The organism is Streptomyces sp. NPDC055013, assembly GCF_053608645.1.
Genome location: NZ_JBSGVW010000010.1, coordinates 1 through 228,716 on the forward strand (window position 1 = coordinate 1; position 228,716 = coordinate 228,716).

Consider the following 228,716-nt stretch of genomic DNA (forward strand, 5'->3'; position numbering starts at 1 on the left):
GTCTACGACGACGAACGCACCTGCCTCGAAGAGGTCCGCTACCTCCTGTCGCTGCTCCCCTCCAACAACCGCGAACTGGGGGGGGGGGGGGGGGGGGCGGCGGGGGGCGGGGCGGGGCGCGGGCCCCCGCCGCGCGCCCGGCCCCCGGCCCCGGGCCGGGCGACCCCGTTGCGGCTTCGGTTGCGCTCGGCGCGGCCGGCCCCCGCGGCCCCCCCCCCCACGATCCGGGTCGAGCCCGGCGAGCTGGTGGGCTTGCGCGCCGACGACCGGACCGCCGCCCGTGTCGTCGAGGCGCTGCTGGACCCGTGGACCGAAGGTGGCGTCGAGGCGCGGCTCGACGGGATCGCGGCGCGGGAGCTGTCCCCGGTCGAGTACCGCTCCCGGGTCACCGTCGCGCCGCACCGCGCCACGCTGTTCAGCGGCACCCTCCGCGACAACGTCGCCGCGACCGCGGGCGCGCCCGAGCGGGCCGACGCCGCGGTGCGGGCCGCCGCTTGCGACGACTTCGCGGCCGACCTCGACGTCCCGGTCGGCGAGGGCGGCAACCGGCTCTCGGGCGGCCAGCGCCAACGGGTCGCGCTCGCCCGCGCCCTGGCGAGCGACGCGCCGGTGCTCGTACTGCACGACCCGACCACCGCGGTCGACTCGGTCACCGAGCACACGATCGCAGGCCGGCTGCGCGGTGCCCGGGCAGGCCGCTCGACGCTGCTGATCGCCTCGGCCCCGGCGCTGCTCGCCGCCTGCGACCGCGTCGTCGAGCTGCCTGACGACGTACCCGCACTCTCAAGGACGGCGCTGTGAACGGCACCTCCGCCGTGGCCGAGACCACGGCTCCCGATGCCGTGCTGCCCGGCCTGCCGGTCGCGAGCGGCCGCGAGACGGTCAGGGAGGTGTGGCGGTTCAGCCGCGGCTACCGGCTCCGGCTCGCCGCGACCGGGGTGCTGGGAATCGTCAGCACCGGTGTCGACCTGACCGTTTCCGTGGCGATCGGATTCCTCGTCGACCGCGTGCAGGACGGGACCGCGGACCTCGCCACCGTGCTGACGGTCACGGCCGTCATGGTGCTCTCGGCAGTCCTCGGGGCTATGGGCACCGCGCTGACGATCGTGCTCGCCACCCGCGTCTACCACTCCATCCTCGCCGCGCTGCGCGAGCAGCTCGTGGGCCGCGCGATGACGCTCCCACAGCACCTCGTCGAGCGCGTCGGCACCGGCGACCTGATCTCGCGGTCCAGCGACGACGTCACCGCGGTCGCAGACGCCGCCCCCGCCGTCATCCCGGTGCTCACCGTCACCACCTTCACCATCGTCGTGTCGCTGGGCGGGCTCGCGGCACTGGAATGGCCCTACGCGGCCGCCTTCGCCGTCGTGCTGCCGGTCTACGTGCTGGCCGTGCGGTGGTACCTGCGCATCGGGCTGGGGGTCTACCGCGCCGAGCGCACAGCGATGAGCGCGCGTGCCCAGCAGATCCTCGAGTCCCAGCGCGGCTATGCCACCGTGCTCGGTTTCGGGCTCGCCGAGCAGCGGCACCGGGCCGTGATGACGGACTCCTGGCGCGTCGCGCGGCAGTCGCTGCGCGCACGCACCGTGCTGAGCATGCTCAATGCCCGGCTCAACCTCGGGGAGTGCCTGAGCCTGGCCGCCGTACTCGTCGTCGGCTTCGTCCTCATCGACCACGACGCATCGACCGTCGGCGGCGCCACCACCGCCATGCTGCTCGTGCTACGCCTGCTCGGACCGGTCAACCAACTGCTTCTGGTCATCGACACCCTGCAGTCCGCCCTCGCATCGATGAGCCGCATGATCGGGGTCGTCACGATTCCGTGCGGCTCGTCGGATGTCCCGGCGCAGGCCGCGCGCACCGCCGTACGGCTCGACGAGGTGTCCTTCCGCTACGGCGAGGGGCCACGGGTGCTCGACGACATCACCCTCGACATCCCGCCCGGCCAGCGCGTGGCCGTCGTCGGCGTGTCCGGGGCAGGCAAGACCACGCTCGCCGGCGTGGTCGCCGGCACCCACCTGCCCGAGGCCGGGAGGGTGACCCGCCCCAGCCGTACCGCGATGATCACCCAGGAGGTCCACGTCTTCGCGGGCACCCTGCGCGACAACCTCACCCTCGCCGCGCCCGGCGCTACCGACCGCGACCTCCATGCAGCGCTGGAAGCCACCGGGGCCGCATCGATCCTCGATGTTCTCCCCGACCGCTTGGACACCCTGCTGGGTGTCGGCGGACACCCGCTCACCGACGCACAGGCGCAGCAACTCGCCCTCGCCCGCCTGCTGCTCACCGACGCTGATCTGGTGATCCTTGACGAAGCGACCGCCGAGGCCGGCTCCGCCTACGCCGGACAGCTCGACCGCGCTGCTGATGCCGTCCTCGCCGGGCGCACCGCAGTCGTAGTCGCGCACCGTCTCTCCCAAGCGGCAACATGCGACCGGATCATGGTGATGGAGCGCGGCCGGATCATCGAGACCGGGACCCACGGAGAGCTGGTTGATGCCGGCGGTGTGTACGCCGGGTTGTGGACGGCCTGGGAGGCTGCTCGGTGACACCAGCATGAGCAGGCCAGGACTCACCGCAGTCCGCGGAGCTTGTCGTCCTGGGTGAGCCGGTCGGAGTGGCGGGTCAGCCAGGCGGTGACCTGACGGACGGACGGTCGGCCGAGGCGGTCGGGGCCGGGGCTGTGCGAAGCAAGCAGGCCGTGCACCTGGGGCCAGCGTCACAGGGTGGATTGGGCGCGGGGCCGGCGACCTGTACCGCGTCGGGCAGTGCGCGGCGGACGGCCTCGGCGTACGTGGTCGAGCCGTCGCGGCACACGACCTTGACCGGTGGACGGCTCACGGGTGTGGATGCGGACCGCATCGTCGGATCAGCAGTTGTCCTTCGACATCGAAGATAGTCGCGTGCAGCGCGCTGATCTGGGGCGACTGGGTTGGATGTCAATGGGTGCGGCTCGTCTCGAGTCAGCCAGGTGTGCTGTCTCGTGAGGTTGGTGCCGCTAGGCGGAACTGGTGGCACTGGTCGGCAGAGCCTGCTGATAGAGCGCCACCAACACACCGTGCACGGGCTCGTCCTCTGCGTCTTCCTCGGCCTCGTCGACCAGTTGGGCAAGGGTCTCGCCGAGTTCTCCCGCCTTCGCGGGGCTGAGACGCAGGTGGCGCAGTGTCAGGTGGGTCTCGGCGGGGGAGCGGTCCAGCTCCTGGGCAACTGCGGCGAGCATCGCGGCGGTGCCTGCCGCTTGAGGTTCGGCGACGACCATGTGACGGGCCGTGCGCTGGTAGTACTGCTCGGTGCCGCCGCGGACCTGGCGGGTCTCGGCGATGTGGACCAGCCCGGCTTCGCGGAGCACTTTGAGGTGGTGGGCCACGTTGCCCTTCTTTGCGTCGAGTTGCGCCGCAAGCTGGCTGGTGGTGGCAGGCCGGTGGCCCAGTGCGAAGAGCAACCGCTGGCGCAACGGGTGGGAGAGCGCGGCGAACTGCTCAGGCGCACCGATCTCCAGGACGTCCTCAGGGGGCGGCAGATAGGGAGGCTGATCGCGCATACCGAAAGTGTCTAAACTCTTTGACGCTTTCGCAAGGGCAGTGCTCTACTCCCTGCCATGACGACTCCAACGAAGCTTGCGCCGGCCCCTGTCATCGACGAGACAGCCCGGCTGCTGACCGAGCACTACGTTTTCGCAGAGATAGCCGAGCAGCTCGCCGGCCTGCTGCAACGACGCCTCGACGAGGGCGCCTACGACGTCGACGACGCCGAGGAGCTCGCCCGGCTGGTCACCGCGGACCTGCAGTCCGTCAACGGCGACCGACACCTGAGACTGAAGCACCACGCCGACCCGGTCTCCCCGAAGCAGGGGGCGGCCACCCGGGACGCCATGCGCCGGGACTTCGACACCTCGCTGGGCGGTGCGCCCCGGGTGCAGTTGCTCGACGGAGGGGTCGCCGTGGTGGAGCTGGCACCGATGCTGTTTCCGCTGGAGTGGGCCGCCGAACCGCTGAGCGCCGCGCTCACCCTGGCCTCCCGCGCCCAGGCGCTGATCGTGGACCTTCGCGCCAACCGGGGCGGCGACCCGGACACGGTCGCCTTCGTCTGCAGCTACCTACTCGACGAGCGCACCCACCTCAACACCATGTACTGGCGCGGCAGCGAGCGCAGCGAGCAGTCCTGGAGCCTGCCGCACGTACCCGGCGCGCGCTTCGGCGGCAGCAAGCCGTTGTATGTGCTGTCCAGCGACAGCACCTTCTCTGCCGCCGAAGAGCTGGCGTACGACCTCCAACAACTCGGCCGCGCCGTAGTCGTCGGCGAGCCCACCCGCGGCGGCGCACACCCGTGCAACGGCTGGACGGTGCACCCACACCTGGAAGTCACCGTTCCCGTCGGCCGCGCCATCAACCCCGTCTCCGGCACGAACTGGGAGGGTACCGGTGTGCAGCCGGACATCTCTTGCGCTGCCGCTGACTCCCTCGCCCAAGCGCACGCACTGGCCCTCGCCCGACTGGCCGGCTGACCCAGTCCCTGACGGGCTGTGCGGCGCGGAGTGGATTCTCGCGGCCCACCCGTTCGAGTTGGGCGGGCTGCCGGTGGGCTGGCAGCTGAGCGGACCCCTGAAAGCCCGTTCAGCGAGCCGAAAAATGGGTGCCTGACCTGCAGATTCTCTCTCGTTCTCCGATCCTGACATGATTCCGATGACGCATCATGTGGAGTGCGTGGCGATTCTGGTGCCGGCGGCCAAGGGCTCCTGACCGCCATAAACCCACGCGAGTGGTCAGTAGCGGATCGGTGGGTTCTAGGCTCGGGTCAAAGTCGTGATCCTGAAGGAGCCGGAACAGCAGTGACGGACAAGAGAGTTGTGGTCGTGACCGGTGGCGGTACGGGCATCGGGGAGGCCACCGTGCGCCTGCTGCGCGAGGGAGGTCACCATGTGGTCCTCTCCGGGCGGAGGAGCGAGCCGTTGCGGCGGCTCGAACGGGAGACAGGGGCACTCGCGTATCCGTCCGATGTGGGGGACCCCGAAGCCGCCGACGGTCTCGTCCGAGCGGCCCTGGCTGCGTATGGACGACTCGACGGGCTTGTGCTCAATGCGGGCATCGGGCGCGGTGGGACCGTGGGCGACTTGTCGTTGGAAGACTGGGACGAGGTGATGCGCACCAACGTCACCGGCCCGCTGCTGCTCCTGCGCGCAGCGATCCCGCACTTGCTGGAGGCGCGCGGCGCGGTGGTCGCCGTCGCTTCGGTGTCCGCGCTGCGCAACGGCACGAGCAACGTCCCGTACGCCACGTCCAAGGCAGCCTTGCTCCAGCTTTGCCGTTCCGTCGCCGTCGACTACGGGCGTCAGGGCGTGCGGGCCAACATCGTGTGTCCGAGCTGGGTAAGGAGCGAGATGGCCGACCGGCGCATGGCGCGCTTCGCCGCGGAAGCGGACCTTCCGGGAGACGACGTGGCGAACGCCTATGAGGAGGTGACCCGAGTACTGCCCCTGGGCCGGCCCGGCGAGCCGCGTGAGGTTGCGGAGGCGATCGGCTGGCTGCTGTCCCCGGCAGCGTCGTATGTCAATGGCGCCGTGCTTACCGTCGATGGCGGGGCGACAGCCGTTGATCCCGGGACGCTCGGGTTCGACTTCCATGTCGCGCCACGCCGTGACGACGTCTCCTGACACCCCTCGGTGAGCACTGCTGCGCCTCAACGCTCGGGTCCGGAATGCCTGTTACGCGGCGAGGAGTCGGGTCCGCTGGGCCAGGGAGGGCCGGTCGTGGCGGAATCCCGCCCACCCCGCCCACCCCGCCACCCGGATCCGCCGCTGCGCGGAGGCCCGCCTCAGGGCCGGATCAGGACCTTGAGCGCGCTGCGGTCGGCCATCGCCCGGTAGCCGTCCGGCACCGCGTCGACGCCGATGGTGTGGTCGAACACGCGACCAGGCTCGACCGTGCCGTCCAGCACGTCCGGCAGAAGTTCCTCGATGTAGGCGCGGGCGGGAGCGACGCCACCGGTCACGGTGATGTTCCTCATGATCGTGTCCATCCCGAGCGGCACGTCCGTGTACTGGGCCACCCCGAGGCGGCTGATGGCGCCGCCGTCGCGGACGATGCCGAGGGCGGTGTGCATCGACTGCTCGGCGCCGACGGCCTCCACGACCGCGTGCGTGCCGTCGCCGCCGGTCAACTCCCGCACCCGCTCGATGCCTTCGTCGCCGCGCTCGGCGACGACGTCGGTGGCGCCGAACTCGCGGCCGAGGTCCGTGCGGTCCTGGTGGCGGCCCATCAGAATGATCTGCTCGGCGCCGAGCCGCTTCGCGGCCAGGACGGCGCCGAGGCCGACCGCCCCGTCGCCGATCACCGTCACCGACTTCCCTGGTCCGACCCGCGCCGTCACCACGCCGTGGTGGCCGGTGCAGTACACGTCGGAGAGCGTGAGCAGGGAGGGCAGCAGCGTCGAGTCCTCGGCGACCGGCAGCTTCACCAGCGTGCCCTGCGCCTGCGGCACACGCACGGCCTCGCCCTGACCGCCGTCGACGCCGTCCAGGCCCCACTGGCCGCCGTGGCGGCAGGAGGTCTGCAGCCCGGCACGGCAGAAGTCGCAGGTGTTGTCGGCCCACACGAAGGGCGCCACGACCACGTCCCCGCGCTTGAACCCGGACACCTCCGCGCCGACGTCCTCGACCACGCCGAGGAACTCGTGTCCCATACGGCGGCCCTGAGGCGTGGTCGGCATCTGGCCATACGGCCACAGGTCGCTGCCGCAGATGCAGGAGGCCGTGACGCGTACGACGGCGTCGGTGGGGCTCTGGAGCTCCGGGTCCGGGACGTTCTCGACGCGGACGTCGCCGGCGCCGTACATGAGTGTTGCTCGCATGAGGTCTCTCCTGGTGCACAGGGGGCCCAGCCTGCGGAGCGGGCAGGGCGTCGCGTTCGGCGAGGTCGATCGGTGGTCGGCTCCGTGTCGGTTCCGTGCCTCGACCATGTCCCTCAGCCGGGTGGCGGCGCTCATGGCGATGGGCCAGCCGGCCTAGTAGGACCGACCGTCCCCCTGGTCGCCGATCGGCCGGTAGGCGCTGATGACATACAGCGCCTCGTCGTCGACCGTGTTCTTCCCCCAGTCCAGCGAGATCCGCACCGGGTGCCCGTCGGCGGCGTACTCCGCCTCGGCCACGTCCGCGTCGTCGCGCCGTGCCTGCTCCAGTTCCTCCAGGAGTTCCCCCATGGTGGGCACCGCGTCGGGGATGTCCTGCGCCACGCGTCGCCCGCTGTCGTCCAGGCCGACCGCCTTGACCACGGCACCGTCGCGGACGGTTATCCGGAAGGTGCCGATCAGGGTCCGTTCCCCCTCGCCGGAGCGGAGCGTGTACGTGTAGGCGGCGGGCTCCTGCCAGGTGGTCCGGCTGTGGGCCGACGTGCTCTTCGCCGTCTCGGCGCCGCACGCGACGACCGCGCAGAGCAGCCCTCCGATCAGTGAGGCACTGAACACGGCACGGGTGGGCCGGGATACGGCGGTCATGGCGGCAGTCCCTTCGAAGGCGGTTACCGCTATGACGCCGGCCCTCTGAGGAACGTTCGGCAACCGCACCCGCGACGACTCGGCGACCGCCCGGGGCTACTCCGGCGTCGCCTCCGCCGCGAAGTCGGGCATCAGCGCGCACATCGCCTCGCGCTGGGTGGGACCCATGAACCGCGCCAGCGCCTCCTTGACCGTCTCGGCGAGGACCCCGGAGGCCTCCTTGAGCAGACCCCGTGCCTTCTCGGTGAGGGCAACCTCGACGCCCCGCTTGTCGCCGCACACCGACTTGCGGGTGACGAGGCCGGCGTGCTGGAGGCAGGCGATCTGGTAGGTGAGCCGAGTCTTGGGGCGGCCCAGGAGCTCGGCGATCCGCGTCATGCGCAGGGCCTGGCCGGGGTCCGCGGCGAGCAGGCACAGAACCAGGAACTCGTCGTGCGAGACGTCCAGTCGCTCCTTGACGACGGAGCGCAGCTCCTGCTCGACGGCCCCCGTCGCGGCCAGCATCAGCATCCAGGCGTGCAGCTCGGCGGGCAGGAGTCCGTCGCCGGAGGCGGAGGGGCAGTCGGGGATGTCGGCCATGGATTCGAGTGTAGCTGTTGTTCAATTTTGGAGTATCGGCTAGCGTGAGGTCATCCAAATTTGAACTACGGATTCGTGCCGAGTCCCGATGATCAGGAGTGAGAGATCATGACCGTCGCCGTCGAAACCGGAACCTGGCAGCTCGACAGCACCACCTCCACCGTCGCCGTCCGGCACAGGACGTTCTGGGGCCTGGTCACCGTGAAGGGCGCCTTCGGCGCCGTCACCGGCAACGGTGAGGTGCGGCCCGACGGCTCCGCCGTCGGCACGATCACCCTGGACGCCGCCTCCCTGGACACCCGCAACGCCAAGCGCGACGAGCACCTGCGCTCGGCCGACTTCCTCGATGCCGCCCACCACCCCGAGATCACCTTCGCGGTCCACAGCGCCGAGCTCCGCGACGGCGACGGCGTGCACGTGGTCGGTCAGCTCACCGTGCGCGGCATCAGCCGGCCCAGTTCCTTCACCGGTCGCCTCGTCGGCGCCGAGGACCGCTCGCTCACCCTGGACGCCGAATTCACCGTCGACCGCGAGCACTTCGGCATGAGCTGGAACCAGCTCGGCATGATGCGCGGCCTCACGACGATCGCCACCACGCTCCGCTTCACGCGGACGGCAGCAGCCTGACGTCGGCGCTCGCCGGCGTCTGCGGTATACACGTCCCGGACGTGGCTCAGTACACGTCCCGGACGTACCGCTTCGCCGCCGCCAGCTGCTTCACGTACGCCGACGCCTCGGCCTCCTCCAGGCCGCCGTGCGCGACCGCGATGTCCCTCAGGGCCCGGTCCACGTCCTTGGCCATGCGCGAGGCGTCGCCGCAGACGTAGAAGTGGGCGCCGTCCTGCAGCCGGCGCCACAGCTCGGGGCCGTGTTCGCGCATCCGGTCCTGGACGTACACCTTGTTGCGCTGGTCGCGGGAGAACGCCGTGTCGAGGCGGGCGAGGGTGCCCTCGGCGAGCAGCGCGGTGAGCTCGTCCTCGTAGTAGAAGTCGGTCTCCCGGTGCTGCTCGCCGAAGAACAGCCAGTTGGGCGCCCTGTGCCCGAGCGCGCGCCGCTCCTGGAGGAAGCCGACGAAGGGCGCGACGCCGGTGCCCGGGCCGACCATCACCATCGGCGTGGAGGCGTCCGCGGGTGGGCGGAAGTGCGGGGACGACTGCACGAAGACCGGCACCTCGGTGTCCTGCTCGGCGTCGGCGAGGAACGGCGAGCAGACACCGCCGCGAGGTCGGCCGTGCAGGTTCTCGTACCGGACGACGGAGACGGTGAGTGAGACGCGGTGCGGGTCGACGAGGGGGCTGGACGATATGGAGTACAGGCGCGGCTGGAGCTTCCTGAGCACCCCGGCCCACTCCTCCGCGTCCGCCCGCACCGGGTGCTCGGCGATGACGTCCACGGCCTGCCGTCCCCAACTCCACTGCGCCAGACCGTCCTTGTTGTCGGGCCGCAGCAGCCGCCGCAACCCCCGGTCGTCACGGACGCGTTCGGTGACGAAGCGGAGCAGGTCCGGGGTGATCCTCGTGATGTCGAGGTGCCGGTGCAGGGCCTCGGCGAAGGACGCTTCGCCAACGCCGTCCACGTGTACGGTCGCTGAGCCGTCCACCCCGGTCACGGCCAGCCACTCCTCCACCAGCGCGGGCGAGTTCACCGGCCGCACGCCGAGCGCGTCGCCCGCCTCGTAGGTCAGCGAGGTGCCGCTCGTGTCGAAGGTGAAGCGCCGCACCTCCTTGCCGCCGCCGGGTCGGCTGAGCAGCTGGTTGCCGACCAGACGGGCGGTGGTGGGGGCGGGCTTGGACCTGGCGTTCGGCTTGGCGCTCGGCTCGGCCTTCGGTTTCTCGACGGCGGGGGCGTCCGAGCCGGCCAGCGCCGTGAGGACCTGGTCGAGCCACGCGCCGGCGGACGGCTCGTAGTCCGATTCGCAGTCCGTGCGGGGGGCCAGGGCCACCGCGCCCAGCTCGCCCAGCCGGGTGTCCAGCCGGCGCCCGTGTCCGCAGAAGTCGTCGTACGACGAGTCCCCGAAGGCGAGCACGGCGTACCGCACCCCGTCCAGCCGTGGAGCCTCGTCGTCGGACAGCGTGTCCCAGAGGCCGGCCCCGTTGTCGGGAGCGTCGCCGTCGCCGAACGTGCTGGTGATGAAGAGCAGGTCGGCCGTGCGGTCGAGGGCGTGGACATCGGCCTCGTCCATGCCGACCAGCGTGGTCCGGTGCCCGGCCGCGCCCAGTCGCTCGGCGGTGGCGGTGGCGAACTCCTCGGCGTTCCCGGTCTGTGAGGCCCACAGCACGACGACCTCGCGGCCCCGCGGCGTACTCGGTGCCGCCGCCGTGCGGGAGTACATGCCGGCGAGAACGCCGTTGACCCACAGCGCGTGCTCGGGGCTGAAGGGCGCGTCCGGCGGGAGCACGGGGACGCCCGGCCCGCCGGAGTCGAGGCCGGCGAGGAACCCCGTGAGGTACAGGCGCTCCTGTGCGGACAGGACGGGAGGCGGCGCGGGTTCCAGACCGAAGGGGCCGAAGGAGCCCACGGTGGCGGATGTGCCAGGGGTGACGGCTGTCGGCGTCAGCGCCTGCCCGACCGGCTCCGCCGGAACGGGAGCAGCCGTGGGAGCCGCGACCCGGGTCAGGGAGACGGCACACACCTTGAACTCCGGCTGGAAGGAGATCGGGTCCACCGCGTCGCTCGTCACCGCGTTGACGCTCAGATACTCCCCGAACAGGTCGTTCCAGTGGAACGGCGCGAAACAGCACCCCGGCCGCACCCGTTCGGTCACCACCGCCGGCAGCACGGCCCGCCCACGCCGCGAGGCGACCTCCACCGGGTCCCCGTCCGCGATCCCCAACTCGCGCGCGTCCCGCGGATGCAGCTCCACGAACGGCCCCGGGTTCAGCTTGTTGAGCTTGGCGACCTTGCCCGTCTTGGTCAGGGTGTGCCACTGGTGCTGTACGCGCCCGGTGTTCAGTACGAAGGGGTAGTCGTCGTCCGGCATCTCGGCGGCCGGCATGTGCGGCCGGGCGTGGAACGCGGCTCGTCCGCTCGCGGTGGGGAACCGCAGCCCGCCGTCCGGGTCGACGTACCGGATCGGATTGCGGTGGGACCCGTCCAGGTCGGCGGCCGGCCATTGCACGGGCGTGGTCCGCAGCCGCTCGTACGTCACGCCGCGCAGATCCCAGCCGGTCACCGGGTTCCAGGCCCGCCGTATCTCCTCGAAGACGTCCTCGGCACTGCCGTACGAGAACCCCTTCTCGTACCCCATCGCGCAGGCGACGGCCGCGATGATCCGCCAGTCCGCCGTCGCCTCGCCGGGCGGGTCGGCGACCGGCCGGGTCAGGGTCAGATTGCGCTCGCTGTTGACGAAGACACCCTCGCCCTCGGTCCACATGGCGCCGGGCAGCACGACGTCCGCGTACGCGTTGGTCTCGGTGTCGGTGAAGACGTCCTGCGTGACGACGAACTCGGCGGCCTCAAGCCCCTCGATGACGGTACGGCGATTGGCTACGGAGGCGACGGGATTGGTGCAGATGATCCAGCAGGCCTTGATCTCCCCGTCGGCCATCTTCCGGAACATCTCGACGGTCCCCTTGCCGACCCCGTCGGCGCGCAGGGTGCCCGGCGGCAGCTCCCACAGCTCCTCGACGAAGTCCCGCTCGGAGTCGACGAGGACGGACCGCTGGCCGGGCAGCCCCGGCCCCATGTAGCCCATCTCGCGGCCGCCCATGGCGTTGGGCTGGCCGGTGAGGGAGAACGGGCCGGACCCCGGACGGCAGATGGCGCCGGTGGCGAGATGCAGGTTGACCAGGGCGTTCGTGTTCCAGGTGCCATGCGTGGACTGGTTCAGGCCCATCGTCCAGCAGCTCATCCACTCGCCCGCCTCGCCGATCAGCCGGGCTGCGGTACGGAGGTCGTCCTCGGCGATTCCGGTGATCTCGGCGACGGTGGCCGGCGGGTAGTCGGCGAGGAAGGCGGGCATGTCCTCCCAGCCGTCGGTGTGCGCGGCGATGAAGCCGGGGTCGGTGTGGCCGTTCTCGACGATCAGGTGCATCAGGCCGTTGAGGAGGGCGAGGTCGGTGCCCGGCCTGATCTGGAGGTAGAGGTCGGCCTTGGCGGCGGTGGCGGTGCGCCGAGGGTCGACGACGATGAGGCGGGCGCCCGCCTTGACCCGCTCCATCATGCGCAGGAAGAGGATGGGGTGGCAGTCGGCCATGTTCGAGCCGATGACCAGGAAGGTGTCCGCCTTGTCGAAGTCCTCGTACGACCCGGGCGGCCCGTCGGCGCCGAGGGACAGCTTGTAGCCCATGCCCGCGCTGGCCATGCACAGCCGGGAGTTCGACTCGATCTGGTTCGTCCGCACGAACCCCTTGGCCAGCTTGTTCGCCAGGTACTGGGCCTCCATGCTCATCTGCCCGGAGACGTAGAAGGCGACCGCGTCCGGCCCGTGCTCGTCGACGATCGCGCGGAGCCGCCGGGCGGTCTCGGAGATCGCGTCGGCGATCGGTGAGGGCACCGGCTCCTCGCCCCGGTCGCCCCTGACCAGCGCCGTGGTCAGCCGCCCGGGCGCGGCGAGCATCTCGGCCGTGGTCGCGCCCTTGGTGCACAGCCGGCCCGCGTTCGCCGGGTGCGCCTTGTCGCCGGAGGCCTTCAGGACCGTACGCCGTCCGTCCGGCCCCATACCGACGTCCAGCAGGACCCCGCAGCCCACCCCGCAGTACGTGCAGACCGTCCGGACCTGAGTCGTGGAGGTGGTCTCGGTCACGTGCTGCCCTTCTCCGGCGTTCGAGGTCGTGTCTGGAGCGTACGAATTGCCCGTTACGTCGATGTCACATTCCTTGATCATGAGGAGTTACGTAGGCCACACAGGAGGCCGGGACGAGCTGTGAGGGGCCGGGTCCGGGAGGAGTCGGGATGCGTGCGAGGGGCTCGCGGACCGTGTCGGTGTTGGGCCGAACGGGTGACTTGGCGTAAGAATTGGCTGGTGCAGGCATTGAAGGCGAGTCAAGGCGGGGGGAGCCGGTGAACAGCCACGACGTCACCGATGAACAGTGGGAGGGGCTCGCCCAGGTCGTGCCGTTGCGCGGCCGAGACGCCTGGCCGTCCGCGGTGGACCACCGGGTGCTTCCGGAGGCGGAGACGGAACCGCGTCGCCGGTTCGTCGTCCTGCGGGTCAATGTGTTCGCGGACGCCCGCGAGGTCGCCGAGACGCTGATGGCGGGGATTCCGGTGCTGCTGGATCTGACGGGGGCCGAGACCGACGTGGCCAAGCGGGTGCTGGACTTCAGCACCGGGGTCGTCTTCGGGCTGGGGAGCGGGATGCATCGGGTGGACCGGAATGTGTTTCTGCTGACGCCGCCCGGGACCGAGGTCAGTGGGTTGATGGAGGGGGCGGGGGTTCCCGGTACGTAGAGGGGCGCGGGCCTGCGGGTCGGGGGGCTGGGGGCTGGGGGGCTGGGGCGTGGAGCCTGGCACTGGGGTCTGAGATCTGGGGTCTGAGGTCTGGCAGCGGGCTCGGGGGCGTCGCTCGATCGTAGGAAGGGTGCCGGGGTGGAACGGTTCGCCTGGCGGTAGCGGGCCTACGGTCCGGGCATGTCTGGGTCCTCTGCGTCATCCCTGTCGTCTGTTTCCGGTCTTGTGTCCGTGCCCTCTCGGGGGCGGCGGGTGAGTGGCGCGGACGGTGCGTGTCCCGGGCGCCCTCATGTCACCGAGCTGCGGCTTTCCGCCTTCGCCGGGCATCGGCGGGTCGTGCTTCCGCTCGGGGCGTTCACGCTCCTGGCCGGGCCGAGCGGGTGCGGGAAGACGACCGCGTTGCGGGCCTACGAGGCGCTGGCTCGGCTCGGTGCGGGTGCCGAGGCCGGGGAGGTGTTCCCCGATCCGGTGGCCTGCGTGCCCGAGCGGGCCCGGCCCGATGTGCAGCGACGGCGGGGCTTCCGGATCGGCTGTACCGCCGACGGTCCCGAGGGGCCGGTTCGACTCGACGTCGCCGTGCAGGCCGAGCCCGAACTGCGGATCGTGGGGGAGCGGTTGAGCGCGGGCGGGGTCGTCCTGCTGGAGACGGCCCTGCGGGATCCGAGCCGGCGTTGTGTGCAGGCCGCCTGGCATACGGCCGGTCAGTCGCCGGTGACACGGGCGCCGCTGCCCGACGACCGGCTCGGTACGGCGCTGTTGCCGCTGCGGGTGGCCGGGAGGACGGAGGGGCAGCGGCGGGTGCTGGCGGCCGCCGAGCAGATGGTCGTGGCCCTGCGGTCGGTCTTCGCCTGCGATCCCCGGCCCGATCGGATGCGGGGACCTGTGCCGGTCGGTTCAGGGCGGCTGCTCGGGGGCTGCGACAACCTCGCCGACGTGCTGTGGAGGACTCGCGCCGAGTGCACGCGGCGGCATGCGCAGCTCGTGGGCGCGGTGCGGGCGGGGTGTGCCGGGGCGGTGGCGGATGTGGTCGCCGAGGTGCTGGGGGACGGCACGGTGCGCGGGGTGCTCGACCGGGGGGACGGGGTGCGGACGGAGCTCGGGCGGTTGGGGGACGGTGAGCTGCGGTACCTCGCGCTGTCGTTGGTGCTGCTGACCGGGCCCGGGGTGCTGGAGGTCGATCCGGTGGTGGAGGTGCCTGCGGCGATGCAGACGTTGAGTGTGGTGCTTGATGGGTTCGATCGGGGGCTGGATCAGGTGCAGCGGGGGGAGCTGGTGGGGCTTGCTGCGCGGATGTGTGAGCGGGGGCATATTCGGGTGGTGGGGGCCGTGAGTGACGTGGCGAGCGTGGTGGAGGGTGCGGGGCCGGTGGGGGCGGCTGCCACGCCGGGGTCGGCTGGGGTGGGAGGCGTGACGGTGGTACATCTGGAGCCGTGACCGAACCTCTCGATGTGGCCAAGCTGCAGCGCAGGCTGGCCGAGTTCGCTGCCGCGCGCGACTGGCAGCCGTATCACACGCCGAAGAACCTCGTCGCCGCGCTCAGCGTGGAGGCGTCCGAACTCGTCGAGATCTTCCAGTGGTTGACGCCTGAGGAGTCGGCTCGGGTCATGGACGACGCGGAGACCGCCGGGCGGGTGACCGACGAGGTGGCGGACGTGCTGGCCTATCTGTTGCAGCTGTGCGAGGTGCTCGGGATCGATCTGCTGGCGGCGCTGGACGCGAAGATCGATCGGAACGAGCGGAGGTTTCCGGCGCCCTAGGGGTGCGGAGGTTTCCGGCGCCGTAGGAGTGGGGAGCGGCTTGGTCCGCTTTCACTCTGCGTGTCCGTTTGTTTGGCTGTAGCCGAAAAGTTGTCCGCAGATTTCCGTCTTCCTCTGGCTTTTCGTCTCAAGGCCCTTCACTCTGGGTAGTGGACAAGGGAGTTCGGGCGGCGCGTGGGCAGCGCGTCGGGACAGACGGGGACTGCGTATGGACGCGGTGCGGCTGATCGTGACTAGCAGGCGGGCGCTGGCGGGGAGCGAGGGCGCGCCGGAGATCTTGACCGAGGTGTGGCAGGCGCAGGCCCTGGCTCAGGCGATCGGTAGCCGGCTTGCGGTGTTCGGGCCACCTGAACTGCGGGGCGAGGCGCTGGGGTTGACCGAGCTGGCCGGGCGTGGGTGCGGGGTGCTGGATGTGCCGGACCTTGCGGAGGGTGCCTTACGCGCCGCCCAGCTGACGGAGTTGGGTGATGCGCGGCCGGCGCTGATGCATCTGGGCAGCCTGTTGGGTGAGGTGGGGATCGCTCTGGTGGGTATGGCCAGCGCGGCGGATGACGAGACGACGTACTGGCAGTGCATGGAGGCGATCGACGCGGCGGATGAGTCTCGGGATCGGGTGCGGGAGATGCTGCGCAGGCTTGCGGATCGGGAGGAGGGGTTGCCTGCGGCGGGGTAGGGCGGTTGCCTCCGGCGGGTGGGGCGGGGGTGCCTGCGGCGGTCTGTGGCTGGTGGGTGGGGGTGCCGCGTCGATGCCTGCGGCGGCCTGTTGCTGTGTGGTGGGGGTTCGCGTAGCGCCGACTGTTTCGTCGTGGGTCGGGGCCGTGCCGGGGGGTGTCCGTCCTCGGACCGGCGGTCGCCTTAGGCCAAGAGGTACTGCGTGTTGACGCCGGCCACTGCGGGCGGACACCCCCCCCGGCACGTCCCCTTGCCGCCGTACGCGGGTGCGGCGCCGCGGGGGTACGCCATCACCACGGTCGCTCTGCCAGTCACTTTCGAATGCCGGTCCAGGCATTTCAGCCCGTCCGGGGGTGCCCCCTCTGGGGGAGTTTGAGGACGAGGCCGTTCAGGCCGATGGGGGTCCAGGGGGCGCAGCCCCCTGGCGGGGCGGGGGTCAGCCGGCGTCGTCGTCCCGTCGCTGGGGTCCGGTCGACTGCAGGTCCGCGTCCAGGGCCGAGAGGTCCGCGTTCAGGGCCGCCATCAGCTCCTCCATCTGCTGCAGCAGACCCTTCGGTTGGCCGGCGCCGCTGGTGGTCTGCTGTGGCGCGAATTCCTCGGACATGACGGCCTCCTCGGGCCTCCGGCCCCCAGTGGCAGTGGGCCGACACGGTGACGCTCCGGCCGTCAGGGGCCGGCGCGAGGGCCGGGCGGTCCGGCTCCGATCGAGCCAACGATCACTGTGAGGGGCGGTCACTGGCCCGGGCAGGGGGCGGTTCCGGCGTTGACGGAATTCACCCGACCGGGGAGGCGGGGGGCAGGGGGACCCGCACGGTTGACGGGTGCCTCGGCATGCAGGATGGAGTCATGGATCTTCGCATCTTCACCGAGCCCCAGCAGGGGGCCACCTACGACACCCTCCTCACCGTGGCGAAGGCCACCGAGGACCTCGGCTTCGACGCGTTCTTCCGGTCCGACCACTATCTGAAGATGGGCTCCGGGGACGGCCTGCCCGGGCCCACCGACGCCTGGATCACACTTGCCGGTCTCGCACGTGAGACCAAGCGCATTCGCCTCGGCACCCTGATGACCGCCGGCACCTTCCGGCTGCCCGGCGTGCTCGCCATCCAGGTCGCCCAGGTCGACCAGATGTCCGGCGGCCGCGTCGAACTCGGCCTCGGGGCCGGCTGGTTCGAGGAGGAGCACAAGGCGTACGGCATCCCGTTCCCGAAGGAGAAGTTCGCGCGGCTGGAGGAACAGCTCGCCATCGTCACGGGGCTGTGGGCGACCCAGGCCGGTGCGACCTTCGACTTCCACGGCAGCTTCTACGACCTCACCGATTCGCCTGCCCTGCCCAAGCCCGCCCAGGACAGGATTCCGGTTCTGATCGGCGGGCACGGGGCCACCCGTACTCCGCGGCTGGCCGGCAAGTACGCCGACGAGTTCAACATGCCGTTCGCCTCGGTCGAGGACAGTGAGCGGCAGTTCGGGCGAGTGCGCGCCGCAGCCGAGGACGCCGGGCGCAAGGGTGACGACCTCGTCTACTCCAACGCCCTTGTGGTGTGCGTGGGCAAGGACGAGCAGGAGGTCGCCCGTCGTGCCGCCGCGATCGGGCGGGAAGTCGACGAGCTCAAGGTCAACGGGCTCGCCGGGTCTCCGCAGGAGGTCGTCGACAAGATCGGCCGGTACCAGGAGATCGGCTCCCGGCGGATCTACCTCCAGGTCCTCGACCTGGACGACCTGGACCACCTGGAGCTCATCTCCTCCCAGGTGCAGTCGCAGCTGTCGTAGTGCCGGTTGTGCCCTGAACTGTCTGAGCTGTTCGATCTCTTCGCGGCCCCCGGGGAGCAGGGCTTCCGGGGGCCGTCGTGGGTTCCCGCTGCACACCCCTGGGAGCGGGCGGGAACGGGCGGGGCGAAAAACCCGGGTGGTTACGGCGTGCGCTCTGTACGTTGTATGGGCGGCGCACATGCGCAGCTCAGACCCTATCCAAAGGCCAACCCACCGTGTTCCTGACCATCACTGCCACCGGCACCCCAGAACGCCCCGCCACCGATCTCGGCTTCCTGTTGCACAAGCATCCCGAGAAGGCGCAGGCGTTCTCCACCTCCTACGGCAAGGCGCACGTCCTCTACCCGGAGGCCGACGCCGAGCGCTGCACGGCGGCGCTGCTGTTGGAGGTCGACGCGGTGGCATTGGTCCGGCGCGGCAAGGGCAAGGGGCGGGGTGGCGCGCCCGACGCGGCGCTCGCGCAGTACGTCAATGACCGGCCGTACGCCGCCTCCTCGCTGCTCGCGGTAGCGCTCAGCGGTGTGTTCTCCAGCGCGATGCGGGGCGTGTGCCATGCCCGGCCGGACCTGCCGGCTCAGCCGCGGCCGCTGCGGATCGAGGTGCCCGCGCTTCCGGCCCGGGGCGGTCCCGAGCTCGTACGGCGGCTGTTCGAGCCGCTCGGCTGGGCGGTGACCGCCGAACCCGTGCCGCTGGACGTGCAGTTCCCCGAGTGGGGCGATTCACGCTACGTGCGGCTCGTGCTGGAGTCGGAGGGGCTGACCCTCGCCGAGGCCCTGCGTCACCTCTATGTCCTGCTCCCTGTCCTCGACGACGCCAAGCACTACTGGGTCTCCTCCGAGGAGGTCGACAAGCTGCTGCGGGCCGGTGAGGGCTGGCTGGCGGAACACCCGGAGCAGAAGCTGATCACCAGCCGGTATCTGTCGCGCCGCTGGTCGCTGACCCGGCAGGCGATGGAGCGGCTGGAACTGGTCCGGCTCGCGGAGGCCGACGACAGCGAGGTCGAGGACATCGACAACGCCGTCGGGGCGGAGAGCGAGGCCGAGGAGAAGCCGACGCCGCTCGCCGTGCAGCGCCGGGACGCGATCATGGCCGCGCTCAAGGCGTCCGGTGCCGCGCGCGTGCTCGATCTCGGTTGCGGACAGGGGCAGTTGGTGCAGGCGCTGCTCAAGGACCCGGCGTACACCGAGATCGTCGGCGTGGACGTGTCGATGCGGGCGCTGACCATCGCGGGACGGCGGCTGAAGCTGGACCGGATGGGGGAGCGGCAGGCGTCGCGCGTGCAGCTGTTCCAGAGCTCCCTCGCCTACACCGACAGCCGCCTCAAGGGTTACGACGCCGCCGTGCTCAGCGAGGTCATCGAGCACCTCGACCTGCCGCGGCTGCCCGCCCTGGAGTACGCGGTGTTCGGCTCCGCCCGGCCGCGCACGGTTCTGGTGACCACCCCGAACGTCGAGTACAACGTCCGCTGGGAATCCCTCCCGGCCGGCCACGTCCGGCACGGCGACCACCGGTTCGAGTGGACGCGCGAGGAGTTCCGGTCATGGGCCACGGCGGTGGCCGAACGGCACGGGTACGGCGTGGAGTTCGTACCGGTCGGGCCGGACGACCCGGAGGTGGGACCGCCCACCCAGATGGCCCTGTTTGAAATCAGCACAGCCGGCATGAAGAGCAGTGTGAACGACGAGAAGGAGGCGAAGGCGGCATGAGCGAGACCACCCAGGCGACCAAGGGACGGGTCCTGCCCGTCACCGACCTCTCCCTCGTCGTGCTCGTCGGCGCCTCCGGCTCCGGCAAGTCCACCTTCGCCCGCCGGCACTTCAAGCCGACGGAGGTCATCTCCTCCGACTTCTGCCGCGGCCTCGTCTCCGACGACGAGAACGACCAGAGCGCGACCCGGGACGCCTTCGACGTCCTGCACTACATCGCAGGCAAGCGCCTGGCGGCCGGCCGCCGTACGGTCGTCGACGCCACCAGCGTGCAGCAGGACAGCCGACGGCAGCTGATCGAGCTGGCCAGGCAGTACGACGTGCTGCCGATAGCCATCGTGCTCGACGTGCCGGAGGACGTGTGCGCCGAGCGCAACGCCGGCCGCACCGACCGGGCCGACATGCCGCGCCGGGTCATCCAGCGGCACACCCGCGAACTCCGGCGGTCCCTGCGGCACCTGGAGCGCGAGGGCTTCCGCAAGGTGCACGTCCTGCGAGGGGTGGACGAAGTCGAGAGCGCGTCCGTCGTCACCGAGAAGCGCTTCAACGACCTCACCCACCTCACCGGCCCGTTCGACATCGTCGGCGACATCCACGGCTGCGCCTCCGAACTGGAGTCGCTGCTCGGCAAGTTGGGGTACGCAGACGGTGTGCACCCGGACGGCCGCACCGCCGTCTTCGTCGGCGACCTCGTCGACCGCGGCCCGGACAGCCCCGGCGTGCTGCGGCGCGTGATGTCGATGGTGAAGTCGGGCAACGCGCTGTGCGTGCCGGGCAACCACGAGAACAAGTACGGCCGCTACCTCAAGGGCCGCAAGGTCCAGCACACGCACGGACTCGCCGAGACCATCGAGCAGATGGAGGGCGCGAGCGAGGAGTTCCGCGCCGAGGTGAGGGAGTTCATCGACGGGCTCGTCAGCCACTACGTCCTCGACGGCGGCCGGCTCGTGGTCTGCCACGCCGGTCTGCCGGAGAAGTACCACGGTCGCACGTCGGGGCGGGTGCGCTCGCACGCGCTGTACGGCGACACCACCGGGGAGACCGACGAGTTCGGGCTGCCGGTGCGCTACCCGTGGGCCGAGGACTACCGGGGCCGCGCGGCTGTGGTGTACGGCCACACCCCGGTGCCGGAGGCCACCTGGCTGAACAACACCATCTGCCTGGACACCGGTGCCGTCTTCGGCGGCAAGCTGACCGCGCTGCGCTGGCCGGAGCGGGAGCTGGTCGACGTACCGGCCGAGCAGGTCTGGTACGAGCCGGCCAAGCCGCTGCGGACGGAGGCACCGGGCGGGCACGACGGACGGCCGCTCGACCTCAACGACGTCCACGGCCGCCGGGTGGTCGAGACCCGGCACGCCGGGCGGGTGTCGGTCCGTGAGGAGAACGCGGCCGCGGCCCTGGAGGTCATGAGCCGCTTCGCCGTCGACCCGCGCCTGCTGCCGTACCTCCCGCCGACCATGGCACCGACGGCGACCAGTCACATCGAGGGCTACCTGGAGCACCCGGCGGAGGCCTTCGCGCAGTACGCGGCGGACGGTGTCGAGCGGGTCGTGTGCGAGGAGAAGCACATGGGCTCGCGGGCCGTGGCGCTGGTGTGCCGGGACGCGGAGGCCGCCCGCAAGAGGTTCGGGGTCGACGGTCCCAGCGGGTCGCTCTACACCCGCACCGGTCGCCCGTTCTTCGACGACGAGTCCGTGACGGAGACGATCCTGGAGCGGCTCCGTACGGCGATCGGCGAGGCCGGTCTCTGGGACGACCTCGAGACGGACTGGCTGCTGCTCGACGCCGAGTTGATGCCGTGGTCGCTGAAGGCACAGGGTCTGCTGCGGTCGCAGTACGCCGCGGTCGGCGCCGCCTCCGGGGCCGTGTTCCCGGGTGCGCTCGCCGCACTGGAGGGTGCAGCGGGGCGCGGCGTCGACGTGTCGGACCTGCTCGCCCGCCAGCGCGGACGGGCGTCGGACGCCGCCGCGTTCACGGAGGCGTACCGCCGCTACTGCTGGACCACGGACGTCCTGGACGGCGTACGCCTGGCACCGTTCCAGATCCTGGCCGCCCAGGGCCGCAGTTTGGCCGCGCTCCCGCACAACGAGCAGCTCGCCCTCCTCGACCGGCTGGTGGAGCACGACAGCACCGGCCTGCTGCAGACGACCCGGCGCCTCTACGTCGACACCGGTGACCCGGAGTCGGTGCAGGCCGGCGTCGACTGGTGGCTGGAGATGACGGGCCGTGGCGGCGAGGGCATGGTCGTCAAGCCGCTCGGTGCGGTCGTGCGCCGGGAGGAAGGGCGCCTGGTCCAGCCCGGGATCAAGTGCCGGGGGCGCGAGTACCTGCGGATCATCTACGGTCCCGAGTACACGCGGCCGGACAACCTGGCGCGGCTGCGGCAGCGGTTCCTCAACCACAAGCGGTCCCTCGCCATCCGCGAGTACGCGCTGGGCCTCGAGGCCCTGGACCGGCTGGCCGAGGGCGAGCCGCTGTGGCGGGTGCACGAGGCCGTGTTCGGGGTGCTGGCGCTGGAGTCGGAACCGGTGGACCCCCGGCTGTGAACCGAGGGAGCGGCTTCAGCCGACCAGCCGCAGCCGCTCCCGGCACACGCCGACCCGGACCGTCTGGCCCCAGGTCAACTCGACCGCGTCCGTCTCCATCCCGTCCCCGAAGGCGACGAGCCGCTCGGACTCGACGGTGAGGTGGAGACGGGACGCGGCGGCGAGTTCCCCGGCCACCCGCGACGTACCGGTGGCCGGGGACGGCCAGGCCTCGCGGACGTACCACAGCAGGCGCTCCTCCGTCGGGGAGGGCAGCCGCAGCTGCTCTCCCCGCTCCTGCCACACCGACCGGATCCAGCCGGTCGCCCCCGTCCCGGTGCCGATCAGCACCCCGGACGAGGCCTGGGCCTCGACGACACCCCCGTCGTCCTCCAGGCCCAGGCGGTATCGGGCCGTCTGGTGTCCGACGGCGCCCAGGTAGATCTCGTTCAGCGCCACGAGCCGCTGTGTGTCGTCGGCCACGGCCTCGACCATGGTGAGTTCGTCGCAGGCGCCCCTTCCGGATTGCGCCGCGGTGAGAAGCGGGCCGGTGTTCTCGGGGTGGTGGCGCACGAGGACACCCGGGTTGCGGCCGGGGTCGGAGTCGATGCCCAGCACCGGTTGCCCGGCGAGGTACTTGGCCACATTTGCGACCAGTCCGTCCTGCCCGACCACGACCACCACGTCCTCCGGGGCGAACAGGAACCGGTCCAAGTCGGCTCTCTCGACCCGGCTCTGACGCCAGGTCAGGGGGATTGCCGAGGTCACCTCCGCCAGGGCGTGGCGCGTCCGGTGGTGGCGTTCGGCGATCTCCGCGATGTCCCGGCCCCGGGAGGCGAGGAAGAAGGCGGCCTGGCCGTGCGTGCCGTGCCGGGCCACCAACTCCTCGTACTCCGTGGTGCGATGGACGAGAACGACCCGGGGAGCGAGGCTCACGCCTGCTCCTGCGTACCGAGCCTGGCGAGCAGCCCCGTCAGCACGTCCGGCGACACCGTCACGCTGTCGATCCGCGGCAGGTTCTCCGCGAGCCGCGTCCCGGTGAGGGCGTGCAGCGTCGCCACGTCCACTTCGCCGTGCACGCGCAGCCAGGCCGCCTGCGCCTGAGCCCGTGCTTCACCGACCTCGCGTGCCCCTTCGGCCTCCGCCCGGGCCAGCCGTACGGAACGAGCCGCCTCGGCTTCGGCCAGCCGTACCGTCCGTGCCGCCTCCGCCTCGGCCCGGACCGCGTCGGCTGCCGCGTGCTCCTCGGCCTCCCGCCGCGCGTTGGTGCCCCGCTGGTCCACCAACTGCTCCTCGCGGCGGGCGAGTTCGATCTGGCTGGCCAGTTCGTTCTCGGCGATCGCCCGTTCCCGCTCGACGGCCACCGCCCGGCGCTCGTACGTCGCCCGGTCGGCCTCCTGCTGGATCTGCTCGCGGGCCGGGGTGCGCAGCGCCCGCTCCACCTCCGGCTCGGGGCGCAGCGCCATGACGCGTACGGCGACCACCTCGATGCCCGTCGACGGGAGCCGCGGCTCGCCGGCCAGGCCCGCCGCGATCCGCTCCCGCACCGCCGTCACGCCGTCGACCAGCGCCGCCGACAGCGGCGTACGGGACAGGACGTCCAGCGCGTGCTGCTGGGCCGTTTCGGTCAGGAGCGTGCCCAGCTGCTCCAGCGGGGTGCCCCGCCACGCGCCCGTGTCCGGGTCGACGGAGAAGTCCAGGCGGGACGCGGCCACCGCGGGGTCGCTGATCCGGTAGGTGACCGTCGCCTGGACGGCCACGTCCTGGAAATCGGACGTACGGGCATGGAAGGTCATCGCCAACTCCCGGTCGTCCACCGGAACTTCGGACAGCGCGGCGGTCAGCGCCCGGAACCAGAAGCTGAGCCCGGGGCCGTCGTGCAGCAGCTTGCCGCCGCGGTGGTGGCGGATGTGCGCCGTGGGCGCGCCGCGCAGATGGCGCCAGCCGAGGCGCCGGGTGATGTCGGCCATGGGACCCCCTCGCTTTTCGTCATGTAGACGATAAACGCGATGCTTGCTTGTCGTCAAGGGGACGAGAATGGAAACGGTCAAGCGGGGGGTGAACCCGGTCGGCGATGGTCAGGATGGAGGCATGGGATTCCATGTCGACTCCGAGGCCGGGCGCCTGCGCCGCGTCATCCTGCACCGGCCCGATCTCGAGCTCAAAAGGCTCACCCCCAGCAACAAGGACGCCCTGCTCTTCGACGACGTGCTGTGGGTGCGCCGGGCGCGCGCCGAGCACGACGGGTTCGCCGACGTACTGCGCGACCGCGGGGTCACCGTCCACCTGTTCGGCGACCTGCTCACCGAGGCCCTGGAGATCCCGGCGGCCCGGAGGCTCGTCCTGGACAGGGTCTTCGACGAGAAGGAGTACGGGGTGCTGGCCACCGACCACCTCCGTGCGGCCTTCGAGGGCCTGCCCTCGCCCGAACTGGCCGAAGCCCTCATAGGGGGCATGACCAAACGGGAGTTCCTGGAGGCGCACCCCGAGCCGATCTCCGTGCGCTTCCATGTCATGGAGCTGGACGACTTCCTCCTCGCGCCCCTGCCCAATCACCTCTTCACCCGGGACACCTCCGCCTGGATCTACGACGGCGTCTCCGTCAACGCCATGCGCTGGCCCGCCCGGCAGCGCGAGACGGTCCATTTCGAGGCGATCTACCGGCATCACCCGCTGTTCCGTGACGAGACGTTCCACGTCTGGTCCGAGGGGCAGGCCGACTACCCCTCCACCATCGAGGGCGGGGACGTCCTGGTGATCGGCAGCGGGGCCGTGCTCATCGGGATGAGTGAGCGGACCACGCCCCAGGCCGTCGAGATGCTCGCCCACAAGCTGTTCGCCGCCGGGTCGGCGCAGACGATCGTGGCCCTCGACATGCCCAAGCGGCGCGCCCTCATGCATCTCGACACCGTGATGACGATGGTCGACGGCGACGTCTTCACCCAGTACGCCGGGCTCGGCATGCTCCGCTCGTACACCATCGAACCGGGCGCCGGCGACAAGGAGCTGAAGGTCACCGACCATCCGCCGGAGCACATGCACCGCGCGATCGCCGCCGCGCTCGGCCTCAGTGAGATCCGCGTCCTGACCGCGACCCAGGACGTCCACGCGGCCGAGCGTGAGCAGTGGGACGACGGCTGCAACGTGCTGGCGGTCGAGCCGGGTGTGGTCGTCGCCTACGAGCGGAACTCCACCACCAACACACATCTGCGCAAGCAGGGCATCGAGGTGATCGAGATCCCGGGGAGCGAGCTGGGGCGGGGGAGAGGGGGGCCGCGGTGCATGAGCTGTCCGGTCGAACGCGAGGCCGTATAGGCCGAAGGTGTGACCGTATAGAAATGCCAGTGGTCGTATAGACTTCCATAGTCCTTGTTCTCGTACCTCTGGAGCGCCCCCATGGCGACTGTCCCGACCGCCCTCGCCGGCCGCCACTTCCTCAAGGAGCTCGACTTCACCGGGCAGGAGTTCCTGGGGCTGGTCGAGCTGGCCGCCGAGCTGAAGGCCGCCAAGAAGGCCGGGGCCGAGGCGCAGTACCTGCGGGGCCGGAACATCGCGCTGATCTTCGAGAAGACCTCGACGCGCACGCGCTGCGCGTTCGAGGTCGCGGCCGCCGACCAGGGCGCCTCGACGACGTACCTCGACCCGTCGGGCTCACAGATCGGCCACAAGGAGTCCGTGAAGGACACCGCGCGCGTGCTGGGGCGGATGTACGACGGGATCGAGTACCGCGGGGACAGCCAGGCGAACGTGGAGGAGCTGGCGGCGTACGCGGGCGTGCCCGTCTTCAACGGTCTGACCGACGACTGGCACCCGACGCAGATGCTGGCCGACGTGCTGACGATGACGGAGCACAGCGGCAAGCCCCCGAAGGAGATCGCCTTCGCCTACCTGGGCGACGCCCGCTTCAACATGGGCAACTCGTACCTGATCACGGGGGCGCTGCTCGGCATGGACGTGCGGATCGTCGCCCCCCAGGCGTACTGGCCCGCCCAGGCGATCATCGAGCGGGCCCTCAAGCTCTCCGAGGCCAGCGGGGCCCGCATCACGATCACGGAGAAGGTCGACGAGGGCGTCCTCGGGGCGGACTTCGTCGCCACCGACGTCTGGGTTTCCATGGGGGAACCCAAGGAGGTGTGGGACGAGCGGATCGCCGCGCTGGGTCCGTATGCCGTGACCATGGACGTGCTGCGGGCCACCGGGAACCCGGCCGTGAAATTTCTCCACTGCCTGCCGGCCTTCCATGACCTGGGCACGAAGGTCGGGCGCGGGATCTTCGAGCGGCACGGCCTGGAGTCGCTGGAGGTCACGGACGAGGTCTTCGAGTCGGCGCACTCCGTCGTTTTCGACGAGGCGGAGAATCGGATGCACACGATCAAGGCGGTTCTGGTGGCGACCCTGGCCTGAGGCGGCTACCACGGGCGGCGCCGGCCTGAGGCGGTTTACATCGGGCGGCGCTGAGCCGGCACGACCGGCAGTCTGAACCAGACCGCCTTGCCGGAGCCCGCCGGTCGGTGGCCGCATGACGAGCTCAGGGTGCGGATCAGCAGGAGGCCCCGGCCGTGCTCCTGCCAGGGGTCGGGCTCGCCGTTGGTGGGGCGGGTCAGATCGCCGGGCGGGGCCGGGTCCGGGTCGTGGACCTCGACCTGGCAGCCGGACGGCAGCAGCTCCACGACCAGCTCTATGGGGCCGTCGCCCGCGGTGTGCTCCACGGCGTTCGCGACCAGCTCCGCCGTGAGCAGCTCCGCGGTGTCGCTGTCGGCGGCGTGCTCCAGCTCGGCCAGCGCCGTACGGACCAGGGCGCGCGCGACGGGCACGGCTGCGACAGTGTGCGGCAGCGCGATGCGCCAGGAGGCGGAGGCTGAGGGGCGATCTTGCAAGGCGGGTCCGTTCATGAGCAGGCTGACCTGCTTTCAACCTTATGAATGGTACGGCGCCACCCGGAGAAGGGTTTTCGAAGGGCGCCGTTCGGAACCTTCGGCCCCGACTGCTGGCGACTTACCCAGGTGAACGGCCGCCCTCGCGCGCTTGATCCCGTCGTTACGGGGGTGTCGACGAGCCGTGACGGATGTGACGGAGCAAGGTCACACCCGGTTGGCTTATTGCGTGCTCGTGACGACAGTCAAAGTTGAGTGATAGCTTCGAAGGGTAGAGCTCGGAGGGCAGAGCTCAGCGAGGCAGTGCCCGCCGTCCGCCTGAGGAGGCCGCACGTCATGAGTCCCTTCACCGGCTCCGCCGCCCGCACCCCCGACTGGAAACATCTGCGGGTCGAGCATGCCGACGGCGTCACCACCGTCACCCTCACCCGCCCCGAGAAACTCAACGCGCTCACCTTCGGCGCCTACGCCGACCTGCGCGATCTGCTCGCCGAGCTGTCCCGGGAGAGGGCGGTGCGGGCGCTGGTGCTGGCCGGCGAGGGCCGCGGCTTCTGTTCCGGCGGCGACGTCGACGAGATCATCGGCGCGACCCTGGCCATGGACACCGCACAGCTCCTCGACTTCAACCGGATGACCGGGCAGGTCGTGCGGGCGGTACGGGAGTGCCCGTTCCCGGTGATCGCGGCGGTGCACGGGGTGGCGGCCGGGGCCGGGGCGGTACTGGCGCTCGCGGCCGACTTCCGGGTCGCCGACCCCACCGCACGCTTCGCCTTCCTCTTCACCCGGGTCGGCCTGTCCGGCGGCGACATGGGTGCCGCGTATCTGCTGCCCCGGATCGTCGGCCTCGGGCACGCGACCCGGCTGCTGATGCTGGGCGAGCCGGTCCGGGCACCGGAGGCCGAGCGCATCGGCCTGATCAGCGAGCTGGCGGAGGAGGGGAGCGCGAACGAGGCCGCGCAGACACTCGCCCGCCGCCTGGCCGAGGGCCCGGCCCTGGCGTACGCCCAGACGAAGGCCCTCCTGACGGCCGAGCTGGACATGCCGCTGGCGGCATCGGTGGAACTGGACGCGTCGACGCAGGCCCTGCTGATGAACGGCGAGGACTACGCGGAGTTCCACGCGGCGTTCACGGAGAAGCGCCCTCCCAAATGGAGGGGGCGGTGACTGTGCCGACCAAAGGGGCGCGGGGCTGCGCTGAATCTGCGGCTACCGCCGCGCGGGCGCGACCAGCCCCCACCAGCCCGCAGCCGCCGAACGAGACCAGCCACCCCCTACGAGTCGCAATCATCGGCGGCGGCCCCGCCGGCCTCTACGCCGCCGCCCTCCTCAAACGCCTCGACCCCACCCGAGAGATCACCGTCTGGGAACGCAACGCCCCCGACGACACCTTCGGCTTCGGAGTGGTCCTCTCCGACGAAACCCTCGGCGGCATCGAGCACGCCGACCCCACGGTCTACGCAGCGCTCCAAACGCACTTCACCCGCTGGGACGACATCGACATCGTCCACCGCAACAGCCGCCAGACCTCCGGAGGACACGGCTTCGCGGCCCTGGGCAGAAAACGCCTCTTGGAGATCCTCCACGACCGCTGCCGCACCCTCGGCGTGGAGCTCCGCTTCCGCTCGGAGGCCCCGGACACGGCCTCGCTGGCAGAGACGTACGACCTCGTCATCGCCGCAGACGGTGTGAACAGCACCACGCGCGAGGCCTACGCCCATGTGTTCCGCCCCCATGTGGCCATGCACCGGTGCCGCTACATCTGGCTGGCCGCCGACTTCGCCTTCGACGCCTTCCGCTTCGAGATCGCCGAGACCGAGCACGGCGTGATGCAGCTGCACGGCTACCCCTATGCGTCCGACGCCTCCACCGTCATCGTCGAGATGCACGAGGACGTGTGGCGAGCCGCCGGATTCGACGAGGTCGACGAGCAGGAGTCGATCGCCCGCTGCGCCAAGATCTTCGCGGACGCCCTCGGCGGACGGTCCCTCAAGTCCAACAAGTCGGCATGGACCACCTTCCGCACGGTCGTCAACGAGCGGTGGTCGCACGAGAACGTCGTCCTGCTCGGCGACGCCGCCCACACCGCCCACTTCTCCATCGGCTCCGGCACCAAGCTGGCCGTGGAGGACGCCCTGGCGCTCGCCGCCTGTCTGGAGGAACAGCCCGACATCCCCGGCGCGTTGAGGGCGTACGAGGAGGAGCGCAAGCCCGTGGTGGCCTCCACGCAGCGCGCGGCACGCGCCAGCCTGGAGTGGTTCGAGAACCTCGGCCTCTACCTCGACCAGCCGCCGCGCCAGTTCGCCTTCAACCTCCTCACCCGCAGCCGCCGCGTCACGCACGACAACCTGCGCCTGCGTGACGCCGGTTTCACCGAGGCCGTGGAGCGCGACTTCGGCTGCCCGACCGACACGCCCCCGATGTTCACCCCGTTCCGGCTGCGCGGCCTGACCTTGCGCAACCGGGTCGTCGTGTCCCCGATGGACATGTACTCGGCCACCGACGGCGTCCCCGGCGACTTCCACCTCGTCCACCTCGGCGCCCGCGCCCTCGGCGGCGCCGGCCTGGTGATGACCGAGATGGTGTGCGTCAGCCCGGAGGGCCGGATCACCCCCGGCTGCACCGGCCTCTACACCGGCAAGCAGGGTGAGGCCTGGCGGCGGATCGTCCAGTTCGTGCACACACAGGCACCCGGCACCGCGATCGGCGTGCAGCTCGGCCACAGTGGGCGCAAGGGCTCGACCAGGCTCATGTGGGAGGGCATCGACGAGCCGCTGGAGGACGGCAACTGGCCACTAGTGGCCCCGTCCCCGCTCCCCTACAAGCCCTACAGTCAGACCCCGCGTGAGCTGACCCGCTCCCAACTCACCGACATTCGCGAGCAGTTCACCGCGGCTGCCTGGCGCGCCGCCCGCGCCGGATTCGACCTCCTCGAACTCCACTGCGCACACGGCTACCTGCTCTCCGGCTTCCTCTCCCCGCTGACCAACCAACGCACCGATGCCTACGGCGGCTCCCTGGAGAAGCGGCTCCGCTTCCCGCTCGAAGTCTTCGACGCCATCCGGGCCGTCTGGCCGGAGGAACGGCCGATGACCGTCCGTATCTCCGCCACGGACTGGGCCGAGGGCGGCACGACGGCCGAGGACGCCGTCGAGATCGCCCGCGCCTTCGCCGCGCACGGCGCCGACGCGATCGACGTGTCGACCGGGCAGGTCGTGGCCGACGAGCAGCCGGAGTACGGGCGGTCGTACCAGACGCCGTACGCGGACCGGATCCGCCACGCCACCCGCCTGCCGGTTGTCGCGGTCGGGGCGATCTCCTCCTGGGACGACGTCAACTCCCTCATTCTGGCGGGCCGTACGGACCTGTGCGCTCTCGCCCGCCCCCACCTCTACGACCCGCACTGGACGCTGCACGCGGCGGCCGAGCAGGACTACGACGGCCCGGGTGTCGTCTGGCCGGCGCCGTACCGGGCGGGCAGCAGGCGTCCGCAGACGGGGCGCACGGACGCGCCCAAACCCCGGCTCAGTCTGGGGAGCTGATCTCGGCCATGCCGGCGGTCAGCGTCGCGCCGTCCGCCGGGTCGATCAGGATGAACGCGCCGGTGCGCCGGGAGACCGCGTAGTCGTCGAGGGCGAGCGGCTCGGCGGTGCGCAGGGTGATCCGGCCCAGGTCGTTGGCCCTCAACTCGGCTGCCTTGCCGAGGTCCTTGACGACGGCCTTCACGGTTCGGGTGGTGTGTCTGACCAGTACCCGGTCGCCGACCCTCAGCGGGCGGTCGGCCAGGTGGCACGCGGTCGCCCGGACGTCCCGGGTGAGCGCCGGGACATCGACGCCCGTGGTGATCAGGTCGCCGCGCGAGACGTCCCGCTGGTCGGCGAGGCGGACGCTGATCGACTGCGGCGCGTACGCCACGTCGACGTCCCGGCCGAGTACGTCGATGCCGGTGATCTCGGACGTCGTGCCGGACGGGTGCACGGTCACCCGGTCGCCGACCCGCAGTGAGCCGGAGGCCAACTGACCTGCGTAGTGCCGGGATTCACCGTGGCGGATCACGTACTGGACGGGGAAGCGGACAGGGGCGTCGGCGGGATCGACGCCGACCGGGACCTTCTCCAGGAACTCCAGGAGTGCCGGGCCGCCGTACCAGTCCATGCGGGCCGAGCGCTCCACGACGTTGTCCCCGGCGAGTGCCGAGACCGGGATCGGCGTGAAGCCGGGCAGCCCCAACTCGGCCGCGTGACCTGCGAAGTCCTCGACGATCGCGTCGAACTCCCGCTCCCCGTACCCGACCAGGTCCATCTTGTTGACGGCGAGGACCACCTGGGGAACCCGCAGCAGGGCGGCCACGGCGGCGTGCCGACGGGTCTGGGCGACGACACCGTTGCGGGCGTCGACGAGAATGATCGCCAGGTCGGCGGTGGAGGCGCCGGTGACCATGTTGCGGGTGTACTGCACGTGGCCGGGGGTGTCGGCGAGGATGAACCGGCGCCGGGGTGTGGCGAAGTAGCGGTAGGCCACGTCGATGGTGATGCCCTGCTCGCGCTCGGCGCGCAGGCCGTCGGTGAGCAGTGCGAGGTCGGGGGCGTCCTGGCCGCGGTTGCGGGAGGCGTGCTCCACGGCCTCCAGCTGGTCGGCGAGGACCGATTTCGAGTCGTGCAGCAGGCGCCCGACGAGAGTCGACTTGCCGTCGTCGACGGACCCTGCGGTGGCGAACCGAAGCGTGTTCACGGCCATGCTCAGAAGTACCCTTCGCGCTTACGGTCTTCCATCGCGGCCTCGGACAGCTTGTCGTCGGCGCGGGTCGCGCCACGCTCGGTCAGCCGGGAGGCGGCGATCTCGGTGATCACTTTCTCGATGGTGTCGGCGTCGGAGTCCACCGCACCGGTGCAGGACATGTCGCCGACCGTGCGATACCGGACCTGACGCTTCTCGACGACCTCGTGCTCGCGAGGCCCGCCCCACTCGCCGGCCGTCAGCCACATGCCGCCCCGCTGGAACACCTCGCGCTGGTGGGCGTAGTAGATGTCCGGCAGCTCGATCTCCTCGCGGGCGATGTATTGCCACACGTCCAGCTCGGTCCAGTTGGACAGCGGGAACACGCGCACGTGCTCGCCGGGCGCGTGGCGGCCGTTGTAGAGGTTCCACAGCTCGGGCCGCTGGCGGCGCGGGTCCCATTGAGAGAACTCGTCGCGCAGGGAGAAGACGCGTTCCTTGGCCCGCGCCTTCTCCTCGTCCCTGCGCCCGCCGCCGAAGACCGCGTCGAACCGCTCGCTCCGGATCTTCTCCGTCAGCGGCAGAGTCTGGAGCGGATTCCGCGTCCCGTCGGGACGTTCGCGCAGCACACCCCGGTCGATGTAGTCCTGTACGGAGGCCACATGGAGACGCAGCCCATGTGCGGCAACCACACGGTCCCGGTAGTCGATGACCTCGGGGAAGTTGTGCCCGGTGTCCACATGCAGCAGCGTGAACGGGACCGCCGCGGGAGCGAAGGCCTTCAGCGCCAGGTGCAGCATGACGATGGAGTCCTTGCCGCCGGAGAACAGGATCACCGGCCGCTCGAACTCACCCGCCACCTCACGGAAGATGTGGACGGCCTCGGACTCCAGCGCGTCCAGGTGGGAGAGGCCGAACCCGGTCACATCGAACCCGGTCACACCAACCCCCGCTCCGCCAGTACGGCGTAGACGGCGGCGGCCGACTCCTGGGGCGTCTGGAGCTGTGTGGGAAGGACGAGGGAGGGGGCCTCGGGCGGCTCGTACGGGTCGTCGACGCCGGTCAGCCCGGACAAGTGCCCCGCGGCCTGCCGGGCGTACAGCCCCTTCACGTCCCGCTCGCTGCACACCGCCACCGGGGTCGCGACATGCACCTCGATGTACGGCGTCCCGCTCGCCTCGTGCCGCTTGCGCACGGCCTCGCGGCTGTCGGCGTACGGGGCGATGACCGGGACGACGGACAGCACGCCGTTGCGCGCGAGCACCTCCGAGACCAGCCCGATGCGCTGCACGTTGGTGTTCCGGTCCTCCCGGGAGAAGCCCAGGCCCGCGGAGAGGAAGCGGCGGATCTCGTCGCCGTCGAGGACCTCCACGCGATGCCCCTCGGCCTTCAGGCGGTCACCGAGCCGACGGGCGATGGTCGTCTTGCCCGCGCTCGGCAGCCCGGTGAGCCAGACGGTGGCCCCCTGAGCCCTTGGGCCTGCCTTTCGGGCCGTGGTGGTCATGCGCAACAGTCCTCATCTCTCACTCCGCGTCCTACCTCGCGACGACCCCATGGACGCTAGGTAAGAAACTTGAGAGGAGACGCAGAGGAACCTGAGGGTTCCGTTAGTGGCTCATGGTGCGCCCGAGGTCACAGACCGGCGAACACCGCTCCGGCGTCCCGGAGACGCTCGTGCAGTCCCCGGAAGACGGCGGCCGAGCGCGCGCCGGGCCAGTCCGCGGGCAGCAGCCGGGCGGGCAGGCCGGGGTCGGTGTAGGGGAGGTGGCGCCAGGAGTCCAGGGCGAGGAGATAGTCGCGGTACGCCTCCCCGGGCGGGGTGTCCTGCCGCTGCTCCCAGTCGTGCAGCACCCGCGCGTGGCGGTCGAGGAACGCGTCGTGCTCCTTGGCGATCGCGGCCAGGTCCCACCAGCGGGCGACGGCCTCGGCGGTCGGCGTGAAGCCGAGATGCTCGCCGCGGAAGAAGTCGACGTACCCCTCCAGGCGCAGCCGCTGAAGGGTGTGCCGGGCCTCCTCGTAGAGCCGCCCCGGCGCGATCCACACGCCCGGAGCGGCCGTCCCGAAGCCGAGGCCGGCCAGCCGGGAGCGCAGCACATGGCGCTTCTGCCGCTCCGACTCCGGCACCGAGAACACCGCGAGCACCCAGCCCTCGTCCTCGGGCGGCGCGGTGGCGTAGATGCGCCGGTCGCCGTCGTCGAGCAACTGGCGGGCGTCCGGGGAGAGTTCGTAGCCCGCCGCGCCCTGGGCCGTGCGGGCCGGCAGCAGCAGCCCGCGCCGCTTGAGCCGCGACACCGACGAACGCACGGAAGGAGCGTCCACGCCGACCGCGGCCAGCAGTCTGATCAGCTCGGCGACCGGCACCGGGCCGGGCATGTAGCGGCCGTAGGCGCCGTAGAGCGTGACGATGAGAGACCGTGGTGCATGCTGGTCGGACACGTTGATCATCTTAGGTCGTACGGATCACTGACGGTCACTCGGCGGGTCACCGCCGTCGCGCAAACGGAAGCGCTGGAGCTTGCCGGTGGCGGTGCGCGGCAGCGCATCGAGGAAGACGATCTCGCGCGGGCACTTGTAGGGCGCCAGCTCCGCCTTCACGAACGCGCGGAGCGCCTCCGCGTCCTGGTGCGCACCCTCCCTGAGCACCGCGTATGCCACCACGACCTGTCCGCGCGCCTCGTCGGGCCGCCCCACGACCGCCGTTTCCAGCACGTCGGGGTGGCGCAGGAGCGCCTCCTCGACCTCCGGGCCCGCGATGTTGTAGCCGGCTGAGATGATCATGTCGTCCGCGCGGGCGACGTAGCGGAAGTAGCCGTCACTCTCCCGGACGTAGGTGTCACCGGTGATGTTCCAGCCGTGGCGCACGTACTCGCGCTGCCGGGGATCGGCGAGATAGCGGCAGCCGACGGGCCCGCGCACGGCGAGCAGCCCGGGCTCCCCGTCGGGCATCTCCCGGCCCTCGTGGTCGACCACGAGGGCGTGCCAGCCCGGCACCGCCACCCCGGTCGTCCCGGGCCTGATGTGCTCGTCGGCGGCGGATATGAAGATGTGCAGCAGCTCGGTGGCGCCGATGCCGTTGATGACCCGCAGCCCGGTCCGCTCCTGCCAGGCCTGCCAGGTGGCGGCGGGCAGGTTCTCGCCCGCCGAGACGCAACGGCGCAGCGAGGAGATGTCGTGCGAGTCGAGCTCGTCGAGCATCGCCCGGTACGCAGTCGGCGCGGTGAACAGCACGGACACCCGGTGCTCGGCGATCGCGGGCAGCAGCTGCTTGGGGCCGGCCTGTTCCAGGAGCAGGGCGCTGGCGCCGGCCCGCATGGGGAAGATCACGAGTCCGCCGAGGCCGAAGGTGAAGCCGAGTGGGGGACTGCCGGCGAAGACATCGCCCACCTGTGGTTGCAGCACATGCTCCGAGAAGGTGTCGGCTATCGCGAGCACATCCCGGTGGAAGTGCATACAGCCCTTGGGCCGTCCGGTGGTCCCGGAGGTGAAGGCGATGAGGGCCACGTCATCGGCTGCGGTGTCGGCGGCGGCGTACGGCGTGTCGGGCGCCGGGCGGTGCAGCAGGTCGTCGGGGGCGTCGCCGCCGTACGTCGCGATCCGCAGCCCGGGTATCTCGGCCTTGGCGAGGTCGTCGACGGCCCGGATGTCGCACAGTGCGTGCCGCACCTCGGCTATCTCGCACATGGTCTTCAGCTCGTGCGGCCGTTGCTGGGCCAGCACGGTGACGGCGACCGCGCCCGCCTTCAGCACCGCCAGCCAGCAGGCGGCCAGCCACGGCGTGGTCGGGCCGCGCAGCAGCACCCGGTTGCCCGGGACGACACCGAGGTCGCCGGTGAGCACATGCGCGAGCCGGTCGACGCGGGCGCGCAGGGTGCCGTACGTCCATGTGCCGCCGGACGGGGTGTGGAACACGGGCCGCTCGTCGGGCGGGCCGTCGAGCAACTCGGCCGCGGCGTTGAGCCGATCGGGGTAGTCCAGCCCCGGCAGGTCGAGGCGGAGCTCGGGCCACTGGTCGGGCGGTGGCAGATGCTCGCGGGCGAATGTGTCGACGTGGGCGGAGCGGTGCAGACCGGCCATGGCGGTTCGCCCCCTTGCCTTGTGGGCTGCCTGTGGGCGTCGTGGTGGGCCAGGGCCTGTTGTCAAAGCGGCCCTGAGCGGGTCTCAGCACAGGGAGCGTATCGTGTTGGTGACGACAGTCAATGGGGCGCGATATCGTCGGGGAGTCCGTCGAGAGGGTCCGTCGCGCACGGCCCCGCAGGGAGGTCGGCAATGCCCGCATTCTCGCTCGATCCGGCGCAAACCGCCTGGTGTGCCGAGCTACGCACCCTGGCCGCCGAACGGCTGAGCCCGCTCGCGGAGAAGGGCGAACCCGGGCACGTCAACCGCCCGCTGGTCGCCGAACTCGGTCAACTGGGGCTGCTGCGAAGGCTGTTCAGTGCGGGGGCGGTCGACCTGTGCCTGATGCGCGAGTCCCTCGCGTATGCCTGCACGGAGGCGGAGACCGCGCTCGCCCTCCAGGGCCTGGGCGCGCATCCCGTCCACGCCCATGGCACCCCGGCCCAGCGCGAGCGCTGGCTGCCCCGGGTGGCCGAGGGCAGCGCGGTGGCGGCCTTCGCACTGAGCGAGCCGGGGGCCGGGTCGGACGCGGCGGCGCTGGAGCTGCGGGCCGAACGGGACGCCTCGCGGCCGGGAGGGCCGGGGGAGACGCCGGTCGCCGCCGAACCCGACGGCCCCGCTCGCTGGCGCCTCACCGGCGAGAAGTGCTGGATCTCCAACGCCCCCGAGGCCGACTTCTACACCGTCTTCGCCCGCACCACCCCCGGCGTCGGCGCCCGTGGCGTCACCGCCTTCCTGGTCCCCGCCGACCGGCCCGGCCTCACCGGATCGGGCCTCGACATGCTGTCCCCGCACCCCATCGGCGCCCTTCACTTCGACGCCGTTCCCGTCACCGCCGACGACGTCCTGGGCGAGCTGGACCGTGGCTTCCGGGTCGCGATGGGCACCCTCAACCTCTTCCGGCCGAGCGTCGGTGCCTTCGCCGTCGGCATGGCGCAGGCGGCCCTGGACGCGACGCTGGCCCACACCGCCCAACGGGACGCGTTCGGCGGCAAGCTGAAGGACCTTCAGGCGGTCGCCCACCAGGTGGCCGAGATGGCCCTGCGCACCGAGGCGGCCCGTCTCATGGTGTACGCGGCGGCGACGGCGTACGACGAAGGCGCCCCGGACGTCCCGAAGCGCGCGGCGATGGCGAAGCTGCTGGCGACGGAGACGGCGCAGCATGTCGTCGACACGGCGGTCCAGTTGCACGGTGCCCGTGCCCTGCGCCGCGGCCATCTGCTCGAGCACCTCTACCGCGAGGTGCGTGCCCCGCGCGTCTACGAAGGCGCCAGTGAGGTCCAACGCGGCATCATCGCCAAGGAGTTGTACACGACCATGGAGGCCGGTCAGTGAGTACCGAGCGTGTCAACCCGCCCGATCTGTCCCCGCCCACCGGCTTCTCCCACGCGGTCGTCGCCACCGGATCCCGGGTCGTGTTCCTGGCCGGGCAGACCGCGCTCGACACCGACGGCAAGGTGGTGGGGGAGACGTTGCCGGAGCAGTTCGAGCGGGCGCTCACCAATCTGCTGGCCGCGCTGGCGGCGGCCGGCGGCACCCCGGCCGACCTCGCGCGGGTCACCGTCTATGCCACGGACGTGGCGGCGTATCGCGCCCAGGTCGCCGAACTCGGGCGGATCTGGAAGCAGTTGGCGGGACGGGACTATCCCGCGATGGCGGTCGTCGAGGTCGTACGGCTCTGGGATGAAGAGGCCATGGTGGAGCTGGACGGGTTCGCGGTACTGCCGTAGGCCGTGCTCACGCGGCCATCGCGAGCCGGTCGGCCGGCACCCGGTGCGGGGCGACCACACGGCCGTCGGGCAGCAGCTCACCGCTGTCGTCGAAGACGATGGCGCCGTCACACAGGAGGCTCCAGCCCTGCTCGGGGTGGGCGGCCACCACATGTGCGGCGGGGCTGTCGGCGGAAGGGCACGAAGGCTGGTAGGAACACATGGCGCACCTCCATATAGGACGGACGAACCGTTCGGGTCGTCCATATGGGTAGACCATGCTCCCGCCCCGAACTCATCGGAACGGCGCGCTGTGAACCGTGACAACACGCGGACAACTCTCTGACCGATCCACGAAGGTCGCAGCGGACTCGCCACCGAAGGGGTGACGGTCACGCCCAAGGGCACACCCGCCGGGTACCAGTGGAAGCCCCCACTCCGCCCATCGGGAGGTCATCCCATGCCCCTGCGCCCCGCACTCGCCACCGCCGCCGGCGCCGCGCTGTTCCTGCTGCTCGCCGCGCCCTCGGCGCCCGCCGACTCCGACGCTCCCACCGAGCCCGAGGAGACCGTCACCGTCGGTACCAAGACCCCCATGGCCGCGGACGGCACCATCACCGTCTCCGGCACCTACCGCTGCATCGACAGCACGGGACCCACGTTCGTGAGCGCCTCCATCGGCCAGAAGGACTCCACCACCCGGTACGCCATCGGCGGCACCCTCGCCGAATGCGACGGCAAGCAGCACCGCTGGGAGAACAAGGGCAAGGCCCCCGCGGACGCCACCCTCAAGCACGGCAAGGCGAACGTCGAGGTCACCGTCGTGGAGCTGCGCCCCGTGGACGGCCTGGGCGGCCTGCCCCTGCCGCACTTCCACGCGGTGGTGAAGAAGGACATCTCCCTGTCGAAGCCCAAGGCGTGACGGCTGCACGGCCTCCCGTCGCCCTCGTGGGCCGCGCCCCTTCCGGCCGACCGGAGAGGGGCGCGGTCGCGTTGCTCAGGCGCGGGCGACCAGGTCCAGCGCGATGTCGGTGATCATGTCCTCCTGGCCGCCGACCATCCCGCGCCGGCCGGCCTCGACGAGGATGCTGCGGGTGTCCAGGCCGTAGCGGGCGGCGGCGGTCTCGGCGTGCCGCAGGAAGCTGGAGTACACGCCTGCGTAGCCGAGGCTGAGGGTCTCGCGGTCCACCCGAACCTCGCGGTCCTGCAGGGGGCGTACGAGGTCGTCGGCCGCGTCCATCAGGGGGAACAGGTCGCAGCCGTGCTCCCAGCCCATCAGGTCGGCGACCGCGACGAACGCCTCCAACGGACAGTTGCCCGCGCCCGCGCCCTGCCCGGCGAGCGAGGCGTCCACCCGGGTCGCGCCGCTCTCGACGGCGACGACGGTGTTGGCGACGCCCAGCGCGAGGTTGTGGTGGGCGTGGATGCCCAGCTCGGTCGCCGGGTCGAGGACGTCACGGTAGGCGCGGAAGCGGTCGCGGACGCCGTCCATGGTGAGGCGGCCGCCGGAGTCGGTGACGTAGACGCAGTGGGCGCCGTACGACTCCATCAGCTTGGCCTGGCGGGCCAGTTCGGCCGGGTCGGCCATGTGCGACATCATCAGGAACCCGGCGACGTCCATGCACAACTCCCGTGCGGCGGAGATGTGTTGAGCGGCGATGTCGGCCTCGGTGCAGTGCGTCGCGACGCGGACGCTGCGGATGCCCAGGGCGTGCGCCTGTCTGAGGTCGTGCAGGGTGCCGATGCCGGGCAGCAGCAGGGTCGTGGGCACCGCGTGTTGCGCGGCGTCCACCACGGCCTCGATCCATTCCCAGTCCGTGTGTGCGCCGACGCCGTAGTTGATGCTGGAGCCCGCGAGGCCGTCGCCGTGGGCGACCTCGATCGCGGCGACCCCGGCGGCGTCCAGCGCGGCGGCGATGGCGCGGGCCCGGTCGACTGTGTAGCGGTGCCGGACGGCGTGCATGCCGTCCCTGAGGGTCACGTCCTGGACGTACAGCCGGGTCATCGGGAGGCCACCTCCGTGGCGATGGGGGTCCCCCGGCTCGAGCGAAGCCGAGAGTGGGGGAGTGCGGCCATGCGTTCCGCGGTGCGCAGCGCGGCCGAGGTCATGATGTCGAGGTTGCCGGCGTACGCCGGGAGGTAGTGCGCGGCGCCCTCGACCTCCAGGAAGACGGACACCCTCAGGGCCTCGCCCGCGCCGGGGACGAGGGCGCGCAGCGGGTCGGCGGAGGGCACCCGATCGAACTGCACCTTCTGCTTGAGCCGGTAGCCGGGCACGTACGCCTGCACCCGCCCGACCATCTCCTCGACCGACGCGGTGACCGCCTCCGTCGCGCAGTCGGAGACCAGGCAGTGCACGGTGTCCCGCATGATCAGGGGCGGTTCGGCCGGGTTGAGCACGATGATCGCCTTGCCGCGCGCGGCGCCGCCGACCCGCTCGACGGCCGCGGAGGTGGTCTCGGTGAACTCGTCGATGTTGGCGCGGGTGCCGGGGCCGGCGGAGCGGGAGGCGATGGACGCGACGATCTCGCCGTAGTGCACCGGCGTGACGGCGCCCACCGCGGCGACGACCGGGATGGTGGCCTGGCCGCCGCAGGTGACCATGTTGACGTTCGGGGCGTCGAGGTGGGCGTCGCCGTTGACCGGCGGGACGACGTACGGGCCGAGGGCGGCCGGAGTGAGGTCGACCAGGGTGCGGCCCAGGGGGCGCAGTACGTCGTCGTGGTGACGGTGGGCGCCGGCCGAGGTCGCGTCGAAGACGATCTCCACATCGGCGAACTCGTCCAGGGCGACGAGCCCTTCGACGCCTTCGTGGGTGGTGGCGACCTTCAGACGACGGGCGCGGGCCAGGCCGTCGGAGTCCGGGTCGATCCCGGCCAGCGCGGCGATCTCCAGCGACTCCGACAACCGGAGGATCTTGATCATGAGGTCGGTTCCGATGTTGCCGGAGCCGATGACGGCGACCTTCGTGCTCACCGTGCGCCCCCGTCCTTCGCGAAGCCGACCCGCACGGAACCCAGCCCAAAGACACGGGCCTCGAACACGTCGCCCGGCGCGGCGGGCGCCATCGGGCCGAGCGCGCCGGTCAGCACCAGGTCGCCCGCGCGCAGTGGATCGCCCCGCTCGGCGAGCGCGGAGGCCAGCCACACGGCCGCGTTGAGGGGGCTGCCGAGACAGTCGGCGCCGGTGCCCTCGGAGACGGTCTCGCCGCCCCGCGTCATGGTCATCGTCACCGTCCGCAGGTCGACGTCGGTGAGCGGCACGGGAGTTGCGCCCAGGACGTACAGGCCGCAGGAGGCGTTGTCGGCGACCGTGTCGACCAGGGAGATGTCCCAGCCCCGCACCCGGCTGTCGACGATCTCCAGCGCGGGCAGCGCGAAGTCGACCGCGCGCAGGACGTCGGCGACCGTGCACGCGGGGTGCGGCAGGTCCCGCCCGAGCACGAGCGCCACCTCGGCCTCCACCTTGGGCTGGAGCAGCCGCCCGGCGCTCACCTCACCGCCGTCCGGTACGGCCATGTCCGCGAACAGTGCGCCGAAGTCGGGCCGGTCCACGCCGAGTTGGCGCTGCACGGTCACGGAGGTCAGGCCGATCTTGCGGCCGACGATCCGGCGGCCGGCGTCCAGCCCGCGCCGCACGTTGAGCCGCTGCACGGCGTACGCGGACTCCAGATCTGCGCCCGCGTCGAACAGGTCACGCACCGGAGGACAGGCGGTCCCGGTGCGGGCGGCCTCCGCCAGCAGATCGGCGGCCTTGACCACGGCCGGCGGGGCGGCGTCCGGGCGGACGCCGTCGGGTGGGGTCGACACGGGATACCTCCGGAGAAGGAGCGATGGCTGATGAACCGATGCGGAAGGAGCCGGTGGGCGCCCACAGCCGGTCGCCACCGATATAGACACGCCCCGCCGCCAAGCGACAAACTTTGTTCCGTGACGCGGAACAGTGCGAGCGGCAGCATGCTGGAGAAGGCCGCGATGATCCTGGAGTGCTTCAGTCCGAGCGGTGGACCGTACCGCCTGTCGGAACTTTCGGAGCGCACCGGTCTGCCCAAGCCCACGGTGCACCGGCTGGCCGCGGACCTCGTCCGGCTGGGCTGGCTGGAGCGCTCGGGGCCCCAGTACCGGCTCGGGGCCAAGCTCTTCGAGCTCGGCTCGCTGGTGCCGCACCGGCTCGATCTGCGCGAGGCGGCCCTCCCGTTCCTCCAGGACCTGTTCGAGGCCACTCGCGAGACCGTCCACCTCGGGGTGCGGGAGGGCATGGACGTCGTCTATCTCGAACGCATCCACGGCCACGAGGCACTCCGGCTGCCTTCCCGCATCGGCGGCAGCCTTCCGCTGACCTGCACCGGCGTCGGCAAGGCCCTGCTGGCCTTCTCCGGCGCCGAACTGACCGACGAGGTGCTGTCCCGGCCGCTGCCGAGCCTCACGCCGCACTCCATCACCGACCCGAACCGGCTGCGCACGGCCCTGGAGAAGATCCAGGTCTCCGGCCTGGCCTACGAGGAACAGGAGGCCGCCCTCGGCGTGGCCTGCATCGCGGCTCCCGTCTTCGCCGGCGGCACCACGGTCGCCGCCCTCTCGGTCGCGGTGCCGCGCTCCCGGTTCAGCCCCGCCCAGTTGGCGCCCGCCGTACGGACCGCCGCGCTGGGACTGTCCCGGGTGCTGCGCGGGGGCGGCTGACGGCGGCCGGCACCCGTCCCGCCGTACGGACTGAGGCGCCCGCGTGAGCGGCGTAACGTCGTGTGTGTGGAGCCCACGGCCGACGGTCTACTCTCGCGTGCGGCGCGCGAGCTCGGTGCGCGAGCGAGCGAGCTCACAGCCGACGTGCAGCGGCGCCTGCTGCGCGAACTCCCCGCGCTGTGGGAGGACCCGTACGTGGCCCGGATGGCCGGCGAGAACGTCGCCGAGCACATCGGCGCGGCCCTGTTCGGCCTGGAGCACGCCATCGAGCCGAAGCTGATCGAACTGCCGGCCGCCGACGTGGATCGCGCGCAGATACTCGCCCGGCACGGCATACCGCTGAGCGAGATGCTGCGCGCCCTCCGGCTCTCGGAGGAGATCGTCTTCGACCGGCTGCTCACGGAGCTGTCCCGGCTCAGCGACGACGCCGAACAGGTCAGCGAGGCGGCCCGGGAGCTGAACGCCATGTCGACGACGTACGTGGACCGGGTCTCGGAGCAGGCCGTCGCGACCTTCCAGGAGCAGCGGGACCGGCGGCTGCGGTGGCGGTCGGCGATGGTGAACGAGGCGAGCATGCGCATCGGCACCACCCTCGACATCGCCCGCACCACGCAGGAGCTGGCGGACCTCGCCAGCGACCACTTCGCCGACGTCGTCACCGTCGACCTGCTCGACGCCGTGCTGCGAGGACAGGACGCCGTGGACAAGGGCCCGCCCGTGCTGCGCCGGATGGCCCGCGGACCCGCGGACGCGGCCGATCCGGAGACGGCGATCGCACCGCAGCAGCTCCACATCCCGGCAGACGGCTCGCCGGCGGCGGACGCCCTGGCCGGTGGACGTCCGTCCCGGCACCAGCACGGCAGGAACCGGGGCATTCCGCGAGCCCACTCGACCCTCGTCGTCCCGCTGCGCGCCCGCGGCACCACGCTGGGCGTCGCCGAGTTCCACCGCCTCGGCAACACCGCCCGCTACGACGACGAGGACCTGGTCCTCGCCCAGGAGATCGCCGCGAGGGCCGCCGTCGCCGTCGACAACGCCCGCCGCTACACCCACGCCCGCGCCACCGCCGTCACCCTCCAGCGCAGCCTCCTTCCCCAGGAGACGCCCGAGCAGTCGGCCGTGGACGTCGCCTACCGGTACCTGCCGGCCGGCTCCGACTCCGGCGTGGGCGGGGACTGGTACGACGTCATCCCGCTGTCCGGCGCGCGGGTGGCCCTCGTGGTGGGGGACGTGGTGGGCCACGGCATCCGCGCCGCCGTCACGATGGGCCTGCTGCGGACCGCCGTACGCACCCTGGCCGACATCGATCTGCCGCCCGACGAGCTCCTCACCCACCTGAACGACGTCGTCGTGCGCGTGACCACCGAAGGGTCCACGGACCCCGACGCGGAGCCCGACGCCGATGTCGGCGGAGACAACGGCGCCACCTGCCTCTACGCCGTCTACGACCCCGTCTCCCGCCGCTGCACCCTGGCCCGCGCGGGGGACGTGCCCCCGGCCGTGGTGGTCCGGGACGGCACCGCGGAGCTGCTGGACGTGCCGCCCGGCCCGCCGCTCGGTCTGGGCGGGCTGCCCTTCGAGACGGTGGAGGTCGACCTGCCCGAGGGCAGCCTGATCGCCCTGTGCACCGACGGGCTGATCCGAGCCCGCGACCACGACGCCGACGCGGGGCTCACCGCGCTGCGCCAGATCCTCGCCCGGCCGGCGACCTCCCTGGAAGCGACCTGCGACACCGTGCTGGAAGCCCTGCTGCCCTCCCGGCCGGACGACGACATCGCCCTGCTTCTCGCCCGCACCCGCGCGCTCGGGACCGACCGGGTCGCCACCTGGGACCTGGAAGCCGACCCGGCCGTGGTGGCCCGCGCGCGCTCCGACGTCTCCCGCCAACTGACGGCCTGGGGGCTGGAGAACCTCGAATTCACCGCGGAACTGGTGGTCAGCGAACTCGTCACCAACGCCATCCGCTATGGCCGTTCCCCGATCAGTCTGCGCCTCATCCACGACCGCACCCTCCTGTGCGAGGTCTCCGACGCCAGCAGCACCACCCCGCACCTGCGCCGGGCCCGCGTCCTCGACGAGGGCGGGCGGGGTCTGCTGCTGGTCGCGCAGCTCGCCGGGCAGTGGGGGACGCGTCATGCCCGGCGTGGCAAGACGGTCTGGGCCGAGCTGAACGAGACGACCGAGTTCCCGGCGTTCGATCTGGACATCGTGTAGTCGGGCGCTCAGTCGGTGCCGGGCTGGACCAGCTTGAAGACGAGGCGGGCGGCGGCTCGCCGTGCGGACAGGCGCAGGCGGGCCGGCAGGGGGCGGGGCCGGGTCGGGGCGGGGGTGCCGCCGGCCAGGCGGGGGAACAGTGCCTCGGCATTGGTGCGGTTGACCGCGGCGAGGGTGCCGGGGTCGACGCCGGCGTCGAGGCCGGCTGCGAAGTACTGGCCCGCGGGTGCCGGCGCGAACGGCCAGTCGCTGCCGAACAGGACGTGTCCGGGACGCGCGAAGGCCAGCAGGGTGGGCAGGGCGGCGGGGCTGGAGGACAGCGCGGTGTCGAAGTAGAAGCCGCGGAAGTCGTCCAGGATGTCGCGGGGGCTGCGTCCGGTGTCACTGGCGAGGGCGACGGCCATGCGGTGGGAGGCGTACGGCAGGAAGCCGCCGGCGTGGCTCAGCACGAACCGGATGTTCGGGTGGCGGCGCGGGATGCCGTTGCGTACGAGGAGGTGGGCGGCGCGGGTGGTGTCGAGGAGGAAGTCGGCGGCGAACGGGGGAATGCCGTCGACGGCGGGGGCGGGGAGGTCGGCCGGGTGGACGAACACGACGGCACCGTGCTCGTCGAGGACCCGCCACAGGGGCTCTTGGCCCTCGCTTCCCAGGTAGGAGCCCCGGTTGTTGGCGAGCAGGGTGACCCCGTCGGCGCCCAGCTCGGCCAGAGCCCGCTCGGCCTCCCTCGCCGCCGCTTCGACGTCGGGCATGGGCAGGGTGGCGAACCAGCCGAGGCGGGTGGGGTGTTCGGCGACGACGCCGGCGGAGAAGTCGTTGAGCCGCCGGGCCAGGCCCGCCGCCTCGTCGGGGTCGGTGAGGAAGCCGGTGCCGGGGGTCGACACGGAGAGGAGCGCCGTCTCGGTGCCCAGCAGGTCCATCGCCTCCAGCGCGGCATCGGCGCTCCAGCCGGGAAGGGCACGGCCGCCCGCCTCGGTGATACCGGCGTGGGCGAGGGCGTCGCGGTAGAGGGGCGGAACGAGGTGCTGGTGGACGTCGATCCGGCGGGGTGCGGTGGTCATGGGCGGCTCTCTCGGCGTTCTCGGGGAGCGGGTCGGTTTCACAAGCGGTCTGTTTCACAAGAGGTCTGTGCCACAGACGGTCTCTGCACGGAAATGGACGAATACCTCGGCCGTCCAAGGAAGTTCCACGGCCGCCCTCACACGAAGGTCACCGACACCGGCCCCAGGCCGTCGAACCGCGCCTCGATCTTCTGGCCGGCCCTGACGAAGGGGGCGGTGGTCATGGCGCCGGGCAGCACGACATGGCCGGGTTCCAGAGCGGCGCCGAACGCGGCGAGCGCGTTGGCCAGCCAGGCGACCGCCGCCGCGGGGTGGCCCAGCACCGCGCGCCCGCTGCCCGACCCGGCGAACTCGCCGTCCACGATCAGGTCGGCGGTGACGGCGGCGAGGTCGGGCACGTCCCGGACCGGGATCCAGGGGCCGCGGACGAGGCCGGCGGAGGAGGCGTTGTCGGCGACCGTGTCGACCAGGGTGATCCGCCAGTCCCGGATCCGGCTGTCGACGATCTCCAGCGCGGGCGCGACGGCATCGGTCGCCCTGAGCACGTCCTCGACCGTGACGCCGGGCCCGGACAGCCGCTCGGTGAGGTGGAAGCAGATCTCCGGTTCGATCCGGGGCCGGCAGTAGTGCGCGGCGAAGACCGGCGCACCGTCACGGTGGACCATGTCGTCCAGCAGATGCCCGAAGTCGGGTTCGTCGACGCCGAGCAGCCGCCGCATGGCCGGGGACGTCAGGCCGACCTTGTGCCCGATGACCGTCGCTCCGTCGGCCAGCCGCCAGGAGACATTGTCGCGCTGGACGGCGTAGGCGTCCGCCAGGTCGAGGCCGGGCAGCCGGGCGGACAACGGGTCGATCGGCACCGCATGGTGCTCCGCCTCCCGCAGCATCCGGGCGGCCTCCTCGCGCTGGACGTAGGTCAGGCCCATCCCTCGCTCCTCCCCGCCATCCGGACCGCGGCGTCGTGGACGAGCCGCGCGTGCAGCTCGAACATCGCCACCAGGTCGACGCTGTCGCCCGCCACCTCGCGTTGCACGAACAGCCCGTCGGCACAGGCCACGGAGTAGGTGGTCAGGATGCGGACGGCGTCCTCGTCCAGGGCCGGGAAGAGGGTGCCGATCATGTCCGATGTCCGCTGCCGGGAGAGGTCACGGACCTGGAGGAACACGGTGCGTCCCCGGCGCTCGTCAGGCCGCCGCTCCAGGGCGAGCATCAGGCCGAGACGCAGGAAGTCGGGGGCGTCGACCAGGGACTTCGCCACGTTCGCCGCCATCGCCACGACCCGCTCCAATGGTGTGCCGGCGTCCTCGACGGGCAGTTCGACGGCCGCCAGCCAGGCCGTGAAGCTGCGCTCGATGACCGCCGCGATCAGGTCGTCCTTGTCCTTGAAGTGCCAGTAGATCGAGCTCGCGGGCAGCCCGCACCGGGCGCTGACCGTCGCGATCGACGTGCCCTCGTACCCGCGCTCGCCCGCGATCTCGACGGCGGCGTCGAGGATGCGCTGTCGCGACTCCAGCCCGTTCGCACGCTTCTTGCGCGCCGCCTGCGGGCCGGTGTTCGACCTGGTCTGCGGCCTGGTCATGGGAGACGCCTTTCCCGTCGTGCCGGCACTTGACCGTCCCGGACGCCGAGCTTACCGTAGCGGTCATTCCAATTGGAGTAAACGCTACAACAAAGAGCCGCGACAGGGACGACAGTGAGGTGGCCTGGTGAGTGGAATCAGTGCCGGGAGCAGGGCCGAGGACAGAGCCGACCACGACACGTACGACGTGGCGGTGATCGGGTACGGGCCGACGGGGGTGACCGCCGCGAACCTGCTGGGCGCGGCCGGCCTGCGGGTCGTCGTGCTGGAGCGGGACGCCGAGATCTACTCCCGGGCCCGGGCGATCTCCACCGACGAGGAGGTCCTGCGGATCTGGCAGCGCGCCGGCCTGGCCGAGCGACTGAAGCCGGACATGCTGGCAGACCGGCCGCTGGACTTCGTCGACGCGCGGGGCCGCACGATTCTCAGCGCGCACCCCACGCCGCGGGGCCACGGTCACCCGCCGCAGATGTTCATCTACCAGCCCGCGCTGGAGCAGGTCCTGCGGGACGGCGTCGACCGCTACCCCAACGTCGAGGTGCTGCTGCGGCACGAGTGCCTGCGGCTGCGCCAGTGCGCGGACGGCGCCGCGGTGGAGCTGACGGTGGCGGGAACCGCCGACGACTCCGTACGGCGGCTGCGTGCCAGGTACGTCATCGCGGCCGACGGCGGCTCCAGCCTCACCCGCGCACAGCTCAATGTGGGCTACGAGGGGCGGACGTACGAGGACCGCTGGGTCGTCATCGACACGAAGATGATCGAGCCGTGGCCGGACCACGACCGGCTGCGGTTCCGCTGCGACGCGGGCCGCCCGGCGGTGGACTGTCCGACCCCGCTGGGGCACCACCGGTGGGAGTTCCCGATCCTGCCGGGCGACGACGAGGAGTACCTGACCAGCGACGAGGCGATTCACGCGCTGGTGTCCCGGTACGGGATCGGCGAGCACCAGATCAAGATCCTGCGGGCCACCGTCTACAGCCACCACGTCCGCTTCGCCGCCCGCTTCCGGGTGGGCCGGGTCTTCCTCGCCGGTGACGCGGCCCACGCGATGCCGCCGTGGATCGGCCAGGGCATGGCGGCCGGGGTGCGTGACGTGGCCAACCTGTGCTGGAAGCTCGACGCCGTGGTGCGCGGCGAGTTGCCCGAATCGGTGCTCGACAGCTACGAGACGGAACGCAAGCCGCACGTCAAGGAGATCACCAAGCGGGCGGTGTTCGTCGGCCGGATCATCACCGAACGGCGGCTCGCGGTCACCCGGGTCCGGGACTCCGTGCTTCCGCTCCTGAACCGCCTCCCCGGCTTCGCCCGCCTCCTCCAGGACTCCAACTGGATCCCCGCCGCCCACTACGCCGAGGGCCTGCAGGCCCGGCCCCGCACCAAGGCCGCCGGGCACCAGATACCCCAGCCCTGGGTGACCGCCCCCGACGGCGCACGTGTCCGCCTGGACGACGTACTCGCCGGCCGCTGGCTGCTCCTGCACGCCGGACCGCCCACCCCGCAGCCCGCGTGGGACCGCCGCGGTGTCCCCTCCCTGACCGTCCTGCCGGCCGGCTCCCGTCCGGCGACGGGCGCGGTCGTCGACGACGAGGGCGTGCTGCTGCCCTGGATGACCGAACGCCGCGCCACCACCCTCGCCCTGCGCCCCGACGCCTACGTCTACGCCGCCGCCCCCTCGGCCACCCAGCTCCCGCCGCCCCCGGCCGGGTTCGCACCGGCATCGCGTACGGCCACCTCGACCGCCACCCAAGGAACGCCATGACCACACCCACCGCACCCCCGCCGATGCGGGAACGGCTGCTCGACGTCCACGGCAGGAAGATCTTCGTCGCGGAGACCGGCGACGGCCCGCCCGTCCTGCTGCTGCACGGCGGCGGCCCCGGCGCCTCCGGCGTCTCCAACTACACCCGCAACATCGCCGAACTGGCCGAGGAGTACCGGGTCATCGTCCCCGACCTGCCCGGCTACGGACGCAGCACCAAGGGCGTGGACGGCGCCGACCCGTTCGGGCACCTCGCCGCCGGCATCCGCGGCCTGCTCGACGAACTCGGCCTGGACAAGGCCCACCTGGTCGGCAACTCCTACGGCGGCGCCTGCGCCCTGCGCCTCGCCCTGGACACGCCGGACCGCGTCGCCCGCATGGTCCTGATGGGCCCCGGCGGCATCGGCACCACCCGCGCCCTGCCGACCCCCGGTCTGAGCAGCCTCCTCAACTACTACGCCGGAGAGGGCCCTTCGCGCCCGAAGCTGGAGAAGTTCATCCGCAACCACCTCGTCTTCAACGCCGCCGACGTACCGGACTCCGTGATCGACACCCGCTACGAGGCGAGCATCGACCCGGAGGTGATCGCGGCCCCGCCGCTGCGCCGGCCGTCCGGCCCGAACGCGCTGCGCACGCTGTGGAAGATGGACTTCACCCGCGACGCCCGGCTGTCCCGGCTGCCCGTGCCGACCTTGGTGCTCTGGGGCGCGGCAGACAAGGTCAACCGGCCTTCGGGCGGCCGGATGCTGGCCGATCGCATGCCCAACTGCGATCTGTACGAGGTCGCCAACACCGGGCATTGGGTGCAGTTCGAGCGGGCCGAGCTGTTCAACCGGATCTGCGCCGACTTCCTGGCGGGCCGGCGATGACCACTTACCCGGGGCATGACGCCCCGTCCGTCTTCGGCGCGGTCCACCTCGGCTACCTCGTCGTCGAGACCAACCGCTTCGCCGACTGGCGCCGCTTCGGCGCCGACGCCATCGGCATGCACCTCGACGACCTGGACACCGGCCTGATGCGCTTCCGCATCGACGACCACGAGTGCCGCTTCCTGCTGCGCCGGGGCCCGGCCGAGGATGTCGTCGCCATCGGCTGGCACCTCGACGACCACACCACCTTCGAGCAGATCGAGGCCCGCGTCCGCGCCCACGGCGTCCCCGTCACACAGGGCACCGCCGAGGAGGCGAGGCTGCGCGGCGTCGAACGCCTCCTGCGCTTTCCCGGCCCCAAGGGCATCACCCAGGAGATCTACACCACCCCGGTGATCTCCCCGGAACCCCTGCGGATGCTCGCGTCCGGCTGGGTCACCGGCGACTCCGGCATGGGCCATGTCGCCATCACCTCGACCCGACCGGCCCTGATGCGCGGCTACTTCACCACCGTCCTCGACGCCCGCCTCACCGACTACATCGACGAGACGATCAGCGGCGTCAAGCTCAAGATCCGCTTCCTGCGCGTCAACGAACGCCACCACTCCATCGCCATCGCCGCCGTCCGCGGCCTGCCGATCGACCCGGTCCGCACCCGCGTCCAGCACCTCAACGTCCAGGCGGCCACCCTGGACGACCTCGCCCGCAGCTACGACCGCGTGCACGAACTCGGCTTCGACATGGCCCTGTCCGTGGGACAGCACACCAACGACAAGGAGCTCTCCTACTACGCCCGCACCCCCTCGGGCTTCGAATGGGAGGTCGGCTGGAACCCCGTCGTCATCGACGAGACCACCTGGCAGCCCAGCACCCACCAGGGCATCAGCATCTGGGGCCACACCCCGGTCGGCCGGACCATCGTCGACAAACTCGACCAGTTCCGCCTCGGCGCCCGCTCCTTGGCCCATCCGGAACGGACGGTGCGGGCTCTCAGCGGCAGCGGGGTTCCGGACGACTGACTATGGCGGCGGACGGGGGCGCCGACGTTGTGAGCGCCCGTCCGTCCGGTTCGGACAGCCGCCTAGATGTCCCGGAAGATCTCGATCTGCGCCCCAATCGAGTTCAACCGCTCCGCGAGATCCTCGTAACCCCGGTTGATGACATAGACGTTCCGCAGCACGGACGTGCCCTCCGCCGCCATCATCGCCAGCAGGACGACCACGGCGGGCCGCAGCGCGGGCGGGCACATCATCTCGGCGGCGCGCCAGCGGGTCGGGCCCTCGACCAGGACGCGGTGCGGGTCCAGCAACTGCAGTCGGCCGCCGAGGCGGTTGAGGTCCGTCAGATAGATCGCGCGGTTGTCGTAGACCCAGTCGTGGATCAGCGTCTTGCCCTGCGCGGCGGCGGCGATGGCCGCGAAGAACGGGACGTTGTCGATGTTCAGGCCCGGGAACGGCATCGGGTGGATCTTGTCGATCGGCGCCTCGAGCTTGGAGGGCCGGACGGTGAGGTCCACCAGCCGGGTACGGCCGTTGTCGGCGAAGTACTCGGGCGTACGGTCGTGGTCGAGGCCCATCTCCTCCAGGACCGCCAGCTCGATCTCCAGGAACTCGATGGGGACGCGAGCCACCGTCAGTTCCGACTCCGTCACCACGGCGGCGGCCAGCAGGCTCATCGCCTCGACCGGGTCCTCGGAGGGGGAGTAGTCGACGTCCACGTCGATGTTCGCTACGCCGTGCACCGTGAGCGTCGTCGTGCCGATGCCCTCGACCCGGACGCCCAGCGTCTCCAGGAAGAAGCAGAGGTCCTGGACCATGTAGTTGGACGAGGCGTTGCGGATGACGGTGACGCCGTCGTGCCGGGCGGCGGCCAGCAGGGCGTTCTCGGTCACGGTGTCGCCGCGCTCGGTCAGTACGATCGGCCGGTCGGGACGTACGCCACGGTCCACCACGGCGTGGTACTGGCCCTCGGTCGCCGCGACCTCCAGGCCGAACCGGCGCAGGGCGATCATGTGCGGCTCGATGGTCCGCGTGCCGAGGTCGCAGCCGCCGGCGTACGGCAGCTTGAAGTGGTTCATGCGGTGCAGCAGCGGGCCGAGGAACATGATGATGGAGCGGGTGCGCACGGCCGCCTCGGCGTCGATGGCGCCCATGTCCAGCTCGGCCGGCGGCACGATCTCCAGGTCGACGCCGCCGTTGATCCAACGGGTACGCACACCGATGGAGTTGAGCACCTCCAGAAGGCGGTACACCTCCTCGATGCGGGCGACCCGGCGCAGCACTGTGCGCCCCTTGTTGAGCAGCGAGGCGCACAGCAGGGCCACGCAGGCGTTCTTGCTGGTCTTGACGTCGATGGAACCGGACAGCCGACGTCCGCCGACGACCCTCAGATGCATCGGACCGGCGTAGCCCAGCGACACGATCTCGCTGTCCAGGGCCTCACCGATTCGGGCGATCATCTCAAGGCTGATGTTCTGGTTGCCGCGCTCGATGCGATTGACGGCGCTCTGGGAGGTGCCGAGCGCCTCGGCCAGCTGCGTCTGTGTCCAGCCACGGTGTTGCCGGGCGTCACGGATGAGCCTGCCGATGCGTACGAGGTAGTCGTCTGCCATGAGGTTGAGGCTATCTCAGATATGAGATGGCACATCCCAAGGGGGTCCATTCGGGTGACGTGCCGTCAACGCCTCCTGGCGTTACGGGTGCGACGCCACCCGAAAGGTCCGGGCAAATCCATCGATGTCGTACGACGTCCGGTGCTGCTGTGGGTGCGGCGCGGTCCGTGTTTGCCGCCGGTGGTGATGGACCAGGAGTGCCGGTTGATGTTCAGCCGTACTCCGGGCAGGATCCGAAAACTCTTGCGGAATGTGAGGGGCATGGACGCCTCCGTTCGGGTCGCGATGCGTACCTCTCGGTTACCCCGACTTGGCGAACTGATGGCATGTCGGGACGAGCGGGGAGTGCGGAAGGGCCGGCTCGGCGCACACAGCGCCCAGCCGGCCCTTCCGGTGGTCCGTCCCTCGTGCCCGATCAGTCCGTGCCGGACTCCATCGCGGCGCGGTCCAGCAGTGCGTCCTCCTCGGAGACCTCGCCGCGCGAGGCGATGGCCTCGGCGCCGCCCTCCGGCATGCTGCCGATCAGGCCGGTCGCGGCCGCCTGGGCGGCGCCGACGGCGGGGCTGCCGGTGCCGATCAGGCCGATCCCGGCGTACTGCTCCAGCTTGGCGCGCGAGTCGGCGATGTCGAGGTTGCGCATGGTGAGCTGGCCGATCCGGTCCACCGGGCCGAACGCGGAGTCCTCGGTGCGCTCCATGGACAGCTTGTCCGGGTGGTAGCTGAACGCCGGGCCGGTGGTGTCGAGGATCGAGTAGTCCTCGCCGCGCCGCAGGCGGAGGGTGACCTCGCCGGTGACGGCCGCGCCGACCCACCGCTGCAGCGACTCGCGGATCATCAGCGCCTGCGGGTCCAGCCAGCGGCCCTCGTACATGAGGCGGCCGAGGCGCCGGCCCTCGTTGTGGTACTGGGCGAGGGTGTCCTCGTTGTGGATCGCGTTGACCAGGCGCTCGTACGCGGCGTGCAGCAGGGCCATGCCCGGCGCCTCGTAGATGCCGCGGCTCTTGGCCTCGATGATCCGGTTCTCGATCTGGTCCGACATGCCGAGGCCGTGCCGGCCGCCGATGGCGTTGGCCTCCATCACCAGGTCGACGGGGGAGGCGAACTCCTTGCCGTTGACGGTGACCGGGCGGCCCTGCTCGAAGCCGATCGTCACGTCCTCGGGGGCGATCTCGACCGACGGGTCCCAGAACCGCACACCCATGATGGGCTGGACGGTCTCGATGCCGGTGTCCAGGTGCTCCAGCGTCTTGGCCTCGTGGGTGGCGCCCCAGATGTTGGCGTCGGTGGAGTAGGCCTTCTCCGTGCTGTCGCGGTAGGGCAGCTGGTGTGCGACCAGCCACTCCGACATCTCCTTGCGGCCGCCGAGCTCGGTCACGAAGTCCGCGTCCAGCCAGGGCTTGTAGATCCGCAGGTTGGGGTTGGCGAGCAGGCCGTAGCGGTAGAACCGCTCGATGTCGTTGCCCTTGAAGGTCGAGCCGTCGCCCCAGATCTGGACGTCGTCCTCGAGCATCGCGCGTACGAGCAGGGTGCCGGTGACCGCGCGGCCGAGCGGCGTGGTGTTGAAGTAGGCGCGCCCGCCCGAGCGGATGTGGAACGCGCCGCAGGTCAGCGCGGCCAGCCCCTCCTCGACCAGCGCCGCGCGGCAGTCGACCAGGCGCGCGACCTCGGCGCCGTAGGTCTTCGCGCGGCCGGGCACCGAAGCGATGTCGGGCTCGTCGTACTGGCCGATGTCGGCGGTGTAGGTGCACGGAACGGCGCCCTTGTCGCGCATCCAGGCAACCGCGACCGAAGTGTCGAGGCCGCCGGAGAAGGCGATGCCGACGCGCTCGCCGGTGGGGAGGGAGGTGAGGACCTTGCTCATAGGAAGAGTATGCATCATCTCGCATGGTCATGCAATGGGGGTATGCGGGACCCAGGGAAACCCAAGGAAAGGAGGCATGCCGAAGCCCCGGGCATGACCATCCCGGCCCCATGTACTAGAGTTATCTCGACATCGAGATATCTGCCGAGGTGCACCGCAGCCGCGCGGCGCCACCGGTCTGACGGTAAGGGTTACCTAACTTAGCCTTACCTTAGCGGATCGGCCAAGTAGCCGTGGCGGCAGGATCGTGGTGGTACGCGCACATCAATGAAGGAGACTGTCGTGTCGGCGAACAGCTTCGACGCCCGCAGCACGCTGCAGGTGGGCGACGAGTCGTACGAGATCTTCCGGCTGGACAAGGTCGAGGGCTCCGCGCGCCTCCCCTACAGCCTGAAGGTGCTGCTGGAGAACCTCCTCCGCACCGAGGACGGCGCGAACATCACCGCCGACCACATCCGCGCCCTCGGCAGCTGGGACTCCCAGGCCCAGCCGTCGCAGGAGATCCAGTTCACGCCGGCCCGCGTGATCATGCAGGACTTCACCGGCGTGCCCTGTGTCGTGGACCTCGCCACCATGCGTGAGGCCGTGAAGGAGCTCGGCGGCGACCCCGCGAAGGTCAACCCGCTCTCCCCGGCCGAGCTGGTCATCGACCACTCCGTCATCGCCGACAAGTTCGGCACCAACGACGCCTTCGCGCAGAACGTCGAGCTGGAGTACGGCCGCAACCGCGAGCGCTACCAGTTCCTGCGCTGGGGCCAGACCGCCTTCGACGACTTCAAGGTGGTCCCGCCCGGCACCGGCATCGTCCACCAGGTGAACATCGAGCACCTGGCGCGCACGGTCATGGTCCGCAATGGCCAGGCCTACCCCGACACCCTCGTCGGCACCGACTCGCACACCACCATGGTCAACGGCCTCGGCGTCCTCGGCTGGGGCGTCGGCGGCATCGAGGCCGAGGCCGCGATGCTCGGCCAGCCGGTCTCCATGCTCATCCCGCGCGTCGTCGGCTTCAAGCTGACCGGTGAGCTCAAGCCCGGCACCACCGCCACCGACCTCGTGCTGACCATCACCGAGATGCTCCGCAAGCACGGCGTCGTCGGCAAGTTCGTCGAGTTCTACGGCGAGGGCGTCGCCGCCACCTCGCTGGCCAACCGCGCCACCATCGGCAACATGTCGCCGGAGTTCGGCTCCACCGCCGCGATCTTCCCGATCGACGGCGAGACCCTGAACTACCTCAAGCTCACCGGCCGCTCCGAGCAGCAGGTCGCGCTCGTCGAGGCGTACGCCAAGCAGCAGGGCCTCTGGCTGGACCCGGCCGCCGAGCCGGACTTCTCCGAGAAGCTGGAGCTGGACCTGTCGACGGTCGTCCCGTCGATCGCCGGCCCGAAGCGCCCGCAGGACCGTATCGTCCTGGCCAACGCCGCCCAGCAGTTCTCCCAGGACGTCCTCAACTACGTCGACTCCGTGGACGAGTCCGGCAAGGAGTCCTTCCCGGCCTCCGACGCCCCGGCCGTCGCCCCGAACGGCGCCCCGTCCAACCCGGTCACCGTCACCGCCCCCGACGGCTCGACGTACGAGATCGACCACGGTGCGGTCACGGTCGCGGCCATCACCTCCTGCACCAACACCTCCAACCCGTACGTCATGGTCGCCGCCGCGCTGGTGGCCAAGAAGGCGGTCGAGAAGGGCCTGACCCGCAAGCCGTGGGTCAAGACCACCCTCGCCCCGGGTTCGAAGGTCGTCACCGACTACTTCGACAAGGCGGGCCTGACCCCGTACCTCGACAAGGTCGGCTTCAACCTCGTCGGCTACGGCTGCACCACCTGCATCGGCAACTCCGGCCCGCTGCCGGAGGAGGTCTCCAAGGCCGTCAACGACCACGACCTCGCGGTCACCTCGGTCCTCTCCGGCAACCGGAACTTCGAGGGCCGTATCAACCCCGACGTCAAGATGAACTACCTGGCCTCCCCGCCGCTGGTCGTCGCGTACGCCCTCGCCGGCTCCATGAAGGTGGACATCACCAAGGACGCGCTCGGTGTCGACCAGGACGGCAAGCCGGTCTACCTCACCGACATCTGGCCGACCGAGGCCGAGGTCAACGACGTCGTGGCCAACGCCATCGGCGAGGACATGTTCAACAAGTCCTACCAGGACGTCTTCGCGGGCGACGCCCAGTGGCAGGCCCTGCCGATCCCGACCGGCAACACCTTCGAGTGGGACGCGCAGTCGACGTACGTCCGCAAGCCCCCGTACTTCGAGGGCATGACGATGGAGACCACCCCGGTCTCCGACATCACGGGCGCCCGCGTCCTGGCCAAGCTGGGCGACTCGGTCACCACCGACCACATCTCCCCGGCCGGTGCCATCAAGGCCGACACCCCGGCCGGCAAGTACCTCACCGAGCACGGTGTGGAGCGTCGTGACTTCAACTCCTACGGCTCGCGCCGGGGCAACCACGAGGTCATGATCCGCGGCACGTTCGCCAACATCCGCCTGCGCAACCAGCTCGCGCCGGGCACCGAGGGCGGCTACACCCGCGACTTCACCCAGGCGGACGGGCCGGTCAGCTTCATCTACGACGCCTCCCGCAACTACATCGAGCAGGGCACCCCGCTCGTCATCCTGGGCGGCAAGGAGTACGGCTCCGGCTCGTCCCGCGACTGGGCCGCCAAGGGCACCGCGCTGCTCGGCGTCAAGGCCGTCATCACCGAGTCGTACGAGCGCATCCACCGCTCGAACCTCATCGGCATGGGCGTCCTGCCGCTCCAGTTCCCGGAGGGCCAGTCCGCCGGGACGCTCGGCCTGACCGGCGAGGAGACCTTCTCCTTCACCGGCGTCGAGGAGCTCAACAACGGCACCACGCCGCGCACGGTCAAGGTCACCACCGACACGGGCATCGAGTTCGACGCGGTCGTCCGCATCGACACCCCCGGTGAGGCCGACTACTACCGCAACGGCGGCATCATGCAGTACGTGCTGCGCTCCCTGATCCGCAAGTAAGCGATCGGGCAAGAGCGCAGGCAAGCGGTACGGCAGGGCAGTTGAGAACCCTGTGGAGGGCCGCATCCCCGGCGACGGGGGTGCGGCCCTTCGCCATGCCCGCGCCGGGAAACCCCAGGTCATCACCCACCCTCAGGTGGAACACAGCGTTCCCTCAGCGGACCGGGACACGATCCGGACATGACTGGCACCGCAGGGTTCCGCACCGGCCGCGTCCGTGTGCTCATCGTCGACGACGAGCCCGCGCTCACCGACGTGCTCTCCGTGGCCGTGGAGGAGGCGGGCTGGCGCGCCTGCCCGGCCCCGGACGGGCAGAGCGCGCTGAGGATCGCGCGCGGCTGCGCACCGCACGCCGTCGTGCTCGACGGGATGCTGCCCGACCTGGACGGCCTCCAGGTGCTGCGCCGCCTCAGGTACGACAACCCGAAGCTGCCCGTCCTCATGCTCACCGCCCGCGACGCCCTGGCGCACCGGCTCGAGGGGCTCGGGGCCGGCGCCGACGACTACGTCACCAAGCCGTTCTCCCTGGAGGAGGTCGTGCTGCGGCTGCGCGGACTGCTGCGCCGGGCCGCGGCCGAGCGGACCCGGAGCGGCGACCGCGTACGCGTCCTCGGCGACCTCGTGCTGACCGAGGAGACCCGCGAGGTGCACCGCGCCGGCGTCGCCGTCCAGCTCACCGCGAAGGAGTTCGACCTGCTCAGCCTGTTGATGGGCCACCCGAGGCAGGTGCTCAGCAAGGCGCAGATCCTCGCTCACGTCTGGAGCAGCTCCTTCGACGGCGGCGGCAACCTCGTCGAAGTCCACGTCGCCGGCCTTCGCCGCAAGATCGACAGGGGGCGGGCGCCGATGATCCACACCGTGCGCGGCCTCGGCTACGTCATCCGGCCGGTGGAGGACGGGAGATGAGCCTGCGCCCGCCTCGCAACCGACCGCAGGAGCGGACCTCCGCGCACCGCCCACGGCTGCGTACCCGCTCGGTGCGCACCCGCCTGCTCGTATTCGTCAGCGCCACCCTCGTCCTCGTCTGCGCCACGATGGCGCTCACCAGCGCCGTCGTCCAACGCGCCTACCTCATGGGCGACCTGGACGGCCGGGTCGCGGCGGCCGCCTCGCGCAGCCTGGGCGGGGCCGCACTGCACCCGGAGATCGAGGACGACCTGGGCTTCCTCAACGAGAACGGCCACGCCACCGGCATGCTCGCCGCCCGCCTCGCCGCGGACGGCAGGGTCGTCGCCGCCGAGGTCGTCGGCCAGGACGCCGCTCCGAAGAGCCTCACCGCCGCGCAGATCGCCACCCTGGCGAACATCGCCATCGACGGCTCCCAGCACACCCGGACCGTGCCGGGCCTCGGCACCTACCGGCTCACCGCCGTCGAAAGCGGTGGCGTCCGCGTCCTCGCCGGGCTGCCCATGGACGACGTCCGGCGCATGATCGGCGGACTGGTCGTCGCCGAGGCCGCCGTCGCGGTGGCCGGGCTCTTCGTGGCGGGCTGCGTCTGCACGGTGGTCATACGACGCCAACTGCGCCCCCTCGGCCGGGTCGCCGCCACCGCCGCCGAGGTCTCCCGCGCCCCGCTCGACCGTGGCGAGGTCGTCGGCCTCACCCGCGTCCCGGCCCGGGACACCGACCCCGCCAGCGAGGCCGGACAGGTCGGCGCCGCCCTCAACCGCATGATCGACCACGTCGAGTCCTCCTTCACCGCCCGCCGGCGCACCGAGGAGCGCATGCGCCGCTTCCTCGCCGACGCCAGCCACGAACTGCGCACCCCGCTGGCCTCGATCGCCGGGTACGCCGAACTCATGAACCGCGGCACCGACCGGATCGAGCCGACGCTCGCCTGGCGCCGCGTCTCGGCCGAGTCGGCCCGGATGACGGGTCTGGTGGAGGACCTGCTGCTGCTGGCCCGGCTGGACGAGGGCCGTCCCCTGCAGTCCGCCGAGGTGGATGTGGCCGCGCTGGTCGCGGAGGCCGTGTGGGACGCGCGGGCCGCCGGGGGAGAGCATGACTGGCAGCTCGAACTCCGCCTTGACGCATCCCCGTTGGTCCTGGGCGACGAGGCCCGGCTGCATCAGGTGGTGGCGGGCCTCCTGTCCAACGCTCGGGTCCACACCCCGCCGGGCACGACGGTGGTCGCCTCCGTCGAGACCGACGCCGGCCGGTGCGCGATCCGGATCCGCGACGACGGGCCGGGCATCCCGTCCGACCTCCTCCCGCAGGTCTTCGACCGCTTCACCCGCGCCGACACCTCCCGGGCCCGCGGCGGTGCGCGGGGCGGCGGCTCCGGTCTCGGCCTCGCCATCGCGGCGGCGATCGCGTCCGCGCACGGCGGCCGTATCGACGTGGAGAGCGAGCCGGGCCGTACGCAGTTCACTATCCAACTGCCGCCCGCGGGCGCCGAGCCACCGCCGCCGGACCCGGTGCCGGGCCCGTCCGTCCCGGCAGCGCTTCCCGCCCTCTGCACCGCCCGCCCGCCGGCGCGGGGCTAGTCCTCGCCGTCGGGGTCGACGTCCGGCAGTGCCTGTTCGGCCCAGATCACCTTGCCCTGCGGGGAGTACCGGGTGCCCCAGCGCTCGGTCATCTGTGAGACGAGGAACAGGCCCCGGCCTCCCTCATCGGTCGTCGCGGCGTACCGCAGATGCGGGGAGGTGCTGCTGCCGTCGGCAACCTCGCAGATCAGCGTGCGGTCGTGGATCAACCGCACGTGGATCTCCCCGCAGCCGTAGCGGATGGCGTTGGTGACGAGCTCGCTCAGCACGAGCTCCGTGGCGAAGTCCAGCTCGGACAGGCCCCATTCCGCGAGCTTCCCGGACACGGCTTCGCGCATCCCTGACACGGCGGCCGGATCGCGTGGCACGTCCCAGTCGGCGACCCGGTCCGGCGGGAGCGCCCGAGTGCGGGCGATGAGCAGAGCGACGTCGTCCTTGGGCCGACCGGGCATCAACTCGTCCAGCACCGCCTGGCAGCTCTCCTCCGGGGGCCGGTCGGGGTGGCCCGTCAGCGTCTTGCGCAGCAGCTCCATGCCCACGTCCAGGTCGCGCGCGCGGTCCTCCACGAGGCCGTCGGTGTACAGGACGAGCTGGGAGCCCTCGTCGAGGTCCAGCTCGGCCGTCTGGAACGGCATCCCGCCGAGGCCGAGGGGTGGTCCGGCCGGCAGTTCGGGGAAGGCCACGCTGCCGTCGGGGTGGACCAGCGCCGGCGCCAGATGCCCCGCTCTCGCCATGACGCAGCGGCGCCTCGTGGGGTCGTAGATCGCGTACAGGCAGGTGGCGCCCACGAGGTCCGCGGCCGTCTCCGCACTCGAGGACTCGTCCTGGTCGATACGGCCCACCAGGTCGTCCAGATGGCTCAGCAACTCGTCGGGCGGCAGGTCGAGCGTGGAGAAGTTGTGCACCGCGGTACGCAGTCGTCCCATCGTGGCGGCGGCATGCAGGCCGTGGCCGACCACGTCACCGACGACGAGCGCCACCCGGCTCCCCGGCAGCGGAATCACGTCGAACCAGTCACCGCTCACACCCGACTGCGCCGGGATGTAGCGATGGCCGACGTCGAGGGCGCTCTGCTCGGGCAGGGCCCGCGGCAGCAGGCTGCGCTGAAGGGTGACCGCCAGGGCGTGCTCACGGGTGTACCGGCGGGCGTTGTCGATGCTGACGGCCGCCCGGGCCACCAGCTCCTCCGCCAGCGACAGGTCCTCCTCGTCGAAGGGGTCGTGCTCGGCACGCCAGAAGTTGGCCATGCCCAGCACGACCCCGCGGGCCTGGATCGGGGCGGTGATGAGCGAGTGGATGCCGTAGTCGAGGATGTCCCGGGTGCGCTCGCGGTCCTGTTCGTGCCAGTCCGTCGCGGTCGACAGGTCGGTCACCAGCTCGGAGCGGCCGGTGCCGTAGCCGCGTCCCTGGGGCGTGGAAGGCAGGAAGTCGATCAGCCGGCCCTTTTCATAGAGCGGATGGTCGTCGCGGATGCCGCGCACGGTGACGCGTCGTATGTCCGTCGCCGTGGGAGTCGGCTCTTCACCGTGCACGACGCCGTCGGCCAGGTCCACGGTGACGAAGTCGGCGAAGCGGGGGACGGCGACCTGCGCCAGTTCGTCGGCCGTGCGGATCACGTCGAGGGTCGTGCCGATGCACAGTCCCGCGTCGTACAGCAGATCCAGCCGCTCACGGGCGAGCTGCGCCCTGCCGGACACCGCCTGGAGCTCGGTGGTGTCGCGGAGTGTCACCACGGTTCCCCTGGGGCCTCCGTCGCGGTCCGTGGTTCGCTGGTTGACCGCCAGGAGCCGCCCTCCGGCGATGTGCACCTCGTCGTTGGCCTCGCGCCCGGAGGCGAGCAGTGCCGCCGTTTCGGGGTCGAGGCCGGAGATCTCTCGGAGGGGCCGGCCCTCCGCGTCGGGCGACAGCTCCAGCAGCCGCCTGGCCTCGTCGTTGGCGAGCAGCAGCTGTCCGTCGTCACCGATGATCAGCACCCCTTCCCGCACGGAGTGCACCACCGCGTCGTGGTGCTCGTACATGCGGCTCATCTCGTCCGGGGCCAGACTGTGGGTCTGCCGGCGCAGCCGCCTGCCCACCAGCGCCATCCCGCCGGTCGACACCACGAGCGCGCCGGCCCCGGCGCCCAGGATGATCGGCAACTGCCGGTGCATGTGGCTGGTGACGTTCTCGACCTTCATGCCCGAGGAGACGAGGGCGGTCACCCTGCCGTCGGCGTCGCGGATGGGAACCGTCGCCTGTACCTCGTGGCCCAGCGGGCCCTGGACGCTCTCGGTGTAGACCTTCCCGGCCAGCGACGGCTCGATCCGGCCCACGAACCGTTTGCCGATCCGGTCCGGGATGGGGTGGGTGTAGCGGATGCCGTTGGTGTCCATGACCACGATGAAGTCGACGCCCGCGGCCTTGCGCCCGGCTTCGGTGAGCGGCTGAAGAGCGCTCGACGGGTCGGCGGCCCGCAGCGACGCCTCGACGCCCGGAGCGTGCGCGAAGGTCTGCGCGACGGCGACGGAGCGGCGCTTGGCCTCCGCATTGGTGTCCCGGTCCGACTGCAGCACCAGCGCGACGACGGCGCTGACCACGAGCAGCACGACAAGCGTCACCTGCATCACGAAGACCTGTCCGGCGACGCTCCGAGGGCTCTTGCCGATCAGTGACCGCAGGGAGTGGCGCCCAAAACGGGCGAAACGCTCCGCCATGCGGGCATTTGTAGCACTGCTTATGTCTGGTGGCTATGGCCGTCCAGTCGGTGGACGGGGTCGCGGGAGGGATGCGGCGAGGTCAGAACCCTACGAGCGCGTCGAGGTCGATCTCGATCGGGAAGGGCGGCTCGGTGACCAGCTTGTCGTGGTGCACCGGGTGCGACGGTGCGGGGAAGTAGGAACGGGTGTCCGCGTTGAGCCAGTACTCGTGCACTGCGAGCTTCTGGTCCCGGTCCAGTTCCACGCGCCAGTAGTACGGGATCTTGTGCGCCCCGAAGAGTGCGGGCTTGCGTACGCGGTCGTCCTGGCGGGAGCCGGGGGAGACGACTTCCACGGCCAGGGCGACCTTCGCCACCGGGATGCACTCGGCCTCGAAAAAGTTCAGATTCCGAGGGTCGTAGACGACCGCGTCGGGTTTGGGGGTGTTCCGGTCGTCCACCATCACGCAATGCTCGGTCAGGGCTCGGTAGGGCGATGCCCGTGCGGCCTTGAGGGCGTCGGCGATGCCGTCCCGCACTTCGTTGTGCCAGACATTGGTCTGCCCGCGAACCACGATCACTCCGTCCACGAGTTCCCAGTCGAAGGGCAGCTCCAGGTCCTTGACCTGGTCGAAAGTCCAGCCGTCGGCCGGAGGGAACATCCAGGTGTCCTCGGTCGCCGGTCCCCGCTGGGGTGTGGTCATCACTGCCCCCATGGACGCCAGTGTGGACGCCGATACGCGGCGTGATCGTACGTACGAAGGTATCGCCACCCGAACCGGCGATGCCATGGCGCGCCTTTGACGGTTGCGAAAGGCGTTTACAACCACGCCCCACGGCGCTACCTTCCGCAACAGGCGGGGTGGGAGCGCTCCCATAGTTGGCGGACCGGAACCCGCCACCCGGACCGCTCCTGCCCCGCGCGACCTCATGCGGCAGCCGCAAATCCGCACACCCATCCCATGGCCCGTACCTGAAGGAACGGACTCGCATGTCATGATCCTGACAACGAATGACTCGGGGGCGACCACCCCGCCGCCCCGCCGATTAACTCTCCCCACCCGCGCCAGAGCCCTCTTCCTCGTCCTGGTCTCCCTGCTCGCGACCATCCCGGCCGTGGCCCTGGTCATGAGCGCCGGCGGCGAGGCCGAGGCTCACGGCACGCCCATGAAGCCGGGCAGCCGCACCTTCCTGTGCTGGCAGGACGGGCTGACCGACACCGGGGAGATCAAGCCCGTCAACCCGGCCTGCCGGGCGGCCCAGCAGGTCAGCGGGACCACGCCGTTCTACAACTGGTTCTCGGTGCTGCGCTCCGACGGCGCCGGCCGCACCCGCGGCTTCGTGCCCGACGGTGAGCTGTGCAGCGGCGGCAACAGCAACTTCACCGGCTTCAACACGCCGAGCAAGGACTGGCCCCTCACCCACCTGACCTCGGGTGCGACGGTCGACTTCTCCTACAACGCCTGGGCGGCGCACCCCGGCTGGTTCCACGTCTACATCACCAAGGACGGCTTCGACCCGACCCAGCCCCTCACCTGGGGCGACATGGAGGAGCGGCCCTTCCTGAGCGTCGACCACCCGCCGCTCAACGGCTCTCCGGGCACGGTCGAGGCCAACTACTCCTGGAGCGGGCAGCTTCCGGCGAACAAGTCCGGCCGCCACCTCGTCTACATGGTCTGGCAGCGCTCGGACAGCGCGGAGACCTTCTACTCCTGCTCCGACATCGTCTTCGACGGCGGCAATGGCGAGGTGACCGGCATCAAGGAGCCCGGCAACCCGACCGACCCGGTGCCCGGCGCGTGCTCCGCCACCCGCCGCACGACCGGCAACTGGTCGGGCGGCCACCAGTCCGAAGTGACCGTCACCAACAGCGGCGACGTCCCGATGCTCGGCTGGATGGTCGACTGGACGCTCCCGACCGGCCAGAAGGTCGAGAGCCTCTGGAGCGGCAACGCGACCTACACCGGCCAGGACGTGATGGTCCACAACGCCGACTGGAACGGCTCCCTCGATCCGGGGGAGAGCACGACGTTCGGCTACGTCGTCTCCGGCTCCGGCGGCGACAGTACGACGACCTTGCCCTGCCGGGTGGGCTGATCCCCGGGGTCTGATCCTCAGGGCCTGATCTCTAGGGCCTGATCTTTAAGGCCGGATCGCCCGGAGGCCGTGGCTCCGGGCGGACCCGGTGGACGCTGAGCCGCCATCCACCGGGTCCGCGAGCCGGACGGGCCCGAGGGGGGAAGTGGGGCCGTCCGGATGGTGCGTGGCTCGTGCGATGCCGCGATGCGACAACGTTGTCGATTGGTCTGCACATGACTCTACCGCCTCAACGGACAACGATGTCAACTCAGTTGGGCTGCTCAGCCGTTCGGGTGCGCCGCCCGCGTGCCCTCGCGCCCGCGGGCTCTCTTCCGTGGTACGCGTGGCGCACGCTACTGTCCCCGCGGCTTGTGCGACCTGTGGTGCGCGACCCGTCCGAAGGAGGAGGGGCCGCGTCATGCGCTTCCGTCCCATGTCCGTGCTGCCGGCCGCGCTTCTCGCGGTCACCGGCGCCACCTCCGCCCTCGCGGCGACCACCGCACCCCCGGGCCTGGTGCAGGACCCCACCCCGTACGTCGATCCACTCATCGGCACCAAGAACGGCGGCAATGTCTTCCCGGGCGCCGTCACGCCGTTCGGCATGTTCTCCTTCAGCCCCGAGAACACCCGAGGCGACGCCACCCGCACCGCCGCGCCCGGCGGTTACCACCACGACGCCACCCGCATCCGGGGCTTCAGCCTCACCCACATGTCCGGCACCGGCTGCGCGGGCGGCAGCGGTGACATCCCGTTCTTCCCGTACGCCGGTGAGGTCACCTCGTCGCCCGCGAGCGACACCAAGGACGCCGTCTACGCCTCCGACTTCAGCCATGTCGACGAGACCGCCGAGCCCGGCCGCTACACGGTCCGCCTCGCGTCCGGCGTCACGGCCGACCTCACCGCCACCGCCCGCACCGGCTCGGCTCGCTTCACCTTCCCGGCCGGCAAGCCCGCCTCGCTGCTCGTCAGAAGCGCCAACTCCGAGGTCGGGTCGACCGATTCGACGGTCCGGATCGATCCGGTGCGGCGCACGATCTCCGGATCGGTCACGTCCGGCAACTTCTGCGGATACCTCGACCCGGAGGGCCGACGCGCCTACTACACCCTCCACTTCACCGCCCGCTTCGACCGCGCCTTCCAGGCCACGGGAACCTGGCAGGACGACAGGCTCAACCCCGGCTCCACCGAGGCGAGCGGCGGCACGGGCGGGTTCGCGAACGGCGGGCGGCCGGTGGCGGGCAAGGGCGCCGGCGGCTACGTCCGGTTCGCGCCCGGCACCGGACCGGTGAACGTCAAGGTCGGCATCTCGTACGTCAGCCGGGCCGGCGCCGAGGCCAACCTCGCCGCGGAGAACCCGCCGCAGCGCTCCTTCGCCGCCGTACGCGACGCCGCCCGCCGCGCCTGGCGTGACCGGCTGTCCGCGATCCGCGTCGGCGGCGGCACCGACGACCAGCGCATCACCTTCTACACCGCGCTCTACCATTCCCTCCTCCACCCGAACGTCATCAGCGACACCGACCGCCGATACCGCGGCCCAGACGGCAAGGTCCACACCGTCGGCCGCGGCCACCACGCCCAGTACGGCACCTTCTCCGGCTGGGACGTCTACCGCGACCAGGTCCAGCTGCTCACCCTGCTGAATCCCCGCGTCGGTGCGGACATCGCCCAGTCCCTGTACGAACTCGCGGAGCAGAACGGCGGCATCTGGGACCGCTGGCTGCAGGGCGCGAGCGGCACGCACGTCATGAACGGGGACCCGTCACCGATCGCGCTGGCCGGCATTCGCGCCTTCGGCGGCACGGACTTCGATCTGCGCGGGGCCCTGAACTCACTCGTGAAGGCGGCGACAGTCCCCACCGATCAAGATCTGTCGCCGGCCGGGAAGCCGGTGCTGTCCGTCGGCCAGCGGCCCTCCCTGGACAAGTACCTCAAGCACCACTACATGCCGTCCGTGTCGAACGCGTGGGGCGGTGCCGCCGAGACGCTGGAGATGTCCGGTGCCGACTTCGCCCTCTCCCAACTCGCCGCCGGGGCAGGGCGGAAGGACACGGCGACGACCTTCGCCCGCCGCTCCCAGTGGTGGCAGAACAACTTCAACATCGCCGCCACCCCGACCGGCGGCTACATCGCCAACCGCAAGGCGGACGGCAGCTGGGTCACCGGCTTCACCCCGGCCACCGGCAACGGGTTCGTGGAGGGTACGGCGGCCCAGTACACCTGGATGGTCCAGCACAACCCCGCGGGTCTGTTCGCCGCGATGGGCGGACGTGACGCGGCCGTGAAACGCCTCGACGCCTTCTTCCGCAACGCCGACGGCAGCTGGGCCTTCACCGGCAGCGGCGGCGGCAAGGCCGAGCTGGACAACGAGCCGTCCATCAACGTGCCCTACCTCTACGCCTACGCGGGCGCCCCGTACAAGACGCAGGAAACCGTGCGGGCGGCGATGCGTGAGCTGTGGTCCACCGAGCCCGGCGGCATCCCCGGCAACGACGACCTCGGTGCGATGTCGTCCTGGTACGTGTTCTCCGCGCTCGGCATGTACCCCCAGGTGCCGTCCCGCGCCGAACTGGTCCTCGCCTCACCGCTGTTCCCACGCGTCGAGATCGACCGCCCGAACGGCAACGACATCTCCGTACGCGCGGAGGGCGCCGACGCCGACGCCCCGTACATCCGCTCCCTGAAGGTCAACGGCCGTACGAGCGACCGGGCTTGGCTCCCGGCGTCCTTCGTGCGCGAGGGTGGCCGGCTGGACTACACCCTCTCCGGTGCGCCCGACCCCGCCTGGGGAGCTTCGGCGGCCCCGCCGTCCTTCCGTGACGGCGAGCAGCCGCACCAGATCGGCGTCGGGCCGACCACGGCGACCGTCGCGCCCGGCGGGAGTACGAAGGTCGGCATTCGTGCCCTGTCGATGAGCGGGGGAGAGGGGCCCGAGGTGCGCTTCCGGGTCGCCACGCCCGATGGCATCACGGCAACTCCGGTCGCGGGAAAGGTCGTTGGCGGCACACAGGAGATCACGCTGAGCTCGGGCGCGGGCGCGGCTCAGGGTTTCTACGACGTCGACGTGACCGTGACCTCCGGCGACACCTCCTACGTGCAGCCCGTCTCTCTGACCGTCGCGGCACCCGGCACACTCCTCGCCGCCTACGACAACACGGGCATCTCCGACGACGCCGGTGACCACGACGAGGCCGACTTCGACGGCGGCGGCTGGAGCTACTCCCGGCAGGCGCTCGCCGAAGCCGGTCTGACGGCGGGCAAGCAGGGCACGGTCGGCGGAGGGCTCAGCTTCACCTGGCCGGATTCGGCGAGCGGACGCCCGGACAATGTCTCGGCAGCCGGGCAGACCATCGAACTCACGCACCCAACAAGCCAGGTGTCCTTCCTCGGCAGTGGCGTCAACGGCAACCAGCAGTCCCGGGCCACCGTCACCTACACCGACGGCAGTACCGACACCGTCGACCTCGCTCTGACCGACTGGACCGTCGGCGGCGGCGCCGGGACGGTCCAGTACGGCAACGAGATCGTCGCCCGGGCCGCGTACCGGAACGTCGCCGGCGCGGACCGGGACCCCGTCGACACCTACGTCTTCGCCACCCGGCCGTTCAGTGCGCCGGCGGGCAGGGCGATCGCGCGCGTGACACTGCCGGAGGACAGCGATCTGCACGTGTTCACTCTGGCGGTGGGCTGAGGTGTAACGGGTTCAACTCATCCGCCGGCCAGTCAAGTTGGCGGCACACATGCATCGCGTCGCCGCCTTCGTGGCCGTTGAACGGATAGGGGTGGATCTCCTTGCGAGGTCGGCGCCGGACAGCTCCGCACAGTGGTTGAAGGCGCCGTACGTCCCGCTCGGCGGGCACACCGTGTCGCGCAGGCCGACGCCGAAGTGCGCCGGGGCGTGGGCGCGGCGGGCGAAGGAGATCCCCTCGATGTGGGCGAGCGTGTCGTAGGCGGTCCGCTCGGCGCCCCGGTGCACGGACAGGTACGCGGCGATCTCGCCGTAGGGCCCCGCGTCGGTGAGGTCGAGGGCGCGTCGGATGCCGCACAGGAACGGGGGCGGTGACCAGGAGCGCGGCGAGGCCGGGGACGAGACCCGCGACTGCCAGGGCGAGCCCGCCGCCCTGGCTGTTGCCGACGGCCGCGATGCGTTGTTCGCCGCCACGGCGTTGATCCCGCACCCCGCCGGCAGCCTGCCGTACGCCCGCACCCGCCCCAGCGGCTCACCGCGCGCCCGGTCGCCCGCCCAGAAAAGCGAGCCGCCGGCGTACCCGCGCTCCACCTGGCCCATCACCGGGTGGACGGCGACGTTGTCCCAGTGGTCGAGCATCCGTAGCGCCGACGCCGGTGCGTGCCGCTCGCGTTGACGATCGAGGCGGAACGCGGCTTCCCCGAGCCGCACGACATGGAAGAGGCCGTACAGCAGCCCGGACGCGCCGGACGCGGTGACGGTCGTACGGCCGTCACCGCGTCCGAAGGTGTAGGTCTCACCGTGGGCCGTGTCCACCAACGGACCCGAACCGCGGATCAGCGTCCGCCGGGTGCCGATCGGCCGGAACGCCTCGTCCGGCAGCCAGGCCGATCGACACCCTGCATGAGACCCCCAATGCGTCTGCTCAGGCGAGCAGTTCGACTTCCGACACCACCGCCTCACCGTCGAGCACCAGGCGGTACTTCCCGTACGTACCCGGTGACCCCACGGAGAACGCCCGTGTCTGCCGGTCCCAGGCGAAGGACTGCCCGGAGCGCTCGTCGAGGGTCCGCCATGTGGTGCCGTCGTTCGACCCCTGGAGTTTCCAGCCGGTCGGAGCCTTCGCCCGCTCGGCCGACGATGTCAGGGTGTACTGCACGGCCTTGGTGCGCTCGGACACCGGCAGCTCCAGCGAGGTGACACTCGCCTGCGTCGCCGACGTGTTGTCGAACAGCGCCCCGTCGCCCTTCAGCACGTCCGTCCGCGGCGTCGGCACCTCGTCGTCCTGCGTGATCGACACGGGCGCGGCGTTCTTGCCGGTGCCCCAGGTGGAGGGCCGCGGGCCCATGTCGAACTCCAGGACGCCACCCTTCGCGATCAGCGAGTGCGGGAGCGAAGTCGACTTCCACGGCACGCCGTTGACCTTCAGGCCCTGCACATACACATTGCGGGCACTGTTCTTCGGCGCCTTGACGACCAGCTTGCGGCCGTTCTCCAGCTGAACCGTCGCCTTGGTGAACAGGGGTGACCCGATCGCGTACTCGCCACTGCCCATCACCAGCGGATAGAAGCCCAGCGCGGAGAAGAGGAACCAGGCCGACTGCTCGCCGTTGTCCTCGTCGCCGTGGTAGCCCTGTCCGATCTCGCTGCCGACGTACAGCCGGGACAGCACCTCGCGGACGTTCTTCTGCGCCTTCCAGGGCTGCCCGGCGGCGTTGTACATGTAGTTCGCGTGGTGGGCGACCTGGTTGGAGTGGCCGTACATGCCCATCCGGACGTCCCGCGCCTCCGTCATCTCGTGGATGACGCCGCCGTAGGAACCGACGAAGTCGGGCGAGGCCGTCTCCGGGGTGGCGAAGTACTCGTCGAGCTTGTCCCCGAGGCCGCCACGGCCGCCGTAGAGGTTGGCCAGGCCCCGGCTGTCCTGCGGGGCGGTGAAGGCGTAGCCCCAGCCGTTCGTCTCCGTGTAGTCGTAGCCCCACACGCGCGGGTCGTACTTGGAGGACTCGACGCGCCAGTCGCCCTTCTCGTCGCGGCCCTGGAAGAAGCCGGCCTTGGAGTCGAAGAGGTTGACGTAGTCCTGGGCGCGGTTGAGGAAGTACGCCGACTCCTCCTTGTAGCGCTTGTCTCCGGTCTTCTTGTAAAGGGCCTGGCCCATCTTCGCGATGCCGTAGTCGTTGAGGTAGCCCTCCAGCGCCCACGACAGGCCCTCGTGCGTCTCGGTGCTCGTGTAGCCGAGGAACGGCGAGGTCGCCATGCCCTTGCGGCCGACACCGGACGACGGGGGCACCACGGTCGCGTTCTTCACGGCCGCGTCGTACGCCGACTTCGCGTCGAAGTCGACGCCCTTGACGTAGGCGTCCGCGAAGGCGACGTCCGAGGACGTGCCGGTCATCAGGTCCGCGTAGCCGGGGGAGGACCAGCGAGAGGTCCAGCCGCCGTCCTTGTACTGCTGGACGAAGCCGTCGACCATCTCGCCCGCCTGGCTCGGCGTGAGGAGCGAGTACGCCGGCCAGGTCGTCCGGTAGGTGTCCCAGAAGCCGTTGTTGACGTACACCTTGCCGTCCACGATCTTCGCGCCGGTGTGCGTCGGGGTGTCCGGATTCGGCATCGGGGAGAACGGCGACGCGTACTGGTACTTCGAGCCGACCTTCTCGAAGCCGGAGTTGGGATACAGGTACAGCCGGTACAGGCTGGAGTACAGCGTGGTCAGCTGGTCCTGGGTCGCGCCCTCCACCTCGACCTTGCCGAGGAGCTTGTCCCACTGGCGCTGGGCGCGTGACTTCACCGTCTCGAAGGAGGCGCCGTCGACCTCCTGGCGCAGGTTGTCCTTCGCCTGGTCGACGCTGATCAGCGAGGTGGCGAGGCGGAGGGTCACGGTGCGGTCGTCACCGGCGTCGAAGCGCAGATGCCCCTTCACGCCGCTGGAGGACCCCTCGGTGACGGGCTTGTCGAACGCGCCGTGGATGAAGAGGCGGGTGGCGCCCGTGGACAGCCCGGACTTCACGTCCGAGTAGCCGCTGAAGGTCCCGCTCTCCTTGTCGAGCGTGAGCCCCGCCTGGTCCGTCACGTTGTCGAAGAGGACGCTCGCGTCGTCGCCCGGGTAGGTGAAGCGCAGCACCGCCGCATGGTCGGTCGGCGCCATCTCCGCCTTGAGCCCGTTCTCGAACCGCACCCCGTAGTAGTACGGCCGCGCGGTCTCGTTCTCGTGCCGGAAGGCCAGCTCGCGCGCCTCGCGTCCGGTGTCCGGGGTGCCGGAGGCGGCCGACGGCATCACCTGGAACGTCTGCCGGTCGCCCATCCAGGGGCTGGGCTCATGGCTGGCGCTGAACGCCTGGATCGTCGGCAGATTGTCGTCGTTGTTCGCGCGGGCGTAGTCGTACAGCCAGCTCAGCGAGCCCGCGTTCGTCACCGGCGTCCAGAAGTTGAAGCCGTGCGGAACCGCGGTCGCCGGGAAGTTGTTGCCGCGTGAGAAGCCGCCGCTGGAGAGGGTGCCGCGGGTGGTGAGCGCGTAGTCCGACTTGTGGGCCTTCGGCTTCTGAGGCGCGACGGACTTCAGGGTGATGTCGTCCAGCCAGCCCCGGAACTTCGCCGGGCCCTTGGGGGAGTCGTACGCCACGACTATCCGGTCGACCGTCCTGCCCGCCGCGACCGACCCGATCCGTGAGGCGACGGCGTTCCACTGGTTGACGTACAGCACCTTGGCCGCGCCCTGTCCGCGCGGGGAGAGCGGGAAGCCGTGCTGGTCGGTGGCACCGAGGTCGCTGAGGTGGCTGCCGTCGGTGAAGACCAGGTCGACCGAGATGTTCGTGGCGTCGTAGTCGCGGTCGCCGTCGGCCATCGACGGGAAGACGCGGTAGGACAGCCGGGTGTCGCGGCCGACGGCCACGTTCACGTCGTAGACCTTGTTGTACGAGTACGCCCGCCCGTCCGCCGTGTGCCGGCCGGCGTAGCGCAGCGCTCGCTTGCCGGTGAAGCCGGCGCCCGCCTTCGCGGTCGGGGAGCCGCTCGGGCCGCGGTCGACGAGGGAGAGCATGTCCTGCGGGACCGGACCGTCGCTGCCGCCCGTGGAGAACTGGACGTCGGCGAGCTGAAGGATGTCGGAGGCGCCGTTGTTCTGGGTGATTTCCAGCCGGAAGTGCTGGTATTCGGCCGGTTCCGAGAGGTCGTAGGTCTTTGTCTGGAACCGCTCGTCGAACGTCTCGCCGGAGCGGGTGTCGAGGGTCTTCCAGTCCTTGCCGTCCGTGGAGCCCTTCAGGGTCCAGTCCCGCGGGTCACGTTCGGCGTAGTCGTTGGCCGAGGTGAGCGCGTATTTCGCGATTTTTATCGGTTTGTCAAGGTCGAATTCCACCCATCCGGTGGATTCGAAGACCAGCCACTTGCTGCTCGACTCCCCGTCGGAGAGGTTCTCCTTGACCTCACCGCCACCGGTGTTCTCGCCGCTGGCCCGGACATCGGTGACGTGGTCGGTCACATTGCCCGGAATGCCACTGCTGTAGCCGCCGTCGACGCCCGAGGCGCGCTTGTCGCCGTCCGGGGTGGTGTCGACGGTATTGAGCCAGTCGGGTGCCGGATCGTCCGCCTCGAACGAGGAGGCGAAGCTCCGGTCGGCCGTCGCGGGGGCCTCGGGCAGGGCGACCGCCACGCCCTGCGAGCCCACGGTCAAAGCAAAGGCGGTCGCCGACACGACCGCCGTACCCCATCTGTGCCGAGCTCTCTGCTGCATAAGCCGGTACCCTCCCTGCGCACGGGACAACGTTGTCAACTTCGCTGCGCAAGGATCAGTTGTGGCTCAAGTGCCGGGTATTGTCAAGGGTGTTGGGTGCGGCATACGGGGCCTATGTCGCGGATTATTCCGGGCAAGCTGCGCACAGGCCGCTCATATTTCTGCGAGGTCTCAACTCGGAAAAGACCATCGGCCAACCTTGCATTCGATCTTGCTCCGCTGGCGGGAAGTGGACTATACCTGTCGGCACTTCACATGATTCCGCACTTCCTGCACAACCCAGCGTGACCCGACCGCGGTGCCGGGGAGGATCCGGTTCACCGCCTGAGTCCTGGAGAAGGCGAGGACTTGAGCATGGGATCCACTTCCGGCGAGAACCCTGAGAACAACGGCTCCGCAAGCGTGGGGCGTCGCGATCTGATCAGGCGGTCCGCCGCCCTCGGTCTGATCTCCGTACCGACCATGAGTTTCCTCTCCGCGTGTGCCACCGGCGGTGGCGGCGGCAGCGACGAGGAGAGCAAGGCCCCGGGCGGCGCGAAGTCCGCCACCAACCCCCTGGGGGTCAAGGAGGGCACCGCGCTGGAGGCGTTCATCTTCAAGGGCGGCCTGGGTGACCAGTACGCCAAGGACGCCGAGGCCGACTACAAGGCCAAGTACAAGGCCGAGGTCAAGCACACCGGCACCCAGCAGGTCGGCCCGAAGCTGACCCCGCGCTTCGCCGGCGGCAACCCGCCGGACGTCATCGACAACTCCGGCGCCGACCACCTGGACATGAACAAGCTGTCCACCCAGGGCCAGCTCCAGGACCTCAAGGCGCTGCTGGACGCGCCCTCGCTGGACGACGCGAGCAAGAAGATCTCGGACGTCATCCACCCGAGCACCATCGAGAAGGGCAAGCACGGCGAGACCTTCGACGTGCTCTACTACGCCTTCACCATCTACGGCACCTGGTACTCGCAGAAGGCCCTCGACGACAACGGCTGGGAGTACCCCAAGACCCTCGACGAGATGGTCAAGCTCTGCGGCGAGATCAAGAAGAAGGGCATCGCGCCCTGGACGTACGCCGGAAAGTATCCGTACTACGTCCACTTCAACCTGTTCGCGCAGATCGCGAAGATCGGTGGCATGGAGGGCTGGATCGCCATCGACAACCTCGAGCCGAACGCCTGGACCAGCAACGACGCGGTCAAGCAGGTCGTCGAGCACTACGAGGAGCTGGCCGCCAAGAAGTACTTCCTCCAGGGCAGCCAGGGCCTGACGCACATTCAGTCGCAGACCGCCTGGAACAAGGGCAAGGCCGTCTTCATCCCCAACGGCTCCTGGGTGGAGAACGAGGCCGCTCCGACCACGCCCAAGGACTTCGGGATGTCCGTCGGCGCCCTGTTCGACGGCTCCGCCGGCGACAAGCTGCCCAGCGGCACCCTGCGTGCCGAGCCCTCCGAGCCCTACATCGTGTCCGCCAAGGGCAAGAACCCGGCCGGCGGCATGGAGCTGCTGCGCATCATGCTCTCCAAGAAGCACGCGCAGAACTTCGCCACCAAGGTCAAGTCGCTCACCTGTGTGGTCGACGCGACCGAGGGCATGACTCTCTCGCCGGGCCTCGCCTCGGCGAGCAAGGCGTTCAAGGACGCCGGCGACAACATCATCAGCCTCCAGCTCCAGGAGTGGTACCCGTCGCTCACCGACGAGAAGATCGGCGGTCTCACCGGGCAGCTGCTCACCGGTGAGCTGAAGGCGGCCGACTGGATCAAGAAGACGCAGGAATACGCCGACGCCGTCCGGAAGGACGACTCGGTGAAGAAGTTCAAGCGCGAGAAGTAAGCGTCCGGTCCGGCACAGCGGCACTCGAAGGGGAAGGGGCCGGGAAGCTCCATGCAACACGGCAAATACCGATTCATCGTGGGCTTCCTGGCCCTGCCCGTCATCGTGTACGCGATCTTTGTGATCTCGCCGTTCGTCCAGGCGTTCCAGATCTCGCTGACCGACTGGTCGGGCCTGGTCGGCACGGCGAAGTTCGTCGGTCTCGAGAACTTCGAAAAGCTCTGGCACAACGAGGACTTCTGGAACGCGCTGTGGCACAACGTCTACATGCTGATCGCGGTGCCGATCGTGACGCTGGGACTCGGCCTGTTCTTCGCCTTCATGCTGAATGTCGGCGGAAAGCGGCGTAAGAACGAAGTCATCACCGGTGTCGCCGGATCGAAGTTCTACCGTTTCGTCTTCTTCTTCCCGCAGGTCATCTCCATCACCATCATCGCCGTCATCTGGTTCAACATCTACAACCCGGACCCGCAGGACGGCATGCTCAACTCCCTGCTCGGCGCGGTCGGTCTGGACGGCTGGCAGAACGCCTGGCTGGGCGAGAAGAGCCTCGCCCTGCTCTGCATCATGGCGGTGATGATCTGGTCCCACGTCGGCTTCTACGTCGTGCTGTTCTCGGCGGCGATGGCCTCCATCCCGCGGGACATCTACGAGGCGGCGCTGCTCGACGGCGCGGGCCGCTTCCCCACCTTCTTCAGGATCACCCTGCCGCTGCTGTGGGACACCGTGCAGACCGGCTGGGTGTACATGGGCATCATCGCCCTGGACGGCTTCGCCCTGGTGCAGATCATGTCGGTCAACATGGGCGGCCCCGACGGCGCCACGGACGTCATGCCGCTGCGCCTGTATCTGACGGCGTTCCGCGACAGCCAGTTCGGCTACGCGTCCGCGATGGGCGTCGCGATGCTCATCGTCACCATGACGTTCGCAGTGCTCACCCTGCGCTTCGCGCGGCGTGAGCGGATCGAGTTCTAGGGGTACGGGGCGATGACGACCGACACGAACACCGGCACGGTCACCAAGACGGACGAGGCGGACCGTCCGAGCGTCAGCAAGAAGCTCGGCGCGACCGACGGCCGCAGCTCCGAGGGCGGCATCCTGCACGTCTTCTCGCACGGCATGCTCGTCCTGTGGGCGCTGATGGTCGGCGTGCCGCTGCTGTGGGTGCTGTGGAGCTCCTTCAAGACGAGCAACGGCATCCTGTCGGACCCGTGGGGGCTGCCGACCTCGTTGCACTTCGAGAACTGGGCCAACGCCTGGAACAAGGCGAACATGGGCCAGTACTTCCTCAACACCGCGATCGTGGTGGGCGGTTCGGTGGTCGGCACCATGGTGCTGGGCTCGATGGCCGCCTATGTGCTGGCCCGCTTCACCTTCCCGGGCAACCGGTTCATCTACTTCATGTTCGTGGCCGGCATGTCCTTCCCGGTGTTCATGCTGGTCATCCCGCTGTTCTTCGTGCTGCGAGACTTCCCCGGCAGCTCGCTGCTGGCGACGTACCACGGGCTGATCCTCGTCTACATCGCCTATTCGCTGCCGTTCACGGTCTTCTTCATGACCGCGTTCTTCCGCACCCTGCCGACCTCGGTCGCGGAGGCGGCGCTGATCGACGGGGCGTCGCACACGCGAACGTTCTTCCAGGTGATGCTGCCGATGGCCAAGCCCGGTCTGATCAGCATCGGCATCTTCAACTTCCTGGGCCAGTGGAACCAGTACCTGCTGCCGATGGTCCTCAACCAGAACGAGGACAAGTACGTGCTCACCCAGGGCCTGGCCATGATCGCGCTGCAGCAGGGCTACGAGAACGACTGGGGCGCCCTGATGGCCGGCATGATGATCGCGATGCTGCCGGTGCTGATCGTCTACTTCATCTTCCAACGACAGGTGCAGGCGGGCCTGACGGCCGGTGCGCTGAAGTAAACGCTCTCTGTTGGCCCCACCGTAAGCACCACATCACCCCACGTCACACGTGAGCCGTCCCACACCGGGGCGGCTCGCGCGTGCGTGTGCACATTCCCGGATCCGGTTCAACCTCTTGACGGGAGGCAACCCGAACGGCTCAGCTTAGAGTTCACTAGTTGGACACGGACGGGGCCTCATCGAAGCGGTCCCGCGCGCAGGAGGTCGTCGTGGAGACTCCGGGGTCGCAGTCGTCGCTGCACCGAGCCAACCTGGAGCGGGTCGTCCGGGCCGTCCGGCTTGCCGGATCGCTCACCCAGGCGGAGATCGCCAGGACCACGGGTCTGTCGGCGGCGACGGTCTCCAACATCGTCCGCGAGCTCAAGGACGGCGGCACGGTCGAGGTCACGCCCACCTCGGCGGGCGGCCGACGGGCCCGCAGCGTCTCCCTGAGCGGGGATGCCGGGATCGTCATAGGAGTCGACTTCGGGCATACGCATTTGCGCGTCGCGGTCGGGAACCTCGCCCACCAGGTGCTGGCCGAGGAGGCCGAGCCGCTGGACGTCGACGCCTCCTCCACACAGGGCTTCGACCGGGCAGAGCAGCTGGTCAACCGGCTGATCGCGGCGACCGGCGTCGACCGGTCCAAGATCGCCGGGGTGGGCCTCGGCGTGCCAGGGCCCATCGACGTCGAGTCCGGCACCCTCGGCTCGACCGCCATCCTGCCCGGCTGGACCGGCACCAAGCCCGCCGAGGAACTGCGCGACCGCCTCGGCGTGCCCGTGCACGTGGACAACGACGCCAACCTGGGCGCCCTGGGCGAGCTGGTCTGGGGCAGCGGACGGGGCGTGCGGGACCTGGCGTACATCAAGGTCGCCAGCGGTGTCGGCGCCGGCCTCGTGATCAGCGGCAAGATCTACCGGGGCCCGGGCGGCACAGCGGGTGAAATCGGGCATATTACTCTGGATGAATCCGGCCCGGTCTGCCGCTGCGGAAACCGTGGCTGCCTGGAGACCTTCGCGGCCGCGCGCTATGTGCTCCCGCTGCTCCAGTCCAGCCACGGCACCGACCTCACCATGGAGGGCGTCGTACGGCTGGCCAGGGACGGAGACCCGGGCTGCCGTCGCGTGATCGCCGACGTCGGCCGTCATATCGGCAGTGGAGTCGCGAATCTCTGCAACCTCCTGAACCCGAGCCGTGTGGTCCTCGGCGGTGATCTTGCCGAGGCCGGCGAGCTGGTTCTCGGACCGATCCGGGAGTCCGTCGGCCGCTACGCCATTCCCAGCGCGGCGCGCCAACTGACCGTTCTCCCCGGGGCACTTGGCGGGCGTGCGGAAGTGCTCGGAGCCCTCGCACTCGCGCTCAGCGAGATGGGGGATTCAACCCTTTTGGACAGCACGCTGCATGCGGCCACGCCTGCCTTCACTTAGAGAACGTATGGCACCGTTGCCAACCCGTTAAGGATTTACTTCTTGACGTCGCACGTGTGGCCGAGTTGACTTCCAGCCACCTCGGCCGCAATGTCGCGGCCTCGTCAGGGAGGTTTCTGAAGTGAACACGCGTATGCGTCGTGCCGCCGTTGCCATTGCCGCTGGTGCGATGGCCATCTCGCTGGCTGCCTGTGGCAGCGCCGAGGAAGCCGGCGGCGACAACGACTCCACCGCCTCCGCCGCCAAGGGCGACGACATCAAGGTCGGTCTCCTGCTCCCGGAGAACCAGACCGCGCGCTACGAGAAGTTCGACCGGCCCCTGATCCAGCAGAAGATCAAGGAGCTGACGAACGGCAAGGCCACCGTCGACTACAACAACGCCAAGCAGGACGCCAACCTGCAGGCCCAGCAGGTCGACACCATGATCACCAACAAGGTGGACGTCCTCATCCTGGACGCCGTCGACGCCAAGGCGATCAAGAACTCCGTGCAGAAGGCCGTCGACGCCGGCATCAAGGTCGTCGCCTACGACCGCCTGGCCGAGGGCCCGATCAGCGCCTACACCTCGTTCGACAACGTGGCTGTCGGCAAGACCCAGGGCGAGGCCCTGCTGAAGGCGCTGGGTGACAAGGCGACCAAGGACTCCAAGGTCGTCATGATCAACGGCTCGGTCACCGACCCGAACGCCGCGCAGTTCAAGGAAGGCGCCCACTCCGCGCTCGACGGCAAGGTCACCATCGCCAAGGAGTACGACACCAAGGAGTGGAAGCCGGAGAACGCCAACTCCGAGATGGAGGCGGCGATCTCGGCGGTCGGCAAGAACAACATCGCCGGCGTCTACTCCGCCAACGACGGCATGGCCGGCGGTATCATCACCGCGCTCAAGGCCGCGGGCATCAACGTCCCGGTCACCGGTCAGGACGCCGAGCTGGCAGCCGTGCAGCGCATCGTCGTCGACGAGCAGTACATGAGCGTCTACAAGCCGTACGCCCCCGAGGCCAACGCCGCGGCCGAGATGGCCGTTGCGCTCGCCCAGGGCAAGTCGCTCGACTCCATCGCCAAGGACAAGGTCGACAGCGGCAGCGAGAAGGGCATCCCGTCCGTGCTCGTGCCCGTCACCTCGCTGACGAAGGAGAACATCAACGACACCGTCATCAAGGACGGCGTCTACACCGCCGCCGAGATCTGCACCGGCAAGTACAAGGCCGCCTGCGACAAGCTCGGCATCAAGTAAGCAGCCTCAGGTCCCTTTCCAGGTGCGGGAATTCGTCCTTGAATTCCCGCACGGGACATGACTGCTCCAGACTCCTCCGGCGCCCCGCGCATACGTCAGCCCCGCAAGCTCGGCGCGGGGCGCCGGACGGAACCCCCCCCAAAAAACTCTTCTCTGTACAACCCTTCCGCCGGGTCAGGCGGCGAAGGAGATGGTTCACGTGTCCGCTACGCCCGTGCTGGCGTTGCGCGGGGTCTCCAAGCGGTTCGGTGCCGTTCAGGCGCTCACCGACGTAGAGCTTGAGGTCCACGCCGGTGAAGTGGTCGCCCTGGTGGGCGACAACGGCGCCGGAAAGTCCACGCTGGTCAAGACGATCGCCGGCGTGCACCCCATCGATGAGGGCGTCATCGAGTGGGACGGCAAGGCCGTCTCGATCAACCGGCCGCACGACGCCCAGAGCCTGGGCATCGCGACGGTCTACCAGGACCTCGCGCTGTGCGACAACATCGACGTCGTCGGCAACCTCTTCCTGGGCCGCGAGCTGAAGAAGCGCGGTGTCCTCGACGAGGTCGAGATGGAGCGCCGCTCGCTCGAGCTGCTCCAGACGCTGTCGATCCGCATCCCCAGCGTGCGTATCCCGATCGCCTCGCTCTCCGGCGGTCAGCGCCAGACCGTGGCCATCGCCCGCTCCATGCTCGGCGAGCCCAAGCTGGTCATCCTCGACGAGCCCACCGCCGCCCTCGGCGTCGAGCAGACCGCCCAGGTCCTCGACCTGGTCGAGCGGCTGCGCGAGCGCGGGCACGCCGTGATCCTCATCAGCCACAACATGGCCGACGTCAAGGCCGTCGCGGACAAGGTCGCCGTGCTGCGGCTCGGCCGCAACAACGGCGTCTTCGAGGTCAAGACGACCTCGCAGGAGGAGATCATCTCCGCCATCACCGGCGCCACCGAGAACGCCGTGACCCGCCGTGCGGCGCGCACGAACGGGGAGGCTTCCAAGTGAGCATCGACAAGACCTCCACGACGCCGCAGGACCACGAGGTCCTCAACACCGAGGCCGCCGCGGCCGCGGTGACCGCCGTCGACCCCCGCCTGCTGGTGCAGGAGCAGGGTCTGGCCGGCTACCTCACCGAGTTCCGGCGCAAGCTGAAGGCCGGTGAGCTGGGCTCCCTGCCGGTCATCCTCGGCCTGGTCGCCATCTGCGTGATCTTCCAGAGCCTCAACTCGGCCTTCCTGTCGGCTCAGAACATCAGCGACATCACCGTCACGATGGTCGGCACCGGCATGATCTCCGTCGGCATCGTCTTCGTGCTGCTGCTCGGCGAGATCGACCTGTCCGTCGGCTCGGTCAGCGGCGCGTCCAGCGCCCTCGCGGCCGTCCTCGCGGTCAACCAGGGCTGGCCCGAGTGGGCGGCCGTGCTCTTCGCCGTCGCGGCGGGTGCCGTCATCGGCGCGGCGCACGGTTTCTTCTTCGCGGTGCTGGGCGCCCCGGCGTTCGCCGTCACGCTGGCGGGTCTGCTGTTCTGGCTCGGCTTCATGCTCCAGACACTGGGCGAGAACGGCACGATCAACCTCGACAGCGACGGTCTGATCGGCAAGCTGACGACGTACTTCTTCACGGACGTGGCGGCCGCGTACGGCCTGGCGGCCGTGGTGACCGCGGTGTTCTTCATCACCTCGTTCCTGGGCAACCGCCGCCGTCAGGCCGCGGGCATCCCGTTCCGCCCGATGAGCGACACGATCATGCGGACGGTACTGCTGGGCGTCGTCTCCTTCGCCGCGGCGGTCATGTACAACCAGTACAAGGGCCTGCCGCTGGCCACGGTGATCTTCCTGGTGTTCCTGGTGGGCACGGACTTCCTGCTGCGGCGTACCTCGTACGGCCGGAAGGTCTTCGCGCTCGGTGGCAGCGTCGAGGCCTCGCGTCGTGCGGGCATCAACGTCACCATGGTGCGGATCACCGTGTTCGCGATCTCGGGCGGCTTCGCCGCGATCGGTGGTCTGTTCCTGGCCTCGAAGATCGCCTCCGCCAACCAGAGCGCCGGTACAGGTGACCTGCTGATGAACGCCATCGCGGCGGCCGTCATCGGTGGTACGTCCCTGTTCGGTGGACGTGGCCGCACCTGGAACGCGCTGCTCGGTGTGCTGGTGATCGTCTCGATCCAGTACGGCCTGCAGCTGGAGTCCATCGCCGAGCCGGTGAAGTACATGATCACCGCCGGTGTTCTGCTCACGACGGTCGTGATCGACTCGATCACCCGTAAGACGCAGAAGACCGCGGGTCGCGCGTAGCACCCCGCGCACAGGTCCTGTGCCCGGCACCAATGGCGGTGCCGGGCACAGTCATGTCGTAGGAACGGCACAAATTGGGTACAGCCGATCGCATGACCCACGACGGGTGGGCCGGGAACCTTCCGCCTGAGCGGAACATTAGACTCGACAAGCCCGGCAACAGCTCTACTGCAAGGAGGCACGGGTGCCGCTGCTGACCCGCATCACGGGACCGCGCGATCTGGACCGGCTCAGCCCTGAGCAGCTGGACCAGCTGGCCGAGGAGATCCGGACCTTCCTCGTCGAGGCGGTTTCCAAGACCGGCGGCCACCTCGGCCCCAACCTCGGTGTGGTGGAGCTGACCATCGCCCTGCACCGGGTCTTCGACTCGCCCAAGGACAAGGTGCTCTGGGACACCGGCCACCAGTCCTACGTCCACAAGCTGCTCACCGGCCGTCAGGACTTCAGCCGGCTGAAGATGAAGGGCGGCCTGTCCGGCTACCCCTCGCAGGCCGAGTCCGAGCACGACGTCATCGAGAACAGCCACGCGTCCACGGTCCTCGGCTGGGCCGACGGCCTCGCCAAAGCCAACCAGCTGCGCAAACGCGACGACCACGTCGTCGCCGTCATCGGTGACGGCGCGCTGACCGGCGGTATGGCCTGGGAGGCGCTGAACAACATCGCCGAGGCCAAGGACCGTCCCCTCGTCATCGTCGTCAACGACAACGAGCGGTCGTACGCGCCCACCATCGGCGGCCTCGCCAACCACCTGGCGACCCTGCGCACGACCGACGGCTACGAGCGCTTCCTGACCCGCACCAAGGAGATCCTCGACCGCACCCCGGTCGTCGGCAGGCCCCTCTACGAGACCCTGCACGGGGCCAAGAAGGGCCTCAAGGACTTCATCGCGCCGCAGGGCATGTTCGAGGACCTCGGGCTGAAGTACGTCGGGCCGATCGACGGACACGACATCGAGGCGCTGGAGTCGGCCCTCGCGCGCGCCAAGCGCTTCGGCGGCCCGGTCATCGTGCACTGCCTCACCGAGAAGGGCCGCGGCTACCAGCCCGCCCTCCAGGACGAGGCCGACCGCTTCCACGGCATCGGTCCCATCCACCCGGACACCGGCCTGCCCGTGAAGGCATCCGGCGCCGACTGGACGTCGGTCTTCGGCGACGAGATGGTCGAGCTCGGCAAGGAGCGCGAGGACATCGTCGCCATCACGGCCGCGATGCTGCAGCCCGTCGGCCTGAAGAAGTTCGCGGACACCTTCCCGGACCGGATCTACGACGTCGGCATCGCCGAACAGCACGGCGCCGTCTCCGCGGCGGGCCTGGCGACGGGCGGCGTCCACCCCGTCTTCGCCGTTTACGCCACCTTCCTCAACCGCGCCTTCGACCAGGTCCTGATGGACGTCGCGCTGCACAAGTGCGGGGTCACCTTCGTGCTCGACCGGGCCGGCGTGACCGGCACCGACGGCGCCTCCCACAACGGCATGTGGGACATGTCGATGCTTCAGGTCGTGCCCGGGCTGCGGCTCGCCGCCCCGCGCGACGCCGACCAGGTGCGCGCGCAGCTGCGCGAGGCCGTCCAGGTCAAGGACGCGCCGACCGTGGTCCGCTTCTCCAAGGGCGCCGTCGGCCCCGCCGTTCCCGCCGTGGGGCGCGTGGGCGGCATGGACGTGCTGCGCGAGCCCGGCACCGACACCCCGGACGTGCTGCTCGTCTCCGTCGGCGCCCTCGCGCCGATGTGCCTGGAGATCGCCGGCCTGCTCGACAAGCAGGGCATCTCCACCACCGTGGTCGACCCGCGCTGGGTCAAGCCCGTCGACGAGGCCATGGCCCCGCTCGCCGAGCGGCACCGCGTGGTCGTCACCGTCGAGGACAACTCCCGCGTCGGCGGCGTCGGCTCGGCCGTCGCGCAGGCCCTGCGCGACGCGGGCGTCGACGTCCCGCTGCGTGACTTCGGCATCCCGCCGCGCTTCCTCGACCACGCGTCCCGCGCCGAGGTCCTGACCGAGATCGGCCTCACCGCGCCCGACATCGCCCGCCAGGTCACCGGCCTGGTCTCCAAGCTGGACGGCCGCTTCGACCGGACGACGGCCGACGTCGACTCGGTGGAACCCGCCCGGGACTGACCACACCGGTACGGCCGGATGGGCCGGTTCCGCCACCCGTGCCGGTGGCGGAACCGGCCCATCTGTGTGAATCCGCCCGCGCCGGGGCAGGCGTACCACACCCCCTCTCGATCATGTCGAGGACGACAAGTGTGGGAGGTACGACCGTGAGCAGCACACTCTTCCGGACGAAGAGAGTAGAGCAGTCCATCCTCGATACCGAGGAGCCAGAGCACGCGCTCAAGAAGTCCTTGTCCGCGCTGGATCTGACCGTTTTCGGTGTCGGTGTCATCATCGGCACCGGCATCTTCGTCCTCACCGGCACCGTCGCCAAGGACAACGCCGGGCCCGCGGTGGCCCTGGCGTTCGTCGTGTCCGGCGTCGCCTGCGCGCTGGCCGCGCTCTGCTATGCCGAGTTCGCATCCACGCTCCCGGTCGCCGGGTCGGCGTACACGTTCTCGTACGCCTCCCTCGGTGAACTGCCCGCCTGGATCATCGGCTGGGACCTGGTCCTGGAGTTCGCGCTCGGGACGGCGGTGGTGGCCGTCGGCTGGTCCGGCTACATCCAGTCGCTCATGGACAACGCGGGCTGGACGATGCCCGACGTCCTCGGCAGCCGGGAGGGCGCCGACGCCTTCGGCTTCGACATCCTCGCCGCCGCGCTCGTCCTCGTCCTCACCTTCATCCTCGTCCTCGGCATGAAGCTGTCCGCGCGGATCACGTCCCTGGTCGTCGCCATCAAGGTGGCCGTCGTCCTGACCGTGATCATCGCCGGTGCGTTCCTCATCGACGCCGACAACTACGACCCGTTCATCCCCAAGGCCCAGACGGTGGAAGCCGCCAGCAATCTCGACGCCCCGCTGATCCAGCTCATGTTCGGCTGGGCCCCTTCCAACTTCGGCGTGATGGGCATCTTCACCGCCGCGTCCGTCGTGTTCTTCGCCTTCATCGGCTTCGACGTCGTGGCCACGGCGGCCGAGGAGACCAAGAACCCGCAGCGCGACATGCCGCGCGGCATCCTCGGCTCACTCCTGATCTGCACCACGCTGTACGTCCTGGTGTCGATCGTCGTCACGGGCATGCAGCACTACAGCCGGCTGTCCGTGGACGCCCCGCTCGCCGACGCGTTCAAGGACACCGGGCATCCCTGGTTCGCGGGCTTCATCAGTTTCGGCGCCGCGGTCGGCCTGACGACGGTCTGCATGATCCTGCTCCTCGGCCAGACCCGTGTCTTCTTCGCGATGAGCCGGGACGGACTGCTGCCCCGCTTCTTCTCGCACGTCCATCCCCGGTTCAAGACCCCGCACCGGCCGACGATCCTGCTCGGCGTGATCATCGCGGTCCTGGCCGGCTTCACCCCGCTGACCGAACTCGCCGCGCTGGTGAACATCGGCACGCTGTTCGCCTTCGTGGTCGTGGCCATCGGCGTGATCATCCTCCGCAAGACCCGCCCCGACCTGCACCGGGCCTTCCGCACCCCGTGGGTGCCGGTCCTCCCGATCCTGTCGGTGTGCGCCTCGCTGTGGCTGATGATCAACCTGCCGGCCGAGACATGGGTACGGTTCGCCATCTGGATGGCCATCGGCGCCGTCGTGTACTTCCTCTACGGCCGTTCCCACAGCCGCCTCGGACGCCACGAGGAGACGACCGCGGCCGAAGTGGAGAAGGGGCAGCACGGGGACACCGCCTAGGCGGAACCGACGACTGCAGGGGCCGCGTACGGCAGCCGGCTACGGCCGGACCGTGCGCGGCCCCGCCACGTCCGCCCCCAACTCGGACACCCGCCGCCGCAGTTCCCGATCCGCGGTCACCACCAGGCAGGGCCGGCCGTCCGCCCGCGCGACCAGCTCGACCATGTGGTCGTCGCCGCTCCCCGCAGCGGACTCCACCCGCACCCCCGGCGCGCTCTGCACGCCCCGGGCGGCCCCCTCGACCACGAGCACGATCTCCACGGGCCCCGCACGCCCCGGCACCCCGTCCGCCGCCAGCCGGTCGCGCAGCCGCTCCGCGGCCCCCCGCCGATCCCGCCACCACCCGTCGGGCACCGACCCGACGACGTTCGCGGCGTCGACGATCACGAGCAGGGGTACCTCGTCGGGCAGCGGGACGTCTTCGGTCGGGGGGACGTCGTCAGTCATGGGGCAAGCCTCGCACGGCTCACTCCGAGGCCCTGTCCTCCTCGAAACTGGCGAAGTAGGCCGCCGCCATGTCCTCGTCCCCATGCCCCTGCTCATCGGCCCGCTCGAACCGCTCCGCGCTCGCCGCGGCCACATCCAGGCGTACGCCGTGCCGCTCGCCCGCCGCCACGATGAGCCGCGCGTCCTTCGCCGCCGTGGCCACCGCGAACTGAGCCGGGGTCAGCCCCCCGTTCAGCACCAGGCCGGTCTTGGCCCGCAGATACCCCATGTCGAGCGGACCCCCGTCGATCACCTCGAAGAAGCGCTCCGGATCGACGTCGAGGGCCTTGGACAGGGCCAGCACCTCACCGGCCGCGTTGGTCACCGCGAGCACCCAGCTGTTGGCGACCAGCTTCAGCCGCGTCGCACTGCCGGCCCCGCCGTCCTCGCCGGTCCATACCGTACGGACGCCGACGGCGTCGAACACCGGCGTCACCGTCTCCCGCCCCTTGACGGGCCCCGCCGCCAGCACGGTGAGCTGCCCGGCCTCGGCCGGCTGGCGGGTGCCGAGCACCGGGGCGTCGTAGAAGACCAGGCCGTGGTCGCGGGCGAACGCGGCGAGGTCGGCGACCCCCTCGAGGCCGGCGGTTGTCGACTGCACCCACACGGCACCGGAGCGCAGCGCGGGCGCCGCGTCCCGCATGACGTCCAGCGTCGCGGGACCGTCGTACAGCATGGTCAGGACGACGTCGGCGCCCCGGACCGCCTCGGCGGGGGTGTCGGTGACGAGGGCACCGTCGGCGGCCAGGGGCTCGGCCTTGGTGCGGGTGCGGTTCCAGGCGCGGACGGTGTGCCCCGCCTTGACGAGGTTGCGGGCCATCGCGGCGCCCATGATTCCGGTACCCAGGACGCTCACGGTGAGCTTGTCGGTCATGACGTCGACTTCCTGTTCTCGTGCGGACGTTGCTGTGATCCAGCTTGCCCGGGGCCGGGGCACGCCGTCCGCACGCCCCCGAATAGAGTGAACCGGTGAACGGCGACTGGCTCATCCGCGGCCGCGACGGCCGCCTCAGTGTCTATCTGCCGACCGACGACGCCGTCCTGTGCCGGGCGGAACTCGGACCCGGCGGCCCCTGGGGACCCCCGCGTCGGCTCGGCGGCGAGCAGAAGCTGCGCCCCGGCCCCGCGGTCGGCCAGGGCGCCGACTCCTACGCCCATCTGGCCGCCTGGCGGCCCACCAAGCCGGGCGAGGCGGGCCTGGTGCACTCCACGCACTTCCGCCCACGCCTCGCCGCGCTGGACTGGATCCCCATCGGCCACCCGAACCGGACCGGCGACCGCACGGGCATGCCCGCCGTCACGGTCGACGCGCAGGGGCGCTGCCATGTCTTCGTCCGCAACAAGGCGGGCGGGGTGAGCATGCTCGGCCAGAAGGCGGTGGGCGGCTGGGGCCCGTGGCGTGACCTCAAGGGGCGCGAGGTCGACGAGCGGCTGGCCGCCGTGACGGGGGAGTCCGGGCTCGTCGAGCTGTACGCGGCCGTCCCCGGGGCCATCCTGCACTGGCGGCAGGAGAGTCCGGGCGCCGTCCCGGTCCTGGAGGAGGCGATGGAGACCCCGGTACGCCCGGGCACGCTCCGTGCCCTCGCGACCTCCGCCGAGCACACCACGCTCTTCTACGCGGACGACTCCGGCGACCTGTGCGCCTGGCGCCCCGGCACCAAGCCGGTCACCTTGCTGGCGTCCGCCGGTCCCGGCCCGGTCTCCGTGATCCGCTGCGAACTCGACGGCCACGACTGCACGTTGCTCGCCCAGCGCTCGGCGAGCGGGCGCGTCGCCTTCGCCGCGTATCCGACGGAACAGGAGTCGGCGGGGGCGTGGTGGACGGAGTCGGGACCGCAGCTCGCGGCGGACGCGGGGGTGGCGCTGGCGCTGGACGAGGACGAGCGGGTGGTGGCGGCAACGATGTCGCCCTCGACCGGGCAGCTGATGATCACCCGACGCAAGGAGGAGCCCGGGCTGGCGCTGGAGGCCTGGCGGGAGGTCTGAGCGCGCGTAATTCGAGACCCGTTCGGGGACCTCTGCGCCAGGATGTCCGTCATGGACATAGAAAGCCTGGTCGAGGTCTGGCGGCGGATCCTGGCGCCCTCGGGGACCTCGTGGGTGCTCTTCGAGCACGGGACGTGCGTGGTGCTGAAGGAGCCCGCGGGAGACCTTGCGGGACAGGCGTTGGGGATTCTCGGCGAGTTCGGCCCGGTGCACGTGGGCTCCCCGGCCGGTGACTTCAATGTGCTCACGCTCAAGGACGACCTGGGCTGGCTGGTCACCGGCCATCACCCGGACGTCGTCACCCACGTCGCCCTCGACGAGCCCGTCGACCCGTCGCATCTGGCCATCGGCATCCACGGACGCACCAAACGCCACCAGGACGGCACGGACCTGCGGGTTGCCCATGTCGAGGACCGCCGCCCGGCCGCCGACTGAGACGCCGGTGCCCCGCACACCAGCAGGCGTGCGGGGCACCGGCGTTCAGCGCGAGGCGTTTACGCGGGGACGCTGGCCACGCCCGGCGCCAGGAACTTCTTGCCGTTCACGCGCTCGGAGACACCCTCGCGGTCCAGGTACGGCGTGATGCCGCCCAGGTGGAAGGGCCAGCCGGCGCCCGTGATCAGGCACAGGTCGATGTCCTGGGCCTCGGCGACGACGCCCTCGTCGAGCATGAGCCCGATCTCCTGGGCGACGGCGTCGAGGACGCGCTCGCGGACCTGCTCCTCGGTGAGGACGGAGTCGCCCTGCTTCAGCAGCGCGGCGACCTCCGGGTCCAGCTCCGGCTTCCCGCTGTCGTACACGTAGAAGCCGCGCTTGCCCGCCTTGACGACGGCCGCGAGGTTCGGGGAGACCGTGAAGCGGTCCGGGAAGGACCGGTTGAGGGTCTCGGAGACGTGCAGACCGATCGCGGGACCGACCAGCTCCAGCAGCACCAGCGGCGACATCGGCAGACCGAGCGGCTCGATGGCCTTCTCGGCGACCTCGACCGGCGTGCCCTCGTCGATGACGTTCTGGATCTCGCCCATGAAGCGGGTGAGGATGCGGTTCACGACGAACGCCGGGGCGTCCTTCGTCAGGACCGCGGTCTTCTTCAGCTTCTTGGCGACGGCGAAGGCCGTGGCCAGGGAGGCGTCGTCCGTCTTCTCGCCGCGGACGATCTCCAGGAGCGGCAGGACCGCGACCGGGTTGAAGAAGTGGAAGCCGACGACCCGCTCGGGGTTCTTCAACTTCGACGCCATCTCGGAGACCGAGAGGGAGGAGGTGTTGGTGGCGAAGATCGCGTGCGCCGGGGCGACCGCCTCGACCTCGGCGAACACCTGCTGCTTGACGCCGATCTCCTCGAAGACCGCCTCGATGATGAAGTCGGCGTCCGCGAAGCCCTCGGCCTTGTCCAGGACACCGCTCACCAGCGCCTTGAGGCGGTTGGCCTTGTCCTGGTTGATACGGCCCTTGCCGAGCAGCTTCTCGATCTCGGCGTGGACGTAGCCCACACCCTTGTCGACGCGCTCCTGGTCGATGTCGGTCAGCACGACCGGCACCTCCAGGCGGCGCAGGAAGAGCAGGGCGAGCTGCGAGGCCATCAGACCGGCGCCGACGACACCGACCTTGGTGACCGGGCGGGCCAGGTTCTTGTCCGGCGCGCCGGCCGGGCGCTTGCCGCGCTTCTGCACCAGGTTGAAGGCGTAGATGCCGGCGCGCAGTTCGCCACCCATGATCAGGTCGGCGAGCGCCTTGTCCTCGGCGTCGTAGCCCTGCTGCAGGTCGCCGTTCTTGGCGGCGGCGATGATGTCGAGGGCGCGGTAGGCGGCCGGAGCGGCCCCGTGCACCTTGGAGTCCGCGATGAAACGGCCCTTGGCGACGGCCTGGTCCCAGGCATCACCACGGTCGATCACCGGGCGCTCGACCTCGACGTCGCCCTTCAGCACCTCGGCGGTCCAGATCAGCGACTGCTCCAGGAAGTCGGCGCCCTCGAAGATGGCGTCGGCGATGCCCAGGTCGAAGACCTGCTGGCCCTTGAGCTGCTTGTTCTGGTTGAGGCTGTTCTCGATGATCACCGAGACGGCCTTGTCGGCGCCGATCAGGTTCGGCAGGATCGTGCAGCCGCCCCAGCCGGGAACCAGGCCGAGGAAGACCTCGGGGAGCGAGAAGGCGGGGAGCGCCTTGGAGACGGTCCGGTACTTGCAGTGCAGACCGACCTCGACGCCACCGCCCATCGCGGCGCCGTTGTAGTACGCGAAGGTCGGGACCGCGATACCGGCGAGGCGCTTGAAGACCTCGTGGCCGCCCTTGCCGATGGCGAGCGCGTCCTTGTGCTCCTTGAGGAGCTCGACGCCCTTGAGGTCGGCGCCGACGGCGAAGATGAACGGCTTGCCGGTGATGCCGACGCCGACGATGTCGCCGGCCGTGGCCTCCGCCTCGACCTGGTCGATGGCGGTGTCGAGGTTGGCCAGCGACTGCGGGCCGAAGGTGGTCGGCTTGGTGTGGTCGAAGCCGTTGTCCAGCGTGATCAGGGCGAAGCGTCCGGCGCCGAACGGCAGGTCGAGGTGGCGAACGTGCGCCTGGGTGACGACCTCGTCCGGGAACAGCTCGGCCGCACCCTTCAAAAGCTCAGCGGTGCTCACTTGCTGCCTCCGTCGAAGTTCGGGTTCTCCCAGATGACCGTCGCGCCCATGCCGAAGCCGACGCACATGGTGGTCAGGCCGTAGCGGACCTCAGGCTGCTCCTCGAACTGACGGGCGAGCTGCGTCATCAGACGCACACCCGACGAGGCCAGCGGGTGACCGAACGCGATGGCGCCGCCGTACTGGTTGACGCGCGCGTCGTCGTCGGCGATGCCGTAGTGCTCCAGGAAGGCCAGGACCTGGACGGCGAAGGCCTCGTTGATCTCGAACAGACCGATGTCGGAGATGCTCAGCCCTGCCTGGGCGAGAGCCTTCTCCGTGGCCGGGATCGGGCCGTAGCCCATGACCTCCGGCTCCACACCCGCGAAGGAGTAGGAGACCAGGCGCATCTTCACCGGGAGGTTGTTCTCGCGGGCGAAGTCCTCGGACGCGATGAGCGAGGCGGTGGCACCGTCGTTGAGACCGGCGGCGTTGCCCGCGGTCACGCGGCCGTGGACGCGGAACGGCGTCTTCAGACCGGTCAGGTTCTCCATCGTCGTGCCCGGGCGCATCGGCTCGTCGGCGGTGACCAGACCCCAGCCGGTCTCACCGGCCTCCGGGCTGGTGCGGCGCACCGAGATCGGCACCAGGTCCTGCTGGATCTTGCCGTTGGCGTACGCCTTGGCGGCCTTCTCCTGCGAGCGCACGGCGTACTCGTCGGCGCGCTGCTTGGTGATCGTCGGGTACCGGTCGTGCAGGTTCTCGGCGGTCATGCCCATGAAGAGGGCGGACTCGTCGACCAGCTTCTCGCTCACGAACCGCGGGTTCGGGTCCACGCCCTCGCCCATGGGGTGACGGCCCATGTGCTCGACACCACCGGCGATGGCGATGTCGTAGGCACCGAAGGCGACCGAACCGGCGACCGAGGTGACGGCGGTCAGCGCGCCGGCGCACATACGGTCGATGGAGTAGCCGGGCACCGACTGCGGGAGGCCCGCGAGGATGCCGGCCGTGCGGCCGATGGTGAGGCCCTGGTCACCGATCTGCGTGGTCGCGGCGATGGCGACCTCGTCGATCCCCTTCGGGTCGAGACCGGGGTTGCGGCGCAGCAGCTCCCGGATCGCCTTCACGACGAGGTCGTCGGCGCGGGTCTCGTGGTAGATGCCCTTCGGGCCCGCCTTGCCGAACGGGGTGCGGACGCCGTCGACGAAGACGACATCCCTGACGGTACGAGGCACGATGGCTCTCCTCCAGAGGTGCGGGATCTGCACTGCTGCGCTGCGCAAGCGCTGAGCGCGCGCTCAGGACTCATGCTACTTATGAGTAACGTAGCTGCACAGTCCTGGAGGAGGGAGCGGCGAAGGTCACATCCCGGAGGTCCTCCGCATGCCGTCGGAGGATCTTGGCGTGATCTCGACGTCGCTGTGCCGCTTCAAGGGCTCGTCGGCGCCCATCGGGAACGATCTCGGCAGGAGCGGTGCTGGTGATCCTGCCGACGCCGATCGTCTTTCGGGCGAGGCGCCGCTAGGCGGACAGAGCAGCGACCAACACCGGCGTGACCTGCTCGACCTGCCAGGCCCGAGCCCCGTAACCGGCCAGCGCGTCCGCAACCGACCCGGCGTCGACGACCTTCGGAGGCTCCCAGCAGACCCGCCGCACGGTGTCCGGGGTGATCAGGTTCTCCTGCGGCATGTTGAGCTGCTCGGCCAGCGCGGACACGGCGGCCCGAGCCGCGGTGAGCCGAGCCGCGGCAGCGGGGTCCTTGTCGGCCCAGGCCCGGGGCGGCGGCGGCCCGGTCACCGGCTGCCCCGGCGCCGGCAACTGAGACTCGGTCAAGGACTTCGCATGATCGACGGCGGCCTGCCACTGCTCCAGCTGCCGCCGCCCCATGCGATGCCCGAACCCGTTCAGCGCGGTGAGAGCGTGCACATTGCCCGGTAGGGCGAGCGCGGCCTCCACGATGGCCGCGTCCGACAGCACCTTGCCCGGCGACACGTCCCGCTTCTGAGCGATCCGGTCCCGTGTCTGCCACAGCTCGCGCACGACGCCCAGCTGCCGACGCCGCCGCACCTTGTGCATCCCGGACGTCCGCCGCCACGGATCCTTGCGCGGCTCCGCGGGCGGCGCGGCCGCGATCGCCTCGAACTCCTGCCGTGCCCACTCCAGCTTGCCCTGCCGGTCCAGCTCCTTCTCCAGCGCGTCACGCAGATCCACGAGGAGCTCGACATCCAGCGCCGCGTACCGCAGCCACGGCTCGGGCAGCGGCCGCGTCGACCAGTCGACGGCCGAGTGACCCTTCTCCAGGACGAACCCGAGCACGCTCTCGACCATCGCGCCGAGGCCGACTCTGGGGAACCCGGCGAGCCGCCCGGCCAGCTCGGTGTCGAACAGCAGGGTCGGCACCATGCCTATCTCGCGCAGACAGGGCAGATCCTGGGTGGCCGCGTGCAGGTCCCACTCGACGCCGGACAGCACCTCGCCGAGTCCCGACAGATCGGGACAGGCCACGGGGTCGATCAGCGCGGACCCGGCGCCCGCGCGGCGCAGCTGCACGAGATACGCACGCTGGCCGTATCTGTAGCCGGACGCGCGTTCGGCGTCGACGGCCACGGGGCCGGAGCCGGCGGCGAAGGCGGCGATCACTTCGGCGAGCGCGACCTCGTCGGCGATCACGGGCGGAATGCCCTCACGGGGCTCCAGCAAGGGGATCGGCGCCTCCGTAACAGAAGACCCGTTGTCTTCCGGAGGGGCGCCTCCGGTGGTTCGCAGTGAACTGTCTGCTGCGGTCTCTTGGGCGTCGGTCACATGTCAAGGGTATCTGTGTATGGACAGCGCCCGCCGACGGAACGTTCCGTCGGCGGGCGCCTGAGGGTCGTAAACCAGTCAGCCACGTGAAGGTTCCGGTCCACGACAGATGGGGGACGCGGGCGGAATCAGCGGCCGATCCCGTTCACGTCAGTGAATGATCAAGTGTTCATGGATGTCAGTGGATGATCCCCGTCCGCAGGGCCACGGCGACCATTCCGGCGCGGTCACCGGTGCCGAGCTTGCGGGCGATGCGGGCGAGGTGGCTCTTGACGGTCAGGGCGGACAGGCCCATCGAGACGCCGATCGCCTTGTTCGACTGGCCCTCCGCCACCAGCCGCAGCACCTCGACCTCGCGACCGGACAGCTCGCGGTAGCCGCCCGGGTGGCTCGGGGCACCCGGGTGGCGACGGTGCATACGGGCGGCGGCGGCGCCGATGGGGGCGGCACCGGGCCGGGTGGGGAGCCCGACGTTGGTGCGGGTGCCGGTGACGACGTAACCCTTCACGCCGCCGGCGAGGGCGTTGCGAACGGCGCCGATGTCGTCGGCGGCGGAGAGGGCGAGGCCGTTGGGCCAACCCGCGGCGCGGGTCTCGGACAGGAGGGTGAGGCCGGATCCGTCGGGCAGGTGGACGTCGGCGACACAGATGTCGCGGGGGTTGCCGATGCGGGGACGAGCCTCCGCGATGGACGAGGCCTCGATGACGTCGCGCACACCGAGCGCCCAGAGATGACGGGTGACGGTGGAGCGGACGCGGGGATCGGCCACGACCACCATGGCGGTCGGCTTGTTCGGGCGGTAGGCGACCAGGCTTGCGGGCTGCTCGAGGAGAACGGACACCAGGCCTCCTGGGGTGCGGGGACGGCTTTCAAGGTCACAGTCGTCTTCGGCACCAAACCCATGGCCCTTTAGGGAAAGATCACGATTTAGTGAGTAACAATCGGGGCAATTCAGACACACGGTCGATCGACTGGCGAGGAAATCGGCTCGATCAAGGGCGGTTCCTGACCGAAAGTGGCCGTATCGACAAAGTGACGGTCAAGTCGGTGGCAGTCACCGCGCGTGGTGATCACAATGAGGAGCCGTCACAGCAAGTGACGGCCACGGGGTCGGCAGTGGTTATGGGGTCGGCGGCGGTCAGCGGGACTGCGGGTCCCGCCGCTGAGGCAGTGTCACCACCGACGCGTCGCCCGGGCCCGCCGGGGGCAGCCCCGCGACCTGGGCGAGCAGATCGCACCAGGACGCCAGGTGGGCCGCGGTGTCCGGGACGCCGCCCAGGCCCTCGCGGGGCGTCCAGGAGGCGCGGATCTCGATCTGTGAGGACGCCGGACGCTCGGACAGCCCGCCGAAGTAGTGGGAGCTCGCCCGCGTGACGGTGCCGCTCGGCTCGCCGTACGACATCCCGCGCGCCTGGAGCGCACCGGTCAGCCAGGACCAGCACACGTCGGGCAGCAGCGGGTCGACGGCCATCTCCGCCTCCAGCTCCGCCCGCACCAGGGTCACCAGCCGGAAGGTACCCCGCCAGGCGTCATGGCCCGCCGGGTCGTGCAGCAGCACCAGCCGGCCGTCGGCCAGGTCGTGGTCGCCGTCGACGACGGTGGCCTCCAGCGCGTACGCGTACGGAGCCAGGCGCTGGGGCGCCTTGGTCTGCTCGACCTCGATCTGCGGCCGCAACCGGCTGCTGCGCAGGGCCTCGACCGCGGCGCGGAACGCCGGTGGAGCCGTACTGCTCGAATGCCGGTCCGCCTCCCCTTTGTCCCTCGCCTCATCCATTCCGCCACTGCCGTCCGACAGTCTTCCCTGAGCCGCAGCCATGCCGGGAAGATTAAGGGGAACCGGGGCTTCGTGCAGGGAGGGACACCCGGACAACACGGCAACCCCAGCGCCGGGCCCGTTGTGGCCGTGCGAGACTTGCCCCCGTGAGTGCCAACCAGACGCCGCCGACCGCCACGTACGATTCCGCCTTCCTCAAGGCGTGCAGGCGCGAGCCAGTGCCGCACACGCCCGTGTGGTTCATGCGGCAGGCCGGGCGCTCCCTGCCGGAGTACCGCAAGGTCCGCGAGGACATCCCGATGCTCGAGTCCTGCATGCGGCCCGAGCTGGTCACCGAGATCACCCTGCAGCCCGTACGCAGGCACAACGTGGACGCGGCGATCTACTTCAGCGACATCGTCGTCCCGCTGAAGGCCATCGGCATCGACCTCGACATCAAGCCCGGCGTCGGCCCGGTCGTCGAGCGCCCCATCCGCACTCGCGCCGACCTGGCCCAACTGCGTGACCTCACCCCCGAGGACGTCTCCTACGTCACCGAGGCCATCGGCCTGCTCACCCGCGAGCTCGGGGCCACTCCGCTCATCGGTTTCGCCGGAGCGCCTTTCACTCTTGCGAGTTACCTCGTCGAGGGCGGTCCGTCCCGCACGTACGAGAACGCCAAGGCGATGATGTACGGCGACCCGGAACTCTGGGCCGACCTGCTCGACCGCCTCGCGGACATCACGGCCGCCTTCCTCAAGGTGCAGATCGAGGCCGGCGCCTCCGCGGTCCAACTGTTCGACTCGTGGGCCGGCGCGCTCGCCCCCGCCGACTACCTGCGCTCGGTGATGCCCGCCTCCTCGAAGGTCTTCAAGGCCGTCGAGTCGTACGGCGTCCCGCGCATCCACTTCGGAGTCGGCACCGGTGAGCTGCTGAAGCTCATGGGCGAGGCCGGCGCCGACGTCGTCGGCGTCGACTGGCGCGTCCCGCTCGACGAGGCCGCCCGCCGCGTCGGACCCGGCAAGGCGCTCCAGGGCAACCTCGACCCGACCGTCCTGTTCGCCGGGACCGAGGCCGTCGAGGCCAAGACCCGCGAGGTCCTCGACACGGCCGCCGGCCTGGAGGGCCATGTCTTCAACCTCGGCCACGGCGTCATGCCGTCCACGGACCCGGACGCGCTGACCCGGCTCGTCGAGTACGTCCACACGCAGACGGCTCGCTAGCGGGCGCTCACCACGTGTGAGGCCGCGCTCTCCTGCCGAACAGCAGGCCGCGCGGCTCCGGCGGCGGCGGTGTCCCCGGCTTGAGCGGCCAGGCGAGCGCCATGCCGGCCAGGAATCCGACGATGTGCGCCGCATAGGCCACGGTTCCCGCGTCGGAGACGCCCTCGCCGTTGGAGTACACCGCCTGCAGCACGAACCAGAACCCGAGCACCAGCCAGGCGGGCAGCCGTAGCGGCAGGAAGATCAGGAAGGGCACGAGGACCCACACTCTGGCCTTCGGATACAGCACCAGGTAGGCGCCCAGTACGCCCGCGACGGCCCCGGAGGCGCCGATGAGTGGTTCGGCGGAGTCGTCGTTGAGGAGCGCGAAGCCGTACGACGCCGCGTATCCGCAGACGATGTAGAAGAGGAAGTACCGCACGTGGCCCATGCGGTCCTCGATGTTGTTGCCGAAGATCAGCAGGAACAGCATGTTGCCCAGCAGGTGCAGCCAGCCGCCGTGCAGGAACATGGCCGTGAAGACCGACAGCGCCGGGGACTTGTCGTAGCCGGGCGGGCCGATCACGCAGCCCGGGCCCCGCGGGCCGACGGCGACCTCACCGGTCGGCACCACTCCCGGCAGCTGACCGTGGATCAACTCCCTTGGCACCGCCGCGTACTGGTCCAGGAACGCGTGCAGATGGCACAGCTGGGACAGGCTGCTCTCGCCGGCCACGGCGCCGGCTGTGCCGGGCGTGGACAGGAAGACGAGGACGTTTGCGGCGATCAGTGCGTATGTCACCCAGGGGGTGCGGCGCACCGGGTTCACGTCATGGACGGGGATGACCACGAGGTGTATCTGCCCCGGATGTGTGCCGTGAATCGGTGAACGGGGCCGCCCCTGCGCGCGTATGACTCGGCAACCGCCCGCGGCACGGGGAAGGCGGGTCGCGGGGTCTACGTGAGGAACAGGCGATGAACGACCGAGTTACTCCTCCGATTCACGCGTTGCCCGACGGCGAGGCCGAGATCGCGGTGGTGGTGCGGCTGCCGTGGGAAGACGTGGCTCGGCTGGGGCAGGAGGCCGGGCGGCTCGCTTCGCAGATGCAGCGGCCGGTGACGCTGGACGAGGCCGTCAGCCATCGGTTGCGGTCGGTTCGGCCGGGCGCCGCGCATGCGAAGCCGGCGGGGGAGCAGCCCGCTGCCGCGATGCCGCCGAGTGTGAGTGCGTCGGTTTCCTCGTTGCCGGCGCGGCCGCCGGCGGAGCAGGCTCGGCAGGCGATCGAGAGGATCAACGGGTCCGCGTAAACGCCGTAGGGGTGCGGTGGTTTGGCGGCTGCGGGCGCATCGTGGCTGGTCGCGCAGTTCCCCGCGCCCCTTAGTGGCGTTGTCCGTGCCGTCTGTTATGAAGGACCGGCGTTCACCGCCTTTGCCGCCTTGCGGGCCGCCACCAGGACCGGGTCCCAGACCGGCGAGAACGGGGGTGCGTAGCCCAGGTCCAGGGACACCATCTGTTCCACCGTCATGCCGGCCGTCAGGGCGACCGCCGCGATGTCGACCCGCTTGGCCGCGCCCTCGCGGCCGACGATCTGCACGCCCAGGAGGCGGCCCGTGCGGCGTTCGGCGAGCATCTTGACCGTCATCAGCGAGGAGTTCGGGTAGTAGCCCGCGCGGCTCGTCGATTCGATCGTGGCCGTGACGTACTGCAGACCCGCCCTGCGGGCGTCCTTCTCGCGCAGGCCCGTGCGGGCGATCTCCAGGTCGCAGACCTTGCTGACGGCCGTGCCGACGACGCCGGGGAAGGTGGCGTAGCCGCCGGCGGCGTTCGTGCCGATGACCTGGCCGTGCTTGTTGGCGTGGGTGCCGAGGGCGATGTGGCGTTCCCGGCCGGAGACCAGGTCGAGGACCTCCACGCAGTCGCCGCCCGCCCAGATGTTCTCGTGGCCGCGTACGCGCATGGCGAGGTCGGTCAGGAGGCCGCCGTGGTCGCCGAGGGGGAGACCGGCGGCCCGCGCCAGAGTCGTCTCGGGGCGGACCCCGATGCCGAGGACGACCACGTCGGCCGGGTATTCGGCGTCCTGCGTGGCCACCGCCCGGACCCGGCCGTCCTCGCCGGTGAGGATCTTGGTGACCTCGGTGTCGTTGACCATGGTGATGCCCAGGCCCTCCATGGCCTCGTGCACCAGACGGCCCATGTCCGCGTCGAGCGTGGACATGGGTTCGCTGCCCCGGTTGACGACCGTGACCTCGTAGCCGCGGTTGATGAGCGCCTCGGCCATCTCGACGCCGATGTAGCCGGCGCCGACGACCACCGCGCGCCGGCCACGCGTGCGTTCCAGCGTGTCGATCAGGGCCTGGCCGTCGTCGAGGGTCTGCACACCGTGGACACCGGGAGCGTCGGCGCCCGGCATGTCGGGGCGGATCGGGCGGGCGCCGGTCGCGATCACGAGTTTGTCGTACGACGTCCAGGACTCCGCGCCGGAGTCGACGTCACGCGCGTGTACCCGGCCGCCGGCCACGTCGATCTCCGTGACCTCCGTCCGCATGCGCAGGTCGATGTCCCGGGCGCGGTGCTCCTCGGCCGTACGGGCGATCAACCGGTCGCGGTCGGGGACGTCGCCGCCCACCCAGTACGGGATGCCACAGGCGGAGAAGGAGGTGAAGTGGCCGCGTTCGAACGCCACGATCTCCAGCTCCTCGGCGCTCCTCAGACGCCGTGCCTGCGACGCCGCGGACATCCCCGCGGCGTCGCCTCCGACGACGACCAGTCGTTCTCGCGTTCCCGACCCACCACTCGCAGCGCTCATGTTCATGCGAACACGCTACGAGCGCCGGGCATTTCAGTCCCGCTCGCCGCCCTGTTCGGCGCCGCTCCCGTCCCCCGCGCGCGTGCGCCCCGGTGCCGGGCGGGCCGTCGGCAGCGGACCCAGGGCGGTCGTCGCGGGCGCGGTCGCCGGGCGGCGGGGCATCCGGGGCCGCAGGACCTTCAGCCACAGCAACACGATCAGTGCCGCCACCGCGGCGAACGGCAGCACGGCGCCGAACGCCACCGCGAGCCAGCGCAGCATCGTCACGAACGCGCCCCAGCCGCCCGCGAGCGCGTCCAGGAAGCCGGGGTCGTCGTCCTTCGGGGCTGCCTTCTGCACCGGCGTCTCCGACAGGGAGAGGGTGATCGTGGCCAGGCTGGTGCGGTCCTTCAGGGACGCCTGCTGAGCCAGCAGCGCCTCCAGGTCGGCCTGGCGGGAACTCAGCTCGCCCTCCAGCGTGACCACGTCGCTGAGCTTGGTCGCCCGGTCCATCAGCTCGCGGATGCGGGCCACGCTGGCGCGCTGCGACGTGATGCGGCTCTCCACGTCCACGACCTGGTCGGTGACGTCCTGCGCCTTGGCGCTGCGCTCGATCAGCTTGCCGGCGCCCTCCAGATCGGCGAGGACCTCGGCGTACTTGTCGACCGGAACGCGCAGGACGACGCGGGTGCGCTCGTGGCCCTTCCCGTCGCTGGTGGTCGTCTCGTTGCCGACGTAGCCACCCGCGTTCTCGATGCTGGTGCGGGCCTCGTCGAGGGCCTTCGGTACGTCCTTGACCTGCACGGTCAGCGAGGCCGTACGGATGATGTGGCTCGCCGTGGCCTTGGGCGGCGCGGTCGCCCGGTCCGCGCCGGATCCGCTGCCCTCGCCGGAGCCGCTGTCCGGGGCGCCCGCCTCCGCGCTCGCCTGGAGGTCCTGCTTGGCGGCCTCACCCCCGGCGGCGCTGCTGTCGGATCCCCCGTCGGCCGTGCCGCTGCACCCGGTGAGTGCGAGGGCGGCGGCCAGCAGGAGGCCGGTCAGGACCTGAACCGGTCGTACCGGTGGTGCGGATCGTGCGGATCGTCGTGCGCGCATGTGGGCGTACCCCCGAGTGTTGTCGTGGCGACTGATGCTCCTTCGACGCAGGGGCCCGGCCGAACGTTGGCGGGAAACGGTCCCGATGCGGTCACGGTCGGGACTCGTACCAGACACCGGGGCGCGGACGGGTTGTCAGCGGGGTCTGAGAGGCTGGGGACATGCGCGAAGTGGAGACTCGTAGGGCCGCGGGCCAGGTCGTCGTCATCGGCGGCGGGATCGCCGGTCTGGCGGCCGCCCACCGGCTGCTGGCCGGCGGCGCACGCGTGACCGTCCTGGAGGCGTCCGACCGGGTCGGCGGCAAGCTGCTGCCCGGCGAGATCGCGGGCGCGCGCGTGGACTTCGGCGCCGAGTCGATGCTGGCCCGCCGCCCGGAGGCCGTCGCCCTCGCCCGCGAGGTGGGGCTCGCCGACCGCCTCCGGCCGCCCGCCACCGCGACGGCCTCGATCTGGACCCGCGGCGCCCTGCGGCCGATGCCCAAGGGACATGTGATGGGCGTCCCCGGCACCGCCGCCGCCCTGACCGGCGTCCTGTCCGACGAGGGGCTGGCCCGCATCGAGCGCGACGCCGACCTGCCCCGCACCGAGGTCGGCGACGACGCGGCCGTCGGCGAGTACGTGGCGGCACGCCTCGGCCGCGAGGTCGTCGACCGCCTGGTCGAGCCCCTGCTGGGCGGCGTGTACGCGGGCGACGCGTACCGCATCTCGATGCGCTCGGCCGTGCCGCAGCTCTACCAGGCGGCGAAGACGCATGACTCCCTCACCGAGGCCGTCCGCGAGATCCAGGCCAAGGCCGCCGCCAATCAGCAGACCGGGCCGGTGTTCATGGGCATCGAGGGCGGCGTGGGCCGACTCCCGCTCGCCGTCGCGGAGTCGGTGCGCGCGCGGGGCGGCGGGATCGTGACCGGGGCACCGGTGACGGAGCTGCGCCGCGAGGCGACCGGAGGGTGGCGTGTCGTCGCCGGTGACCGTGTGCTGCACGCCGACGCGGTCGTCGTCGCCGTACCCGCGCCGGCCGCCGCCGGCCTCCTGCGCGCCGAGGCCCCCGAGGCCGCCGCCGAGCTGGACGGCATCGAGTACGCCTCCATGGCCCTGGTCACCCTGGCCTACCGCCGCGCCGACACCCGTCTCCCGGCGGGCAGCGGCTTCCTCGTGCCGCCGGTCGACGGGCGCACCATCAAGGCGTCGACGTTCGCCTCCCAGAAGTGGGGCTGGATCGCCGACGAGAACCCGGACACGGTCGTGCTGCGCACATCCGTCGGGCGGTACGGCGAGACGGAGATCCTGGGGCGGGACGACGACCATCTCGTCGACGTCTCCCGCCGGGACCTCAGGGCGGCGACCGGCCTGGACGCCACCCCCCTGGAAACCCGCGTCACCCGCTGGACCGACGGCCTGCCCCAGTACCCGGTCGGCCACCACGCACGCGTGGCCCGCGTCCGCGAGCACGTCGCCAAGGTGCCGGGCCTCGCGGTGTGCGGCGCTCAGTACGACGGCGTGGGCATCCCGGCGTGCATCGCGAGCGCGTACGCGGCGGTGGAACAGCTGGAGGGCGACCTGAGCGGTGTAAAGGAGCTCACCGCCAACCCGGTGCAGAGTCTGCACGGCGGAGCGGGAGAATAAGGGACATGAGTGACGACGCCTCCACCACCGAGTCCGGCAGGATCCCGAACAAGGGCAAGCTGGCCAAGGACCTCAACGAGGTCATCCGCTACACCCTCTGGTCCGTCTTCAAGCTGAAGGACGTGCTCCCCGAGGACCGCGCGGGCTACGCCGACGAGGTCCAGGAGCTGTTCGACCAGCTCGCCGCCAAGGACGTGACGATCCGCGGCACCTACGACGTGTCCGGGCTGCGCGCCGACGCCGACGTCATGATCTGGTGGCACGCCGAGACCAGCGACCAGCTGCAGGAGGCGTACAACCTCTTCCGCCGCACCAGGCTGGGCCGCGCCCTGGAGCCGGTCTGGTCGAACATGGCGCTGCACCGCCCCGCCGAGTTCAACCGCTCGCACATCCCGGCGTTCCTCGCCGACGAGACGCCCCGTGACTACGTCAGCGTCTACCCCTTCGTGCGCTCCTACGACTGGTACCTGCTGGCCGACGAGGACCGCCGCCGCATGCTCGCCGACCACGGCAAGATGGCCCGCGGCTACCCGGACGTGCGCGCCAACACCGTCGCCTCGTTCTCGCTGGGCGACTACGAGTGGATCCTGGCCTTCGAGGCCGACGAGCTGTACCGCATCGTCGACCTCATGCGCCACCTGCGCGCCTCGGAGGCCCGCATGCACGTCCGCGAAGAGGTGCCGTTCTACACGGGACGCCGCAAGAGTGTGGCCGAGCTGGTGGCCGGGCTCGCCTGATCAGTGCGGGAGTCGGGCGGTGGCCTGCTGAGGCCGGCCGCCCGGCTTCGCCGCGGTGTGCCGGCTCAGCTTCTTCGCCTTGGTCTCGCCCGGGCTCGCCGGCTTGGGCTCGGGGTGGCCCTCGCACGCCGCGCGCCGGGCCGGGAGGCGGCCCTCCAGCAGGTAGGCGTCGACGTGACCGTTGACGCAGGCGTTCGGTCCGTACGCGATGCCGTGCGTGCCGGAGTCCCGCTCGGTCACCAGCACCGAGCCCGACAGCCGCCGGTGCATCTCCAGCGCCCCGTCGTACGGCGTGGCGGCGTCCCGCTCGGCGGCCAGGATCAGGATCGGCGGCAGCTCACCCCGCCCGGTCCGCACATCGAGGGGCTCCTGCCGGGGCGCCTGCCAGTAGGCGCACGGCAGGTTCATCCACGCGTTGTCCCAGGTCTCGAACGGCGCCACGCGCGCGAGCCGCGTGTTGTCCCGGTCCCAGACCGCCCAGTCCGTCGGCCAGGGCGCGTCGTTGCACTCCACGGCCGTGTAGACCGCGCTCGAGTTCTCGTCCTCGGCCGCCGCCTCCGTCGCCGGAGCGGCCAGCTCGACCAGCGGCTTCGGGTCGCCCTTCACATACTCCGACAGCGCCTTCGCGCGCGACGGCCAGTAGTCGTCGTAGTACCCGGCCTGCAGGAACGCCTCCTGCAGCTGCCCCGTCCCGACCTTCCCGCCCGCCGGCTCCTCGGCCAGCCGCGCGCGCACCTTCTCGTAGCTGCGCAGCACCTCCTCGGACGTGGCACCGAGGCCGTACACGTCGTCGTGCTCGGCGACCCACTCCCGGAAGTCCGCCCACCGCTCCTCGAACGCGGCCGACTGGGCGAGGTTGCTGCGGTACCAGATCTGCGCGGGGTCCGGGTTCACCGCCGAGTCGAACACCATCCGCCGCACGTGCGAGGGGAAGAGCGTCGCGTACACCGCCCCGAAGTAGGTGCCGTACGAGGCCCCCATGAACGTCAGCTTCGGCTCGCCCAGCGCGGCCCGCAGGACGTCCAGGTCACGGGCGTTGTTGAGGGAGTTGTAGTGCTGCAGCGCGCTGCCCGTGCGCTGTGCGCAGCCATGTGCGTACGCCTTGGCCCGGGCGATGCGCTCCTTCTTGTACGACTCCGAGGGGTGCGTCGGCGCCTGCACCGGCCCCTTGACGGACTGCTTGGGGTCCTGGCAGGACAGCGGCGCTGACGGCGACACCCCGCGCGGGGCGTAGCCGACCAGGTCGTACGCCGCCGCGAGCCGCTTCCACTTGGGCAGCAGGCCGATCAGCGGGAAGTGCAGTCCGGAGGCGCCCGGCCCGCCCGGGTTGTAGACCAGGGCGCCCTGCCCGGGCACCCGACGCTTGCTGTTGTGCGGGTCCTTGTGCGTGGCCAGCACCCGGCTGACGGCCAGCTTGATCTGCTTGCCTTCGGGACGGGCGTAGTCGAGCGGGACGGACACGGTTCCGCACTGCATCTTGACCGGCAGGTCCTGCTCCTTGGCGCAGGTGCCGAAGGTGATGCCGGCCTCCTCGGCGCGCGCGGCGGCCACCGTCGTGCCGTGCTGCTCGGCCGTGCCCGGGGCGGCCCCGGTGCTGCCGGCCGGAGCGGCGGAGAGGGTCGTCAGGAGCAGAGCCCCGGCGACCGAGTAGAGGGCGGCGGCTCTCATGGCGTATCCCTTCGGTGCACGGCAGCAACAAAAGGGATATTTCGTTCGTCTGTTGATGAAGGCAAGCACCACCCGGCCGGTGTCGGCCTCAATGCCCCCTATGCGTCACCGAGCCCCTGGGCTGTCGCTCGCCGCCGTCAGTCGTGCCGGTGGAACGCGTGGTGGTGCGGCTCGCGGTGCGCGAAGGCCGCGCGCAGGTCCGGCTCACCTATCGCGCGTACGCCCCGCAGGGCGACGGACGTGAGTTGCGTACGGTCGTCCCCGCCCCGGGAGTGCCGGACCAGGGCGCTCAGCAGCCGCTGGCCCGCCGGGGAGGCCCACTGCGCGTACGGGTGGATCTCGATCCGGGCGATGGTGAGGCAGCTCAGGGTGAGCACGAAGGGGAGTGCGAACCAGAGCGCGATCAAGTGGGTCGGCATGTCCGACTGGGCCGGCGCCAGCAGGGCCACCGCGCCCAGCGCCAGTACGGCGGCCGCGGCGAGCTGCACCTGCCGGATCGCGGCCGCGATCCCGCTGCGCGCCCCGTCGGGTACGGCGAGGCCCGCGCTGACCAGCCGGTCGGCGAGGCTGCCGACGGCGTCGGCGGCGGCCGCGGCGTCCCGCACCGGCTCGATGCGGGACTGGCCCTCCGGCCCGATGGCGCCTATCACCGAGCGCTCCATCTCGTCCAGGCCGCGCGGATCGACGACCGTCGCCCAGCCGGTGTGCGCGAGCAGCAGGCGCTGCTGTCGCGCCATGGAGACGAGGGTCAGATCGGCGACCCGCCGCGGGCCGCCGGAAAGGAACGCGGCCTCGTACAGCGTCAGATCGTGCCCCTGGCCCGAGGTTGCGTCTTTCACGTCCGAGGCCGCGGCGTGCACGGCGGCCAGACACAGCCGCGTGCAGGCAGTGCCGGCAACGGCCCAGGCGAGCAGTAGGAGAAGGACCCAGAACATGCCGCGTTTCTATGCCAAAGGCCCAGTGAAACGCCATGCCTTGTTCACAATGCGGACCGAGAGTTGCCGGGATGTGACGTTCCGGATAGGACGTCAGGACCCTTGGGGGCGGGGGCTGGTCGCGGCCGGAGGAAGGCTGTACGTGGGTGACGGTGACGAGGGCGGGCTCATCGGGACGGCCGGAACGGGGTCCTCGGCCGGCCCGGGCGGGGCGGGGGAGGGCGTCAGCGGAGGGGTGCTGTCGGCGACCATGTCCCGGGCCACGGCGTCGTAGTCGACGTAGCCCGTCGCCTCCAGGACCGTGATGTGGTCCAGCACCGTGGTGTTGGCGTCGTCGGCGAGTTTGCGGACGAGGGAGTTGCGCGTACTGGCCCGCACCTGGGCGACGACGCCGAACACCTTGCCGTGCGCCAGGCGCAGGATGTTCGCGAACTGCCGGTCGTACTCGACGCTCTGGGCCGTGCTCAGGGTGTCCAGCCACTCCTGCTGCTGCTCGGTGGGCTCGTTCGGCAGCGCGAGGCTGAGCTTGGCGGCGACGTCGCGCACGCGCTCGTCGAGGAACGTGTGCCCCTCGATGAGGTGCTGACCGGCGGTCCGTACGGCCGGAGTCGTGCCCTTCCGCTGCGCCTGTTCACCGGCGGGCAGCTCCCACAGCCCGGCCAGCCGGACCTTCGTGATGAAGTCGCGGTCCAGCGCGGACAGCGGCCCGTACCCGGTCGAGACCGTCTCGGCGTTGAGCACGTCCAGGCCGGTCCCGGACCGGTCGGCGTACGACCAGACCGGAAAGACCATCGCCAGCAGCGTCACCGCCAGGCCCGTGATGATGAGCCCGGTGCCGCTGAAGATGCCTCGTCCGTTGATGCGGGGTTGCGATCGCATGGTGCCTCCATGTGCGGCACCGCACGTCAGTGCGCTTCGGGGGTGGGCTGGCATATTACTTCGATGCCCGGGGTGCCGTGCCCGGCACCCCGCACCCCCACTTCCCCTCAGCGCCGCAGCAGCACGCGTCGCGTGGCGCGGGCCAGTCGTACCCCCGGCCGTCGCGACCGCGGCCTCGGGCCCGAGCGCTCCAGCCACCACTCCTGCAACTCCGCCCGGACCCGGGCGTCTTCGAGCCGGCCCTCGGCCAGCAGGTACCCGGCGAAGTCCAGGGCGTCGCGCCGGTAGCCGTCGGTCATCGGGTGCCCGTGGCTGTAGCCGAGGAAGGCCCGTCGATAGCCGTTCCCGAGAATCACCGGCAACTCGGGCGCGACCTTCGCCACGACGTCGGCCCGCTTACCGGCGAGCGCCCGCGCCTGCACGCCGAGCCGCACCCGGTCGAACCCCTCCGGCACCGGCGTCCCGGCGACGAGCGCGGACAGCAGCGCGGCCTGCGCGAGGGCCAGCCGCTGACGGGCGGGTTCGGTGACAGCCTCGGCCCGCACCGTCCCCTCCTCCGGCCCCGGCGTCCTTTCCCCGTCCCCGGGTGGCGGGTCGGCGGCCGTCTTCGCCGGGTGGGTGGTGCCGACGGGTTGTGTCTTCGGCGGAGTGGACTCGGTACCCGCCCTCTCGCCCGCGTCCGCGTCTTCCGCCCCCTCCTGGGCCGCGCGCGACGTCTCCCGTGGCTGCGCCCCCCGGAGTGACCCCGCCGCGGCCGCCGGGCCTCTCAGCGCCGCCCCCGCCGCGGACGCCCGCCTCTCAGCGGCCGCCCTCTCCGACGCCCCCTTCTCCAACGCCCCCCGAATCGCCCCCAGCTCCCCCTCCAGCTCCCCTGGTGCCGGAAAGTTCTCGTCGCGTTCCAGCAGAACCCCCGGCGGGCTCACGCGGGAGGCGAGGTCCGTCAGGATGTCGAGGACCGGCTGGGGGACGGAGTGGGCGTGGCTGTCGTGCCAGACGCCGTCGCGTTCGAAGCCGCCCGCCACATGGACGTACGCGATGGCCTCCAGCGGAAGTTCGGCGAGGGCCTTGGCGGGGTCCTCGCCGCGGTTGACGTGGTTGGTGTGGAGGTTGGCCACGTCGATGAGCAGACGCACCCCCGTGCGGTCGGCCAGCTCGTACAGGAACTGCCCCTCCGTCATCTCCTCGCCCGGCCAGGAGATGAGGGCCGCGATGTTCTCCACGGCCAGCGGCACGGGCAGCGCGTCCTGCGCGATACGGACGTTCTCGCACAGCACGTCGAGGGCGTCCCGGGTGCGGGGGACCGGCAGGAGATGCCCCGCCTCCAGGCGCGGCGACGCCGTCAGCGGCCCTCCCGCCCGTACGAACGCGATGTGCTCGGTGACCAGCGGCGCCCCCAGCGCCTCCACCCGCTCGGCGAGCGCGGCCAGCCGCCCGGCGTCGGGCCGCTCCGCACCGCCGAGGCCGAGCGAGACGCCGTGCGGGACCACGGTCACGCCGCGCTCCCGCAGCCGTACCAAGGACTCCGGAAGATGCCCGGGGCAGACGTTCTCGGCGACGGCCTCGACCCAGTCGATGCCCGGCATGCGCTCCACGGCGTCCGCGATCTCCGGACGCCACCCGATCCCCGTACCCAGTCGCTCCATCGTCCCCTCCTCGGCCTCTTCCGTACCCGCTGTCCCGTCTCCTCGGACGTGCCGGATGTGACGGGGGTATGGCCCCTCAGGGCGCGCCCGAACCCCTGGGCCGACACCTTCAGAGCAACATTTGAGGTTGTGCGGCCGGGACCCGCGTCCCGCTCCCCGCACCGGGCAGGCGTGCCTCTGCAAGGTCGTACGCGCCGCACGCCGACGACGTTCAAATGCCCGGCGACCTAATCCGGGAAGCGGGTGAACGACCGTCGGAAGGTGAGCCTGACCGTGCAGCCGAGTGAGATCTCCGAGGTTCTGAACCGTCCGCTCAGCCAGGAGCTCCTGGCCCGCGACCTGATCCGCCTGGCCTACGTCGCCAAGGACGCCACACCCCGGGTCGTTCCGATCGGCTTCGTGTGGAACGGCTCGGAGATCGTCATGTGCACCACGACGAACGCCCCGAAGCTCCCGGCCCTGCGCGACAACCCTGCGGTCGCCCTGACGATCGAAGCCGAGGTGCACCCGCCCAAGATCCTGCTCATCCGCGGCCGGGCCGAGCCGGACGTCGTCGAGGGCATCCCGGACGAGTACCTCCGGGCGAACGGCACCTACGAGATGACGCAAGAGCAACGGGCCGAGTGGGAGGCCGGAGTCCGCTCGCTCTACGACGGCATGGTGCGGATCGTCGTGACCCCCACGTGGGCGAAGCTGATCGACTTCGAGACGACGCTCCCGAGCGCCGTCGAGGAACTGGTACGGCGGCGCGAGGAGCGCAAGCGCGCCTGAACGCGGCACGCCCGCCCCTCGGGTGGTCGCTCAGGTACCGAGACTCCGGACGGTCTCCGCCACCAGACGCTCGCCCCCGGGGGCGTACCACGACGTGTGCGACGACAGCTTGGCGACCGCCGTGCCCAGCCACTCGGGATCACCGAGCCGGTGCAGCGCCTTCGCCTCGGTGAGCTGGTCGAACAGGGCCTTCAGCACGACGACGTGGCCGCCCGTGTAGCGGCGTTCGTGATGGGTGTACCGCACCCTCCACAGGTCGTAGGGATGGCGCACGATGCCGTACAGGGAGCAGCCGTAGCGGCCCAGGTCGGCGGCGGGTGCGAACCCTCCGGCGAAGCCTGCGAAGGCCGTGGTCTGCCACCTGCGGAAGGCCACTCGCACCCGCAGTTCCAGGAACTGCGACCACGGGATCACGAGCAGCGGCGCCGGCTCGCCGCGCCGGCAGTGTTCCAGGCCCTCGGGCGTCAGCACGACACTCAGGCCCTCCTTGCGCGTCGGGTCCCCGATCACCCACCGGTCCCCGATCGGCTCCAGCGGTCCCAAGTACTGCCCCATGGCTTCCCCCCTTTGCCCTCACGCCGATCAGGCAAGCCCTGACGCGCATCCGGCAGTCGCTCCCAGGAACGCCCGCGTCCTACCGCAACGCCGGATGGTCGGCGACCACCGTGCACGACCCGGGCGCGATCTCCGTGAACCCCGCGTCGCGCACCAACGGCAGCCCCCTGGTCGTCAGCTCGGGCCAGCGTCCCGGATCCGCGGTCCGTACGGCGAGCGGGAACCCCGCGTCGCGCCAGGCGGCCCGCTCCTCGTCCGACAGCTCCCACCAGGCGAGTTGTGCCGCGTGCCCGGTCTGCGCCATCGCCTTGCCGGCCGACATGCCGAGGTCGGGGTTCAGCCAGAGCACGGGCGCCGACGGGTCGGCGTCCGCGGGCGGCTCCGGATCGTCGAGGTCGGTGCCGGAGACCTGGAGCTTCGCCAGCTCCTTGGGCCACCCGTCCAAGGGCACGGGCGGGAAGACCCGCACCTCGGCCGACTTGCCGGTGACGGTGATGCCCGGCAGCCCTTCCGCCCGCCGCCACTCGGCGCCGCGGGCCCGCCGCACGACCTTCCGGATCCGGGCGTCCTGCCAGTCCCGCATGGCCTCGGCCCACTCGCCGTCCCCGACGGAGCGCTCGTCGCCGAGGATCACCAGGACGGCGCGGGCGGAGGTTTCGAGGGCGTCGGTGCGAGCGGGTGGAGCGTCCCGCTCGATCCGCACGACGAGAGGCAGGACGAACTGCGGGGCGTCATCGCGAGCACTGGGCTCTGACCGGAAGGGGCTGTCGCCGGTCGACGTCGGATCTTGGCTCACGACAACACCCTAAAGGGCCCGGGGCCGTGTCGATTCTGCCGGTCCGCCAGGGTGGGCGCGATCAGCGCCGACTCGGCCGCACGGGCCATGGGACAGGATGTCCTCCATGCAACGTGATCTTCGTCTGGACAACGTGGGCCGCCGCTACGGCCTGCGCGGCCCATGGGTCTTACGCGGCGTCCATCTCACCGTGCCGCCCGGCAACCTCATCCGCGTCGAAGGACCCAACGGCACCGGCAAGTCCACCCTCCTGCGCCTCCTGGCCGGCATCGACGCCCCGACCGAGGGCCGTATCACCGGCCGCCCCCGCACCGCCTACGTCCCCGAACGCTTCCCCACGGCCCTCCCCTTCACCGCCGTCGGCTACCTCACCCATCTCGGCAGGGTGCACGGCCTCTCCCGTGGCGCGGCCACCCGGGCCGCCCTCGAGTGGCTCGACCGCTTCGGTGCCGCCTCGTACGCGCGGATGCCGATGGCGCAGCTGTCGAAGGGCAGCAGCCAGAAGGTCGCCGTCGTACAGGCCCTCCTCGCAGAACCGGAGCTGCTCGTCCTGGACGAGGCGTGGACCGGCCTCGACGCCGACGCCCGCGCGGAACTGGAGCGGGCCGTCGCCGAGCGCACCGCAGGCGGCACCGCCGTGGTCTTCGTGGACCACGACCCGAGCCGCCTGGCGGGGGCGCCCGACGCGACGTACACCGTGCGGGACACGGGCCTCGACCTGCGTACGGAAGAGCCGCCCTCGGAAACCGCCGGCCCGCACGTGACCGTCGTCGCGCAGGGGCCGCGGGGCGGACAGCTCCCCGCCGACGCGCCCCGCACGGTCATATCCGCCGAGGAACCCACGCCCGGCACCCACCGCCTGACCGTCCCCGCGTCCCATTCGGACGTCCTCCTGCGTGCCCTGCTGACGGCCCGCCCGCCCTGGCACGTGGTGAGCGTGAGACCGGAGACGACCCCCGAGACCGAGAGCCGCCGATGACCGCCCTTCTCAGCTACCAGACCGCCCTGCTGGCCCGGTCACAGCGCTGGCTGCCGCCGTTCATCCTGTACGCCGTGTTCCTCGGGGTCGGTGTGTCGGGCGGTCAGCCGGTGCTCGACTCGCTCGGCTACACGGCCGCGGCCCTGCTGCCCGTCGCCGCCTGGCTGGTGCGGATCTGCGTCACCAACGAGCCGTCCGCCGCCCGCAGTTGTGTGTCCGCGGCGGTAGGGCCGGGGCGGGCGCACCTCGCCGCGCTGCTGCTCGCGCTGACCGCGGCGGCGGTCGTGGGTACGGTCGCGACCGTCGTCGTGACGCTGATCAGCGACCCGGTGAGCGCGGATCACCAGACGCGTGTGCCCCGGCTCCCGGCGGGCGCGGCCGGGCTGCTCGCCACGCTGGCCTGCGCCCTGCTCGGCACGGCCGTCGGCGCCCTCACCACCTGGCCGTTGCTGCGCTCCACCGGACGTGCGGTCCCCACGATGCTGCTCGCGGCGCTGCTGTCGGTGGTCGTGACCGGCTCCCCGGCGCAGGCGGCGGTCAGCGGCCTGGTCACCGGCTCCCGCTCGGGCACGGTCCCCATGCCCCTGCTGCCGTTGGCCGCGGCGGCCCTGCTCACGGCGGCGGCGATCGCCGTGGCCTGCGCGCTCACGTCCCGCAGATCACCCTGAACAGCCGGGTCAGCCTGAACAGGCGGTGCGCTGCGCTTCCTGCCACTCACAGACCGGGCAGAGCGTGATCCCCTTGTACGACTCCGGGTACTCCGTCGGCTCCCGGCACAGCACGCACTCGGCGTACGGCGGCCCGTCGGCCTTGGGCGGCCTGGTCGCGTCGATCAGGCAGTAGTCGGTCGTGGCCTGTTCCTCGCTCATACGTCCAGCGTACGAGCATCAGGCCCGGCCGCCGGCCGCCCCGATCAGCTCGGACACCTTCACGAACCGAAAGCCCCTGTCGCGCAGCTCGGGTACGACGCTGCGGACCACCCGCTCGGTCGTCGGAGCGGCACTGAGCGTGCAGTGCAGGACGACCACGGACCCCGCCCGCACCCCGTCCAGCACCTCCTGGGCGACGGCCCGGGCGTCCGTCGCGAACGCGTCCCCGCTCACCACGTCCCACTGCACGGCGGTGACCCCGACCGGGCTGAGCGCCTTCAGAGCGCGCCGGTCGTAACAGCCGCCGGGAAACCGGAAGTACGGCATCGCGTCACGGATTCCCACCTTCCGCAACGCCGCGTACGCCCGCTCCACATCCACCCGCATCCGCTCCTCGCCGACCGTCGGCAGTCCGTAGCAGTCCTCGGTGAACGCGTAGTGGCTGTAGGAGTGGTTGGCGACCTCGAACAGCGGGTTCCGCCCGATGGCCCGCGCCTGGCTCGGGTACTCCTCGGCCCATCGCCCCGTCATGAACACGGTCGAGGGCACCTTCAGCTCCCGCAGCGCAGCGACCAGTCCCGGATTGTCGAACCGTTCCCCCCGCGCTGCCCGGGGCCCCTGGTCCGCGGTCATGTCGGCGTCGAAGGTGAGCGCGACGGCCTTGTCCCGGCCACGTGGACCGTGCTCGAAGACGGGCGTCAGACCGGCGGGGCCGGGGGCGAGGGTCGGCGGCCCGGCCATGGGGGAGACGCGGGCGGTGGCGCTGGGCGCCGGCCGGGGAGCCCGGGTCGCCTCGTGCGGCGCACACGCGGCGAGCGCGCTGAGCGCCGCGCCCAGGGCGCAGACGGTGGTGACGCGGCGTGCGGATCTGATCACCGCATGAAGATATGAGGATTAAACGACTCGTTCGGTACGTCGATGGGTGCGCCGAGCCCGTATCACCCGCCCGGCGGGCCCGGCCGTCTCAGTCGGCGCGTGTGCAGGTGCCCGTCGGCGCGGCGGCCGGAGGGCGGCACTGGAGGCCGTAATCGGCCGCGTCGGTGCTCAGGTAGCGGCCCATGCAGGCGCTCACCGAGGTTCGGCCGCGCTCGGCGCAGAAGGCCAGGGCGGCGCGGCCGTCGGTGAAGGGGCCGGGGGCGTAGATCACCCAGTAACCGGGGCGCAGGGAGGCGTACTCGTCGCTGCGCAGGACCGCCGCCTCCGGCACCGACTGGCGGACGGTGGCGAGCCGCTTGTCCCGGGCCGCGGTGCCCGCGCTGACGGGTTCGGAGTGGAGCTGGGCGATCCAGCGGCCGTCGGTCGTGGCGGCCGTGGTCGGAGGCGTGGAAGTGGGCGTCTTCGTGGTGGGGCTGGGCGAGGGCGTCGGCTCTTGCTTCGCCGGGGTGGGGCTGGACGCCGCGACCGGAGGGTTCGTGGTGGCGCGGGTCCTGTCGTCGCCGCCGGTGTCGCCGGGGCGCAGGGCGAGCAGGACGAGAGCCGCCGCGGTGGCGACCGCGAGCCCTGCGGTGGCGGCCACCACTAGGGGCCCCCGGCGCCGGGGCTCGGGCATCCGCTGCGGAACCGTGGGCCGGGGAGTGTCGAGCTGCGTCGGGGGCGCAGGCGCGGGCGGCGCGGCGGCGGTCAGCGTCGGCTGTGCCCAGTACGGAGTCGTACCGGCCTCCACCTGCGCCAGCATCGCGTCCAGCCGGGCGGCGTCCGGACGTGCCGCCGGGTCCCGGACCAGCAGGGCGTCGAGCACCGGAGTCAGCGAGCCCGAGCGGGTCGGCGGCGGGAGAGGCTCGTCGAGTACGGCGGCCAGGGTGGCCAGCGTGGTGGGGCGGCGCAGGGGGCTGACGCCCTCCACGCACACGTACAGCACCACGCCCAGCGACCAGAGGTCGGCGGCGGGGTCGTCGTCGCGGCCCCGGATCCGCTCGGGGGCCATGTACTCGGGCGAACCGACGAGCTCGCCGGTCATCGTGAGGGCCGTCGTGCCCTGCAGGGCGGCGATGCCGAAGTCGGTGAGGACGGCGTCGCCGTCGGGGCGCAGGAGGATGTTGGCGGGCTTGACGTCCCGGTGCTGGATGCCCGCCGCGTGCGCGGCCCGCAGCGCGGCGAGCACCTGGCGGCCGACGCGGGCCGCCTCCGCCGGGGTCAACGGGCCGTCGTCCAGGCGCCGCTGGAGTGAGACGCCCGGCACCAGCTCCATCACGATCCAGGGATGCGGGTCGGCGGCCACGATCTGGTGGACCGTGACCACATGGGGATGACTGAGCCGGGCCAGCGCCCGCGCCTCCCGCAGCACCCGCTCGCGCATCACACCGACCGTGTCCGCGTCCGACCGGACCGCCTTGAGCGCGACCTCGCGGTGCAGCACCGTGTCGCGAGCCCGCCACACGGTGCCCATTCCTCCGCTGCCCAGCCGCTCCACCAGCTCGAAACGGCCGTCGACGACATCCCCCGGTGCGTTCATGCCGCACAGGTTAGAGGACGTTCCGGAGAGGAGACCTCCGCTCGTTCGAGGGACGGGGCGCTACCTGCGCCAGCGGCCCGTCACCGCGAACGTCGTCCCCGGCGTGTAGCAGTTGACGTACATCGTCTCGCCGTCCGGCGCGAAGGTGACGCCGGCGAACTCGCCCCACTCGGGCTCCTGCGGCGTGCCCAGGTTCTGCGCGTTGCGCGCCATCGCGTACACCTCCCCGCGCCGTGTCACGCCGAACACGTGCTGGGCGCCGTTGCCGTCCTCGCTCACCATCAGGCCGCCGCTGGGGGCGAGGCAGATGTTGTCCGGGGACTCGCCGGGGAGCTGGAGGTCGCTGTCCGGACCGAAGACGATCACGAGGGTGAGGCGGCGCTCGGTGGGGTCGTAGCGCCAGATCTGGCCGTAGTGGTCCGCCGCCGAGCCCTCCGCGCTGCGGGCGAAGGAGGAGACGAAGTAGACGCAGCGCCCGCCCCAGTAGCAGCCCTCCAGCTTCTGCGCGTGGGTGATGCCCTTCGGGCCGAAGTCCTGGTGGCGGATGGGGGTTTCGGCGGCGAGCGGGTCCGGTACGTCGACCCACTCGATGTTCTCGAAGGTCGCCCCCGTCTCCTGGATCGAGGAGAGGTCGGGTACGCCCGGGACACGCATCGCCTGGAGCCGGCCGCCGGCGCGCAGGGAGCCGAGGCCGCCGTGCGGGGCGTGCGGCAGGAAGCGGTAGAAGAGACCGAAGGGGCGCTCGAAGGCGTCCTCGGTCTCGTAGACGACGCCGCGCCGTGGGTCCACCGCGATCGCCTCGTGCTGGAAGCGGCCCATCGCGGTCAGCGGGACGGCGCCGGAGCGGTGCGGGTTCGCCGGGTCGACCTCGAAGATGAAGCCGTGGTCCTTGGTGTAGCCGTTGGTGCCGGCCTTGTCCTCGGTCTCCTCGCAGGTCAGCCAGGTGCCCCAAGGGGTGGGCCCGCCCGCGCAGTTGACGGCCGTACCGGCGATGGCGACGCGCTCGGACAGGACGCGGTTGCGGGAGTCCAGGGTCAGGGCCGTACAGCCGCCCTTGCCCTGCGGGTCGTAGGTGAGGCCGGGGACCGTCGGGACGGGCACGGCCGCCGTGTTGCGGTTCTCGTGGTTGCGGACCAGATGGACGCGGCCGCGGGCGCCGGGCAGGGCTGTCATGCCGTCGTGGTTGGAGGGGACCGGGCCCTCGCCGGAGCGGAGTTGGTCGCCCTCGCGGGACAGGACCCGGTAGCGGAATCCTTCCGGCAGGTCGAGCAGGCCCTTGGGGTCGGGGACCAGGGGGCCGTATCCGGTGTGGCCGAGGGTCTGCGCGGCGGCGGTACCTGTGAAGAGCTCCGACAGGGACCCGGCGAAGGTGATGCCGATACCCAGGGCGCCGGAGCGGGCGAGCACCTGACGTCGTGTTGCGGACATGGTGGGGAAACCTTCCTGCTGGCGGACAGGAACTTGATCCCGCCGTGTCTATCACCTGGCGCGAGTCGCGTGAACCACGCGCGTAGCGTGTGTCACTTCAGAGGCGGTTGGCCAGGGGGTTCCGCGGGGGGTTCGGCGAACAGCTCGGCCGGGGGTTCCGGGGAGTCCTCGATGGTGATCGGCTCGGTGAGGGCGTCAGGGTCAGGGACGGCGGCCGACTCGGCAACGGACGCCTGCTCGGTGGCCGCTTGGCCCGTGCGGTCCTGCGGTGGCTGTGCGCCCCGCTCCAGGAACCGCAGCAACTCCACCGGGATCGGCAGCACCAGTGTGGAGTTCTTCTCCGCCGCCACCGCCATCACCGTCTGCAGCAGCCGCAGTTGGAGGGCGGAGGGTGCGTCGGCCATCTGGTGCGCGGCCTCGGCCAGCTTCTTGGAGGCCTGGAGTTCGGCGTCGGCGTTGATGACCCGGGCCCGCCGCTCCCGATCGGCCTCCGCCTGGCGGGCCATGGACCGCTTCATGGACTCCGGCAGGGACACGTCCTTGATCTCGACGCGGTCGATCTGCACGCCCCAGCCGATCGCCGGGCTGTCGAGCATCAGCTCCAGGCCTTGGTTGAGCTTCTCGCGGTTGGACAGCAGGTCGTCCAGATCGCTCTTGCCGATGATCGAGCGCAGCGAGGTCTGCGCCATCTGGGAGACGGCGAAGCGGTAGTCCTCGACGTTGATGATCGCGGCCGCCGCGTCCACGACCTGGAAGTACACGACCGCGTCGACCCGCACGGTCACGTTGTCGCGGGTGATGCCCTCCTGGGCGGGCACGGGCATCGTCACGATCTGCATGTTGACCTTGTGGAGCCGGTCCACGGCCGGGAGGATCATCGTGAACCCCGGCTCGCGTACGGCGCCCCGCAGCCGGCCGAGCCGCAGGATCACCCCGCGCTCGTACTGCTTGACGACCCGCGCGGCGGCCGCGACGTACACCAGCCCCACCGCTGCGACACCCGCGGCCGCACCCAGCAGTTCCTCGACCATGGCGACCTCCTCGCCGAGAGGTCCGATCCGTACGCTCCTGTAACGGTATGTTCTGCAACGATATGCCCGGTGTCCGGTCCGGGGCCATGGACGGCCCCGGACCGGACACCGGGCGATGGATCACACCTCACCAGGGGGCGTCCGCCACCTGGAGTCGTACGCCGGTCAGGGCGCGGTGACCCGTACCGGGTCGGTACCGGCCGTGGTGGGGGTACCTCCCGCTTCGAGCGAGGTCGAGACGTGGGGAAGGCGCTCGGCCCAGCTCTCCAGGGCCGTACGGCAGGCGTGGTCGAGGTGGTGCAGTCCGGACAGGTCCAGCTCGACCGGGCGGTCCTGCGGCAGGGCCTCCAGGCTGTCGAGGATCTTCGGCAGCCTGAGGAAGGTCGCGTTGCCCGACAGGTACGCCTGGATCGGTCCGGCGCCCTTGTCGATGACCTCCAGCTTCACGTGCGAGGCCTCCCAGGCGGTCTTGGCGATCGACAGGGCCAGACCGATCAGGACGCCCTCGAACATGTTCACCGTGACGATCGACAGGGCGGTGACGACGAGGATCAGCGCCTCGCCCCGGTGACCCCGCCACAGGGAGACGATCCCGCGGAACGGGATCAGCTTGAAGCCCGCGTGGACCAGGATGCCCGCCAGCGCGGGGATCGGGATCAGTGCCAGCGTGGCGGGCAGCAGCGCCGCGAACAGCAGCAGCCATACGCCGTGCATGACTCGGGACGCCTTCGTCTTCGCGCCCGCCTGGACGTTGGCGGAGCTGCGCACGATGACCGCGGTCATCGGCAGCGCGCCGAGGGCTCCGCAGACCGCGTTGCCCGCGCCCTGCGCCATCAGCTCCTTGTCGTACTGGGTGCGCGGCCCGTCGTGCAGCCGGTCCACGGCCGCGGCGCTGAACAGCGACTCGGCCGACGCGATGAGCGTGAAGGCGACGATCGTGGCCAGCACGCCGACGGTCGCGAGTTCGCCGAAGGCGGTCAGGGACGGCGGCTGGATGGAGCCCAGCAGGCCCTTGACCTCGACGGTGGCCACGGGCAGCGAGAACACGGCGGCGACCAGCGTCGCCAGCCCGACCGCGGCGAGCGGACCGGGAATCGTGCGCACCTTGCCCGGCAGCCGCTTCCACAGCACCAGGACGGCGATCGTGCCGGCGCCCAGACCGATCGAGGCCAGTGCCCCGGTGTCACCGAGGGCCTCGGTGAGCGCCCCGGGCAGTCCGGCTATTTTCTCCACGCCGGAGGCGGGCGCCTTGGCGTCCGCGACCGAGTAGAGCTGTCCGGCGATGAGCACAAGGCCGATACCGGCCAGCATGCCCTCGACGACGGAGACCGAGATGGCCCGGAACCAGCGCCCCAGCCGCAGGGCGCCCATGAGGAGCTGGAGCGCCCCGGTGGCGAGCACGAGCACACCGAGGACCGGCAGCCCGAACTCCTGGACCGCCTCGAAGACGAGCACCGTCAGGCCGGCGGCGGGTCCGGAGACCTGCAGGCTGCTGCCGCGCATCAGGCCGGTGACGATGCCGCCGACTATGCCGGTGACGAGCCCGAGCTCGGCCGGTACTCCGGAGGCGACGGCCACGCCGACGCACAGCGGGAGCGCGACCAGGAAGACGACCAACGAGGCGGCGAAGTCCTGCCGCAGGTGAGGGAATTTGGTCATCATGCCGATCACAGAGCCTCGAACGCGTCGGTCTCGGCGCTGTGGGCGCGCACGGCGCCCTTGTGCACCTCGTAGTACCAGGCGTGCAAGGTGAGTTGACGCTCCTTCAGCTTCTTCTCGATGAACGGGTACGAACGCAGCCGCAGCTGCTGCGTCAGCACATGGGCCTGGACGCCTTCGGCGACCTCCGGGTCCGCGGCGGCACCGGTCGGGCGCGGGGTGGCGTGCGAGAGCCAGTCGCGTACGGCCGGTACGGCATCCAGGTCGTCGCCGCGCACGAGTGCGCCGACGGCACCGCAGTGGGAGTGGCCGCAGACCACGATGTCGCTGACGCCGAGGACCTCCACGGCGTACTCGATGGTGGCCGCCTCGCTGGTGGGGTGCTCGGAGGCGTACGGCGGGACGATGTTGCCCGCGGTGCGCAGCTCGAAGAGCTCGCCGGGGCGGGCCCCCGTGATCAGGGCCGGAACGACCCGGGAGTCGGAGCAGGTGATGAACAGGACCTGCGGGGACTGCCCTTCGGCCAGCCTGGCGAACTCCTCAGGGCGCTGTCCGAAGGCACGGGCGTTGTCGATGAGGGGCTGCATGTGTGGTGACTCCTCCTGGCGCGCCTCAGTGGCGCGTCGGGGTTTGCATGACAGGGGTGGGGGGACTGCTCTGCTGCTCAGCAGCGGAAGATCTGAAGCCCCGCCGGAGTGTGGGACGTCGAGGATCTCGACGTGCGCTGGTGCGCGGTGCCGGCTTCGGCCGGCTGGTGCGCGGACGCGGAGTCCCGGGTGAGCAACGGTCGGTCGGGCGCCTGTGGCCCGGAGTCGGCGAAGCGCAGTTGGTCACGGGTGCGCGGTGGACCGGTCGGGTCCCCGTCACCCGACGGGACGCAGTGGCGTGACGTGAGGGTTTCGTCGCGCAACGCCTTCCCGGAGAGCTTGATTCCGGGTTGGGCCTTGGCCTCTGCCTGACTCGCTGTGTATGCGTGTGCGAAGGTCGCGCCGGGTGCGAAGAACTGGAGGGCGAGCAGGACGGCGGCGAGGATCGAAATCGGGGTCCGGGCCGTCGTACCTCGGAACATGCGCCCCCCTCCAGTCAGTCCACACCTCATGCACGTGCCAACACTTGGTCAACCGTTGGTCAAGAAACACGTTAACCCGGCAACGTTGTTTGCAGGGTTAACTTAACGTTTCGAGCTGAAGAGAGCCTGAAATCCGAGGGTGGCTTGGCTTGAACTCCCCCTTGACCAGGGGGAGTTACTGGGTTACCAGGCCCTTGGCGTCGCGGGCCAGCGCGGTGAGTCGCGAGATCGCCCGGAAGTACTTCTTGCGGTAACCGCCCTTGAGCATGTCCTCGCTGAACAGCTGGTCGAACGGCAGTCCGGAGGCGAGCACCGGGACTTCACGGTCGTAGAGCCGGTCCGCGAGCACGACGAGCCGCAGGGCCGTCGACTGGTCGGGAATCGGCTGGACGTCGGTGAGACACACCGCCTTCAGGCCGTCCGCCAGTGCGCCGTAGCGGCTGGGGTGGACGCGGGCGAGGTGCTCCAGCAGATGCGGGAAGTCGTCGAGCGAGGCGCCCTCGGTGGCGTAGGCCGCCTTTGTCACCTGCTCGTCGGAGTACGGCGCGGGCGCCTCGGGCAGGCCGCGGTGGCGGTAGTCCTCGCCGTCGATGCGCAGGGCGCGGAAGTGGGCCGACAGGCCCTGGATCTCGCGCAGGAAGTCGGCCGCCGCGAAGCGGCCCTCGCCGAGCTTGCCGGGCAGGGTGTTGGAGGTGGCGGCGAGCGCGACGCCCGCGTCGACCAGCTTGCCGAGCAGTGTGGACACGAGGACGGTGTCGCCCGGGTCGTCGAGCTCGAACTCGTCGATGCACAGCAGGCGGTGGCCGGACAGGGTCTGCACCGTCTGCTGGAAGCCGAGGGCGCCGACGAGGTTCGTCAGCTCCACGAAGGTGCCGAAGGCCTTGAGGGACGGCTCGGCCGGGGTGGCGTGCCAGAGGGAGGCGAGCAGGTGGGTCTTGCCGACGCCGTAGCCGCCGTCGAGGTAGACGCCGCGGGGGCCCGCCGGGGTCTTGGGCGCCTTGGGCCTGCCGAACCCGAGGAAACCGCGCCTGGCCTTGCCCGCGCCGCTCGCGTGTGCACCGCCGAGCCCGGTCGCGAAGGTCTCCAGGACGCCGACCGCCTCGGTCTGGCTGGGCTGGTTCGGGTCCGGGATGTACGTGCTGAAGCGGACCGAGTCGAAGCGGGGCGGCGGCACCATCTCGGCGACCAGCCGGTCCGCGGGCACGTGCGGCTCACGGGCGCACAGGGACAGCGGGCTCGCTTCGGCTATCGGGCTTTGCCCTGAGGCGGCGGTGGAGGACGACACGGGTCACCATGCTAAGCGCCGTGCCACACTCCATGACATGCGACGCCTGTTCCCTGTGACCGATGAGACAGCAGCGAGGGCCTCCGGCGTTTCCGCCGGGGACGACGGGGCTGGGGCCGCCGGAGGGGGGCCTGTGGCCGGTGCGTCCGAGGGCGGGCCGGCCGGAGCCGCTGGGCCGGTGGCGGGGGGTCCTGGCCGAGGGGCCGGTGGGCCGACGGCCGGGGTGTCCGTGCGGGTGACCGGGAGTGGGGCGTCGGGCGGGGGCTCGGGGAACGGTGCTCCTGGCGGGGTGCCTGATGAAGGTGGCGCGGGAGACCGCGAGGGGGGTGGCGCGGCTTCCGGTGCGGCCGGGGACGGTCCGGCGGGCATCGGCGCTGCGGAGCCGGCCGCTCCGGAGCGTGGGGCTCGCCGCGGCGACGGGTTCCAGGGTGGTGATCTCGTCGATCGTGAGTGGAGCCTCGCCGAGCTCGCCGCCGCGTATGCCTATCCCGAGCCGGGGGCCGACGGGCGGCTGCCCTGGTTGCGGGCCAACATGGTGTCCACGCTGGACGGGGCGGCCCAGCACGACGGGCGTTCGCAGCCGATCTCCACCGCGACCGACATGCGGATCTTCGGCACGCTGCGGGCGCTGGCGGACGTGGTGATCGTCGGCGCTGAAACGGTACGCCTCGAGGGGTACCGTCCGGCACGCGCGCGTGAAGAGTTCGCTCAGGCGCGCGAGGCGGCCGGGCAGGGGCCCGCGCCGGCCGTCGCGGTGGTGAGTGCCGGCCTCGACCTCGACTACAGCCTTCCGCTCTTCACCTCGCCCTTGGTGCCGACCCTCATCCTCACGGGGGCCGCAGCTGCCCCGGACCGGGTCGCGGCCGCGGAGAAGGCGGGCGCGCAGGTGGTGATCGCCGGTGACGGCGTCGGTGTGGACCCCGTACGTGCCGTCCAGGCCCTCGCCGAGCTCGGCCACACCCGCCTGCTGACCGAGGGCGGGCCGCGGTTGCTCGGGCAGCTGGTGGCCGCCGGAGTGCTCGACGAGCTCTGTCTGACGATCTCCCCGATGCTCACCGCGGGAGACGCCCAGCGGATCGCCGGCGGGCCGTCGGTGCCGGTTCCGAAACGGTTCGAGCTGGTGTCGTTGCTCGAGGAGAACGGCTTCCTGTTCAGCCGCTACCGGCGGACGTGAGGTTAGTTCGGCTCGGAAATGGGTTCTATGACTGCCGTGCTCCTGAAAACGGCGGAATCCACCGTTCCGTTTAACGTCCGACGGGCACACTAAAACTCGCAGTCCCCGTGCGAGCACGGGGCAGGATGGTTTCCGCAGAAGGGGCGCCCGGTGTTCACAAGCGTTTTGATGATCGAGAAGGCCCTGACGTCCGCCGACGTGGAGTTCGTCACCACCTTGCACGGGGACGAGCAGGTCTCGTTCCATGTGCTGCTCCAGCCGCGGGGTGAGCAGGCCGACAGGTTGTTGCGCGCCATCGACGACATCGCGCTCGGCGAACTGGACGAGGCGGTCCGGGAAGGGAACACGCCGGAGGGGCAGGAGGCGCTGAGCACGGGGGAGCGGGCGCTGGAGGTGTCGCTCACGGCTCTGCGCACGGCCGGGGCCGAGGCCGAGGGGCGGCTTCTGGAGGACCATCCGCTGGACGCGCTCAGAGCGGTGGTGGACGAGGTCGGCGCGGACGAGGTGATCGTGTTGACCGACCCGCACTACGTGGAGGAGTTCTTCCATCGGGACTGGGCGTCCAGGGCTCGGCACAAGGTGGGGGTGCCGGTGCTGAAGCTGTTCTCGCACAGCAAGGCGTAGACGGGCACGGTTCGCGGCGTCCGGTGCGCGAGGTCCGCGGCCCCACCCCATAGGCTGGGGCCTCACCGTCGTATCGCACTCCTGGGAGAACACGCATGGCACCCGGCATTCCCCACGCCATGGACCGACCGCACTTCATCGGCATCGGCGGGGCCGGGATGTCGGGGATCGCGAAGATTCTCGCGCAGCGTGGGGCCAAGGTGGCCGGCAGTGACGCCAAGGAGTCCGGGACCGCCGAGGCGCTGCGGGCCCTCGGCGTGACCGTGCACATCGGGCACGCGGCCGAGCACCTCGCCGACGACGCCACCTGTGTCGTCGTGTCGTCGGCGATCCGGCAGGACAACCCCGAGCTGGCCCGCGCCGCCGAGCTGGGCGTTCCGGTGGTGCACCGGGCCGACGCGCTCGCCTCGCTGATGGACGGGCTGCGTCCGATCGCCGTCGCCGGTACGCACGGCAAGACGACCACGACGTCGATGCTGGCGGTCTCCCTGAGCGAGCTCGGGCTGCGGCCGTCGTACGCCATCGGGGGTGACCTCGACGTCCCCGGTTCGAACGCCCTGCACGGCGACGGCGACATCTTCGTCGCCGAGGCGGACGAATCGGACCGCAGCTTCCACAAGTACGCGCCCGACGTCGCGATCGTCCTGAACGTCGAGCTCGACCACCACGCGAACTACGCGTCGATGGACGAGATCTACGAGTCCTTCGAGACGTTCGCGGACCGCATCACCGAGGGCGGCACGCTGGTGATCTCGTCCGACCAGGACGGGGCGCGGGAGCTGACCCGGCGGGTCTCGGCGCGGGATGTGCGGGTGGTGACGTACGGCGAGGCGGAGGACGCCGACGTACGGGTGCTGTCCGTGCTGGCGCAGGGGCTGAAGAGCCAGGTCACCGTCGTTCTGGACGGCCAGGAGCTCACCTTCACGGTCTCGGTCCCGGGCCGCCACTACGCGCTCAACGCGGTGGCCGCGCTGACCGCCGGCGCGGCGCTCGGCATCCCGGCCGCCGAGCTGGCCCCGGCGCTGGCGGCCTACACGGGCGTCAAGCGGCGGCTGCAGCTGAAGGGCGAGGCCGCGGGTGTCCAGGTCATCGACTCCTACGCCCACCACCCGACCGAGATGACGGCCGACCTGGAGGCGATGCGCGCGGCCGCCGGGGACGCCCGGATCCTGGTCGTCTACCAGCCCCACCTGTTCTCCCGCACCCAGGAGCTCGGCAAGGAGATGGGCGAGGCCCTCGCCCTCGCGGACTCCTCGCTGGTCCTGGACATCTACCCGGCCCGCGAGGACCCGATCCCCGGTGTCACCAGCGAGCTGATCATCGAGGCGGCCCGAGCGGCGGGCGCCGAGGTGACGCCGGTGCACGACAAGAGCGCGGTGTCCTCGCTGATCGCGGGAATGTCGAAGCCCGGTGATCTCGTTCTCACCATGGGCGCGGGCGATGTCACGGACCTGGGCCCGGTCATTCTGGACCGCCTGTCGAAGTGAGGGGCAAGGACTCATGTCGTACGACATCGAAAAGCCGGACGAGCAGTGGCGCGCGGAGCTGACCCCGGCCGAGTACGCCGTCCTGCGCGAGGCCGGCACCGAGCCCGCCTTCACCGGTGAGTACACCGACACCAAGAAGACGGGCGTCTACTCCTGCCGGGCCTGCGGCGCCGAACTCTTCACCTCCACCACGAAGTTCGAGTCGCACTGCGGCTGGCCGTCCTTCTACGACCCGAAGGACACCGACGCGGTCGAGCTGATCGAGGACCGCTCGCACGGGATGGTGCGGACCGAGGTGCGGTGCGCCCGGTGCGGGTCGCATCTCGGGCACGTCTTCGAGGGCGAGGGTTACGCCACCCCGACCGATCAGCGGTATTGCATCAACAGCATCTCGCTGCGGCTGACGGCGGACGAGGACTGACGCGGAGGAGGACTGACGCGGGAGGGGCGCCGCCCGGGCGGCGCCCCGCTGCGCTGGCACGCCGGATGCCGGTGTTCCTAGACTCGAAGGGGACGTCCGGCCCCGGCGGTCAGTTCGGTGAGTCCGGTACGGAAGGCGGTGGCGCTGCATGCCGTACGTCGCTGTGAGTGCGATCAGCCATCCCGGACTGCTGCGCGAGCGCAACGAGGACAGCCTCGTCGTCGGGCCGTGGACGCTGTGCGCCACCGTGACCGAGAGTCCGCAGACCCTGGTCTTCCCGCTCGGCACACCCCTTGTCGTGGCCGTCGCCGACGGGCTCGGCGGGCATCCGGGCGGTGATGTGGCCAGTGCGCTGGTCGCCCGCCGGATGGCCGAACTCGGCCCCGCCCTGACCAGCGAGGTCGCCGTCCGGGACGCCCTGAACGCCTGCAACCGCGCCGTGTACCAGGCGGCCGGCGGGGACGAGGGCGGCGATCTGGAGGCCATGGGGACGACGATCGCCGGCGTCGTCGTGCAGCCCGACTCGCTGCTGGTGTTCAACGTGGGCGACAGCCAGGTCTACGCGGCCGACGGCGACGGACTGCGCCAGGTGAGCGTCGACGACAGCCCTTCCCACCCGGCCGGGCGCAGCACCTCACTGGTCACCCAGTGCCTGGGCGGCTCGCCCGCCTACCGGGCCGTCCATCCCCATGTCACGGCCCTTCCCCTGTCCCCCGGCGAGCGCTACCTCATCTGCTCGGACGGCCTCACGGACCCGGTGCCCACCGATGTACTGGACGAGGTGCTGCGCGAGCACGACGACGGGCGGGCGGCGTTCGAGCTGTGGAAGGCCGCGATCGAGGCGGGCGGGCCCGACAACATCACGGTGGCGGTGGTGCGGGTGGGGGAGGAGTAGGTCGGCGCGCCGCGTGACGTAAGAGTGGCCCGCGGCGGGCAGCGCCGGGGGCCACTCATGTGCAACGGTCCGTCAGGGAGACGCGGCCGACGACTCGCGGGCGAGGGTCAGGACGAGCCGGGCCGTGGTGTCCACGAGCTCCTGGTCGATGGCTGCGCCGAACACGAGCACGCGGTAGTACAGCGGGCCGAGCAGAAGGTCCACCAGGTGATCGAGGGTCCGTTCGTCCACGACCGGTTCGTGGTCGTGGGCGAAAAGCTCGCGCAGGCCGGTCACGTCGCGCTCGCGTTGCTCCTTCAGGAAGCCTTCCCGCAGCGACACGGCCGTGTCGCTCTCCAGTTGGGCCTGGCCGAGCAGGGCCTGGAGTACCTGGCCCGCCGGCTCCTCGAAGAAGTCGGCCACGCGCCGCAGATGGGCCGCGAGATTCTCCTCGGTGCCCGCGGACTCGTCCGTCCGCCACTCGAGGGCCTCGCGGGCGTCGTCGATGAGGGTGTCCAGAAGGATGTCGACCTTCGACTTCCACCAGCGGTAGATCGTCTGCTTGGCCACGCCGGCGCGCTGGGCGATGCCCTCGACGGTCAGGCCGGTGAACCCCCGCTCGACGAGGAGATCGTCGGCGGCGCGCAGTACCGCGAGCCGGACGCTCTCGCTGCGGTGTGGGCCGGTTCGGCTGATGACCGGGTTCTGTTCGCAGGCCGGCTTTGGCTTCCGCGTGGCGCTGATGGTCCCGCCAACCTTTCGAGTCGTGCGTGTGGGGAGATTCTGGCACAGGGCCCCGGGCTGAACCGCTGTGCGGGAGACCGGACTCAGGCGGTCTTCCGACCGGTGCGCACCAGGCTGAGCAGTACGCCGAGGGAGAGCGCGGCGACCACCGCGCTGAACGTCTCACCGGCGGGGCGCAGGCTGGTCTCGCGGATCAGGACGCCCACGCCGATCGCGGGCACGGCGAGCATCGCGTACAGGATGGCGAAGAACGTGGACACCGAGGCGCCGCGGTGCTGAGGAGCGCTGCGCGTGGTGATGCCGCCGATGCCGTGGCCGACGGCGATGCCGGTCGCCAGTCCGTTGACGGCGGCGCCGGTGAGCAGGGGGGCCAGGGTGCCGGTGGCCATCGAGGCGGCGATCAGGCCCGCGGCGACGATCAGGCCCAGGCAGGACGCGGGCAGGGCGGTGGCCGGCTTGAGGGTGCGCACCAGGAGCTGTCCGAAGGCGGTGCAGGCGAAGGCGACGAAGACCACGAGGCCGGTCAGCGCGTGGCTGGTCTCGTGCAGCACCGTGCCGAGGAAGAGACCGGTCACGGCCGTCAGGACGCCGAGCACCGCGAAGCCCGAACCGGCCGCCATCGCGGCGCGCAGGAAGTCCGAGCGGATCTCGCTCGGCACGTGCAGCGGCTGGAACTGGAGCGAGAAGCCGGACCGGTGGGCGGAGCTCTCCCCGTTCACCATGACCCCGAGCATGCCGATGGCGGCCAGCGCGAGCATGACGATCCAGGGAGTGCGCAGTGGGGAGGGGGCGGCGTCGGCCAGGATGCCGGCCAGCAGCGTGCCGCAGGCCAGGCCGCCCATGTTGGCGAACAGCGCGACCGTGGCGGGCTTCACGCGGGCGTCCGGCCCGAGCCGTTCGGCGAGGGAGGCGGTGGCTGCGCCGGTCACCAGGGCCGCCGAGAAACCCGAGATCACACGGGCGACGAGCATGGCCCCGAGGCTCTCGGCGATCAGGAAGACGGCCGCGGCGCACACGGACAGGAAGGTGGCCGCGATCAGCACGGGGCGGCGTCCCACCTGGTCCGAGAGCCGGCCGAGGACCAGCAGCCCGAGGACGACGCCGAGCGCGTAGACGGCGAAGACCACGGTGACGGTGAAGGGGGTGAAGCCGAACTCCTCGCCGTAGAGCGGATAGAGGGGGGTCGGCGCCGTGGTGCCCGCCATGGTGATCCATAAGGCGAAGGCCACGCTGAACACGGCGAGCCCGCCGCCCTTCACCCTCTCTGGTGCGTTGGTCCGGTCCATGGCGCGGACGGTCGGATTCCCCACTGGTGTGGCCTCTCATGAGCGGTTGTGAACAGGAGACGCACACAGGTCAGAGACGAGACTTACCGTTGCGTCTACTCATGAGACTAGACTAGTCGTCGCGTCTATTCAAAGCTCCGAGGATGCCGGGCGGCTGCGGCGGGCGCCCCCGGCGCGTGGGTCAGAGAAGCTTGCGCTGGACCATGACGGAGAGCACCAGGGTGCCGGGCAGCAGGGGCACCCAGACAGTTAGGACGCGGTAGCCGATGACGGTGGCCGCGGCCAGGCTCATCGGGGCGCCGAAGGTGACCATCGTGAACACCAGGGCCGCGTCCACGGGGCCGATGCCGCCCGGCGCCGGGACCGCGCCGACCGCGGTGCTGGCCAGGAGGAGTGCGAGGGTCACCTGCGTCCACGACAGCGGCAGGCCCAGCGCGAAGCCGACCGAGGCGATCACGCTCGCCTGGAGCAGCGGGGTGGCGGCGGCGCCGCCCCAGAGGGCCAGGACGCGGCTGGGCCGGGTGTGCAGGAGCCGCGCGTCGGTCAGGGCGGTGCGGACGAAGCCGAGGAGGGGCCGGCGCAGCGGTCGTACGGTCGTCACGAGGACGCCCGCCGTGACGAGGGTGGCCGTCACGCCTCCGGCGACCAGGAGCAACGTCCGCTCGTCCGGGACGAGTTCGCCCAGGTGCAGCAGCTCGGGGAAGGCCACGAGGAAGCCGAGCAGCACCACCGTCTTCGCGATCGGCTTGACCAGCGAGTACAGCGCGAGCGAGGCGGTGGCCCGGGCCAGGGGTATGCCGCAGTACTGCAGGAAGCGCAGGGTGACCGCGTGGGCGCCGATGCTGGCCGGCAGTACGTGGTTCGCGGCGCCGGCGGCGAACTGCGACGCGACCAGCAGGCCCGGCGGCAGGCGTTCCGGTATGGCCCCCTGGCGGACGACCGAGGCGGTCACCCAGCCCATGCACGTGAAGAAGAATCCGGCCAGCAGCCACCAGGGGTCGGCGGAGGCGAGCCGGCGGGCGCCGTCCTGGACGGTGTGCCAGTCGGTCACCGCCCATGCCCCGATCAGCAGGAGCGGGAGCAGCGTCAGCACGTGGCGGACGAGGCGTGCGGGGGAGAAGCGGGGGCGGGGACGGGCGGACGTGGGGGTGGCGGCGGGGGCGGGGCGGGCGGGCAGCGGTCCGGGGAGATCGCTGAGCGGGAGCGAGGACACGGCGCGGTCGTCCTTCCGCGTCCCACCCGCGCGGACGCGGGCGGACGGCTTGAGGGCGAGGCAGGAGGGGACGTGGGAAACGTGCCCGTCCGGCATGACGCGGTGGTGTCCGGCAGCCGAAGCGACGTCGGCGGGCGAGCGACGCGACCGGGGATGCGGCCCCGCCGCCGCTCGCGCCGAGGGGCTCGTGGGGCCGCTGCGCCGCCCCGCGCCGCCGGCATGAGCCACAGGGCAGACCCCAGTCCCCCGCCTCTCGCGCGCCCCGCCCTCACCGCATCCAGTGCCGTTCCGTGCTCCACCCCAGGAACCGGCGTGCGCGACCCTCGTTCGCCGTGCCGTCCGTGTCGAAGCTGCCGCCGTCTGCGACCAGGGCCAGGCCCGCCAGGGCGGGTGCCAGTCGGGACCTGACGTGGGCGGGGTGGCCGGCCGTCTGCTCGTCCAGGGCGGCGAGGAACCGCCGGAGCTCGTCGGGCCGGCACAGGGACAGGGCGAACAGCATCTGACGCCAGGCGTACGCCGCGTCCTTGATGGTGGGGAGAGGACGCTTGTTGTTGTGTACCTGTGCGGTCAGGCGGCACACCGTGTCGAAACAGCGGCGCGCCAGGTCGGACCAGCCGGGCTGCGGGGCGATGCCCACCCGGTGGACCAGCGTGGCCAGGTTGTGCGTGGTGAGGATCTGCGCCTGCTCGGTCACCTTGCCGTTCGCCGCCACGGACCAGAACTCGGACCCGGACGCCGTCCCGGCCCGCTCCGTGCACAACCGCGCGAAACCGGGAGACGTACGGGCCTCGTAGGAACGGCTGAGTGCCGCGCCCGTCTCGGCGATCGCGAGGTTGCGGATCGCGGCGTAGTCGATGCCGTAGTAGCGCTCGTACAGCGTGCCGCGGAGCAACTCGCCCGCGAGCCGCGCCGACTTGAGGAACTTCGGGCTGAACGTGCCCATGAAGATGTCGGCGGCCAGCTCCTCCACGAACGGGGCGCCCAGGTCGCACTGGCGGGCGAGCACGCCGAGCTCGCGGATGAGCGGGTTGGGCAGGATCGTGCCGGGGAAGGCCTGCACCGCCAGCTCGCCCAGCTGCCGCAGCACGGTGAGCGCACCTGCCTCGTCCGGCTTGCCCAGGACTGCGGCGCGTTGCCCGGACACCGCCCGTACCCAGGGCAGTTCCTCGACGCGGACCTGCCGTTCCAGGTTGAGCAGGAGCAGCGAGCGGCGGTTGCGGAACGCGCGGTAGTTCGCGGCCATCAGCGCCCGCAGCGTCTCGTCGCCGTACGCCTGCGCGGTGGCGGTGGCGACCAACTGCGGTACCAGCTCGGCCAGGACCTCCGCGGAGGGGACGACGCCGCGCTCCACCAGCGTGCCGATCGGCGCGCTGAGCGCGGACTCGACCACCTGCCGGATCACCGGCGGGACCTCCGTCCCCGTGGGCAGGCCGGTCTCGTGTTCCTCCCGCTCCGTCACGGGCGTCAGCAACGGGGTGACCTCCGTGATGCCGGTTTCCTGGGGCAGTGCGGCGAGTCGGCGCAGCATCAGCTGGGCCAGTGCGTGGTGGGAAGGGAGCGCCGCCTGGCGCGCCTGCTCCCGGCGCAGCGCCGTGTGCGGTGCGGAGCCGGGCAGGCCGCGTCGCCGCACCATGGAGTCCACCGCGTGCCGCAGCAGACCGAGCCGTCGCGCGTCCAACGGCCGTCCGGCGACGGTCTCTTCCAGTGCGCCGCGCAGAATGCCCAGGTTCTGCTTGGGGTTGCGGTGCTTGGTGCAGCGGGTGTGGTCCGCGGCCAGCAGCCGGTAGCGGTCCAGCAGGGCGGCAGCGCGCGCCAACCAGTCGGCGTCCGGCGGGAGTTCAAGCACCCGGCCGTTCCTTGCCGTCTCCAGCCAGTGGACGAGCATCTCGTCCCCGAACGGCTGCCATACGGCGAGGGCTTCGCGCTGGGTCTCCACGGCGGCGTTGGGCCGCCGACGTATCAGCGAGTCGACGGAGTCGGACACGGTGTACCGGTGGACGGGCGCGGTCGCCTCCGCCGTGCTGCTCGCCTCCGCCATGCCGGTCGCCTCGGCCGTGCCGCTCGCCGACGCGGGGCCGTCCGTCGACGCAGCGCCCTCCACCGGCCGGGGCAGGAAGCGCAGTTGGCCGGCGAACGGTTCCAGTTCGGCCACGAGATCCAGCGCCGCGTACGTCTCCCCGTGCCGCACCAGCCAGGCCATCGTGAGCAGCGCGGCCTCCTCGGGCAGGCCGATCTCGTAGTGGCCGCCGTCCAGCCGCGCCCACAGCCAGGCGAGTCCCGCGTCGGTGAGGCAGTGGGCGAAGAGCGCGCGCCGCTCGGCCGGTACCCCGAACTGCCGCGCGGCCTCGGTCTCGTACGGCTGGAGCGGGCCGCTCGCGCTCGCGGTGCCGGTGGCGAAGCCGCCCCGCACCACCTCGAGGGTCACCCAGGCCGGCAGCCCCGCCACCGGGGTGCGCGAACCGGCCGTCAGCCGCCCCGCGGCCATCCCCGCGAGGACCGCCCGCCAGCGCTGCCCGCGCTCCTGCGCGCGACGCCGGGTGTCGGCGTCCTCGTGGGTCAGTGCGGTCGTGAAGGCCTTGGCCAACTGGGCCGCCGGGTAGGCGGGGGCCGCGGTGCGGGGCTGCTGCTCAGCGTTGTCGTCCATAAGCCGACGTGGCAGGTTCCGCCCCTGCGCCCTCCGGGTCCCGAGCCCGGTGCTCTGCTGCTGAGCTACACGCCGATGAGGGCTGAGGTTAGGTGCCGGGTTGATCAACGGACAACCGTATTTCCCGCGGCTGCGAGCGCACCGGCTCTTGACCCCAAAGAGGCTTAGGTTAGCCTTCCCTTAATTTTATGAAAGGGGAGGTCAACCATGGCCACAGTCCCAGCCATGTCCCGCCGCCGACTGCTCACCGCGGGCGGCGCTCTCGGTCTCGGCTCGCTGCTCGCCGCCTGCGGCGGGGACGGGGACGCCGAGGGCAAGGCGCGCGAGACGGGCGGTGGTCCCTGGTCCTTCAAGGACGACCGCGGGCGTACGGTCTCCCTCGACAAGGCGCCCGAAACGCTCGTCGCCTTCGTCAGCGCCGCTGCCGCGCTGTACGACTACGGCATCGAGTGCGACGGCGTCTTCGGGCCCACCGAGCCGGTCGACGGCAAGCCCAACCCCCAGGCCGGCGACATGGACGTGGCGAAGCTGACGAGCCTCGGTACGGACTGGGGGCAGTTCAACGTCGAGAAGTACGCGGCGCTGGGACCTGATCTGCTGATCAGCAACATGTTCCCGGCTCCCGACCTCTGGTACGTCCCGCAGGAGAGCCGGAAGAAGATCGAGGCGCTCGCGCCCAGCGTCGGCATCAGCGTCGCCCGCACCTCCCTGCTGAACCCGCTGAAGCGCACCGCCGAACTCGCCGAGGCGCTCGGCGCCGACCTGAAGGCGAAGAAGGTGACGGACGCCAGGGCCCGCTTCGGCAAGGCGGTCGAGACCCTGCGCGCGGCGGCCGCGGCCAACAAGGGGCTGAAGGTCATGGCCATCACCGGCGACAACGAGCAGTTCTACGTCGCCGTTCCCGACTCCTACGTCGACCTGAACTACTACAAGGACCTCGGCGTGGAGTTCGTGGAGGGGAAGAAGTCCGACGAGTGGGGCTTCTGGGAGTTCCTGAGCTGGGAGAACGCCGACAAGTACCACGCGGACCTGATCATGGTCGACAACCGCTCCTCGTCGATGAGCGAAGAGCAGCTCGCCGCGAAGGCGACCTGGCGGCAGCTGCCCGCGGTCAAGGCGGGGCAGACCGTGCCGTGGGCCATGGAGGAGCGCTTCAGCTACGCCGGGTACGCGCCCGTGCTCGAACGGCTGGCGGAAGCCGTGGGGAAGGCGAAGAAGCTGTCCACGTGAGGACCTACTGCTGAATCAGTCATCCATCGCAAGGGTGACTTCAGGCTGACCCAGCCAGAGCATTGCCGGGGTGAGCCACTTCGAGCACGCGTCAGCCAGGTCGGCCGGCCTCCCCGCCGACCTGGACGAAGCCGCCCCACCGCTGTCTCGTCGCCGGGTTCGACGGCGCCACGAGCGTGCCGGACACGCTCAGGGAGCTCATCGACCGCGGCCCCGGCGGGGTCCTCCTCTTCACCCGCAACGTCCGTGACGCGCGGCAGGTGCGCCGCCTCACGGACGAGCTGCGCGCGATGCCGGTGCCCCGGACGTCCCCGGCTCCCACGCCCTCGGCGTCGTCGACGACCCGAACCTCACCGCCCGCTGCGACGCGGTGCGGGTGGACATCGGGCTGCCGGAGGGCGTCACCGACGGCACCGGGAGCTGGCGGGCCCACGGTACTCAGGACGGCCGTACGACCTCAGCGACCGGAGGTGGAAGACACCCGAAGTGGACCGTGTGGATGAGATCCTGCTCGGGCCGGGCCCGCTCTTGCAGGCTCGGGGCCGGGTCTCGGCCCGGTCCGTCACGGATGTACCAACCGCCATGGTCGTCGATGAACAGTGATGTGAACCAGAATTCGCCCAAGAGGGCGCGTGCATACGTCGTCGGCCTGGACGCCGGTGGCACCCGCACCCGCGCCGTCCTGGCGCCCCTCGGCGATGGTGAGCCCGCGGGCGAGGGCGTCTCCGGCCCCGGCAACGCCCTGACGGTTTCCGGACCGCAGCTCACCGAGCACCTCGCCGAGGCCTTGGCCCACGCCGTGCCGGCGGAGCTGCGCGGCCAAGTCGTGGCGGTGGCGGGCGGGTTCGCGGGTGCCTCGCGGACCGCCCCGGACGAACCGGGCCGGGTCAAGGCGCACGCCGCCCTCACCGTCGCGCTGGGCAGGCTCGGCATCAGCACGGACACGGTCGAGATCCACAGCGACAGCGAGGCCGCCTTCGCCGCCGCGCCCGGCAACCCCGCCGACGGCCTGGCCCTGGTGGCCGGCACCGGCGCGGTCGCGGTGCGCATCACCGCACGCGTGTGCACCGAGACCGCCGGCGGCGACGGCTGGCTGCTCGGCGACGACGGCAGCGGCTTCTGGATCGGGCGCGAGGCGGTACGGATGGCGCTGCGTATGGCCGACGGACGGGGCGGGCCGACGGCGCTGGCCGCGTCGGTGGGGCGGGAGCTGGAGGTGCCGGAGGACGTTCTGCCGGGGGCGACGCCGGACCCGTACGCCGGCGGAGCCTGGACGAGAGCCCGGCGTGAGGCCTACCGCATGCACCTGCTCCCCGCCGTGATGAACCGGCCGCCGGTCGGACTGGCCGGGCTCGCACCGCTCGTCGCCGACGCGGCCCGGCACGCGGACGCCGTCGCCGCGGGCATCCTCGAAACGGCCGCCGACCACCTCACCGCCACCGTCCGCGCCCTCGAACCCCGGCCCGGCGAGCGCATCGTCGTCACCGGCGGCCTGCTCGGCGACGACGGCCCGCTCACCGAGCCGCTCACCGCCGGGCTCCGCCTCCTCGGCCTCACCCCCGACCGCGTGGCCGACGGCTCACTGGGTGCCGTGTGCCTCGCCCGTCTGGGGTACGGCAGTTGAGCGGCGCCGGCGCGCACCCGCTCCGCGCCGGCCTGCGAGTGCTCGTGGGGAGCCCCGTCCCGCCGGGTTCAGCGCGCCCGGCGACTCTTCACCGCGTGCTGCGGGGTGATGTGGTCCGTCAGGGCGAGTGAGGCGCTGGCGCGCTGGTAGGAGACCTGGCCGACCCGGACGTAGAGGCAGTCGACGATCATCAGGACGGAGTGCCTGCCGCCGATGCTGCCGGTGCGGAAGCTGGTCTCCGAGGTGGCCGAGATGAGCCGGATGCCGGCGGCCTTGGCCAGCGGTGAGCGCGGGTCGGTGGTGATGGCGATGGTGGTGGCGCCGCGCTCCTTGGCCATCTCGAACGGTTCGAGGGTCTCGCGCGTGGCACCCGAGTGGGAGATGCCGATGGCCACGTCGGCCGGGGTGAGCAGGGCCGCCGAGGTGGCCGCCCCGTGCACCTCGGTCCAGCCGCGGACCTGGCAGCCGATGCGGAACAGCCGTGTCTCCGTCTCCTGGGCCACCGCGCCGCTGCCGCCCACGCCGTACACGTCGATGCGGCGGGCACGGGCCAGCGCCTGGGCCGCCCGCTCCAGCGCGTCGAGGTCGATCCGTTCGATGGTCTGCTGGATGGCGCGCAGGTCCGCACTGCCGACGACCTGGACGACCCGTTCCAGGCTGTCGTCGGGCGAGATGTCGGGACCGATCTCGGCGCTGCCCCAGTCGGAGACCTCGCCGCGGCCGCGCTCCTGGGCCAGCTCGATCAGCAGATGCTGGTAGGAGTCGAGCCCGATGGCCCGGCAGAACCGGGTCACCGTCGCCTGGGAGGTGCCCGTGCGGCGGCCCAGCTCGGCGGCCGAGCAGTGGGTGACGGCGGCCGGATCCTCGAGGATCAACTCGCCGACCTTCCGCAGGGAACCGGCCAGTCGGGGCAGCTCGGTGCGGATCAGTGTGGTGACGTCCGTCGGGGGCATGAGGGGAAGGTAGCAGCCACCGATTGCCGAACACGTTGAATGCCAGGACCGAAAATGATTCGATGAATCATCACTGCAGTCATGCAGGGTGGTTCAATCCAACGGTGCCGTCCCTGAGCGGAGAGTGACGCGTGTCCGACGAGTCCGTGAGCGCCCAGCGCTTCGTGCGCGAGAGCATGACCGTCCTCGACCGCCTGACCGAGTCAGCCCGCGACGACGTGGCCCGCGCCGCCGAGCTCATCGCCGACTGCGTACGAGCGGACGGCGTCATCCAGGCCTTCGGTACCGGTCACTCCCAGGCGATGGTCCTCGAAGTCGCCGGCCGGGCGGGCGGACTGGTGCCCACCAACCGGCTCGGCATCGCCGACCTCGTCCTGTACGGCGGGGCCGCGCCCGGCGTCCTCGACGACCCGCTCCTGGAGCGCGAGCCCGGGGTGGCCGCCCGGATCTACGACCTGGCCGCCCCGCACGCCCAGGATCTCTTCGTCATCATCTCCAACTCCGGCGTCAACAACGTCATCGTGGAGATGGCCCTGCACGCCAAGGAGCAGGGCCACCGGATCCTGGCCATCACCTCCCTCGCCCACACCCGGGCCGTCCCGGCGGGCCACGCGAGCGGCAAGAAGCTCGCCGACCTCGCCGACGTGGTCCTCGACAACGCGGCCCCGCGCGGCGACGCACTGCTGGAGCTGCCGGGCGGCGGCGCGGTGTGCGCCCTGTCCACGCTCACCGGCGTGATGCTCGTGCAGATGGCCGTGGCGGAGGCTGCCGCCCTGCTCATCGCCGCCGGGGAGCGCCCGCCGGTGTACGTCTCGGCCAATGTGCCGGGAGGGTTCGAGGGCAACCTGGAGCTGGAGAGGCGCTACGCCGGACGGATCCGGCGCACCGCGAGCTGATCACTTCTGCAGGGTGCATTCAACTGGTGGCCGAGCGCGCGCCCGACGGCACGTGGGCGCACACTGGAGGAGTGCTGTCGGTGCTCAAGGGGGTGTCGGCATGGCTGCGTCTGGATGTTCGAGGGTGCGGCTGTGGCGGTGGCGGCGCAGCCCGCTGAGGCGGCGCAGCGACGTCATCGAGGCCTGGGTCGTGCTGTGCGGGTGGCTGTTCGCGGTGGGCGCCGCCCTGTTCGCGGGCATCGCCGCGGCGGACGCGGTCGTGGCCTCCGCGGAGCAGCAACGGGCCGAGAGTCGCAAGGTGACGGCCGTACTCGTCATGGACGCGGAGGATCCCGGGGCCTCGCGGGTCACCACCGACCATCTCGTGTGGACCACCGTTCGCTGGACCGACCCGGACGGCACGACCCACACGGACGAGGCGCGGGTACCGCCCAAGTCGCATGCGGGCAGCAAGGTCGAGGTGTGGACGGACCGCAAGGGCGTCATCGCCAATGAGCCGCTCTCCGAGAGCGAGATGCAGCTGCACTCGGTCGCCGGAGGCCTCCTGGCCGGGGCGGCCGGCGCAGGCATCGTGCTCGGGTCGACCTGGGTCGTACGGCTGGGGCTGGAGCGGCGCCGGCTGGCGGAGTGGGACGCGGAGTGGGAGCGGCTGGACACGCCGTGGGGGCGCAAGACGGGCTGATACCGCGTGACAGCGCCCCGGAGAGAACTCCGGGGCGCGGCAACTGCTCCTACTTGACGTCCGCGCTCGGCAGCGCCGTCGGGGACGCGGTGTTCAGATCCTCCAGGCCCTTCGGGATCGCCAGTGTGAGGACCGGCGAGCCCGGCTGGGGCGCGGGCGGAGTCATCTGCTCCTTCGGGAGCTTCGGCGGCGAGGTCTGCTGGAAGTTGTTGGCGTCGAAGTTGACCATCCCCGTCTTCTCCAGGATCGTCATGTGGTCGAGCACGGTGTCGTTCGCCAGGTCGGCCAGCTGACGGACCAGGCTGTTCTGCGTGGTGCCCCGGATCTTCGCGATCGGCGGGAAGATCTGCCCGTGCGTCACTCGCATGATCGCGACACCGGTGGCGTCGAACTCCTTGCCCGTCTTGGAGTCCACAGTCGCCACGAACTGCTGCTGCTGCGGGCTCGCCTGGTTGGGCAGCGTGATGTTCAGCTCGGACGCCAGCTTGCGGCAGGCCAGGTCGAGCCGGGCGTGTCCGACGACCAGATGCCGGCCGGCCTCCTTCATCTCCGGGGTCGTGCCCCGCTCCATCGCCATCATGCCCAGTGGGTGCTCCCACAGGCCGGCCGCGCGGACCTTGACCACGAAGTCCCGGTCGGCCTCGGTCAGCGGACCGTACTGCGTGTTGGCGATGACCCGGTCCTGGTTGGCGGAGGTGGTCTCCACGCCCAGCATGGCCGGGTAGGCAAGGGCGGAGAGGGTCAGGACGAGGGCGCCTCCCACGAAGACGGTTCCTACCATGCGGCGCGAGATGGGCATCGTGCCTCCAGAGATGAACGGCTGCTACGCCAGGAGGTACGGACGGGACGCGCGAAACAATCACCGCCGCGCGAAAAAACTTGCGGTTCGCTGTGCGTGGTGCGTCACACACGCCGCAACACGAGCGGGGCTTGAGCGGGTCTCAGCCCAGGTGGCGCTCGAAGAAGGCCGTCGTCGCCTCCATGGAGTCCGGCCACCGCGGCCCGAACGTGTGCCCCTCGCCCCGGTACGTCCGCAGCTCCACGTCCTTGCCCGCCGCCTCGAACGCCGCGACGGTCGTCCTCGTCCAGGCCAGGGGGCAGGTGTCGTCGGCGGTGCCGTGGTGGATCAGCAGGGGCTCGGTGACCCGGTCGACGTAGGTGACCGGCGAGACCTGCCGCCAGAACTCGGGGTTCTCCTCGGGGGTGCCGTGCGCCGCCTCGATCTCGGCGACGAGCGGGTCGCCCTCGGGGCGCTGGAAGTGGTCGATGTTCTGCTCGGGGCGCGAGCTGACCGGCGCGAACACGACGGCCGCGTCGACGAGGCCGGGCGCCACGACCAGCGTGTTGTACACGACCCCACCGCCCATCGACCGCCCCATCAGGCCGATCCGGTCGTCGTCGACGTCCGGGCGGGTGGCGGAGCGCAGCGCGTGGACGGCGGCGATGACGTCCTCGGTGTAGCCGAGGCGGAGGTTCACGTCGTTGTCGGGGTCGTCGTCGGAGCCCGCGTGGTTGCGGTAGTCGGTGTGCAGGACGACGTAGCCGTCGCGGGCGAGGAGGTCCTGCTCCCGGGGCATGCCCTGGCCGGTCACGTACACGTCCGGGTCGATGTAGCCGTGCGCCAGGACCAGCGCGGGGAAGGGGCCCTCGCCGGTGGGGACGTTCATGATGCCGGAGATCTTCAGGCCGTTGGACCGGTAGGTGACGGCGTACTGCGTGTAGGCGTCGGTGCGGACGCGTACGGCGCCGAGGCGGAGGTCGGAGCCGCGGTGCTCGCGCTGGATCAGGGCCGGGAGGGAGACGGGGTCGGCGGGGGTGGGGGAGGGGGTGAGCGTGGCGGCGCTCGGGCTGCCGCCATCTGCTCTGCTCGACGCCGGGGGATCCGTACGCGCCGGCTCGTCGCCGTCACCGCCGCTGTCGGTGCAGCCGACGGCGGTCACGAGCGCCAGCACCAGCCCGACTGGGAGACGGGCCACGAACCGCGGGTACCGCATGCGGCCAAGTATCCCGCGCTCCGACACGGTTGGCTCCCGCAGTGGTGGGCCCGGTGCCACGGTGTTCCGGGTGCCCCGGTCACCGCATCCGGGTGCCGGAAGGGTTCGCGGTTCGAGCCCCGCGTAGCGGCATCGTCCTGGCCGTTCATCACCGAACCGGTCGCCGGTGAACTGGTCACCGACGCCATCCGTCACGCCACCGGCCCCGTCCGGCTCAGCCTGCTCCGCGACCGCGCCCTGGCCCGCGAGTCCTCGACGGCAGGGGCCCGTTCCTCGTCGCCCGGCTCACCGAGCGCCGGCGACGAGGTACACGCCAACGGGAAGATCATTTGGACGGAACAGCCGCTGCCGGGACCGGCAGTCCCGGTCCGGCGCAGCGCACGTCCGCCGTAGGCACCTCCCCGTCGACGAGATAGCCCGCCACCGCCCCGTCCACGCAGGCGTTGCCCCGGCTGGCGAACACCCCGTGCGAGTAGTCGTCGTCGAGCGTCACCAGCCTGGAGCCGGGCAGCAGTTCACGCAGTTGGCGGGCGCCGTCGACGGGGGTCACCGGATCGTGCGCCGAGGCGACCAGCAGGACGGGAGGGGCGGCCGGACTGCCCAGCCGGGTGCGCCGCACGGGGCGGTGGTGCCAGTACGCGCAGGCCGACGCCTCCATGCCGGTCAGGACCGGCTGCGGGTCGGTACGTCGTATGCGCCGTACGTCCGCCACGACCTCCCGGGGCGTCGGCCCCGGACCGTCCGCGCACTTCACGATCCGGTTGGCCGCCTCGTAGTTGCGCGACTCCGGACTGTCGAAGGCGGCTGCGGGCCGCAGCCCGGCCACGCTCCCGTCCGTCAGGTAGCCGTGCATCCCGTCGGCGAGGCCCGTCCAGCGTTCGGTGCGGCCGAGGGCGCGGTAGACGGCGCGGTCGAACTCCGCCGCGCCCAAGCCGCCGACCGGATGCGCGGCCAGGCCCTGGCGTACGCGCAGATACGAATGCCGGACGGCGCCCGCGTCGCCGCCCAGCCCGAAACGTTCGGCATGCGCGGCGGTCCAGCCGAAGAACGTGTCGCGGGCCCGCAGCATCGCCCGGCTCTGGATTTCGTCGAAGTCGTACCAGTCCCAGGGCCCGACCACGCTGTCCAGCACCATGCGGCCCACCCGGTGCGGAAAGCGCGCCGCGTACGCCGCGCCCAGGTAGGTGCCGTACGAGATACCGAGGAAGCTCGTCCGCGGCTCGCCCAGCGCGGCGCGGATGGCGTCCATGTCGTACGCCGTCCGCTCGGTGGACAGGTACGGCAGGATCGGACGGCCCGCGCCCGTCGCGCAGTCGTCGGCCAGGTGGCGCAGTGACGTGAGGTACGACCGCTCGGCCTGCGGGGTCGTCGGCACCGGGTCGGCGCCGGGAGCGGCGAACAGTCCGCCCATCGCGCCGCAGCCGACCGGCGCGCTGTGGCCCACCCCGCGCGGGTCGAAGCCGATGACGTCGTACGAACGCCGCACGCTCGCGGGGAGTTTGGCGCGCTTGGTCACCGCGTAGGGGAGTCCGGAGCCGCCCGGGCCGCCGGGGTTCACCAGCAGAATGCCGCGCCGCTCGGCGGGGGTGCCGGAGGCGGGGACGCGGGAGACGGCGATCTCGATGCCCGGGCCGGAGGGCTGCCTCGGGTCGAGCGCGACGGTGAGGCGGCCGCACTCCACGCGGTCGGGTGCGGGTGGCGTCGGGACGGAGTCCGGGCAGGCACCGAAGCCAAGGGTGGCCGTCGCGGCCGTGGCCCGGGCGGGGCCGGCCGTGGGGAGCAGGGCTGCCGCGGCCACTAGGGCACACAGCAGGGCGGTGGGGCGGGGCAGGGCGGTCAAGGTCTCTCCGATTCTCCGAAGCGAGGTAAGAACGGGCTAGCAAATGAAAATGATTATCGATAGCGTGTGCCAGTCAAGTCCGGCACCCCTCCCGTCGAGGGGTGCTCCGGGCTGCCCTGCCGTCCGAACCCGCGTCATGAAAAGGGGAGTTGTGGCTCATCTGCTGGTGGTCGAGAGCTGGGTCGGATCGATGAGCAGACTGCTGCCACGCGCCATCCGCGAGGGCGGGCACGAGTTCACCTTCCTCACCCGTGACCTGCATCACTACCTGCGCTCGGCGCCCGAGGGGGCGGCGCACCCGCTGCTCGGCGCGCGCAATGTGATCACGACCGACACCAATGACCTCGACGCCCTGCTGCCCGAGGTGGATCGGCTGCACTCGGTGCTGGGCTTCGACGGGGTGATCACCTCCTGCGACTACTACCTGCCGACGGTGGCGCGGATCGCCGGGCGTCTGGGTCTTCCCGGGCCCGGCCCCGAGGCGGTGGAGAACGCCTGCCGCAAGGACGCCACCCGCCGGGTCCTCGCCGGCGCGGGCCTGCCCGGACCGCGCTTCGCCGTGCACGAGGAGTGGGCCGACCTCGTGCGGGCCGCGGAGGAGATCGGCTACCCGCTGGTCGTCAAGCCGGTCGACCTGTGCGCGGGCATGTTCGTGCGTCGCGTGGACGACGAGGGTCAACTGAGCTCTGCGGTCAGGGCCTTGGCCGACTTCCCGGTCAACGCCCGTGGCCAGCGGCGCACCCCCGCCGTCCTGCTCGAAGAGCTCCTCGACGGCCCCGAGGTGAGCGTCGAGACCGTGTCGTACGCGGGCGCCGTTCACCTGGTCGGCGTCACCGACAAGAGCCTCGGCGGAGCGCCCGCCTTCATCGAGACCGGCCACATGTTCCCCGCCGCCCTGTCGCTCGCCGACATCGAGGCCGCCGAGCAGACCACGCTCGGCGCGCTCAAGGCGCTCGGGCTGACGGACGGGGTCGTGGCGCACACCGAGATCAAGCTGACCTCCGCCGGGCCGCGTGTGGTCGAGGTCAACCCCCGCCCCGCCGGCAACCGCATCACCGAACTCGTCCGCCACGTCACCGGCATCGACCTCGCCGCCGCCTTCGTGGACGTCGCCCTCGGCCGCAGGCCCGACCTCCGGCGCACGGACACCGGGCTGCGCAGCGCCGCCATCGGCTTCCTGGTCCCGGAGCGGGCGGGCACGTTGCAGGCGCTCGACGGACATCAACTCAGCGACCTCCCAGACGTGTTGGAGGTCCAGCTCGCCGATCCCGGCAAGGTGGTCAGGACGGCCGGCAGCAACAACGAGTACCTGGGCCACGTCATGGCCGGCGACCCCGAGGGGCCCGGCGCCCGCGACCGCGTCGAAGGCCTGCTGGCCGGGCTGCGCGCGGGGCTGGTGATCCGGTGACCACCGTCAACGCCTCACCGGCGGCGCTGACCCGGACGTACGACGACCTGGTCGCCCAGGTCCGCGCGGGCGCGCTCGGCCCCGACCCCGGCACACAGCGGATCTCCGTCGCCTTCACCACCCGGCAGGCCGTACGGCACGACGGGCGGGGCACCTGCTACCGCAACGAGGTCCTCAGTCTCCGGCTCGCCGAGGCCGTCGGGTCATGCGCCGTCGAGCCGGGCGAACTGCCCGACGGTGCGCTCGATGACTGCGTCGGTGCCGACGTGGCACGGCTCCTCGATCATCCGGCGCCTGCCGTACGGGTGGCCGCCCTCGACGCCTACCTGATGCACATCACCCCGCACACCCCGGACCACGGGGCGCGGCCGGTCGCCCTGCGCGCGGGGTCGTCGCTGGAGAAGTCCACGGCACGGGCGAGGGCGGTGGTCGAGCTGCTGGACCTGCCGGCCGGGAGCGCCGTGCTGGTGGTGGGGGTCGTCAACTCCCTGCTGGCGGCGCTGCGTTCGCGTGGCCTCGGCTATGTCCCGTGCGACCTCAAGGGCGGCGCCACGGAGTGGGGCGAGCCGGTCGTCGCCGACGCACTCACCGCGGCCGGGAGCTGCGACGCGTTGCTGGTGTCCGGGATGACCCTGGGCAACGGCACCTTCGAACCGCTGCGGCAGCACGCGCTGCGGCACGGCAAGCAGCTGGTGATGTTCGCGCAGACCGGCAGCGCGGTGCTGCCCCGGTTCCTGGCGCACGGCGTGAGCGCGGTGTGCGCGGAGCCGTACCCGTTCTTCTGGCTCGACGGCGGCCCCGGGATCGTCCATCGATACAGGTCCACCGACGTCGTCGATCGCCACAGCCGTCCCGGCGGTGAGCGATGACCCCCTCCGCCGCCACCGTCGTACGGCCCACCGCCCGCCCCGAGTTGCTCGCCCTGCTCGGCCGCACGCCCGTCGTCCGGGTCGGCGCCGACCTGCCGCACGCCCACCCCGGATTCTGGGCCAAGCTCGAAGGGCTCGCGGCGGGCGGCATGAAGGCACGGGCCGCCGTGTCGATGCTGCTCGGCGCGCGGGAGCGCGGCGAACTGCGACCCGGCGACCCGGTGGTGGAGTCCACCTCCGGCACGCTCGGCATCGGACTCGCCTTCGCGGGGCAGGCACTCGGCCATCCCGTCGTCCTGGTCGGCGACAGCGAACTGGAGCCGTCCATAAGGCAGTTGCTGCGCGCGCACGGCGTCCGCCTGGAGATCGTCGACCGCCCCGCCGCACAGGGCGGCTGGCAGGCGGCCCGGCTCGGCCGACTGCGTGAACTCCTCGCCGAACTCCCCGGCGCCTACTGGCCGGACCAGTACAACAACCCCGACAACACGGCCGGTTACGCCTCCCTGGCGGCGGAGCTCTCCGCCCAGCTCGACCACCTGGACATCCTGGTGTGCAGTGTCGGCACGGGCGGCCACAGCGCCGGCATCATCGGCCCGCTGCGCCGGCACTGGCCCGCGCTGCGGCTCATCGGCGTCGACGCCACCGGCTCCACGATCTTCGGCCAGCCCGCCCGGCCGCGCCTGATGCGCGGTCTCGGCAGCAGCATCCACCCGCGCAACGTCGCCTACGACGCCTTCGACGAGGTCCACTGGATCGGCCCCGCCGAGGCCGTGGACAGCTGCCGACGGCTCGCCCGGGGCAGCTTCGTCAGCGGTGGCTGGAGCACCGGCGCCGTCGCCCGGGTCGCCGCCTGGGCGGCCTGCGTGCACCCGGGGGCGGTCGTCGCCACCGTGTTCCCCGACGGGCCGCACCGCTATCTCGGCACCGTCTACGACGACGACTTCATCGCCGCCCACGGCCTCGACCTGGCCGGCGCGGCCGCCCGGCCCGTGGAGATTCCGCACCCGTACGCCGCCGAGGCGAGCGGATGGGTGCGCTGCGCGCGGGTGGCCGATCCGCTCTCCCTCGGAAGGACACCGTGAAGGCTCACCTGCGCACCGTGCGTCTCGAACTCGCCGAGCCGCTGCGTATCTCCCGCTCCACCATGACCGCCCGGGACGCCGTGTGGCTGGGCGTGGAGCACGAAGGAGTGACCGGCTACGGCGAGGCCGTCAGCAGCGTGTACTACGGGCTGGATGCCCACACACTCGCACGGCTGATCTCAGCGGTCGATCTGGAACGGTTCGCCGATCCCGAGAGCGCCCTTCATGCCCTGCCCTCCGGTGGCGTGCCGCCCGCCGTCACCGCCGCCGTCGAATCCGCGCTCCTCGACTTCGTCGGCAAGCGCGCGGGCCTCCCCGTCCATCACCTCCTCGGTACGACGGCGCCTCCCGTGGCGGCCACCGCGCGCACCATCGGCATCACCTCGCCGATCCGCGCGGCCGCCGAGGCCCGCCGGCTGGCCGCGAGCGGCTTCGAGGTCGTCAAGGTCAAGGCGGGCACCCCCGACCCCGAGGACGACATCGAACGCGTACGGGTCATCCGCGACGCCGCTCCGCGTGCCCGGCTGCTCCTCGACCCCAACGGCGCCTGGATCCCGGCACAGGCGGCGGCCCTGCTGCCCCGTTTCGCCGACCTCGGCGTCGAGGCCGTGGAGCAGCCCCTCGCGCCCGGCGACCCGGACGCGCTGGGCGCCCTCGCCGAGAAGTCTCCGCTGCCCGTCATCGCCGACGAGGACGCCGTGTCACTGGCCGACGTCCGACGCCTGGCCGGGCGCGTCCAGGGCGTCAACGTCAAGCTCGCCAAGTGCGGGGGCGTCCGCATGGCCCTGCGCATCGCCGAGGCGATCGAGGGCAGCGGGACCGACCTGATGCTCGGCTGCCTCACCGCGAGCACCCTGGGCCTGGCGCCCGCCGTCCACCTGGCCGACCGCGCCCGCTGGACCGACCTCGACGGGCATCTGCTGCTCGCCCACGACCCGTGGCACGGGATCGGCGGCGCGGACGGCTTCGTACGCACAAGCACCCGTCCCGGCCTGGGAGTCGAGGAGGTGACGGCACATGAGGACGTGGCATGAGATACGACGATTCCCGCTCGCCGTGCGGCTGCTCCTCGTCAACCAGCTCGGCGTCAACATCGGCTTCTACCTCCTCATCCCCTACCTCGCCACGCACCTCGGCCAGAACCTGGGCATGTCGGCGGCCGTCGTCGGTGTCGTGCTCGGCGTGCGCAACCTCAGCCAGCAGGGCCTGTTCATCATCGGAGGCTCGGCGGCGGACCGGCTGGGAGCGCGGGGCGTCATCATCGCCGGGTGCGCCCTGCGGACCGTCGGGTTCGCGTTGTTCGCGCTGGGGGACGGGCTGCCGGTACTGCTCGCCGCGTCCGTGCTGAGCGGGCTCGCGGGGGCGCTGTTCAACCCGGCCGTGCGGGCGTATCTCGCGCAGGAGGCGGGGGAGCGGAAGGCGGAGGCGTTCGCGCTGTTCAACGTCTTCGCGACGACAGGCGCGTTGATAGGCCCGCTGCTGGGCAGCGCCCTGCTCCTGGTCGACTTCCGCACGTCCGCGCTGACCGCCGCCGGGATCTTCGCGGTGCTCACGATCGCCCAGGCCCTCGTCCTTCCGGCGCGCAAGGTCGAGCCCAGCGGGAGCGGTGTCCTCGGGGACTGGCGCGAGGTACTCGGCAACCGGGCCTTCCTGGCCTTCGCCCTCGCCATGGTCGGCATGTTCACCCTGGAGAACCAGCTCTACCTGCTGCTGCCCGACGGGGCCCGCGAGGCCACCGGCTGGGACGGAGCGGCGGGCATCGTCTTCCTCGTCGGCACGGTGGCCAACCTGGCGCTCCAGCTGAGGATCACGAGAAGCCTCAAGTCACGTGGCAGCAGGGCGGGTTGGATAGCCGCCGGCCTCGCGGTGATGGGCCTGGCCTTCCTGCCGCCGGCCCTGGTCGCGGGCACGGGACCCGCCGGGTGGCTGGACGCGATACCCGTGCTGCTCGGCGCGCTCCTTCTCTACCTCGGCGTCATGGTCGCCTCGCCCTTCGTGATGGAACTGATCCCGCGCTTCGGCCGCCCCGAGCTGACCGGGACCTACTTCGGGATCTTCTACGTCGTCTCCGGCATCGCCGCGGCCGTCGGCAACGCCGTCGTCGGCTGGGCCATGGACGCGGGGGAAAGCGGCGGCCGTGCCTGGCTGCCCTGGATGTGCTGCGCGCTCGTCGGGCTGGCCTCGGCCGGCGGGGTGGCGTGGCTGCAGCGGCGTGGAGCACTGCCGGCGAGCCCCGCGGCGGCGGCTTCGGTACGGGACGAAGAGAGGAGCAAGGCGTGAGTGCGGCGCGGGGGGTCGATGTCGAGCGGCGTGGGCCGGGGACAGCAGACGCGGAGCGGGCGGCGGGAGGCGAGTGGGCGGCCGGCCGGGGCCAGGGCGCTGCTTTCGGTGAGCCGGGCGATCGGCAGCCCGGCGCGGCCGTCGCGGCGGGGGGAGAGCGGACAGGTGAGGGACAGGGCGCCGCTTCCGAGCGAGCCGGTCCGTACGGGTGTGTGGCTGACGCCGCAGCAGGCGGAGGTCGTGACTCCGTCGGGGGCGATGCGGCTGGACACGCTGTCCCCGTCCCCGGCAGCCGTCCGCACGACAAGGGCATCCCCGCCGCCGCCGACCACCGCAACCTCCTCACCGACAACCCCGCCCTGTACGAGGCCCGCTTCCCCGATCCCGACCGGCTCGCCGGGCGCTGGGCCGAGGACTGTCTCCGTCGCCACGGCGCCGGGCCGCGGGTGCTCGACATGGGCTGCGGCACCGGGCGCGACGCCGCCCACCTGAACTCCGTCGGCCGTACGGTGACCGGTGCCGATCTCTCCCGGGCGATGCTGGCGTACGCCCGGCTCCGGCATCCGGGTCCGGCGTACATACGGGCCGACCTGCACGGGTTCGACCTGGGCCGGGCTGCCTTCGACGCGGTCGTCTGTCTGGACAGCTCCCTGCTGTACTGCCACACCAACGACCAGCTCGACGGCTTCCTCTCCTCCTGCCGTCACGCCCTCGCACCGGGCGGCCTGCTGGTCGCGGAGATGCGCAACGGCGCCTATTTCCTGGGCCGCACGGACCTCCTCGACTCCCCGTCCGGCAACGCCTTCACCTGGCAGGGCGTCGCCTACCGGTCGACCACCACCCTGACCGTCGACCGCACGGACCAACTCCTGCGCCGTACCCGCGTATGGACCGCCGATCAGGCCGGCGTCGACGCGGCGCCCGTCGAACAGCGCTCCGCATGGCGACTGCTGTTGCCGCACGAGCTGCGCCACTTCCTCGCCGCGCACGGGTTCGAGGTGCTCGAACTGCACGACGGCCCCGGCCCCCGCACCGAACCGCCCTGGCAGGACGGCCGGTTGCCGGGCACCGCCACGGACGCGGACCGGCTGCACGTCGTCGCGCGCCGTCGGCACACCAACTGACACGAAGGACACGAAGGAACAATGATGTACGACGAACGCTTCCCCGGTCTGCACCGCCGCGGCTTCCTGGCCGCCACCTCAGGTGCCGCCGCCCTCGCCCTCGTCGGCTGCTCAGGCGCCACGGACGACAAGGCGGCAGGCGCCTCCGGCAGCCCCAAGCGCGGCGGACGGCTGCGCGCCGCGTTCGCCGGGGGCGGTGCGAGCGAGACCCTCGACCCGCACCTGGGCAACCTCTTCGCCGACGTCGCCCGATCCAAGGCCCTCTTCGACAAGCTCGCCGACTACGGCGCCGACCTCTCCGCCCGGCCCCGCCTCGCCGAGAGGTGGGAGGCCGACAAGACCCTCGACCGCTGGCAGGTCACCCTCCGCGAGGCCACCTTCCACGACGGCAGCCCCGTCACCGCCAAGGACGTCCTCTACAGCTACCGCCGAATCGCCGACCCCAAGCAGGCGTTCCGCGCCAAGGCGTCCCTGGAGCCCATCGACCTCGACGCCAGCCGGGCCACCGGCGAGCGGAGCATCGAGTTCGTGCTCAAGCGGCCCACCGCCGAATTCCCCAACGTCCTGGCCGCGTTCGGCGCGTACATCGTCCCCGAGAACGCCACCGACTTCGACGACAAGCCGATCGGCTCGGGCCCCTTCCGATTTGTTTCCTTCGCGCCGGGCCGCTCGGCCGTGTTCCGCCGCTACGACGGTCACTGGGACGGCGCCCCGCTCCTCGACGAGATCGAGTTCGTCGTCGCCAACGAGGAGTCCGCCCGCGTCAACGCCCTCCTCGGCGGGCAGGTCGAGTACGCGCACGAACTCAACCCGACCACCGCCCGCGCCCACGAGGGCGGCGGCCGGATCGAGATCGTACGGCTGCGCAACAGCGCCATGCAGGCGTTCTGCATGAAGACCGACCGGGCACCCTTCGACGACAAGCGGGTCCGCGAGGCGTTCTTCCTCATCGCCGACCGCCGGGAACTCGTCGACGGCGCGCTGTCCGGCGCGGGCGAGATCGGCAACGACCTGTTCGGCAAGGGATACGAGTACTACGCCGCCGATCTGCCGCAGCGCACCCAGGACCTCGACAGGGCGCGCGCCCTGCTCAAGCAGGCCGGCGCCGAGAAGCTCAAGGTCACCCTGGACACCTCGGCCGTCGCCGCCGGGTTCACCGAGGCGGCCGGCATCTTCCGCGACCAGGCCGCGAAGGCGGGCGTCACGATCGACGTCAGGATGGGCAGCAAGGACTCGTACTGGAGCGACATCCTCGACGGCGGCACCTTGTGCTGCTACCGCTCCGGCGCCATGCCCATCGAGTCCCACATCTCCCAGCGGCTGCTCACCGACTCCACCACCAACGCCACCAAGTGGCAGCACAAGGACTTCGACGGCCTCTACCAGCAGGCCCAGTCCCTCCGCGACAAGGCCGAGCGGGCCGCCGTGTACGAGCGAATGCAGCGCCGTCTGTACGCCGAGGGCGGCTTCCTCATCTGGGGCTACGCCGACTGGATCATCGGAACCGCCCGCACCGTGAAGGGAGTGGAGACCAAGGCCCCCGCCAACACCCTCGACTGGGCCCGCTTCGACAAGGTGTGGCTCGCGTGAGCGGACTGCGCTCCTTCGTCGCCCGGCGGCTGCTGCTCGGCGCCGCGCAGACCCTGGCCGTCGTGCTGCTGGTCTTCGCGCTCACCGAGGCGCTGCCGGGCGACGCGGCCGTTGCCCTGGCGGGCGACCAGCCGGACCCCGCGCGTATCGCCGCGATCCGTGAGGCGCTGGACCTGGACCGGCCGGCGTACCAGCGGCTGGCCGACTGGGCGACGGGCCTGGTGCACGGCGACCTCGGCACGTCCCTGACCTCCGGCCGCCCGGTCACCCGGTACATCGCCGACGGCTTCGGGCCGACCCTGCTGCTGGCCGCGCTCACGCTGACGCTCCTCGTCCCGCTCGGCTTCGGCCTCGGCGTGCTCGCCGCCCGCCACGAGGGACGGCTCGTCGACCGGCTGGTCAGCTCGGTGACGCTGGCGGTGTACGCGGTCCCCGAGTTCGCCCTCGGGGTCCTGCTGGTGACGGTCCTCGCGCTCGAGCTGGCCTGGCTGCCGCCGACGGCGGTCGGCTACGGCACCGACCTGCTCGCCCATCCGGCGGCGCTGATACTGCCGGTGCTGGTCCTGCTGTGCCGCCCGGTGTGCTCCCTGTCCCGCCTGGTCCGGGCGGGCATGGTCGACGCCCTCGCCTCCCCCTACGCCGTCCACGCCCGCCGCTACGGCGTCCCCGGCGCCCGTGTCCGCTACGCCCACGCCCTGCCGAACGCCCTCGCCCCGGCCGTGCAGCAACTCGCCCGCACCGTCGACTGGTTGCTGTGCGGAGTGATCGTCGTGGAGGCCCTCTTCGTCATCCCGGGCCTGGGCACCGTCCTGCTCAATGCCGTGGCCGAACGGGACGTGCCCGTGGTGCAGGGGCTGGCCGTGGTGTTCGGCGTGCTCACGGTCGTGCTCAACCTCGGTGCCGACCTGGTGGCCCACCGGCTCACGCCCCGCGCGGGGGTGGCCGCATGACGACGCCCCTCGGTCGCCGTCGCCGTAGCCGTTTCGCGTTCGGCCTCGCCGTCGTCGCCGTCCCCCTCCTCCTCGCCCTGCTCGGACCGCTGTTCGCCGGTGACCCCGGCGCCCGCGCCACCTCCTTCACCCTCGGCGACGGCCACTGGCTCGGCACCGACTTCGTGGGCCGTGACGTCCGGCGACAAGTCCTGCTGGGCGGCCGTACGGTCGTCCTCACCGCCCTGGCCGCGACCGCGCTCGCCTACCTGGTCGCCGTCCCGGTAGCGCTCATCAGCGCCCTCACCCGCCTGCGAGGGCTCGAGGAACTGCTGATGCGGCCGCTGGACGTGCTGCTCGCCGTGCCGTCGCTGCTGCTGATCCTGCTCGTGGCCTCCGTGCTGTCGCCGGGAGCGACCGGGCTCGCGCTGCTCGTGGCGCTGGTGAACGTGCCCGACGCGGCCCGGATCGTGCGGGCGGCGGCGGGGGAGGCGGCCGCACGTCCCGCGGTCGAGGCGCTGCGCATGCAGGGGGAGACCAGGTGGCGGATCGCCGTCGGCTACGTCGGCCGTTCGGCGCTGCGCACCCTCGCCGCCGACGCCGGGATCCGCCTGACCGGCGTGCTGTATCTGGTGTCGACGGCCGCGTTCCTCGGGGTCGGCGTCGCCCCGGACGCCGCCGACTGGGCCGTCATGGTCGACCGCAACCGCACCGGCCTGCTGATCCAGCCCTGGGCCGTTGTGGTGCCGGCGCTGCTGATCGTGGCCCTGACGATGGGCACCAACCTGCTCTTCGACGCCGCGCTGGAGAAGACCGCGCGGCACAAGGCCGTACCGGAGAAGAACGCACTTGAGCAGAAGGGACCACGCCGGTGAGTCGGGCAGAGCATGCGGCGGTCGCCGAGATCCGCGATCTCCGCGTCGAGATCGACGGCCGCGCGATCGTCGACGGCGTACACCTGCGCGTGCTGCCGGGGAAGGTGACCGCGCTGGTCGGCGCCTCGGGCAGCGGGAAGACCACGACCGGCCTGGCGCTGCTGGGGGAGTACCCGCCCGGTGCCCTGGTCACGGGTGAGGTGCGGCGGCCCGGGGACGGCCCGGTGGGTTACGTCCCCCAGCACCCGGCCGCCGTCCTCAACCCGGCCCGCCGCGTCAGCGCCCTCCTCGACGACCTCGCCCGCCCCCAGGTCCGCCACCTGCCCCGCGCCGAACGCCGCCGGGCGGCCCGGGCACTGGTGCTGCAAGCCCTCTCCGACGCGCAACTCCCGGACGCGAAGGAGCTGTTGTCGCGCCACCCGCACCAGCTCTCCGGCGGCCAGCAGCAACGCGTCGTCCTCGCCCAGGCACTGCTGCTCGGCGCCCGCGTCGTCGTCGCCGACGAACCCACCACCGGCCAGGACGCGTTGACCAAGAGCCGTATCGTCGAGCAGCTGGCGGCGGTCGCGGCACGGGGCATCGCGGTCGTCCTGCTCAGCCACGACCTCGACGTGGTGCGTGCCCTCGCCGACGAGGTCCTCGTCATGCGTGCGGGCCGGGTCGTCGAGTCGGGGCCCGCGGAGCGGCTGTGGACGGCGCCCCGGCACGAGTGGACCCGCCGGCTGCTGGCCGGACAGCGCGTGGACCCGCAGGTCGTGACGAGCACGGATGTGACACAACCAGCCCTGGAAATAAGGGACTTGGTGGCCGTACACGATCGCAGGACTGTCGTGCTGCGCGCCCCGCATCTCGTCCTCCACCCCGGCGAGTGCCTCGCGGTGGTCGGCCGTTCCGGCAGCGGCAAGACCACGCTCGCCCGCTGCCTGGCGGGCCTGCACCGGGACCAGGACGGGCGGATCCTGCTCGACGGCACGCGGCTCCCGCGCAGCCTGCGGCACCGCAGCCGTGCCCAACTCGCCGCCGTGCAGTACGTCTTCCAGGACGCCCGCGCCGCCTTCGACGAGTACCGGCCCGTGCTGCACCAGGTGGCGCGTACGGCGATACGCCTGCGCGGCGCCGACGAACGGACGGCGACGGAGGAGGCGTCCGCCACCCTGAACCGCCTCGGCCTGCCCGAGAACCTGGCCCGCCGTCGCCCCGGCGAACTCTCCGGCGGCGAACTCCAGCGCGCCGCCCTGGCCCGGGCTCTTCTCGCCCGCCCCCGCGTGCTGATCTGCGACGAGGTCACCTCCGGCCTGGACACGGTCACCCGGCGGGGCATCCTCGACGTCCTGGCGGGCCTGGTCGGCGAGGGTGACGGACTGTCCCTCGTCCTCATCACCCACGACCTGGACACCGCATGGCCGGCTCACCGGATCGCCGTACTGGACGCGGGCGAACTGGTGGAACAGGGTTCGGCACAGCGAATTCTGACGGAGCCTCGGCATCCGTTCACTCGCTCGCTCATGCGGACGACGGAGCGTCCGGAAACGGGGAGCCGGCTGTGAGAGCCGACCTCCGGGCACCGTCGCGGAGGAGACGGGAGGCCTCCGCGAAGGGCCCGGAGGCCGACGGCATGGGGTCGCGCCCGCGCCTACGACCTGGTCGGCAGGCGGCGGCGACGCGGGCGGGCGGTGGCCCGGGCGAGCAGCGTGTGGATCTGGCGCACCGCATCTCCCGGGTGGGTGGCCGGGGTTGCGAAGGGCAGGCGGACGTCGTGGTGGGAGTCCGCCGTCTCCAGCCGGAGCACCAGGCCGTGCCGGTCGAGCCGCAGCGGCCGTACGCCGGTCGCGCCGAGCTGCTCCCGGGCCGGCAGCAGCCGGGCGAGCGGGGCGACGGTGTCGGCGTGGGCCGAGTCGAGCCGGCCCAGCATCTCCGCCTCGTGGGTGGCGAGAGGGTCGGGGGAGGCGAGGGTCAGCTCGTCGAGGCCGATGAGGGCCGTGCCGTCGTCCTCGGTGAGCACGGCCCGGGCCGGGTGGAACACCAGGTTCTTGGGGCCGAGCGCGCTGAGCCAGCCGCCCAGCGTCAGCCGGGAGCGCACCCTTTCGCGTACGGCGACGGCGGCGACGTCGGTGAACTCCACGAGGGCGGCCAGGTCGCCGTGCGGCGCCACGGCCAGCTCGGCGGCCAGGTGGCCGTCCGGCGGGTTGTGCAGGAGCAGCCGTGCGGCGGCGTCGACGGTGTGCAGGCCGATCAGTTCGATGCGGTGGCCCTGCGTGGTGACGGTCAGCGAGCCGGCCGCCGCCAGCACCGAGCGGGCACGCTCGGCGGGCGTCGGCTCAGGGCAGGTGGCAGCAGACATGGGAACCTTTCGAGCCGGTTGGCCTCTTAGTTAGGTAAGCCTAACCTATCTTGGCTTCGGGTGGTCACCAACCCGTCAGCAGCAGGTGGTTGACGAGCAGGGCCAGCACCGCCTGTCCCGCCAGCCAGGCCCGCGGCCCGTTCAGGAAGGCGCAGGCCGGCAGCAGCCACAGCGCGAACGGCAGCCAGATCCGCTCCGTCTCCGCCTTGCTCATCCCGGACAGGTCGGCGGCCAGCACCGCGACGAGCGCACCGAGCACCAGCACGCCGAGGCGGAACGCGGCCGTACCCCTTTCACGGACGACCACCACCCCGGTCCGCCGCAGCCCCGCCGCCGTCGCCAGGCCCACCACCGGCACCTGGCAGGCGAGGTTGGCCCACACCCAGTAGGCCTGCGGCCGGGTGCCGCCGGCGCCCTGGTTGTAGCGGGTGACCAGCAGGTCGTAGGCCTCCCACCAGAAAAAGCCGAGCGCGGTGAACACCACCGGGACCACCACGAACCCGGCGAGCGCGAGGGGCAGCGGCCGGACGCGCTCGGAACCCAGGAACAGCACGGCCGCCGCGACCACGACGAAGAGCGTCAGACCGTACGACAGGTAGACCGTCAGGCCGAACAGAAGACCCGAGGCCAGGCCGGTCCAGCGCGGCCGATGCCCCGTCACCGCCAGCGCGAGCAACGCCACCGCCCAGGCCGCGACGGCCGCGAAGTAGCCGTCGGCGGAGGTGCCCATCCACACCGCGCCCGGCGCCAGCGCCAGGAAGGGCGCGGCACGGCGGGCGAGCTTCTCGTCGGCGAGGGCGCGCACGGTGACGAGAATGCCGAGGGCGGCGGTGGCCCCGACGGCGATGCACCAGACCCCGGCCCATGCGCCGCCGCCCAGGCCGATCCGGTCCAGTTGGACGAAGGTGAGGGGGGCTGCCGGGGGGTGCCCGGCGACGTGCGCGGGCCAGTGGTCCGGTGAGCCGAGCAGGATGTGCCGGGTGAAGTCGCGCAGCGTCGCGGGGATGTCCTGGAAGCGGTCGATGACCTGGAGGTACTCGTAGCGGGTCGTCAGCCGGCGGGCGATGCCGCGCTGCCAGCCGTCGACGAGCGCGAGCGAGAAGGTCCAGGCCAGGCCCGCGCCCCAGACGGCGAGCAGCAGGTGGCGCCAGGGCAGCCGGGCGGCCAGGACCGGGCCGTACGCCACGACGGCGGCCGCGACGGTGATCGCGGCCGGAGTGCCCGGGCCGACATGCGGGCCCCAGTCCGCCAGGAGCGGCGGCCAGTTGACGAACAGGGTGCCCTCGCGGGCCTCGATCGCGGTGCCGACCAGGGCGGCGAGAGCGAACAGGAGCGCGGCGGCCGCGGCCGCGTACAGATCGCGGCGCAGGTCCCTGCGGGCGTCGGGGAACTCGTCGGGGCGGGTGTCGGGCAGGAGATCGCTGGTCACGTCTGCACGCTAGGACGCACCGGGTCCACCGGACGCGTGACGTGCGCGGACGTCAGAGTTTGGTCATGGTTCGCGGCGGCCTTTCCGGCCCAGGTCAGGCCTACGGTCGGGACATGGCACGGTCTCCGAACTCGCCCCGCTCCCCCTTCTCCCCCGCCTTCTGGCGCAGCCCGCTGCGCGGCCCGTGCCTGACCTCGGTCCTCGGCATCGTGCTGCTCGGCGGGATCACGGTGCTGTTCGTGACGGGGCTGGTGTCCTACGCCGCCTACAACCCGAACCTGGCGCCGGTGAACGACAAGACCCCGGACAAGGGGATCCTCGGCTTCTACCTCTTCTCCTGGCCGACCAGCCCGCACTGGCTGTACCGCCTCAACCAGGGCGTCCACGTCACGCTCGGCATCACGCTCATCCCCGTGCTCCTGGCCAAGCTGTGGTCGGTCCTGCCGAAGCTCTTCACGCTGCCGCCGGCACGATCGCTCGCGCACACGCTGGAGCGGATCTCGCTGCTGCTCCTGGTCGGGGGCGCGCTGTTCGAGTTCGTGACGGGCGCGCTCAACGTCCAGCTCGACTACCTCTTCCCCGGCTCCTTCTACACCCTCCACTTCTACGGGGCGTGGGTGTTCATCGGAGCGTTCGTCGTGCACGCCGCGCTGAAGACCCCCACGGCGCTGCGGAACTTGCGCCGCATGCGGGCGGAGAAGAGCGAACAGCCTGAGGAGGGGACGGGAGAGCGGGACTCGGAGCTGATCGCTCCGAGTCCCGACGAACCGACCGTCTCGCGGCGCGGCGCCCTCTGGTTCGTCGGCGGCGGCTCGCTGCTGCTGTTCGCCACGACCGTCGGACAGAACTTCGACGGTTTCCTGCGCCGGACCGCCCTCCTCGCCCCGCACGGCGGTGGCGAGCCGGGCAGCGGGCCGGGCGGCTTCCAGATCAACAAGACGGCCGCGTACGCGGGCATCCGGGAGGCCGACACGAGCGACGAGGCGTGGCGGCTGGTCGTCGAGGGCCGGCACGGGCGGACGGTCCGCCTCAGCCGTGCCGAACTGCTCGACCTGCCACTGCACAGCGCGGCACTGCCCATCGCCTGCGTGGAGGGCTGGTCCACGTCCGATCAGTGGTGGCGCGGCGTACGGCTGCGGGACCTCGCCGCGCTGGTCGGCCAAGACCAGGACTCGCCCGACGTCCTGGTGGAGTCGCTCCAGCAGCGCGGCGCCTTCCGCCGGGCCGCCCTGCGGGCCAACCAGGTCGCCGACTCCCGTTCCCTCCTCGCCCTGTTCGTCAACGGCGAGGATCTGACCCCCGACCACGGCTACCCGGCGCGGATCATCGTGCCCGCGGCGCCCGGTGTGCTGAACACCAAGTGGGTGGCGCGGCTGACGTTCGGAGACCTGTGATGCGACGCCCCAAACTCATTCCGATCGGCAGTCCCCTCCAGATCCTCCTCCTCGCCTGCTCGTTCGCGCTCGCCGGATACGCGGGCGTACGGCTCCTGGACGGGGACTGGTTCGAGATCGTGCTGTGGTTCGTCGGCGCGGCGATCCTGCACGACCTCGTCCTGGTGCCGCTGTACGGGGCGGCGGACCAGGCACTCCTACGAGGCTTCGAGGCCGTCGACCGCCGGAGCTGGATGCCGTACGTCCGCGTCCCCGCCGCCCTGTCCCTGCTGCTCCTGCTTGTCTGGTTCCCCCTGATCACCGGCCGGGTGGCGGACCGCTACCGCGGCGCCACCGGCCTGAACGCGGACGGCTTCCTGGCCCACTGGCTGCTGATCACGGCGGCGCTCTTCGGCGGCTCGGCGGGGCTGCTCGCGTTCCGCCGACGGCGATCAGGGGGTGGGCCGGGGGCGTCATCCAGCTCATGACGCGGTCCCCGGCCCGGTGTGGTCCGCTGCTGCTCAGTCGTGGTGGCTGTGCCGGACGATCCGTTCGATGACCTCCGTGGCCCGATCCGGCTGCTCCTCGAACCAGGTGCCTAGGTGCTCCCGAACGGCCTCCTCGACGCAGACCCGCACGTCGGTGTTGCCCAGCAGCCCGCGTGTGGCGCCGAGCATTTCGGGGCGGTCGAGCTTGACCGACACGGCTGCCGTGAGGCTCTCGCCGATCCGGTCGGCGCCGGGACCGGGGTCCGCCGCTGCCAGTAGCCCCCGCTCGCGCGCGTACGCGGTGACCGCGGCCGCCACTCCGTCGCGGAAGCCGTCCACGTGCGTGCCCCCTTCGGGTGTGGCCAGGCTGTTGGCGAAGCCGCGGATCCGCTCCTCGCGGGAGCCGATCCACAGGAGTGCCACCTCCATCGTCCCCGCCATCCGCGGGTCCTCCCGCTCGAAGCCGATGACGTCCGGATGCTGAGCCGCCCCCGCCTCCGCGTCGAGGGCGGCCACGAAGTCCCGCACCCCGTCTGGGTACCGGAACACCACCACCCGAGCCCCTCCCGCCGGGCGTTCGTCGGTCAGCGAGATCCGCAGACCCCGGTTGAGAAAGGCCACTTGGCGGAAACGCTCAGCCAGCACGGCGAACGAGCAGCGCGTCGTCTCGAAGATCTCCGTGTCGGGCCAGAAGGCGATGGTCGTCCCGCTTCCGCTCCCGGGCCCCACGGCGGCGGGCGGAGCGAGAGCGACACCGCGCGCGTACTCCTGGACCCGGCGTACCCCCTCGCACCGCACCTCGGACGTCAGCCGGCTCGACAGGGCGTTGGGGACGAAGAGCCCCCCACCGAAATGGCCCATGTTCGCGATGTGCCGGCCGCTGGGCTCCGGCCCGGCGCAGAAGCTGGTCAACAGTGCTTCGAGGCCTGGGCCGTCAGTATCCCCGGCGGTCTCGAAGGAAGCCCCCGGCCCGTCATCGGTAACGCGCACACCGCCGTCGGGTGTAAGCGTCACGTCGACTGAGCCGCCGCGGCCGGCCAGGACCTGGTTCACCGCCCGGCCGACGACCGCGAACACCATGTGATGCGGACCGCGTTCGCCGGTCGAGCCGACCCACATCCCGGGCCGTTTCCGAATCGCTTCCCGGCTCTCCAGCACCTCGATCCGGGCAGCGTCGTACCCCGTGCCTTCCCTATTCACCAGGCCCCTCCCATGGCGTCCGGTAGATCTCCCCAGCCTAGACAGAACACAGGAAAACACCAGGTCAACGCTGTTGTGCCGAGGCTGCGGGTGGATGCGTGAGCGCGTGCCGGGAAGCGATCGGTCTCGGTGCCGCGTACCGCGCCCGGCGCGTGTCCGAGGGCCCGCCGAAGCCGCGTACGACCCCGTTCCGGGCGCCGCTGAGGTCCTCAATTTGCCGCCACGCTCCGTCCGCGAGGCGCAGCGTACGCGCTCACTGACTGGACATGAGCTGTAACTTTTCGTGACCATGGGTGAGTTCGGTGTGCGAGAGGTGGCCCATGTCAGGTGGCGGTTCGGTGGGGACGGCAGGGGAGTCCGGTGGGGCGGAGCCTGAATCGTCCGACAGCCTGCGGACGTTCGGGGCGGTGGTGCAGGCCCTGCGTGAGCATGCGGGGCTGAGCAGGGAGGAGTTCGGCGATCTCGTCGGGTTCTCCAAACACACCGTCGCCTCCGTCGAGTTGGGACGGCGGATGCCCGATCCCGCCTTCGTGGAGAACAGCGAGGGGGTTCTCGGCAACACCGGTGCGCTGAGGCGCTCGGCGCCCTGTCTCTCACGTCAGCCCGGGATCGCGGCCTGGTTCCGGCAGTGGGCGCGGCTGGAGACCGTGGCGATCAGCCTGTACACGTACGAATGCCGGGTCGTGCCTGGGCTGTTGCAGACCGAGGCGTATGCGCGTGCCGTGTCGCTGAGCGTGCCGCCCATTCCGGGCGAGACGCAGTTGCAGCAGCGGATCGCCGCGCGGCTGGCCCGGCAGGAGTTGCTGTCGACTCGGCGCGAGCCGCCGTGCAATTTCAGCTTCATCGTCGAGCAGGCGGTGCTGGAGCGGTACACGGGTGGGGAGGACGTCACGCGGGAACTTCTCGACCATCTGCTGGACTTGACGGAGCGGCACTGGAACGTGGAGCTCCAAGTCATGCCGTTGCGCGCGCCCGTCCACGCCGGGCATGACGGGCCGTTGCGGCTGCTGGAGACCCCCGAACACCGGTGGTTCGCCTACTCGGAGGGGCAGAAGAACGGCCGGCTCATCTCCGACCTGAAAGAGATCAGCGTCCTCCAGCAGCGGTATGCGAAACTGCGTTCGCAGGCTCTCACTCCTGGTGACTCCCGGAGTCTGCTGGAGCGGATGCGAGGAGCGCTATGAGCCCCACCCCCGAACTGGCCTGGTTCAAGAGCAGTTACAGCGGATCCGAGGGCGACGACTGCATCGAGATCGCGATCGCCTGGCGCAAGTCCAGCTACAGCAGCGGGAGTGAGGGCGACTGTGTCGAGGTCGCCACATGTCCCGGCCTCGTCCACGTCCGCGACTCCAAGGACAAGGAGGGCGCCCAGCTCGCCCTCGCCCCCGCAGCCTGGCAGCAGTTCGTCGCGTACGCCGTTGAGGCCTGACTGCGCCCTCTGCTCTGCCCCCACGTCCGACCCGTCACGCCGCCCGAGCCTGTGCCGCCGCCACCGGAAAGCCCTCGGTACGGAAGACCCGCCGCCCGGCGTCCACCGCGAACACCTCGCAGCCCGGCCGTGCGGCGGCCCACTCGACGCCCTCCGTGCCCATCGCGAACGCGGCGGTCGCCACGGTGTCCGCCACGGTCAGGGAGGACGCCACGACGGACAGGGACAGCAGACCCGTCGCCGCCCGCCCGGTGCGCCCGTCGATGATGTGGTCGCCGCGCTCGTAGCGAGCCGACGTCGCGACGGCGCCGTCCGTCAGCTCGGCGACCGTGCACACCTTGTCGGCCTGCTCGGGGTGCCGTATCCCCACCCGCCAGGGCCCGCCCGCGGCGACCACGTCACCACCGGCGTTCAGCACGAAGCGTCGCGCCCCCGCCGCCTTCAGCAGCCCGGCGGCCCGCTGCACGGACCAGCCCTTCACCACCGCGCACGGATCGAGCCCGCGCCCGGGCAGCCGTACGTCGAAGGCGCCGCCGGTGGCGACCCGGTACTCCTCGCACAGCCCCAGCACCTCGTCGAGGTCCGCGCTGACCTCACCCCGCGCGACCTCCCCCCGGTCCAGCCGGCAGACCTCGCTGTCGGCCTTGAACGGGCTGAACCGGGCGTCGACCTCACGCAGCCACGCGAACACGGCATCGGCCGCCTCCTCGCCGACGTGCTCGTCGTCGACCCGCAGCGAGACCGGGAACCCCATGACGTGTTCGACTCGGTGCACGATCAGCCCTTCGCGTCGATGGCGGCCTGGAGGGACTCCTTGTAGCCGTCGCTGGTGATGGTGGCGCCGGAGACGGTGTCGATGTCGGCGCTCTGGGCTTCGAGGGTTTCGGCGATGAGCTTCGGGACGGCGGCCGTGGTCTGCGGGTGGTTCGGCTGCTGGAGCATCTTCACCGACGCGATCTTGTCGCCGTCGAAGGTCACCTGGACCTGGACGGGACCCTTGTCGGTGTTCACCGTCGAGCCGTCGAGCGTCCGCGACTGCGAGGCGGCGGACGCGGACGCCGACGGCGAGGACGTGGCCGCCGACTCCGCGTTCGCGTCGATGGCGGCCTGGAGGGATTCCTTGTAGCCGTCGCTGGTGATGGTGGCGCCGGAGACAGTGTCGATGTCCGTGCTCTGGGCTTCGAGGGTTTCGGCGATGAGCTTCGGGACCGCGGCCGTGGTCTGCGGGTGATCGGGCTGCTGGAGCATCTTCACCGACGCGATCTTGGTGCCCTGGAAGGTCACCTGGACCTGGACGGGGCCCTTCTCGGTCTGCACCGTCGTGCCCTTGACGACCGTGCTGCCCGAACCCGAACCCGAATCCGAGCCCGAGGCGGCGGAGGACGATGCCGAGGGTGTCGGGGCCGGCGCGGCGGCCGTGCCGAGCGACGGCTCGTAACGCCAGACCGGGATCAGGCCCGCGATGCTGAGGACCAGGACAGGTATTGCTCGCTTCACGATGTCTTCCCTGTCCCGCTCAGCCGGCCAGGCTGAATCGCTCGAAGTGGACCTGCTCCCTGGGCACGCCCAGCTCGCGCAGGCTGCCGATCACCGCGTTCATCATGGGCGGCGGGCCGCACAGGAAGACGTCCCGGTCCGTGATGTCGGGAACCAGCCGCTCCAGCTCCGCCGGGGCCAGCCTGTCCGGCGTCACCGGGCCCGTGACCAGGTGCAGCTCGGCGCCCTTGGCGTGGGCGAGTTCCGCCAGCTCGCCGTACAGGACCGCGTCCCGGTCCGAGCCGACCCGGTAGATCACAACCGCGTGGCCGTGCAGCTCCTCCAGCAGCGCCCGGATCGGGGTGACACCGACGCCGCCCGCGATCAGCACCGCCTCCGGCCGGGTGCGGTGCATCGCGGTGAACGCGCCGTACGGGCCCTCCGCGAACACACGCGTGCCGACCTTGAGGTGCCTCAGGGACGCCGAGCCGTCGCCGGCCGCCTTGGCCGTGAGCCGCAGCCGGTTGCCGTCGGGAGCGGCCGACAGGGAGAACGGGTTGGCCTGCCACCAGCGGTCCTTCGTCAGGAACCGCCACAGGAAGAACTGGCCGGCCCGCGCGGGCAGCCTGTCCAGGTCACGCCCGGTGATGTACACCGAGACCACGTTGTCGGACTCGGGGACCACGGCCGACACCCGGAACTGGTGGCGCCAGTTCCGCCACAGCGGCAGGACCAGCCGGCCGACGAACACCGCGCCGAGCGCCACGCCCCACACCGCGTACCAGTACGCCGTGGCTGCGGACGAGGAGGTGAAGGACGTACCGACCGCGACCTGGTGCGTGAACGCCAGGACCACCGCGACGTAGGTGTACAGGTGGATGAAGTGCCACGTCTCGTACGCCAGCCGGCGCCGCGCGAACCGGGCCGAGACGACACCGATCACGATGATGATCCCCAGCGCGACGACGGCGCGCAGCACGCCCTCGACCGTCTCGGCGAGGTCGATCAGCTGGTTCACCGGGTCCAGCGAGGACGACTCGGCGTAGCCGAAGGTGATGAACACCGCGTGCGCCAGGAGCGCCCACAGGACGCTGAAGCCGGTCCAGCGGTGCCAGGAGGTCAGCCGGTCCATGCCGATCCGGCGGTCCAGCCACGGCAGCCGGGCCACCAGCAGCAGCTGGAACGCCATCAGCAGCGCGCCGAACAGGCCGGTCAGCCGGCCGAGCACGATCAGCGTGTTCGAGGCGAAGCCGGCGGCGAAGAAGAAGTAGAGCACCACGGCCACGTTCGCGGCCAGCACGGCGTACAGGCCTGTGCGGGCGACCACCCTGGGGCGTATCGCCGTGGGGGGCGCAGGGGGCGATTGGACGGTCGTCACGGGCGACAGCTCCTTGATCTCGTCTGTGGATACCGAGCTTGTCGGGCGGGTGCTGTCGAAAAGCTGTCGTACTTCTTTCAACTGGTTATCGATGTGGTCCCGGGCCCACACCCGGCTCATGGGATCGGTGCCGGGTGCCGCAGTATGAACGGGTGGAGAAAGTACGCCTGCTGGTCGTGGACGACGACCCGCCCATCGCCGACCTCGTCGCGACGGTCGCCCGCTACGAGGGCTGGGAGGCGGTCACCGCGAACTCCGGCGAGGAGGCGCTGCGGCTGGCCGCCGAGTTCCACCCGGACATCGTGGTCCTGGACCTGATGCTGCCCGACGTGGACGGCTTCGGCGTCCTGGACCGGCTGCGCGGCGCCGGGAAAATGGTGCCCGTGGTGTTCCTGACGGCCCGCGACGGGGTCGCCGACCGGGTGGCCGGCCTGACCCGCGGCGGCGACGACTACCTGGTCAAACCGTTCGCCGTGGAGGAGCTCATGGCCCGGCTGCGCACCGTCCTGCGACGCAGTGCCGGTCCCGGCTTCCAGCGTTCCGTCCTTCGGGTGGCGGACCTGACGATGGACGAGGACACCCGCGAGGTCCGCCGCGGCGACAAGCAGCTCACGCTCACGCCGACCGAGTACGAGGTGCTGCGCTACCTGATGCGCAAGTCGCCGACCGTGCTCACCAAGGCGCAGATCCTCGACCATGTGTGGGAGTACGGCTTCGGCGGCCGCTCGAACGTCGTCGAGCTGGTCGTCAGCCGGCTGCGCCGCAAGCTCGACGAGTCCGACGACGGCAGGGGGCCGCTGATCCACACCGTGCGAGGCTTCGGATACGTGATCCGGCAGGCGGCCGAGTGACAGGGCGGCTGCGGCGGGCGTACCGCGGGATGCGGCTCGGCACCCGGCTGGCGCTGGGCCTCGGGGTGCTGGCGCTGTTCGTGTTCGGCGTCGTCGGCACGGCCCTGACGACCTACATGCGGGACTACCTGTCGGCCCAGCTCGACACCCAGCTCGCGCAGGGCCAGATAGCCCAGTCCAAGAGCATCGCGGACTACGGCACGCTCTCGGGCAAGAAGTACTACAGCTGGTTCTACGCCGTGTACGACGTGTCGGACGGCAAGCCCGTGCTGCGTCGGCCGGAGGACCCCGCCGACCTGCCGCAGGACGTTGACGACTTCACCTCGCTGGCCAAGGCGCAGACCGGCGCGCACACGGAGATCCTGCGAACCGAGCATCTGAAGGGTCAGGGCGAGTACCGGCTGCGGGCCTGCGAGGTCGAGCCCGGCGTGGTGCTGGTCAGCGCCGCCCCCATGGAGGACATCGAGGACACCGTGGGCCAGCTGATCACCATCCAGGCGGTCACCTTCGGACTCGCGCTGCTGGCCCTCGTGGTGTTCGGACGCGGGATGCTGCGGCGCGGCCTGAAGCCACTGAGCGACATGGCCCACACCGCCCGCGACATCACCTCGCACGACCTCACCGACTCGGCCCAGCTGCCCGTACGGCACGACCGGCGGGGCGGCGGGCCCGAGGTGGAGGAGCTGCGCACCGCGTTCAACACGATGCTGGAGCACATCGACGACTCCCTCGCGGTGCGCGCGGAGGCCGAGCAGCGCCTGCGCCGCTTCGTGGCGGACGCCTCGCACGAGCTCCGTACGCCGCTGATGTCGGTACGGGGCTACGCCGACCTGTTCCAGTACGCCGCGGCCAACGCCCCCGAGGAGCGGGACAGGCACCTGGCCCGGCTGCGCGCCGAGGCCGCCCGCATGGGCTTCCTCCTCGACGACCTGCTGCTGCTCGCCCGCCTGGACGCCGCCGAGGTGGAGACGCCGCTGCGGATGCAGGGCGCGGACCTGGTGGACCTGGTCGAACAGGCGGCGGACGCCTTCCGCGTCACCCACGCCGACCACCCCCTGACCGTCGCCCCCGGCCCCGGTTCCCTGAAACTCCGCCTCGACCCCCAGCGCATCCGTCAGGTGCTGGACAACCTCCTCACCAACGCGGCGATCCACACGCCGACCGGGACGCCGGTGTCCGTCGCGGTCTCCGTGGCGCAGACCACCGCCGTCGTCCGGATCACGGACGCCGGCCCCGGCATCCCGCCCGCCGACCGGATCCGCGTCTTCGACCGCTTCTACCGGGTCGACAAGGCCCGCAGCCGCGACCGGGGCGGCAGCGGACTGGGACTGGCGGTGGCGCAGTCCCTGGTCCAGGCACACGGGGGGCGCATCAAGCTGAGCAGCCGGCCGGGGGAGACGGTGTTCACGGTGACGGTTCCGCTGGTGGTGGACGGGAGGCCGGAGGCAGGTCTTACGGACCCGTGACATGACCGGCGCCGGGCGGCCGAAACGGCCTCCGAGGCTCTAGCTTTGCCGCATGCGCGTACTGGTCACCGGCGGTGCCGGATTCATCGGATCCCATGTCGTCGAGGCGCTCGAGGCACACGGACACGAAGCCGTCGTGTACGACGTCCGTCCCGACCCCGAGTCGGACGTACGCAACCCCTACGCCGTTCGCCGTGCCCTGACCGGCATCGACGCCGTGTGCCACCAGGCCGCGATGGTCGGCCTCGGCGCCGGCTTCGCCGACGCCACTGAGTACGTCTCCCGCAACGACCTGGGCACGGCCGTACTCCTGACCGCCATGGCCGACACGGGCGTACACCGACTGGTGCTGGCCGGTTCGATGGTGGTCTACGGCGAGGGGCGCTACATCTGCGAGCGGCACGGCGTCGTACGGCCCGGTCCGCGCGCCGTGGCCGACCTCGACGCGGGCCGGTTCGAGCCGCCCTGCCCGGAGTGCGGCGCCGACCTCGCCCCCGGGCTGGTGGCGGAGGACGCCCCGGTCGACCCGCGCAACGTGTACGCGACGACGAAGCTCGCCCAGGAACACCTGGCCGCGGCATGGGCACGCGCGACGAGCGGCACGGCGGTGTCCCTGCGCTACCACAATGTCTACGGACCGGGCATGCCCCGCGACACCCCCTACGCCGGCGTCGCCTCCTTCTTCCGCTCGGCGCTCGCACGCGACGAGGCGCCGCGCGTCTTCGAGGACGGCCGTCAGCGGCGGGACTTCGTCCACGTCCGGGATGTGGCCGCCGCCAACGTGGCCGCGCTGGAGGCGAGTTCGGCAGCCCTCCCGGAGGGCGCGCTCACGGCGTACAACACCGGCAGCGGCGATCCGCACACCGTCGGCGAGATGGCGCACGGGCTCGCCGAGGCGTACGGCGGTCCCGAGCCGATCGTGACCGGGGAGTACCGGCTGGGCGACGTACGGCACATCACGGCCGACTCGGCGCGGTTGCGCGCGGAGTTGGGCTGGAAGCCCGAGGTGGCGTTCGCCGACGGGATGGAAGAGTTTGCTGTGGCCGGTATGCGACGGGCGTAGGCTGCCTCGGACCGGTGGTGCTGCCCGCCTTTCAGGAAGCGGCAGCGGGCAGCACCACCTCGAAGCGGCACCCCCCGGGAACGTTGCGCACCGAGGCGTGTCCGGCGTGCGCTTCCACGATGCCCCGCACGATGGCGAGGCCGAGCCCCGCCCCTGCCGGCGGCGTACGTGCATGGGTGCCGCGCCAGCCGGTGTCGAACACCCGCGGCAGATCCTCGTCGGGGATGCCGCCGCAGCCGTCGGTGACGGACAGGACCACGCCCTCGGCGGAGCGTTCGGCGGCGAGGGCCACGGTGCCGTCGGCGGGCGTGCGGCGGATCGCGTTCACCAGCAGATTGCCCAGCACCCGGCTCATCTCCTTGCCGTCCACCTCGACGGGCACCGGTTCGATCCGCTCGCCGACCAGCCGTACCCCGCACTCGCGGGCCAGTGGGTCGGCGCCCGCGAGCGCGTCGCCGACCAGGTCGTACAGGGAGATCCGGCTCGTGCTCAGCGCCAGCGTCCCCGCGTGGATGCGGGACAGTTCGAAGAGGTCGCCCACCATGCCGTTGAGCCGCTCGACCTCCATCCGGATCTGCTTGAGATAGCGGTCGGGATCGACGGCGACCCCGTCCTCCAGTGCCTCCGCCATCGCGCGCAGGCCGGCCAGCGGGGTGCGCAGATCGTGGGAGATCCAGGCGACGAGTTCACGCCGGGAGGACTCGAGCGCCCGCTCGCGCTCGCGGGACTCGGCGAGCTTGGCGCTGGTCGCCTCCAACTCGCGGCTCAGCGCGGCGAGTTCGGCGGTGGCGGCGCCGTCGGGCGAGGTGAAGTCGCCGCCGTCGCCGAAGGACCGGGCGGCGAGCGCGAGGGCGTGGCTGCGGGCGGCGACCCAGCGGCCGAGCAGCAGCGCGGTGATCAGGGAGACCACGGCGGCCATGGCGACGACGGTCGTGACCACCGACAAGTCGTGCCCGTTGAGGAACATCGCCTGTGCGACGGCGAGCGTGCCCGCGAGCATCGCGGTGATGCCGACGCCGGCGACCACGGTGAGGTGCACGACGAGCGAGCGGCGCCGGATCAGCAGCAGCACGCACGCGCCGAGCACACCGGCCACGGCGGCGCCGAGGAAGGCGACGAGGGCGATCAGGAGGGTGTCGCGCATGGTCACGCCTCCCCGTCGGGGGCGGGGGCGGCGGTGCCGGTCGCGTCGAAGCGGTAGCCGACGCCCCACACGGTCTGGATGAGCCGGGGCCTGGCCGGGTCGTCCTCCACCTTGCCGCGCAGTCGGCGGACATGGACGGTGACGGTCGACAGGTCGCCGAAGTCCCAGCCCCACACCTCACGCATCAGGTCCTCGCGGCTGAAGACCCGGCCGGGGTGCCGCAGGAGGAACGCGAGGAGGTCGAACTCGCGGATGGTCAGGGCGAGTTCGGAGTCGTTCTTTGCGGCACGGCGAGCCGCCGGGTCGAGCGAGAGGCCGGCCGCGCGCAGGGTGCCCTGCGGCCGGGCGGGGCCTGGGCGGGTGCGGCGGAGCACCGACTCGACGCGCAGGACGAGTTCGCGGGGGCTGAAGGGCTTGGTGACGTAGTCGTCGGCGCCGACCTCCAGGCCGAGGATGCGGTCGTCCTCGTCGCCGCGCGCGGTGAGCATGATGACCGGAACGGGCCCCTGGCCGCGCATCCGGCGGCACACCTCCAGGCCGTCCATGCCGGGCAGCATCAGGTCCAGGACGACGAGGTCCGGCCAGTGCGCGGCCGCCCGGGCGAGGGCGTCGGGGCCGTCTCCGGCGCGGTCCACGACGTATCCGGCGCGGTCGAGGTAGCCCGAGACGACTTCGGCGACGGTGGGGTCGTCGTCGACGACGAGAACCCTGGCCCCTTGCCCGGCCCCGGCCTGCGGGTACGGCTGTTGCTGCTCCATGCCGCCAGCCTCGCACCCCGGGCGCGCGGACGCCGCCGCCGGCGCCTGACGTCCTTGTTTCGTAAGGAGCCGTAGTCCGAAATGCCCGTTTCTGGCTCGTAGGGTGAAAGCCGTGACGACCCCATCCGCAGCAGCGAATGAACCCCGCACGGCGTCCGTCGACGTCGTGCTTCCCTGTCTCGACGAGGCCGAGGCCCTGCCCTGGGTGCTGGAGCGGGTCCCGCCCGGCTGGCGGGCGCTGGTCGTGGACAACGGCTCCACGGACGGCTCGGCCGCCGTCGCCCGCGAGCTCGGCGCGACGGTCGTGATCGAGGAGCTGCGCGGCTTCGGCGCCGCCTGTCACGCGGGGCTGACGGCCGCCACGGCCGACATCGTCTGCTTCTGCGACTGCGACGCCTCGCTCGACCCGGGCGACCTGGTGCCCTTCGTGCGCCGGATCGTGGCCGACGAGGCCGACCTGATCCTGGGCCGACGCCGCCCCGCTTCCCCCGGTACCTGGCCGCTGCACGCCCGCGCCGGCAACCTCGCCCTCACCCATCTCCTCCACCGTCGCACCGGCCTGCGCCTGCACGACCTGGGCCCCCTCCGCGCCGCCCGCCGCGACCACCTCCTCACCCTCCCCCTCACCGACCGCCGCAGCGGCTACCCCCTCCAGATGGTCGTCCGCGCCGCCGCCGCGGGATGGCGCCTCGCCGAGTACGACGTCCCGTACCTGCCCCGCACGGGTGCGTCGAAGGTGACGGGAACTTGGCGGGGGACTTGGCAGGCGGTGCGCGATATGAGCCGGGTGTTGAGGGAGGGGACGGGGGTGTGGGGGTGAGCGCAGGGGGCGGCGGGCGCCGTGGGTCCGGCGCCGGGGTCGATGGGACCGGTTCTGGAACCGGGGCCCGGGCCTGCGGGCGCGGCGGGGCCTGTGCTGAGGTCGGCGGTCGGGGCGAGGTCGGTGTCGGCGGTCGGAGCGGGGCCGGTGTTGAGGTCGGCGGTCGGAGCGGGGGCGGTGTTGAGGTCGGCGGTCGGAGCGGGGACGGTGTCGGGGCTGATGGGCGCAGTGGGTTCGGTGTTGGGTTCGGCGGGCGCGGCGAGGTTGATGTGGTTCCCGACCCCTGGGCCGGGTCCGGTGCCGACGTCGACGGGCCCGGCGGCTTCGGTGTCGATCCCGACGGGGCCGGTGCCGAGCCGGACCGGCGGGGCGGGACCTTCTTCCAGCCCGACCGGTGGGGGTGGGGCTTCGTTGAGCCGGACCGGTCGGGCAGGGGTGTCGTTGAGTCGGGCCGGTGGGGCGGGGCTGTCGTTGAGTCGGGCCGGTGGGGCGGGACCTTCTTCCAGCCCGACCGGTGGGGCGGGGCTGTCGTCGAGCCGGACCGGTCGGGCAGGACCTTCGTCCAGTCGGACCGGCGTAGCGGGACCGCAGCCGAGTCTCACCGGCGCGGCGGGACCTACGCCGAGCCCGACCCGGACGCCAGGACCGGTGCCGAGTCTCCTGCCCGTGCCGAAGCCAAGGCCGCACACCACTCCCGATCCCGACCCGGCGCCGGCCCGTCGAAAGGAACCCGCTCGTGACCACGCTCCTCGTCATCGCCAAGGAGCCCCGACCTGGTCGGGTGAAGACCAGGCTGACCCCGCCCTTCACGCCCGAGGAGGCCGCCGTGCTCGCGGAGGCGGCCCTCGTGGACACGCTGGACGCCGTGGCGCGGACGCCGGCTCGGCGCCGGGTGCTGGTCCTGGACGGGACGCCGGGCCCCTGGGTGCCGCCCGGTTTCGATGTCGTACGGCAGTGCGCGGGCGGCCTCGACGAACGGCTGGCCGAAGCCTTCGCGGGGTGTGACGGCCCGGCGCTGCTCATCGGCATGGACACCCCGCAGGTGACGCCGGAGTTGCTGACCGTGGACTGGTCGGGCTGCGACGCGTACTTCGGCCCGGCCGAGGACGGCGGCTTCTGGGCACTCGGCATGGCCGAACCGGACCCGGCACGGGTGCGCGGCGTCCCGATGTCGACGCCCCAGACCGGCGAAGTGCAGCGGTCCCGGCTCTCGGGTCTGCGCGTGCGCGACCTGCCCTGCCTGCATGACGTCGACACGGCATCCGACGCCGACCTGGTCGCCGAAGCGGCACCGGGCGGCCGTTTCGCAACGGCGCTGGCGCACCTCACCCCGCCGGTGGACCGATGAGCGCCCCGCACGAGACGGCGACGGCAAGGGTCGCCCGGCAGGCGGGGCCGGCCACGATCCACCAACCGGACAACACCACCGGGCAGTTGGCCCGGGGTGTGATCCGCCAAGAGGGCACCGGCACCGACGGCCGTTCGGCACGCCTCCCGGTCGAGGCCCGCACCCCGCGGCTGCTTCCCGGTGCAGCCCACCCGACGGCCGCCGGCCACCGGACACCGACCCGCCCCGAGGCACCGAGAGCCGCCACCACGACAGGCGTCGGCGTCCGCCCTCGGGACACCCCCTCCGGCCCCGCATCCTGGTCCGCCGACCCCTATGCGCGTGCCCTCCGCGCCGGTCGGGGGCCGCTCTTCCTGCGTCGCGCCGACGGCTGGCTGTTGCCGCTCGACGTGGAGCGGTGGTGTGCGGAGGCCGACGCGATGGACATGGAGGTGCTGCGGCGTTGTGAGGGGGCGGTGCTGGATGTCGGGTGTGGGCCCGGGCGGCTGGTGGCGGCGTTGGGGCGGCAGGGGCGCCGGGTGCTCGGCATCGACGTCAGTGAAGTCGCTGTCGCGTGCACACTGCGGGCCGGGGGACCGGCGTTGCGCCGCTCCGTCTTCGAGTCGCTGCCCGGCGAGGGTCGCTGGGGCACCGCCCTGCTGATCGACGGCAACGTCGGCATCGGCGGCGACCCGGCGGCACTGCTCGGCCGGATGGCGCAACTCCTCGCCCCCGGCGGCCTGTTGATCGCCGAGACAGTGCCGGACCTGGACCTCGACGAACGCGTCCACGTCCACGTCACCGACGCCGGCGGCACCGCCGGCACCCCCTTCCCCTGGGCCCGCCTCGGCACCCCCGCCCTGGTGCGGCACGCGGAGCGCGCCGACTTCGGTGCCGTCGGTCGGTGGGTGGCGGGCGGCCGTTCCTTCGTGGCCCTGCGCAGCGGCGGAGTCGGCAGACGCCCCTGACGGTGCAGCCGCTGTAGTGCGACGTTCCCGCCCGCACGGAGCCGGTCCGGTCCACAGTCCCGCAACACCGGACGTCTAGACTCTCCCCTCAACGGCCCGGACCCGTGGTCAAAAGCGGGCGAAATCTGCCAGACCCGAAGGGTATTCGGCGTTTTGATACGGATAGATTCAGTCACCAAGCGGTATCCGGACGGCACGGTGGCGGTCGACCAACTCTCCCTGGAGATACCCGACCGCTCGATCACCGTCCTCGTCGGACCGTCGGGCTGCGGCAAGACGACCACCCTGCGGATGATCAACCGGATGGTCGAGCCCAGCGAGGGCGCCATCCTCCTCGACGACGTGGACATCCAGCAGCAGCCGGTCAACACCCTGCGCCGGTCCATGGGGTACGTCATCCAGAACGCCGGCCTCTTCCAGCACCGCACGATCATCGACAACATCGCCACGGTGCCCCGCATGCTCGGCTGGGGCAAGGAGAAGTCCCGGGCGCGGGCGCGGGAGCTGATGGAGCGGGTCGGGCTCGACGGGGCGCTCGCCAAGCGGTACCCGTACCAGCTCTCCGGCGGCCAGCAGCAGCGCGTCGGCGTGGCCCGGGCGCTCGCGGCGGATCCGCCGGTGCTGCTGATGGACGAGCCCTTCTCGGCCGTCGACCCCGTGGTCCGCAAGGGCCTGCAGGACGAACTCCTCCGTATCCAGCGAGAGTTGGGCAAGACCATCGTCTTCGTCACCCACGACATCGACGAGGCCGTCAAGCTCGGCACGATGGTCGCCGTGATGCGCACGGGCGGCAAGCTCGCCCAGTTCGCCCCGCCGGCCGAGCTGCTGACCCACCCCGCGGACGAGTTCGTGGAGGACTTCCTCGGCGCGGACCGGGGCATCCGGCGGCTGTCGTTCTTCCCCTCGGCGGGCCTGGAGCTGCTGACCGGGCCCATCGTGGCCGTCGACGCCACCGCCGAGCAGCTCACCGCCGCAGCCGGTACGGCCGACGCGCCGTATCTCCTGGTCACCGACCCGGACGGCAAGCCCCTCGGCTGGGGCGAGCCGCAGGATCTCACCGCCGGGGAGATCGAGGCAGGCCGACTCCTGCCGTACGGACGCCCGTTCGTGACCGGCACCGACTCGCTGCGGGCCGCCCTCGACTGTGCCGTGCTCTCGCCCACCGGCTGGGCCGTCGCCGTGGACGCCGACGGACGGGCCACCGGAGTCGTCTCGCAGCAGACCATCGGCGAGGCCATCCGCGGTGCGCATGCGGAGCGGCGCGCGGACGACGGCAAGGCCGGGGAGGCCGCCGGCTCCGGCAAGCCCGGCAAGCCCGGCAAGCCCGGCAAGCCCGGCAAGCCCGGCAAGACCGGCAAGACCGGGACGACCGAGAAGGTCGCGCCGTGACCGAGCTCTTCGACATGCCGAGCGACCTCCAGAACAGCTACATCGGACTGGTCGGCCTGCACCTGCGCGAGGCACTGATCCCCGTGCTCGCCGGGCTGCTCGTGGCGCTGCCCGTCGCCCAGCTGTGCGTGCGGGTGCGCTGGCTGTACCCGCCGGTGCTGTGGGTGACGACCGTGCTGTACGCGATCCCCTCGCTCGCCTTCTTCGTCATCCTCATCGACTACACCGGCCTGAGCGAGATCACGGTGATGATCCCGTTGGCCGTCTACAGCCTGGTCGTGCTGGTCCCGGCCATCGTGGACGGTGTGCGGTCGGTGCCGCAGGAGACGCTGGCCGCCGCCACCGCCATGGGATTCGGGCCCGTACGGCGCTATCTCCAGGTGCAGTTGCCGATCGCGGCGCCCGCGATCATCGCCGGACTGCGGGTAGCGTCCGTGTCGAGCGTCTCCCTCGTCAGCGTCGGCATGCTCATCGGCAACGCGGGAGCCCTCGGCAACCTGCTCAACAGCGGTCTGATCTACAACCAGCCCCGTCTGGTGTGGCTCTCCGTGGTGGGCACGGCCGTCCTCGCCATCCTCGTGGACGCCGTGCTGATCGGTCTGCGTCTGCTCCTGACGCCCTGGATGCCGCGCGGCACCCGTAAGAACGCGCGCCCGCTCGCCGTGAAGGAGGCCACCCGGTGAACGTCCTGAACTTCATCGACTCCTTCTTCAGCGACAGCGCGCACTGGCAGGGCTACGACGGCATCCCCGCGCGGCTCGGCGAGCACGTCCAGTACACGCTGCTGGCACTCGGCATCGCCGCCGCGGTCGGACTGCCGGTCGGCCTGCTCACGGGCCACACCGGGCGCGGCGGCAACGCGCTCGCCCTCATCGCCACCTCCGCCCGGGCCCTGCCCAGCTTCGGCCTGATGGTCCTGATGTTCATCCTGCTGGGCCTGGGCATGGCCCCCGTCATGATCCCGCTGGTCGTGCTCGCCATCCCGCCCATCCTCGTCACCACCTACGAGGCCATGCGCTCCGTCGACCCCGCGCCGGTGGACGCGGCTCGCGGCATGGGGATGGCCGAGACCGGGGTCCTGTTCCGGGTCGAACTGCCCGTGGCCCTCCCGCTGATCCTCAGCGGCCTGCGCTCGGCGGCCATCCAGATCGTCTCGACGGCCACCATCGCCGCGTACGTCAGCTTCGGCGGCCTCGGCCGCTACATCATCGACGGCCTCTACCAGCGCAACTACGAGAAGGTCGTCGGCGGCGCCACCCTGGTCGCTGCCATGGCGCTCACGACGCTGGCGCTGTTCTGGGCGGTGTCGCGGTTCGCGGTGTCACCGGGGGTGCGCAGGCGCGGCTAGTCACGCACCCCCGGTGGTCCGCGGGCGGGACTAGGCCCGCGGGGAGGGCCGTACGGCGATCGCGTCGATCTCGAACAGCATGCCCGGCAGCGCGAGCGAGGCGACGCCGCTCAGGGTCTGGGCGGGCAGGCGGTCGCCGAACCGGGCGTGCAAGGCCTCGCCGACGGCCTCCAGCTTGGCCGCGTCGTGGTCGACGATGAAGGTGCCCAGGCGGACGACGTGCTCGTATCCGAGACCGACGCCCTCCAGCGCCGAGAGCAGCCGGTCGAGGGCCAGTTCCACCTGGGTCGTGAAGTCTCCCGGCACGGGTGCGCCGTTGCCGTCGGAGGCGTACTGGCCTGCGATGAAGACGAGTTCGCCGGGCGCCGAGACGGCGTGGCTGTAGCTCAGCGGGGTCGGGTCGTGCAGGGCGGGCGGGTTGGTGATCGTGCGCTCGTCGAGGCTCATGCCTCACTCCAACGCGCTTGCGGGCGCGGGCATTCCGCGCCCGCCGTCAGTCCTCCGTGCGCGCCAGCGCGAGTTCCAGTACGACGAGCAGGGCATCGCGGACCGAGCCGCGTTCGCGGGCGTCGAAGACGACGACCGGGACGCCGTCGGTGACGTCGAGGGCCCAGCGGATCTCCTCCAGCGTGTGCTCGACCTTGCCGTCGAAGGCGTTGGCCGCCACCGCGAAGGGGATGCCCTTGTGCTCGAAGTAGTCGACGGCGGCGTAGCAGTCGTCGAGCCGGCGGGTGTCCACGATGACGAGCCCGCCGACCGCGCCCTCGACGATGTCGTCCCACATGAACCCGAACCGCTCCTGCCCGGGCGTGCCGAACAGATACAGCTTCAGGGTGGGATCGATGGTGAGGCAGCCGAAGTCCATGGCCACGGTGGTCGTCGTCTTGCGGGGCGTGTGCGTGAGGTCGTCCACGCCCGCCGCGACCTCCGTGATCGCGGCCTCGGTCGTCAGCGGCTCGATCTCGGATATCGCGCCCACGGTGGTGGTCTTGCCCACGCCGAAGCCGCCGGCGATCACCATCTTGACCGGCAGCGGCGGTCGTACGGTGGCCGCCGGCGCGGCGGATGCGTCGGTGGCCGGTTCAGTCGTCGTCACGGAGTGACCCCTCGTGAGTCGGGTATGGCGCGCAGGCCGTCGATGACCCTGCGCAGGACGGATGCGTCGTGGATGACGCCGGAGTCGGGCACGTGCACCGTCAACTGCCCGGCGGCGCGCAGGTCCTCGGCGAGGACGCGCACCACGTTGAGGTGCAGCCGCAGCCGGGCCGCGATCTCCGCGATGGACTGCGGCAGCCTGCAGACGGCGACGATGTCGTGCTCCTCGAAAGCCAGCCGGTCGAGCGCGTCGAGCCCCTCGCTGGTGGCCACCACCTGCGTCTCGACGGGCATCGACCGCCCATCGGCATCGGCCACGACCCGCCCGGCGGTCACCAGGAAGGGCCGCACCGCAGAGGCGGGCCCGACCGAGCGCGCCCCATCCGGGCCGTCCGACTCAGGCTCCGGCCCGCCCCTGCCCGGGCCATCGGGCTGCGACCCGTCGAGGTCAGGTCTGCCGGGATCCGGTCCGCCGGGTCCCGGCCCTTCGAGGTCTGGCTCATCGTGGTCCAGGCCCTCGGGGCCCGGCCTACCGGGGCTCGGCTCACCGGGACCTGGTGCGTGAGGCTCCAGCCCACCGGCTTCCGGGCCACCGGGGTTCGGCCCGCCAAGGCCCGGGCCATCGGGCTGAGACCCGCCGGCTTCCGGCCCTTGGAGGCCCGGCCCATCGTGGTCAGGGCCGTCGAGGCTCGGCGCTGGGGTGCCGTCCGCCATGGCGTTGTCCGTCCTCCTCGGCCGGGTGCCTTGCCGCTCGCCGGGGCTCCCGGGGTTCTTCCCGGCGCGGTCAGCGGGGTGACGTGGCGCCGACGCTGTTCTTCAGCTCCAGTACGAGCTGCGGGCTGAGGGCGGAACCGGCGCGGTTGGCGAACACGGTCATCTCGTAGGCGATGTTTCCCAGCTTGGCCTCCTTGTCGGTGACGACGCCGAGCACGGCGCCGCTGCCGATCGTGGAGACCAGGACGTGGCCGCCCTCCAGGTCGATGATGACCTTGTTCAGGCCGCCGAGGCCGTAGTTGCCGGAGGCGCCGGCGGCCAGGCTGGTGATGCCGGAGACGATCGCGGCGAGCCGCTCCGAGTCGGCGTGCTCCCGCAGCTCGGACACGGCGATGAGGAGGCCGTCGGACGAGACGGCGATGGCGTCCACGACACCGGCCGTCTCCTTCGCGAAGCGATTCAGCAGCCAGGTGAAGTCGGCTGCGGCGGCCTGCAGTTCGGCCGGCGTGGGGCCTCCCGCCGGGGTGCCACCTGTCGACGTGCTCACTGCTCCGCTCCTTCCGGGGGGTCGTTCTGGTCCTGCGTATGGGGGGCTGGGGTTGTCGCTGGGGCGGATTGCGCTCCGGTGCCGCCGTCACCGCCGTTCCGGCTGTCGCGATGCGCGCGCTCCACCGCGGCCTCGAACTCGTCGACCGCGGCCCGCACGGCCTCCGCGTCGCGCGTCCGCGCGGTCTGCCGCACCGTCGTCTGCCGCTCGGAGGTCTGCAGGGTCGCACCGCGGACGCGGCGACGCAGCGGGCGGGCCGCCGGCCCGGAGGCGTCCGGCTGGTCGGCCCGGGCGTGATCGGCGGACGTTGCCGGAGGGACGGTCGGTGTCTCGGCCGCAGCGGACCCGCGCTGCGCGACACGGCGGGGGAGAGGCCGCAACCCGTCGGGGTGCGGAGCGTCGTCCGGCCGTACGGCATCCCCCTGCACGGCGGCGGACGGCCGGGGGCCGGTGGTCGCATCCGCACGGCCCCCGTGCTCGGCCTTCGGCTCCGAGCCGCCGCGGGCCACCGCAGCCAACGCCGCCGTAGCCGTCGACCCCGTCGTGCTCCCCGTCACCAGCAGCGACGACGGCACCGTCACCTCGGCCGTCACACCGCCGCCGGGCGTGCGGGAGAGCGCGACGGTGACCTCCCAGCGGCGCGCGAGCGTGCCGACCACGAACAGGCCGAGGACCTTCGTCGGCACGAGGTCGAGCCGTTCGCGGCGGATCAGGCGGGCGTTCTCCTCGTCGAGGCGTTCGGCGGCCATGCCCAGGCCGTGGTCGGAGACGACGATCACCGCGTCGTTGCCGGAGGCCGCCACCGTCACCTCGACCGGGCTTGCCTCGGGTGAGAACGACACCGCGTTCTCCAGGAGTTCGGCGATCATCAGCGTCAGGTCGCCGATGACCTCCGGCTCCACCACCGCCTCGGTCCGCGCGCGCAGCTCCACGCGCTGGTAGCCCTCGATCTGGCCGAGCGCGGCGCGTACGACGTTGGTGAGCGCGGTGGGACCGGAGTCCAGGACCGCCTCGTGGATGCCGGCGAGCAGCATCAGGCTGTCGGCGTTGCGGCGCAGCCGGACCGCGATGTGGTCGATGGAGTACAGCCGCTCGAGGAGGGCCGGATCGGTCTCGCCCCGCTCCACCGCGTCGATCAGGGCCAGTTGGCGTGTGGTGAGGTTGCTGACCCGGCGCCCCACGTTGCCGAACATCTCGGCGACGTTGCGCCGGCTGAGGACCTGCCGTTCCAGCAGCGCGGCCGCCATGGTCTGCACCTGATTGAACGTCTCGGCGAGTTCGCCGATCTCGTCGCGCGCGGTGACCGGCATCGCGCGCAGCCGCGGCGGACCGTCGTCCTCGGCGTCGTCGTCGGCCACCCGGGCCAGCTCGCGTTCGGCGACCTCGGCGACCTGCTGCGCGGCATCCGTCAGGGCCTGCACCGGGCGGACCACGGAGCGGCGCACCAGCATCGCGAGGACAAGCCAGACGGCGAGGCCGAGCAGCGCGAGCCCCAGCAGGAGCGCCGCGCGCCACGCCGCCTTGTCGGAGGCGCTCTCCGCCTGGTCGGCGATCTGGCCGATGAGCGAGGTGGTGATCGCCAGCCGGGTTTTGGCCTGGTCACGATAGGCCGGGTAGGAGTCGAGCGCCGCGTCGAGGGACGTGCGGATCTCGGCGGGCGAGCCACCCTGCGCGGCGCCGGGGTCGATCTGCAGCTCGGCGAACTGCCGGCTGATGACGCTCTGCGCGGCGGTGTACTTGATCCCCGCGAGCTGCGCGGCCTGGGCGTCGGTGGCGAACCGGGAGAAACGTTCGGCCTGATGGGTGTACTCGTCGTAGGAGCCGACCGCGCCGATGAACTCGATGAGGGCGTTGGAGTCACCGGTCGACGCGGAGAAGACGCCGGTCTCGAAGGCACTGTGGGCGGCGCCCGCGCGCAGCAGCGAGTCCAGCAGGTTGCCGGTGAAGGCGGTCGCCAGATCGGGGTTGCGGTCCAGGCCCAGGCCGTCGATCAGGTTCTGCGTGGCATGGGTGTATGCGGGGTCGATGTTCTCGGCGGGCAGATACTCCCGCTCGATGGTGTCACGCAGGCTGCTCAGGCCCTCGACTCCCCGCAGCGCCTGTGCCTCGGTCTCCGGCAGCCTGTCCCCGAAGGTGTCGCGCACCCGGTCGACCTGGGAGTTCACGAGGGACTGCGCGGTGCGGTAGGCGGCGGACGAAGGCGCGTCACCCTCGGAGGCCTCGTGCCGTACGGAGAGCAGGACGGCCTGCTGGTGCTCGGACGCCAGCCGGTCGGCGAGCGTGGCGACCTCGGTGCTCTCCCGGACCAGCCGGGCGGCGTCGGCCGCGTCACGTGACTGCGCGGTCTGGTCGGCTATGAGGTAGGCGAGAAGGACCGCAACCACGGTCAGAGGCACACCGACGAGAAGGTTGAGCTTCCGCCTGAAGGGCCAGCGGTCGGCGAAACCGCGTAGACGACGCGGGCGGGGAGCGCCCACCTCGTTCGTGGACACCGAGTTGCCTCCTTCGTGGGCGTCACACGGCGCGCGAGGTCGCACGTGACCGATGTTGACCGGTATCGCCCCCGTCAATGTCGGGGACACTACCGCCTCTTGCCTTTCGTGACCGGAACTGTACGTCAAGAATCCGTTACAACACCCTCCGCCCCAACCGTCCCCCTTCACATCGGGGCACAAGCGGCCATTGTTCGAGGCCAATCGGTGACCGGATTGCTCTTGACTGGGACAGAACCGGCTGGATTGGATCAGTGGAGAGTTCTGCCCAGACCTCGGGGTCGGCCCTCCAACCCCCACAAACCGGAACGGGAATCGTGACTTCCACCGCCGTAAGCAGCAGGTCCTTCAGGAACCATCCCGGCGCGGCCGCCGTCGCGCTCGCCGCCACGGCGGCGCTGCTGGCGGGATGTTCCTCCTCCGACGACAAGTCCGACCCCCTGGCCGGGGACAAGCCGAGCGGCGACACCGTGGTCGTCGGCTCGAACAACTTCGCCGAGAGCATCCTGCTCGCCGACATCTACGGCGAGGCCCTCAAGGCCAAGGGCATCAAGGTCACCTACAAGCCCAACATCGGCAGCCGCGAGACGACCTACGGTCTGCTGAAGAACGGCTCCATCACGGTCCTGCCGGAGTACAACGGCTCGCTGCTCGCCTACCTCGACAACAAGGCGGAGCAGAAGTCGGCCGACGCCGTGAACGCCGCGGTCAAGGGCAAGCTGGACGCGAAGCTGACGCTGCTGGAGTCCTCGCCGGCCGAGGACAAGGACTCCGTCAGCATCAACGCGGAGACGGCGAAGAAGTACAAGCTGACGGCCGACTCCAGCCTCGAGGACCTCAAGGACATCGCCCCGGACCTGGTGATCGGCGGCTCGCCCGAGTTCCAGACCCGGCACCAGGGACTGCAGGGCCTGGAGTCCGAGTACGGCCTGAAGTTCAAGTCCTTCAAGGCGCTGGACGCGGGCGGCCCGCTCACCCAGGCGGCGCTGACGAAGAACACCGTGCAGGCCGCGGACATCTTCACCACCGACCCGACCATCACCAAGGAGGGCTTCGTCGTCCTCAAGGACCCGAAGAACCTCTTCGGCTTCGCCAACGTGACCCCGCTCGTGTACAAGAGCGGCCTCTCCCAGGAGGGCGTCGAAGCGCTCAACGCGGTCTCGGCCAAGCTGGACACCAAGACGCTCCTCGACCTGGACTCCCAGGTGCAGCTGGAGAGCAAGGACCCGCTGGACGTGGCGAAGGCCTGGCTGAAGTCGGCCGGCCTCGACTGACGTGATCGAGGTGGGGTCGTGGCCGGCCGGCGCCGCCACCACCCCACCCGGTGCGAGGCCGCTCAGTAGCCGACGTGGAACGTGGCGTCCTGACGCTCGGTGGCCGTGGAGACCGGGTCGATACGCAGGGCGTAGTCGGAGTGCCTGATGTAGCGGGTCGGGTTGTTGTACGAGCGGAACGACGCCCAGGAGGCGTCGGCGAGTCCGGCCGTCCGGTAGAACGTCGCGTCCGCCGCGAACGTCGACGTGCCGTCGCTCTCGTCGAGACGCAGGGCGTAGTTGTGGTGCCGCAGATGGCGGGCCGGGTAGTTGACCGACTGGAACGAGACGCCTGAGGAGTCGGCGAGCCCCGGCACCAGCTTCCACTGCGAGTCGGGGAACGGATCGAAGGGGTACTCGTCGATCCGCCCGGCGAAGCCGCTGTGCCGCACGTAACGCGCCGGGTGGTTGTACGACTTGAGCCGGTTCCAGGCCGGAGCGCCCCAGTGCGAGACCAGGTTGGTGTACTGGGCCTGGGTGATCGGCTGGATGCCGCAGTGCTTGGAGTTGAGCGGCTGGGTGTACAGGCGCTGATCGAGCGCCGTCCAGGTGCCGGCGGCGAGGTCGGCCGACTGCCAGGCGTAGAAGACGCCGTTGGGCGTGTACGTGTCTCCCCACAGGAACCAGGTGCCGGACGTCAGCGACTTCACCACCGTCGGCGCCTCGGTGCCGCCGTGTGCGGCCGGGGTGCTGAAGACCGTGAAGCTGCCGGGGTCCAGCGAGGTGGACCGGGCGCCGACCAGCGTCTGGTCGCGCTTGAAGTAGAGGTAGTTGACGCCGTTCACGCCCACGGTCAGATTGCCGTCGATGACGTCGTAGCCGGGGTCGAAGAAGACCTGCGGATTCTGGGTGGTGCGGAAGTCGGTCGTGTAGCTGACCATGATCACGTTGTGGCCGCTGCTGTTCACCGACGAGTAGAGGATGCCGTACCGCCCGCGCCCGGCGTCCCAGTAGGCCTCCGGCGCCCAGCTGTGGGTGCCCGTCATGTCGTGCAGCTTCAGCAGTCGGTAGCCGGTGAAGGACCGCAGGTCGGTCGAGTCCCAGACGTGGATGTTGACGCTGTTGCGACTCCAGTCGGTGCCCTTGAGGTCGGTCGCCAGCACCACGAAGGTGCCGTCCTGCTTGCGCAGAACGAACGGATCGCGCAGTCCGCCCGCGCCCAGGGTCGGTGTGACCACCGGGTTGTTCTGGTTGAGCGGCATCCAGCGCAGACCATCGGTGCTGACGGCCAGGTGCAGACCGTAGTCGGCCTCGAGCATGGTGGTGGACTCGGTGAAGTAGGCCATGACGTACGCCGAGTCGGCGGCGTGGGCCGTCCCGGCTCCGAGGGTCAGGGCGCCGGTCGCCGCGAGCGGAACGGTCGCTGCCATGCCGAGGACGTGTCTGCGCGAGGGGTGGGCCATGTGCGCTCCAGGGGTGTGGGGGTGCGGGCCTTGTGGCCCGGGTGGACGAGCATGCCGAACTGTCGGTATGTCGAACGGAGTTCGGCGAATCGACCAGAAGGTAGGAGAGCGCGAGGTGCGCGTCAATCACTCGGTCATCCTTGGCGGATTTCCGCCACCCGGATCACCAGGGGCCCCAGTTCCGCACGCGCGCGTGCCGCCGCCCCGACCGCCACCGCGTCGGCGCCGAGCCCGGCCGGCCGGACCCGGACGGGATGGCCGCTGACGGGCGGCTCGGCGGTCAGGGCCGCGTGGATCGAATGCTCCAGCAAGGCCCAGGAGCCGCTCACGCCACCGCCGACGACCACCGTGGTGACGTCCAGCAGTCCCGCCGTGACGAGCAGGGCGCGGGCGACGGCGGCCCCCGCCGCGTCGTACACGGCGAGCGCGTCCCCGTCGCCCGACCGCGCGGCCTCGGCGACCTCCCCGGACGTGCGCGAACGGCCCGTGCGCTCGGCGTACCGGCCGGCGATCGCGCGGCCGGAGGCCAGCGTCTCCAGATGCCCGCGACCGCCGCAGGTGCAGGGCAGGTCGCCGAAGCCGGGCACGTGCCCGATCTCGCCCGCCGCGCCGTGCGGGCCGTCGTGGAGCACGCCGCCCAGCCACAGCGCCCCGCCGACCCCCGTGCCCAGCGTCATCCCGAGCACATCGGGCTCGCCCGCCACCGAACCGGCCGTCGCCTCCCCGCGCAGAAAGGCGTTGACGTCGTTGTCCAGGAACGCCGGTACGCCCAGCGCCTCCTCGAAAGCCGCCGTCACCGCGAACCCGGCCCAGCCGCGGAACGAGTCGCTGGCCACCAGTACCCGCCCGGCCCGCGCGTCCACCACGCCGGCCGCGCCCACCCCGACACCGAGCAGCCGCGCGGGGGTACGGCCCAGCAGCAGCCGTACGGCATCCAGCGCGGCGCCGACCATCGCCGCCCCGCCGTCGGAGGCCGGGGTGGGCACGCCGACGCGGTCCAGGACGCCGAGGTCCGGGTCGCACAGCACCACCTGGGTCGTCGTACCGCCGATGTCGACACCGGCCAGCACTCCACGCGTCATGCGCCAGCCCCCGTCCCCAGAGCCGCCCGGCGTTGCCTGCGCCGCCGTTGCAGCACCGGATCCGGTACGGGCACGGCCGCGATGAGCCGGCGCGTGTACTCCGTCTCCGGGCGCAGCAGGGTCGTCATGGTCGGCCCCTGCTCCTCGATCCGGCCCTCCCGCATGACGACGACACGCTGCGCGAACTCCTGCACGACGGCCAGGTCGTGGGAGACGAACAGGCAGGCGAAGCCCAGTTCACGCTGCAACTCGGCGATGACCTCCAGCACCGTGCGCTGCACACTCACGTCCAGCGCGCTCGTGGGCTCGTCCGCGACCAGCAGCCGGGGGTCCAGCACCAGCGCCCGCGCGAGACTCACCCGCTGCCGCTGACCGCCGGACAGCTCACGCGGCCCACGGCCCGCCAGCTCCGGCGACAGCCGCACCAGTTCCAGCACCTCGGCGACCCTGGCCCGCCGCTCGGCCGCCGCCATGCCCCTCCGGTGCACCCGGAGCGGCTCGGCGACGCACTCCGCCACGCTCATCCGCGCGTCCAGCGAGGCCACCGGGTCCTGGAGCACCACGCCGACGCCGGACAGCAGAGCCCGCCGCTTGCGGCCCCGGGCCCGGCCCAGGTCGGTCCCGAACAGCGACACCGAGCCGGAGGCGGGGGCGATGAGCCCGAGCGCGACCCTGGCCGCCGTCGACTTGCCCGACCCGGACTCGCCCACGAGACCGACGGTTTCGCCGGGGCGCACGTCGAGGGAGACACCCTCCAGTGCCCGGACCCGCCCGAACCGCGCGGACACATCGCGCAGTTGCACCACCGGAGCTTCCCGCACCGGGGGCGGGTCCTCACCGCTCAGTCGCAGCCGGGGCACCGCCGCCAGCAAGCCTCGTGTGTACGCGTGCTGCGGCCGCAGCAGCACGTCCTGCACCGTCCCCGTCTCCACCACCTCACCCCGCAGCATCACGGCGACCCGGTCGGCGAAGTCGGCGACCACGCCCATGTTGTGCGTGACCAGCAGCACGCCCGTGTCCGAGTCGGCCGCCAACCGCCGCAGCAGATCGAGGATCTCGGCCTGCACGGTCACGTCGAGCGCGGTGGTCGGCTCGTCGGCGATGAGCAGGCCCGGTGAGTTGGCGATCGCCATGGCGATGACGACGCGCTGGCGCTGACCGCCCGACAGCTGGAAAGGGAAGGCCGAGGCTCGCTTCTCCGGCTCGGGAATGCCGACGCGGCGCAGGAGTTCGACCGCCGCACGGGCGGCCTCCGACCGGGAGACCTCCCGATGGTTCCGTATGACCTCCGCGATCTGGGAGCCGACCCGGGTCAGCGGATCCAGGGCGGTCGCCGGCTCCTGGAAGACCATGGAGGCGGTACGGCCCCGCAGCCGGGCCAGTTCGGCCTCCGGGGCGCCCACCACGTCGGTGCCGTCCACCGTCACCCGCCCGGCGGCACGCGCGCTGCCCGGCAGCAGACCCATCGCGGCGAGCGCCACCGTCGACTTGCCGGACCCGGACTCGCCGACCAGGGCCAGCGTCTCGCCGGGTCGTACGTGCAGCGACACTCCGCGCACGGCGGCCACGTCACCGGTGCCGGTCGAGAAGGTCACGCCCAGGTCGGCGATCTCGAGGATGTTCATCCGCGTCCCTTCACGTCGAACGCGTCACGCAGCCCGTCGCCGATCGCGTTGAACGCGCACACGACGAGGATGATCGCGAGGCCCGGCGGAACGATCAGCCACCAGCGCCCGGAGTACGCCGCCGTCAGACCGGCCGACAACATGCCGCCCCAGTCGGTCCTCGGCGGCTGGACGCCCAGCCCGAGATAGGACACATAGGCGACGAGCAGGATCGCGTCGGCGATCTGGAACGTCGCCGCGACCACGATCGTCGACACCGAGTTGGGCAGGATGTGCCGCCGGATCGCCCGGCCGTGCGTGCCGCCGGTCGCGCGCAGCGTCAGCACGTAGTCGCGGTTCTTCAGGGTCAGGGTCTCGGCCCGTACCAGCCGGGACGGCACCAGCCACGACACCAACCCGAGGATCACGATCAGACCGACCGTGCCCGGCGTGGCGATCGCGGAGACGACGAGCAGGATGAACAGCGCGGGAATCGCGATCCCGGCGTCCACCACCCGCATCATCACCGCGTCCACCCAGCCGCCCGCATACCCGGCGACCGCGCCCCACAACGTCCCGATGACGGTGGCCAGCAGCCCGGCCGCGAGCCCGACGAGCAGGGAGACCTGCCCGCCGTACATCAGCCGCCCGAGCTGGTCGTGCCCGACGGCGTCGGTGCCTAGCCAGTGTGCTCCGCTGGGCGGGAGATTGACCTGACTGAGATCGGTGTGGGTCTGGTCGGTGGAGTAGAGCAACGGACCGACGAAACAGAAGAGGAGGAAGAGCAGAACGATCAGGACCCCGGCCATGGCGAGCCGATTGCGCGCGAAGTGAGCTTTCAGGGGCGCGGGGAACTGCGCGATCAGCCCCCACCGGCCCGCAGCCTCAACACGACCACTCACGCCCGCCCCTCCTTCACCCGAGGATCGACAACCCGCTGCACCACATCCGCAAGCAAGGTCCCCGCAACGGTCGCCACGGAGATGACGAGCACGCACCCCAGCAACACCGGATAGTCGGAGGACTGCGCGGCGGACCAGAACAACAGCCCCATCCCCGGATAGTTGAACAGCTGCTCGACCACCAACGCCCCACCGAACAGCACCGGCACGTAGTACCCGAGCATCGCGATCACCGGCGTCAGGGAGTTCCGGAACACGTGCCGGAACAGAACCGCGTACTGTCCGGCACCCCCGGCGCGAGCCGTCCGCACATAGTCCTCGGACAGGTTCTCCAGCGTCGCCGCCCGCATGTACCGACTGAACACGGCCACCATGGACGCGGCCCCGGTCACGACCGGAAGCACCAGCGCCGCCGGATCGGCGAACACCTGGGCCAACGTGTCCCCTTGGGGCGCCTGCGACGGAAACCACCGCAGGGCCTGGGTGAAGACCAGCACCAGGATCAGACCCAGGAAGTACACCGGCGTCGAGTACGCGACGAAGCTCAGCGTGGTGATGACGTAGTCGGCCGGCTTGTTGCGCCGCACGGCCTGCCACATGCCGAGCGGGACGGCGAGCAGCAGCCCGACCAGCGCGGACAGCACGGTCAGCACCAGCGTCTTCGGCAGCCGTTGCCCGATCAGTCGCGAGACCGCCTCGTTGAGGGTGTACGACGTCCCGAGGTCACCCTGCGCCAACTCGCGCAGGTAGTAGACGTACTGCACGGGCAGCGACCGGTCGAGCCCCTGTTCGTGGTTGAACGCGGCGATCTGCTGGGCCGTCGCCTGCGGTCCGAGGATCCCGCGTGCGGGTCCTCCGGGCAGGGTGTGCAGCAGGCAGAAGACCACGATCGTGACGATCAGGATCACCGCGAGGGCCTGGAGGAGCCGGCGGCTGAGATACAGGAGCGTGTCCATGCCTCAGCCGGTCCACTTCCACTGCGCGGGGTGGAAGTTGGCGAGCGAGTCCTGGGAGAAGCCGCCGAGGCCGTTCCTGATGACGGAGACCTGGTAGACCGGCTCCGGCAGCCAGATCACCGGCAGGTCCTCGGCAAGGGCGGCACTGTATTCCTGGACCGCCCTCGTCGAACCTGACGTCGTGGAGGCGGAGATGAGCTTGTCGACGTCCGGGTTGGAGTAGTTGCCGAAGTTCGAGCCGCCGCCGGTCTGGAACAGCGAGTCACCGGTCGGGAAGGCGGGGAAGTACCAGCTGCCGGCCGTGCCGAAGAAGGACAGCTGCCACTTGCAGATCGACTGGCTCGCCTTGCACTGCGGGGTCTGCGACAGCACCGAGTTGACGGGCGCGGTCTTGATCGAGAACTTGATGCCGGTCCTGGCGAGCGAGGACTGGATCGCGCTCATCATGTTGTCGGTGACCGTCGAGCCGGACTGCGACAGCACCTGCATCTCGAACTTGGTGCCCCCGGCGACGCCCTCACCGCACCGGGCGGCCCCGGTTCCGGGACTCGTGCAGGTCATGACCCCGCCCTGCTCGCTCCAGCCGTGACCGGTCAGCAGCTCCCGGGCGGCCGTCGTCGAGAAGGGGTACGGGTCGTCCTTCTGCACCTGGGAGACGAAGTCCGACGCCTGCCCCTGTGGGACGGGGCCGTAGCCGGCGACCGCGGTCCCGTTGAAGACGACTTTCGCCAGACTCGCCTGGTCGATGGAGCGCTGGACGGCCTGACGGGCGTACAACTGCTTGAACACCGCGCCCATCGCCGGGTTGTTGAAGTTGTACGGCATGTAGGTGATCGCCCAGCCGGACCACGGCTTCACCTCGTACCCCTGCGCGGTGAAGCTCTCCTTCTGGTCGAGGTCGGTCGCCTCGATATAGCCGTAGTCGACGCTGCCGGAGCGCAGGGCGTTCTTCTCGGCTTCGGCCGTGGTGAAGGGGAGCAGGTTCACCGTGGGGATGGCCGGCTTCTCGCCGCCGTCGTACTTCTTGTTGGCGGTGAGGACCACCTTGCCGGCCGTCGAGTAGGACTTGACCGCGTAGGGGCCGCTGATGGTCTTCCAGAGGGCGTTCTTCTCGTAGTCGCCGATGTTCTTCGCCGCGTTGTTGAGGTACGTCCACACCTGCTTGGCGTCGCCGCCCTTGTCCCAGGTGTGCTGCGGCAGCGGTGTGATCGAGCTCAGCTCGTTGGCCAGCATCCACTGCGGGTTGTAGGCCTTGTCGAAGGTGATGGTGAAGTGGCGGTCGTCCTCGGTCTTGAAGGACGTCCAGTTGTCCGGCGCCTGACCGGGGTTGTAGCCCGCCCACTCCGACTTGTTCGCCTTGATGAGGTCGAACCAGAACCGGACGTCACGGGAGGTGATCGGCTTGCCGTCGCTCCAGTGCCGGTCGCCCAGGGTGATCCGCACACTCTTGTTGTCGGGCGCGAAGTCGGCGTCGGTGGCGACCGAGCCGGCTTTGTTCCAGGCGATCTCGCCGGTGGAGCCGTCGTAGGCGATGAGCGGCTCCCACAGCGTGTTCGCGATGGAGATGTTGTTGGTGTTCAGATGCGCCGCGGTGCCGATCGGCAGGATCCAGTTCGGCGTGAAGTTCGCAGGCAGCGCGTAGTTGATGGAGTCGCGGGACCCGGTCGACGTACCGCTGCTCCCGGAGCAGCCCGCGAGCAGCAGCGTACCGGCGGACAGGGTGGCGGCAGCGGCGAGGAGTCTCGTACGAGCAGGGGACATGACTCTCCTCAGGGGACAGAAGCGAGGTGCAGTCAGTGAAAGCCCCGTCCGTTCGAAGAAACAGGAGTGCCGCTGTAAAAAGTATGTTTCTGCTGTTCTGGAATTAGCCCGGAAGGCGCGTCCGCGGCCTACTCTCGCTGTCCCGACCGCAGATGACGGAAGTAACTTCGTCCATGACTGAAAAAAGTGGGTCGTTGACCCGGCGGATCCTCGAACTCCTCGCCTCAGGGCAGGCGTCCACGCGCACGGAGCTCTCCGAACTGCTCGGCGCCGCGCCGTCGACGGTCTCGTTCGCGGTGACCAAGCTGCTGGACTACGGCCTGGTCACCGAGGAGGGCACCATGTCGTCCACCGGCGGACGGCCGCGCAAGGTGCTCCGGCTCGGCGGCGGTGACGGCTACGCCGTGGCGGCCGAACTCGGCGGCAAGCACGCCCACGTCGGCGTCGTCCACCCCGGAGGCGGTCTCACCGACGTCTCCACGGTGCCGTTCGCGACGGCCGACGGACCGCAGGCCTCGCTGCCAGGCCTGGTCGAGACCCTGGAGGGCCTCGCCGAGCGGAACGGGCGGGAGTCCCTCAGAGGTGTCGGCCTCTGTCTGCCGGGCCCGGTCGACGTCGAGCCGGGCCTGGTGACCCTGCCCGCGCGCATGCCGGGCTGGAACCGGTTCCCGGTGCGGGACTGGCTCCAGGAACGGTTCGGGGTCCCGGTGGCCATCGAGAACGACGCCAACTGCATGGCCGTCGGCGAGCACAGCGTCCGGCCCGCCGGGCAACGCCAGGCCATCATGGTGAAGGTGGGCACCGGGATCGGCGCGGGCGTCATCGCCGACGGCCGCCTCTACCGGGGCGGTTCGGGCGCGGCCGGCGAGATCACCCACGTCCGCGTCGAGGCCGCCCACGACATCCCCTGCTCATGCGGGAACACCGGGTGTCTGGAGACGGTCGCCTCGGGAGCGGCGCTGGTCCGCATCCTGCGTGAGCGCGGCCTTGAGGTGACGTCCACCGAGGACGTCGTACGCCTCGCCGGTGACGCCGACCCCGAGGCCACGCGCGCGGTCCGGCAGGCCGGCCGCTACCTCGGCATGGTGCTGGCCGCCAACGTCAACTTCTTCAACCCCGACGCCGTGTACCTCGGCGGCATCCTCTCCACGCTGGAGCCCTTCGTCGCCGCCGTGCGCAGCCAGTTGTACGAGGGCTGCCATCCGCTGGTCACCGAGCACCTGGTCATCGAACGGGCCGGCCTCGGCGCCGACGCCGGCCTGGTCGGCGCGGGCCAGTTCGCCCTCCAGCGGGCCCTCGCCCACGCGCTGCACTCGGTCGCCGGCACCCACCCCTGACCCTCCGGAGGAGCCATGCCCCAGCCTCAGCACCAGCTCCGGCCCCGCCCCCGTCCCGTCATCGCGATCGCCGGCCTCGGCATCGAGTCGTCGACCTTCTCCCCGGCCCGCACCGACGCCCCCGCCTTCCACCCGCGGCGCGGACCGGACGTCCTCGACCGCTACCCGTTCCTGGCCCCGGGACTGCCGCTGCGGGACGCCGCCGACTGGCGTGGCGCCCTGGTCGGCAAGGCGCTGCCCGGCGGAACGGTGACGGCGGCCGCGTACGCCGAGCTCTCCAGCGAACTCATCGATCGACTGCGGGAGTTGGGGCCGCTGGACGGCCTCTGGTACGACATCCACGGTGCGATGACCGTCGAAGGGCTCGACGACGCGGAAGTGGACCTGCTGACCCGTGTCCGCGAGGTGATCGGCCCGGACGTCCTCGTGTCGACCTCCATGGACCTGCACGGCAACGTCTCCCGGCGGCTCGTCCACCTCAGCGACCTGATCACCTGCTACCGGATGGCCCCGCACGAGGACGCCATGGAGACCAAGGAGCGGGCCGCCCGCAACCTCGTCGACCTCCTGGCGAGCGGCTCGCCCCGCCCCGCCAAGGCCTGGGTGCCGGTGCCGGTGCTGCTGGGCGGGGAGCAGACCTCCACCCGTATCGAACCCGCGAAGAGCGTGTACGCCGCCGTCGAGGACGTGGAAGCGGCCGACGGGGTGACCGACGCGGCGATCTGGGTCGGGTACGCCTGGGCCGACGAGCCGCGCAACCGGGCCGCCGTCGTGGTCACCGGACCCGACCGGGCCGCAGTCACCGCCGGTGCCGAGCGTCTCGCCCGCGGATTCTGGGACGCTCGCCACGACTTCGCCTTCGTCGCCCCGACCGGCACCCTCGCCGACTGTCTCGACGAGGCCCTCGCCTCCGGTGCCCGCCCCTACTTCATCAGCGACACCGGCGACAATCCGACGGCGGGCGGCGCCGGAGACGTCACCTGGGGACTCCAGCACGTCCTGGCCCGCCCGGAGTTCGAGGACCCGTCCGGCCCGGTCGTCCTGTACGCCTCCCTGCCCGGCCCGTCCGCGGTCGACACGGCGGTGAAGGCCGGCGTCGGCGCCACGGTCACGGTCACCGCCGGCGCGGAGGTCGACGACCGGCACGCCGGGCCGCTCACGATGACCGGCGTGGTGCACTCCGTACGCCACGGAGACCGGGACGCCGAGACGGAGGCCGTGCTGCGGGTGGGCGGCGTGCACGTGATCCTGACCCGGCTGCGAAAGCCGTATCACCTCGAACGCGACTTCACCGACCTGGAGTTGGACCCGCGCACGGCCGACCTCGTGATCGTCAAGATCGGCTATCTGGAGCCCGAACTGTTCGCCATGGCGGCCGACTGGAAGATGGCGCTCACCCCGGGCGGCGTCGACCAGGACCTGGTGCGGCTCGGCCACCACCGGATCAGCCGGCCCATGTTCCCCTTCGACCCCGCGATGGCCACCCCCGACCTCACGGCCAGGATCGTCGCACCCGCGAACCGGCCCCTCACCGGCCCCGAGGAGTGACGCTCAGCCCGCCTGCCGGGCGTCGGCGATCAACTGGTCGATCAGGGCGATCAGCACGTCCCGGCACGACTCGCGTTCCCGTGCGTCACACAGCAGCACCCGGACATGCTCCGGGAGCGCGAGGGCGTCCCTGATCTCGTCGGCGGGATAGGGGTGTTCGCCGTGGAAGCCGTTGACGCCGACGACGAACGGGATCTGCCGGCGCTCGAAGAAGTCGATCGCGGCGAAGCTGGACTGCGGCCGGCGGACGTCGATCAGGACGACGGCACCCAGCGCGCCGATCGCCAGGTCGTTCCACATGAACCAGAACCGCTGCTGCCCGGGCGTACCGAACAGATAGAGCACCAGCTCCTGGCTGATGGTGATCCGGCCGAAGTCCAGGGCCACGGTGGTGGCCCGCTTCTCCTCGATGCCGTTGAGGTCGTCGATGCCCACGCCCGCCGCGGTCAGGGGTTCCTCGGTGCGCAGCGGGGCGATCTCGCTGACCGACCCGACCAGCGTCGTCTTGCCGACGCCGAAGCCGCCGGCGATGAGGATCTTGACCGTGTCGGGCGGCGCGACCGATTCCACGGTGGTGTCAGAGCCGGCCAAGGCCGTCCCTCACTTTCTGCAGCAGGTCCAGGTCCGGGGTGCGGGGGGTGACGGGGTGCGGCGGGTGCACGGTGATCAGGCCCGCCTCCAGCAGATCGCAGAGCATGATGGCGACCACGCTCACCGGCAGGTCGAGATGGGCCGCGAGCTCCGCGACGGCGATGGGCCGGGCGCAGCGCCGCAGGATCCGCGTCTGCTCGGGCTGCGGACGGGGCGCCCGCTCCGGCGGCGGATCCACCGCCGTCACCGTCGTGATCAGCGTGAAGTCGGTGCGGCTGGGCCTGGTCCGGCCGCCGGTCAGCGTGAAGGGACGTACCAGCCTGCCCGCCGTATCGTCTCCGGCCACCTCACGCGCCAGGGCCGACATGGGCCCGCGGTGCCGCCGACAGGTGCTCGCCGATCTTCTTCACCAGCATGTTCATCTGGTACGCCACCACGCCGACGTCCGCGCCCTGGTTGGTGAGGACCACGAGATGGGCGCCGGGCCCGGCGGACGTGAGGATCAGATAGCTGTTGGCCATCTCGATCAGCGCCTGCCGCACCGGCCCGCCTCTGAAGTCCATGCTGACGCCCTTGCTGAGGCTCATCAGACCGGACGCGGTCGCCGCCAGCCGCTCGGCGTCGTCCCGCAGGAACCCGGTGGACTTGCTCACCACCAGACCGTCCTCGGAGAGCACGACGGCGTGGTTGACGTCGGCGACCCGCTCCACCAGTCCGGTGAGCAACTGGTCGAGCTGGGTGTCCGTGGCGGGGCTGGGGCGTGTCATGGCGGTGTCCTTCATGAGCGGTCGGCGGGCGAAGGGGAGGACGTGGGGGAGGCGGCCGCGGAGGGGGCGGCGGCATCGGCGCCGTCGGCCGCGGGCCGCTCCTCGGGGGCGACGTCGTCGAGCGTCCGGCGGGCGGCCGGGATCCGCTGGTCCGCGGCCGGCTCGGGCGGGTCCGGGGTCTCGTCGCCGCTGTCGTCGCGGGCCTGGAGCGTGCCCCGCTGGAAGCAGGAGAGGGAGGAGGCGGCTCGCTCCGCGGTGAAGTCGTCGTAGCCGTTCTCCTCGGCGGGCCGTGCCTCCTCGCGCAGTTCGGCGGCCAGGCTGGTCTGCGGCACCCGGCGGGGCAGCGCGGTGAGGCCGCCTTCGGGGCGCGTGGCGGGGGCGGAGGCCGAAGAGGATTCCTGGGCGGCCGAGTCGCGGGCGGTGACGACCGGGCGGGCCTCCCGTACGGGCTCCTCCGGTTCGGCGGTACCGGAGTGCTCCACCTCGTCCGGCTCCGGGGCCGGCAGGTCCCGGACCACGACGTCGTGCGGAATCAGCACGATCGCCGTGGTGCCGCCGAACGGCGAGGAGCGCAGGGTGACCGCGATGCCGTGCCGCTGGGCGAGCCGGGCGATCACGAACATGCCGAGGCGCAGGTCGTCGGCGAGGGCCACCACGTCGAACTGCGGGGGCTCGGCCAGCTGGGCGTTGAAGGAGTCGTAGTCCTCCTCGGACATGCCGAGCCCACGGTCCTCGACCTCCACGGCCAGGCCCTTGGCCACCATCGCCGCCCGCACCCCGACCGGCGCGGGCGCGGGGGAGTACAGCGTGGCGTTCTCGATCAGCTCGGCCAGCAGATGGATGACGTCCGCCACGGCAGGCGGCGCCAGATGCACCTCCTCCTCCGTCTGCACCTCGACCCGCCGGTACTCGGCGACCTCGCCGACGGCGCTGCGCAGGATGTCGATCAGCGCGACCGGTTCGCTCCAGCTGCGGCCGGGCCGCTCGCCGCTGATGATCACGAGGTTCTCCTCGTACCGGCGCAACTGGCTTGCTGTGGAGTCCAGTTCGTACAGGCCCTTGAGGATCTCGGGGTCCTGGTGCGCGCGCTCCAGCGCGTCGAGCTTGGTGAGCTGGAGGTTGACCAGGTTCTGGCTCTGCCGGGCGATGCCCAGGATGACCTTCTGGAAGCCGCGCCGGGTGTCGGCGAGTTCGACGGCGGTGTGCACGGCGGTGCGCTGGGCGGTGTTGAAGGCCTTGGCGACCTGGCCGAGTTCGTCGTGGCCGTAGTCCAGCGGCGGGGTGGCCAGCTCCACGTCGACCTTCTCGCCCCGCTCCAGCCGCGCCACCACGTCGGGCAGCCGCTCCTGTGCGAGACCGAGGGTGGCCTCGCGCAGGCCGTGCAGGCGCCGGGACAGCGAGCGCGTGATCCGCCACGACATCCAGACGCACACCAGCAGGGCGACCAGGCCGCCCGCGCTCAGGGAGGCGGCCTTGATCAGCAGGCCGCGGGCGTTGTCGCCGCTGCGTTGCAGCAGCGCGGTCGTCTGCTGCCGGATCAGGACCTCGTACTCGTCGGAGACCTTGACCAGCGCCGCCCGCCACTCCTTCTGCGCGTCCGGGACGGAGATGTCCCCGTCCCCGCGCGCCGTCGACCGCGCCGCGAGCACCCGGTCCTCGACGGTCTCCAGGGTCCCCCACTGAGGGCTCCCCAGGATCCGCTCGGTCTCCGACTTCGCGCTCCCCGTGAGCGAGGGGAGGATCTGGTCCTCGACGAGCCAGCGGCGGGTGTTCACCAGCTCCGCGAACTCGGTCCACGACTTCTCGTCCATCGTCCGCGACGGCGAGGCCAGCGTCAGCAGCGCGTCCTCCCGGGACACCAGTTCCGCCGCGTGCTCCAGCGCGACGAGCGGACCGGCCTGCGAGGTGAGGTCGCCGTCGTCGACCTGGGAGAGCTCCTGGAAGGCGTGGATCTGGTCGTCGATGATCGACGTGTACTGGCCGAGCGCCTGCACGGCGGTGATGTCGGTGGGGTTGTCCACCTGCCCCCGGTAGTACTCCAGACTGCTCGCCGACGCGACGACCGAGTACAGCCGGTCCTTGATCCGGGAGGGTGCCTGCTGGATCGCGTCCGACTGGGAGAGGAGTTTCGCCACCGCTTTGTCGGTCTTCTGCCGCTGCTCGTCCAGCGCGCTGCGGGCCTCCTCCTGCCGGGACGCCAGCCATACGGCCGAGTAGCTGCGCTCCTGCTGCAGCGCGAGCGTGGCCTCCGTGCCCATGGCCCCGGTCGACTTGCTCAGCCCGGTCTGCGATCGCAGCCCCAGGCCCTCCGAGAACATCTGGATCGTCGTCACGCTCCAGACGGCGGCGAGCGTGACGCTGGGCACCAGGGCCAGCAGGATCAGGGAGAGACGGATGGAGCCGAGGCGGCGCCGGGGACCTGTCCGTGGAGACATTGTCGTCCTAGGGCGATCAGCGGAGGGTGGGAGCGGGCGGGGTCAGCGCGGAAGCGGAAGCGGGACGAGCGCCAGGGGTGGCGGCGTGTCCGATACGTCACAGGGGATGCGCTGGATGCTATCCGTACAAGTGAGCGTATGTGTCACGCGTGACCGAATCTTTGGCGACACCGCCGGGGGAACTGTCCGGTCACCGGGTTCCGTTGGCGGCGAACTTCGCGACCGAGGCGATGTTCGCCCTGGTCACGAATGCCGGTCCGGTGAGGACGGGCGCCTCACCACCGCCGAGGGTGTTGCCGTTGGTCCTGTACAGCCACAGCGAGTCCACCGCGAGGTATCCCTGCAGATACGGCTGCTGGTCCACCGCGAACTGCACGTCCCCGGCCTGGACCGCCTTGACCAGGTCCTTGTTGAGGTCGAAGGTCGCGACATGGGCCTTGGAGCGGGCCTCCTCGGCCGATTTCACCGCGGCCAGCGCGAACTGCGCGCCGTTCATGACGACTTCGTCGATGCTCGGGTCCTGTCTGAGCCGCGTCGCGACGGAGGCGGTCACCGCGTCCATGTCGGTGCCGTCCACGTAGAGGTTCTCGGTCTCGCCGCCGAAGGACTTCTTCACGCCCGCACAGCGCGCCTCCAGGGCGACGTTGCCGCGCTCGTGGATGACACACAGGGCGTGCTCGGCCCTGAGGTCGTCCAGTTTGTCGCCGACGGCCCGGCCCGCGACGCTCTCGTCCTGGCCGAAGTAGCCGACCAGGCCCGCGGACTGCCAGTCGTCTATACCGGAGTTGAGGCCGACCACCGGTATGCCGGCCGCCCGCGCCTGGGCGACGGGACCTGTCATCGCCGTCGGCTTGGCCAGGGTCACCGCGATGCCGTCGACTTTCCGGCTGATCGCGTCGCGCATCAACCCGGCCTGGCCGACCGGGTCGGAGTCGCTCGCGAAGGTCAGATCGATGCCGTCCTTTGCGGCCGCTGCCTGGGCGCCCTTGCGCACCAGCTCCCAGAAGGCGTCGCCCTCGCCGCCGTGGGTGATGAGGGCGACCTTCAGTCCCGAGGAGCCGGCGGCGTCCGCGTCCGACGCCTCGTCGGAGCCGCCGACGGCGGAACAGCCGGCCAGCAGCAGACAGGCGGCGGCCGTGAGGGCCGCGACGCGAGTGAAAGAGGGGGAGGGGGGTGGGGTCTTCATGAGGGTGCGGCACCTCGCTGTGCGGCCGAGCCGTAGGAACGAACGAGAGGACGGCCGGCGTCGACCGGGGAGTTCGCCGACCGGGTGAACTCTCGCTGGGGCGGAGCCAATCGCGTGTGACCACCGGTAGTCAAGTGTGCAACAACAACGCGTGAGTTGTTGCTCCCACATCGTGATGAACCGCTGGCCGGAGGGTGGGCGGCCGACCGGCCCGCCCGCACTGCTTGCGCCCGCAAACCGGGTCAACCCGCCTTGCGGGCGAGCGCCCCGTACATCGCGATGTCCTCGTCGCGGATCACCTCGGTGCCCGTGCCGTCCGGACGCCACTTGTGGATCTGGACGATGCCGGGCTCCACGTGGTCCAGACCGGTGAAGAACTCCTCGGCCTCGGCGAGGGTACGCAGCCGCATCGGCATGCCCCGGGCCGCGTACTCCCGGGCGACCCGGCCGACCTCGTCCGGCGCGAACTCGGCGGTGCCGATGGACATCGCCAGGTGGCTCCCGGCGGGCAGTGGCTCCAGCAGCCGCCGGACGATCCCCACGGCGTCGTGCTCGTCCAGCATGAAGTGGACGATCGCGATCACGGTGAGCGCGACCGGCTCCCCGAGATCGAGGGTGTCGCGGAAGGCCGGGGCGTCGAGAACGGCCGCGGGGTCGCGCATGTCCGCTTCGACGTACGCCGTCCTGCCCTCGGCCGTGCCGGACATCAGCCCCTCGGACAGCGCGAGCACGAGCGGATCGTTGTCGACGTACACGACCCTGGCTTCGGGGGTCACCGACTGGGCGATCTCATGGATGTTGGGCGACGTGGGTATCCCGGTCCCGATGTCGAGGAACTGCCGTATCCCCGCCTCCCCGGCGAGATACCGCACGGCCCGGTTCATGAAGTCCCGGTTGGCCCGCATGTGAACGGGCAACGCGGGCCACTCCCGGACCATGGCGTCGCCCGCCTCCCGGTCGGCGGGGTAGTGGTCCTTGCCGCCGATGATGTAGTCGTAGATCCGGGCGGAGTGTGCGGTCTCGGTATCGATACGTTCGGCGGACACGGGGCCTCCGGGCAACATGGACTTCTGGCTGGTTCAACCCACAACTACCCTAGGAATTCGGGAAGTTGGCGGTCAGTGCACCAACCTACGGGCGCGGGGAACTGCGCGACCAGCCCAAGACGCACTCGCACCCGCCGAACCTCACCGGACCCCTACGGCGTTCCGGCGTCACGACTCCGGCCGCAGGCCGGAGAACCCGGTTCAGGCGGGCTCCCCGGCCTACTGAACGCCCGTGACCGCAGCGCCCTCCCCCGCCTGCCGCCGCTGCCGCCGGCGCCGGGGTTCCTGATCCGGCAGCCAGCCGAAGACAAGGCAACTCCCCACGACCCCCAGCAGGAGCCCCACGAAGAAGCCTCCGAGGTTGGAGGTGGGCCAGGACCCCAGGGAGACCAGCACCCCGGTGATCGAGTAGAAGAGCCGCTGAGTCGGATTGAACAGGACCAGCAGACCCAGCAGCAGCATCAGCGCCGGCAGCAGATACCCCGCCAGCCCCTGCATCCCGACATGAAGCACGACCTTCATGGACGCCTTCATCGTGAGCAGGATCTCCGCCCCACCCAGCGCGAGCAACACCCCGCCCCAGAACGGCCGGTCGGCCCGCCAGCGACGGAAGGCCGACCGGAAACCCGAACGCTCCGCCATCAGCAACCCTTGCTGCTGAAGCCGAGTTTCAGCCCAGGCAGCTTGAACACGCCAGCTGTGGTCGCGTAGTTGGTCTGGCGGAGATTGGCGATGCGCACGGTGTCCGCCTGCTGGCTGAAGACGCCGATCGGCCCCTTCACCCCGGCCTTGGTCAAGGTGCTCGCGTCGTTGCCGATCTCGATGTTGTTGAACGCCGCGTCACCCGACAGCTCGGTCGAGTCGGTGGTCAGATCGCTCGCGCTCACCTTCTCCGCCCCGCTGCCCGCGGTGATGAGCAGGTTCGTACCGCCGAGGTCGACGCTCTGGCAGAGCTTCGTGAGCGTGGCGTTCTTGATCGCGGAGGTGACGACCAGCACCTGGCCGCCGGTGTCCCCCTCGTTGGGGCTGCCCGGCGCCATGTTGTCGAGGCCGCCGAACTGCTCGAACCCGGTGCCGTTGAGCTCGGTCGCGGTGACCGTGAAGGGCATGCCGGAGATCGCGAACTGCACGCCCAGCGCGCCCTCGGCGGTGAGCACCGCGAGAGCACCGGCGACCAGGGTGGCCGGCACCGCCATCACGGCGGCCCGGCGCGCCCGGACCCGCCCGCGTCGGGCGGGTCCGTCGGTGGGTTCGGATGCTGCCGGCACGGAACCGCTTTCCGGGTTCTCGGGGGTGTGGTCGGCGGACGAGGTGACGTCCGAGGACGAGGCCATAACTGCTCCCAGATGCAAAAGTGCGGGTAGGGCATCAGTGGCACGTTGTCCTGGCGCGGACAGCGCCCGCGGCGCACGCCCCTCGCAACTCCCGGCGGGTGCAAGGGCTTTCTCGTACTCCGCAGTAGCCAGCCCGGAAGTTACCGGTGGTTACACCTGAGGGTCAAGGCAGTTGTGGGAAAAGAGTGTTGATTGTGCGTCACCTGTGAGTTCTCCTCTTGTGCGACTCCCTCGGAAGCCTCGAAAAGTGCCGACGGGAGTCATCAACTCCCTTGCCATGCCTTGACGTTGACGGACACTCAGGTCTACAACTCTCCCTGGCTCCCCCCTGGATCCGTGGCGCCGGATCCGCCGTCGCGTGGCCCGTGGCCCCGCGTTCCCGGACTTGATGTCCTTCACATTCCGCGAGATCACTCCACGGCGCCGTCACGGTCGCTTCCCCCTCGGTCCGTGCCGGACGCCCTCCCCGCCCGGTCCGTCCGGAGCCCTCCCCACGGTCTCCGGCCGGCCGCCGGTCGGCTGTCGTTGCCGGTCCGTGTCGTACGGAGAAGGCGTCACGGACCGGCAACTGCGCCCACCGACTCGCGAACGAGCCCCCACCGGAACCCCCTGAGCCGCGCAGTTGCCCTCAGGGCACACCCCCGCAACGAAAGTCGAGGTACACCCCCATGCGCGTACGCACCCTCCTCGCCCTCGCCGGCACCGTCGCAGCCCTCGGGCTCGCCGTCCCCGCCTCGGCCGCCGACACCCCGGTACTGACCACCACCGACGGGGCGGCGGTCGCGGTCGGCGCCGTGCTCGACGCCTCCCTGGCGAGCGGCACCGCCGCCACCTTCTACTCCAGCGCGACCGGCACCAGCGGCATCTCCTGCACCAAGTCGGCGTTCTCCGCCACCGTCACCGACAACCCCGCCGCCCCCGGCACCGCCACCGAGTCGCTGACCTCCCACACCTTCGACACCAGCGGCTGCACCGCCAACGTCACCGGTGTGCTCGGCGTCAGCGGCATCACCGTCGACAACCTGCCGTACACCACCAGCGTGTCCTCCGACGGCACCGTCACCGTGACTCCGGCCGCGGGCTCCGCCGTCCAGTCCACGGTCAAGCTGCGCACCCTGCTCGGCACGATCACCTGCGTCTACCAGGCGCCCGGCCTCTCCGGCACGGCGAGCAACGCCGACAACAGCATCGCCTTCACCAACCAGCCGTTCACCAAGACGTCCGGTTCGTCGCTGTGCTTCAGCAACGCCTACTTCACCGCCAAGTACGCCCCGGTGACCAGCTCCGGCCTCGCCGTCAACGTCAACTGACAGCCCTGCGGCGGTGGTTCACCGCCGACGCAGACGCAGGACGAGGGCGGCGCCGCCGGTGAGCACCAGCACCGCCGCGGCGCCGCCCGCCAGTACGGGGGTGGACGGCCCCGAGCCGGTGCCCGTGCCGGAGGCCACCGGAGTGCTGTCGCTCTGGGGCTGTGCGGACACCGGGGCCCGCGACGGCGGCTGGGACGTGCGCTGTTCGGCAGCCGGCGAAGGGCTGCTGTCCGTGCCCTTGTCACCGTCGCTCGGTGAAGCCGTCGCGGAGCGCTCGCCCTTGCCCGGCGAAGGCGCCGCGGAGTCCTCGCCGCCCTGCTTCTGCGCCTGCGGGAACACCACGTCCGAGCACGAGTAGTAGGTGTCCGGCGTGCTGCTGTTCTGCCAGATCGTGTACAGCACATGGCGCCCGGTCCGGTCGGACGGCAGGGTGGCCCGGATCCGGTACGCCCCGTTCGTCAGTGCCGGGTCCTTCACCACCGCGAACGGCTGCTCCGCGAGATCGGACCAGGCGAGCGGCTCGGTCGGGTCGTAGCCGGGCTTGGTGAGAAAGAGCTTGAAGGTGCCCGTGTGCGGGATCGTGGACACGTACCGCATCGTCAGGGTGGACCCCGACGTGAGTCGGGTCGACGGCCAGTCGGCGCGGGCGAGGTCGAGGCCCCGGTAGGCAGGCAGTCCGCCGCTGCACAGCTGTCCGTCGGGTACGACCTGCCGGTCCCGGCCGTTGACGTTCGCGATCCGCAGATTGTCCCAGGCCGTGAAGGGCGCACCGTTCGAGGCGATCGCCGTCCGGCAGGCCTGCGTGGACGCGCTGCCGCCGTCGGGGGAGCAGGCGTACGCACGGCTGGTCGGATCCGTCGGCGCACCGTGCGCACGGGCCGGGCCCGCCGCCCACACGGTGAGCAGCAACGGCGTGACGGCGGCGGCCGCCAGGGCGGTGCGGTGCGATCTCATCCAGGGCATCCGGGACATCCGGAACGTCTCCTCGGCCGGTGCGGAAGGGTCCTCGTGCAGTACGAGAAACCGGCCCGGCGCGTTCACTGCGTGACGAGTCGGGCAAAGTCCGCCAATACCGGTCAACCATGCGACGTAGAGGGTGGGTTTCCGGCCGGATCGAGGGTTTCCCCTGTATCCGGATGACCAGCTCTTTGCCTATCGTTCGACCACAGCCGCCCCACAGGTAACCCCGAACGGGGCCTAGCTCGCGCCAGGCCGGCCGCCGCGCCCCCGCACCACGCACTCCCCCCATCTGCGTTCGTTGCACTGCCCGCCTTGCCGCACTGCCCCCACCTGCCCACCCGGTGGACCCCCCGCCGCTTCGAGGACGAAGCGAATCGACCGCCGCTCCGCGCTGCCCGGAGTACGGCCGGCCACGAAAGGCAAGCCCTTGCGTACCTCCACACCCCTCAGACGGAAGCTGATATCCGTCGCCGCGGTCTCCGCCGCGCTCTTCACGGCCGCCACCACCACGGTCGCCGTGGCCCAGGATTCCCCCACTGAGGAAGCCGCCGCCCCCGTCCCGGCGGCCCAGACGGAGGCCGCCCCCGGCACCACGGCCGAGCGCCTCATCGTCGGCTACAAGTCCGGTGCAGCCGAGGCCAAGTCGAACAAGGCCGCCGAGTCCGACGCCGCCGCCAAGGGCAAGGAGGCCGGCGAGGACCTCGACTTCCAGCGCCGCCTCGGCTCCGGCGCCGCCCTCGTCGACCTCGGTGAGAACCTCACCAGGACGGACGTCGCCGACGTCGTCGCCGAGTACCGGGCCGACCCGCAGGTCGCCTACGTCGTACCGGACCGGCTGAACAAGCCGCTGGCCACGCCCAACGACACCGAGTACGCCAAGCAGTGGGACCTCTTCGAGTCCACCGCGGGTATGAACGTGCCGGGCGCCTGGGACGTCGCCACCGGCAGCGGTGTGACCGTCGCCGTCATCGACACCGGCTACGTCACCCACTCCGACCTCGGTTCCAACATCGTCGGCGGCTACGACTTCATCTCCGACACCGCGGTCTCCAACGACGGCAACGGCCGTGACAGCAACCCGGCCGACACGGGCGACTGGACCACCGACGGCCAGTGCGCGGCCGACTGGGAGGCCTCGCCGTCGTCGTGGCACGGTACCCATGTCGCGGGCACCATCGCCGCGGTCACCAACAACGGCAAGGGCGTCGCGGGCATCGCCCACGGTGCGAAGGTCTCCCCGCTGCGGGTCCTCGGCCAGTGCGGCGGCTACGACTCCGACATCATCGACGCCATCACCTGGGCGTCCGGCGGTACGGTTTCCGGCGTCCCGGCCAACGCCAACGTCGCCAAGGTCATCAACATGAGCCTCGGCGGGGGCGGCGCCTGCACCACCGCGACCCAGAGCGCCATCAACGCGGCCGTGAACCGCGGCACCACGGTGGTCGTCGCGGCGGGCAACAGCAACGCCAACGCCGCCAACTACTCGCCGGCCAGCTGCAGCAACGTCATCAGCGTGGCGGCCGCCGACCGCCAGGGGAACCGCTCCTACTACTCCAACTACGGCTCGGTGGTCGACATCGCCGCTCCGGGCGGCGAGACCAACTCCGTCACGGCCAACGGCATCCTGTCCACGCTGAACTCCGGCGCTCAGGGCCCGTCCTCCGAGAGCTACGAGTACTACCAGGGCACCAGCATGGCCGCCCCGCACGTCGCGGGCCTGGCCGCGCTGATGAAGTCGGCCGACGCGTCGCTGACCCCGGCGCAGATCGAGTCCGCGATCAAGACCAACTCGCGTACTCTGCCCGGCACTTGCTCGGGCGGCTGCGGTGCCGGCCTGGCGGACGCGACGAAGACGGTGCAGGCGGTGAGCGGCGGCTCCACGGGGGGCACCACCTTCTCCAGCACGTCCGCCGTCTCCATCCCGGACAGCGGCTCCGCGGTCGAGTCCGCGATCGCCGTGAGCGGCCGCAGCGGCAACGCCCCCTCGGCCCTCCAGGTCGGCGTGGACATCACCCACACGTACCGCGGTGACCTGGTCCTCGACCTGGTCGCCCCGGACGGTTCGACGTACCGCCTGAAGTCGGCCAGCTCCTCGGACTCCGCGGACAACGTCAACGCCACCTACACGGTGAACGCCTCGAGCGAGACCGCCAACGGCACGTGGAAGCTGCGCGTCCAGGACACGGCGGCCCAGGACACGGGCCGGCTCAACAGCTGGAAGCTGACCTTCTGAGCGAACGGCTACCACAAGCGGGCGGGCCGGCCGGCGCGGATGGGGCATCGGCCGACCCGCCGTTCACGGCACCGACCGGAGTGACGGAAACCGTCACTCCGGTCGGTGGCTGTGTACTCAACGTACGGACAGGTCCATGTCGGTCTGTTCGACACCGGCTTCGCCGAGAGTGGCCAGCACCCGAAGGCCACGGTCGGGCTCGCGGTCGATGGCGGTCAGCAGACCCGGCACCGCGATGCTCGGCAGGATGTGCCCCCACAGGACCGAGATCCGCTCCGCCAGATCCTCCCTGTCGGTCAGCGCCAGGGACATCAACTGGAGCCCCGCGAAGGCCCCGACCAGCAGCTCAATCGTCTGCCGCGGTACCACGGTGGGCAGCAACTCGCCCTGGTCACCTGCCTGTTCGAGCAACCCCACCAGATGGTCCGCCCACTGCCGGAACGGCCCGGCATCGTCGACACCGGGCGGCGCGCTCTGATCCACGGCCAGCCGCACACTGCCCTTGAGCAGGGAGTTGCCGATCAGTCGCTGCCCGAACACAAAGGTCATGTCGACGAGTTCCTGCAGCTTGCACGGCTGCGGAGGCACCACGCCGAACGGCATCTGCTCGTCCAGTACGGCCTGGGCGAGGGATTCCTTGGAGGGGAAGTGAAAGTACAGGGCGCCCTTCGTGACCTCGGCCCGCTCCAGGACCATCGAAATGGTCGTCGCCGCGTACCCGTGCTCGTCGAAAACCGCGCCCGCGGCCTCCAGAATCACCCTCCGCGTTCTGATGGCGCGCTCCTGCCTCGCCATAACAGCCCCTCCGCTGCGCCGAGTCGACCTGTGCGCCGGGCGTGCGCCGGAGCGGTTCGGGCACGGCCGGGCGACCCAAGGCCGCATTGAAAACAAACCGGTCGCCTCGTACTCTAACGCTCGCGGCACGGGCACCTCGCCGTTGTCAGCGCACACACGGGGGGACCCAAGGAGGGGACATGCCTCATCCGCGGCAACTCGCCACGACTCCACTCACTGAGACCCCGGTGGCACCGCAAGGCCTGACCGCCACCGTACCTCGCCAGCTCGTCCACCGTGCCTCGGTCGCGGAAACGTTTCTCACCGGTGCGACCAGCACTGAAGCGGACCGGTTCACCGTCTTCGCCGAATGGCCGCGCGCTCACCAGTTACACGTGTCGCCGGACCGGTCGGCATACGAGCCCCTGCTCGTCGCCGAGACCGTCCGCCAGGCCGGCACACTCATCGCGCACACCGGCTACGAAGTCCCGCTGGACCACCAGTTCGTGCTCACGGAACTGCGGATCACCACACGTCCCGAGCATCTGGCCATCGGCCCGGCACCCGCCGAACCCGTTCTCCACATCACGGTCTCCGACGTCACCCGCCGCGGTGGCCGCCCGGCCGGATTCCGCTACGACGCGGAGATACGGCTCGGTGACCAGCACGTCGGGACCGCACACGTGGCCGCCACCTGGACCAGCGCGGCCGTCTACCGCCGACTGCGCGGCGGGCGCACCGCGGCCACCGTGTCCGTGCTGCCCGTCCCGCCCGCCCTGCCGCCCTCGGCCGTGGACCGCGCCCTGTCCGCGGACGTCGTCCTCGCGCCGGCCGAGGCCCCCGGCCGCTGGCAGCTGCGAGTCGATACCGGCCATGCTGTTTTCTTTGATCACCCACTTGATCATGTGCCCGGCATGCTGCTGCTGGAGGCCGTCCGCCAGGCCATCCGGGCCAGGAACCGGAAGTCCCCCCGCCGGCCTGCTTCCTTCCATGCCGTCTTCCACCAGTACGCCGAACTCGACCTGCCTCTTTGGATCGAGGCCGTGGGGGAGCCGGGTGCGAACGGCACCGATGTGCAAGTCGTGGGACGGCAGGGAAAGTCGACGGTTTTCGAGTGCGGGGTGGGCACCGAGGAGGGCTGAGCTATCGTGTACGGGGAGTAAGAAACAAACGGCGCGACCCGTTCTTTTCCGGCCCCAGGAGAGTTCAGCTGATGGCGAGGCAGTTACGAGCGGAACAGACCCGCACCACGATCCTCACGGCCGCCGCCGAGCTGTTCGACCGTCACGGCTATGAATCAACCAGTCTGAGCGACATCGTCGAGTACGCCCAAGTCACCAAGGGCGCCCTGTACTTCCACTTCGCGGCGAAGGAGGACCTGGCCCAGGCCATCATGGAGCTCCAGTCCCGTGCGTCGCGTCAGGTCGCGGCGGAGATGGACGGCAGGGGCTACACCTCACTGGAGGCCCTGATGCGCACGACGTTCGGCATCGCGCGGCTGTCCGTCGAGGGCCCCATCCCCAGGGCCGGTCTGCGCCTCGCCACCGGGGGAGTGGTGATACGGCCGCCCCTGCGGCACCCCTTCACCGAGCTGCTGGACATCACCACCCGCAAACTCCTCGGCGCCGCCAAGGAGTCCGACCTGCACCCGGACATCGACGCCGAGGCCGCGGCCAACTCCCTCGTGTGCTTCTTCGTCGGCACCCGCGTCGTCGGCCGCTCCCTGGAACCCGTCGCCCGCCAGCCCCGCAGGGTGGCAGAGATGTGGCACATCATGATCCGCGGCCTGGTCCCGGTGCCCCGCCGGGCCCGTTACCTCACCCTCACGACACAGCTGGAGCGGGAGATCAGAGCCGTATGACACGCCTGACCCGCGCGATACGGTGACGCGTATGCCCGAGAGGTCCGACACCCCGCCCCCACCCGTGCTCCTCGGGAACGAACCCGGCTCGTTCCCGCACAGCGTCCTCGCCGAACGGCACCCCGCGATCATCCGGCAGGTACGGGAGTCCTTCCCCTACGGCCCCGAGCAGCACCGCGCGCTGGACGCGCTCCTCGCGAGCTGCACCAAGGGTGTGATCGAACCGCTGCCCGCCGACGCGCACGACCGGGACCGCTGGACGGCCTGGGACGCCGACGCCCACACCGGCCGGTCCTGGTTCGACGTGCCGTGGCTGTGGTCCGAGAGCTACTTCTACCGCCAACTCCTTGAATCCGTCGGGTACTTCACCACCGGACCCTGGCAGGGCATCGATCCCTTCCGCCCCTCCAAGACGGCCGAACTCGACGCCCGGGAGACGGGCGAGGAGCTCGCCGCCCTCGACGATCTAGCGGACCGGCCCGCCGACGAACAGGGCCGGGCCCTGCTGCACGGCTCCCTGTGGGGCAACCGGGCCGACCTCGGTTTCCGCCTGTCGGCCGTACACGACGAGGCATCCTCGGACACCCCGCCCCTCGTGGCCGACGACAGCGACACCCTCTGGTCCCTGCTCCCGCCGTCCGGCTCCGCCACCCTGTGCCTGATCGCCGACAACGCGGGCCGCGAACTCGTCCCCGACCTGCTCCTCATCGCCCACCTCCTCACCCAGGGGCGGATCGGCCGGGCCGTCCTGCACATCAAGGCGTACCCGTACTACGTCTCCGACGCCACGCACGCCGACGTGCTCGACGCGCTGCGCCGGCTGACGGCGGCGCCGGGCGTGGCCGCTGCGTACGGCCGGGTCCTCCGGTCGGCGATGACGGACGGCCGCCTCACCGTCCGCGCCCACCCCTTCTCGTGCGCCCCGCTGCCGTACGCCGCGATGCCCGGCGACCTCCGCGACGAGCTCGGCGCGGCCACGCTCACCATCGTCAAGGGCGACCTCAACTACCGGCGCCTGGTCGGCGACCGCCGCTGGCCGCCGACCACGCCGTTCGCCGACGTCACCGCGTACTTCCCCGGCCCGGTGGCCGCCCTGCGCACCCTGAAGTCCGACGTGATCACCGGCCTGGACGCCCGTACGGAAGCGGCGCTGGTGGCGGCGGAGGGACAGAAGTGGCGGACGGGCGGGACGCATGCGCTGATCCAGGTGCGGACATGACGACCCCGCGCCGTCGAATCGCTTCGGCTCAACCGATTCGCACCGGCAGGGACTTGAGCCCGTTGATGAAGTTCGACACCAGCCGCTTGGGCTCTCCCGCGGTCCTGAGGACGGGCAGTACCCGCAGGACCTCCCGGTAGAGCACCCGCAGCTGGAGCCGGGCGAAGTGGGCGCCCAGGCAGACGTGCGGGCCGTCGCCGAAGGACACGTGCGGGTTGGGCGTGCGGGACAGATCCAGCCGGTCGGGGTCGGCGAAAGCCCGCTCGTCACGGTTGGCGGACGCGTGGAAGACGACCACCTTGTCGCCCGCACGGATGAGCCGGCCGGCGAGCTCCGTGTCCTGCGCGGCAGTGCGGCGGAAGGTGAGAACCGGGGGATGCCAGCGCAGCAACTCGTCCACGGCGGGGAGCAGTTCGACATGCCCCGTGCGCAGTCGCTCGTACGGCTCCGGGTGCTCCGCCAGCGTCAGCAGCCCGCCCGGTGCCGCACTGCGGACGGTGTCGTTGCCCGCCACCGTGAGCAGGAAGAAGAACATCTCCAGCTCAGGACCGGCGAGTTCGGCATCGTGGGCGAGGGTGGTCATGACGTCGTCGTCGGGGTAGCGCCGCTTGTGCGCGGCCAGTTGCCGGGCGTACCCGAACATGTCCCGCAGCATCGCGGGCGAGCGCGGATTGACCGGCCTGCCCTGTGCGTCGAGCACCGGGGTGCCCGCCTCGTCGGGGTCCTGGTAGCCGATGACCCGCTGCGTCCAGTGCAGCAGCAGCTTGCGGTCGGCCTCCGGCACGCCCAGCAGGTCGGCCAGGTTGAGCAGGGCGTAGTCGTCGGTCACGGCGGTGACCAGATCCACGGTGCCGTCCGCCGTTCGGGCCGTCTCCAGGGCGTGCGTGAGGAGCGTGTGGGCGCGCGTCCGGGCGACCCTCGCGAAACGGTCCACCCGGCCGGGGGTGAAGGCCCGGCTCACCAGCCGCCTCAGGCGACCGTGTCCCGGCGGATCCTGATTGAGCATCATGCGGCGGATGAAGGGCAGATCGTCCGGGTCGGGGTCCCGGATCTGGGTCGCGCCGATGTACGAGGAGTACGTCGCCGAGTCCTTGAGCACGCGCACCACGTCGGCGTGCCGGGTCACCGCCCAGAACCCGGGACCGGCCGGCCAGCCCAGCACCTCTGGTTCGTCCTGCCGGGCCACGGGGTGGTGGTCGCGCAGGATGCGATAGGCGTCGTGGGGGACGTCGGTGGCGTACTGCCGGGGGTCGAAGACGTCGGGGACGGGGGGTGCGTGGTGGGCCGTCACTCCTGCCCGCCTTCGTGCGGGCCGTCCGCGCGCAGAAAGTACTCGACCACCCGGATCAGCTCGGACCGATCGGCGAACCAGCCGTGCACGGCGAACACCTTGCGGGCACCCTCGCCGTGCACTTCGTGGGGGAGCGTGAAGGAGGTCATGGGACCAAGGTGGCGTATGTCGGGGAAGACCGACAGAGCGACGTGTCCGCCTTCCTCGCCGAGTTCCGCGCAGCGAGGCCGGAAGCGGGGCGGGCGGTGCGCAACAGGCAGGGCGTCCGAGAGTGGCCGCCACCTGCCCGTGCCCGTGCCCGCGCCGCTCAGCCCACGCGCACGTCCTGCCACACCAGCCGGTGGTCGGACGTCGGCACCGTCTTCCCGTCCCCCACCAGCCGGTACAGCGGGTCGTCGGAGGTCGGCCAGAAGACGCCGTTCGCGCCCGGTGTCAGACCCCTGGACGGGATGACGTAGTCGACGCGCAGGTTCCCCGGCGCGGTGTCTCCGAAGTCGGACGTGTCGTACGCCGGATTGCCGAGGTGTGAGGCGTTGGCGCCGCCCTGGAGCCTCGCCGCCTCGACGCCGCCGGCACTGGCCGGCGGGGTGGCCGGGAGACCCACCGCCGGGTGGTCGAGCAGTTGCCGGATCGCGTGGGCGTAGCTGTCGCCGTCGTACGGGTCGGCGTTGTTGTCGCCCGCGATCACGAACCGTGCCCCGGACCGCAGCCCGCCGCGCACGCCCTTGTCGTCGTAGAGGTAGGAACTGCGCCGGCGCCCGCCGATGTAATCGGCCCACAGCCGGATCTCGTCGTGGTTGCGGCGGCCGTTGCGGTCCTCGGAGCCGTCGAAGGTGGGCGGCGTCGGGTGCGACACCAGGAAGTGCACGGTGGAGTGGCCGACGCACACCGGCACGTCCCAGTGGCTCTTCGACGACAGGCGGAGGATCGCGCGAGCCGCGTCGCTGTAATAGCCCGGGGGCATCACGTGGCCCGGCATGTCCCGCCACAGGAAGCGCTGGAAGGTGCGCACCGCGCGCGTGTCGATCGGGTACTTCGACAGGACGACCATGCCGTACTGCCCCGGGAACCAGCCGTAGCCGTAGGCGTCCTGCCCGTACGCGTCCGAACCGGGGGTCGTGACCGCGCCGTTCTTCCCGTCGAGGTCCACACCGGAGGCGACGCCCGTGTTCACCGGGCCGGTGAAGTGGTACGGGAAGCGGATCGGCTTGGCCCCGTTGTGGCCGACGGACAGATAGTTGCGCAGGAACAGGCGGACCGCCCTGCCCCGCTCGTCGTGGTCGAACTCGTTGATCAGCAGGACGTCCGGGTCGACCCGCTGGATCGTCTCGGCGGCATTGCGCGCCTGGGCGTTGTCCGGTGTGGACAGGTCGGTGATCAGCGCGCCCTCGGTGCCGCGGTTCAGGGAGGCGTTGAAGGTGGCGAACCGTACGGACCGGCGGCCGTGCCGCTCGGCCGCCGAGGCCGGAAACGCCGCGGTCGTGGCCAGCGCCGCCCCGGCCAGGGAGGCGAGTGCCGTACGGCGGGAGAGAGATCCGGTGGGGTTCATCGCGACTCCGGGGAGGGAGGGGGCACGGGGGACATGAGGCTCGAAAAGTCTGCGCGCGTAGAGATGAACGCCGCAAGGTCCGTCGAGAACTCCCGGATTCACCCGCGATTCACGCGATGGTGTGATCATGTCCTGTGCCGCGGATGCCCGTCGAGGCCCAGGGGTAGGGCCCGGCCATGACGCAGCAGCCCTTCGAACTCCCCCACTTCTACATGCCGTATCCCGCGCGGCTGAACCCACATGTCGACGAGGCCCGTGCCCATTCGACCGAGTGGGCGCGCGAGATGGGCATGCTGGAGGGGTCCGGGATCTGGGAGCAGGCCGATCTGGACGCGCACGACTACGGCCTGCTCTGCGCGTACACCCACCCTGAGTGCGACGGCCCCGCGCTCTCCCTGATCACCGACTGGTACGTGTGGGTCTTCTTCTTCGACGACCACTTCCTGGAGATCTTCAAGCGCACTCAGGACCGCGCCGGCGGCAAGGCCTACCTGGACCGCCTGCCTCATTTCATGCCGATGGACCTGTCGACCCCGATGCCGGAGCCGCAGAACCCGGTCGAGGCGGGCCTCGCCGACCTGTGGACGCGCACCGTGCCCTCGATGTCGGCCGACTGGCGCCGCCGCTTCGCCGTCGCCACCGAGCACCTGCTGAACGAATCCCTGTGGGAGCTGTCCAACATCAACGAGGGCCGGGTCTCCAACCCGGTCGAGTACATCGAGATGCGCCGCAAGGTGGGCGGCGCCCCCTGGTCGTCCGGGCTCGTGGAGTACGCGACGGCCGAAGTTCCCGCGTCCGTCGCCGAGTCGAGGCCGCTGCGTGTGCTGATGGAGACGTTCTCGGACGCCGTGCACCTGCGCAACGACCTGTTCTCCTACCAGCGCGAGGTAGAGGACGAGGGCGAGCTCAGCAACGGCGTGCTGGTGCTGGAGACCTTCTTCGGCTGCACCACCCAGGAGGCCGCCGACACCGTCAACGACGTCCTGACCTCCCGCCTCCACCAGTTCGAGCACACCGCCCTCACCGAGGTTCCCGCCGTGGCGCTGGAGAAGGGGCTCACCCCCGGCGAGGTCGCCGCCGTCGCCGCGTACACCCAGGGGCTTCAGGACTGGCAGTCCGGCGGCCACGAATGGCACATGCGCTCCAGCCGGTACATGAACGCGCGCGCCGAACCGACGGCGCCCTGGAAGGGCCTGACCGGTCCGGGCACTTCCGCCGCGGACGTCGGCGCGCTGCTCGCGGCGGCCGGCGCCGAGCGGCTGCGTGCGTACACGCACGTGCCGTTCCAGAAGGTCGGCCCGTCCCGTCTTCCCGAGTTCTACATGCCCTTCCAACTGGAGCTCAGCCCTCACCTCGAGGGGGCCCGGCACCGCCTGACCGAGTGGACGCACCGCATGGGCATCCTTGAGGAAGGTGTCTGGGACGAGGATAAACTGACCGCCTACGACCTCCCGCTGTGCGCCGCGGGCCTCGACCCGGACGCCACCCCCGAGGCCCTCGACCTCAGCTCCCACTGGCTCGCCTGGGGCACCTACGGCGACGACTACTACCCCCTCGTCTTCGGCCACCGCCGCGACCTCGCCGCCGCCCGGCTGACCACCCAGCGCCTGTCGGCCTGCATGCCCCTCGACGGCGAGGTCGCCATCGTGCCCCTGGACGCCATGGAGCGAGGCCTCACCGACCTGTGGGCGCGTACGACCGCGGACATGACCACCGAGGACCGGCGTTTCCTGAAGGACTCGGTCGACGTCATGACCGAGAGCTGGGTGTGGGAGCTGTCCAACCAGCTGCAGAACCGCATCCCCGACCCGGTCGACTACCTGGAGATGCGCCGTGCCACCTTCGGCAGCGACCTCACCCTCAGCCTGTGCCGGATGGGCCACGGCCCCGCCGTCCCACCCGAGGTCTACCGCAGCGGCCCGGTCCGCTCGCTGGAGAACGCCGCCGTCGACTACGCCTGTCTCCTCAACGACGTCTTCTCGTACCAGAAGGAGATCGAGTACGACGGCGAGATCCACAACGCGATCCTCGTCGTACAGAATTTCTTCGGCATCGACTACCCGGCCGCCCTGGACGTCGTCCACGACCTGATGACCCAGCGCATGCAGCAGTTCGAGCATGTGGCGGCGCACGAACTGCCCATCGTGTACGAGGACTTCGGACTCTCGCAGGAGGCCCGGGAGATCATGACGAACTACGTGGTCGACCTCCAGAACTGGCTGGCGGGCATCCTGAACTGGCACCGGGAGGTCGACCGCTACAAGGCCGAGTACCTGTCCCGCCGCGCACACGGCTTCGTGCCGGACCGCCCGCCGGCCGTCCCCCTCCTCAGCTGAGCTCGCGCACCAGCGCGGCCGTCTCCTCGGCGAGCTCTCGTACACCCTTCGCGGCGTTCTCCGAGAGCTCGCCGAGTATCGCGTCGGCGGCCGGGAGGAGCATGCGTGCCTCGTCGGGGAGGGGCACGTCGGCCAGGGCGCGGGTGAGCCGATAGTGCTCCTCGGCCATGAAGCGGCCGAGGTTCACGCCTTCCCAGTGGCGCAGGGAGTCGTCCCCGGGAGCTGCAAGGATGTTCCGTAGCGCGGCCAAGGTCCCTACAGCTTGCGTCAGTTGACCGTCAACACGCTCCAGACGGGCCTGGTCGAGGCGGGCCGAGACGCGGTCCCAGGCCGTCTCCTGCAATGCGGCGTACAGGCGCTGGGCGCGCAGGGCCTGAGGGTGGTCGCCGAGTTCCTCGAAGTCGCGGGCGAGTGCACGCAGCGGAGCCGTGGCCAACGCCCGCGGCGCGTCGGGCCGGCGGAGTCTGCTCTGGTCCATGACGATCGCGTCGAGTTCGCGGATTAGCGTCACCCGGGCGAGCTCGGTCATGCCCTGGTCCCGCGCGAGGTCGGTCCAGGTGGCCACCGGCTCGTCAGCGGGATCCGTACCGAACAGCGAGTCGTCCAGCCCCTGCGCCCATTCCCGCAACTCCTCCGAGCTCGCGCCGGGTTCGGGCATCCCGCCGAGACCGCACGCTGTGTCGAAGTCCGTCTCACGCACCTCGTGCAGCAGCGGCAGATCGCCGACGTCTCCGCGCAGCCCCACCAGGACGGCCGCGAGGCGCAGTTCGTCCGTCATCGAGGACCGCGTCTCGTGCCGCAACAGATGCCGCAGCAGTTCCAGGTCGCCCTCGGCCCGGTCGAACTGCGCGGCCCGCAGGGCGAGCCGGCGCCGCACGGGATCCCCGGCAACGGCGTCCCACGCCACACCGTAGCCCCCACGCAGCAGTGTCAGATCGGCGCGGCCGCTCGCGAGCACCGGCTCCCACAGGGGTGGGCGCGGATACGAGTCGAGCAGCTGATAGGCGTTGTGCTCCGCCCCGTTCAGCAGCAAGAAGTCGGGCTCGGTGCGCAGGAGCGCCGCCCGGAGCATGGCTTCGAGCTCGGCGGGAGAGCGCTCCGGAAAGCCCAGCGCGGCCCGCAGCTCGGTTCGCGCCTCTTCAAGGCGAGGGAGGCGGCTGCGCTGCGCTCCGTCTCCGTGCTCCCCGTCGAACTCCTTCTCGTCCTCCTCGTCGTCCTCTTCGGCCTCCTCCAGGCCGATCATGATCTCCAGCGCCTCGTCGACGCTGGAGCCGACGATCCCGGCCGAGCCCTCCGAGTCGGCGTACAGCATCGACCCGTCCGCGCACACGAAGTACGTACCGCCGGTGTCGTCCCCCGCCACGATGTCGAGCGGGCCGCCCGAGGCCAGGCGGACCTCTTCGACGTGGCCGTGGGCGGCACGGCCGATGTCGAAGTTGAAGGGGTGGGCCGCAAGTTCGGCCAGGCGGGGGTTCCTCCGGAGCACCCGCAGCGCGTGATCGGTCATGTCACTGAACGTAACAGCCGCCACTGACAGCGGACTTCCGGCCTCCGGATGCCGTCGCCGAAACGTTTCGTGCGGAACGGGATATTCAGGGAACTTCGGTGCGGCGCGGCGAGTCTTCTGGGGTGAGGGGAACGACCACAACATGCACATCCACCTGGCCGACTTCCAGCTGCTGGGCCGCGACGCCCACGACGTCTCGGGATTCGACCCGGCGGTGGGCGGCACCCGCAGCCCCATCCGGTACGACGCCGCCACCGCGATCCCGCTGGCCCCCAACGAACGCGGATACAAGGACGTCTTCCGGGTGCCGGGGAACCAGATGCTGCGCGTCATGGGCAGGTTCGACGGGGCGTACGGCCGGTTCATGTACCACTGCCATCTCCTCGAGCACGAGGACATGGGGATGATGCGGCCCTTCGTCGTCATGCCCGCCGAGGCGCTGAAGTTCGACCACGGCGGCGCCCACGGTGGCCACGGGGAGGGACACACGGGCTGACGTACGGGTGCAAGGGCACGGGCTCACGTACCGGTGCGTGGCGTGGTGACGGACGAACGGGTGTCACGCACGCGTGCGCGGGCGACGGACATGGCGGGCCTCACGCGCGGGTGGAGTCCCTCCGCGCCGCGTGCTCGAGGGCGGCTCGTGCCAGCGCGCGGACGATCGGGTGCGGGCGCGAGCCGTCGCCGGACAGTTCCGGCTGGAAGAGCGTGGCCAGGAAGAAGGGATGGCCGGGCAGTTCGGCGATCCGGACGTGACCGTCCTCGTCCTGCCCCGAGAAGCGCAGACCGTGCGCGCGGAGCGTGTCGAGGTGGCGGGAGGGGCCGTAGGCGCAGAAGTACCGTTCGACGGTCCGTTCCGAGCCGATCACCGACTGGGCGAGCGAGCCCGACTCGACCCGGACCACCGCTTCGTGGCCGACCAGCGAGCAGGCCAGGGGTTCGATCAGGAAGTCGTCCGCGTCGGGGTCGTTCTCGGCGTGGGCGACCCGGCTCAGCCCGCACACCTCGCGGGCGTACTCGAGGAGCGCGTGCTGGAAGCCGCCGCAGGTGCCGAGGAACGGGATCCCCTCCGCGCGCGCCGTGCGGATCGCGGACAGCACACCCGCCTCGCTGCGGTACGGGCTGCCCGGCAACACCCACACGGCGTCGAAGCCGCGCACGGCGTCGTCGGCGACCGCGTCCTGCGACGGGATCCAGTAGGCGTCGAGGACGAGCCGTTCGCGCTCCGCGAGAGCGTCCAGCAGCAGCGGCACGCGTGTGTGCGAGGCGACGTTGGGGGAGCGGTCCCCGACCAGGGCGAGCCTTGCGGTCGTTGCTGCTTGAGCAGCGGTGTTCGGCATGGCCGTCATCCTGGGCGCGGCCAGTCCTTCACGTCCAACGATGATTACTGCACCTCCGATAAGCAGCACTGATGGTGTGCGAGATGCTCTGGCGCATGGACCCGCACCTGCTGCGCACCTACGTCACGGTCGCCCGTCTGGCCTCGTTCTCCGAGGCCGCCCGCGAGCTCGGCTACACCCAGTCGGCGGTGTCCCAGCACATGGCCGCGCTCGAACAGGACCTCGGTGCACCGCTGCTCACCCGTCGCCCCGTGGCGCCCACGGCGGCCGGTGAACGGCTCCTCGAACACGCGGGCCCGCTGTTGCTGCGCCTGGAGGCGGCCCGCGCGGACGTCGTAAGAATGGCGGCCGCGCCCGACCACGGACTCACGCTCGCCGCCGCGTCGACCGCACTCGGACCCCGCGTCCTCGCCGCGCTCCCGGCCTCCGGCGTGACCCTGCGCGTGCTGCCCCGCGACGAGGTCCCCGCGGCCGTCGCCACCGGCACGGCCGACCTCGGCCTCGTCGACGGCCTCGCCGCCCCCAGCGACCCGCTGCGACTGCCGGACGTGGCCCCGCTGACCACGTACGGCGTGGGGGAGGAGCCCGTCTGCGTCCTCCTGCCCGACACCCACCCGCTCGCCCGGCGCACCGGCCTGCGCCTCGGTGACCTGGCCGACGCACGCTGGCTGGAGGCCCCCGACGCGGGCCTGCCCCTCGCCCACCTCCGTGCCGCGAACGGTGGCCACGGCTTCCGCCCCGCCCTGCGCTACGAGGGCACCGACATCCACGCCCTCACCGCCCTGGCCACGACGGGCCACGGCCTGACCCTGCTGCCGCGCCCGGTGGCCACCGGGGTGCCCGGCGCGGTCGCCGTACCGCTCACGGAACCGCGGGTCGTACACCGGACGGAACTGGTGTACGCCGGGGCCCTCCGGGGAGCGTCGGCAGTGGTCGCGGAGGCGTTGCTCGAACCGGCGTGAGGCAGGGCCCACCCCGCCCCGCCCGTCCCTGACGTCCCGTTTCTGCCGTGACGCCTATGGCTTCCCGTTCTTGACCACTGGTCAGTCTCACTCGATCGTGGCTCGTCGTGCGCCGGTGCGCAGGGTAGTCACCAGCCGGAGGCGATCCGATGGAACAGACTGCGTTGCGACCCAAGCCCATGCCAGGTCAGGGGCCCGGCGACGAGGCCAAGCCCGCCCCCGGCGCACGGCGTCCGCACGCCGCGCCCCACCGGCGCGGCCGACGACTCACGACCCTCCTGTGCGCGCTACTGGTGGGAATGGTCCTGATCCTGTCCGGGGTCGGCCTCGGAACTCTCGGGGCCACGGTGATCGGCATGAGCAAGCTCGCCGAGCTGAAGCGACAAGCAGGCATGGGCTCCCCCGGAAGCCCGTCCGGGTCGGCACACCCCGCTTCCTCCGCCCCCGCATCCCCGACGCCCACCTCCTCGCCGCGTCCGGCCGCCGTCGCCACTCTCGGCGTGGAGGCCGTGGACGCCGAGAAGCCGGGCGCCCTGCTCGTCGGCGTCCATGTCCCGGGACCGGGATACGCGGCCGGCCTGGTCCGCGGTGACGTGCTCCTGGCGTTCGGCAGGACCCGCATCGACTCGGCCGCCGACCTCGCGCGAGCCGTCGCCGGGGCCCGCCCGGGCCGCGAGGTCACCCTCACGGTGCGCCACCGCGGCGGCGGCTACCAGCAGCTGACGGCGATCCCGGGCGTCGTCACCTGACCGACGTGCGTCTCGAGCGAAGGCTTGAGGGAGGAGTCCACGAAATCCACTGGTCCCCTTCCGCCGGCCGGGCCACGATGACCCCATGCTGACCACCCTCATCGCCTTCCTGGGAGCCTGCACCCTCGTCGCCGCCTCGCCGGGGCCCAGCACGGTGCTGATCATCAAGCAGTCCTTGCACAGCAGACGCTCCGGACTCCTGACCGTGCTCGGCAACGAGACCGGGGTCTTCGTCTGGGGCGTGGTCGCCGCGTTCGGCCTGACCGCGCTGCTGACGGCCTCCGAGGTGGCGTACGACGTGATGCGGATCGTCGGTGCGGTCGTGCTCGTCTGGTTCGGCATCCAGGCGCTGCGGCAGGCCCGCCGCGCGCAGGGGGAGCAGGAGACCGCGTGGGAGGGCACGCAGAAGAGCGGCTGGGCCTCCTACCGCGGCGGGCTGCTGCTCAACCTCGCCAACCCCAAGGCGGCCGTCTTCGCCCTGTCCTTCCTCCCGCAGTTCGTCCCGGAAGGCGCCCCGCACCTGCCGGCCATGATCGGCCTCGCCGCACTCTGGGCGGTCTACGAAGTCGGCTACTACGGCCTCTACGTGTGGTTCGTCGGCCGGATGAAGAACGTGCTGTCCCGCGCGGGCGTGCGCCGGCGCCTGGAACAGGTCTCCGGAGGCGTGCTGCTCCTCCTCGGTGTCCGCATGGCCCTGGACAGCTGACGCCACGCCCGGGCCGGGCTGCCCGACGAGCCGCTCGAAAGACCCGCCGATCGGCTCGCGCCGCCCCCTCCGTACGGGCAGGATGCTGCCCGTAGTCCTTTCACGCGCCCAGGGAGGCCCGGATGACCGGCACCGCACCCGCGCCCTTCACCGCCGACGACTACGCGGCCCGTATGGAACGTGCCGCGCGGGCGGCCGCGGAGGCCGGCCTGGCCGGGCTGCTGGTGGCCCCCGGCCCGGACCTGGTGTGGCTGACCGGCTACGCGCCCACCGCGGAGACCGAGCGGCTCACCCTGCTGGTCCTCGTCCCCGGCCGGGAGCCCGTCCTCGTCGTCCCCGCCCTGGAGGCCCCGGACGCCGCGCAGGCCACCGGCGCGCCCGGCCTGACCCTGCGCGACTGGACCGACGGCAAGGACCCCTACGCCGCCACCGCCGCCCTCCTCGACGCGAGCGGCCGGTTCGGCATCAGCGACAACGCCTGGGCCCTGCACCTGCTGGCCCTGCAGAAGGCCCTGCCCGGCACCTCCTACGCCTCCCTCACCGACGCGCTGCCGATGCTGCGCGCCGTCAAGGACGCCGCCGAGCTGGAGCTGTTGGCGGCCGCGGGTGCGGCCGCAGACGCAACGTTCGAGGAGATCCGGAAGGTTCCCTTCGGCCGTCGCCGCGAGTCCGAGGTCGCCGCCGACCTCGCCCACCTGCTGCGCCGCTTCGGCCACTCCCAGGTGGACTTCACGATCGTCGCCTCCGGCCCGAACGGCGCCAACCCGCACCACGAGGTGGGCGACCGTGTCATCGAACGCGGCGACATGGTCGTCCTCGACTTCGGCGGCCTGAAGGACGGCTACGGCTCCGACACCTCCCGTACGGTCCACGTCGGCGAACCCACCGAGGAGGAGCGCCGGGTCCACGACCTGGTGCGCGCGGCCCAGGAGGCCGGCTTCCGTGCGGTGCGGCCCGGCGTCGCCTGCCAGGAGGTCGACCGGGCGGCCCGCGCGGTCATCGCGGACGCCGGATACGGCGAGTACTTCATCCACCGCACCGGGCACGGCATCGGCGTCACCACCCACGAGCCGCCCTACATGATCGAGGGCGAGGAGCAGCCCCTCGTGCCCGGCATGTGCTTCTCCGTGGAGCCCGGGATCTACCTGCCCGGCCGCTTCGGAGTGCGTATCGAGGACATCGTGACGGTCACCGAGGACGGCGGCCGGCGCCTCAACGACACGACCCGCGAGATGGTCATAGTGGACTGACCCGGCCACCGGGAACGAGGAGCCCGGCCCCCGTAGACCCCCGAGCGACGACGGCGCGACCATGACCCAGGCACCGACACCCACCGCGGACACCGTCCGCCGACTGGTCCGTTCCCTGCTCAAGAACGGCGCGGACGACTCGGCCGGACCGGAGGTCCGTCCTGCCGCCGCGGGCGCCGAGCCCGCCACCTGGTGGGTCGGCACCCGCCATGTGCTGCGCCTCGCCCCCGACCGTGAGGCCGCCGCCCGCCAGCGCCGCGAACTGCGCCTGCGCGACCTCGTCCGCCCGCACGTCCCCGTCACACTGCCGACGAGCGTCGCGTACGGCGAGTGGGCGCCCGGACTGACCTGCACCCTGGACACCAAGGTGCCCGGCGGGGCGGGCGGGCAGCACGACGTGTCCGCCGTCGGCGAGGCCGACCTGGCCGGGCTGCTCACGGGGCTGCGCGAGGTCCCGGTACGGCAGGCCGAGACGCTCGGCGTGCCGCGCGCCGCACCGCGCTCCCTGGAGGCCCTGCGCCGGGCCGCCGAACGTGCCGCCGCCCGCCTCGACACCGCCGACGAGTTCGACGCCGCCCGCGTGCGCCAGCTCACCCAGCAGGCCGCCGGACAGCTCGCCGCCCAGTCCGCGACGGCCGTCCTCGTCCACCACGCCCTCACCGCCGACCACCTCGTCGTGAGCGCCGACGGCCGGGTGCGTGGCGTCCTCGGCTGGGCCGACACCGTCCTCGGCGACCCCGCCGAGGACATCGCCGGCCTCGCCCTCGCCGTCGGCTCCCCGGCCGCCGTACGCGCCGCCACCCTCGCCGGCTACGGCGCCCGCCCCTGTCTACGAGGCCTCTGGCTCGCCCGCTGCGACGCGGTCGTCCGCCTCGCGGACCGCCTCGGCGGCAAGGGCGAATCGCCGCCACCGCTGCTCAGAGCGCAGCTCCACCACGCGTGGGAGCCGATCCTGCTGGAGCGGGTGACGGAGCTCAGGGAGGACGACGACGGCGAGGAGGAGTTGTAGGGGCGGACCCGACGGCGCCCGCCGTGGCGGCCCCGCTCACCCCTGCAGCAGCACCACACCCGACTCCCCGGGCACATGCAGCACCCCGTCCGCGCCCGGCGCCTCCACGGGTTCCCAGGCCGCCAGTACGGCCGCCTGCCGGGGCCCCAGCGGGATCGCCGCCGGTTCCTTGGCGAGGTTGACGGCCACGCGTACGTCGCCGCGCCGGAAGGCGAGCCAGCGCCCCTGCTCGTCGTAGGCCACCTTGGTGTCGGCGAGGTCGGGATCGGTGAGGTCGGGCTGCTCGTGGCGCAGGGCGATGAGGCGCCGGTACCAGGCCAGCACGCGCGCGTGAGGCTCGCTGTCGAGCTCGGACCAGTCGAGGCAGGAGCGGTCCCGGGTCGCCGGGTCCTGCGGGTCGGGCACCTCCTCCTCGGCCCACCCGTGCGCCGCGAACTCCCGCCGCCTGCCGCGCCGTACGGCTTCGGCGAGCTCCGGATCGGTGTGGTCGGTGAAGAACTGCCAGGGCGTGCCTGCGGCCCACTCCTCGCCCATGAACAGCATCGGCGTGAACGGCGCCGTCAGCGTCAGCGTGGCCGCGCAGGCCAGCAGCCCGGGGGAGAGGACGGCCGCGAGCCGGTCGCCCTGGGCCCGGTTGCCGACCTGGTCGTGGGTCTGGCTGTAGCCGAGGAGGCGGTGCGCCGCCACGCGCGTGCGGTCCAGGGGGCGCCCGTGACGGCGGCCCCGGAAGCTCGAGTACGTGCCGTCGTGGAAATAGCCGCCGGCGAGGGTCTTGGCGAGGCCCGCCATCGGAGCGCGCGCGAAGTCGGCGTAGTAGCCCTGGGCCTCGCCGGTCAGCGCGGTGTGCAGAGTGTGGTGGAAGTCGTCGTTCCACTGGGCGTGCAGACCCAGGCCGCCCGCCTCGCGCGCGGTGATGAGCCGAGGGTCGTTGAGGTCCGTCTCCGCGATCAGACTCAGCGGCCGGCCCAGATCGGCGGAGAGGGCGTCGACGGCCGTCGACAGCTCCTCCAGGAAGTGACACGCGCGCGTGTCCACCAGCGCGTGCACCGCGTCCAGGCGCAGCCCGTCGATCCGGTAGTCCCGCAGCCAGGCCAGTGAGCTCTCCACGAGAAACGCGCGCACCTCGTCCGAGCCGGGCGCGTCCAGGTTGACCGCGGAGCCCCACGGCGTGTGGTGCGTGTCCGTGAGGTAGGGGCCGAAGACGGGCAGATAGTTCCCGGACGGGCCGAAGTGGTTGTGCACCACGTCGAGGAGCACGCCCAGACCCAGGTCGTGGGCCCGGTCGACGAAGCGTTTCAGCGCCTCGGGGCCGCCGTACGGCTCGTGCACGGCCCACAGCGAAACGCCCTCGTAGCCCCAGCCGTGCCGCCCCGGGAAGGGACTCAGCGGCATCAACTCGACGTGTGTGACGCCCAGTTCGATGAGATGCCCGAGCCGTTCGGCGGCCGCGTCGAGCGTGCCCTCACGCGTGTACGTGCCCACGTGCAGCTCGTACAGCACCGCACCGGGCAGCGGGCGCCCGGCCCACTCGGTGCGCCACTCGTGGTGGCCGTGGTCGACGACCGCACTGAGTCCGTCCGGGCCGTCCGGCTGCCGGCGCGAACGCGGATCGGGCAGCACCGGCCCGTCGTCCAGTGCGAAGCCGTACCGCGTCCCGTCGCGCGCCTCCGCCTCCCCCCACCACCATCCCGCCCGATCAGGATGGCGCTCCAACGCGCGCGTGGCGTCCTCGCAATGGAGCGTCACACGGCCGGCCTGCGGTGCCCACACCTCGAACTGCACGGACGGTTCCCCTTCGTCTGCTCACCGTGATGTAGCCCGTCCATGGTGCTTCAAACGAGATCAATCCGCTTTTGAATCTTCCCTTTTGCGGCGGGTGTCGTGGCCTGTCTCGGCGATCACGCGCGTGTGGTGGTCGTTTCCCCGTTTTCTGGACACCGGGGGTCCACTGACCGACAATCAGCAGCGTGACGTCGTCTTTCGAGTTCAACACGTACCCCGCGCGGCTCTCCGACGTGGAGCGCGACAAGGCGCTGAAGGTGCTGCGTGACGGCGTCGCCATGGGACGGCTGTCGCACGACACGTTCGTGCGCCGCATGGAACTCGCCCTCTCCGCCCGCCGCGCGGACGAGCTCGCGGCGCTCACCGCCGACCTGCCCTCCGAGAGCCGTCTGTCCCGTCTGGTGTTCGGCACCGTCGAGGCGGTCTCCGGCTTCACCGTACGGCTGCGCAGGGCATGGCAGGCCGAGCGGCTGCCCAAGCTGCTGCTGCCCCACCCCGGGTCCGGTCATCCGCTGCGCATAGGGCGCGACCCCGCCAACGGGCTGCGGCTGACCCACGAGACGGTGTCCCGGGTGCACGCCGAACTGAGCCACCAGGCCGGCCTGTGGGTCCTGCGTGACCTCGGCTCCACCAACGGCACCACGGTCAACGGCAGGCGCGTCATCGGTGCCGTCGTGGTCCGCGAGGGCGACCAGGTCGGCTTCGGCCGGATGTCGTTCCGGCTCGCCGCGACCTGAGCCGGCCGGCGGCTCGGGGCCTCCCTTTACTTGAAGCGTTGACTCAAGTCCCTTTGCCCTCGGTGGTGTTGACGTACTGGCCAAGTCGTGACTGACTGTGCGTACACCATGCACACCAGGTGAACCGACGGCACCGCATTGTGGAGGTGTGCCCTGCCGCCACTCCTCCGCTACCCGACCGTCGACGAGCTGAGCGCCCGGGCGGCCGCGCTTGTCGCCCGCCGTCCCCGTGACGCACGACTGCGCCGTGTCGGCACGTCCCGCGCGGGCACGCCCCTGTGGCTGCTGTCCGTCGGCCACGGCAGCCGCCAGGCCCTCGTCGTGGCCGGCCCGCACGCCAACGAACCGGTGGGCGGCGCCACCGTCCTGCGCCTGGCCGAACGGGTGCTCGCCGACCCCCGCCTGCACGAGGGCGCCGACGCCACCTGGAACCTGCTGCTCTGCCTCGACCCCGACGGCCTGCGCCGCAACGAGGGCTGGCTGCACGGCCCGTACGCCCTCGCCGACTACTTCCGGCACTTCTTCCGGCCCGGCTTTCTGGAACAGCCCGAATGGCTGCCGGACGGCGCCGACGCCGCCACGCTGCCCGAGACCCGCGCCCTGCTCGAACTCCAGGACGAACTGCGGCCCTTCCTGCAGTGCTCCCTGCACGGCGTCGACGTCGGCGGCGGCTTCGTCGAGCTGACCCATGACCTGCCCGGCCTCGCCCAGCGCATCGCGCACACGGCGGCCCGCCTCGGCATCCCGCGCGAGCTGGGCCCCTACGACACCCTGTACTGGCCGGAACTGGGCCCCGCCGTCTACCGGATCCCCAGGCCCCGCCGGGGTGACCTGGCCGCCGCCATCACCGAGGCGGCCGTGGAGTCGACGTGGTTCCATCCGTACCGGCACGGCACGGTCACGGCGGTCGTGGAGGCCCCCATGTGGGGTGTGGCCGCCGTGCAGGACGGTGCTCCGCCCGCCGATGAGGAAACGGTCCTGCGGAGGGTGAGCCATACCCTCCGCCACGACACCCTCCTCCTGCAGCGGCTGTTGGAACGCCTGCGGCCCCACCTGCCCGTCGGACCGGAATCGGCCCGGCTGCTCGCTCCGGTCGACGACTATTTACTGGTCTGTCCAGGGCTCGCGAACACCTGGGACCCCGACGTTCGGGACCCGGTCGGCGTACACCCGCTTCCCCCGCTCAGCACCGCCCATCTGGCCGCCCTGCGCATCGCCGGGCGGCGCCTCGCCCTGCGCACCGCCGGGCTGCTGCACCAGCTCGTGACGGGCGCCGGGCGCGACCCTGCCGGGGTGCTGCCGGAGCTGGGCCGGCTCCTCGACGAGTGGTGCGACGACTACCGCGACGGCTGCGGGGCCCGCTGGATCCCGGTTGCGCGCCAGGTGGAGTACCAGGCGCGGGTGGTGCTCGCCGCGTTCGAACTCGCCGGACGGTACGCGCCCGCGTGCTCCCGTTCGGGTGAGTCGGGGTGGAATGCCGGGGCCGCCGTGCCGATGCATCGGGAATGACGCAATCAATCACGGCGAAAGCGGTACGGGGCGGCCTGCTGGCGGCGGCTGCCATGCTCCTCCTCGGCGCGTCCCCGGCGCCGGCGGCGGCCCAGGAATCGGACTCGGGGAACTGGCTCTTCCTGACGGTCACCCGGGGCGACGCCCGCCACGGTGACCCGCGCGGCACGCTGCTGCTGTGCGACCCGCCGCAGGGCCACGGGAAGGCGGCGCAGGCCTGCGCGGAGCTCGAGAAGGTGGGCGGCGACATCAGCCGGCTCCGGACGGCGGACGCCTTCTGCCCGATGATCTACGCCCCGGTGACCGTCCACGCGCGCGGGGAGTGGCAGGGACGGCCGGTCGACTACCGGGAGACGTTCGCCAACGGGTGCGCCATGGGTGCTCGGACGGGAGCCGTGTTCGCGCTGGACGCCTGACACCGTGCCGCATCGGCCGTACCGCACAAGCCGGCGCGGTTCACGCGCGGCTCACGTCGGCCGGTCGCGCGCGTGCAGCGCTGCCGCGACGACCGTGCGGGACTGGTGCTCGACCTGGTGCTCCAGGGGCACCCAGCGGGCGCGGAAGCGCTCGGCGAAGGCGTCGCTCCAGGTCGCCACCAGGTGTTCGAGGCGCTGTGCCCCGCGGTCGTCGGCCTCGCGCAGGACACGCAGCAGCATGGCCGCCGCCCGCAGCGGCAGCCGGCGCCCGAAGGCGTCCACGCTCCCGACGTACGCCATGGTGTCGTCGGCGGGCGGCGTGCGCATCCAGTCGGCGGCCAGCCCCGGCACCAGCTCCAGTGCCCACTTCGAGGCCCGCAGCAGGGGCCCGTCGACGCCGTCCAGGTGGGGGAGCGCCTCGGCGAGCACCCGCTCCACCTCCAGCGCGTCCCGCAGCAGCCGGGCCGCCAGCCGCCGCATCGCCCTGGCCGGGGCCGGATGCGGCGCCGGGTCGTCCACCAGGTCGCTGGCCCACATCGGCACCTCGACGACCGCCGTCAGGCCGCCGTAGCGGTGCACGTGGTACCAGGTGCTGCTGCGCGCGTCGTCCGGCATGCTCGGATAGGCCGCGCCCGCGCCCGGCGCCGGCATCACATGCACCCCGGGTCCGGACGCGGGCCAGCCCGCCGCGTCCGAGGCACCCGTCTCCACCGGGATGTGCAGCTGGGCCGCGGACTTCGCGAACGGCTCGGCGAGGCCGGGGACGTCCTTCGTCAACTGCACCCAGCTGCCGCCCAGATCGGTGCCGTGCAGGGTCACCTGGAGGTAGGGCCGCAGTTCGTCGATGACCCGGGTCAGCGCGCGCGTCTCGGGCGGCAGCCGGTCGGCCGGCAGTGTGGCCGGTGCCCACTCCGGCTGTTCCGAGGCCGCCGGCCGGAAGAAGCCGTGGTGGTAGTCGAGCAGGCTGCGAGGTGCCGGGGTGACGTGCAGGCTCGCCCCGTCGGGATCCGCGCACAGCAGGAAGTGCCAGGAGATGTCGCTCCGCAGCTCCCGCTCGAGCAGGACGCGTTCGGCGACCGCGAGGACCGTGGGCCCACCGGTCGGTTCGTTGGAGTGCGCTCCGGCGACCACCAGGACGGCGGGCCGCGCGTGACCGATGGACAGCAGGTGCAGGGGTCTGCCCGCTCGGGAGGACCCCACCTGTCTCAGGGTGCACAGGCCCGGTCGGTGAGCGGCCAGTGCGCGGGCGGACAGGACCAGCTCGGTCAGCGTGGGGTAGCGCAGCTCCGGCAGGAGACTCACCCCCGTCATGTCCGCCCAGCCTTCGCAATCCGCAGTACCCCACGGTCTGGTTTACGTGTCAAGGACTTCACGGGGGAGGCTCCCGGGGGCGCTCAGTTGCATTCACCCCAGGCGGGTGGGGCAACGGGAGCCGGGGGAGGCGCGAGGTCGTTCCGGCCCGGGTGTCCGCACCGGTCGCCCGCCGCCGACCGGCATGAACGGACGCCGGGAGCGCCGGATCGCAGAAGGCGCCAGAGCTCGTCACCATGCGCTGCACCGGTGCACGGGCCCCGGGCGCGCACGCGGGCCCGAGCCGGGTCGCCGGCGCTCCGGCAGGGCGCAGGGTGCCCTCGTACGCGCTGGACGTCGTGCTCGCGGCGGAGGCCTTCGCCCCGGCTCCACGGCCGCTGCACGGTCGCCCCCTACTGCTCGACCGCCCCCTCACCGACCCGCTCCAGCAACGCGACCGGGAGGCCCTCGAAGAGCTCCTCCACGCGCGCGTGCCCGGTGAACTCCCGCTCCGGAGCCAGCACATCGGCCCACCGCCCCGGCGGCAGCGCCAGCACCGTGCCGCGCCAGCCACCCGACTGCGCCAGCCGCAGCGACAGCCGCGTCACGGCGGTGACCACCTCTCCGGAGCGCCCGAAGGCCACACAGTGCGCGGCGGCCGGGCCCTCGGCGGTCAGGGGCACGTACGACGCCGAGTCACCGAACCCCTCGGGACGCCGCCTGCGCAGCCGTAGCACGGCCGCCGTCAGCGCGCCCTTCTCCCCGGGGTCCTGGTGCGGGAACCGCACGCCCCGGCGGTTGTCCGGGTCCACCAGCGCCCGGTACTCCCCCTCCGTGCCCTGATAGACGTCCGGCACGCCGGGCATCGTCAACTGGGCCAGGGCCATGCCCAGCATGTTCGCCCGGATGTGCGGCTCCATACGGCTCCGGAAGGCGGCCACGCGCTCGCCGGGCGCCCCGCAGGGCCCCGCGGCGACGAACGCCGCCACCGCCTCCTCGTACGGCGGTTCCTGCTCCGTCCAGCTGGTGAACAGCCCGGCCTCGCGCACGTGCTTCAGCAGCGCCCCCTTAACCCGGTCCGCATCCGCCTCGCCCAGCCCGAACACGGTCTGCCACGCGGCCCACGCCAACTGCGCGTCCGGTACGCCCTCGCCGTCGCGGGTCACCTCGGTCAGGACGTCCGCCCAGTGCTCCGGGCACTCGGTGAGCACGGCCAGCGCGGCCCGTACGTCGGCACTGCGCTTGGTGTCGTGCGTCGAGGCGACCGTCCCCGTCACGGGCCAGTCGCGCTGCACGCGCGCGCAGTAGGCATGGAACTCGTCGGCCGATACGGAGGGGCTGCCCGGGTTCCCGCCCACCTCGGTCGCCGACAGCAGCGGCACATAGCGGTAGAACGCCGTGTCCTCCACGGACTTGGCCCGCAGCGCCGACGCCGTCTGCGCGAACCGCGTCCGGAACTCCACGTGGTCCGGCCCGTCGCCGGCCCGCCCGAGCACCAGCTCGCGCACGACGTCCACCGCGCCTGCCTCCTCGGGCACGACGAAGGCGAGCCGGGCCTCGGCCGCGGCCTCCTCGGTGACCACACGGGCCGCGTCCCCGGAGACGTACGGCCGGTAGACGTCCAGCCGGACGAGCAGCTCCTGCAGCGCCGTGCGCAGCGCCCACGGGGCACGGTCGCGCAGCGCCGGCTCCGGAGACGTGGCGCATACGCGGCTCGCCACCCGCGTCAGCCGGTCGATCTCCGTGGCCAGTTCGTGCGTGAGCACCTTGTACGCGGCCCGTCGCACCGTCGCCTCCCAGTCGCCGCCGCGGTCCGTCTGCGGGGCCGCGAACCGCCGGTACTGGCCGAGGAGTTCCCCGAATCCGGCCGGATCGGTGAAGAGGCCGTCGATGTGCCGCAGGGCGTCGTAGCCGGTGGTGCCGGCCACGGGCCAGGAGGCCGGCAGGTGCTCGCCGTCCGACAGGATCTTCTCCACGACCGTCCAGCGCCCGCCGGTCGCCTCGTGGAGAAGCTGGAGATACGCGTCGGGGTCGGCGAGGCCGTCGGGGTGGTCGATGCGCAGCCCGTCGATCACGCCCTCGTGGAGGAGCTGGAGGATCTTGGCGTGGGTGGCCTCGAACACCTCCGGGTCCTCGACCCGCACCCCGATCAGCTCCGAGATGCTGAAGAACCGCCGGTAGTTGAGCTCCGTACGGGCCAGCCGCCACCACGCAGGCCGGTACCACTGCGCGTCCAGGAGCTGCGGCAGCGGCAGTTGCCGGGTGCCCTCGCGCAGCGGGAACACATGGTCGTGGTAGCGCAGGACGTCGCCGTCCACCTCCAGCCGGCCGAGCTCCTCGCCCAGCGGCCCCCCGAGCACCGGCAGCAGCACCTGTCCCCCCTGGGCCTCCCAGTCGATGTCGAACCATCGCGCGTACGGCGACTTGGGGCCCTCGCGCAACACTTCCCACAGGGCGTGGTTGTGGCGCGGGGCCATGGCCATGTGGTTCGGCACGATGTCCACGACCAGGCCCAGCCCGTGTGCGCGCGCGGTGCGGGCCAGTGCGCGCAGTCCCTCCTCGCCGCCCAGTTCCTCGCGCACGCGCGCGTGGTCCACGACGTCGTAGCCGTGCCCCGACCCCGGGACCGCCTCCAGGACGGGGGACAGGTGCAGATGCGAGACGCCGAGCGAGGCCAGGTACGGCACGGCCGCCGCCGCGGCCTCGAACGGGAACGAGGACTGCAGCTGCAGCCGGTACGTGGCGGTCGGCAAGGTCGGCACCGTCGGTTCAGGTCGCTCAGGTGTCATGGAAAGCTACGTACCCGCCCTGCCGCCCTTCGTGTCATCGTCCCCTCCACGTGGGCCCACGCGCGTGCCTAGCTTCGAGTGATGGGAACGACGGGAACGAAGGGGACGACAGGACGCCGCGGCACCGCCGCGGCCTACCGCGAGGTGATCGGCCTGACCGGGCCGCTGCTGCCGGTCATGTCCTTCCTGGCACGACTGCCGACCGCCACGATCCAGTTCGGCAGCGTGCTGCTGGTCGCGCGCACGAGCGGCTCCCTGGCCGCCGCCGGACTGACCGGCGGTGCGCTCGCCGTCGGGCAGGTGGCCTGCGGTCCGCTGGTCGGCCGACTCGCCGACCGGCACGGGCAGCGGAGGGTCGTGCTCGTCTTCTCGCTCGCCAACGCCGTCGCGGTCGCCGGGTTGGTCGCCGGTGCGCTCGCGGGACTGCAGACGGCGGTGCTGGCCGTGGTGGGTGCGGCGGCCGGAGCGACGGTGCCGCAGATCGGGCCGATGGCCCGCGCCCGTCTCGTCGCTCTCGCCCGCCGTGCGGGGGCTCGCGACTCGACGGTGGGCGCCGCGCTGTCCTTCGAGAGCACCCTGGACGAGGTCTCCTTCGTGCTGGGCCCTGCCCTGGTCGGCCTGGCGGCCGTGATGGCGCATCCCGGGTACGCGCTGGGTGGCGCCGCGGTGTTGGTGGCGTTGTGCGGCAGCGGCTTCGCGCTGCATCGGACCGCGGTGGCGACACGGCCGGGGCCCGTCGCCACGTCGGCACGACGACGGTCGGGTTCGGTCCGGACGCGTGCGGGGCGACGGAACGGTGCCGTCACGACGGCGCCGAGGAGGCGAGGCGGTTCCGTGCCGACGGCGCCCTCAGGGCGAGGCGACCCCGTCCCGGCGTCGCCGACAGGAGCAGCCGGCCCCGTCCCGCCGCCCCCCATCCCCCGATCCGTCCACGCCCTCCGAGCCGCCCTCGCTCTCCAGGGCGCCATGTTCGGCGCCTGCCAAGCCGGCATCACCGCCCTCACCGAGCGACTCGGACAGCCGGACCAGGCCGGGCTCGTCTACGCCGCCATGGGAGTGATGAGCGCCGTAGCCGGGCTCTCCATGGCCGCCGTGCCCGCCCGTCTCGGACTCACCGTGCGCTGGCGGGCGGCCACCGCAGCCGCTTTCCTGCTCTCACTACCGCTGCTGTGGACGGAGGGCCTCGCCGCCCTCTACGTCACCGTCACGGTCCTCGGCGTCGCCTACGCCCCGCACCTCATCACGGTGTTCGGGCTCACCGAGCGCGTGGTGCCGCCCGCGCGGCTCTCCGAGGCGATGGCGTTCGCGACGAGCGCGCTGGTCGGCGGGCAGGCTCTCGCGCTCGCCGGCACCGGCAGGCTGGCCGAGTCGTACGGTCCCGTGACGGCCTTCGGCGCCGCGAGCCTCGCCGCGGCGCTCGCCTGCGCGATCGCGCTGACGGCGCGCCCGGCGTCGTACCCCGGACGCACCGCCGCGTAGCCCTAGACCGGCCGCTGCAACACCGTCATGCTGCGGTCCACCAACGTCAACCGGTCCCCGGCCTGCACCTTCGATGCCGTCTCCGGCGGCACCCCGTCCGCGCGCGCGGTGTCGACGACCACCTGCCACTCGCGGCCGTGGTTGACCGGCACGACGAAGTCGAGGGTCTTCGGAGAGGCGTTGAACATCAGCAGGAACGAGTCGTCGCCGATGCGCTCCCCGCGCGCGCCCGGCTCCGAGATCGCGTTGCCGTTGAGGAACACCGTCAGCGCCGACGCCTGCGCGCGGTCCCAGTCCCGCTGGGCCATCTCCTTGCCCTGCGGAGTGAACCAGGCGATGTCCGACAGGTCGTCATGGGTGCCCTCCACGGGCCGCCCGTGGAAGAAGCGGCGCCGGCGGAACACCGGATGGTCCCGCCGCAGCCACACCATCGCGCGCGTGAAGGCGAGCAACTCGCGGGGCAGACCGGCCAGGGCCTCGCCCTCAGGGCCGCCATCCCCGTCCGTCGGCCATGCCAGCCACGCGAGTTCGCTGTCCTGGCAGTACGCGTTGTTGTTGCCCCGCTGGGTACGCGCGAACTCGTCGCCGTGGCTGATCATCGGCACGCCCTGGGACAGCATCAGCGTGGCGACGAAGTTGCGCATCTGGCGGGCGCGCAGCTCCAGGACGGCCGGGTCGTCGGTCTCACCCTCCGCCCCGCAGTTCCAGGACCGGTTGTGACTCTCACCGTCCCGGTTGTCCTCGCCGTTGGCGTGGTTGCGCTTGTCGTTGTACGAGACGAGGTCGTGCAGCGTGAACCCGTCATGGCAGGTCACGAAGTTGATGGAGGCCAGTGGGCGCCGCCCGTCGTCCTGGTACAGATCGGACGAGCCGGTCAGCCGGGACGCGAACTCCGCCAGCGCGCGGGGCTCGCCGCGCCACAGGTCCCGTACGGTGTCGCGGTACTTGCCGTTCCACTCGGTCCACAGCGGCGGGAAGTTGCCCACCTGATAGCCGCCCTCGCCCACGTCCCACGGCTCGGCGATCAGTTTCACCTGGGACACCACCGGGTCCTGCTGGACCAGGTCGAAGAACGACGACAGCCGGTCCACCTCGTGGAACTGCCGGGCCAGGGTGGCCGCGAGGTCGAAGCGGAAGCCGTCGACGTGCATCTCGGTGACCCAGTACCGCAGCGAGTCCATGATCAGCTGCAGGACGTGCGGGGACCGCATGAGCAGTGAGTTCCCGGTCCCGGTGGTGTCCATGTAGTAGCGCGGGTCGTCCGTCAGGCGGTAGTACTGCGGATTGTCCAGGCCCCGGAAGGACAGCGTGGGGCCCAGGTGGTTGCCCTCGGCGGTGTGGTTGTAGA

195 protein-coding genes, 1 tRNA gene and 5 pseudogenes (1 of these 201 running past the window's edge) are annotated in these 228,716 nt (G+C 71.4%); 99 read left to right on the top strand and 102 right to left on the bottom strand.

All coding sequences use genetic code 11. The annotated features are described in order from the left end of the window. The first annotated feature begins 252 nt into the window (after positions 1–252). Positions 253–801 (top strand): ATP-binding cassette domain-containing protein, encoded by a 549-nt coding sequence (locus ACWGDB_RS14975; RefSeq protein WP_453822824.1) that lies wholly within the window; start codon positions 253–255, stop codon positions 799–801. Next, positions 798–2,549 carry an ABC transporter ATP-binding protein gene (locus tag ACWGDB_RS14980; protein ID WP_453822825.1) on the top strand — a complete coding sequence of 584 codons (1,752 nt, stop codon included), beginning with the start codon at positions 798–800 and terminating at the stop codon, positions 2,547–2,549. Before ACWGDB_RS14975 ends, ACWGDB_RS14980 begins: the two co-directional genes overlap by 4 nt. A gap of 23 nt (positions 2,550–2,572) precedes the next feature. On the opposite strand, the gene ACWGDB_RS14985 is transcribed toward ACWGDB_RS14980, so the two are convergent. Next, positions 2,573–2,707 carry a hypothetical protein gene (locus tag ACWGDB_RS14985; RefSeq protein WP_453823037.1) on the bottom strand — a complete coding sequence of 45 codons (135 nt, stop codon included), beginning with the start codon at positions 2,705–2,707 and terminating at the stop codon, positions 2,573–2,575. Positions 2,708–2,998: 291 nt separating this feature from the next. Beyond that, positions 2,999–3,541: an ArsR/SmtB family transcription factor gene (locus ACWGDB_RS14990; protein WP_453822826.1), complete on the bottom strand. Its 543-nt coding sequence runs from the start codon at positions 3,539–3,541 to the stop codon at positions 2,999–3,001. Positions 3,542–3,598: 57 nt separating this feature from the next. Here ACWGDB_RS14990 and ACWGDB_RS14995 point away from each other — a divergent pair, with 57 nt between their 5' ends. After that, positions 3,599–4,504, top strand: coding sequence for a S41 family peptidase (locus ACWGDB_RS14995; RefSeq protein ID WP_453822827.1), 906 nt, complete (start codon positions 3,599–3,601; stop codon positions 4,502–4,504). 324 nt (positions 4,505–4,828) lie between these two features. Beyond that, positions 4,829–5,650, top strand: a complete 822-nt coding sequence (locus tag ACWGDB_RS15000) for an SDR family NAD(P)-dependent oxidoreductase (protein WP_453822828.1) — start codon at positions 4,829–4,831, stop codon at positions 5,648–5,650. Between the two features lie 161 nt (positions 5,651–5,811). On the opposite strand, the gene ACWGDB_RS15005 is transcribed toward ACWGDB_RS15000, so the two are convergent. The 3 genes from ACWGDB_RS15005 to ACWGDB_RS15015 form a co-directional block, all read right to left on the bottom strand. Then, a complete protein-coding gene (locus ACWGDB_RS15005; RefSeq protein WP_453822829.1) occupies positions 5,812–6,846 on the bottom strand; it encodes a zinc-binding dehydrogenase in 1,035 nt (344 codons plus the stop codon). A 153-nt stretch (positions 6,847–6,999) separates the two neighbouring features. Then, a complete protein-coding gene (locus ACWGDB_RS15010) occupies positions 7,000–7,488 on the bottom strand; it encodes a DUF6174 domain-containing protein (protein WP_453822830.1) in 489 nt (162 codons plus the stop codon). Positions 7,489–7,584: 96 nt separating this feature from the next. Continuing rightward, positions 7,585–8,067: a MarR family winged helix-turn-helix transcriptional regulator gene (locus tag ACWGDB_RS15015; protein WP_427839529.1), complete on the bottom strand. Its 483-nt coding sequence runs from the start codon at positions 8,065–8,067 to the stop codon at positions 7,585–7,587. A 108-nt stretch (positions 8,068–8,175) separates the two neighbouring features. Here ACWGDB_RS15015 and ACWGDB_RS15020 point away from each other — a divergent pair, with 108 nt between their 5' ends. Further along, positions 8,176–8,694, top strand: coding sequence for a YceI family protein (locus ACWGDB_RS15020; RefSeq protein WP_453822831.1), 519 nt, complete (start codon positions 8,176–8,178; stop codon positions 8,692–8,694). Between the two features lie 46 nt (positions 8,695–8,740). Here the strand turns inward: ACWGDB_RS15020 and ACWGDB_RS15025 are convergent, their stop codons facing one another. Beyond that, positions 8,741–12,811 carry a molybdopterin-dependent oxidoreductase gene (locus ACWGDB_RS15025; RefSeq protein ID WP_453822832.1) on the bottom strand — a complete coding sequence of 1,357 codons (4,071 nt, stop codon included), beginning with the start codon at positions 12,809–12,811 and terminating at the stop codon, positions 8,741–8,743. 257 nt (positions 12,812–13,068) lie between these two features. Here ACWGDB_RS15025 and ACWGDB_RS15030 point away from each other — a divergent pair, with 257 nt between their 5' ends. The 4 genes from ACWGDB_RS15030 to ACWGDB_RS15045 all read left to right on the top strand — a co-directional run bounded on the left by ACWGDB_RS15030 (position 13,069) and on the right by ACWGDB_RS15045 (position 15,888). Then, positions 13,069–13,458 carry a cell division protein SepF gene (locus ACWGDB_RS15030; protein WP_389450712.1) on the top strand — a complete coding sequence of 130 codons (390 nt, stop codon included), beginning with the start codon at positions 13,069–13,071 and terminating at the stop codon, positions 13,456–13,458. A gap of 180 nt (positions 13,459–13,638) precedes the next feature. Next, complete coding sequence (locus ACWGDB_RS15035) at positions 13,639–14,892, top strand: AAA family ATPase (protein ID WP_453822833.1); 1,254 nt, start codon at positions 13,639–13,641, stop codon at positions 14,890–14,892. Then, positions 14,889–15,215: a nucleotide pyrophosphohydrolase gene (locus ACWGDB_RS15040; protein WP_453822834.1), complete on the top strand. Its 327-nt coding sequence runs from the start codon at positions 14,889–14,891 to the stop codon at positions 15,213–15,215. Before ACWGDB_RS15035 ends, ACWGDB_RS15040 begins: the two co-directional genes overlap by 4 nt. Positions 15,216–15,423: 208 nt before the next feature. Continuing rightward, positions 15,424–15,888: a DUF6099 family protein gene (locus tag ACWGDB_RS15045; protein WP_453822835.1), complete on the top strand. Its 465-nt coding sequence runs from the start codon at positions 15,424–15,426 to the stop codon at positions 15,886–15,888. Positions 15,889–16,323: 435 nt separating this feature from the next. Here ACWGDB_RS15045 and ACWGDB_RS15050 read toward each other — a convergent pair whose 3' ends face one another. Beyond that, positions 16,324–16,491, bottom strand: a complete 168-nt coding sequence (locus ACWGDB_RS15050; RefSeq protein WP_453822836.1) for a hypothetical protein — start codon at positions 16,489–16,491, stop codon at positions 16,324–16,326. Positions 16,492–16,733: 242 nt separating this feature from the next. Here ACWGDB_RS15050 and ACWGDB_RS15055 point away from each other — a divergent pair, with 242 nt between their 5' ends. The 3 genes from ACWGDB_RS15055 to ACWGDB_RS15065 all read left to right on the top strand — a co-directional run bounded on the left by ACWGDB_RS15055 (position 16,734) and on the right by ACWGDB_RS15065 (position 21,909). Next, a complete protein-coding gene (locus ACWGDB_RS15055) occupies positions 16,734–17,657 on the top strand; it encodes an LLM class F420-dependent oxidoreductase (protein ID WP_383604577.1) in 924 nt (307 codons plus the stop codon). Positions 17,658–17,872: 215 nt separating this feature from the next. Further along, positions 17,873–19,363, top strand: a complete 1,491-nt coding sequence (locus ACWGDB_RS15060) for a 3' terminal RNA ribose 2'-O-methyltransferase Hen1 (RefSeq protein ID WP_453822837.1) — start codon at positions 17,873–17,875, stop codon at positions 19,361–19,363. After that, positions 19,360–21,909 carry a polynucleotide kinase-phosphatase gene (locus ACWGDB_RS15065; protein WP_453822838.1) on the top strand — a complete coding sequence of 850 codons (2,550 nt, stop codon included), beginning with the start codon at positions 19,360–19,362 and terminating at the stop codon, positions 21,907–21,909. The genes ACWGDB_RS15060 and ACWGDB_RS15065 overlap by 4 nt, the downstream gene beginning before the upstream one ends. A gap of 15 nt (positions 21,910–21,924) precedes the next feature. Here ACWGDB_RS15065 and ACWGDB_RS15070 read toward each other — a convergent pair whose 3' ends face one another. Both ACWGDB_RS15070 and ACWGDB_RS15075 read right to left on the bottom strand, forming a co-directional pair. Next, a complete protein-coding gene (locus tag ACWGDB_RS15070) occupies positions 21,925–22,824 on the bottom strand; it encodes a hypothetical protein (RefSeq protein WP_453822839.1) in 900 nt (299 codons plus the stop codon). Continuing rightward, positions 22,821–23,858, bottom strand: coding sequence for an SPFH domain-containing protein (locus ACWGDB_RS15075; protein WP_453822840.1), 1,038 nt, complete (start codon positions 23,856–23,858; stop codon positions 22,821–22,823). Before ACWGDB_RS15075 ends, ACWGDB_RS15070 begins: the two co-directional genes overlap by 4 nt. Before the next feature lie 121 nt (positions 23,859–23,979). On the opposite strand from ACWGDB_RS15075, the gene ACWGDB_RS15080 reads away from it, so the two are divergent. Both ACWGDB_RS15080 and argF read left to right on the top strand, forming a co-directional pair. After that, positions 23,980–25,203, top strand: coding sequence for an arginine deiminase (locus tag ACWGDB_RS15080; RefSeq protein WP_453822841.1), 1,224 nt, complete (start codon positions 23,980–23,982; stop codon positions 25,201–25,203). 81 nt (positions 25,204–25,284) lie between these two features. Beyond that, on the top strand, positions 25,285–26,292 hold the full coding sequence (gene argF, locus ACWGDB_RS15085) for an ornithine carbamoyltransferase (protein ID WP_453822842.1): 1,008 nt from the start codon (positions 25,285–25,287) through the stop codon (positions 26,290–26,292). A gap of 35 nt (positions 26,293–26,327) precedes the next feature. Here the strand turns inward: argF and ACWGDB_RS15090 are convergent, their stop codons facing one another. After that, complete coding sequence (locus ACWGDB_RS15090; RefSeq protein WP_453822843.1) at positions 26,328–26,780, bottom strand: ATP-binding protein; 453 nt, start codon at positions 26,778–26,780, stop codon at positions 26,328–26,330. 318 nt (positions 26,781–27,098) lie between these two features. Here ACWGDB_RS15090 and ACWGDB_RS15095 point away from each other — a divergent pair, with 318 nt between their 5' ends. Then, entirely contained in the window at positions 27,099–27,926 is an 828-nt protein-coding gene (locus ACWGDB_RS15095) for an enoyl-CoA hydratase family protein (protein WP_453822844.1), read from the top strand. Continuing rightward, complete coding sequence (locus ACWGDB_RS15100) at positions 27,911–30,301, top strand: bifunctional salicylyl-CoA 5-hydroxylase/oxidoreductase (RefSeq protein WP_453822845.1); 2,391 nt, start codon at positions 27,911–27,913, stop codon at positions 30,299–30,301. The genes ACWGDB_RS15095 and ACWGDB_RS15100 overlap by 16 nt, the downstream gene beginning before the upstream one ends. Here the strand turns inward: ACWGDB_RS15100 and ACWGDB_RS15105 are convergent. From ACWGDB_RS15105 to ACWGDB_RS15125, 5 genes are all read right to left on the bottom strand, one after another. Then, entirely contained in the window at positions 30,285–31,496 is a 1,212-nt protein-coding gene (locus tag ACWGDB_RS15105) for a sulfate adenylyltransferase subunit 1 (protein WP_453822846.1), read from the bottom strand. The two genes, ACWGDB_RS15100 and ACWGDB_RS15105, sit on opposite strands and share 17 nt — an antisense overlap. A gap of 2 nt (positions 31,497–31,498) precedes the next feature. Then, positions 31,499–32,416, bottom strand: a complete 918-nt coding sequence (gene cysD / locus ACWGDB_RS15110) for a sulfate adenylyltransferase subunit CysD (RefSeq protein WP_453822847.1) — start codon at positions 32,414–32,416, stop codon at positions 31,499–31,501. Beyond that, on the bottom strand, positions 32,413–32,979 hold the full coding sequence (gene cysC / locus ACWGDB_RS15115) for an adenylyl-sulfate kinase (protein ID WP_453822848.1): 567 nt from the start codon (positions 32,977–32,979) through the stop codon (positions 32,413–32,415). Before cysC ends, cysD begins: the two co-directional genes overlap by 4 nt. A 128-nt stretch (positions 32,980–33,107) precedes the next feature. Next, positions 33,108–33,920 (bottom strand): PaaX family transcriptional regulator, encoded by an 813-nt coding sequence (locus ACWGDB_RS15120; protein WP_453822849.1) that lies wholly within the window; start codon positions 33,918–33,920, stop codon positions 33,108–33,110. A gap of 15 nt (positions 33,921–33,935) precedes the next feature. Beyond that, positions 33,936–35,549 carry an AMP-binding protein gene (locus tag ACWGDB_RS15125; protein ID WP_453822850.1) on the bottom strand — a complete coding sequence of 538 codons (1,614 nt, stop codon included), beginning with the start codon at positions 35,547–35,549 and terminating at the stop codon, positions 33,936–33,938. 192 nt (positions 35,550–35,741) lie between these two features. Between ACWGDB_RS15125 and ACWGDB_RS15130 the strand changes: the two genes are divergently transcribed. Then, positions 35,742–36,923, top strand: coding sequence for an acyl-CoA dehydrogenase family protein (locus tag ACWGDB_RS15130; protein ID WP_453822851.1), 1,182 nt, complete (start codon positions 35,742–35,744; stop codon positions 36,921–36,923). Further along, the gene (locus ACWGDB_RS15135; RefSeq protein ID WP_427839510.1) at positions 36,920–37,318 is read left to right on the top strand and encodes a RidA family protein; all 399 of its coding nucleotides are present in this window, start codon (positions 36,920–36,922) and stop codon (positions 37,316–37,318) included. The genes ACWGDB_RS15130 and ACWGDB_RS15135 overlap by 4 nt, the downstream gene beginning before the upstream one ends. A 7-nt stretch (positions 37,319–37,325) precedes the next feature. Here ACWGDB_RS15135 and ACWGDB_RS15140 read toward each other — a convergent pair whose 3' ends face one another. Next, entirely contained in the window at positions 37,326–37,520 is a 195-nt protein-coding gene (locus tag ACWGDB_RS15140) for a DUF5999 family protein (protein ID WP_453822852.1), read from the bottom strand. Positions 37,521–37,757: 237 nt separating this feature from the next. Here ACWGDB_RS15140 and ACWGDB_RS15145 point away from each other — a divergent pair, with 237 nt between their 5' ends. Then, a complete protein-coding gene (locus ACWGDB_RS15145) occupies positions 37,758–38,219 on the top strand; it encodes a DUF6299 family protein (RefSeq protein ID WP_453822853.1) in 462 nt (153 codons plus the stop codon). 75 nt (positions 38,220–38,294) lie between these two features. On the opposite strand, the gene dmpG is transcribed toward ACWGDB_RS15145, so the two are convergent. The 3 genes from dmpG to ACWGDB_RS15160 are packed head-to-tail and all read right to left on the bottom strand — an operon-like array spanning position 38,295 to position 41,106. Then, a complete protein-coding gene (dmpG, locus tag ACWGDB_RS15150; protein WP_453822854.1) occupies positions 38,295–39,302 on the bottom strand; it encodes a 4-hydroxy-2-oxovalerate aldolase in 1,008 nt (335 codons plus the stop codon). Beyond that, positions 39,299–40,273 carry an acetaldehyde dehydrogenase (acetylating) gene (locus tag ACWGDB_RS15155; RefSeq protein WP_453822855.1) on the bottom strand — a complete coding sequence of 325 codons (975 nt, stop codon included), beginning with the start codon at positions 40,271–40,273 and terminating at the stop codon, positions 39,299–39,301. The genes dmpG and ACWGDB_RS15155 overlap by 4 nt, the downstream gene beginning before the upstream one ends. Next, the gene (locus tag ACWGDB_RS15160) at positions 40,270–41,106 is read right to left on the bottom strand and encodes a 2-keto-4-pentenoate hydratase (RefSeq protein WP_453822856.1); all 837 of its coding nucleotides are present in this window, start codon (positions 41,104–41,106) and stop codon (positions 40,270–40,272) included. The genes ACWGDB_RS15155 and ACWGDB_RS15160 overlap by 4 nt, the downstream gene beginning before the upstream one ends. 147 nt (positions 41,107–41,253) lie before the next feature. Here ACWGDB_RS15160 and ACWGDB_RS15165 point away from each other — a divergent pair, with 147 nt between their 5' ends. Together ACWGDB_RS15165 and ACWGDB_RS15170 are read left to right on the top strand one after the other, a co-directional pair. Next, positions 41,254–41,976, top strand: coding sequence for an IclR family transcriptional regulator (locus tag ACWGDB_RS15165; RefSeq protein WP_453823023.1), 723 nt, complete (start codon positions 41,254–41,256; stop codon positions 41,974–41,976). A 66-nt stretch (positions 41,977–42,042) separates the two neighbouring features. Continuing rightward, positions 42,043–44,190 (top strand): ATP-binding SpoIIE family protein phosphatase, encoded by a 2,148-nt coding sequence (locus ACWGDB_RS15170; RefSeq protein ID WP_453822857.1) that lies wholly within the window; start codon positions 42,043–42,045, stop codon positions 44,188–44,190. Between the two features lie 8 nt (positions 44,191–44,198). On the opposite strand, the gene ACWGDB_RS15175 is transcribed toward ACWGDB_RS15170, so the two are convergent. The 3 genes from ACWGDB_RS15175 to ACWGDB_RS15185 form a co-directional block, all read right to left on the bottom strand. Continuing rightward, positions 44,199–45,248 carry an amidohydrolase family protein gene (locus tag ACWGDB_RS15175; protein ID WP_453822858.1) on the bottom strand — a complete coding sequence of 350 codons (1,050 nt, stop codon included), beginning with the start codon at positions 45,246–45,248 and terminating at the stop codon, positions 44,199–44,201. 137 nt (positions 45,249–45,385) lie between these two features. Next, positions 45,386–46,174 carry a 2-keto-4-pentenoate hydratase gene (locus ACWGDB_RS15180; RefSeq protein ID WP_453822859.1) on the bottom strand — a complete coding sequence of 263 codons (789 nt, stop codon included), beginning with the start codon at positions 46,172–46,174 and terminating at the stop codon, positions 45,386–45,388. Next, positions 46,165–46,827: a TetR/AcrR family transcriptional regulator gene (locus ACWGDB_RS15185; protein WP_453822860.1), complete on the bottom strand. Its 663-nt coding sequence runs from the start codon at positions 46,825–46,827 to the stop codon at positions 46,165–46,167. The genes ACWGDB_RS15180 and ACWGDB_RS15185 overlap by 10 nt, the downstream gene beginning before the upstream one ends. 127 nt (positions 46,828–46,954) lie before the next feature. Here ACWGDB_RS15185 and ACWGDB_RS15190 point away from each other — a divergent pair, with 127 nt between their 5' ends. Genes ACWGDB_RS15190 through ACWGDB_RS15200 form a run of 3 tightly spaced genes read left to right on the top strand, consistent with a single transcriptional unit; the run spans position 46,955 to position 50,474 of the window. Beyond that, positions 46,955–48,586 carry a bifunctional 3-(3-hydroxy-phenyl)propionate/3-hydroxycinnamic acid hydroxylase gene (locus tag ACWGDB_RS15190; protein ID WP_453822861.1) on the top strand — a complete coding sequence of 544 codons (1,632 nt, stop codon included), beginning with the start codon at positions 46,955–46,957 and terminating at the stop codon, positions 48,584–48,586. Continuing rightward, positions 48,583–49,455 (top strand): alpha/beta fold hydrolase, encoded by an 873-nt coding sequence (locus tag ACWGDB_RS15195; protein WP_427839501.1) that lies wholly within the window; start codon positions 48,583–48,585, stop codon positions 49,453–49,455. Before ACWGDB_RS15190 ends, ACWGDB_RS15195 begins: the two co-directional genes overlap by 4 nt. Next, positions 49,452–50,474: a VOC family protein gene (locus ACWGDB_RS15200; protein ID WP_453822862.1), complete on the top strand. Its 1,023-nt coding sequence runs from the start codon at positions 49,452–49,454 to the stop codon at positions 50,472–50,474. The genes ACWGDB_RS15195 and ACWGDB_RS15200 overlap by 4 nt, the downstream gene beginning before the upstream one ends. A 62-nt stretch (positions 50,475–50,536) precedes the next feature. Here ACWGDB_RS15200 and ACWGDB_RS15205 read toward each other — a convergent pair whose 3' ends face one another. From ACWGDB_RS15205 to argG, 3 genes are all read right to left on the bottom strand, one after another. Beyond that, positions 50,537–52,066: a helix-turn-helix domain-containing protein gene (locus ACWGDB_RS15205; RefSeq protein ID WP_453822863.1), complete on the bottom strand. Its 1,530-nt coding sequence runs from the start codon at positions 52,064–52,066 to the stop codon at positions 50,537–50,539. Positions 52,067–52,131: 65 nt separating this feature from the next. Continuing rightward, positions 52,132–52,329, bottom strand: a complete 198-nt coding sequence (locus ACWGDB_RS15210; protein WP_383604439.1) for a DUF4236 domain-containing protein — start codon at positions 52,327–52,329, stop codon at positions 52,132–52,134. A gap of 152 nt (positions 52,330–52,481) precedes the next feature. After that, a complete protein-coding gene (gene argG / locus ACWGDB_RS15215) occupies positions 52,482–53,927 on the bottom strand; it encodes an argininosuccinate synthase (protein WP_453822864.1) in 1,446 nt (481 codons plus the stop codon). Positions 53,928–54,209: 282 nt separating this feature from the next. On the opposite strand from argG, the gene acnA reads away from it, so the two are divergent. The 3 genes from acnA (at position 54,210) to ACWGDB_RS15230 (ending at position 59,413) form a co-directional block, all read left to right on the top strand. Then, positions 54,210–56,927 (top strand): aconitate hydratase AcnA, encoded by a 2,718-nt coding sequence (gene acnA, locus ACWGDB_RS15220; protein WP_453822865.1) that lies wholly within the window; start codon positions 54,210–54,212, stop codon positions 56,925–56,927. A 180-nt stretch (positions 56,928–57,107) separates the two neighbouring features. Then, complete coding sequence (locus tag ACWGDB_RS15225) at positions 57,108–57,833, top strand: response regulator transcription factor (RefSeq protein ID WP_453822866.1); 726 nt, start codon at positions 57,108–57,110, stop codon at positions 57,831–57,833. Beyond that, positions 57,830–59,413: an ATP-binding protein gene (locus ACWGDB_RS15230; RefSeq protein ID WP_453822867.1), complete on the top strand. Its 1,584-nt coding sequence runs from the start codon at positions 57,830–57,832 to the stop codon at positions 59,411–59,413. Before ACWGDB_RS15225 ends, ACWGDB_RS15230 begins: the two co-directional genes overlap by 4 nt. On the opposite strand, the gene ACWGDB_RS15235 is transcribed toward ACWGDB_RS15230, so the two are convergent. Together ACWGDB_RS15235 and ACWGDB_RS15240 are read right to left on the bottom strand one after the other, a co-directional pair. After that, the gene (locus ACWGDB_RS15235) at positions 59,410–62,106 is read right to left on the bottom strand and encodes a SpoIIE family protein phosphatase (protein WP_453822868.1); all 2,697 of its coding nucleotides are present in this window, start codon (positions 62,104–62,106) and stop codon (positions 59,410–59,412) included. The genes ACWGDB_RS15230 and ACWGDB_RS15235 overlap by 4 nt on opposite strands. Positions 62,107–62,188: 82 nt before the next feature. Continuing rightward, positions 62,189–62,803, bottom strand: coding sequence for a Uma2 family endonuclease (locus tag ACWGDB_RS15240; protein ID WP_453822869.1), 615 nt, complete (start codon positions 62,801–62,803; stop codon positions 62,189–62,191). A 280-nt stretch (positions 62,804–63,083) separates the two neighbouring features. On the opposite strand from ACWGDB_RS15240, the gene ACWGDB_RS15245 reads away from it, so the two are divergent. Together ACWGDB_RS15245 and ACWGDB_RS15250 are read left to right on the top strand one after the other, a co-directional pair. Beyond that, a complete protein-coding gene (locus ACWGDB_RS15245) occupies positions 63,084–64,184 on the top strand; it encodes a lytic polysaccharide monooxygenase auxiliary activity family 9 protein (protein ID WP_453822870.1) in 1,101 nt (366 codons plus the stop codon). A 400-nt stretch (positions 64,185–64,584) separates the two neighbouring features. Continuing rightward, on the top strand, positions 64,585–67,854 hold the full coding sequence (locus ACWGDB_RS15250) for a GH92 family glycosyl hydrolase (RefSeq protein ID WP_453822871.1): 3,270 nt from the start codon (positions 64,585–64,587) through the stop codon (positions 67,852–67,854). On the opposite strand, the pseudogene ACWGDB_RS15255 reads toward ACWGDB_RS15250, so the two are convergent. The 3 genes and pseudogenes from ACWGDB_RS15255 to ACWGDB_RS15265 form a co-directional block, all read right to left on the bottom strand. Further along, positions 67,835–68,311 (bottom strand): annotated as a pseudogene (locus ACWGDB_RS15255) (acetylxylan esterase); the annotation flags it as partial. The gene ACWGDB_RS15250 and the pseudogene ACWGDB_RS15255 sit on opposite strands and share 20 nt — an antisense overlap. 56 nt (positions 68,312–68,367) lie before the next feature. Continuing rightward, positions 68,368–68,490, bottom strand: a pseudogene (locus ACWGDB_RS15260) (hypothetical protein); the annotation flags it as partial. Positions 68,491–68,776: 286 nt separating this feature from the next. Then, a complete protein-coding gene (locus tag ACWGDB_RS15265) occupies positions 68,777–72,577 on the bottom strand; it encodes a GH92 family glycosyl hydrolase (RefSeq protein WP_453822872.1) in 3,801 nt (1,266 codons plus the stop codon). 354 nt (positions 72,578–72,931) lie between these two features. Here ACWGDB_RS15265 and ngcE point away from each other — a divergent pair, with 354 nt between their 5' ends. The 9 genes from ngcE (at position 72,932) to ACWGDB_RS15310 (ending at position 85,015) form a co-directional block, all read left to right on the top strand. After that, positions 72,932–74,398: an N-acetylglucosamine/diacetylchitobiose ABC transporter substrate-binding protein gene (ngcE, locus tag ACWGDB_RS15270; RefSeq protein WP_453822873.1), complete on the top strand. Its 1,467-nt coding sequence runs from the start codon at positions 72,932–72,934 to the stop codon at positions 74,396–74,398. Between the two features lie 51 nt (positions 74,399–74,449). Beyond that, on the top strand, positions 74,450–75,373 hold the full coding sequence (locus ACWGDB_RS15275; RefSeq protein WP_453822874.1) for a carbohydrate ABC transporter permease: 924 nt from the start codon (positions 74,450–74,452) through the stop codon (positions 75,371–75,373). Positions 75,374–75,385: 12 nt separating this feature from the next. After that, entirely contained in the window at positions 75,386–76,318 is a 933-nt protein-coding gene (locus tag ACWGDB_RS15280) for a carbohydrate ABC transporter permease (protein ID WP_453822875.1), read from the top strand. A 209-nt stretch (positions 76,319–76,527) separates the two neighbouring features. Next, entirely contained in the window at positions 76,528–77,727 is a 1,200-nt protein-coding gene (locus tag ACWGDB_RS15285; protein ID WP_453822876.1) for an ROK family transcriptional regulator, read from the top strand. A gap of 133 nt (positions 77,728–77,860) precedes the next feature. Beyond that, on the top strand, positions 77,861–78,961 hold the full coding sequence (locus ACWGDB_RS15290) for a substrate-binding domain-containing protein (protein ID WP_453823024.1): 1,101 nt from the start codon (positions 77,861–77,863) through the stop codon (positions 78,959–78,961). A 190-nt stretch (positions 78,962–79,151) separates the two neighbouring features. Then, on the top strand, positions 79,152–79,943 hold the full coding sequence (locus ACWGDB_RS15295) for an ATP-binding cassette domain-containing protein (protein WP_453822877.1): 792 nt from the start codon (positions 79,152–79,154) through the stop codon (positions 79,941–79,943). Then, the gene (locus tag ACWGDB_RS15300) at positions 79,940–81,232 is read left to right on the top strand and encodes a sugar ABC transporter permease (RefSeq protein WP_453822878.1); all 1,293 of its coding nucleotides are present in this window, start codon (positions 79,940–79,942) and stop codon (positions 81,230–81,232) included. The genes ACWGDB_RS15295 and ACWGDB_RS15300 overlap by 4 nt, the downstream gene beginning before the upstream one ends. 184 nt (positions 81,233–81,416) lie before the next feature. Next, positions 81,417–83,345, top strand: a complete 1,929-nt coding sequence (gene dxs, locus ACWGDB_RS15305) for a 1-deoxy-D-xylulose-5-phosphate synthase (protein ID WP_453822879.1) — start codon at positions 81,417–81,419, stop codon at positions 83,343–83,345. Between the two features lie 146 nt (positions 83,346–83,491). Then, positions 83,492–85,015 carry an amino acid permease gene (locus ACWGDB_RS15310; RefSeq protein ID WP_453822880.1) on the top strand — a complete coding sequence of 508 codons (1,524 nt, stop codon included), beginning with the start codon at positions 83,492–83,494 and terminating at the stop codon, positions 85,013–85,015. Positions 85,016–85,054: 39 nt separating this feature from the next. Here ACWGDB_RS15310 and ACWGDB_RS15315 read toward each other — a convergent pair whose 3' ends face one another. Then, a complete protein-coding gene (locus ACWGDB_RS15315) occupies positions 85,055–85,462 on the bottom strand; it encodes an NTP pyrophosphohydrolase (protein ID WP_453822881.1) in 408 nt (135 codons plus the stop codon). A gap of 19 nt (positions 85,463–85,481) precedes the next feature. Next, positions 85,482–86,375: an NAD(P)-dependent oxidoreductase gene (locus ACWGDB_RS15320; protein WP_453822882.1), complete on the bottom strand. Its 894-nt coding sequence runs from the start codon at positions 86,373–86,375 to the stop codon at positions 85,482–85,484. A 95-nt stretch (positions 86,376–86,470) separates the two neighbouring features. On the opposite strand from ACWGDB_RS15320, the gene ACWGDB_RS15325 reads away from it, so the two are divergent. Further along, positions 86,471–87,487, top strand: coding sequence for a hypothetical protein (locus tag ACWGDB_RS15325; protein ID WP_453822883.1), 1,017 nt, complete (start codon positions 86,471–86,473; stop codon positions 87,485–87,487). Positions 87,488–87,538: 51 nt separating this feature from the next. After that, on the top strand, positions 87,539–87,922 hold the full coding sequence (locus tag ACWGDB_RS15330; RefSeq protein ID WP_453822884.1) for a hypothetical protein: 384 nt from the start codon (positions 87,539–87,541) through the stop codon (positions 87,920–87,922). 59 nt (positions 87,923–87,981) lie between these two features. Here the strand turns inward: ACWGDB_RS15330 and ACWGDB_RS15335 are convergent, their stop codons facing one another. From ACWGDB_RS15335 to ACWGDB_RS15355, 5 genes are all read right to left on the bottom strand, one after another. Next, positions 87,982–90,108 (bottom strand): 3-hydroxyacyl-CoA dehydrogenase NAD-binding domain-containing protein, encoded by a 2,127-nt coding sequence (locus tag ACWGDB_RS15335; RefSeq protein ID WP_453822885.1) that lies wholly within the window; start codon positions 90,106–90,108, stop codon positions 87,982–87,984. Continuing rightward, positions 90,105–91,325 (bottom strand): thiolase family protein, encoded by a 1,221-nt coding sequence (locus ACWGDB_RS15340; protein ID WP_453822886.1) that lies wholly within the window; start codon positions 91,323–91,325, stop codon positions 90,105–90,107. Before ACWGDB_RS15340 ends, ACWGDB_RS15335 begins: the two co-directional genes overlap by 4 nt. Before the next feature lie 286 nt (positions 91,326–91,611). Next, positions 91,612–92,892, bottom strand: a complete 1,281-nt coding sequence (locus tag ACWGDB_RS15345) for an HRDC domain-containing protein (protein ID WP_453822887.1) — start codon at positions 92,890–92,892, stop codon at positions 91,612–91,614. Between the two features lie 178 nt (positions 92,893–93,070). Beyond that, entirely contained in the window at positions 93,071–93,733 is a 663-nt protein-coding gene (locus ACWGDB_RS15350) for a response regulator transcription factor (RefSeq protein WP_003997051.1), read from the bottom strand. 297 nt (positions 93,734–94,030) lie between these two features. Beyond that, positions 94,031–94,708 (bottom strand): DUF3000 domain-containing protein, encoded by a 678-nt coding sequence (locus ACWGDB_RS15355; RefSeq protein WP_453822888.1) that lies wholly within the window; start codon positions 94,706–94,708, stop codon positions 94,031–94,033. Between the two features lie 104 nt (positions 94,709–94,812). Between ACWGDB_RS15355 and hemE the strand changes: the two genes are divergently transcribed. Continuing rightward, the gene (gene hemE, locus ACWGDB_RS15360) at positions 94,813–95,868 is read left to right on the top strand and encodes a uroporphyrinogen decarboxylase (protein ID WP_453822889.1); all 1,056 of its coding nucleotides are present in this window, start codon (positions 94,813–94,815) and stop codon (positions 95,866–95,868) included. A gap of 7 nt (positions 95,869–95,875) precedes the next feature. On the opposite strand, the gene ACWGDB_RS15365 is transcribed toward hemE, so the two are convergent. After that, a complete protein-coding gene (locus ACWGDB_RS15365) occupies positions 95,876–96,697 on the bottom strand; it encodes a rhomboid family intramembrane serine protease (RefSeq protein WP_453822890.1) in 822 nt (273 codons plus the stop codon). 125 nt (positions 96,698–96,822) lie between these two features. On the opposite strand from ACWGDB_RS15365, the gene ACWGDB_RS15370 reads away from it, so the two are divergent. Next, complete coding sequence (locus tag ACWGDB_RS15370) at positions 96,823–97,155, top strand: hypothetical protein (protein ID WP_453822891.1); 333 nt, start codon at positions 96,823–96,825, stop codon at positions 97,153–97,155. A 95-nt stretch (positions 97,156–97,250) separates the two neighbouring features. Here the strand turns inward: ACWGDB_RS15370 and ACWGDB_RS15375 are convergent, their stop codons facing one another. Beyond that, positions 97,251–98,660, bottom strand: coding sequence for an FAD-dependent oxidoreductase (locus ACWGDB_RS15375; protein WP_453822892.1), 1,410 nt, complete (start codon positions 98,658–98,660; stop codon positions 97,251–97,253). Positions 98,661–98,687: 27 nt separating this feature from the next. Next, on the bottom strand, positions 98,688–99,728 hold the full coding sequence (locus ACWGDB_RS15380) for a DUF4349 domain-containing protein (RefSeq protein ID WP_453822893.1): 1,041 nt from the start codon (positions 99,726–99,728) through the stop codon (positions 98,688–98,690). A gap of 161 nt (positions 99,729–99,889) precedes the next feature. On the opposite strand from ACWGDB_RS15380, the gene hemG reads away from it, so the two are divergent. Continuing rightward, a complete protein-coding gene (gene hemG, locus ACWGDB_RS15385) occupies positions 99,890–101,350 on the top strand; it encodes a protoporphyrinogen oxidase (RefSeq protein ID WP_453822894.1) in 1,461 nt (486 codons plus the stop codon). Positions 101,351–101,355: 5 nt separating this feature from the next. After that, positions 101,356–102,087 carry a hydrogen peroxide-dependent heme synthase gene (gene hemQ, locus ACWGDB_RS15390; protein ID WP_453822895.1) on the top strand — a complete coding sequence of 244 codons (732 nt, stop codon included), beginning with the start codon at positions 101,356–101,358 and terminating at the stop codon, positions 102,085–102,087. On the opposite strand, the gene ACWGDB_RS15395 is transcribed toward hemQ, so the two are convergent. The 4 genes from ACWGDB_RS15395 to ACWGDB_RS15410 form a co-directional block, all read right to left on the bottom strand. Then, positions 102,088–103,755: an alpha/beta hydrolase gene (locus ACWGDB_RS15395; RefSeq protein WP_453822896.1), complete on the bottom strand. Its 1,668-nt coding sequence runs from the start codon at positions 103,753–103,755 to the stop codon at positions 102,088–102,090. 137 nt (positions 103,756–103,892) lie between these two features. Next, positions 103,893–104,690 (bottom strand): TIGR04222 domain-containing membrane protein, encoded by a 798-nt coding sequence (locus ACWGDB_RS15400; protein WP_453822897.1) that lies wholly within the window; start codon positions 104,688–104,690, stop codon positions 103,893–103,895. 93 nt (positions 104,691–104,783) lie between these two features. Beyond that, positions 104,784–105,569, bottom strand: coding sequence for a DUF4142 domain-containing protein (locus ACWGDB_RS15405; protein ID WP_453822898.1), 786 nt, complete (start codon positions 105,567–105,569; stop codon positions 104,784–104,786). A gap of 107 nt (positions 105,570–105,676) precedes the next feature. After that, entirely contained in the window at positions 105,677–107,212 is a 1,536-nt protein-coding gene (locus ACWGDB_RS15410) for a DUF692 domain-containing protein (RefSeq protein ID WP_453822899.1), read from the bottom strand. A gap of 273 nt (positions 107,213–107,485) precedes the next feature. Between ACWGDB_RS15410 and ACWGDB_RS15415 the strand changes: the two genes are divergently transcribed. After that, positions 107,486–107,983 carry a pyridoxamine 5'-phosphate oxidase family protein gene (locus tag ACWGDB_RS15415; protein WP_453823025.1) on the top strand — a complete coding sequence of 166 codons (498 nt, stop codon included), beginning with the start codon at positions 107,486–107,488 and terminating at the stop codon, positions 107,981–107,983. A 30-nt stretch (positions 107,984–108,013) separates the two neighbouring features. Here the strand turns inward: ACWGDB_RS15415 and ACWGDB_RS15420 are convergent, their stop codons facing one another. Then, complete coding sequence (locus ACWGDB_RS15420) at positions 108,014–108,538, bottom strand: hypothetical protein (protein WP_453822900.1); 525 nt, start codon at positions 108,536–108,538, stop codon at positions 108,014–108,016. 79 nt (positions 108,539–108,617) lie between these two features. Further along, a complete protein-coding gene (locus ACWGDB_RS15425; RefSeq protein WP_453822901.1) occupies positions 108,618–109,334 on the bottom strand; it encodes an aminoacyl-tRNA hydrolase in 717 nt (238 codons plus the stop codon). A gap of 106 nt (positions 109,335–109,440) precedes the next feature. On the opposite strand from ACWGDB_RS15425, the gene ACWGDB_RS15430 reads away from it, so the two are divergent. Together ACWGDB_RS15430 and ACWGDB_RS15435 are read left to right on the top strand one after the other, a co-directional pair. Further along, complete coding sequence (locus ACWGDB_RS15430; RefSeq protein WP_453822902.1) at positions 109,441–110,313, top strand: ABC transporter ATP-binding protein; 873 nt, start codon at positions 109,441–109,443, stop codon at positions 110,311–110,313. Then, on the top strand, positions 110,310–110,981 hold the full coding sequence (locus ACWGDB_RS15435; protein ID WP_453822903.1) for an ABC transporter: 672 nt from the start codon (positions 110,310–110,312) through the stop codon (positions 110,979–110,981). Before ACWGDB_RS15430 ends, ACWGDB_RS15435 begins: the two co-directional genes overlap by 4 nt. A gap of 9 nt (positions 110,982–110,990) precedes the next feature. Here ACWGDB_RS15435 and ACWGDB_RS15440 read toward each other — a convergent pair whose 3' ends face one another. The 9 genes from ACWGDB_RS15440 to zapE form a co-directional block, all read right to left on the bottom strand. Beyond that, positions 110,991–111,182: a hypothetical protein gene (locus tag ACWGDB_RS15440; RefSeq protein WP_328422081.1), complete on the bottom strand. Its 192-nt coding sequence runs from the start codon at positions 111,180–111,182 to the stop codon at positions 110,991–110,993. 18 nt (positions 111,183–111,200) lie between these two features. Further along, the gene (locus ACWGDB_RS15445) at positions 111,201–112,058 is read right to left on the bottom strand and encodes a polysaccharide deacetylase family protein (RefSeq protein ID WP_453822904.1); all 858 of its coding nucleotides are present in this window, start codon (positions 112,056–112,058) and stop codon (positions 111,201–111,203) included. An 88-nt stretch (positions 112,059–112,146) separates the two neighbouring features. Then, positions 112,147–113,634 (bottom strand): serine/threonine-protein kinase, encoded by a 1,488-nt coding sequence (locus ACWGDB_RS15450; RefSeq protein ID WP_453822905.1) that lies wholly within the window; start codon positions 113,632–113,634, stop codon positions 112,147–112,149. 60 nt (positions 113,635–113,694) lie between these two features. Next, entirely contained in the window at positions 113,695–115,062 is a 1,368-nt protein-coding gene (locus ACWGDB_RS15455; protein ID WP_453822906.1) for a PhoX family protein, read from the bottom strand. Positions 115,063–115,154: 92 nt separating this feature from the next. After that, positions 115,155–116,093, bottom strand: coding sequence for a slipin family protein (locus ACWGDB_RS15460; RefSeq protein WP_453822907.1), 939 nt, complete (start codon positions 116,091–116,093; stop codon positions 115,155–115,157). A 165-nt stretch (positions 116,094–116,258) separates the two neighbouring features. Continuing rightward, positions 116,259–117,755 carry a SulP family inorganic anion transporter gene (locus tag ACWGDB_RS15465; protein WP_453822908.1) on the bottom strand — a complete coding sequence of 499 codons (1,497 nt, stop codon included), beginning with the start codon at positions 117,753–117,755 and terminating at the stop codon, positions 116,259–116,261. A gap of 5 nt (positions 117,756–117,760) precedes the next feature. Beyond that, positions 117,761–118,339 (bottom strand): carbonic anhydrase, encoded by a 579-nt coding sequence (locus tag ACWGDB_RS15470; RefSeq protein ID WP_453822909.1) that lies wholly within the window; start codon positions 118,337–118,339, stop codon positions 117,761–117,763. A 77-nt stretch (positions 118,340–118,416) separates the two neighbouring features. Then, a complete protein-coding gene (locus ACWGDB_RS15475; RefSeq protein ID WP_453822910.1) occupies positions 118,417–118,821 on the bottom strand; it encodes a hypothetical protein in 405 nt (134 codons plus the stop codon). 175 nt (positions 118,822–118,996) lie between these two features. Then, the gene (gene zapE / locus ACWGDB_RS15480) at positions 118,997–120,106 is read right to left on the bottom strand and encodes a cell division protein ZapE (protein ID WP_453822911.1); all 1,110 of its coding nucleotides are present in this window, start codon (positions 120,104–120,106) and stop codon (positions 118,997–118,999) included. A 367-nt stretch (positions 120,107–120,473) separates the two neighbouring features. On the opposite strand from zapE, the gene ACWGDB_RS15485 reads away from it, so the two are divergent. The 5 genes from ACWGDB_RS15485 to ACWGDB_RS15505 all read left to right on the top strand — a co-directional run bounded on the left by ACWGDB_RS15485 (position 120,474) and on the right by ACWGDB_RS15505 (position 124,707). Beyond that, a complete protein-coding gene (locus ACWGDB_RS15485; RefSeq protein WP_453823026.1) occupies positions 120,474–121,280 on the top strand; it encodes a pyrimidine reductase family protein in 807 nt (268 codons plus the stop codon). Positions 121,281–121,430: 150 nt separating this feature from the next. Beyond that, on the top strand, positions 121,431–121,904 hold the full coding sequence (locus ACWGDB_RS15490; protein ID WP_453822912.1) for an indole-3-glycerol phosphate synthase: 474 nt from the start codon (positions 121,431–121,433) through the stop codon (positions 121,902–121,904). Positions 121,905–121,999: 95 nt separating this feature from the next. Then, positions 122,000–123,391 (top strand): UDP-N-acetylmuramate--L-alanine ligase, encoded by a 1,392-nt coding sequence (murC, locus tag ACWGDB_RS15495; protein WP_453822913.1) that lies wholly within the window; start codon positions 122,000–122,002, stop codon positions 123,389–123,391. 13 nt (positions 123,392–123,404) lie between these two features. Next, positions 123,405–123,812: a peptide-methionine (R)-S-oxide reductase MsrB gene (msrB, locus tag ACWGDB_RS15500; protein WP_453822914.1), complete on the top strand. Its 408-nt coding sequence runs from the start codon at positions 123,405–123,407 to the stop codon at positions 123,810–123,812. A gap of 148 nt (positions 123,813–123,960) precedes the next feature. Then, entirely contained in the window at positions 123,961–124,707 is a 747-nt protein-coding gene (locus ACWGDB_RS15505) for a PP2C family protein-serine/threonine phosphatase (protein ID WP_453822915.1), read from the top strand. A 72-nt stretch (positions 124,708–124,779) separates the two neighbouring features. On the opposite strand, the gene ACWGDB_RS15510 is transcribed toward ACWGDB_RS15505, so the two are convergent. The 5 genes from ACWGDB_RS15510 to ACWGDB_RS15530 all read right to left on the bottom strand — a co-directional run bounded on the left by ACWGDB_RS15510 (position 124,780) and on the right by ACWGDB_RS15530 (position 130,648). Further along, entirely contained in the window at positions 124,780–125,382 is a 603-nt protein-coding gene (locus ACWGDB_RS15510) for a TetR/AcrR family transcriptional regulator (RefSeq protein WP_453823027.1), read from the bottom strand. A 131-nt stretch (positions 125,383–125,513) separates the two neighbouring features. Next, positions 125,514–126,716, bottom strand: a complete 1,203-nt coding sequence (locus ACWGDB_RS15515) for an MFS transporter (RefSeq protein ID WP_453822916.1) — start codon at positions 126,714–126,716, stop codon at positions 125,514–125,516. Positions 126,717–126,897: 181 nt separating this feature from the next. Next, positions 126,898–127,929 (bottom strand): lysylphosphatidylglycerol synthase transmembrane domain-containing protein, encoded by a 1,032-nt coding sequence (locus ACWGDB_RS15520; protein WP_453823028.1) that lies wholly within the window; start codon positions 127,927–127,929, stop codon positions 126,898–126,900. A 268-nt stretch (positions 127,930–128,197) separates the two neighbouring features. Then, positions 128,198–130,573, bottom strand: coding sequence for a hypothetical protein (locus tag ACWGDB_RS15525; RefSeq protein ID WP_453822917.1), 2,376 nt, complete (start codon positions 130,571–130,573; stop codon positions 128,198–128,200). A 3-nt stretch (positions 130,574–130,576) separates the two neighbouring features. After that, positions 130,577–130,648 (bottom strand) — tRNA-Pro (locus ACWGDB_RS15530). Positions 130,649–130,780: 132 nt separating this feature from the next. Between ACWGDB_RS15530 and ACWGDB_RS15535 the strand changes: the two genes are divergently transcribed. The 3 genes and pseudogenes from ACWGDB_RS15535 (at position 130,781) to ACWGDB_RS15545 (ending at position 133,427) form a co-directional block, all read left to right on the top strand. Then, positions 130,781–131,803, top strand: a complete 1,023-nt coding sequence (locus ACWGDB_RS15535) for an ABC transporter substrate-binding protein (protein WP_453822918.1) — start codon at positions 130,781–130,783, stop codon at positions 131,801–131,803. Positions 131,804–131,873: 70 nt separating this feature from the next. Next, positions 131,874–132,167: pseudogene (locus ACWGDB_RS15540) on the top strand (sugar hydrolase); the annotation flags it as partial. A 228-nt stretch (positions 132,168–132,395) separates the two neighbouring features. Beyond that, positions 132,396–133,427 carry an N-acetylglucosamine kinase gene (locus ACWGDB_RS15545; protein WP_453823029.1) on the top strand — a complete coding sequence of 344 codons (1,032 nt, stop codon included), beginning with the start codon at positions 132,396–132,398 and terminating at the stop codon, positions 133,425–133,427. Positions 133,428–133,495: 68 nt separating this feature from the next. Here the strand turns inward: ACWGDB_RS15545 and ACWGDB_RS15550 are convergent, their stop codons facing one another. Next, positions 133,496–134,380: a MurR/RpiR family transcriptional regulator gene (locus ACWGDB_RS15550; RefSeq protein ID WP_427839420.1), complete on the bottom strand. Its 885-nt coding sequence runs from the start codon at positions 134,378–134,380 to the stop codon at positions 133,496–133,498. A gap of 131 nt (positions 134,381–134,511) precedes the next feature. Here ACWGDB_RS15550 and ACWGDB_RS15555 point away from each other — a divergent pair, with 131 nt between their 5' ends. Both ACWGDB_RS15555 and ACWGDB_RS15560 read left to right on the top strand, forming a co-directional pair. Then, on the top strand, positions 134,512–135,276 hold the full coding sequence (locus ACWGDB_RS15555) for a sugar isomerase domain-containing protein (protein WP_453822919.1): 765 nt from the start codon (positions 134,512–134,514) through the stop codon (positions 135,274–135,276). 100 nt (positions 135,277–135,376) lie between these two features. Continuing rightward, positions 135,377–135,958, top strand: a complete 582-nt coding sequence (locus ACWGDB_RS15560; protein WP_451172231.1) for an Rv1733c family protein — start codon at positions 135,377–135,379, stop codon at positions 135,956–135,958. A 49-nt stretch (positions 135,959–136,007) separates the two neighbouring features. On the opposite strand, the gene ACWGDB_RS15565 is transcribed toward ACWGDB_RS15560, so the two are convergent. The 3 genes from ACWGDB_RS15565 to ACWGDB_RS15575 form a co-directional block, all read right to left on the bottom strand. Beyond that, the gene (locus tag ACWGDB_RS15565) at positions 136,008–136,757 is read right to left on the bottom strand and encodes a DUF4142 domain-containing protein (RefSeq protein WP_453822920.1); all 750 of its coding nucleotides are present in this window, start codon (positions 136,755–136,757) and stop codon (positions 136,008–136,010) included. Between the two features lie 142 nt (positions 136,758–136,899). Continuing rightward, complete coding sequence (locus ACWGDB_RS15570) at positions 136,900–137,934, bottom strand: alpha/beta hydrolase family protein (RefSeq protein ID WP_453822921.1); 1,035 nt, start codon at positions 137,932–137,934, stop codon at positions 136,900–136,902. Positions 137,935–138,277: 343 nt separating this feature from the next. After that, positions 138,278–139,792 (bottom strand): alpha/beta hydrolase, encoded by a 1,515-nt coding sequence (locus ACWGDB_RS15575; protein WP_453822922.1) that lies wholly within the window; start codon positions 139,790–139,792, stop codon positions 138,278–138,280. Positions 139,793–139,943: 151 nt separating this feature from the next. On the opposite strand from ACWGDB_RS15575, the gene ACWGDB_RS15580 reads away from it, so the two are divergent. From ACWGDB_RS15580 to ACWGDB_RS15625, 10 genes are all read left to right on the top strand, one after another. Next, positions 139,944–141,200 carry an ATP-grasp domain-containing protein gene (locus tag ACWGDB_RS15580; RefSeq protein WP_453822923.1) on the top strand — a complete coding sequence of 419 codons (1,257 nt, stop codon included), beginning with the start codon at positions 139,944–139,946 and terminating at the stop codon, positions 141,198–141,200. Beyond that, positions 141,197–142,069, top strand: coding sequence for a hypothetical protein (locus ACWGDB_RS15585; protein WP_453822924.1), 873 nt, complete (start codon positions 141,197–141,199; stop codon positions 142,067–142,069). Before ACWGDB_RS15580 ends, ACWGDB_RS15585 begins: the two co-directional genes overlap by 4 nt. Next, complete coding sequence (locus tag ACWGDB_RS15590; RefSeq protein ID WP_453822925.1) at positions 142,066–143,151, top strand: PLP-dependent cysteine synthase family protein; 1,086 nt, start codon at positions 142,066–142,068, stop codon at positions 143,149–143,151. Before ACWGDB_RS15585 ends, ACWGDB_RS15590 begins: the two co-directional genes overlap by 4 nt. Next, a complete protein-coding gene (locus ACWGDB_RS15595; RefSeq protein WP_453822926.1) occupies positions 143,148–144,185 on the top strand; it encodes a dipeptide epimerase in 1,038 nt (345 codons plus the stop codon). The genes ACWGDB_RS15590 and ACWGDB_RS15595 overlap by 4 nt, the downstream gene beginning before the upstream one ends. Then, positions 144,169–145,431 carry an MFS transporter gene (locus tag ACWGDB_RS15600; protein ID WP_453822927.1) on the top strand — a complete coding sequence of 421 codons (1,263 nt, stop codon included), beginning with the start codon at positions 144,169–144,171 and terminating at the stop codon, positions 145,429–145,431. The genes ACWGDB_RS15595 and ACWGDB_RS15600 overlap by 17 nt, the downstream gene beginning before the upstream one ends. Positions 145,432–145,742: 311 nt before the next feature. Next, positions 145,743–146,555 carry a class I SAM-dependent DNA methyltransferase gene (locus ACWGDB_RS15605; RefSeq protein ID WP_453823030.1) on the top strand — a complete coding sequence of 271 codons (813 nt, stop codon included), beginning with the start codon at positions 145,743–145,745 and terminating at the stop codon, positions 146,553–146,555. A 24-nt stretch (positions 146,556–146,579) separates the two neighbouring features. Next, entirely contained in the window at positions 146,580–148,145 is a 1,566-nt protein-coding gene (locus ACWGDB_RS15610) for an ABC transporter substrate-binding protein (protein WP_453822928.1), read from the top strand. Next, entirely contained in the window at positions 148,142–149,095 is a 954-nt protein-coding gene (locus ACWGDB_RS15615) for an ABC transporter permease (RefSeq protein WP_453822929.1), read from the top strand. The genes ACWGDB_RS15610 and ACWGDB_RS15615 overlap by 4 nt, the downstream gene beginning before the upstream one ends. After that, positions 149,092–149,949 (top strand): ABC transporter permease, encoded by an 858-nt coding sequence (locus tag ACWGDB_RS15620; RefSeq protein ID WP_453822930.1) that lies wholly within the window; start codon positions 149,092–149,094, stop codon positions 149,947–149,949. The genes ACWGDB_RS15615 and ACWGDB_RS15620 overlap by 4 nt, the downstream gene beginning before the upstream one ends. Next, complete coding sequence (locus ACWGDB_RS15625; RefSeq protein ID WP_453822931.1) at positions 149,946–151,496, top strand: ABC transporter ATP-binding protein; 1,551 nt, start codon at positions 149,946–149,948, stop codon at positions 151,494–151,496. The genes ACWGDB_RS15620 and ACWGDB_RS15625 overlap by 4 nt, the downstream gene beginning before the upstream one ends. An 86-nt stretch (positions 151,497–151,582) precedes the next feature. Here ACWGDB_RS15625 and ACWGDB_RS15630 read toward each other — a convergent pair whose 3' ends face one another. Then, a complete protein-coding gene (locus ACWGDB_RS15630) occupies positions 151,583–152,290 on the bottom strand; it encodes a DUF2470 domain-containing protein (RefSeq protein WP_453822932.1) in 708 nt (235 codons plus the stop codon). Between the two features lie 64 nt (positions 152,291–152,354). Continuing rightward, positions 152,355–153,719: a hypothetical protein gene (locus tag ACWGDB_RS15635; protein WP_453822933.1), complete on the bottom strand. Its 1,365-nt coding sequence runs from the start codon at positions 153,717–153,719 to the stop codon at positions 152,355–152,357. A 113-nt stretch (positions 153,720–153,832) separates the two neighbouring features. On the opposite strand from ACWGDB_RS15635, the gene ACWGDB_RS15640 reads away from it, so the two are divergent. Further along, the gene (locus tag ACWGDB_RS15640; protein WP_453822934.1) at positions 153,833–155,113 is read left to right on the top strand and encodes a molybdopterin-dependent oxidoreductase; all 1,281 of its coding nucleotides are present in this window, start codon (positions 153,833–153,835) and stop codon (positions 155,111–155,113) included. Beyond that, the gene (locus ACWGDB_RS15645) at positions 155,113–155,580 is read left to right on the top strand and encodes a hypothetical protein (protein WP_453822935.1); all 468 of its coding nucleotides are present in this window, start codon (positions 155,113–155,115) and stop codon (positions 155,578–155,580) included. Before ACWGDB_RS15640 ends, ACWGDB_RS15645 begins: the two co-directional genes overlap by 1 nt. Positions 155,581–155,613: 33 nt before the next feature. On the opposite strand, the gene ACWGDB_RS15650 is transcribed toward ACWGDB_RS15645, so the two are convergent. Next, positions 155,614–156,780 (bottom strand): DNA gyrase subunit B, encoded by a 1,167-nt coding sequence (locus tag ACWGDB_RS15650; RefSeq protein WP_453822936.1) that lies wholly within the window; start codon positions 156,778–156,780, stop codon positions 155,614–155,616. Positions 156,781–157,100: 320 nt separating this feature from the next. On the opposite strand from ACWGDB_RS15650, the gene ACWGDB_RS15655 reads away from it, so the two are divergent. After that, positions 157,101–157,964: a helix-turn-helix domain-containing protein gene (locus tag ACWGDB_RS15655; protein WP_453822937.1), complete on the top strand. Its 864-nt coding sequence runs from the start codon at positions 157,101–157,103 to the stop codon at positions 157,962–157,964. Then, positions 157,961–158,209, top strand: coding sequence for a DUF397 domain-containing protein (locus ACWGDB_RS15660; RefSeq protein ID WP_453822938.1), 249 nt, complete (start codon positions 157,961–157,963; stop codon positions 158,207–158,209). The genes ACWGDB_RS15655 and ACWGDB_RS15660 overlap by 4 nt, the downstream gene beginning before the upstream one ends. A 34-nt stretch (positions 158,210–158,243) precedes the next feature. Here ACWGDB_RS15660 and ACWGDB_RS15665 read toward each other — a convergent pair whose 3' ends face one another. Genes ACWGDB_RS15665 through ACWGDB_RS15675 form a run of 3 tightly spaced genes read right to left on the bottom strand, consistent with a single transcriptional unit; the run spans position 158,244 to position 161,063 of the window. After that, positions 158,244–158,963: an FAD:protein FMN transferase gene (locus ACWGDB_RS15665; protein WP_453823031.1), complete on the bottom strand. Its 720-nt coding sequence runs from the start codon at positions 158,961–158,963 to the stop codon at positions 158,244–158,246. 23 nt (positions 158,964–158,986) lie between these two features. Beyond that, positions 158,987–159,706, bottom strand: coding sequence for an FMN-binding protein (locus tag ACWGDB_RS15670; protein WP_453822939.1), 720 nt, complete (start codon positions 159,704–159,706; stop codon positions 158,987–158,989). A gap of 19 nt (positions 159,707–159,725) precedes the next feature. Next, entirely contained in the window at positions 159,726–161,063 is a 1,338-nt protein-coding gene (locus ACWGDB_RS15675; RefSeq protein WP_453822940.1) for a ferredoxin reductase family protein, read from the bottom strand. A gap of 152 nt (positions 161,064–161,215) precedes the next feature. On the opposite strand from ACWGDB_RS15675, the gene ACWGDB_RS15680 reads away from it, so the two are divergent. From ACWGDB_RS15680 to ACWGDB_RS15690, 3 genes are read left to right on the top strand one after another with little or no spacing between them, the layout of a single operon-like run. After that, positions 161,216–161,914: a response regulator transcription factor gene (locus ACWGDB_RS15680; protein WP_383604185.1), complete on the top strand. Its 699-nt coding sequence runs from the start codon at positions 161,216–161,218 to the stop codon at positions 161,912–161,914. Beyond that, positions 161,911–163,380: a sensor histidine kinase gene (locus ACWGDB_RS15685; protein ID WP_453822941.1), complete on the top strand. Its 1,470-nt coding sequence runs from the start codon at positions 161,911–161,913 to the stop codon at positions 163,378–163,380. Before ACWGDB_RS15680 ends, ACWGDB_RS15685 begins: the two co-directional genes overlap by 4 nt. 52 nt (positions 163,381–163,432) lie before the next feature. Beyond that, positions 163,433–164,443, top strand: a complete 1,011-nt coding sequence (locus ACWGDB_RS15690; RefSeq protein ID WP_453822942.1) for an NAD-dependent epimerase/dehydratase family protein — start codon at positions 163,433–163,435, stop codon at positions 164,441–164,443. A 31-nt stretch (positions 164,444–164,474) separates the two neighbouring features. Here the strand turns inward: ACWGDB_RS15690 and ACWGDB_RS15695 are convergent, their stop codons facing one another. Both ACWGDB_RS15695 and ACWGDB_RS15700 read right to left on the bottom strand, forming a co-directional pair. Beyond that, entirely contained in the window at positions 164,475–165,587 is a 1,113-nt protein-coding gene (locus ACWGDB_RS15695; protein ID WP_453822943.1) for a sensor histidine kinase, read from the bottom strand. A gap of 2 nt (positions 165,588–165,589) precedes the next feature. Further along, complete coding sequence (locus ACWGDB_RS15700; RefSeq protein ID WP_453822944.1) at positions 165,590–166,345, bottom strand: response regulator transcription factor; 756 nt, start codon at positions 166,343–166,345, stop codon at positions 165,590–165,592. A 103-nt stretch (positions 166,346–166,448) separates the two neighbouring features. Here ACWGDB_RS15700 and ACWGDB_RS15705 point away from each other — a divergent pair, with 103 nt between their 5' ends. The 6 genes from ACWGDB_RS15705 to ACWGDB_RS15730 all read left to right on the top strand — a co-directional run bounded on the left by ACWGDB_RS15705 (position 166,449) and on the right by ACWGDB_RS15730 (position 172,197). Beyond that, a complete protein-coding gene (locus ACWGDB_RS15705) occupies positions 166,449–167,165 on the top strand; it encodes a glycosyltransferase family 2 protein (RefSeq protein WP_453822945.1) in 717 nt (238 codons plus the stop codon). 736 nt (positions 167,166–167,901) lie between these two features. After that, entirely contained in the window at positions 167,902–168,513 is a 612-nt protein-coding gene (locus ACWGDB_RS15710) for a TIGR04282 family arsenosugar biosynthesis glycosyltransferase (protein WP_453822946.1), read from the top strand. Further along, on the top strand, positions 168,510–169,460 hold the full coding sequence (locus ACWGDB_RS15715) for a class I SAM-dependent methyltransferase (protein ID WP_453822947.1): 951 nt from the start codon (positions 168,510–168,512) through the stop codon (positions 169,458–169,460). The genes ACWGDB_RS15710 and ACWGDB_RS15715 overlap by 4 nt, the downstream gene beginning before the upstream one ends. Before the next feature lie 153 nt (positions 169,461–169,613). Continuing rightward, positions 169,614–170,849, top strand: coding sequence for an ABC transporter ATP-binding protein (locus ACWGDB_RS15720; RefSeq protein ID WP_453822948.1), 1,236 nt, complete (start codon positions 169,614–169,616; stop codon positions 170,847–170,849). After that, a complete protein-coding gene (locus ACWGDB_RS15725; RefSeq protein ID WP_383604164.1) occupies positions 170,846–171,532 on the top strand; it encodes an ABC transporter permease in 687 nt (228 codons plus the stop codon). Before ACWGDB_RS15720 ends, ACWGDB_RS15725 begins: the two co-directional genes overlap by 4 nt. Next, the gene (locus ACWGDB_RS15730) at positions 171,529–172,197 is read left to right on the top strand and encodes an ABC transporter permease (RefSeq protein ID WP_453822949.1); all 669 of its coding nucleotides are present in this window, start codon (positions 171,529–171,531) and stop codon (positions 172,195–172,197) included. The genes ACWGDB_RS15725 and ACWGDB_RS15730 overlap by 4 nt, the downstream gene beginning before the upstream one ends. Before the next feature lie 30 nt (positions 172,198–172,227). Here ACWGDB_RS15730 and ACWGDB_RS15735 read toward each other — a convergent pair whose 3' ends face one another. From ACWGDB_RS15735 to ACWGDB_RS15755, 5 genes and pseudogenes are all read right to left on the bottom strand, one after another. After that, complete coding sequence (locus ACWGDB_RS15735; RefSeq protein ID WP_453822950.1) at positions 172,228–172,644, bottom strand: RidA family protein; 417 nt, start codon at positions 172,642–172,644, stop codon at positions 172,228–172,230. Between the two features lie 46 nt (positions 172,645–172,690). After that, positions 172,691–173,293, bottom strand: coding sequence for a GTP-binding protein (locus ACWGDB_RS15740; RefSeq protein ID WP_453822951.1), 603 nt, complete (start codon positions 173,291–173,293; stop codon positions 172,691–172,693). After that, a pseudogene (locus ACWGDB_RS15745) lies at positions 173,280–173,643 on the bottom strand (DUF742 domain-containing protein). Before ACWGDB_RS15745 ends, ACWGDB_RS15740 begins: the two are co-directional and overlap by 14 nt. Before the next feature lie 433 nt (positions 173,644–174,076). After that, positions 174,077–174,553 carry a roadblock/LC7 domain-containing protein gene (locus ACWGDB_RS15750; RefSeq protein WP_328421984.1) on the bottom strand — a complete coding sequence of 159 codons (477 nt, stop codon included), beginning with the start codon at positions 174,551–174,553 and terminating at the stop codon, positions 174,077–174,079. After that, positions 174,550–177,045 (bottom strand): ATP-binding protein, encoded by a 2,496-nt coding sequence (locus ACWGDB_RS15755; RefSeq protein ID WP_453822952.1) that lies wholly within the window; start codon positions 177,043–177,045, stop codon positions 174,550–174,552. The genes ACWGDB_RS15750 and ACWGDB_RS15755 overlap by 4 nt, the downstream gene beginning before the upstream one ends. Positions 177,046–177,362: 317 nt before the next feature. Here ACWGDB_RS15755 and ACWGDB_RS15760 point away from each other — a divergent pair, with 317 nt between their 5' ends. Beyond that, a complete protein-coding gene (locus ACWGDB_RS15760; protein WP_453822953.1) occupies positions 177,363–178,319 on the top strand; it encodes an ABC transporter substrate-binding protein in 957 nt (318 codons plus the stop codon). Positions 178,320–178,381: 62 nt separating this feature from the next. On the opposite strand, the gene ACWGDB_RS15765 is transcribed toward ACWGDB_RS15760, so the two are convergent. From ACWGDB_RS15765 to ACWGDB_RS15790, 6 genes are all read right to left on the bottom strand, one after another. Beyond that, positions 178,382–179,761 (bottom strand): glycoside hydrolase family 43 protein, encoded by a 1,380-nt coding sequence (locus tag ACWGDB_RS15765; protein WP_453822954.1) that lies wholly within the window; start codon positions 179,759–179,761, stop codon positions 178,382–178,384. A gap of 134 nt (positions 179,762–179,895) precedes the next feature. After that, positions 179,896–180,843 carry an ROK family protein gene (locus tag ACWGDB_RS15770; protein ID WP_453822955.1) on the bottom strand — a complete coding sequence of 316 codons (948 nt, stop codon included), beginning with the start codon at positions 180,841–180,843 and terminating at the stop codon, positions 179,896–179,898. Next, the gene (locus tag ACWGDB_RS15775) at positions 180,840–182,468 is read right to left on the bottom strand and encodes a dipeptide ABC transporter ATP-binding protein (RefSeq protein WP_453822956.1); all 1,629 of its coding nucleotides are present in this window, start codon (positions 182,466–182,468) and stop codon (positions 180,840–180,842) included. Before ACWGDB_RS15775 ends, ACWGDB_RS15770 begins: the two co-directional genes overlap by 4 nt. Next, entirely contained in the window at positions 182,465–183,313 is an 849-nt protein-coding gene (locus ACWGDB_RS15780; protein WP_453823032.1) for an ABC transporter permease, read from the bottom strand. The genes ACWGDB_RS15775 and ACWGDB_RS15780 overlap by 4 nt, the downstream gene beginning before the upstream one ends. Before the next feature lie 32 nt (positions 183,314–183,345). Beyond that, the gene (locus ACWGDB_RS15785) at positions 183,346–184,305 is read right to left on the bottom strand and encodes an ABC transporter permease (protein ID WP_453822957.1); all 960 of its coding nucleotides are present in this window, start codon (positions 184,303–184,305) and stop codon (positions 183,346–183,348) included. A 3-nt stretch (positions 184,306–184,308) separates the two neighbouring features. Continuing rightward, on the bottom strand, positions 184,309–186,066 hold the full coding sequence (locus ACWGDB_RS15790) for a peptide ABC transporter substrate-binding protein (protein ID WP_453822958.1): 1,758 nt from the start codon (positions 186,064–186,066) through the stop codon (positions 184,309–184,311). A gap of 173 nt (positions 186,067–186,239) precedes the next feature. On the opposite strand from ACWGDB_RS15790, the gene ACWGDB_RS15795 reads away from it, so the two are divergent. Together ACWGDB_RS15795 and ACWGDB_RS15800 are read left to right on the top strand one after the other, a co-directional pair. Beyond that, the gene (locus ACWGDB_RS15795; RefSeq protein WP_453822959.1) at positions 186,240–187,403 is read left to right on the top strand and encodes an ROK family protein; all 1,164 of its coding nucleotides are present in this window, start codon (positions 186,240–186,242) and stop codon (positions 187,401–187,403) included. A gap of 15 nt (positions 187,404–187,418) precedes the next feature. Further along, positions 187,419–188,951, top strand: a complete 1,533-nt coding sequence (locus ACWGDB_RS15800) for a M81 family metallopeptidase (RefSeq protein WP_453822960.1) — start codon at positions 187,419–187,421, stop codon at positions 188,949–188,951. Positions 188,952–188,954: 3 nt separating this feature from the next. Here ACWGDB_RS15800 and ACWGDB_RS15805 read toward each other — a convergent pair whose 3' ends face one another. The 8 genes from ACWGDB_RS15805 to ACWGDB_RS15840 form a co-directional block, all read right to left on the bottom strand. Continuing rightward, positions 188,955–189,542, bottom strand: coding sequence for a GTP-binding protein (locus ACWGDB_RS15805; protein ID WP_453822961.1), 588 nt, complete (start codon positions 189,540–189,542; stop codon positions 188,955–188,957). Then, positions 189,529–189,909, bottom strand: a complete 381-nt coding sequence (locus ACWGDB_RS15810) for a DUF742 domain-containing protein (protein ID WP_369274091.1) — start codon at positions 189,907–189,909, stop codon at positions 189,529–189,531. The genes ACWGDB_RS15805 and ACWGDB_RS15810 overlap by 14 nt, the downstream gene beginning before the upstream one ends. Then, positions 189,890–190,309, bottom strand: coding sequence for a roadblock/LC7 domain-containing protein (locus ACWGDB_RS15815; RefSeq protein WP_383604125.1), 420 nt, complete (start codon positions 190,307–190,309; stop codon positions 189,890–189,892). The genes ACWGDB_RS15810 and ACWGDB_RS15815 overlap by 20 nt, the downstream gene beginning before the upstream one ends. An 11-nt stretch (positions 190,310–190,320) precedes the next feature. Then, positions 190,321–192,744, bottom strand: coding sequence for a nitrate- and nitrite sensing domain-containing protein (locus ACWGDB_RS15820; protein ID WP_453822962.1), 2,424 nt, complete (start codon positions 192,742–192,744; stop codon positions 190,321–190,323). Positions 192,745–192,934: 190 nt separating this feature from the next. Next, positions 192,935–193,930 (bottom strand): substrate-binding domain-containing protein, encoded by a 996-nt coding sequence (locus ACWGDB_RS15825; RefSeq protein WP_453822963.1) that lies wholly within the window; start codon positions 193,928–193,930, stop codon positions 192,935–192,937. A 242-nt stretch (positions 193,931–194,172) separates the two neighbouring features. Beyond that, on the bottom strand, positions 194,173–194,976 hold the full coding sequence (locus tag ACWGDB_RS15830; RefSeq protein ID WP_453822964.1) for an SAM-dependent methyltransferase: 804 nt from the start codon (positions 194,974–194,976) through the stop codon (positions 194,173–194,175). A 219-nt stretch (positions 194,977–195,195) separates the two neighbouring features. Beyond that, a complete protein-coding gene (locus ACWGDB_RS15835) occupies positions 195,196–195,618 on the bottom strand; it encodes a DUF6114 domain-containing protein (RefSeq protein WP_453822965.1) in 423 nt (140 codons plus the stop codon). Further along, positions 195,618–196,310, bottom strand: a complete 693-nt coding sequence (locus ACWGDB_RS15840) for a DUF6230 family protein (protein WP_453822966.1) — start codon at positions 196,308–196,310, stop codon at positions 195,618–195,620. The genes ACWGDB_RS15835 and ACWGDB_RS15840 overlap by 1 nt, the downstream gene beginning before the upstream one ends. A gap of 668 nt (positions 196,311–196,978) precedes the next feature. Here ACWGDB_RS15840 and ACWGDB_RS15845 point away from each other — a divergent pair. Next, positions 196,979–197,620 (top strand): Tat pathway signal sequence domain protein, encoded by a 642-nt coding sequence (locus ACWGDB_RS15845; RefSeq protein ID WP_453822967.1) that lies wholly within the window; start codon positions 196,979–196,981, stop codon positions 197,618–197,620. An 18-nt stretch (positions 197,621–197,638) separates the two neighbouring features. Here the strand turns inward: ACWGDB_RS15845 and ACWGDB_RS15850 are convergent, their stop codons facing one another. Further along, on the bottom strand, positions 197,639–198,583 hold the full coding sequence (locus ACWGDB_RS15850; RefSeq protein WP_453823033.1) for a lytic polysaccharide monooxygenase auxiliary activity family 9 protein: 945 nt from the start codon (positions 198,581–198,583) through the stop codon (positions 197,639–197,641). Between the two features lie 424 nt (positions 198,584–199,007). Here ACWGDB_RS15850 and ACWGDB_RS15855 point away from each other — a divergent pair, with 424 nt between their 5' ends. Next, positions 199,008–200,813, top strand: a complete 1,806-nt coding sequence (locus tag ACWGDB_RS15855) for a S8 family peptidase (protein ID WP_453822968.1) — start codon at positions 199,008–199,010, stop codon at positions 200,811–200,813. A 117-nt stretch (positions 200,814–200,930) separates the two neighbouring features. Here ACWGDB_RS15855 and ACWGDB_RS15860 read toward each other — a convergent pair whose 3' ends face one another. Then, positions 200,931–201,608 (bottom strand): ScbR family autoregulator-binding transcription factor, encoded by a 678-nt coding sequence (locus ACWGDB_RS15860; RefSeq protein WP_453822969.1) that lies wholly within the window; start codon positions 201,606–201,608, stop codon positions 200,931–200,933. Positions 201,609–201,787: 179 nt separating this feature from the next. Here ACWGDB_RS15860 and ACWGDB_RS15865 point away from each other — a divergent pair, with 179 nt between their 5' ends. The 3 genes from ACWGDB_RS15865 (at position 201,788) to ACWGDB_RS15875 (ending at position 204,667) form a co-directional block, all read left to right on the top strand. Next, positions 201,788–202,729 carry a ScbA/BarX family gamma-butyrolactone biosynthesis protein gene (locus tag ACWGDB_RS15865; protein WP_453822970.1) on the top strand — a complete coding sequence of 314 codons (942 nt, stop codon included), beginning with the start codon at positions 201,788–201,790 and terminating at the stop codon, positions 202,727–202,729. Between the two features lie 71 nt (positions 202,730–202,800). Then, entirely contained in the window at positions 202,801–203,448 is a 648-nt protein-coding gene (locus ACWGDB_RS15870; protein WP_453822971.1) for a ScbR family autoregulator-binding transcription factor, read from the top strand. 31 nt (positions 203,449–203,479) lie between these two features. Further along, positions 203,480–204,667, top strand: coding sequence for a damage-control phosphatase ARMT1 family protein (locus tag ACWGDB_RS15875; protein ID WP_453822972.1), 1,188 nt, complete (start codon positions 203,480–203,482; stop codon positions 204,665–204,667). Positions 204,668–204,695: 28 nt separating this feature from the next. Here the strand turns inward: ACWGDB_RS15875 and ACWGDB_RS15880 are convergent, their stop codons facing one another. The 3 genes from ACWGDB_RS15880 to ACWGDB_RS15890 form a co-directional block, all read right to left on the bottom strand. Then, positions 204,696–205,958, bottom strand: a complete 1,263-nt coding sequence (locus ACWGDB_RS15880) for a cytochrome P450 (RefSeq protein WP_453822973.1) — start codon at positions 205,956–205,958, stop codon at positions 204,696–204,698. Continuing rightward, complete coding sequence (locus ACWGDB_RS15885) at positions 205,955–206,107, bottom strand: hypothetical protein (protein ID WP_453822974.1); 153 nt, start codon at positions 206,105–206,107, stop codon at positions 205,955–205,957. The genes ACWGDB_RS15880 and ACWGDB_RS15885 overlap by 4 nt, the downstream gene beginning before the upstream one ends. Before the next feature lie 158 nt (positions 206,108–206,265). After that, a complete protein-coding gene (locus ACWGDB_RS15890) occupies positions 206,266–207,507 on the bottom strand; it encodes an endonuclease/exonuclease/phosphatase family protein (RefSeq protein WP_453822975.1) in 1,242 nt (413 codons plus the stop codon). A gap of 176 nt (positions 207,508–207,683) precedes the next feature. Between ACWGDB_RS15890 and cyc2 the strand changes: the two genes are divergently transcribed. Next, positions 207,684–209,843 (top strand): germacradienol/geosmin synthase Cyc2, encoded by a 2,160-nt coding sequence (gene cyc2, locus ACWGDB_RS15895; RefSeq protein ID WP_453822976.1) that lies wholly within the window; start codon positions 207,684–207,686, stop codon positions 209,841–209,843. Here the strand turns inward: cyc2 and ACWGDB_RS15900 are convergent. After that, the gene (locus tag ACWGDB_RS15900; protein ID WP_453822977.1) at positions 209,836–211,350 is read right to left on the bottom strand and encodes a hypothetical protein; all 1,515 of its coding nucleotides are present in this window, start codon (positions 211,348–211,350) and stop codon (positions 209,836–209,838) included. The two genes, cyc2 and ACWGDB_RS15900, sit on opposite strands and share 8 nt — an antisense overlap. Before the next feature lie 136 nt (positions 211,351–211,486). Here ACWGDB_RS15900 and ACWGDB_RS15905 point away from each other — a divergent pair. Continuing rightward, positions 211,487–211,846: pseudogene (locus tag ACWGDB_RS15905) on the top strand (multicopper oxidase domain-containing protein); the annotation flags it as partial. A gap of 100 nt (positions 211,847–211,946) precedes the next feature. On the opposite strand, the gene ACWGDB_RS15910 reads toward ACWGDB_RS15905, so the two are convergent. Beyond that, entirely contained in the window at positions 211,947–212,690 is a 744-nt protein-coding gene (locus ACWGDB_RS15910) for a CTP synthase C-terminal region-related (seleno)protein (RefSeq protein WP_453822978.1), read from the bottom strand. 83 nt (positions 212,691–212,773) lie between these two features. Here ACWGDB_RS15910 and ACWGDB_RS15915 point away from each other — a divergent pair, with 83 nt between their 5' ends. From ACWGDB_RS15915 to ACWGDB_RS15935, 5 genes are all read left to right on the top strand, one after another. Next, positions 212,774–213,652: a LysR family transcriptional regulator gene (locus ACWGDB_RS15915; RefSeq protein ID WP_453822979.1), complete on the top strand. Its 879-nt coding sequence runs from the start codon at positions 212,774–212,776 to the stop codon at positions 213,650–213,652. Positions 213,653–213,801: 149 nt separating this feature from the next. Continuing rightward, positions 213,802–214,401 (top strand): PDZ domain-containing protein, encoded by a 600-nt coding sequence (locus ACWGDB_RS15920; RefSeq protein ID WP_453822980.1) that lies wholly within the window; start codon positions 213,802–213,804, stop codon positions 214,399–214,401. Positions 214,402–214,486: 85 nt separating this feature from the next. Next, the gene (locus tag ACWGDB_RS15925) at positions 214,487–215,107 is read left to right on the top strand and encodes a LysE family translocator (protein WP_453822981.1); all 621 of its coding nucleotides are present in this window, start codon (positions 214,487–214,489) and stop codon (positions 215,105–215,107) included. A 122-nt stretch (positions 215,108–215,229) separates the two neighbouring features. After that, positions 215,230–216,357, top strand: a complete 1,128-nt coding sequence (locus ACWGDB_RS15930) for an aminopeptidase P family protein (RefSeq protein WP_453822982.1) — start codon at positions 215,230–215,232, stop codon at positions 216,355–216,357. A gap of 61 nt (positions 216,358–216,418) precedes the next feature. Then, the gene (locus ACWGDB_RS15935) at positions 216,419–217,366 is read left to right on the top strand and encodes an aminoglycoside phosphotransferase family protein (protein WP_453822983.1); all 948 of its coding nucleotides are present in this window, start codon (positions 216,419–216,421) and stop codon (positions 217,364–217,366) included. Positions 217,367–217,402: 36 nt separating this feature from the next. On the opposite strand, the gene treZ is transcribed toward ACWGDB_RS15935, so the two are convergent. Then, positions 217,403–219,148, bottom strand: coding sequence for a malto-oligosyltrehalose trehalohydrolase (gene treZ, locus ACWGDB_RS15940; RefSeq protein ID WP_453822984.1), 1,746 nt, complete (start codon positions 219,146–219,148; stop codon positions 217,403–217,405). Between the two features lie 185 nt (positions 219,149–219,333). Here treZ and ACWGDB_RS15945 point away from each other — a divergent pair, with 185 nt between their 5' ends. The 3 genes from ACWGDB_RS15945 to ACWGDB_RS15955 all read left to right on the top strand — a co-directional run bounded on the left by ACWGDB_RS15945 (position 219,334) and on the right by ACWGDB_RS15955 (position 221,810). Continuing rightward, on the top strand, positions 219,334–219,885 hold the full coding sequence (locus ACWGDB_RS15945; RefSeq protein ID WP_453822985.1) for a DUF1707 and FHA domain-containing protein: 552 nt from the start codon (positions 219,334–219,336) through the stop codon (positions 219,883–219,885). 138 nt (positions 219,886–220,023) lie between these two features. Next, the gene (locus ACWGDB_RS15950; RefSeq protein ID WP_453822986.1) at positions 220,024–221,394 is read left to right on the top strand and encodes a M14 family zinc carboxypeptidase; all 1,371 of its coding nucleotides are present in this window, start codon (positions 220,024–220,026) and stop codon (positions 221,392–221,394) included. Then, positions 221,391–221,810: an SSI family serine proteinase inhibitor gene (locus ACWGDB_RS15955; RefSeq protein WP_453822987.1), complete on the top strand. Its 420-nt coding sequence runs from the start codon at positions 221,391–221,393 to the stop codon at positions 221,808–221,810. The genes ACWGDB_RS15950 and ACWGDB_RS15955 overlap by 4 nt, the downstream gene beginning before the upstream one ends. Before the next feature lie 51 nt (positions 221,811–221,861). Here the strand turns inward: ACWGDB_RS15955 and ACWGDB_RS15960 are convergent, their stop codons facing one another. Both ACWGDB_RS15960 and treY read right to left on the bottom strand, forming a co-directional pair. Next, the gene (locus ACWGDB_RS15960; RefSeq protein WP_453823034.1) at positions 221,862–223,112 is read right to left on the bottom strand and encodes a M14 family zinc carboxypeptidase; all 1,251 of its coding nucleotides are present in this window, start codon (positions 223,110–223,112) and stop codon (positions 221,862–221,864) included. A 401-nt stretch (positions 223,113–223,513) separates the two neighbouring features. Then, positions 223,514–225,889, bottom strand: a complete 2,376-nt coding sequence (gene treY / locus ACWGDB_RS15965; RefSeq protein ID WP_453822988.1) for a malto-oligosyltrehalose synthase — start codon at positions 225,887–225,889, stop codon at positions 223,514–223,516. 81 nt (positions 225,890–225,970) lie between these two features. On the opposite strand from treY, the gene ACWGDB_RS15970 reads away from it, so the two are divergent. Then, positions 225,971–227,368 (top strand): MFS transporter, encoded by a 1,398-nt coding sequence (locus ACWGDB_RS15970; RefSeq protein ID WP_453822989.1) that lies wholly within the window; start codon positions 225,971–225,973, stop codon positions 227,366–227,368. A gap of 2 nt (positions 227,369–227,370) precedes the next feature. On the opposite strand, the gene glgX is transcribed toward ACWGDB_RS15970, so the two are convergent. After that, positions 227,371–228,716: the 3' portion of a glycogen debranching protein GlgX gene (gene glgX / locus ACWGDB_RS15975; protein ID WP_453822990.1), read on the bottom strand. It continues 802 nt past the right edge of the window; the window shows 1,346 of its 2,148 coding nt (coding positions 803–2,148); the start codon falls outside the window, past its right edge; the stop codon is at positions 227,371–227,373.

Bases quoted from the DNA above. Each gene is read 5' to 3' on its own strand.
- ACWGDB_RS14990 (WP_453822826.1), bottom strand. From the start codon at position 3,541: ATGCGCGATCAGCCTCCCTATCTGCCGCCCCCTGAGGACGTCCTGGAG.
- ACWGDB_RS14995 (WP_453822827.1), top strand. From the start codon at position 3,599: ATGACGACTCCAACGAAGCTTGCGCCGGCCCCTGTCATCGACGAGACA.
- ACWGDB_RS15005 (WP_453822829.1), bottom strand. From the start codon at position 6,846: ATGCGAGCAACACTCATGTACGGCGCCGGCGACGTCCGCGTCGAGAAC.
- ACWGDB_RS15010 (WP_453822830.1), bottom strand. From the start codon at position 7,488: ATGACCGCCGTATCCCGGCCCACCCGTGCCGTGTTCAGTGCCTCACTG.
- ACWGDB_RS15015 (WP_427839529.1), bottom strand. From the start codon at position 8,067: ATGGCCGACATCCCCGACTGCCCCTCCGCCTCCGGCGACGGACTCCTG.
- ACWGDB_RS15020 (WP_453822831.1), top strand. From the start codon at position 8,176: ATGACCGTCGCCGTCGAAACCGGAACCTGGCAGCTCGACAGCACCACC.
- ACWGDB_RS15035 (WP_453822833.1), top strand. From the start codon at position 13,639: ATGTCTGGGTCCTCTGCGTCATCCCTGTCGTCTGTTTCCGGTCTTGTG.
- ACWGDB_RS15045 (WP_453822835.1), top strand. From the start codon at position 15,424: ATGGACGCGGTGCGGCTGATCGTGACTAGCAGGCGGGCGCTGGCGGGG.
- ACWGDB_RS15050 (WP_453822836.1), bottom strand. From the start codon at position 16,491: ATGTCCGAGGAATTCGCGCCACAGCAGACCACCAGCGGCGCCGGCCAA.
- ACWGDB_RS15055 (WP_383604577.1), top strand. From the start codon at position 16,734: ATGGATCTTCGCATCTTCACCGAGCCCCAGCAGGGGGCCACCTACGAC.
- ACWGDB_RS15065 (WP_453822838.1), top strand. From the start codon at position 19,360: ATGAGCGAGACCACCCAGGCGACCAAGGGACGGGTCCTGCCCGTCACC.
- ACWGDB_RS15075 (WP_453822840.1), bottom strand. From the start codon at position 23,858: ATGGCCGACATCACCCGGCGCCTCGGCTGGCGCCATCTGCGCGGCGCG.
- ACWGDB_RS15080 (WP_453822841.1), top strand. From the start codon at position 23,980: ATGGGATTCCATGTCGACTCCGAGGCCGGGCGCCTGCGCCGCGTCATC.
- argF (WP_453822842.1), top strand. From the start codon at position 25,285: ATGGCGACTGTCCCGACCGCCCTCGCCGGCCGCCACTTCCTCAAGGAG.
- ACWGDB_RS15090 (WP_453822843.1), bottom strand. From the start codon at position 26,780: ATGAACGGACCCGCCTTGCAAGATCGCCCCTCAGCCTCCGCCTCCTGG.
- ACWGDB_RS15095 (WP_453822844.1), top strand. From the start codon at position 27,099: ATGAGTCCCTTCACCGGCTCCGCCGCCCGCACCCCCGACTGGAAACAT.
- ACWGDB_RS15100 (WP_453822845.1), top strand. From the start codon at position 27,911: ATGGAGGGGGCGGTGACTGTGCCGACCAAAGGGGCGCGGGGCTGCGCT.
- ACWGDB_RS15105 (WP_453822846.1), bottom strand. From the start codon at position 31,496: ATGGCCGTGAACACGCTTCGGTTCGCCACCGCAGGGTCCGTCGACGAC.
- cysC (WP_453822848.1), bottom strand. From the start codon at position 32,979: ATGACCACCACGGCCCGAAAGGCAGGCCCAAGGGCTCAGGGGGCCACC.
- ACWGDB_RS15120 (WP_453822849.1), bottom strand. From the start codon at position 33,920: ATGATCAACGTGTCCGACCAGCATGCACCACGGTCTCTCATCGTCACG.
- ACWGDB_RS15125 (WP_453822850.1), bottom strand. From the start codon at position 35,549: ATGGCCGGTCTGCACCGCTCCGCCCACGTCGACACATTCGCCCGCGAG.
- ACWGDB_RS15130 (WP_453822851.1), top strand. From the start codon at position 35,742: ATGCCCGCATTCTCGCTCGATCCGGCGCAAACCGCCTGGTGTGCCGAG.
- ACWGDB_RS15140 (WP_453822852.1), bottom strand. From the start codon at position 37,520: ATGTGTTCCTACCAGCCTTCGTGCCCTTCCGCCGACAGCCCCGCCGCA.
- ACWGDB_RS15145 (WP_453822853.1), top strand. From the start codon at position 37,758: ATGCCCCTGCGCCCCGCACTCGCCACCGCCGCCGGCGCCGCGCTGTTC.
- dmpG (WP_453822854.1), bottom strand. From the start codon at position 39,302: ATGACCCGGCTGTACGTCCAGGACGTGACCCTCAGGGACGGCATGCAC.
- ACWGDB_RS15165 (WP_453823023.1), top strand. From the start codon at position 41,254: ATGCTGGAGAAGGCCGCGATGATCCTGGAGTGCTTCAGTCCGAGCGGT.
- ACWGDB_RS15175 (WP_453822858.1), bottom strand. From the start codon at position 45,248: ATGACCACCGCACCCCGCCGGATCGACGTCCACCAGCACCTCGTTCCG.
- ACWGDB_RS15180 (WP_453822859.1), bottom strand. From the start codon at position 46,174: ATGGGCCTGACCTACGTCCAGCGCGAGGAGGCCGCCCGGATGCTGCGG.
- ACWGDB_RS15185 (WP_453822860.1), bottom strand. From the start codon at position 46,827: ATGACCAGGCCGCAGACCAGGTCGAACACCGGCCCGCAGGCGGCGCGC.
- ACWGDB_RS15195 (WP_427839501.1), top strand. From the start codon at position 48,583: ATGACCACACCCACCGCACCCCCGCCGATGCGGGAACGGCTGCTCGAC.
- ACWGDB_RS15200 (WP_453822862.1), top strand. From the start codon at position 49,452: ATGACCACTTACCCGGGGCATGACGCCCCGTCCGTCTTCGGCGCGGTC.
- ACWGDB_RS15205 (WP_453822863.1), bottom strand. From the start codon at position 52,066: ATGGCAGACGACTACCTCGTACGCATCGGCAGGCTCATCCGTGACGCC.
- ACWGDB_RS15210 (WP_383604439.1), bottom strand. From the start codon at position 52,329: ATGCCCCTCACATTCCGCAAGAGTTTTCGGATCCTGCCCGGAGTACGG.
- argG (WP_453822864.1), bottom strand. From the start codon at position 53,927: ATGAGCAAGGTCCTCACCTCCCTCCCCACCGGCGAGCGCGTCGGCATC.
- ACWGDB_RS15225 (WP_453822866.1), top strand. From the start codon at position 57,108: ATGACTGGCACCGCAGGGTTCCGCACCGGCCGCGTCCGTGTGCTCATC.
- ACWGDB_RS15230 (WP_453822867.1), top strand. From the start codon at position 57,830: ATGAGCCTGCGCCCGCCTCGCAACCGACCGCAGGAGCGGACCTCCGCG.
- ACWGDB_RS15235 (WP_453822868.1), bottom strand. From the start codon at position 62,106: ATGGCGGAGCGTTTCGCCCGTTTTGGGCGCCACTCCCTGCGGTCACTG.
- ACWGDB_RS15240 (WP_453822869.1), bottom strand. From the start codon at position 62,803: ATGGGGGCAGTGATGACCACACCCCAGCGGGGACCGGCGACCGAGGAC.
- ACWGDB_RS15245 (WP_453822870.1), top strand. From the start codon at position 63,084: ATGATCCTGACAACGAATGACTCGGGGGCGACCACCCCGCCGCCCCGC.
- ACWGDB_RS15250 (WP_453822871.1), top strand. From the start codon at position 64,585: ATGCGCTTCCGTCCCATGTCCGTGCTGCCGGCCGCGCTTCTCGCGGTC.
- ACWGDB_RS15265 (WP_453822872.1), bottom strand. From the start codon at position 72,577: ATGCAGCAGAGAGCTCGGCACAGATGGGGTACGGCGGTCGTGTCGGCG.
- ngcE (WP_453822873.1), top strand. From the start codon at position 72,932: ATGGGATCCACTTCCGGCGAGAACCCTGAGAACAACGGCTCCGCAAGC.
- ACWGDB_RS15275 (WP_453822874.1), top strand. From the start codon at position 74,450: ATGCAACACGGCAAATACCGATTCATCGTGGGCTTCCTGGCCCTGCCC.
- ACWGDB_RS15280 (WP_453822875.1), top strand. From the start codon at position 75,386: ATGACGACCGACACGAACACCGGCACGGTCACCAAGACGGACGAGGCG.
- ACWGDB_RS15290 (WP_453823024.1), top strand. From the start codon at position 77,861: ATGCGTCGTGCCGCCGTTGCCATTGCCGCTGGTGCGATGGCCATCTCG.
- ACWGDB_RS15295 (WP_453822877.1), top strand. From the start codon at position 79,152: ATGGTTCACGTGTCCGCTACGCCCGTGCTGGCGTTGCGCGGGGTCTCC.
- ACWGDB_RS15315 (WP_453822881.1), bottom strand. From the start codon at position 85,462: ATGACTGACGACGTCCCCCCGACCGAAGACGTCCCGCTGCCCGACGAG.
- ACWGDB_RS15320 (WP_453822882.1), bottom strand. From the start codon at position 86,375: ATGACCGACAAGCTCACCGTGAGCGTCCTGGGTACCGGAATCATGGGC.
- ACWGDB_RS15330 (WP_453822884.1), top strand. From the start codon at position 87,539: ATGGACATAGAAAGCCTGGTCGAGGTCTGGCGGCGGATCCTGGCGCCC.
- ACWGDB_RS15355 (WP_453822888.1), bottom strand. From the start codon at position 94,708: ATGGCTGCGGCTCAGGGAAGACTGTCGGACGGCAGTGGCGGAATGGAT.
- ACWGDB_RS15370 (WP_453822891.1), top strand. From the start codon at position 96,823: ATGAACGACCGAGTTACTCCTCCGATTCACGCGTTGCCCGACGGCGAG.
- ACWGDB_RS15375 (WP_453822892.1), bottom strand. From the start codon at position 98,660: ATGAACATGAGCGCTGCGAGTGGTGGGTCGGGAACGCGAGAACGACTG.
- ACWGDB_RS15380 (WP_453822893.1), bottom strand. From the start codon at position 99,728: ATGCGCGCACGACGATCCGCACGATCCGCACCACCGGTACGACCGGTT.
- hemG (WP_453822894.1), top strand. From the start codon at position 99,890: ATGCGCGAAGTGGAGACTCGTAGGGCCGCGGGCCAGGTCGTCGTCATC.
- hemQ (WP_453822895.1), top strand. From the start codon at position 101,356: ATGAGTGACGACGCCTCCACCACCGAGTCCGGCAGGATCCCGAACAAG.
- ACWGDB_RS15395 (WP_453822896.1), bottom strand. From the start codon at position 103,755: ATGAGAGCCGCCGCCCTCTACTCGGTCGCCGGGGCTCTGCTCCTGACG.
- ACWGDB_RS15400 (WP_453822897.1), bottom strand. From the start codon at position 104,690: ATGTTCTGGGTCCTTCTCCTACTGCTCGCCTGGGCCGTTGCCGGCACT.
- ACWGDB_RS15405 (WP_453822898.1), bottom strand. From the start codon at position 105,569: ATGCGATCGCAACCCCGCATCAACGGACGAGGCATCTTCAGCGGCACC.
- ACWGDB_RS15410 (WP_453822899.1), bottom strand. From the start codon at position 107,212: ATGGAGCGACTGGGTACGGGGATCGGGTGGCGTCCGGAGATCGCGGAC.
- ACWGDB_RS15420 (WP_453822900.1), bottom strand. From the start codon at position 108,538: ATGGGGCAGTACTTGGGACCGCTGGAGCCGATCGGGGACCGGTGGGTG.
- ACWGDB_RS15430 (WP_453822902.1), top strand. From the start codon at position 109,441: ATGCAACGTGATCTTCGTCTGGACAACGTGGGCCGCCGCTACGGCCTG.
- ACWGDB_RS15435 (WP_453822903.1), top strand. From the start codon at position 110,310: ATGACCGCCCTTCTCAGCTACCAGACCGCCCTGCTGGCCCGGTCACAG.
- ACWGDB_RS15440 (WP_328422081.1), bottom strand. From the start codon at position 111,182: ATGAGCGAGGAACAGGCCACGACCGACTACTGCCTGATCGACGCGACC.
- ACWGDB_RS15450 (WP_453822905.1), bottom strand. From the start codon at position 113,634: ATGAACGCACCGGGGGATGTCGTCGACGGCCGTTTCGAGCTGGTGGAG.
- ACWGDB_RS15455 (WP_453822906.1), bottom strand. From the start codon at position 115,062: ATGTCCGCAACACGACGTCAGGTGCTCGCCCGCTCCGGCGCCCTGGGT.
- ACWGDB_RS15460 (WP_453822907.1), bottom strand. From the start codon at position 116,093: ATGGTCGAGGAACTGCTGGGTGCGGCCGCGGGTGTCGCAGCGGTGGGG.
- ACWGDB_RS15465 (WP_453822908.1), bottom strand. From the start codon at position 117,755: ATGATGACCAAATTCCCTCACCTGCGGCAGGACTTCGCCGCCTCGTTG.
- ACWGDB_RS15470 (WP_453822909.1), bottom strand. From the start codon at position 118,339: ATGCAGCCCCTCATCGACAACGCCCGTGCCTTCGGACAGCGCCCTGAG.
- ACWGDB_RS15475 (WP_453822910.1), bottom strand. From the start codon at position 118,821: ATGTTCCGAGGTACGACGGCCCGGACCCCGATTTCGATCCTCGCCGCC.
- murC (WP_453822913.1), top strand. From the start codon at position 122,000: ATGGCACCCGGCATTCCCCACGCCATGGACCGACCGCACTTCATCGGC.
- msrB (WP_453822914.1), top strand. From the start codon at position 123,405: ATGTCGTACGACATCGAAAAGCCGGACGAGCAGTGGCGCGCGGAGCTG.
- ACWGDB_RS15505 (WP_453822915.1), top strand. From the start codon at position 123,961: ATGCCGTACGTCGCTGTGAGTGCGATCAGCCATCCCGGACTGCTGCGC.
- ACWGDB_RS15515 (WP_453822916.1), bottom strand. From the start codon at position 126,716: ATGGACCGGACCAACGCACCAGAGAGGGTGAAGGGCGGCGGGCTCGCC.
- ACWGDB_RS15525 (WP_453822917.1), bottom strand. From the start codon at position 130,573: ATGGACGACAACGCTGAGCAGCAGCCCCGCACCGCGGCCCCCGCCTAC.
- ACWGDB_RS15535 (WP_453822918.1), top strand. From the start codon at position 130,781: ATGGCCACAGTCCCAGCCATGTCCCGCCGCCGACTGCTCACCGCGGGC.
- ACWGDB_RS15545 (WP_453823029.1), top strand. From the start codon at position 132,396: ATGAACAGTGATGTGAACCAGAATTCGCCCAAGAGGGCGCGTGCATAC.
- ACWGDB_RS15550 (WP_427839420.1), bottom strand. From the start codon at position 134,380: ATGCCCCCGACGGACGTCACCACACTGATCCGCACCGAGCTGCCCCGA.
- ACWGDB_RS15560 (WP_451172231.1), top strand. From the start codon at position 135,377: ATGGCTGCGTCTGGATGTTCGAGGGTGCGGCTGTGGCGGTGGCGGCGC.
- ACWGDB_RS15565 (WP_453822920.1), bottom strand. From the start codon at position 136,757: ATGCCCATCTCGCGCCGCATGGTAGGAACCGTCTTCGTGGGAGGCGCC.
- ACWGDB_RS15590 (WP_453822925.1), top strand. From the start codon at position 142,066: ATGACCCCCTCCGCCGCCACCGTCGTACGGCCCACCGCCCGCCCCGAG.
- ACWGDB_RS15600 (WP_453822927.1), top strand. From the start codon at position 144,169: ATGAGGACGTGGCATGAGATACGACGATTCCCGCTCGCCGTGCGGCTG.
- ACWGDB_RS15610 (WP_453822928.1), top strand. From the start codon at position 146,580: ATGTACGACGAACGCTTCCCCGGTCTGCACCGCCGCGGCTTCCTGGCC.
- ACWGDB_RS15620 (WP_453822930.1), top strand. From the start codon at position 149,092: ATGACGACGCCCCTCGGTCGCCGTCGCCGTAGCCGTTTCGCGTTCGGC.
- ACWGDB_RS15630 (WP_453822932.1), bottom strand. From the start codon at position 152,290: ATGTCTGCTGCCACCTGCCCTGAGCCGACGCCCGCCGAGCGTGCCCGC.
- ACWGDB_RS15640 (WP_453822934.1), top strand. From the start codon at position 153,833: ATGGCACGGTCTCCGAACTCGCCCCGCTCCCCCTTCTCCCCCGCCTTC.
- ACWGDB_RS15645 (WP_453822935.1), top strand. From the start codon at position 155,113: ATGCGACGCCCCAAACTCATTCCGATCGGCAGTCCCCTCCAGATCCTC.
- ACWGDB_RS15655 (WP_453822937.1), top strand. From the start codon at position 157,101: ATGTCAGGTGGCGGTTCGGTGGGGACGGCAGGGGAGTCCGGTGGGGCG.
- ACWGDB_RS15660 (WP_453822938.1), top strand. From the start codon at position 157,961: ATGAGCCCCACCCCCGAACTGGCCTGGTTCAAGAGCAGTTACAGCGGA.
- ACWGDB_RS15665 (WP_453823031.1), bottom strand. From the start codon at position 158,963: ATGGGGTTCCCGGTCTCGCTGCGGGTCGACGACGAGCACGTCGGCGAG.
- ACWGDB_RS15690 (WP_453822942.1), top strand. From the start codon at position 163,433: ATGCGCGTACTGGTCACCGGCGGTGCCGGATTCATCGGATCCCATGTC.
- ACWGDB_RS15695 (WP_453822943.1), bottom strand. From the start codon at position 165,587: ATGCGCGACACCCTCCTGATCGCCCTCGTCGCCTTCCTCGGCGCCGCC.
- ACWGDB_RS15700 (WP_453822944.1), bottom strand. From the start codon at position 166,345: ATGGAGCAGCAACAGCCGTACCCGCAGGCCGGGGCCGGGCAAGGGGCC.
- ACWGDB_RS15715 (WP_453822947.1), top strand. From the start codon at position 168,510: ATGAGCGCCCCGCACGAGACGGCGACGGCAAGGGTCGCCCGGCAGGCG.
- ACWGDB_RS15735 (WP_453822950.1), bottom strand. From the start codon at position 172,644: ATGAGCCTCGACGAGCGCACGATCACCAACCCGCCCGCCCTGCACGAC.
- ACWGDB_RS15765 (WP_453822954.1), bottom strand. From the start codon at position 179,761: ATGGCCCACCCCTCGCGCAGACACGTCCTCGGCATGGCAGCGACCGTT.
- ACWGDB_RS15770 (WP_453822955.1), bottom strand. From the start codon at position 180,843: ATGACGCGTGGAGTGCTGGCCGGTGTCGACATCGGCGGTACGACGACC.
- ACWGDB_RS15775 (WP_453822956.1), bottom strand. From the start codon at position 182,468: ATGAACATCCTCGAGATCGCCGACCTGGGCGTGACCTTCTCGACCGGC.
- ACWGDB_RS15785 (WP_453822957.1), bottom strand. From the start codon at position 184,305: ATGGACACGCTCCTGTATCTCAGCCGCCGGCTCCTCCAGGCCCTCGCG.
- ACWGDB_RS15790 (WP_453822958.1), bottom strand. From the start codon at position 186,066: ATGTCCCCTGCTCGTACGAGACTCCTCGCCGCTGCCGCCACCCTGTCC.
- ACWGDB_RS15795 (WP_453822959.1), top strand. From the start codon at position 186,240: ATGACTGAAAAAAGTGGGTCGTTGACCCGGCGGATCCTCGAACTCCTC.
- ACWGDB_RS15800 (WP_453822960.1), top strand. From the start codon at position 187,419: ATGCCCCAGCCTCAGCACCAGCTCCGGCCCCGCCCCCGTCCCGTCATC.
- ACWGDB_RS15810 (WP_369274091.1), bottom strand. From the start codon at position 189,909: ATGTCGGCCCTGGCGCGTGAGGTGGCCGGAGACGATACGGCGGGCAGG.
- ACWGDB_RS15815 (WP_383604125.1), bottom strand. From the start codon at position 190,309: ATGACACGCCCCAGCCCCGCCACGGACACCCAGCTCGACCAGTTGCTC.
- ACWGDB_RS15820 (WP_453822962.1), bottom strand. From the start codon at position 192,744: ATGTCTCCACGGACAGGTCCCCGGCGCCGCCTCGGCTCCATCCGTCTC.
- ACWGDB_RS15825 (WP_453822963.1), bottom strand. From the start codon at position 193,930: ATGAAGACCCCACCCCCCTCCCCCTCTTTCACTCGCGTCGCGGCCCTC.
- ACWGDB_RS15835 (WP_453822965.1), bottom strand. From the start codon at position 195,618: ATGGCGGAGCGTTCGGGTTTCCGGTCGGCCTTCCGTCGCTGGCGGGCC.
- ACWGDB_RS15840 (WP_453822966.1), bottom strand. From the start codon at position 196,310: ATGGCCTCGTCCTCGGACGTCACCTCGTCCGCCGACCACACCCCCGAG.
- ACWGDB_RS15845 (WP_453822967.1), top strand. From the start codon at position 196,979: ATGCGCGTACGCACCCTCCTCGCCCTCGCCGGCACCGTCGCAGCCCTC.
- ACWGDB_RS15850 (WP_453823033.1), bottom strand. From the start codon at position 198,583: ATGCCCTGGATGAGATCGCACCGCACCGCCCTGGCGGCCGCCGCCGTC.
- ACWGDB_RS15860 (WP_453822969.1), bottom strand. From the start codon at position 201,608: ATGGCGAGGCAGGAGCGCGCCATCAGAACGCGGAGGGTGATTCTGGAG.
- ACWGDB_RS15865 (WP_453822970.1), top strand. From the start codon at position 201,788: ATGCCTCATCCGCGGCAACTCGCCACGACTCCACTCACTGAGACCCCG.
- ACWGDB_RS15870 (WP_453822971.1), top strand. From the start codon at position 202,801: ATGGCGAGGCAGTTACGAGCGGAACAGACCCGCACCACGATCCTCACG.
- ACWGDB_RS15875 (WP_453822972.1), top strand. From the start codon at position 203,480: ATGCCCGAGAGGTCCGACACCCCGCCCCCACCCGTGCTCCTCGGGAAC.
- ACWGDB_RS15885 (WP_453822974.1), bottom strand. From the start codon at position 206,107: ATGACCTCCTTCACGCTCCCCCACGAAGTGCACGGCGAGGGTGCCCGC.
- ACWGDB_RS15890 (WP_453822975.1), bottom strand. From the start codon at position 207,507: ATGAACCCCACCGGATCTCTCTCCCGCCGTACGGCACTCGCCTCCCTG.
- cyc2 (WP_453822976.1), top strand. From the start codon at position 207,684: ATGACGCAGCAGCCCTTCGAACTCCCCCACTTCTACATGCCGTATCCC.
- ACWGDB_RS15900 (WP_453822977.1), bottom strand. From the start codon at position 211,350: ATGACCGATCACGCGCTGCGGGTGCTCCGGAGGAACCCCCGCCTGGCC.
- ACWGDB_RS15910 (WP_453822978.1), bottom strand. From the start codon at position 212,690: ATGCCGAACACCGCTGCTCAAGCAGCAACGACCGCAAGGCTCGCCCTG.
- ACWGDB_RS15915 (WP_453822979.1), top strand. From the start codon at position 212,774: ATGCTCTGGCGCATGGACCCGCACCTGCTGCGCACCTACGTCACGGTC.
- ACWGDB_RS15920 (WP_453822980.1), top strand. From the start codon at position 213,802: ATGGAACAGACTGCGTTGCGACCCAAGCCCATGCCAGGTCAGGGGCCC.
- ACWGDB_RS15925 (WP_453822981.1), top strand. From the start codon at position 214,487: ATGCTGACCACCCTCATCGCCTTCCTGGGAGCCTGCACCCTCGTCGCC.
- ACWGDB_RS15930 (WP_453822982.1), top strand. From the start codon at position 215,230: ATGACCGGCACCGCACCCGCGCCCTTCACCGCCGACGACTACGCGGCC.
- ACWGDB_RS15935 (WP_453822983.1), top strand. From the start codon at position 216,419: ATGACCCAGGCACCGACACCCACCGCGGACACCGTCCGCCGACTGGTC.
- ACWGDB_RS15955 (WP_453822987.1), top strand. From the start codon at position 221,391: ATGACGCAATCAATCACGGCGAAAGCGGTACGGGGCGGCCTGCTGGCG.
- treY (WP_453822988.1), bottom strand. From the start codon at position 225,889: ATGACACCTGAGCGACCTGAACCGACGGTGCCGACCTTGCCGACCGCC.
- ACWGDB_RS15970 (WP_453822989.1), top strand. From the start codon at position 225,971: ATGGGAACGACGGGAACGAAGGGGACGACAGGACGCCGCGGCACCGCC.